The sequence below is a fragment of the Nocardiopsis suaedae genome, from assembly GCF_027706745.1.
Lineage (GTDB): Bacteria > Actinomycetota > Actinomycetes > Streptosporangiales > Streptosporangiaceae > Nocardiopsis_A > Nocardiopsis_A suaedae.
On the sequence record NZ_JAQFWP010000003.1, the window covers coordinates 1 to 213,617 of the forward strand.

Here is a 213,617-nt window from a genome sequence, read left to right on the forward strand (position 1 = left end):
CGGGGAGAGCACCACCGAGTACCTCGATGTCGACGTGGACGGGGGCGCCCCGGCCCCGAGACCCCCGAACCGCCCGTATACCCCGAACACCCCGAGCCCTCCGAGGAGCCCGAACCCCCCGAGGAGCCCGGCCCCTGCTCCGAAGCCCAGCAGCGCCAGGGCGACCGGCGCGACAACGACCTGTGGGACATGGTCCCGCTCGACCTGGACTCCGATCCCGGCACCCGCACCTCCAGCTCCGCCCGCTGGACGCTGCCCTCCGGCGGCGAGGTGCGCTGGGCCGGGCTGTACTTCTCCGGCGTCGGCGACCCCGGCGCCGCGTCCGCGCGCATCATGGGCCCCGGCGCGTCCTCCTACTCCGAGGTCGCCGCGTCCGACGTCCGCACCGCCGAGCTGCCCGGCTACACCGCCTACCAGGCGTTCGCCGACGTCACCTCCCAGGTGCGGGCGGGCGGGGGCGGCGAGTGGTGGGTCGCCGACGTGCCCGGGAAGGACGGCGTGAGCACCTACGCCGGCTGGAGCCTGGTCGTCGTCCTGGAGGACCCGTCCGAACGCTTCAACCAGGCCATGGTGCTCGACGACGCCGCCGCGGTCTTCCACGACGACGGGGTGCGCTTCCCCCTCGCCGGGCTGCTGCCCGCGGCCGTGTCGGGCTCCGTGGACGTGGTCGCCTGGGAAGGCGACGCCGACCTGCCCGGCGACCGGGTCCTGCTGAACGGGTCACCGCTCACCCCGTCCGGGGGCGACCGCGACCCGGACAACGCCTTCGCGAGCCATGCGCGGGGCGGCGTCGGCCCGCCGCTGGCCTTCGGAACCGACGTGGTCCGGTTCCCGGCCCGGCTTCCCCGCGAGCCCGAGATCCGCTTGGAGACCGAAGGCGACGCGGTGCTGGCCGGGGTGGTGGCGGTGACGGCCCCGATGCGCACCTGACGGGCGTCCCCCTCCCCGGAGACCCGCCCGTGACGAGGGGCGACGCCCGCCGATCGACGCTCGGCGGGCACCTGCTGTGGCGCCCCGCACGCAAACCGACACAGACTTGGCTAGGCTGTGGGCGGCCTGTCCATCGGCCGGGAGCCGAACACAGGCCGGTACTTCGCGGAGCGGCCCGGTGCGCATGACCGCTCCGGGCGGCTGGACCTTGGGAAGGGGCGGTGTCGCGTGGATCGCTGCGCGCTGTTCGTTGACGCCGGCTACCTCCTCGCCGACGGCGCGATGGCTGTACACGGAACCCGCAACCGCGACTCCGTGTCCTGGGACTACGCGGGACTCGCCCGACTCCTGGAGGAGGTGGCGCGGGACCGTACGGGGCTGCCCCTGCTGCGGTGCTACTGGTACGAGGCGACGGCCGACGGCCGCCGCACCCAGGAGCAGGACGGCATCGCGGACATCCCCGGGATCAAGTTCCGAGCCGCGCGCATCCGTCCGGGCAGACGGGAGGGCGTCGAGAGCTATGTGCAAAGAGACCTGACCACCCTGGCCCGCACCGGCATCCTGTGCGAGGCGGTGCTGGTCAGCGGTGACGAGGACATGGCCCAGGTGGTGGCCGACGTCCAGGACATGGGCGTTCGCGTGACCGTGGTGCACGTGTCCGTCGAGGGCAACTGGACCATCTCGCGGTCGCTGCGCCGCGAGTGCGACGACCTCATCGAGATCGGCGCCGGGCACCTGCGGCCCTACGTCACCCTGCTGTCCGGGGCCGGAACGGGGGAGACCTCCGCCGCCGAGACCACCGCGCCGCTGTCCAACGGGCGCTCCCGCTCGGCCCCCGAGACCGAGCGGCACCCGGTGGAGGCCCACCCCGCCTCGTCGCGGGTGGAGCCGGCCGCCCAGCAGAGCGGCGGCATGGAGGCGGTGCTGGCGGCCACCGGCTCCCACCAGGCGATGGGCGGCAGCGCCATGGACCAGCTCCGGGCCATGCGCCAGACCCTGGACCGGCAGCGCGGCGGCGACCAGCTCGCCCCGCAGACCGGGCCGGACGCGCCCCGGCAGAACACCTCCGGCCCGATCGACGCCAACGGGTTCCCGACCGGGCCGCGCGCGTCGCACGCCGCGCCGCCGCGGCAGGAGCCCCCGGCGCCGCCCCCCGCCGCCCCGGCCACCGGGCCGCAGCCGGCCATGGGCCACCAGCACGGCACGGGGCCCCAGCCCGCCATGGGGGGCTACCAGCACGGCACCGGCCCGCAGCCCGCCATGGGGCACCAGCACGGCACCGGGCCCCAGCCGGGGATGGGCGCCCAGGGCCCGATGGGCGCGCAGCCGGGCACGGGGCCGCACCCCTCCGCCCCGGCGCACCCGGGGACCGGGCCGCAGCCGCCCGCCCACCCCGGCCCGGCGGCCGGACCCGGCCGCGCCGGGCACGGCGACCCCGCCGGGCACGCGGGGCACACCGGGCAGCAGCCCTCGTTCGCCCCGGACGGCTACGGCACCCCGCAGCAGCGGCCGGCGCCGCCCCAGCCGTCCTACGAACGGGAGGCGCCGCCCGGCGCCGCACCTCCGGATCCGCGGTACGGACCGACGACCGGGGAGAACCCCGGGTACGGAGGTAACACCGGGCCAAACCCTATTTTTGGGGCCAGTACGGAGGCTGACTCCCCGCAGGGGAGCGGCACGGGGGGACCGCACGGACCCCCGGGAGGCGGTACTGGCCCCCGGCCCCGACCCAGGGTCCAGCACGGGCCCTACACCGACCCGACCCCCAGCGCGGACTTCGCCCGCGCCGGGGCGTCGGTCGCGCGCACCATCGAGGACGCGGTGAATGTCGCGCGCCAGGAGGGGAACGACTTCGCCGAGTCCATCGCGCGCGACGCGCCCGTCCTGTGGCTGGAGGCGGTGCTCGTCCGCCGCCCCCGGATGCCCTCCGACCTGGAGGCGCGGCTGCTGCAGGGGTCGGCGCTGCCGATCGACTTCCTGCTGCGCGACGAGGTCCGCGAGGCGCTGCGGCAGGGCTTCTGGGAGGCGCTGGAGCGCCACCGGGAATGACCGGGCGCTGCGGGGGCGGCGATGAGCGAGGGAGGCCGACAGTGACCCGAGTGACCACGGCCGATCTGGACCGCCTGGAGTTCCGGGCCGTCCAGTCCGGCGACCATGCCGACGTGGCGGCCGAGCTCCTCGGGCTGGCCAACAGTGTGGACGCGGACAGCGAGGTTTCGCGCGCCGAGCTGTTCGTGCGCGCCGGCGAGCAGTGGGAGATGGCCCAGGAGTTCGACCGCGCCGCCCGCTCCTACCAGCGGGCCATCGACGACGGCGGCACCACCGTCATCGACGCCCGCGCGCTGCAGGCCGGGGCGCTCCTGGAGCTGGACGACATGGACGGCGCCGGGGCCCGCCTGGAGCAGCTCCGCGCCGAGGGGCCGCGGAACCTGCCCACCTTCATCCACATCGCCGAGACGCTGCAGGCCCACGGCGACCTGAAGGGCGCGCACACCTGGTCGACGCTGGGGGTGGAGCGCTTCCGGCACCAGGACGTCTCGCCGTACGTGCACGACCTGCTGATGGAGCTGCTGCGGGTCCGTTTCCGGATCCGCGTCGACCTGGGCCTGGACGAGGACGCCCTGGACCGGATGCTCGACTAGGCGGCGCCGTCCGGAGCGCCCCCGCCGCCCTCCAGCAGGGCGCGGCCCGTGCGGTAGGCCTCCGCCAGGCTGGTGCCCCGGTACGCGGCGGCGGCCAGGTGGGCGATGTGCGCGTCGCCGTTGACCGCGACCGTGTGGGCCAGGTGGCCGAAGAGCGGCGCGTCGGACATGGAGTCGCCGTAGGCGACGCAGTCCTCGGGGCGCACGCCCAGCGCCGTGCGCACCTCCTCGGTGATGCGCACCTTGTCCTCGGGTGTGAGGATGCGCTCCGCGTCGGGCGGGGCGGCGAAGGGCGGTGCGGGGAACGGCGAGGCGGAGATCCGGTCGAAGCCGAACCCGGCCAGCCGCTCGGCGAAGAACGACGGCGACATGGTGATCACCAGGGAGTGCTCGCCGCGGGTGCGGATGTCGGCGCAGACCTCGGCGATGCCCTCCAGGAACGGGCCCGACGCGAAGGCGGTGTCGACGTGCGCCGGGGTCAGGTCCGCCCACACCCCGTACAGGGCGGTGGAGAAGCCGCGGGTGTCCAGCTCGCCCGTGGCGAAGCGGCGTTCCAGGTCGGCGATGGCCTCCTCGGTGCCGCTGGCGCGGGCGATCTCCAGGCTCGCGGTGCTCCCGGCGAGGAGCGTGCCGTCCATGTCGAAGATGTGCAGCCTCGTCATCGGGGGGAAGCCTAACCCGCCGCACCGGCGCGCGCTCCACCCCCCACCCCCCGTGTGAGACACGGCTATCTTGAGGTGGTCGCGCCGGGGTGCCACTAGATGTAGAGTCGCTCCCGCCGACGGTTCGCCCCGGTCGCGCAGACCCGGGCGAGGCAAGAGGGAACCCGGTGCGAATCCGGGACTGCCCCGCAGCGGTGAGTGGGAGACGGCGCGGCCTGACGGCCCGAGAGACCGGGGGACCGGGGCGATCCGGTACCGGGGTCCGCGCCGACCGGACGTCCGCGGGAACGCACTGGGCGCGTGAGCGCCCGGGAAGCGGTGGACGCCGGGCCGACCGGCCATGGGCCGGGTCGGCGCCCGCGAGTCCGAAGACCTGCCGCCGGTGTGCGCCCGCGCGCGCACGTTCGACGGGGCCTCGAGGGCGGGCCGCCGCGAGCCGGGTCCGCCGTGTCCGAGGCAGGGCCCCGCCTCGTGCTTCCCGGCCTCGACTTCCCGACCGGTTGATCGACTACCTGGTGGGAGCGAGCGAATGACCCTCGACACGGAGCCGGAGGCACGGATCGCGCGAGCGGTGCGGGAGGCGGCGTCCGGCCTGGCCGGAGTGCGGCCGGACGCGGTGGAGGCCGAGGCCCGCCGCGGCCTCTACCCCGGCATCCGCGCCGACGAGGTGGACCTGGCGCTGGTCATGGCGGCGCGCAGCCTCGTCGAGGAGGACCCCGACTACTCGCCGCTGGCCGCCCGGCTGCTGCTGGGCTCGCTCCGCCGCGAGGCGCTGACCTTCCTGGCCTCCGCCGACGACGCGGCGGGGCAGGCGGACATGGCCGGGCGCTACCCGGCCTACTTCGCCGACTACGTGGCCCGCGGGGTGGAGCTGGGCCGGCTCGACCCGGAGCTGGAGAAGTTCGACCTGGAGCGCCTGGGGGCGGCGCTGCGCCCGGAGCGGGACCTGGAGTTCACCTTCCTGGGCCTGCAGACCCTGTACGACCGCTACTTCCTGCACAGCGACGGGGTGCGCTACGAGCTGCCGCAGGCGTTCTTCATGCGCGTGGCCATGGGGCTGGCCCTGGAGGAGGACGACCGCGACGCGCGGGCCGTGGAGTTCTACGACCTGCTGTCCTCGTTCGACTTCATGTGCTCCACCCCCACCCTGTTCAACGCGGGCACCCGCCACGCCCAGCTCTCGTCGTGCTTCCTGACCACGGTCGGCGACGACCTGGAGGGGATCTTCAAGGGGATCTCGGACAACGCCCTGCTGTCGAAGTACTCCGGTGGCCTGGGCAACGACTGGACCCCGGTCCGCGGCATCGGCGCCCACATCCGCGGCACCAACGGCAAGAGCCAGGGCATCGTCCCCTTCCTCAAGATCGCCAACGACACGGCGGTAGCGGTCAATCAGGGAGGAAAACGCAAGGGCGCCGTGTGCGCCTATCTGGAGACGTGGCACATCGACGTCGAGGAGTTCCTCGACCTGCGCAAGAACACCGGGGACGAGCGGCGGCGCACGCATGACATGAACACCGCCAACTGGGTGCCCGACCTGTTCATGCGCCGGGTCGAGCAGGACGCCGAGTGGACCCTGTTCTCCCCCGATGAGACGCCCGACCTGCACGACCTCTACGGGCGGGAGTTCACCGAGCGGTACGAGGCCTACGAGCGCGCCGCCGACGAGGGGCGGATCCGGGTGTGGCGCCGTGTCCGCGCCGTCGACCTGTGGCGGCGGATGCTCACCATGCTGTTCGAGACCGGGCACCCCTGGATCACCTTCAAGGACCCGTGCAACCTGCGCTCGCCGCAGCGGCACGCCGGGGTGGTGCACTCCTCGAACCTGTGCACCGAGATCACCCTCAACACCGAGGCCGGCGAGGAGGTCGCGGTCTGCAACCTCGGGTCGGTCAACCTGGCCCGGCACGTGCGCGGCGGTGAGCTGGACTCCGGGAAATTGGAGCGCACCGTGCGCACGGCCGTGCGGATGCTCGACAACGTCATCGACGTGAACTTCTACACGATCCCTGAGGCCAAGACGGCGAACATGCGGCACCGGCCGGTGGGCCTGGGGCTGATGGGCCACCAGGACGCGCTGTTCCAGCTGCGCATCCCGATGGGCTCCCAGGAGGCGGTGGAGTTCGCGGACACCAGCATGGAGCTGATCTCCTACCACGCCATCTCCGCCTCCAGCGATCTGGCGGCCGAGCGCGGCGCCTACGCCTCCTTCGACGGGTCGCTGTGGAGCCAGGGCGTTTTGCCCATCGACTCCCTGGAGTACCTGGCGGCCGAGCGCGGCGGCGACCTGGACGCCGACCGCACCGCCCGCCTGGACTGGGACGGGATGCGCGAACGGGTGCGCGCGCAGGGGATGCGCAACTCCAACGTCATGGCGATCGCGCCGACCGCCACCATCGCCAACATCACCGGCGTCGGCCAGTCGATCGAGCCGATCTACCGGAACCTGTTCGTGAAGTCGAACATGTCCGGCGACTTCACCGTGGTCAACCCCTACCTGGTGCGCGACCTCAAGGAGCGCGGCCTGTGGGACGACGACATGGTGGCGCGGCTGAAGCTGCACGACGGCAGCCTCGGGCCCATCGACCGCGTGCCCGAGGACCTCAAGGAGCTGTACGCCACCGCCTTCGAAGTCGACCCCGAGTGGCTGGTGGACGCCGCCTCCCGGCGCCAGAAGTGGATCGACCAGGCGCAGTCGCTCAACCTCTACATGGCGGCCCCCAGCGGCCGGAAGCTGGACGCGCTGTACCGGCGCGCGTGGAAGACGGGCCTGAAGACCACGTACTACCTGCGCTCGCAGAGCGCCACGCACGTGGAGAAGTCGACGCTCAAGGGCACCGACGGGCGCCTCAACGCCGTGGCGGCGACCCCGGGGGCCGCCCCGGCGGCGGCTCCGGCCGCCACACCGGCCGCCACACCGGCCGCGACTCCGGCGGCGGGGTCCGCCGCCGGGAGCGCGCCGGAGATCGACCCCGACGCGGGCGCGGTGTGCTCCGTCGACGACCCCGAGTGCGAGGCCTGCCAGTAGCCGCCCCCCTGGCCGGGCGGGCGGCCCGTGACCCCGGCCGCCCGCCCCACTCCGCACCGCCACAGCCACCGATGAAGAAGGACGACGGAACACCCATGACGACGGCCCCGGAGACCCACGGCACCGGACTCGGCGCGATCGACCGCGGCGGCGCCCGCGTGAGCGTCGGCGACAAGGCGATGATCAACGCGCGCGCCGACGTGAACCAGCTGCTGCCGCTGAAGTACCGGTGGGCCTGGGACAAGTACCTGGCCGGGTGCAACAACCACTGGATGCCCACCGAGGTGTCCATGCAGGCCGACATCGCCCTGTGGAAGTCGGCCGACGGGCTCACCGACGACGAGCGGCTCATGGTCAAGCGCAACCTGGGCTTCTTCGCCACCGCGGAGTCGCTGGTGGCCAACAACATCGTGCTGGCGGTCTACCGGCAGCTCACCAACCCCGAGTGCCGCCAGTACCTGCTGCGCCAGGCCTTCGAGGAGGCGGTGCACACGCACACCTTCCAGTACATCTGCGAGAGCCTGGGCCTGGACGAGGGCGAGCTGTTCAACATGTACCGGGAGGTCCCCTCCATCACGGAGAAGGACGCCTGGGCGCTGAAGTACACGCAGAACCTGGAGGACCCGGACTTCCGCACCGGCACCCCCGAGGCGGACCAGGCGTTCCTGCGCGACCTGGTGGCCTTCTACGTGATCTTCGAGGGGATGTGGTTCTACACGGGCTTCGCCCAGATCCTCTCCCTGGGGCGCCGCAACAAGATGGTCGGCGTCGCCGAGCAGTACCAGTACATCCTGCGCGACGAGTCGATCCACCTGAACTTCGGCATCGACGTGATCAACCAGATCAAGCTGGAGAACCCGCACCTGTGGAGCGAGGGGTTCCAGCGCGAGGTGCGCACGATGCTCGCCGAGGCCTGCGAGCTGGAGGTGGCCTACGGCAGGGAGACCATGCCGCGCGGCGTCCTGGGCCTCAACGCCGACCTGTGCGAGCGGTACATGCACTTCATCACCGACCGCCGGGCCGAGCAGATCGGCCTGGAGCCGGTCTTCGGCGGCACGGAGAACCCGTTCCCGTGGATGTCGGAGATGATGGACCTCAACAAGGAGAAGAACTTCTTCGAGACCCGGGTCATCGAGTACCAGTCGGGCGGCGGCCTGAGCTGGGACTGACCCGCGGGGACGCGACCCTCCTCCCCGTCGGCGGGGGCGGAGGGTCGTTTCGCGAGGGGGCCGGACGCGCCCGGAAGGGGGCGGGAGGGCAGGGATTACCATGTCCCATGCCCAGCACGACCCCTGTAGCGGCGGGCGACCGCCGACACCAGCTTCGCGATTACCTCCGGACCCGCAGAGCCAGACTCACCCCCGAGGACGTCGGCATGGCCCCCGGAGGGCGGCGCCGCACCCCCGGGCTGCGACGCGAAGAGGTCGCCGTCCTCGCCGGGGTCGGGGTGTCCTGGTACACCTGGCTCGAACAGGGACGCGACATCAACGTCTCGGCGGAGGTGCTCGACTCCATCAGCCGGGCGCTGCGCCTCAACGGCCCTGAGCGGTCCCACCTCTACATCCTCTCCGGGCTCAATCCGCCGCGCGGCCACGAACCCGGGACGGCCACGGTCACCCCGGAACTGCGCAACCTGATCGACGGGTGGATGCCGCGGCCCGCGATGCTGCGCGACCGGTACTGGAACCTGCTCGCCGTCAACGATGCGGCACGGACCGTCTTCGGTTACGGCGACACCGACCACAACTGCCTCATCAGCTTCTTCACCAACGCGATGTACCGGGCCATGTACGTCCACTGGGCCGCGGTCGCCCCTGAGGTCGTCGCGGCCTTCCGGGCCGACGCCGCCGAGTACCTCGGCGACCCCGGTTTCGACCGGGTGGTAGAGGACCTCGGCGCCGTCAGCCCCGAATTCACCGAACTGTGGGCGCGCCACGACGTCGGTGAGCACGTCCGGGTCCTCAAGGCGATCCGGCACCCCGAGGCCGGCGGCATGGTCTTCGACAAGAGCACGGTCACGGTGGCCGACCATCCCGACTGGAGGCTCGACCTGTACAGCCCGAAGCCGGGCACCGGCACCGAGGAGCGGATGGCGTGGCTCATGGGGGCCTCGGCCCGTCCCTGAGGAGGGCCGCTCTTCCAGCCTGGTGGTGTCGGACCCAGGATGAACGAGCCCTGTAGGCCTTCGGCGCGCGCTGCGATTCTCAACGGCATGGCGAACAGCAACGCGCGATTCAACGGCAAGACGGTCCTCATCACCGGCGGCACGAGCGGGATGGGCTTCTCCGCGGCCCGCAGGCTCCTGGACGAGGGCGCCCAGGTGGTCATCACCGGACGGAGCCAGGAGCGGCTCGACGAGGCGGTCAAGGACCTCGACGGCGGCGGGCGCGTCCTCGCGGTGCGCGGCGACATCGCCGACCTGGACGGTCTCGACGCCCTGACGGCCCGGATCGAGGAGGCCTACGGACGGCTGGACGTCGTCTTCGCCAACGCGGGGGTCGCCTCCTTCACGCCGATCGGCGAGGTCACCGGGGCCGAGTTCGACCGTGTCACCGGGATCAACTTCAGGGGCGTCTACTTCACCGTGCAGAAGGCGCTCCCCCTCCTGGCCGACGGCGGGACGATCATCATCAACTCCTCGTGGACCCTGCACAGGGGCATGGCCGGGGCCAGTCTCTATGCGGCCACCAAGGCGGCGGTGCACAACCTCACCCGCACTCTCGCCGCCGAGCTGGGCCCGAGGAGGATCCGGGTCAACTCGGTGAGCCCCGGCTACATCGCGACCGCGATGTTCCACGAGGCCGTCTCCGTCGAGGACCACGACGACATCGTCGCGGACGTGTCCGCGGGGCGCTTCGGGACGGCCGACGACGTCGCGGGGGCGGTCGCCTTCCTCGCCTCCGACGAGGCCTCCTACGTCAACGGCCAGGACCTGGTCATCGACGGCGGCCTGGTCTCGTCCATCGCCGGCCGGGCAGCCTAGTGTGCGGCGGGTTCCGGGTGGGGATCCGCCGCGCTCTTCACCCGCCCCGCCCGCAGTGAATGTGACCGACGCCACCCTGAGGGGGTGGTCCTCCTGTACGGCGGGGGTTCACGGGAGCGGGGCCGGCCGCACGGCGACGCGCCGGGCCCGCTTCCACTGGCGCCGTTTCGTTACCTCGGGTAGACCGTTCGTTTATGGACCACCGAGGAATCGTTTACGAGCGGCACGGCCGGGGCGAGCCGCTCGTGCTCCTGCACGGGCTGGGGCACCGGCGCCAGGCCTGGGAGCCGGTCGTGGACGAGCTGGCCCGGCGGCACGAGGTGTTCGCCCTGGACCTGCCCGGGTTCGGCGAGTCGCCCGGCCCCGGCCCCGAGGGCCCATACGGCATCCCCGCCCTGGTCGACACGGTCGCCGCCTGGTGCGCCGCGGCCGGCCTGCCCCGGCCGCACCTGGCGGGGAACTCCCTCGGCGGCGCCGTCGCCCTGGAACTCGGCGCGCGCGGGGTGGCCGCGTCGGTGACCGCCCTGTCGCCGATCGGGTTCAGCCGCGGCACGGAGCTGCTGGGCAGCCGCCTGATGGTCGGCGGCATGCACGTCGCGACCCGGGTGCCCGCCAAGGCGTGGCGCCGGGTGATCGACAGCCGGCCGGTGCGCACCCTCACCACGCTCGCGGTGCACGGCGGCACGCGCGACCCGTACGGGGAGCTGGCCCGCCTGGACCCGTCGGTGGTGACGCGCGGGTCGCCCTACACCCGTCTGGCGCCCGAGGTGGTGCGCTACAACTTCACCGGGGGGCCGGTCGTGACCTGCCCGACCACGGTGGCCTGGGGCGAGAACGACCGCGTTCTCCCGGTCCGCGCGGTGCGGCGGGTCCTGCGGGCGATCCCGCACGCGCGCGAGGTGCGGCTCCTGGGGTGCGGCCATGTGCCGATGGACAACGACCCCCGGACGGTGGCCCACACCATCCTGAGCACCTGCACGCGGCACCTTCCGCGCACCGCCGCCCCGGCCGCCGCCTCCGCCGCTTGAGGAGGGGCGACCGGCCCCGGACGCGACCCGGCGTACTGTCCGGGTACGGCCGGTTCGCAGGGATTGCGGGGGAGCATCGGCGATTGCGATGATCTGCGGCGTTGTGCGATAGGGGGAACCGGTCCGCCGCCGCGGGCCCTGAGGAGAAAAATCGAACATGGTCGAGCATTTCGCTCAAGGGGCGTGGACCCCGCTAGTGGCGTGCGCGGTATCGGTGCTGGGGTCGTTCCTCGGCCTGAGATACGCATCGCGGGCATTGTCCTCCTCGGGGCGCACCCGGGCGGCCTGGACCGTGCTGGGCGGGGTCTCCCTCGGCGGCGCCGCGGTGTGGTCCATGCACTTCATCGCCATGCTGGGGTTCCGCGTGCCCGGCACTCCGATCCGGTACGACCCGCTGATGACCGCGGCCAGCGCCGCCGTCCCGGTGATCGTCATGACCGGGGCGCTGGCGGTGGTGATCGCCCGCCTCTGGCGCCGCCTGGTGCTGCTTCCCTCCGCCGGGGCACTGGTGGCCCTGGCCATGCTCACCATGCACTACATGGGCATGGGGTCGATGCGCATGGACGCCGAGATGGTGCACCACCCGCTGTTCGTGGCCGCCGCGGCGCTGGTGGCGCTGGCCGCCTCGGTCGGCGCGCTCTGGTTCGTCGGCAAGCGGTGGACGCTGTCGGCGACGCTGGTGGGGGCCGCGCTGCTCGGCGCGGCCGTGACGGCGATGCACTACATCGCGATGGCCGGGGTCGGCGTCGAGTCAGTGGGTGAAGGGGGCGGGGTGCCCGGCGGCGTTCCCGCACTCGGCTTCCTCACCCCCATGGTCATCGGCCCGGGCGCCTTCCTCGTGCTCGGCACCCTGGTCCTGCTGGCCTTGCCCGACGAGCGGCCGGTCACCGGCGGGGCGGCCGCCGCCCGCTAGCCCGGCCGCCCCGCCCCGTGCTCACCCCATCGTCCTGCCCGCGCGCGCGTCGCGGCGCATCAGCCAGAGGAAGAACGGCGCGCCGCACAGGGCGGTGAGGATGCCGATGGGGATCTCCTCCGGGGCGGCGAGCGTCCGCGCGGCCAGGTCGGCGAGGACCATGAACGGCGCGCCGAGGAGGACCGCGACCGGGAGCATCCGCCGGTGGTCGGTGCCCACCAGGAGCCGGGCGATGTGCGGCATCATCAGGCCGACGAAGCCGATCGGCCCGGAGAGGGCGACGAGCACCCCGGTGCCCAGGGACACGGCCACGAACATGGCCGCGCGGAAGCGGTGGACCCGCAGGCCCATCCCGACCGCCGTCTCCTCGCCGAGCTGGATCACGTTGAGCGCGGGCGTCGCCACCGCCGTCACCGCGAGGACGGTGGCCACCGCGGTGGCGGCCAGCGGGACGTCCTCCCATGTGGTCCCGCCGAGCCCGCCCAGGGTCCAGCGCTGCACGGCGCGCGCTGCGTGCGGGTCGCCCGACATGGTGATCATCAGGCTGGCGGCCGCCGAGCACACCTGGCCCACGACCACGCCCGCCAAGATGAGCCTGGTGACGGTCATCCGCCCGCCCGTGCGGGAGAGCAGGTACACGGCGACGAGCGTCCCCAGGGCGCCGAGGAACGCCGCCGCAGGGGTGGAGTAGGCGCCGAACGCGGTCACGCCCCCGACGACGACGGTCACCGCGCCCAACGTCGCCCCTGAGGACACGCCCAGTAGCAGCGGGTCCGCCAGCGGGTTGCGCACGAGCGTCTGCAGCACCGCCCCCACCGCGGCCAGGCCCGCGCCGTTCAGCACCGCCAGCAGCACGCGCGGGGCGCGGGCGGACACGACGATCGCCTCGTGCGCGCGCGGCCAGTCCGGCTCGACCAGCCCGGGGAAGAGGCGGTGCGCGGCGATCCGCCAGGTGTCGGCGGCCGACACGTCCACCGACCCGGCGACCACGCCGAGGGTCGCGGCTGCCGGGAGGGCGGCCGCGAGCGCGCACAGCACCGCGGGCAGGGGCAGCAGGCCGGCGCGGCGGGAAGTGGGCCGGGCGCGCACCGCCTCAGCCGTCCGTGCCGGGGTGGAGCTGGTCGGCGACGTCGGCCACCGCGTCCCCGACGCGCACCCCGGCCACCGCCGACGACAGGGGCAGGACGGCGTACCGCTCCTCTTCCACGGCCGGGGTCCCGGACAGCAGCGGGTCGTCCTCGACCGCCGCGATCTTCTCCTCGACCGGGATCGCCCCGTAGTCGTAGAAGACGATCGCCTCGGGCGACCGGTCGGCGGCGTCCTCGATGGACACGTCGGCGAAGACGTCGTCCAGGTCGGTGAAGACGTTCCGGCCGCCCGCGCGCTCGATGATCGCGTCGCCGATCCCGGAGCCGCCGGAGGTGAAGACGGTGTCGCCGAGGCTGTCCACCACCAGCACGTCCACCGGTTCGGTCCCGTCGAGGCGGCCCTCCACCCCGGCCAGGCGGTCCTCGATCCCGGCGACCAGCTCCTCGGCCCGGTCCTCGGCGCCGAACAGCGTGCCGATATTGCGGATCTCCTGGTAGGCGGTCTCGACGGTGACCTCGTCGGCGCACTGTTCCAGGCTGCCGTAGGTGGCCATCCCGGCGCCCTCCAGCGCGTCCCGCCCCCGCCCCTCGGCCTCGTCGAAGGCGCTGCCGGGGTAGCCGGCGTAGACGAAGTCGGGCTCGGCGGCCAAGAGGTCCTCGAAGGAGGGGTACTCGTCGGCGAGCACGGGGACGCCCTCGTACGCGTCCTCGTACTCGGGCAGGACCGCGTCGTCCAGGTAGGCGGTGCCCGCCATGCGCTCCTCAAGGCCCAGCGCCAGCATCACCTCGGTCGCGTGCTGGTTGAGGGTGACCGCGCGCTCGGGCGGAGCGTCGACCCTCACCTCGCGGCCGCACTCGTCGACGGTGACGGGGTACCCCTCGGGGGAGTCGGCGGAGCCTCCGGAGCCGCCGGGTCCGGCCGCCTGGCATCCGGCCAGCGCGGCGGTGCCGGCCGCGGCCAAAGCGATCAGGCGGGTGCGTGCCGGGCGGGTGCGGGCACGGGGCGTACGTCGGTCGCTGCGGTCGTGGAGCTGCACGTCCGGTCCTCTCGCGGGATCCGGGCGCGTCCGGGGGAGGGCAGGGCAGAGCCGTGCACGTCAGGCGTCCTCTCCGGGGTCCGCGCCCCTGGTCGGCGTCATCGTGCGACGGGACAGTCTCCTGACTCCCGGATCCGCGCGTCGCCCGGCCTTCCAGCGCTCACGCGCCGTGGCCCTGCGTGGGGTCGGCTCCCCGGTCACAGTGGCGGGACCGTGCCGGATTCGCACCGGCTTCCTGGCTCCCGTCGCGCCTCCAGCCTACGGGGGCGGCCGGGCGCGGAACCGGTCAGGTCCCGTGCTGTGCGATCGGACAACTCGCGGGACGTGTTCTGGCCGGTCAGACAACTATGGGGCACGAATGTGACGGGCCCGTCTCAAAGCAGTGGTGAAGTGCATATCGGTCATTGCGCCCCACGTCACACCGCGTACAGGATGCGGGGGTCATCACCGTCCTGAACAGGAGAGAAGGAGGCCAGGCGTGGACAAGTCGCTGTTGGCGTCCATCCTCACCTTCGCCGCGTACTTCGTGGTGATGGTGGGAATCGGTCTGTGGGTCTACAAGCGCACCGTGTCGCTCTCTGACTTCGTACTCGGAGGCCGCCGGCTCAACAGCTGGGTCGCCGGTCTGAGCGCGAACGCCAGCGACTTCAGCGGGTGGCTGCTGCTGGGCCTGCCCGGCGCCATCTACCTGTCGGGGCTCGGCGAGGCGTGGATCGCCGTCGGCCTGGCGCTCGGCTTCGCCGGGAGCTGGATCCTCATCGCCGGGCGGCTGCGCGTCTACACCGAGCGCGCCACCGACGCCCGGAGCGGCGGCGAGTCGGACTCGCTGACGCTCTCCTCCTACCTGGAGAACCGCTTCTCCGACCGCACCGGCCTGCTGCGCGGCGTCTCCGCCGTGCTGATCCTGGCCTTCTACCTGTTCTACGTGGCCTCCGGGCTCGTCGGTATGGGCGGGCTGTTCGAGCAGGTCTTCGGTATGAGCCCGGCCATCGCCATCATCGCCGGCGTGTCCATCGTGGTCTTCTACACCTTCCTCGGCGGCTTCCTCGCGGTGAGCTACACCGACGTGGTGCAGGCGGTCATGATGTGGATCGCCCTGCTGGTCGTCCCGATCGTGGCCGTCGTGGCCGTGGTCTCCGACACCGAGAGCGAGGTCGACGGGCTCGGCTCGGTGCTGGGCGGCTTCGAAGGCGGCGGCGTGTTCGACCTCGGGGCCTTCCTCGCGCCGGTGGCGATCATCTCCGGCCTCGCCTGGGGCTTCGGGTACCTCGGCCAGCCGCACATCCTCGCCCGCTTCATGGGCATCCGCTCGGTCAAGGACGTGCCCCGGGCCGGCGTGGTCAGCGTGGCCTGGGCCGTGTCCGCGATGGCCCTCGCGGTGGTCATGGGCTTCTCCGGGGTCGCCTTCTTCGGCTTCGACACCGGCCTGGACGACCCGGAGCAGGTCTTCACCGAGCTCATCCAGGCGCTGATGAACCCGTGGGTGGCCGGGCTGCTGCTGGCCGCCATCCTGGCCGCGGTGATGAGCACCGCCGACTCCCAGCTCCTCGTCGCCTCCTCGGCGCTGACCGAGGACGGCTACCGCGCCTTCCTGAAGCGCGACGCCTCGGCCATGTCCCTGGTGTGGGTCAGCCGCGGCGCGGTGATCGCGGTCGCGGTGGCCGCCGCCGGGATCGCGCTGAGCGGCAACCAGTCCGTGATGGACCTGGTGGGCTACGCCTGGGCCGGGTTCGGCGCCGGGTTCGGCCCGGTGATCCTGCTGTCGCTGTACTGGAAGCGGATGACCTGGACCGGCGCGCTCGCCGGGATGGTCGGCGGCGGCGCGACCGCCGTCATCTGGGACATCCTGGACGAGAAGGTGCTGGGGACCGGGCTGTACGCGATGGTCCCGGCGGTGGCGGTGAGCGTCGCGGGCATCTTCATCTTCAACGGCCTGGGCAAGGCCACCGACGCCATGGCCGAGGACTTCGACCGCGTCGACGCCGAGTACCGCGAGGCCAAGCAGCCCGTCGGCGCCTGACGCCTCCCTGTCCGAACGCCGTCCCTGACCGACCCCCCTCACTGGAACGGGTCCCGCGTACCGTCCGCGCGGGGCCCGTTCCGCGTTTTCGGAGCCGTCCCGCCGCATCGCCCGACGTTCATGCATTGTGATGGGGGCGTTCTGGTGCGTAACGGGCGCCACCGGTAGAACTGACGCATGTGCGAACTTCCCGCCGCGTGGCGCCGCCTGGGCGGCGAGGGCACGGGGGTGGGCACGGTCATCGCCGAGCGCGACGGGTTCCGCCTGGAGGCGGCGGAGGCCGCCGCCGGGGAGCGCCCCTACGGCGGGCGGCTGACCGTGCGCACGGACCTGGCCTGGGCGGTGCTCCGGGCACGGGTGGAGACCGTGACCGACCAGGGCATGCGCGCGCTCGACCTGCGCCGCGACGGGGCGCTCTGGAGCGTCGACGGCACGCGCCGCCCCGACCTCGACGGTTGCGTGGACGTGTGCGCCCCCTGCACCCCGCTGACGGTGACCCTGCCCGTCCGCAGGCTGGGGCTGCGCCGCGGCGAGGCGCGCGACGTCGCGATGGCGTGGGTGGAGGTGCCCGGCCTCACCGTGCGCAAGGTCCTGCGCCGGTGCACCCGCCTGGAGCCCTCCGGCGGCCGCGAATGCTACGAGATCAGCGACGAGGCCCTGGGGACCGTCACGGTGACCGTCGACCGCGAGGGCGTCCCCGTCGACATCGAGGGCCTGTACGCGCGCGCCGCCTGAGGCCCCGGCCCGGCCCCGGGGTCGGGCCGCCGCCCCCGGCGCGGGATAATCCCGGAGGACAGACGCAGCCCCGGGGAGGACCCACATGAGCGCAGCCGACCTGAGCGACGCCCGCAGGCAGATCATCCGCGACCTGGAGGTCGCCCCGGAGTTCGACGTGCGCGGAGAGATCGAGCGCCGCGTGGCCTTCCTGGCCGAGCGCCTGTCCTCCACCGGCGCCCGCGCGCTGGTACTCGGCATCAGTGGCGGGGTCGATTCCAGCACCGCCGGGCGGCTGTGCCAGCTCGCGGCCGAGCGGGTGCGCGAGGGCGGCGGGGAGGCCGAGTTCATCGCCATGCGGCTGCCCTACGGCGTGCAGCGGGACGAGGACGACGCCCAGCGCGCGCTGGGGTTCATCGCCCCGGACCGCGTCCTGACGGTGGACGTGCGGCCCGCCACTGACGGCCTGGCCGACGCCCTGGACAAGGCGGGCCTGGAGTACGACGGCGACTCCGCGCGCGATTTCGTCATCGGCAACGCCAAGGCGCGCGAGCGCATGGCCGCCCAGTACGCCGTCGCGGGGGCGGCCGGAGGGCTCGTCGTCGGCACCGACCACGCGGCCGAGGCGGTCACCGGCTTCTTCACCAAGTTCGGCGACGGCGCCGCCGACCTGGTTCCGCTCACCGGACTGACCAAGCGGCGCGTCCGCGCGGTCGCCGCCGAGCTGGGGGCGCCGTCGGCCGTCGTGGACAAGACCCCCACGGCCGACCTGGAGACGCTGAGCCCGCAGAAGCCCGACGAGGACGCGCTCGGGCTCACCTACGAGCAGATCGACGACTTCCTGGAGGGGCGCCCCGTCGACGGGCGCGCCGAGGAGGCCCTGGTGGCCCGCTACCGGGCCACCGCGCACAAGCGGGCGCTGCCGGTCGCGCCCTGAACAGCGTCCTGAACGGAGTCCGGCCCCCTACTCCGGGGCCCGGATCTCCCGCGACGGGGTGGTCGGGGTGGACAGCAGCCCCTTGATGTAGGCGAAGAAGCCGTCGGCGTCGACCTCTTCGACCACCTCGGCGTTGGGCTCCAACCCGTGCACGCCCCACGACATCGCGGAGTAGCCGCGGGTGAGCTCGCCCGCGGTCTCCACGTCCACGTTGTAGCGGGACGAGGTGCGCACCAGGTCCGGGCGGAGCAGCACGGCGGCGGTGAGCGAGTCGGGATGGGTGGTGCCGTCGATGCCGACGCTGCGGTCGAACTCCAGCGTCGCCGCGCACACCCGGGTGAAGAAGTCCGACAGCGGCGTGCCCAGCGCCGCGATCTCCTTCAACCGCTCCTCGCCGAACACGGCCTGGCGCAGGGTGAGCGGGTCCCACGGGACGACGGTGACGGCGAACCCGGCCTCGAACACCGTCTTGGCGGCCTCCGGGTCGACGTAGAAGTTGAACTCCGCGGCGGCGGTGATGTTGCCGCGCCCGTTGTTTGACCCGCCCATGACGTAGAGCGCCTTGACGTTCCGGGCGAAGTCCGGGTCCTTGACGGTGGCCATGGCGATGTTGGTGAGCGGGCCGATCGCCACGACCGACAGCTCGCCCGGGTTCTCGGCGGCCATCCGCACCAGGGCGTCCACGGCGTGCTCGTCCTCGGTGGACAGGTCGGCGTCGTCCATGGACAGGCCGCCGGCGCCGTCGCCGTGCACGTCCTCGGCGCTGATCCACGGGCGCACCATCGGGCGGCGGCAGCCCAGGTGGACGGGGACCTCGCCGAGCCGCCCGGCGGCGCTGAGCGTGAGGAAGGCGTTGCGCACCTGGCGCTCGAACCCGACGTTTCCGGCGACCATCGTGATCGCCCGCAGGTCCGCCCCGGGGTCGAGGAGCCCGGCGAGCAGGGCGACGCAGTCGTCCTGGGCGGTGTCAGTGTCGATGATCAGGGGAACGGGCATTGACCCCTCCACGGGCGCGATTTGTCCATCGTTTGTCGACTGCGCCCTCCGGGGGTCGACCGGCCGCCGTCCCCGTCCGCGCGTCGCCTGAGCACGCTATGCCACGGATCTGACGTGCGTCAATCGGTCATGTCGGGGCATGTGGACAGTGGAGGGGCCGGTGGGGCATGGGGTACAAATGTATAGAGGTGTCCACCCCCCCTTGGAAGTCTGGTGAGAGTATGCGGATCGCGGTCGTCGGCAGCTACGGCGCGGGCCTGACCATGCGCACGCCCCGGGTGCCCGCCGCCGGGGAGACCCTCGGCGGCGGCGTGTTCGCCTCCGGGCCCGGAGGCAAGGGGTCGAACCAGGCCATCGGCGCCGCACGCCTGGGCGCGGACGTGTCCCTCCTGACGGCGATCGGCGCCGACGCCTTCGGAGATGAGGCACGCGACCTGTGGTGCGCCGAGGGCGTGGACGCTTCAGCGGTGGTCACCGCCGAGGCGGCCACCATGGTCGGGGTGATCCTCGTCGAGGAGGGCGGGGAGAACCGCATCGTCATCGCCCCCGGGGCCCTGGAGGAGCTGCGCCCCGCGCACGTTGAGGCCTTCGCCGGGAGCATCGCCCAGGCCGATCTGATGATGACGTGCAACGAGATCCCCGGGGAGACCGTCTCCGCCGCCCTGCGCACCGCGCGGCGGGTCGGCACCCCGGTGCTGCTCAACCCCGCCCCCGCCCGCGCCCTGGCCGCGGACGACGCCGCCCTCGTCGACCACCTGACCCCCAATCTCGGCGAGGCGCGCCTGCTCACCGGACGGGGGGAGGACGCCGGTCCCGAGGCGCTCCTGGGCGCGCTGCGCGGCCTCCTCCCCTCCGCCACCATCGTCCTGACCTGCGGGGCCGATGGGGCGTGGGCCGACGACGGCCGTGAGCGCACGCACGTCCCGGCTGTGCGGCCGCCCCGTGTCGCCGACACCACCGGCGCGGGGGACGCCTTCAACGCCGCATTCGCCGCCGCCGTGTGCGCCGGGCTGCCCCTGCGCGAGTGCGTGCGGCGCGCCGCCGCCGCGGGCGCGTTCGCCGTCTCGCGGCACGAGGTCCTGCCCGGCCTGGGCCGCCCCGCCGACCTCGACGCACTCATCCGCTGACCGGGCGCCGTCCCACGACCCGCCGACCCACGACCTGAGGAGAACCACCGTGACCGACGCACAGCGCACCGCCGCCTCCCTGGCGCCCTACATCCAGCACACCGCCATCGACACCGGCCTGACCCGCGATGACATCGTCGCCCACTGCGAGGAGGCCGCGCGCTACGGCTTCAACGCCGCGATGATCCCCGCCTCCTGGGCCGGGCTCGCGGCGGAGGTCCTGAAGGGCACCGGCATCGCCGTGGCATCCGCCCTGGACTTCCCGACCGTGGGCGTCATGACCTCCGAGGGCAAGGCCGCGGAAGCGCGCGCCATCGTCGCCGCCGGGGGAGAGCAGATCGACATGGGCGTCCAGGTCGGCTGGCTGCGCAGCGGAATGGAGAAGGAGTTCCGCGACGACATCGCCGGGGTGGTCGCCGCAGGCGTCCCGGTCAAGGTGATGCTGGAGCTCCCGCTGCTCAGCGCTGACGAGCGCGAGCGCGCCGTGGAGCTGGCCATGGACGCGGGCGCCGCCTACCTCAAGAACGCCAGCAGCGGCGCGGTGGAGGTCGCGAACCCGGAGAGCATCGGTTACCTGGCCGCGCGGGTGCGCGACGGGGTGAAGGTGAAGGCCTCCGGGGGCATCAAGACGTTGGAGCAGGCCCGCGCGCTGCTGGACGCGGGGGCGTCGCTGCTGGGAACGAGTTCCGGTGTGGCGATCGTCAGCGGCGGCGAGGGCACGGGCTCGTACTGATCGGAGGACCGAGGAGTCGGTAGGGTTCCCGGGGAGCACGAGGGGCACGGAGGAGCGACGTGGACGGCGTGGACGCCGCCGGGAGCGGTACGGGGCTGGCGGGGGCCGTCTCCCGCGGCGCGCCCGAGCCGCTGAACGAGCAGATCTCCCGGGCGGTGCGCGAGCGCATCGCCACGGGGGCGTGGCCGCCGCACTTCAAGCTCCCCGCCGAGCCCGACCTCGCCCGCGAGCTGGGCGTCAACCGGGGGACGGTGCGCAAGGCGCTGGCGTCGCTCACCGAAGAGGGCCTGCTGGTGCAGACCCGGGGCCGGGGCACCTTCGTGACGTCGGGCAAGGCCGAGCCCGCGATCGCCCAGCGCCTCAGGTCGCTGTCGGAGGACTTCCGGGAGCAGGGCATCGAGGTCCGCTCCGAGGTCGTGGACGCACGCCTGGTGCGCCTGCCGGTCACCGTCCAGGCGCTCCTGGGGGCCGAGGCCAACACCCCCGGACTGCGGCTGGTGCGCGTCTTCCGCGGCGAGGAGGGGCCGCTGGCCTACCTGGTCAACTACGTGCGCGCCGACCTGTGCCCGGGGATCGACCGGGTCGACTTCGCCCAGGAGTCGCTGTTCGGCACCCTGGAGCAGCGCTACCGTCTGGACATCACGGAGGGGCGCCGCTCCTTCAGCGCCGAGCCCGCGCGCGACGAGGCCGCCGAGGCGCTGTGCTTGGAGCCGGGGGCGCCCGTGCTCTACCTGGAGCAGGTGACCTACACCCGCGGAGGGCAGGCGGTGGAGTACTCCGACGTGTGGATCGACAGCTCCCGGGTCAAGGTCACCTCGCTCCTCGACCGCGGCCCTGTGCCGCCCCGGCCGGACGCCGGGGACCCCGCCTCGGCGTAGCCGGGGCGCCGACCGGCGAAGGGGCCCGGCCGCTATCGGCCCTGCTGTGGTCCCGCGGCGAAGAGTCCGATATCGTCCGGCTGCACAGGGCCCCGCACCGCCAGGCGCGCACCGCGGCGCGGAGCCGATCCGAACCGGCCGTCCGCCCACCCCTGGCGCGGCGGTATGCCCCCCGGCGGTGGCCTGATGAACGAGACCGGAGACGCCACGTCCATGGTCGGTGACGCCCCGGCGCTGGACGCGCGCCGGACCTTCCCCGGCGACCCCGAGCAGTGCCGCGAGGCGCGGCTGTGGGTGCGCACGGTGATGCGCCCCTTTCCGGACGCCGCCGACGCCGTCGAGGTGGTCGTCAGCGAGTTCTTCGGCAACGCCGTCCGGCACACCGCCTCCGGGGAGCCCGGCGGTGAGGTGTCCGTGGAGCTGTCCGGGGGCGACGGTCGCCCGATCCGCCTCAGCGTGGTCGACCAGGGGAGCCGTTCGGACCGCCCGGCGACCGCCGCCCGCGTCCTGGCGCCGACCCTCAGCCGCCCCGACGGCCGCGGCCTGTTCCTGGCCGCCGCTTTGAGCAGCGAATGGGGCCGCTCCCCCCTCGACGGGACGGGCACCATGGTCACCTGGGCCGAGTTCCCCCCGGAACGCCCCCACCTCTAGGCACCGTCCGGATCCCCGTTGATCTCGGGAAATTCGACGCTAAAGCCGCGCTTGTAGCGTCGAATTTCCCGAGATCAACGACGGAGGGGCCGGTCGGGGGCTCGAGGAAGGACGTGGGGGACCCGCCCCGCCGCCTCTCGGAGCGGGCACGTCCCGCGGTATAGCCTCCCGCCAAAAGACGGAAGCAGGGGGAAGCCATGGAGGAGACTGGGAAGCCGAAGCGGCCGTCGGGGGTGGCGCGGGCGCTGTACCGTATGCCCGTCCACCTGTACCGGTGGAACCTCGGGTGGCTCATGGGCGGGCGCTTCCTCATGCTGAGCCATGTCGGGCGCCGGTCGGGGCTCGTGCGGCGGACGGTGGTGGAGGTCGTCGACCGCGACGCCGCCCAGGGGGCCTACACCGTCTGCTCCGGGTTCGGCCCCGGATCGGACTGGTACCGCAACCTGCTCGCCGAGCCCAAGGCCGTCATCCAGGTCGGCAACAAGCGGATGAAGGTCACCGCGCACCCCCTCGACCCCGAAGCCGGGGCCGAGGCCATGGCCCGCTACGCGGGCCGCCACCCGCGCTCCGCCAGAATGCTGGCGGGCTTCATGGGGTTCCGCGTCGACGGGAGTGAGGCCGACTTCCGCGAAGCCGGGCGCCGCCTCCCGTTCATCCGCTTCGAGCCCCGCCGGTAGTGTCGCGGGACATGCACGAGGTCTTCGACAGCGCCACCGCCCGCTCCGTAATGGAACGGGCCTGCGTCGACGCGGGCCTGCCCTCCCAGGGAGCCCAGCAGATCGCCCTGGGGGAGAACGCGGTGTTCGCCCTGGAGGGCCCCGGCGTCGTCGTGCGCGTCGGACGGGACGCCGGGCTGCTGGAGCGGGCCCGGCGCGAAGTGCGCGTGGCCTCCTGGCTGGCCCGCGAAGGCGTCCCCGCCGTCCGCCCTGCGGACGGGGCGCCGGAGCCCGCACTGGTCGACGGGCACCCGGTCTCCTTCTGGCGCCGCCTCCCCGACCCGGTGCGCCCGGCGGGCGGCGCGGACCTGGCCGGGCTGCTGCGCCGCGTCCACGCACTCGGGCGCCCGCCCTTCCCCCTGCCCCCGCGCGACCTGCTGTCGGGTGTCGGGCGCTGGCTCGCCGCCGCCGAGGGCCACATCGACCCCGCCGACGCCGACTACTTGGCGTGGCGGCGCGACGCGTTCGCCGAGAAGTCGGAGGGCCTGGCGCCGCTGCTGCCGCCCGGCCCGGTGCACGGCGACGCCCTGCTGCGCAATGTGCACGTCGGCCCCGACGGGCCGGTCCTGGTCGATCTGGAGACCGTCGCCGACGACATGCGCGAGCACGACCTCGTCGTCATGTGGCTGATGCGGGACCGCTTCGGCATGCCGGAGGAGGAGTACCGCGCCTTCACCTGCACCTACGGGTGGGACGTCTCCGAGTGGGAGGGCGCGGCGGTCCTCCGGGGCGCCAGGGAGACCGCGAGCGCGGCGTGGGTGGCGCAGCACGCTCCGGGCGACCCCCGGGCCCGGGCCGAGTTCGAGCGGCGCGTGGCCTCGCTCAGGAACGGGGACCCCTCCGTCCGCTGGCGCCCCTTCTGACGCGCTTCCGGACCGGTCCCCGCAGGCCGTCCGCCCCTCCCTTCCGCTCCTCACCCTCCGTCGCGGCCGAGGTGGTCCGCGGGTGCGCCCCTGGGCCGCCCGCGGGTTCCGGAAGTCCGGGAATTGGCCGGATCCGGTACGTGTGCCGGAAGAATGTTGACATTTGAACATGGGAAGGTCGATGCTGTGCGGCGACGGTTCCGCTCACGTGGGGTGATCGGAAGGGCGGCGCCGTCAACGGGCGCCGCCACCGGGGAGGAGGGGGCTCAGGGGCGCGCCCGCGGCGGGGGCCGTCCCACGCGACGAATCCTTTCCCGACCCGTTCCGGGCCGCGTCCCGGGTGTTCGCCACCTGGCACGGCGATCCGTCCACACCCGGTGGACCGGCCGGAGCGGCGCGGTCCGGGCCCCGGGCGCACCCGCTGTGCGTCCGGGCCCCGGACCCGCGTGGGAACGCCCCTCCGGGCGCTTCTTGCTACCGTGCGGTGTGCCGTCCCCCGGCCGCCGGACGCCCTCCGCGCGGCCGCCGTCCCGAGCCGGAGAGTCCCCCATGCGCGTCACGCCGATTCCCCGCCCCGCCCGCGCCGCCGCGGCCGCCGGATGCCTCGCCGCCGTCGGCGTCCTGCTGGCGGGCTGCAGCGGGGGCGACGTCGGCGACGGGGTCGGCGACCTGGAACTGCCCGACCTGGGCGCGATGGTCCCCTCGGCCTCGCCGTCCGAGGAGGCCGAGGCGCCCGCGGCCCTCCCGGCGAGTTGCGCCGAGGCGGGCGCCGCCGAGGCCGTCGGGGGCAGCGTCCCCGCGGGGGCCCAGCTCGAAGAGGAGAGCGGCGCCATCGAGGGCGCCGACGGCGCCGAGCGGCTCGGCTGCGTCTGGTCGGGCGAGGGCGCCTCGGTGGCCGTGGTGTACGCGCTCAACGCCGACACCGCCGACCTCACCCAGGTGCTGCAGGACACCGGGGGCGGGCCCGAGGCCAACTGGGAGGTCGACGTGGACGTCTACGGCGACACCTACCACTCGGAGGACGCCGACGCCGTCGGCGGCGAGCTGGAGTACCTGGCGACCGCGGGCGACACCACCCGGTACGTGCTGCTCACCCTGCCCGGCGACGTCCGGGTGGCCGCCGCCGCGACCGGCGGCGGCCTGGAGCAGGAGGAGCTGGAGCGGATCGCCCTCGACGCCGGGCAGCGGATCGTCACCGACTAGGAGCCCGCGCGGATAGGCGGGCTGACCCCGCGTTGATCTCGGGAGGAGCGCCCCTGAAACCGCGTTCGTTGGGTCGGTTCTCCCGAGATCAACGAGGAGCGCCTCAGCCCTCCACGGGCACGTCCTCCAGCACCCCGAAGGGGCCGGCGCGCATGTCCAGCTCCTCGACGTCCTTGCCCGGCGCCGGGAACACCGCCACCACCTGGTAGGTGTTGCCCGGCTGCAGGCGGTACACCTCCTCGGCGAACCCGTCGTAGCGGCCGTCGCCGAAGTTCATCTGCGCCACGTACCGCACCAGGCCCGTCTCGGGCTCCAGGAGCTGGAAGCCGCCCAGCGAGCCCTCGCTGAACTGCTCGGGGCCGCCCGCGACCTTCTGTTCGAGGCCGCCCATGTCCGGGAGCACCGCCTCGTCGCCGGTGTTGGTCAGCTCCACCGTCCCGATGACGTAGGCGCCGTCCCGCACCAGCGGGTACACGTCCAGCCGGACGCCGTCCCGCTCGGTGCTCGCCGCGGTGCCGCCGGGGTCGTCGCTGAAGGGGGCGGGCCAGTTCACGTGGCGGTCGGCCACGCCCAGGCCGCCGTCGACCGACTGGTCCTCCTCCTCGACGTCGTCCTCGCCCGGGCGGGTGACGGTGTAGGAGAACTCCACCCGCCGGTTCCGGGCGCGCGCCTGCTCATCGTCGGGGCCGCCCTCGCGGGCGATCGGCTCCTTGCTGCCGCGGCCCTCCACCTCGTAGGTGTAGTCGTCGCCGATCTCCTCGACGAGGAGGTCGCGGACGGTCTCCGCGCGCTTCTCCGACAGCGTCTGGTTGTAGGCGTCGGTGCCCTTGCCGTCGGTGTGCCCGATGACGGTGATGGCCGGGTCGTCCGGGTCGACGTTGGCCGCCAGCGACGCGGCCGCCTGGCGCACCACGCCCTCGGCCTGGGAGGTCAGCTCGTACTCGTCGAACTCGAACATCACGTCCGAGTGCAGCGAGATCGTCTCGGTGTCGCCGTCGCGGGTGGTGGAGGCGATCTCGGAGTCCACGAAACTCTCCACCGCCCCTTCCTCGGCGACGGCGTCCTCCCCGGGGCGCCGGTTCTCGAAGACGAGGTTCTCGCCGTCGGCCGGCGGGTCGTCGACGGTCAGGTGGTCCGGCCCGTTGGGGTCCTGCGGGTCCGCCCGCTCCTCCTCAACGTCCTGGACGGGGATGCCGGTCATCGCCCCCAGCCCGCTGCCGACGAAGGTCACCTGCTCCACCTCGTCGGGGAGGCGGGGGAAGTAGCGCCGGTACTCGTTGGTGACGCCGTCGTGCACCGGGTACAGGCCGTCCCCGTTGGGGCTGACCGACCCGTACTTGAGGCCGTCGGCGTCGAAGTACTCGCGCCACACCCGCCCGGTGACCGAGTCGACCAGCGTGTGCGCCATGCTCAGGTTGCGGTTCGCGCCGGTGAAGCCCTCCGGGTAGGAGACCTCGTAGTACATCACCGTGTACTCGCCGGTGCGCTCCAACCCGGTGATGGAGAAGCGCATCTCGTTGTCCTGCCCGGTGTCCTGGAAGATGCGCCCCTCCTTCGTGTAGGGGAACTCCTCCCGCACCTGGGGCGGGCCGCCCCCGAACCAGTCGGACCAGTCGCCGCTGCAACCGCTCAGCAGCAGGGCGCCCGACACCGCCAGGGCCGCCGCCGCGAGGATCCGTTTCCGCGCCATGCGGGTGATCTCCGATCGTTCGTGGGGGACGCGTGCGGGGACAATCCTGGGGCACATCGGCGGGCGGAGGCGAAACGGGGCGCACGGGACCGCCTTGACCTGGGGGCGGGCCGCGGCCGACCCGGCATTGACCCGGCGCGGGTAGGTCCGGTGGGGACGCGCCCGGTACGGGCCGGGCGACGCGCCCGCGCCGCGGGCGGAGCCGCCGACCGCGAGGAGAGCCCATGCCCCGCGCCTCCGGGCGCCCCCGGCCGCAGCCGGTGCTGGCGCCGCTGACCCGCTCCGCGATCTTCCTGACGGCGGTGGTGCCGCCCGGCGGGGAGGAGGGGGCGCGCGAGGTGCTGGGGTCGCTGGAGGCCCTGCAGCGCTCCGTGGGCTTCCGCAACCTGGGCAGCGGGCTGGCGTGCGTGGCCGGGGTCGGCTCGGCGGTGTGGGACCGCCTGTTCACCGGCCCGCGCCCGGCCGGGCTGCACCCCTTCCGCGCCCTGGACGGCGGGGCGCACCGGGCCCCGTCCACCCCCGGCGACCTGCTGTTCCACATCCGGGCCATGCAGATGGACGTGTGCTTCGAGCTGGCCTACCAGCTCATGGCGGCGGCGGGGCCGTCGCTGCGGGTCATCGACGAGGTGCACGGGTTCCGCTACTTCGACGAGCGCGATCTGCTCGGGTTCGTCGACGGCACGGAGAACCCCACCGACACCGAGGCCGAGGAATCGGTGCGCATCGGGGACGAGGACCCGGCGTTCGCCGGGGGCTCCTACGTGGTCGTGCAGAAGTACGTCCACGACATGGCGGCCTGGGAGGCGCTGACGACCGAGCGGCAGGAGGCGGTCATCGGGCGCACCAAACTCACCGACATCGAGATGGACGACGACGTGAAACCCGCGGACTCGCACGTCGCGCTGAACACCATCACCGATCCGGACGGCACCGAGCGCAAGATCGTCCGGCACAACATGCCGTTCGGGCGCGTGGGCGACGAGGAGTTCGGTACCTACTTCCTCGGCTACTCGTCCGCGCCGGACGTGACCGAGCGGATGCTGGAGAACATGTTCCTCGGTGACCCGCCGGGCACCTACGACCGGATCCTCGACTTCTCCACGGCCCTCACCGGAGGGCTGTTCCACGTCCCCACGCTCGACTTCCTGGACGACATGCCGGACCCGCCGCGCGAGCGGTCCGGCGGCGCGTCCCTGGGCATCGGCGGCCTGAGAGGCATGAGCGGAGAGGAGAGCTGAATGAGCACGCGAGACAACCTCCACCGGTGGCTGGCGCCCGTCTCCGGCGCCGCCTGGGCCGACATCGAGGAGGAGGCCCGGCGGACCTTCCGGCGCCACGCGGCCGCCCGCAAGGTGGTGGACGTGCCCGAGCCCGACGGGCCGGAGCTGGCCTCCGTCGGGACGGGGCGCTCCTCCCCGGCGGCGCCTCCGGGGGAGGAGGTGCTCGCGCGCGTGCGCGGGTCGGTCCCGGTCGTCGAGCTGGAGATCCCGTTCGTGCTCGCCCGCGAAGAGGTCGACGCGGTGGAGCGCGGGGCGAAGGACGCGGACTGGCAGCCGGTCAAGGACGCCGTCGCGGGCATGGCGCTCGCCGAGGACACGGTGGTCTTCAGCGGCTACGAGGCGGCCGGGTTCACCGGGATCGTCCCGGGCTCCTCCAACGAGCCGGTCCCGCTGCCCGAATCGGTGCGCGAGTACCCCGACGCGGTCGGACGGGCGCTGCGCGCGCTGCGGGAGCAGGGCGTGGGCGGCCCGTACACGCTCCTGCTGGACGCGGACGCGTACACGGCGGTGTCCGACACGAGCATCCACGGGTACCCGGTCCGGGACCACATCAAGGAGATCGTCGACGGGGGCGTCGTGTGGGCCCCGGCGCTCGTCGGCGGCCTGCTGGTGTCGGCGCGCGGCGGCGACTTCGAGATGCGCCTGGGGGAGGACCTGTCCATCGGCTACCTGGACCACGACGCGACCCAGGTGCGGCTGTACCTGCGGGAGACGCTGGCGTTCCTGGCGTACACGGCGGAGGCGTCGGTGGCGCTCCCGGCATAGGGGGCGTGTGGGACGGCGCAGGGCGCGGCTCCGATTTCGGTCAACCTTCCCACGGAATGGGGGGAACCGATAAAGTCGTCCTGAGAGTTCCGGGTTGGCGTGTCTCCCTGTCGATCCGTCGATTTGTCGACATTTCCGCGCCGCCGGCCGCCCGCGGTCGGGCGCGATCCGGTCCGACCGCATCCCGGTTTCGTCCATTACCGGGAGAATCGGCACAACGTCCCGTTAATCTCCGTTCTCGTTGACGTGGTGTATGCGCTCCGAGCAGGGTTGACTGCGGAGGGGAGTCCCGTGGAGAGAGCGGAGCCGGGCCCATGGCGCAGCCCTATGTCGTCCCCGACCTGTACCGCCCCTATCCGGCGCGCTTGAACGTCAATGTCCACGCGGCCCGCACCCGCGCGAAGGAGTGGGCCAAAGGGGTGGGCATGCTCGCGGGGCCGGGCGGCCGTGCGGGCGGGGAGTGGCCGGAGAGCGAATTCGACGCCCTGGACGCCGGGCTCCTCGGCGCCTACGCGCATCCCGACGCCTCGGCGGCGGAACTCGAATTGCTCACCCAGTGGTACACGTGGCTGTTCTTCCTCGCCGCCCATTTTCGCGGCGAACGCCGATCCGGCGCGGGCGGGGAAGGGCGGGACCGCCTCCTCCACCTCGTCGACCCCATCGGCGGCGCCGGGTCCGGCGGCCACCACGCCCCCTCCCCACGCTCTGCCGCCGAAGCCGGGCTGTCCGACCTCTGGCCGCGCACCGCCGCGATCGCGTCCGATGCCTGGCGGGACGGGTTCGCCGCGGCCACGCGCGCGCTGATCAGGTCCGCCGCCGAGCGGGAGGGGCGGTCGGGCGGGGACATCCCGCACCCGCTCGAACTCTTCGCCGATCGGCGGACCTCAGGGGCCGCCACATGGGCGACGCACCTGGTGGGGCTCGTGTCCCCGGGGGCGCCGCCCGAGCGGGTCCTCAGGACGCCGCGGTTCGCCTCTCTGAGGGCGTGCTTCTCCGACGCCGCGCACTTGGCGAACGACCTGTACTCCTACCGGAAGGAGATCGAGGAGGAGGGGAGGCCGGACAACGCGGTGATGTCGGTGGAGCGCTTCCTGCACCGGTCCCCCCAGGAGGCGGCCGAGCTCGTGAACCGGGTGCGCACGGCGCGTATGCGCAGGTTCGAGGAGATGTCGGCGACGGAGGCCCCGGCGTGGGTGGCCGACCACGGGCTGACGCCGGGGGAGTGCGCGGCGATCGCGGTGAACGTGAAGGGGCTGCAGGACTGGCAGGCCGGGACGGTCGAGTGGCATGAGCGGACCGGCCGGTACCGTCCGACCGCTCAACGGGGAAGCGGCGTCCCGACGGGCCCCGCCCCGCACCCGCCGCCCGTCCTCATCGGCCCGACGCTCCGCCCCCATCCCCACGCCCACTCCCCGACCTTCCTGCCTCCTTCCCTGGACCACCCCTTTCGCCTGCCGCCGTTCGAGCAGCCGTGGGCGCACCGCATCAACCCGCACGTCGACACGGCCCGCAGGGAGGCCCGGAACTGGGCGCGCGAAACCGGTCTCCTGGCCCCGCCCCTCTGGACCGACGCGACCTTCACCGCCGACGACCGGCCGCTCTTCACGGCCTTGACGCGGCCGGACGCGAGCGAGGAGGAGGTGTGCAGGGCGGCCCTGTGGGACGTGTGCCTGGCGGCGATCGATGACCACTTCGTGGCGGCCTATAAGGCCAAGCGGGACGTCCCCGCAGCGCGCGCGTTCGTAGAGCGCGTCCCCGAACTCATGCCGATCCCTTCCTCAACCCCACCGACCCATTCCCCTCTCTCTTCTCTCTCTTCGATCGAGCACGCCATCACGTCCCTATGGCACAAGACATCCGCCGATATGCCCGAGGCCCTGCGCCACCGGTTTCGATCCGCCGTGGCGGACTTCGCCGGCGCGAACCTGTGGGAGCTGGACAACATCGTTCGGGGAAGGCCGCCGGACCCCGTCGAGCACGGGGAGATGCGCCGCACGACGTCGGGGGCGGACCTGTCCATCGCCCTGATGCCCGGATCCCCCGACCTCGACCTTCCCACCGCCGTTCTCCGCTCGGCCCCCCTGCGAACGATGCGCGAGGCCTTCGCGGACACGGCGGGGATCCGGAACGACATCCACTCCTACCGGATGGAGACCGAGGAGGAGGGGGAGGTGTGCAACGGTGTGCTGGCGACCGAACGCTTCCTGGACTGCACGGTTCAGGAGGCGGTCGACGTGGCCTACGCGGCGTTCACCGCGGGGATCGAGGACTTCCAGGAGGCCGAGACAGCTCTCCCCGGCATGCTCGACCGCCTCTCCGCGGACACCGCCACGCGCGAGTCCGTCCACAGGCATGTGGAGGCCTTGAAGACATGGATGGCCGGCGCCAACGAGTGGTACCGGAGGACGCACAGGTACACCAGGCGCCCGACCCCGCCCGCCCACGGCCCCGCCGCTCCCCCCACCCACCCCATCGTGAACCTCGACGCCTCCTACCGCCGCCCACTGACGCTGTAGCCGTGCGAAAGGCGTGACGGGTACGGGGCGAGGGACACTTTGCCGTGTGATCGTGATGCAGCCCGCCTTGGAGACGTTCGCACCCGACGGCTTCGACCTCTGGCCGGTCGCCGAGTTCGAGCCGTTCGGCTTTCTACCCCTCAGCGGCGACCTCTCATCCGCCGAAGTCGGCACGGCCGTGATGTGCATCGCCAACTACAACAGCATCGGCCCCGACGGCGGACGGCCGCCTGAACCGGCCGCCTCACTCGACTCGGTCCTTCGCGGACTGCTGACCTACGAGGACCCCCTCGCGGCGGGCGGACTGCGGGTCACCGACCGTTCGACAGGCGTCACCTTTGAGCCCGGTTGCTGTGACGGTCTGGAGGAGTGGCGCGACTGGCACCGGTTGGTCGAAGACGGCAGCGTGCTCGGATTCGGCCACCCCCCGGTGTCACCGATCGCGGAGCGCTTCGGCGACACGGTCCGGCTCACCGTCAACGCCGAGCTGAGCGACAGCCCGGTGATCGAGCTGCGCGTGACCGAACTCCCCAACCTGCTCACCGGCGTCGAGCGCGACCTGGTCGACTTCCTTGCGCTGGCGGCCGATTGGTCCTCCAGGAACCTGCCCGGCCACAGCGCTCCCGTCACAGCCGCTCTTGCCCGCATCGTCGATCTTCCCGTGCCGCCCATGACGCCGGAGCCTTAGAAGGGCACGGGGCCTACCTTCCCGTCGGCCGGTCGTCCGGCGCGAGTCAGCGCCGTGTGAACGGCCGCCCACCCCGACCTCAGCGCCCGGATCCCGGCTCTGCCTTGGCGAGGCACTTCCGTTCCTGCCGCCGCCCGTTGACGCTGTAGACCCTCCGGATCCCCCTTCTTCCCCAAAGCGGACAAAAATGGGAATGATGGACTTTGTAGTCTGTGCCGGGAAAGCAGGAGAATCGCATCGAGGAGGACTCACTGTGAGTCGCTCTCGGTTACGGTAAGTGCTGAACAGGGCGGGTGTCCGATGGGGAAGGCGAGCAGATGCTCCTGAGTTTTCGAGTCGCCAACCACCGCTCGCTGCGCGAGGAGCAGCAACTCCTGCTGGTTCCTGCCGACCGTGAAGACGCGGACGAGGGGGGAGTGCCCGAGCCGCTACCCGTCGCCGGCCTCTTCGGCCCCAACGCCTCCGGCAAGAGCAATGTCCTCGACGCGCTGGGGTTCATGCGCCGCCTGGTCCGCTCCTCCATGGAGATGGGCGAGCCGGGGAGCGGGATCGCCCGCGACCCCTTCGCACTGAGTCCCCGGTGCCGGGAGGAGCCCTCCCACTACGCGGTCGACCTGCTGATCGAGCGGGTCCACCACACCTACGGTTTCACCATCGACGACGAAGGCGTCGCTGAGGAATGGCTGTACTGGTCTCTGGATGACGGCAGGCCGACCGCCCTCTTCGAGCGCGAAGGAGACCACTTCACCTTCCACCCCTCGCTCCCGGAGACGGTGCGCCAGGTTCAGGAGATCACCGATGTGAACACCCTGTTCCTCACCGTGGCCGCCCGGACGCGCCTGGAGATCGCCCGCCCGGTCTACAACTGGTTCGCGTCGCACTGCCGCCACTGGCGGAGCAGGGGCGGGCGCGAACAGGACCGGCGTGACCTGCTGCGCCGCATCGCGGAGCCGGGGGTCCTGACCCGCCTGCAGGAGCTCATCCGGGCGGCCGATACCGGAATCGAATCGGTGGAGCTCGAATTCGAGCAGCTGGCATTCGACTTCGACGTCCCCGAGAGACCGGCTCGGGATCCCTGGGACAGCAACGTTCCGAGGATGCAGCAGCAGAGCGCCTCCCGCCGCAGGAAGAAGAAGGTCGCCGAGGAGGAGGCCGCCCTGCTCTTCCACCACCGAACGGGCGGTGAAGAGTCGCAGCCGCTGACCATCGACCAGCAGTCCGACGGCACCTGGGTGCTCCTCGCGCTGGGGGTGGAGGTGCTCGACGTCCTCCGGAAGGGGTCCCTGCTGGTGGTCGACGAACTCGATTCCCACCTGCATCCGCACCTGTCGGCCAAGATCATCGACATGTTCAAGGACCGCGGGGTCAACGAACGGGGGGCGCAGCTCGTCTTCTCGAGCCACGACACCGCGCTCCTCGGCTGGATCAGGGGCGGGGAGGTCCTGGACCGCGACGAGGCCTGGTTCGTGGAGAAGGACAAGGAGGGAGCCACACGCCTCTACTCCTTGAGCGATTTCCGGGACGAAGGGGAGAACCCGGCGCTCGCCTACCTCACGGGAAGGTACGGTGCAATCCCTGAGGTCGCCGGGGGACCGGTGGCCGCGCCGGTCCACCCCCCCGAGGAGCAGGATGGCCCCGAGAAGGACGGCCCAGGACAAGGCCTCTTCGAATAGGCCGGATAGGCCCATCAGGCCCACAGGTTCGGCGCGCTTCTCCCGCCGGACCTCCCTGAGGCGGTCAGGCGGCGGTTTGGAACAGCGGCGCCGGATTCTGGTGGTGTGCGAAGGCGAGACGGAGCACGCGTACTTCACCGGACTGCGGGAGAGCGACAGGCGGGAGATCCATCCCTTCCTCCCGGAGAGGGCGAAGAGGCCCCAGCGAGAGAAGGTCGTCGACCACGCCCGCAAGGCGAAGTCGCGCGCGGAGTACTCACAGGTGTGGGCGGTCTTCGATGCCGACGGCCACGACGTCCGGCGCTTATGCGAGCAGGCGGAGCAGGACGGGGTGGGGCCCGCCGTCTCGAATCCGACGTTCGAGGTGTGGTTGCTGCTGCACCACCGGACCACGGTGTCCGGCCGCTCGGCCCAGGCCGTCGGTGAGGAGCTGAAGAAGGCCGTTCCTCACTGGAGAAAGGGCAACGGCACCCAGTTCGCCCATTTCGCGCCGGGCCTGACAGAGGCCTGCGCCAGAGCGAAGAGGTACCCGCCTTACAGCAACCCCTCCACCGCCGTGTGGAAGCTGATGGGGGATCTGGGCATCGAGGCGTAGGCCCAGTCACAGGCGCGGAGGTCAGGGACGTGGATCGGGTCGGTGGGCTGGCGGCAGCGCCCCTCATCTAGCGCTTTCCACCGGCGTGGGGCTGCCGCGCCACACTGTGCCGAATACCGCGAGTGCTGCGTCGTAGAGCACCCCCGGCCGCTTGGCGTAGATGCACGGGGAACCCCGCCCGTGCCTGCCTCGCTCGTAGAAGGTCAGAGGAGCTGAGAGTCACGAGCGGAGGGATCGCCCCTGGCCCTGGAAGGCCGTTCTCAGTGCCGTACGGGCCCTTGGTCGGATCTCTCGGTCGGGAACACGACCTGCGTCCTGGCGAGGCGGTCATGGAAGGCCTGCTTACGAGGGTCGGGAATCAGCGCCAAGGACTCGACCAGGACGAACAGGTGCCCGAGCCCGGGGATGGACTGCGGTAGGCCGAAGACGGCGGCCCGGATCACCACCTGCCGCCGGTCCGGGCGGCGCCCGTTGGAGGCATCGACCACGCAGATCCCCATCGCGGCCATGCCGATCGTGCGTCCTTGGGTTCCGAGCAGCAGGGCGTCGTAGAGGAACATCAGCGCCCCCCAACCGAAGAGCAACACCAAGATCCACAGGGTCATCAGGAAGTCGAAAGGCTGGGAGAGGGGGGCATTGGGGTCGGTCTCCGCTCCCGAGGGGGTGCCGAGGTCGGTGATCGTCACGCCCACGATGGTGCCGAACAACCATCCGGTGGCCCCGACCAGGAGGAAATCGATCAGGCGCGCTCCTACGCGCCGCCCTGCGGCAGGTCGGCGAGGGGGACCGGGAGAGGCGGCCGTCGTGTGCGGTCCGACAGCGGGGCGCCCCACCCCGCCGACGGGCGGATGTGGGCCGGATGGCACGTGGGCCGGGGCCACGGCCGGTCCGACCGGGCGCGGCCGCGACGCCGTCGGAGGTGCCGCCCCCGCTGGCGGAACGGCGCCCGACGCCGGTCTCGGGGGCACCGCCCTCGGGGCATCCGCTCTGGCAGCGGGCACGATCTCGGCGGTCACCATCACCTCGGCCTCCCCGGTCGGCCCGGAGAGCGTCACGGCAGTGTCGATGGCCCCGAGGCGGTTCGTGTCCAGGGTGACCATCAGGTCATCGGGGGCGTCGGGCTGCCGCTCGACGCGCAGCACGGAGGAGTGCGGGTGGGGTTCGCACTCTCGTGCCAGCGGCGGTCCGAGGAGCCGGACCGTCCGCGTCGGCGGGGGAGATCCCTGGGCGATGCGCCCGAACCTCACGACGCCCGGCAGCGGTGCGATGCACAGGCCGTCCAGCACATGCCGGGCGTCGGCCTTGAGTGCCCCCACATCGTGCTCCGTCATCCAGATGAGGGCCTCGCGGGCACGGTCGGCAGCCTCGGTGTCGGCCCCGGTCGCCATCGCCTCCAGGCGGCCGAGTCCCTGGCGCCGCACTGCGGGGTCCTTGTCGAAGAGCTTCTGCACCAGGTCATCGGAGAGCCTCTTGAGCACGCGGTGGTTGAGCGTGCTCCGGGCGAGATAGACGTCCCCCTGGACGTGCATGCTGCAGCTCGGGGTCTGGTTCGGGTTCTCGGCGCGGACGCGCTCGAAGAGGTAGTCGTACAGCTCGTCGAGTGAGACCAGCCCGTCCTCGTTCATGTCGGCCTCGCCCGTCGTGAGGGCGTCGACCAAGGCGCCGGTGAACACCGACGGCGTCGGCGGGGCGTCCTCGGCGAGGTGGCCGCCCTCGAAGGCGTACTCGATCGCGTTCGACGCCGTCACCACCGCCCAACCCCGGCCGCCGGCCATCGCTTCCTCAGGAAAGGTGTCGAGCACATGTGCGTCGTTGGAGGCGCGCAGCCCCATTCCTTCAAGGAAGGCCCCGCCGAAGCAGCAATCGAGGAATAGGACGGAGTTGCGCGCCCGGCAGGCCTGGATGCACTGGCGGACGAACTGTGCGGGGACGGCCGTGGACCTCAGCAGCTCCGGCTCTGTGTCGCGTGCGGCGAAGAACAGTTCGCCCCGGGGGTTCTTCAGCCCGTGGCAGGAGAAGTGCAGGAGCAGGGCGTCCTCGCGCCCTCCCGAGGCGAAGAAGGCCTCAACCCGCCGCGCCACCTCGTGGGAGGGGGCGTCGTGCACCACCGCGACCTCGAAACCTCCGATGGCCGGGTCGCCAAGGACCTGCGCCAGCGCGGCGGCATCCTGCGCGGGGGAGTGGAGCCGGGTGAGATCGGCATTGTCGTAGTCGTCTTGGGCCACGACCAGCGCCCGGCGTACGCCGGTCACGGCTCTGCCCGGGAGGGCTCGCCACCGTGCCGCTGCAGAAAGAGGTCCACGGCGCGGGCGGCCTGGTGGTCGGTGGCCTCCGAGATCTCCAGGACATCGCCGTCGATCTCCAGGCGGACGGAGGGGCGCGGTCTGGCCCGTAGGCGCCAGGCGCGGACCGTCTCAATGACCGAAGGAAGGACGCCCGCCGACTTCGCGGCGATCACGGCCAGGCCGGAGGCGTCCGAAGCCCAGTCCCCGCGCGCGCCCGGCGGCGGCGGGCCCGCGGAGAGGGGACGGACATCGTCGACGTCCAGGTGGTCGAGTTCTTCCCGCAGCCCGTCCACCATCGAGGCGAGGTCTTCGTTGAAGACATCGCAGGAGACGCGGAGCCGAATCGTGTTCTCCATCGGAGTACCTCGTGCTCTCCGGGGGGGAACGACCGGGAGGCGGTCGGCGGAAGTCCTCCCAGTCTGCGCCGCATGCGTAACAGTGGCAACCGATCCGTCTGCATTTACCCTGCTCGCACGGGTTGAGCGGACCGAAGTCCTCGGGGCGGCAGGATGTTGGTCCCGAACTGGGAGCACAGGGAGAAGCCTGCGACGGGTGCCGCGGGGCCGCCGCTGCATCCCCCGGGCGGGGGCTCCGCCCGGGGCGGGGTGCCGGGTGCGGGGACCTCCTAGAAGTGCCCCTCCAGGTCGGACAGGAGGCGGCGCTTGGGGCGGGCTCCGACGATCCTGTGGGCCTCCTCGCCCCTCTTGAGCAGGGTCATCGTCGGGAACCCCATCACCCCGAACCGGGCCACCAGTTCCGGTTCCTCGTCGCCGTTGATCTTGGCGACCGTCAGGCGCTCTCCGTACTCGGCGTCGATCTCGTCCAGGACCGGGGCCAGCATCTTGCACGGCGGGCACCAGTCAGCCCAGAACTCCACCAGCACCGGGCGCTCGCTGCGCGCGACCTGCTCCTCGAAGTCCTCCGTCGTCACGGTGATCATCAGTGCCCTCCTCGAAGGCGGTCATGGCGCAGGCGGGCGCCTGGGCCAGCTGCGCGGCGAACTCCGAGCGCTGCCGCGTCAGGGACCGGATCCGCTCGTCGATCTCGGCGAGCCTCCGGCGGAGGACGGCGACGGACTCCGGGCAGGCGTCCCCCGCCGGGTGCCCCGCGCGCAGGCAGGCCACGAAGGGGCGGGTGTCGTCCAGCGAGAACCCCGCGTTCAGCAGCGCCCGGATCTCGCGGACGAGCCGGACGTCCGACTCGGCGTACTCGCGGTACCCGTTGGCCGCGCGCCCGGCGGTGATCAGCCCCTGCTGTTCGTAGTAGCGCAGCGACCGGGTACTGACCCCGGCCCGGGCGGCGAGCTCTCCGATCCGCATGGCCCTCCTCCCTCCGAGGTGAACGTTAAGCGTTGACGCCGGTGTCAAGGTCAAGTGTGTGCGCGGGGAACCGGAGCGTGAAGACCGACCCTTCCCCCACGGTGCTCCGTACCGACGCGCGGCCGCCGTGCAGGCGGGTGATGCCGTCGACGATCGCCAGGCCGAGGCCGCTGCCGCCCGCCTGCCTGCTCCGCGACTTCTCCGCTCTCCAGAAGCGCGTGAACAGGTGCGGCAGGTCCTCCTCCGGGATGCCGTGGCCCGTGTCGGCGACCTCGATCAGGACGTCACCCGGGACTGTGCCACCGGCCCTGAGGACGCGGATCCCGACGCGTCCCGACGGCGGCGTGTGCCGCAGCGCGTTCTCCAGCAGGTTCCCCACGGCCTGCTGCAGGCGGGCCGGGTCGCCGAGCACCACCGCGCCCTTCGCGGCGTCGACCGCCAGCTCCACGCCCGCCGCCCCGGCCCGTGCCGCGTGCCCCGCCGAGCACCGGCGCGCCAGCGCCCCCACGTCGACCGGCTCCACCGCCAGCCGGAGCCGCCCCGCATCGGCCAGCGACAGGTCCCGCAGGTCGTCGATGATGCGCTGCAGCAGCACCGCCTCCTCGACCAGGACCGACAGCCGCTCCTCGTCCATTTCGGCGATGCCGTCCTGCCCCGCCTCCAGCCAGCCGCGGATGTTGCTCAGCGGTGTGCGCAACTCGTGCGAGACATCGCTGATCAGTGCCTTGCGCTGCTCCTCGGCCCGCTGCAGGTGCTCCGACATCTCGTTGAACGCCGCCGCCAGCCGCCCGATCTCCCCGGAGTCGCGGACCCGCACCGCGACCCCTTCCTCGCCGTCGCGCATCCGCTGCACCGCGCCGGTCAGGGCGTGCAGCGGGCGCACCATGCGCAGCGACAGCACGACGCTCACCGCCACCGTCAGCACCAGGATCAGCAGCACGACCCCCGAGATGCGCAGCAGCCCGTCGCGGGAGAGCATCGGCCCGGCGACGCCCCCGTCCGCGCCCGGCTCGCCCGTGTAGAGCACCGCGGCCGGGGCGACGGACGTGCTGAGCTGCTCGCGGCGACCGAAGTCGATGCACTCCGCGACCTCGGAGGCGGCGGCCTGCTCCTCGGGCAGTGCCCCTGCGCCCGCGCCTTCCCCCGCGCCCGCGCCCGTGTCCGCGGTCGGTGGGACCGGATCCGGCACCGGAGCTCCCGTGTCCCGACCGGTCTCGCCCCGCGGCCACCGTGTCGCCTCGCCCCCGCCGGTATCGCCGCCCGGGTCCGCCCCGACCGGGGCGCCGTACGGCAGCGGCCCGGGGACCGGGACGTTCCCCGCCATCGCCCACATCGGGTCCAGCGCGTAACCGGCCGAGGCGTACTCGGTGCCCCGGAGACAGCCGTCGATCCGGCCGCTCAGGTCCTCCAGGGCGGTCTCCTCGGACGCGACCGGACCGAGCGACGCGTCGAGCCCGCACTCGAACCACATCTCGCCGTGCGTGTCGGCGACAAGGGGCTCGCCGTCGACCAGCACCGTCGGGCGCCCGGAAGCCCCCTCGCCCGCCTCGGCCTCGAGCCCGAACACCGAGCGCAGGCAGGATGCCCCATCGACGGCACCGCGCTCCAGGTCGGCGCGCTCCTCCTCATCGAGGGCGTACGGCCCGATGACGCGCGGGTCGATGCGGTCGCCCTGCTCCTCGCCTGCGCCCCCGAGGGTGACGTCCACCGCGAGCGGGTCCACCACGGACGCGGCGGTGGCGGGCAACGCCTCACCGCTCTGGGAGTCGGCGATGACCGTCCCATCCTGCGTGGTCAGCGCGACGCGGCGGCCCGTCTCCTCGGCCAGCCCGCTCACCCGCGCCCCCACCCCCTGCCACGTGGTGTGCGTGGCGGCGAACCCCACCAGTTCGCCGTGGATGCGGGTGTCGGCGGCCAGGGACCGCCCCTCGGCGTTGCGGATCTCCCCGGACACCCCGCGGACCGCCAGCCACGCGGTCGCGGTGATCGAGCAGACCGCCACCAGCACCGCGCCCGCCAGGACCCGCACCAGCAGGCTGTGCCGGAGCCGGGCGAGGCGGGGGACCCGGGCGCGCGGGGCGCCTCCGGGGCGGCGGCGGTCAGCCCCGCGCCGCATGTCCGGCCTCCGGCCCCGGCCCCAGCCGGTACCCCACCCCGTAGACGGTGGTCAGCAGCACCGGACGGCGCGGGTCGCGCTCCAGCTTGCGGCGCAGGTTCTTCACGTGGGTGTCGATGGTGCGCTCGGTGACGTACCGGTCGATCCCGTGCACGGCCTCCAGCAGCCGGGACCGGCTGAACACCTGTTCCGGGCGTGCGGCCAGCACGGCGAGCAGCCGGAACTCCCCGGGCGTGCACTCCACGGACGCCCCGCGGACGTGCACGGCGTGCCGGGCGGGGTCCACGGCCACCGGGCCGACGCGCAGCACCCGCTCGCCGTCCGCGCCGTTCGCGCCGGTGGGGGTGGCGGCGGGGTCGCCCCGACGGGTGCGCTCGACCCGCCGCAGCAGGGTGCGCACCCGTGCCATGAGCTCCCGGGGGCTGTACGGCTTGGTGATGTAGTCGTCGGCGCCCGAGTCGAGGCCGGTCAGCAGGTCGTCCTCGGTGGAGCGGGCGGTGAGCATCAGGACCGCCAGGTCGGATTCGGCCCGGAGCGTGCGGCAGACCCGCAGGCCGTCCACCTCCGGCAGCATCAGGTCGAGGACGAGGAGGTCCGGACCCATGCCGCGGGCCCGGTCGAGGGCGGACAGGCCGTCGTGGACCACGGCGACGGTGTGGCCTTCGTGCACCAGGTATCGCCGGACCAGCTCGGCCTGGTTCACGTCGTCCTCGGCGACGAGTACGCGGGCGCCCACGGGGCGGCCTCCCTCGGGGGTCGGCGGCATCGAACGCCCCGTAACGATACACAGCACACGAAACCACCACAGCTCCCTCACAAGACCATCACATTCGCCCGCGAGAGTCCCTTCCCGGCATCCACGGCCCCAGGGGAAGGGACGGCATGGGGAACAGGAGGCGGGCCGACCACGTGCGCGGCGCGCACCGCGTCCGGGAGGAGCGGGCGGGACGGGGCGCCCGGCGGAGGCGTCCCCGTCCCGGGGGCGCCCGGCGGGAGCACACGGGGGCCGAACGCGTCGGGCACCGGCGCCGACCGAGGCGGGGGACGCGCTCCGCGCTGGCCGTCGCGCTGCGCACGGCGGTCGTCTTCCTCAGCGTCGGCACGGTGGCCGGGGCCGTCGCCGTCGGCGTGGCCTACCTGCGCACCCCTGGCCCCGCGGACCTGAAGCCGCAGGCCGCCGCCGAGCTCAAGGGCACCAGCATCACCTACGCCGACGGCGGCGAGGCGGTGAACGTCGGGGAGCTGCACCGCATCCCCGTCGAGCGCGAGGCGATCCCCGAGACCGTCGTCGACGGCGTCCTCGCCGCGGAGCAGCGCGACTTCTACAGCGAGCCCGGGGTGTCCCCGGCCGGGATGGCCCGCGCGCTGCTGTCCGGCGGCACGGCGGGCGGCGGCTCGACCATCACCCAGCAGATGGCGCGCAACTACTACGACGTGCTGTCCCAGGAGCGCACCCTCACCCGCAAGTTCAAAGAGATCCTGATCGCGGTGAAGGTCGCCCGGAGCATGCCGCGCGACGAGGTCCTCACCACCTACCTGAACACCATCTACTTCGGCCGCAACGCCTACGGCGTGCAGGCGGCGGCGCAGGCCTACTTCGGCAAGGACGCCGAGGAGCTGGACCGGGCCGAGGGCGCGTTCATCGGAGCGGTCATCCAGCAGCCGGGCAACTTCGAGAACTACGGCGCCGACCGGGAGGCCGACCGGGTCCTGGAGAAGCGCTGGCGGTACGTCGTCGACGGCATGGCGGCGATGCACGAGGACGACCCGGACCGGGGCCTATCGGCGGCCGAGGCCGAGCGGCTGGAGTTCCCAGAGGTCCGCGACTACCGCCCCGAGGACCGGCTCACGGGCTACCGGGGGTACATCAAGGCGGCGGTCCAACGGGAGCTGCGGGAGCGGTACGGCATGTCCGACGCGGAGATCGCGGGCGGCGGGTACGTGGTGCGCACGTCGCTGGACCGGCGGCTGATGGAGGCCGCCGACGCCGCCGCCGAGGAGGGGATCGCGGGGGCGCCCGAGGGCACCCGGGCGGGGCTGGTCGCGATCGACTCGGCGACGGGGGAGATCGTGGCGTTCAACGGCGGCGCGAACTTCGTGGAGGAGACCGACCCGTCGCTGACCGACCGCACACAGGCGGGCCCAGCGTTCAAGCCGTACGTGCTCGCGGCCGCAGCCGAGCAGGGAGAGGACGTGTTCGGCCTGATGGCGGAGGCGAGAGCGGCCGACATCGAGGCCCTCCACGCTGCCGACGGCTCCTCCGAAGGCGTCCCCGCCGACGCCCTCGCCGATCGGGGCCCCGGCATCGGCACGGGGACCGGCGGGCTGCTGCACCGCGATCCCGACGCCGACGACGCGCTGTTCGTCGGGCTCACCGACGAGATCGGTCCGGAGGCGGTGACAGAGACCGCCGCGGCCGCCGGAATCGCTCCGGAGCAGTTCGAGACCGCCGCGGTGGAGAACAGCATCGCCGTCGGCACCTTCCAGGTGAACGCGCTGGACCAGGCCCGTGGGTACGCGACGCTGGCCGCGGACGGTGTCCACCGCCCGGCGCACATGGTGACCGAGGTGGCCACCGGGGACGGCGAGGTGCGCATGCCCTTGGACGCCGACGAGGTGGCCGACGGGGCCGCCGCCGTGGACCCGGCCGCCGCGCGGGCGACGGTGCACGCGATGACCGAGGCCACGGCGCGTGCCCCCGGCCTCATCGAGGGGCGGGCCGCGGCCCACGACGTGGCGGCCGTGTCCGGGGGGTACGGGACCGGCGAGGGATCGGCCTGGTTCGTGGGGGCGACCCCGTCGTACTCGGTGGCCGTGGACGTCTTCCGCCCGGACGGGGGCACCGTCGCCGCCGAGGGCCGGTCGGGGACCGAGGCCGCGGCGCACACATGGAACGCGTTCACAGACGACCTGCTGAAGGACGTGGAACCGCAGCGTTTCCCGGCGGCCCCGACCGACCGGTGAGCTGATCCGAGAGGAAGAACGCAGGTCGGGGCCGCTCAGGTGTGCTTCCTGCCTTTCCGAGCGAGACCGCACAAGCTCTGCGCTGCGATGTTCACTGCGAAGCACTGCTTTGAAGGGGAACGACCAAGGGCGCTCCTGCGCGCAGAACCGGACCGGACGCGGGAACCGGGGAATCGCATCCGGTGGAGCGGCGCGCGGCCACGCGGTCGGATGGGAATGTTCCCGTCTTCGTGATCAGCAGACCCGTATCGCCTGGCGGATTCCTGAGGGCGGCGGTCGGTGAAGCGGGGGATCAGAGGGTGGACGAACTCCGACACCGGACCGTGCGGAAGACGTGGGCGACGAACGCCTCGGTCCCGGGGTGGGTGGGCTCCTCCGGCCAGAGGATGGAGGCCTGCACCGGGGGCGCGTCGGTGATCGGGACGTACCGGACGCCCGGGGCAGGGTGGCTGTGCACCGTCCCCTCGGCGGTGACGCCTACGGCCTCCCCCGTCGCGATCGCGGACAGCCACTCCTCCACGTCGGCCACGGTGACCGCGCGCGGGCGGCGCCCCTCCGGCCACAGGTCCACGCCCGTGGTGGCCGCGGTCGTGCACAGGGCCACGTCGCGTTCGGCCAGGTCGGCCAGGTGGACCTGGGCGGAGGCCGCCAGCGGGTCGGATTCGGCGAGGGCCGCCACCCGGCGCTCGTGCAGCAGCGGCAGCGCACGCACGCCGGGCGCGGTCGATGGCGCGGTCCGAAGCAGCGCCGCGTCGACCTCCGACCGGCGCAGGGCCTCCTCCGGGTCGTTGCGGCGGTGGATGCGCACAGGGGTTTCCGGGTGGGCGCCGCGCCACTCCTGGAGCAGTGGAACGGTGAGCGGGCCGAAGGCCGCCCAGGCGATGCCGAGCCGGAACGGCCGCGGCCCCGGCCGCACCTCGGCCAGGGCGGCGTCGAGCCGGTTGAGGATGGCGTGGGCGTGCTCCCAGAGCCGTCGGCCCTCCTCGGTCAGGGCGAGGCTGCGGGTGGTGCGCTCGACCAGGCGGACGCCGACCGCCCGCTCCAACTGCTCCAGGGTGCGCGACACCGACGGCTGGCTGAGACGGAGGGCCTCGGCCGCTCCGGTCACCGTCCCCTCGTCGCCGATGGCGGCGAGGGCGCGCAGGTGGCGCAGTTCCACGGCGGTTCTCCCGCCGGTCGTGCCCGTCATATCCATGCGCCCAGCGTATGGATCCTGCGCAACAAGCATTTCCCTCCCGGTGCCCCACCGCCGTACCGTCCCCGCATGAGAATCCTTCTGATCGGAGCCGCAGGCAGGCTCGGTACCGCCGTGGAGAAGACGCTGGCCGATCGCGGACACGAGGTGGTGACCGTCGGCCGCTCCACCGGCCGACTCCGCTACGACGTCGCGGACCCGGAGCAGGTGGCGGCCCTCTACGGGGACCCGGCGCTGTACGGCGGCGCGGGCGCCCTGGACGCGGTGGCGAGCGCCGCGGGCGACGTCGTCTACAACCCGGTCGCCGACATGGCGGCCGGTGACTACGCCTCCTCCTTCCGCGGAAAGGTGCTCGGCCAGATCGAACTGGTGCGCCAGGGGATCGCGCATGTGGCCGAGCGGGGGTCGTTCACCCTGATCACCGGTGTGCTGGGGCGCGACCCGATCCCGACGTCCAGCGCCGCGGCGATGGCCAACGGCGCCGTCGAAGGGTTCGTGCGGGCGGCGGCGATCGACATCGCCCCGCAGCGGATCAACGCGGTCAGCCCGACGGTGTTCACCGAGAGCCTGCCGCACTACGGCGACTTCTTCCCGGGGGTGCCGCCGGTGGGCGTCATGGAGGTGGCCCAGGCCTACGTCCGCTCCATCGAGGGCGGCCAGACCGGGCGGGTGTACGAGCTGTCGTAGCTCCCCTCCGTTGTTGGTCTCGGGAGGAACGACGCTAAAACCGCGCTTGTAGCGTCGTTCTTCCCGAGATCATCGGGGGCGGGACCGACTGCGACACGACCGGGACACGGCGGACACGGCGCTCGGACACCGGGGCGGCACCGTCGGCCCCATGACCTTTGTCGAGTCGGCCCGGGACGACCGGGCCTCCCGGTCCGCGCCCGCGCGGGCGCCCTACCTTCCCGCCCTGGACGGGCTGCGGGGCGCCGCGATCCTCGGGGTGCTGCTGTTCCACACCGACCGCCTCCCCGGCGGGTTCCTCGGGGTGGACCTCTTCTTCGCCCTCTCCGGCTACCTCATCACCGACCTGCTGCTCCGCGAGACGGCGGCGACCGGCTCGGTCTCCCTTGCGGCCTTCTGGGGACGGCGGATCCGCCGCCTCTTCCCCGCGCTCGCGGTGATGCTCGCCGGTGCGGCCCTGCTGGTCCGGGCGTTCGCGCCGCCGGACACGGTGCGCAGCATGCTCTCCGACGGCCCGTGGGTGCAGGCCAACCTGGTCAACTGGCACCTGCTCGCCGAATCGGCCGGGTACTGGGACCGGTTCGGGGCCGAGCGGGTGTTCGAGCACCTGTGGAGCATCGCCGTCGAGGAGCAGTTCTACCTGGTGTGGCCGCTCGTCCTGGTGGCCGTGGCCCACCTCGCACGGCGCAGGCGCGGGGCGCGGCGGGCCGACGGGGGTATCGCGGTCGCGGCCGCCCTCGCCTCCGCCGTCTCGCTGGCGCTGATGGTGCTCCTCGTCGACGGGGCCGACCCCTCCCGTGTGTACATGGGCACCGACACCCGCGCGTTCTCCCTCCTGCTGGGGGCGATGGTCGCGACCGGGCCGGTGCGCGCCGCCCTGGCGCGCGCGGTCGGCCGGTGGGCGGGCGCCGCCGCGGCGGTCCTGGCGGTCGGCATCGCCGCGCTGTGGCTGGTCGCGGACGGCACCGACTCCCTGTGGCTGTTCACCGGCGGGCTCTTCGCGCACTCGCTGGCCTCGGCGCTGCTGATCGGCTTGTGCGCGCAGGCGCCGCGCACCTCCGTCGCTCGCGCGCTCTCCTGGCGGCCGCTGCGGTGGCTCGGGCTGGTCTCCTACAGCCTCTACCTGTGGCACTGGCCGGTGATCGTGCTCCTCTCGCCGGAGCGCACCGGCCTGGACGGGTGGGCCTGGACCGCGACCGTGGGGGCCGTGTCGGTCGCGGCGGCCTCCCTCTCCAAGCACCTGGTCGAGGATCCGATCCGGTTCCGCGCCGGGTGGGCGCGGGGGCGCCGCGGGGCCGTGGCGTTCGGGGCCGCGATGGTGGCCCTGGCGGTGCTGTGGGTGGCGATCCCGGCCCCGCCTCCGGCAGCCGTCGACGTCGCACTCCTGGAATGACCGCCCGGGCGGGGCGCACCGAAGCAGGTCAGCCGATCAGCGGGCAGGTCCGGAGCTCCTCCGATTCCCGTCCCCCCGTGGTGAAGCCGACCCGCACCTCGGTGTCCTCCGCCCCTCCGCTCTGCACGTGGACGCCCAGTGCGGTGCACACGATCTGATCGATGCCCTGCGGGGTGACCTCGTCCATCGCCAACGGCACCAGCACCGTGAGCACCTCCGGCCCGGTGGTCACGACGACCCGTGTCGTGGAGACGGCGGCGATCCCGGTGCTCAGCCCTGAAGTCGGCCCGGGCCCCGCGATCAGCAGCGACACCGCGTCGGACACGGTGCCCAGGCGGCCGCTGTCCCGGAAATCCGGCTGCAGCTCGCCGTCGCCGCCGATGAAGTACAGGGTGACGCCGGGCGCCACGCCCGTCGGGGCGCGGCCCCCGTCGGCCGGACCGGTGGGGCGCAGGCCGCAGCCCGCCGACAGCAGGACGGCGAGCAGCGGCACGAGCACCCGGACCAGGAACGGCCTCATCGCTCCTCCTCCCCATGACCGGGCCCGTCGGCGTGCCCGCCAGGGTGGCCGACACCGTGCCCGCCATCGCGGTCACCACCGGGGTCCCTTGGCAGCCGCAGCACGAACCGCGCCCCGCCTTCGGTGTTCTCCGCGACGAGGTCCCCGCCGTGCAGACGGGCGTTCTCCAACGCGATCGCCAGACCGAGCCCGCTGCCGGGCGTGCGGGTCCGCGCCGCGTCCCCTTTGTAGAAGCGGTCGAACACGTGTGGAAGCACGTCCTCGGGCAGCCCCGGCCCCTCGTCGGCGACCTCGATCCGCACCTCGCCCCCGCCGGTGCCCTCACCCCCGTCACCGTCGCCCGCCACGCGCACCCGCACGGGCGGCGCACCGTGCCGCAGCGCGTTGCCGACCAGGTTGGCCACGATGACGTCCAGACGGCGCCGGTCGGCCAGCAGCCCCACCGGCCCGTCGGCCTCCACGGCGACCCGGTCCGTCCACCCCCGCGCGCGCAGGCAGTCCCGGACGGCCTCGGCCGCGTCGACCTCCTCCAGCCGGAGGGCGGCGGAACCGGCGTCGAACCGGGAGACCTCCATCAGCTCCTCCACGAGCGCCACCAGCCTCCGGGTCTCGGTGACCGCCAGCTCCACGGACTCGCGGTCGTCGGCCTCCATCCGGTCGGCCGCCGACGCCAGCACGTCCACCACCGCCGTCAGCGTGCTCAGCGGGGTCCGCAGCTCGTGGGAGACGTCGGAGGCGAACCGGCGGGCGTCGGCCCGCATCCGCTCCATCTGCGCCATCGACTCCTGCAGCGACGCGGCCATCTCGTTGACGGTCGCGGTCAGCGCCGCCAGCTCGTCGGCGCCCTGCGGCACCGTCCGCGCACCGAGGTCGCCGTCGGCGAGCCGGCGCGCCGTGTCGCGCAGGTCGCGCACCGGGCGCAGCACCCCGCGCGCGGCCAGCAGGGCCAGCAGCACGGCCAGCGGCAGCGCCAGCGCGGAGGCGGCGACCGCCGACCTGGTGAGCACGTCGATCTGCCCCTCGACGCCGGAGAGGTCGCGCACGGTGTAGACCTCGATGCCGGACGGTGTGCGCGCGCCGTCGGTATCCGTCAGCATGACCGGCATGCCGATGAGGAGCTTCGGCGCGCCGTCGTCGGTGATCCTCCGGACGCTGATCCGGTCCCGCTCGCGCACGGCGTCCCGCACCGGGCCGATGCCCGGCCCGGGGGCGTCCGCGTCGGCCGACCGCAGGTCCTCATAGGTCACCAGGGTGTTCGGCCCTACGGCCGCGCGCAGCCGGTCCAGCCCCTCCTCGTCCGGCGGGTAGTCCAGCTCGGGGGCGAGTGCGGCCACCCGGTCCGCGACGGTCCCGGTGAGCCGCTCCTGCGCGCCGTCCACCAGCGCCGTCCCGGCCGACCCGGCGGCGGCCCAGGCCGCGGCCGCGGCACCGACCACGGTCACCAGCACGAACGCCACCAGGAGCCGGGTGCGCAGGCCGCGCGGCCGCAGCCGGTGCGCCCAGGCGCCCGCGCGGCGGAGGCCGCCGGTCACAGCGGCCCGAACCGGTAGCCGAACCCGCGCACCGTCTGCACGTACTCCGGCGCCGCCGGGTGTTCCTCGATCTTGGCGCGCAGCCGCTGTACGCAGTTGTCGACCAGCCGGGAGTCGCCCAGGTAGTCGTGCTCCCAGACCTCTTCCAGAAGCTGCCGCCTGCTGAACACCCGGCCGGGGGCGCGGGACAGGGTCAGCAGCAGCCGCAGCTCGGTGGGGGTCAGCGCCACCGGGGCGTCGTGCAGCGTGACGGTGAGGGCCTCGGTGTCGATGCGCAGGCCCCCGTGGACGCGCACGCCGTCCGAGGGGGCGCTGCGGCGCAGCACCGCGCGGATGCGCGCGTCCAGGACGGTGGGCTGCGCGGGTTTGACGACGTAGTCGTCGGCACCCGCCTCCAGCCCGGTGACGACGTCGAAGTCGTCGCCGCGCGCGGTCAGCATCACCACCGGCACCCCGCCTGCGGCGCGGATCCGGCGGCAGACCTCGAATCCGCTGATGCCCGGCAGCATCAGGTCGAGCACCACCAGGTCGCATGCGGCGGCGCCGAGCGCGCGGAGGCCGTCCTCTCCGGTCTCCGCGGTGCGCACCTCGTGGCCGTGCCTGGACAGGGCGAGCTGCAGCCCGCGCCGCACCCCGGGGTCGTCCTCGATCAGCAGAATCGTCGCCATCGGCCTCAGTATGCGCCGTCGGCGGCCGCCGGTCCCGCAACGGCGGGCCGCTTCGGCGGGACTGCGACACGACTGCGACACGGCGGCGGAGGCGCCGGGACGTCGGGCGTGCACCGTCGAAGGCATGATCAACAGAAATCTCCTGGCCATAGGCCTGACCGGTCCGCTCGTCCTCGCCGCCGGGTGCTCCGGCGGCCCGGCCGCCTCCGGGGACGGGGCGCCGGAAGGGGGCGGCGGGTCGTCCGGCCCGGCCCTGTCCACGGTGCTCCTGCTCGGCGATTCGGTGGCCGCGGGCCAGGCCCTTCCCATGGCCGAGGCGTTCGGGGCGAGCGGCGTGGAGTTCACGTCGATCGCCTCCGACGGCGGGGGCAACGTCGTCGGGCCGTTCTCCGAGAAGAACTGGGAGGAGCTGCCCGACCGGATCGCCTCCGCCGAGGCGGACGCCGTCGTCTACCAGATCACCACCTACGACTGGGGCACCCGCGAGGAGCAGCGGGAAGGCTACGCGAAGCTGGCGGACACGGTGGTCGACAGCGGCTCCGACCTGTTCCTGGTCACCATGCCGCCGATCGAGCCGGACGACTTCTACGCACCGCACATGGAGGACCTGGACCGCACCGCGGAGGTCGCGGGCGAGGTCGCGGAGTCCTCGGACGGGGTGGAGCTGCTCGACGCGGAGGAGGTGTGGGGGGAGGAGTTCCAGCGGACCCGGGAGGGCGAGCCCGACCGCAGCTCCGACGGCATCCACACCTGCCCGCAGGGTGCGGCCCGGTTCACCCGGTGGGTGCTGGACGAGCTGGCGGGGTCCTACCCGGGGTTCGCGCCCGCCGACCCCGAGGAGTGGGCGAACACCGGCTGGTCCGGTGACGAGCGCTTCTCGGGGTGCTGACACCCGGGGTGCTCCCGGAGCCGCGGCCGTCGACCGCCCCCTGACCCCGGGCGGCCCACCTTGACCTCAAGCGTGCTCGAGCTCCTAGCGTTCGTTCGGAGACGCCCCGAAGATCCCCCTGAAGGAACGAGGAGCGAGGATGGACACCGACGCTGCGCTCCGCGCAGGCCGCCCCTCACGACGAACGGCAGGTCCCGTGGCCCCATCACCCGTCGAGGACAGTGCCCGCGACCGGACCCCGACGCCCCGCCCACCCGCGCCCCGCCTATGGGTGGTCGCGCTCATCGCGTGCGCCGGGCAGTTCCTGGTCGTCCTCGACGTCTCGGTCGTCAATGTGGCCCTCCCGGCCATGCGGACCGCCCTCGGGCTCAGCGAGACCGGGCTGCAGTGGGTGGTCAACCTCTACACCATCGCCTTCGCCGGCCTCATGCTGCTCGGGGGCCGGGCCGTCGACCTCTTCGGGCGCAAGAGGATGTTCCTGCTCGGCCTCGGCACCTTCATCGCCGCCAGCCTCGTCGGCGGGCTCGCCCAGGAGCCGTGGCACCTGCTCGGAGCGCGCGCGGTACAGGGGATCGGGGCCGCCGTGCTCGCCCCCGCGACGCTCACCATCCTCACCACCTCCTTCCCGCCGGGACCCGCGCGGACCCGGGCCATCGCCACATGGACCGCCGTCGGCGCCGGGGGCGGCGCGGCCGGGGGGATCATCGGCGGCGCGCTGACCGAACTGCTGTCCTGGCGCTGGGTGCTGCTCATCAACGTGCCCATCGGGGCGCTGGCCCTGCTCGCCGCCGTGCTGTGGGTCGCCGAGCGGCGCGACCGCGAGGGCGCCCCCGCGCGGCTCGACGCGCCGGGCGCCCTCCTGGTCACCCTCGGGCTGGTGACGCTCGTCTACGGGGTGGTGCAGACCGAGTCCCAGGGGTGGGCGTCCCCGTGGTCCCTCGCGCCGCTGTTCGGCGGGATCGTGCTGATCGGCGCGTTCATCCTGGTGGAGGCGCGGACGGCGGCGCCGCTGGTGCCGCTGCGGCTGCTCGCTGCGCGCCCGGTCGCGGCGGCGAATACGGCGATGTTCGTGTGCGGGGCCGCGATGATGTCGATGTGGTACTTCATGTCCCTGTACATGCAGAACGTGCTGCGCATGAGCCCTTTGGAGACGGGGCTGGGCTTCCTCGCGCAGACCGTCAGCATCATCCTGGGGTCGAAGATCGCGCCGTGGGCGATGCGGGCGGTCGACGGCAAGTACGTGGCGATGGCCGGGGTCGCGGTGAGCGGCGCCGGGTTCCTGTGGGCCGGAGGGGGGATCCCCGCCGGGGGCGGGTACGCGGCCACGGTCCTGGGGCCCGGCATCCTGATGGCCTTCGGGTCCGGGCTGGCCGCCACACCGCTGACCTCGTCGGCCACGGCCGCTGCGGACCCGTCCGACGCGGGGCTGGTGTCGGGGCTCGTCAACACGTCGCGCACGGTGGGCGGTGCCCTGGGTCTGGCGGCCCTGTCCACGGTCGCGGCGGCGTACGCCTCGCCCGGGGCGGGTCCGGACGCCCTGGCGGGCGGCTACGCCCTCGCGTTCCGGATCGGCGGGTCGGTCCTGCTGGCCGGAGCCGTGTTCGTCCTGGCGGCCCTGCCCCGACTGCGGGCATCCGAGCCTGCGTGACGCGGGCGGGGTGTGAAGCAGGCAGGGCGTGATCCGGGCGGTCTGTGATTGACTGCGCCCATGTCCCCCCGTGATCGCATTGTCGGCGGCCTGCACGACCCCGGTGACCCCGTCCCCGGCGCGTCCGTCGAGGCCCGATGGGTGAACCTGCGCTGGCGCCGGATGCCCGCGTGGATCGCGGCGACGACGGTCTCGGTCGCCGCGGGTGCCGCCATCGCCTTCCGCATGGTCGAGGAGGCGGGCAAGCCCTACATCGGTGCGAGCGAGATCACCGGCGGCGCCGTGTTCCTCGTGGCGTCGGCGGTCGTCGCGGTGTGGATGGTGTGGGTGGCCCCGCGGGTGCTCACCCGCCAGGGGGTGGCGGTCGACGGCATCGGTATCGCGCTGATCCAGGAGGGCAAGCTGTGGTCCCCGGACCGGACCGTGCGGATCCCGTGGGGCGTGGTCCGCTCGGTCACCGAGCGCGATGACTACGTCGGCCGGTCCGACCACCGTGGGGACCGCCGCAGGAGGGTCGCCAAGGTCAGCCTGCTGCTGGACGCGGACCTCCGCGGCGTCATGGTCCCGAGCTGGGTCGGGGCCGCGCCGGGGGCGCTTCCGGTCCGTGTCGCGATCGCGCCGGGCAACCGGAGGCGGTCGAAGGTCGTCCAAGCGCTCCGCGCGGTGCGGCCCGACCTCGTCATGTAGTGGGGCCCGGCCGTGCGCCTCACCTCCAGTTCGGCATGCGGTCCAGCAGGTCGCACCGGAAGTCGAGGGCCGGCAGCAGCTCCTGGGGGTCCCGATGGTCGTTGACCGGGTCGGCCGCGTCGAGGAACTCCCCGCGGAAGAAGACCACGCGGGGCGTGCGCGGATCGGTCAGCAGGAAGCGCACGGCGTCCGGTTGCAGGATGGCGCGCGCGAAGTCGCCGCCGTCCACGCCCGTCACCTCGAACCGGCCGTCGAATTCCGGGTGGCCGATCGTCGTCCCGCCCCGCCCGATGGCCTGGTTGGCCGAGTTCTGGAGCTGCGGGAGGCGGCTGATGTTCAGGACCGGGTGGCGTGTGGGGGTCGCGACCCAGACGGCCCGCTCCCGCCGGCGGCCCCCTTGGTGGGTCACATCGAAGGTGGCGGCGACGAAACGCCTGCCCCGGTGGACGCCGGAGACGACGTCGTGCGCCGCCGTGGCCCTGGGGGTGCCCCACAACGGTTCGCGCAGTTCGGGCCGGTCGAACTGGCGGTTGTACAGCTCGATGAACGCGTCGTCCTGCTCGGCGAAGGTCCATCCGAATTGTTCGATCGCGGGGCGGACCTGCCGCGCTTCAGGAAGTCGGTGGGCCCGGTTCGCCCGTAGGACGAAGAAGATCAGCAGGCCCACGGCGGCGAAGACGAGCAGTGTCCCGACGATGACGATGACCAGCACTACGGCCGAACTCATTTGCCGCTCTCCAACGGACGGGAACCTGGCGCCCGCGTCGCACCGGCCGTTCGATCACGCGCCCGTGCGAACGCGGAGGCCAGGTTCGCACAGGCCCGCCCGTCCCGTCGCCGCCGCCTTGATGGGCTCCGCCCACCCCTGCCGAGGCCGCCCCGCTCCGCCTTACGCTCGCGCCGTCACCTCGGCCTCAAGGATCTTGAGGGTGGGCGTGTAGGAGACGTGGGCCGTGAGCCGGGCCAGTTCCGCGGTGGCCGCGTCGCTCTTCAAAGCGCAGAGCGCGCGTGCGCAGGTGTTGGCGAGTCCCGGCGAGTTCGGCCCTCCCGCCGGGGGCGTCCGAAGCGCCTCGACCAGGACGGTGCCCAGGCCGCGCGCGGATTCCGCGTGCTCGGGGAGCATGGCGACCAGCCAGACCAGGCCGCGTGCGGCGTTGGTGTTGTAAGCGTCCGGGTGGGCCAGGGTGTGCGGGTCACCCACCAGGGAGAGCCAGGACAGGACGCGTTCTCCGAACTCCTCGGCGTCGATGCCGGAGAGCAGCGACCGCCCCGACTCCTGCCAGGCGGCGCCGGGCCTGGGCTTGGTGGCGGTGGCCGCGTGCCGGACCGCCTTGGTCCACGAAGGCGGCAGGTCGGCGAGCTCGTCCAGGGCCCGGTCGGTCCACGCGTGGCCCGCGTTGAGGACGGGGCCGCGGTCGGCGAGCAGCCGCACCACCTTCCGCAGGTCCTTCGCCCTGAAGGGGTGGGGGGAGAAGTACGCGCGGCGCATTTCGGCGCCGAGCGCGTCCGGGATGTTCCGGCCGGAGGCCAGCTCCGCCCACGCCGTCTCGACCGCCTTCAGCGTGCGGACCAGGCCGTTCGGATCGAACCGCAGGGCGTCCTGGCGCGCGGCCGCCAGCCGCTCGTCGGGCCGGTCCAGCGAGAGGCTGAGCGCGGCGTGCATGTGGACGATCCTGCCGCGTCGTCCCTCCGGGGCGGCAGGGTCGTAGAGGTCGGCGCAGGCGTCCACGAGCGCGCCGCGGACCTCATCGGGCAGGGTGCGCACCCGGTCGACGGTGTCGGAGAAGTCCTTGTCCGCGAGCACCGTTTCGACGGCGGCGGCCGCCCCTGCCGCGCCGCCGTGGGCGACGGCGGCCGTGAGCATGGGCTGGAGGTCGTCGAACCCGAAGTACTCCAGGGGGGCCGAGGAGAGCGAGGCGTGCAGGGCGTGGAGCCGCTCCCGCTCGTCCGGGTCGCCGGTCCGGTCCAGCAGCCGTTTCGCGACGTCGGTGAGCCGTCGCCGGTGCTCGGCGGAGAAGGTGCGCAGGCGCTCGGCGGTCCACGAGGGGTCAGGTGACGCGAGGGCCCTCCGCAGCGCGTCCTTCCGGTCGTCCTCGGCCGTGTCCCCGAGATGCATGGAGGCCAGGACCTGTGCCTCGAACCCGTCGGACTCCAGCAGGTCCACCTGGTTGGCGAGCAACCCGGCGTGCACGGCGAGGAGGCGGGACCGCCGCTCGTCCGTCCCGGCGGCCTCGTACATCTCCACGCCGGCGTGGGCCATGCGGCGGCGGACGTCCACCGGAAGGCGCGGCAGGAGCCGCACCGTTTCGGGGAAGTCGTCGGCCGCGAGGACGTGTTCGCAAGCCGTGGCGGGACCGTCGCCGTCGACCAGGGATTCGAGCGCGCTCTCGAACCCGTGGGGCGCGTGGGAGTCGGACATCGGGCTCCTGCCAGGGGAGGGGAAAGGGCGTACTACGGGTACCGCGCCCCGCCGACCTTTCTGGAATCGGCGGCCTTCACGGGATGAACACGCCCCCGGAGCGGAGCCGGGCCTCGATGAGGTCGAGCAGGTGGGCCCCGGTCGGCGTCTGGTTGCCGAAACGGCTGATGAGGCGGTACCGATCTGTGGGGGCGGTGCGGGCCTTCTGGAAGCTGGTGACGACCTTGCGCATCGCGGGCCGGGCCAGGACGTACTCGGCCATGGCGGTGGCGACCTCTTCCAGGCGGGGATCGTCCGGCTCCCAGGCGAGGGCCTCCTGCGCGCGCCTGTGCAAGGCGATGACCTGCGGATCGCCGAGGGCCTCTTCGAGGTTGCCGAGGTAGTCGTCGAAGGCGTCGGGGTCCAGGGCCCTGGCCAGGACCATGCCCTCCCGGGTGGCCGCCAGCTCCTCCGGGGGGAGCCCGGCGGCGCGCCCCCGTTCGAGGAGGACGGCGGCGCGGTCGGGGAGCAGGGCCAGGTCGCCGTCGGCCAGGCGGCGCAGCATGGCGCGCCGGGCGGTCAGCTCTTCGATCCTCTCGTCCAGGCGCGCCTCCACGTCGGCCAGGGCCTCGGTGAAGCGCTCGGGGGCGTATTCCAGCATGGGGCCGATCTCGGCCAGCGGCACCCCGGCGGCGGCCAGCGTGCGGATGCGGACCAGCCGCAGGACCTCGGTCGCGCCGTACCGGCGGTAGCCGGAGCCGTCGCGCGGGGGTTCATCGAGCAGGCCGATCCGGTGGTAGTGCCGGACGGCCTTGACCGTCACTTCGGCGAAGGAGGCCGCCTGGCCGATCGTGAGCCCGTCCGGCGCGGCTCGGTCCGTCGTGGGTCGGCCCCTCCTGGGGCCGCCCTTCACGGGTTCGTTCGTCACCGGTGTGGATTCCTTCCGGGGAGGCCGTGTTCCCTCGCTGATTCTCCGTCGCACGGCCAGGAGTGCATGACGCAGGTCACCATTGAGGTTGACCTTAGGTCAGGCCGGAGGCTTCTCGTAGCGGCGGCAGGGCGCCGACCGCACACGGGGAGACCGAAGGAGCGGACCACGATGACCACCCCCCTTTCCGACCAGCACGAGGACGTTCCACAGAGCGGCGCCGCCGGAGCGGAGGCCGTCGGCCAGGACCGCCCGGAGCTGCAGAGGGCGATCGAGGAGATCGTCGGACTCGGCTTCCTCGGGGTGTCGCTGCGCGTGCGCGACCAGCGCGGCGAGTGGGGCGGCAGCGCAGGGAAGGCCGAACTCGACGGGACCGCCGCGCCGCCGACGGACGGGTACGCGCGGATCGGCAGCACCACCAAGACCTTCGCCGCCGCACTGGTGCTGCGGACGGTGGCCGAGGGCGTCATCGGGCTGGACGCCCCGGTCGCGGAGCACCTGCCCGGGTTCGCGTTGGACGAGCGGATCACGGTGCGCATGCTGCTGCAGCACACCAGCGGGGTCTTCAACTTCACCGGAGAATTCGAGGACGACGGGACGCTGATCCCGGGGGTCACCACCCCGTACGGTGCGACGACCCGGGAGTGGTTGGACGGCCGACTGGAAAGCCGCCGCCCCGAGGACCTGGTGCGGCTGGCGCTGTCCAAGCCGGCGCGGTTCGAGCCGGGGGCGAAGTGGAGCTACTCCAACACCAACTATGTGCTGGCCCGGCTGCTGGTCGAGAGCGTCACCGGTCGTTCGTTCCCTGAGGAGATGCAGCGCCAGGTCCTGGGGCCGCTCGGACTGAAGGGCACGATCCTGCCGGAGGACTCGCCGGACATCCCCGCGCCGCACGCGCACGGCTACTTCCGCTACGAGAAGGACGGCGTGCAGGAGACGGTGGACATCACCCGCCAGAACCCTTCCTGGCTGTGCACCGGCGGCGACATGATCTCGACGACCGAGGACACGGCCGTGTTCGTCGCAGCGCTGTTGGACGGCCGTCTCCTGCCGCCTGGACTGGTGGCCGAGATGTGCACGCCGGTGTCCACGGGGATTCCGTCGATGGACTACGGCCTGGGGGTGTTCGTGCAGAAGACGGAGAACGGCACGACGGTCATCAACCACAACGGCGGCGTGCCGGGCTATGCGGCGATGATGACCAGCACGCCCGACGGGAGCACGACCCTGACAGCGGCGGTGAACTACGTGGACGACCCCGACCTGACCATGAGCGCAAAGGGCCAGGAGGCCTACCAGAGGCTCGTGCGCGAGGTGTTCTAGGCACGAAGGCCGCGGGGAACGACGGCCGGGCACACAGGGCACGCGCCCTCGGAACAGCTCCGGAATCCAGAAAGGCCAGGCCCCGGAATCATCAGGAGGCCTGGCCTCCTTTGTGCGTGATTCTCTGCGCGTGGGCCTCGTCCGTACGAGGGGCGGACGGTGACCACGCCTACCGCAGCGGGGCGCGTCAGGGGAGCGCCCGGTTCGCCGGTCAGACCGACGGACTCAGGCCGGTCACGGACATGCGGAAGAGGCGGTCCGCCGCTCCCGCCGGATCGGGGTGGTTCGCCGTGGCGAGGGTGATGCCGACGATCAGTGTGATCAGGTCGGCGACGGTGGTGCCCGCTGCCACCGCGCCGTCCTGAACTGCGCGGTGGAGCAGGGGGCCGGCGGCCTCCTCAAGGAGCGCCGAACAGGTGTCCTCATGCCCCGGTGCGGCTTCGACGCCGTCGTAGGCCAACGCGGCCGCCAGGCCCCGTGCGGAGACGCAGTAGGCGACGACCTCGCCCAGCCACTCCAGGAGCGCGTCCCGACTGTCTTTCTCCTCGGCCAGTTCGCGGGCGCGGTCGGCCAGCGCATCGACGCGGCTCCGGGAGACCGCTTCCAGCAGCGCGCGGCGGGTGGGGAAGTGGCGGCGCACCGTGGCCGAACCGACCCCCGCGGTGCGGGCGATCGCCTCCAGGGAGGCGTCGGCGCCTTGGGCGGCCACCTCGTCCTCGGCCACGGCGAGGATGCGCGCGTAGTTGCGCCGGGCGTCCGAGCGCTGCCGCTCGGGCATGGCGTCACCTCCATGGTTGCTAAACGGCGGGGCCCGCCATATCGTACTCCACATGAAACGGCGGGCCCCGCCGTTTAGCTTCGAGTTTCGAGGAGAGCCATGTCCACAGACTCCGCCCCCGTCCTGGTCACCGGCGCGACCGGTAGGCAAGGCGGCGCCACCGCACGTGCCCTCCGCGCGGCGGGTGTGCCCGTCCGCGCCCTGGTGCGCGACCCGGCTTCGGCGGGGGCCAAGGCCGTCGAGGCGCTCGGTTCCGAACTGGTCACCGGCGACCTGCACGACCGTGCCTCCGTGGTCCGCGCCGCCGAAGGCGCCCGTGCGGTCTTCTCGGTGCAGATGCCCGCCATGGACGCGGAGGGCGTCGACTTCGAGGGGGAGGTCGCCCAAGGGACCAACCTCATCGAGGGGGCGAAGGCCGCCGGAGTGCCGCAGTTCGTGCACACCTCCGTCAGCGGCGCCGGTCGGCACACCTCCGTGCCGGGGTGGGCCGAAGGCCGCTGGTCTTTCATGGAGCCCGCCCTGGGCGCCAAGACCGCGATCCAGGACCGGCTCCGGGAGGCGGGTTTCGCCCGGTGGACGCTCCTCAAGCCAGGCTTCTTCATGGACAACTTCCTGCCGTCCATGGCGTACCTGTTCCCGCGCGGCGTCGACGGCGGCCTCGTGTCCGTCCTGCGGCCGGAGACGCGGCTCTCGCTGACCGCCGTGGACGACATCGGAGCGGCGGCGGCCGCGGCCATCACCGATCCAGAGCGCTTCGACCGGGTCGAGTTGGAGCTTGCGAGCGACTACCTGTCGATGACGGAGATCGCCGCCGTCCTCTCGCGCGCGCTGGGCACGGCTCTGTCCGCGCCCGACATGACCATGGAGGAGGCCGAGGCCGCCGGTATGCCCCCGATGGGGGCCTCGCACGCGTGGTTGAACGCGGTCGGCCAGCCGGCCCGCCCGCAGTATGCGAGGGATCTCGGCATCCGTCTCACCGGTTTCGAGGAATGGGCGAAGAAGCACATGCGAGCCGACGCCTGAGAGCCCTTCCGGGCCCTCCCACGGCGTGCCACCACGGACTCGGCTACCGACGGCGATGTCCGCTACGGGCTGCCCCGGCCGCTCGCAGTGATCTGCCGTCATCGCACGGGTGAGGGCGGCGTTCACAGGCCGCCATAGGAGCCTCGTCGAGGACGGGGCCTTGAGCGGACTCGACGAGGTAGTCGAACGGGTGCCAGAGGCCGCCGTCCACGTCGGCCGGGACGAGCAGTCCGCTCGCCCCGAGCCTGACCTGCTGAGCCCAGGAGAGGGCCTCGTCGAAGCCCTCAGGGCGCAGGGCCGCGGCGTCCTGGAGGTAGGCGCCGTGCGTACGCCTGAGCAGGTCGGCGGAGACGCCGGAGGCCAGGCCGGTGCGGGTCAGGTCGATCGCGGCGGCGACCACCGCACGGCCGCGCGGGTGGCCGCCGCTGCCGGTGCACCGGTTCGCATCACGCCAGACCTGGAGCAGGAGGGGGCCTGCCGCCAGGTGCTCGGCCACACCGTGGACGCCGTGGCGGGCGGTATGCGCGGCGCCGCGCAGGCGGGCGTCTCCGTGCTCGGCGGCGCGCTCGGTCTCCTCGGCCGACCACGTCCGCTCCAGCACGATTGGGTCGAGGCGCCTGAGCAGGTCGACCGTGCGCCTGGGCCTCGGCGCCGCGTGGGCCTGCGCTGAGAAGGGGAGGCGGTGGGTGTCGAGGTATTCGGTGCGCAGTGTCATGGCCACGACGGTGCGTCGGCGCGTGAGCAGGCTCAGGGTGGTCTCGGTGAGGTGGGCCGCCTCGTCTTCCAGGAAGCGGTCGACGTCGTCGAGCCACACCACGACGCCGGAGTCGAACAGGTACGGCGGCGAGGTGAGCCGTTGGGCCAGAGTGTCCAGCGCCGTGCCCGGCGGCGGGGCCACGAGGTGGCGGTGGGGCATGTTCGAGGCCAGGGCGTGCAGCAGTGAGCGGGACTTGCCTGCGGCGGAATCGCCCACCATCAGCACGACGCCGCCTGTGGCCTTGGCCGCGACCACCGCCTGCTCGATCTCACCGTCGCGGTCGCGGCGTACGTAGGGGGAGATACGGGAGCCGTCGGGGCCGGCGGGGGCGGGGTGGACGCCCAGCCGCCGAGGATCGGCCCGTGCGACGGGCACGGCCGCTGCTAGTGCGGCTTCGGCCTCCTGATCGCCGTCGCGGGGCGGGGGCGGATGCGCACCGACGAAGATGTCGCGGGCCGCCCCGGCTTGGATCAGGGTCTTCGCGACGGTGTTGGAGGAACTGTTCCTCACGTCAGAGGTGTGGCGGACAGGATGCCGTGGGCCGGGGCACCGTGCCGAGCGCCACGAAAGCTCCTCCCCGTCCCCTGGCGGCAGGAAGCCGCGAGAGGGATCGGGACCGGAGAGGCGGGCACCGGGGCCCACAGAATGATCGAGCGTGTCGCCGTCCGCCCGGGTGAGCCGATCGGACGACGGTTCCAAGGGGTCCTGAGAGGTCATGAGAGGGTGCACCGCCTCCTTCGAACGACCGCGAGAGACTGCGTGCATGCGATTATGCACGTGCATTTGCAAGCACAGCAAGACCTTCGGTGTGGCCGGAAGGCGCCTTGGAGGGGCCAAGGGGAATGCGAGGGAGCTCCCGGCGGCGCCGCGATCCCTCTTCGCCGAGGTGAGGGGGCCATCGGTGGCCGGTCGCGCCAGATAGGGCGGCGCCGGGCCACGGGAGGGCTTTCGGGCCTGCGGCCGCCACCGTCACTCCCGGGGGTCGCGCTCTGGCGGGTGGCAGATCGCCGCCTCCCTGGCGGGGCACGTGTGTGGAACGGAGCCCGGAAACAGCCCCCGGAAAGCAGTAAGGCCAGGTCCCGGAGGCCCCTGGGGGAGCCCGGGAGGTGGCGGTCGCCGAAAGCGGGCGACCGAAGATCGCAACGGCGTAGAGGGTGGGGATGTCGTCCAAGGCGCGGCGGCCGCTGTCAGCGGCGACCGAGGATCTCAGCTCGATGGGGGTGCACGGTGACCTTTTCGCCTAGGGGGCGGTCGCTCTCACGGGGGCGCCTGTGGATTACGGGTCGCTTGCGCTCTACCCCCGGTCCTCACCGCTGCTGACGGCCGCGGTGCGGGCAGTCGAGAAGCGGTTGGCGGAGGTCGGCTGACCTCATCCGATGTGGGTGGGTCCGCCCTGGAGGAAGTGGTCGATGCGTAGGCGCATGGACCGGTCCATGGTCAGCTCGGCGAGTTTCTCCTTCGGGAGCCAGAGGACTTCCTTGGACTCGTTGCTCGTGCGCGGCTCGCCTGAGACGGGGCGGGCGGTGAGCGCGATGGAGAACTCCTGGCGGGCCTCGCCGTCGCTGGTGTAGTACACGATGTGCTTGGGGTCGCTGTAGGTGCCGACGATGCCGGTGATCTCGCAGGTGATCCCGGACTCCTCCTCGGTCTCCCTGACGGCGGCCTGGGGCACGGACTCGCCCAGGTCGATCGCGCCCCCTGGCACGGCCCAGTTGCCGTTGTCGGTCCGGCGGATCATGAGGACTTCGTCGCGCTCGTTGACGACGAACACGTTCACCGAGGGAACACGGCTGTTGGCCTGCGGCGCCTCAGGGTCGTCGTAGTAGTCGATCCGCCTGCCCACGGGCCCTCCTTCAGTCGAGGGGACGCGCCCCGTCCCAGACCTTCTCGAAGCTTTCCAGGTAGGTCGCCATCATCTCCCCGCCCGGAATCTTGCGCAGTGGAAGACGGGCGCCTGGGAGGCCATGCTCCCAATCAGGCGCGTGTGACCAGGCGCTGGTCGGCGGCCTGGTACAGGGTTGTAGTCCGGGCTGCGCGGGTCAGGGGGCGAGGAGCGCTCCGAAGGTGCGTCGTGCGATCTCCTCGAAAGCGCCTGCCCGATGGCCCTGGCCGGGCATGTCAGGGTGGGCTTCGGCCCAGACCTGCGCCGAGTCGGCAGAGGTGAAGGGGGTCAACGCGTCGCAGGACACCGTGACCGCCTCGGCGGGGGCACGGCGCCCCGGCTGGCGCGGTCGATCGCGCTCGTTGTTGGGAGGGCGCGATGGCGTGCAGCACTCCTCCACCGAGGCCTACCGGTCCGGCCCGTTCGCCTCGGCCACGGCCCGGCGTACGGCGGCTTCGCCGGGGGCGCCGGAGACGGTGCCGTCCGCGCCGCGGTACAGGCGGCAAGACACGCTGGGTGCCGCACCGTCGGGCGCGAACGGGTCGGCGCCGTCGATCAGGATCGTCGGCGACCCGGTCATGCCGAGCGCGGCGGCCTGCTCCAGGTCGGACACCTCGACCAGTTCCACCTGCGCCGGTCGGCCCGCCAGCGCGGCGTCGACCTGGGCCAGCGCGAGACCGGCGTGGGGGCACTCCGGAACCGCGAGCACTGTGATGCGCATTTCTGCTCCTCCAGAAGTCCGTACCGGGACCCGGGCGGCGGGGCGTGATCCGGCAGAGGGAGGGCCGCGCAACAGGCCGGAATCCCTGTGGCCTCTTGCCGGGCCACCGCCATATGCGCACGGTAAACATTCCAGTGCGCTGGAAGGTCAAGGCATAGGGTGAGGGGCATGCGCATCGGGGAACTGGCTTCCCGAAGCGGGTTGTCCACCAGGACGCTCCGCTTCTACGAGGAGGTCGGCCTGCTGGTCCCGCCCCCGCGCACATCCGGCGGCTACCGCGATTACCCCGGCTCCGCCGTCGCCCGGTTGGCGTTCATCGGGGAGTCCCAGCGCGCGGGCCTGACCCTCGCCGAGATCCGTTCCGTCCTCACCTTGCGCGACGACGGCCAGGCGCCGTGCGCCCATGTCACCGCGCTCATCCACGAGCACCTGGACGACATCGACCGGCGTATGGCCGAACTCGCCGCCACCCGCCGGGTCCTGCGCACCCTCGCCACCCGGGCGGCCGCCACCGACCCGGCGGAGTGCGGTGGCGATGACATCTGCAGCATCGTCATTGCAGGGGAGACCTGAGGAGGAACCTGCTGCGCCCGACGCGGGCGGGGCGATGGCGAAGTCGTCCAAGATCGACTACCGGTGCGCTCTGGACATGAGAGAAATGCCCTGCCTGATCGATGCGTCATCGCAGGTCAGGGCTTTCTTTCCTGGGTGGGAGCTTAGGTCCGGCCGGGGCGAGTAAGTGTGGTGGGAACCATCGGCTCAGGCGTCGCGACGAAAGAGGCAGTAACCGCCCGCCGCCGCAGCGAGAACCCCCCACCCGGCGAGGACGGCCGCCGCCGCGCCCGGGTGGAGCTCGGTGACACTGTAGGCCGGGGTGCCGACCAGACTCAGGCTCGCCTCGTGGGGAAGCAGTCGGATCACCTCCGGCACCTGGAATACGCCGGTGGCGACCAGTACGGGAGCCAGAACCAGGAGTGTCGGCGGCGCCACCACGTTGCGTGTGACGATCGCCAGCCCGAAGCCGATCACCGGCAGCACCACGTAGACCGCGTACCAGCGCAGAAGCTCCACCGCGATATCCGGCGCGGACGTCTCTCCGAGCAGGAGGGCCAGGCGGCCGGGGGTCACCACCACAACGGCTGCGGGCACGGTCACGGCCAGCAGTGCTGCGAGCTTGGCGGCGTACAGCCGCAGCCGGTCGGGCACCGCGGTGAGCGTCACGCGCAGTTGCCCATTGTGGTATTCGCTTCCGGCCGCGAATACCGCGACCAAGATGAAGACGTAGACCGGCGCCATCAGCACGCCACCGAGCTCGGAGAGTGCCACAGCGCCGTCGCCGGCGCCGATGCGGACGGCGTCGGTCGCGGCGGCGGCGTCCAGCCCGGTATTGAGCACCAGCGTCGCGACAATGGCCAGCCACGTCACCGGATGCGTGACGATCTTGGTCACTTCAGCGGCGAAAAGGTCGCGTCTGCGCAGGCCGACGGCTGCCGTGGTGGCATCGGCCGTCATCGGGCGTCCCGCAGGCGGATCGCGACGGCGGCGCCGGTGACGGCGACCGTCGCCCAGCCGGTCAGTACGGCTGCTCCATGCAGTGGACTCGCGCTGAGGACGTTTGTCGTGGGCTCAAGAAGCAGGTTGCGCGCGGCGCTCAACGGCAGGAGTGCGTCGATGGCCGGTACGGCTGCGAACACTTGGGCCATCGTCAGCGCGATGAAGGCGGTGACGGCGATGATCCCCACAAGGGTGCGTCGGGCCACCAGTGTGACGGCGAATCCGATCAGGGTCGCCGTGACCGCGTACAGCAGGAATCGCCCTTGCCCGGCCAGCGCCTCAGCGCTCCACAGGATGCCGGGATTCCAGTCACGGACCCCCAGATACATGAAGAATGTCGACAGCGCCGCGAGGATGACGCCGACGGCGAGGGCGTACAGCGCGGTCGCGATCACCTTGCCGGCGACGAGCTTCCCTCGGCGTGGGACGACCGAGACGCTGACGCCCAGGTGGCCGGATCGGAACTCCTGTCCGGCGATGATGGCGCCGATGATCGGCAGGAACAACCCTGGCTGCAGCGAGGATGCCACCAGCAGCCCGAGAACCAGGGACTCGGCCCGCTGTCGGTGGCCGGTGAAGAATTCGATGGTCCCGTCGGGACGCATGTCCGCGAGAGAGTCGGAGAGCATGCCAAGCGGTTGGAGCAGCACGACCACGGCGAGCAGCAACAGAACGGCCGTGGCGATCAGGACGCTGGGCAATGAGGTGATCTTGGTGAGTTCTGAGCGTACGACGCCGATCACGGCCCTCACCACCTTTCGCTTTGCGTGCCACCGGTGAGCGCGAAGAACGCCTCCTCCAGCGAGGAGTGGTCGGCAGTGACGTCGGCGAGCGGCCCTTGGGCGATGATGCTGCCGCGATTGATGATCACCACGTCATCGACGGTTTCGGCGGTTTCGCCCATCAAGTGGCTCGACAGCAGCACCGTGTTGCCTTTGGCCGCGTAGGACCGCAGAAACGTGCGGACCGTGCGGATGCCCTCGGGGTCGAGTCCATTGGCGGGCTCGTCGAGGACGAGCGTACGGGGCTCGCCGAGCAGCGCCGCGGCCAGACCCAAGCGCTGCTTCATGCCCAGCGAGTACTTGCGCACCCGGGTCTTCGCCGCGTGGGAGAGGCCGACCTGCTCCAGGACCTCGGACACCCGATTCCGCGGGATCCCGTTGGACTGGGCGATCCAGCGCAGGTGGTCGGCGCCACGCCGCTCAGGCACCGGCCCGGCACCGTCGAGCAGGGCGCCGACGGCCCGGAGCGGCTGCTCGATCCTGCTGTAGGGGACGCCGTCGATGAGCGCAGTGCCGGAGTTGGGGCGATCCAGGCCCAGCAGCATGCGAAGGGTCGTGGACTTGCCTGCGCCGTTGGGGCCGAGGAACCCCGTGACCCGGCCGGGCGTGGCAGAGAAGGACACGTTGTCGACGGCCTTGTTCGAGCCGAACCTCTTACTGAGTTCAGTAATCGCGATCACGTTGATCCAGTGCTCCTGCCCACCCCTAAACGGCTCAAATCAACCGCTAAGGAGCGGCCGTCAGGGAAAGACGATCAGAGCCGGATAGTCAAAGGGGTCGATGTAGACGGAGTCGCCGATGCTTTTGGCGGCGTCCTCGGAATTGCTGGTTGGGTGAGAGCGGCGGTCTTCTGCGTGCTCACTCCCCAGGTCCTCGTTCGGTGTAGCTGTGACCGGTCGCGTCCGTGAGTCATGAACGCGAGTCACGTAATCACATATAGGTGATCGCGACTCGGACAAGACCTTATGAGGTGATGAGGCGGGCGACAAGTAGCTATTCACCAGTGGAGAGGGTGGGTATGAAGAAGCGGTTTTCTGTCCTGGGAGTCATGGTGGATGGCCGGAGCTGGCCGTCGGTATCTCACTAGCGCGGCTTGACGGGTCACGAAGGGCGCGTGTAGCGGGTGGCCGTGACTGGGCGGTGTATCGTTGCGTGCACACTCGGCAGTAGGAACACCTTCTGTGAATCCTCATCGCGACGACTGAGGCAGACCAATGAGCAACCTTCCCCTGCTTGCCATCGACACATTGATCCGCGCCTTTGCCGTGGCCGACGGCTTTCCCGATTGGAACCCGGGCCGAGGCGCCGCCCGGCATGGAGGACCTGGCCAACGACCGGATCTTCTGGGGCAACGCTCGGCGAAGGCTTCGGCACTGTGGTGAGCAAGGTCGGGCACCGCAGCGGGTACAACAGGAGCACCCCGTGCGCCACGGGCATGCTGTGGGGGATCGGTGGGCTGTGCCTGTTGGCGATGAACAGGCCTATCGTCTCGGGCGTGCTGCCCCAGAGCGGTTCATGGAGGGCGGCGGCGTGAGTACCCCCAACGAGATCGCAGCCTCGGCCCGCCGAACCCGCACCACCATCATCGTCCCGGCCGCCCTCGTGGTGGTGCTGGCCGTCGTGGCCGCCGTTGCGATCACCACGGCCCTGAACGCGGGCGGCGAGCAGCTGCAGAGCGCCGCCTCCCCCTCGCCCACGCGCTCCCGTGCAGAGGGCGAGCCGCTGCGCCCGCCCGCCCCCGGGCACGAGGTCGAGGGCTACCCGGTCAACTTCGAGCACACCCCGGAGGGGGCCGTGGCCATGACCACGGCCTACGTCAGCCGCAATGCGACCTTGGACCCCGCGGACAAGGCCGAGACCCGATCGGCCTATGCCGTAGAACTGCAGGGGATCGGGCAGGAGGAACTGGAGCAGCTGGCCGAGCAGTTACAGCTGGGCATCGAGGACGAGCTGGACTACTACGGGTTCGACGTGGATCTGGGCGACCTGCCCCAGCAGGCCACCTATTCGGCGCTGCCGGTGGCGGTGGTCTATGAGGAGATCGACGCCTCGACCACCGAGGTCGCCGTTCTGACCGAGGTGAACGTCTCCGACGGCATCGAGGCCGAGTCCATCTTCCTGGAGCCCCTTGAGGTGCGGTGCGTGTGGAGCGATGACGTGCGCGGCGGCGACTGGGTCATCTCCAGCGAGTTCCCCGAGATCGAGGTGCCGGACAAGGCCGAGCCCGGCACCGAGGAGTTCCAGAGCTCGGAGTGGGCCCCGCTGCAGGGAGGGATGTCCTGATAATGCGCGGCCTGGTCGCGCTGATGGGGGAGGACCGCAACGGTCAATGCCAGCAGGGTGTACTTGCCTGCCGGTGGCGGTCGCCATCAACAGTGAATAGCCGGTGGCCAGGACTCGTGGCGGTCGCCCTCCCAGGGGCTCCGGGGTGCGTGTGGCTTACGGGTTGCTCCCATATGGAGGGGCGGTCGCGCGGTTCTCTAGACCGGGGAGTGACTCCGGATGCTCGGGCGCCGGCCTCCTCCGTGCACCCTGGTGCACCCCCCGCTGAGGGCGTGAATGACGGGACGGAGTCTGCACAACGGGCGGCCGCGGCGAGGTGGTGCACCCCCGCGTGCACCCTCGGCAGCAGAAAAGCCCTGCCTGTTCGATCTGAGATCGCAGGTCAGGGCTTTCTTTCGGATGGAGCGGATGACGGGAATCGAACCCGCGTTATCAGCTTGGGAAGCTGAAGTTCTACCATTGAACTACATCCGCGTCGGGCCGCCTTGCGGCTGCCAACGGGGACCAGCATAGCGGACTCCGGGGCGGAGCGGTAACCGGCGCGGGGCCGCCTGGTCGGGCGGTGGGCGGTCCGGGGGGTCGTCGCAGCAGGTAGGTTCTGTTCCGTGCTGCTCTCCGATCGCGATATCAGGTCCGAAATCGAGTCCGGGCGGGTGAAGATCGACCCCTACGACCCCGGGCTCATCCAGCCGTCCAGCATCGATGTCCGCCTGGACCGGTACTTCCGGGTCTTCGAGAACCACAAGTACCCGCACATCGACCCCGCGGTCGAGCAGCCCGACCTCACGCGGCTCGTGGAGGTCGAGGCGGACTCGGAGTTCATCCTGCACCCGGGCGAGTTCGTGCTGGCCTCCACCTACGAGGTCGTCACCCTGCCGCACGACATCGCCAGCCGCTTGGAGGGCAAGAGCTCCCTGGGGCGGCTCGGGCTGCTCACGCACTCCACGGCCGGGTTCATCGACCCCGGCTTCTCCGGGCACGTCACCCTGGAGCTGTCGAACGTGGCCACCCTGCCGATGAAGCTCTACCCCGGCATGAAGATCGGCCAGCTGTGCATGTTCCGCCTCAGCTCCCCCGCTGAGCACCCCTACGGCTCCCCGCGGTACGGCTCGCGCTACCAGGACCAGCGCGGCCCCACGCCCTCCCGCGCGTTCCTCAACTTCGGGAGGACGCGGGTGTGAGGCCCGGGAACTAGAAGCGGTAGGGGGAGTACGGCGTCGAGGGCTGCGGTGCGGCCCTGGGCCTCTCGCGCTTGGGGAGCAGCCAGGCCGACAGCAGCCCGCCGGCGAAGCCGAACAGGTGCGCCTGCCACGACACCCCCTCCTGCTGGGGCAGCACACCCCAGATCAGCGTCCCGTAGAAGATGATCACGCTGATCATGATCACGATGTCGATGGTCCTGCGCTCCACGATCCCGCGCAGCACGGTGTAGCCGAAGTAGCCGAAGACCAGCCCGCTCGCCCCGACGGTGAGCACGCCGGGCGGGCTGAACAGCCACACCCCCACGCCGCTCACGACCGCCACGATGAGCGTCGTCCAGATGAACCGGCCCAGGCCTCCGCTGAGGGCCACCAGCGACCCCAGCACCAGGAACGGCAGCGAGTTGCTGATGAGGTGGCCGAGGTTGGCGTGCATGAAGGGGGCCGTGACGATCGTCCACGGCGCGCCCGTGTCCCACGAGCGGAGCCCGAACGCCGAGTCCAGCGCGCCGCCCATGACCGAGTCGAACAGTTCGAAGATCCACATCGCCGCGAGGAACCCGGCGACGGTGAGTATGGCGACTATCCGTGAGTGCGTCACCCTTTCGACTCTATGCCACCCGCCCAAGACCTCCCAGCCCCGTCGCGGGAACGGGCGACGGGTGCGGGGTCACGGCATGTAGTTGCGTTGACCTGCTGTGTTGCGCATGGGAGTGATGTGTTTCACATTCGATGACCATGTGATGCGGATCACATCCCGGTGGGTCTCCGCTGTCGGGAACGCGGCACTTCCTCGGATGGCCGCCGCGCTGCCGGTTAAACGTGTTATTTGGGCGTGACCATTCCATGTGAACTGGTCAGACTTCCTCGTTAGCCTGCGACTTCGGCATAAACAGGACTTAAGGAACGGGTCCCCCGCTCCCGTTCACCCCCGGTCCCGAGTGCGACGCAGCCGATGAGGGAGCCGAAGAGGAGACCGTGCCAGCAGTACGCGCAGAGAATCTCTACAAGGTGTTCGGGAGGCGGGCGGCCGCGGCCGTCGAGGCGCTCTCCGACGGACGCCACCGCGACGAGATCGCCGACCTCGGCGTCACCGCCGCCGTCATCGACACCTCCTTCGAGGTGGAGCCGGGCGAGATCTTCGTGGTCATGGGCCTGTCCGGGTCCGGGAAGTCCACCCTGATCCGGATGCTCAACGGGCTGCTCCCGCCGACATCCGGCACGGTCGAGATCGACGGCACCGACATCACCGGACTCAAGAAGGCCGAGCTCCGCAAGGTGCGCAGCGAGAAGGTCAGCATGGTCTTCCAGCACTTCGCGCTGTTCCCGCACCGCCCGGTCGTGGAGAACGCCGCCTACGCCCTGGAGGTCCGCGGCGTTCCGCGTGAGGAGCGGCGTGCCAAGGCCCTGGAGGCGCTGGAGCTCGTCGGCCTCAAGGACTGGGAGGACAAGCTCCCCGGCCAGCTCTCCGGCGGGATGCAGCAGCGCGTCGGGCTCGCCCGCGCGCTGGCCGCCGACACCGACATCATCCTCATGGACGAGGCCTTCAGCGCCCTGGACCCGCTGATCCGCCGCGACATGCAGACCCAGCTCCTGGAGCTGCAGGCCTCGCTCGGCAAGACGATCGTGTTCATCACGCACGACCTCAACGAGGCGATGCGCCTGGGCGACCGCATCTGCGTGCTGCGTGACGGCCGCGTCGCCCAGATCGGCACGGCCCAGGAGATCCTGGACCACCCCGCCAACGACTACGTCGCCACCTTCACCGAGGACGTCGACCGCACCCGTGTGCTCACCGCCTCATCGGTGATGGTCCCCGCCGCCCACTCCGCCGCGCCGACCGACACCCCGCGCGCGGTGCTGCGGGCCATGCGCGAGCAGGGCAGCGACTTCTGCTTCGTGCTCGACTCCGACGAGCACCTCCTGGGGGCCGTCTCGGCCGACGACGCCGAGGCCGCGCAGAAGGACGGTGCCAGTGACATCGCCGAAGCCGTGAAGCCCGTCGACGAGACGACCGCCCCCTCCACCGTCGTGGCCGACCTGTTCGCCGCGGCGGCGCGCTCGGAGCGGCCGCTGGCCGTCGTCGACGCCGACGCCCGCATGCTCGGCGTGATCCCGCGCGCCGCCTTGCTCGACGGACTCGCGATGGAAGGGAGCAGCTCGTGAACCCGATGACCGTTCCCGTCCCGCGCCTGCCCGTCGGCGACTCCTTCGACGCGTCCATCGAGTGGCTCCGCAACAGGCTGGAGGGGTTCTTCGACGTCCTCGGCGCCATCATCGGCGCCTGCGTGGAGGGCCTCACCTCCTTGTTGGCCCACACATCGGCCACCCAGTTCACCCTTCTCGCCTGCGCCGTCATCGCGGTGGGCCTGCTCCGCCGCGGCCACCTGCGCCCGGTGGGGACCGCCGTCGCCGTCTGGGCCGGGCTGTACATCGCCGAACTCGCCGGGGGCGCGGCCACCGCCGCCGTCGGCTCGATGCCGGCGGCGCTGTTCAGCTCGGCGATGAGCCTGTACCAGGCCGAGTACGTGTACCCGCCGCTGGTGCTGGCCCTGTTGCTGCTGACCGCCCTGGTGGTGCTGAGCTTCACCTACGGCCGCGGCACCCGCCAGGAGCTGCTGGCCGCGCTGACCTGCGTGGCCCTTTTCGCGATCACCCTGGCCCACTTCACCCTGGGCGTGCAGCTCTCGCTGGTCGTCCTCCCGCTGTTCGTCCTGCTGGCCTACATGGTGGTGGGCTGGCGCGTGGCGCTGTTCACGGTGCTCGGCTTCCTGCTGATCATCAGCATGGACAAGTGGGAGAACGCCATGTCCAGCCTGGCGCTCATCCTGGTGGCCACCGGCGTGGCCATCGTGGTGTCGCTGCCGCTGGGCATCCTGGCCGCCTACAGCGACCGCTTCAGCACGGTGGTGCGTCCGGTCCTGGACTTCATGCAGACGCTCCCGGCCTTCGTCTACCTGCTGCCCGCGGTGGCGTTCTTCAGCATCGGCGCGGTCCCCGGCGTCATCGCCACGGTCGTGTTCGCGATGCCGCCCGGCGTGCGCCTGACCGAGCTGGGCATCCGCCAGGTCGACAAGGAGCTGGTGGAGGCCGGTGAGGCGTTCGGCGCCCCGGACTGGGCGATCCTGCGCCGCATCCAGCTCCCGCTGGCGCTGTCCACGATCATGGCCGGGGTCAACCAGATCATCATGCTCAGCCTGTCCATGGTGGTCATCGCCGGGATGGTCGGCGCCGGGGGCCTGGGCAACGACGTCTACCGCGGCATCGCCCAGGGCAACGTGCCGGTCGGCTTCGAGGGCGGTATCGCCGTCGTCGTCCTGGCCATCTACCTGGACCGGCTCACCGCCGCCATCACCCGGTTCTCCCCGGCCGGGCGGGCCGCCGCGGCCGCCCGCTGACCCCGGGGCCCACACCCTCACCCCGCTCGTTAGGCCGCCCCCCGCTTCCCCCCTCGCATCCCCAACCACAAGGAGGAGATGAACATGCGCAATTCCCAGCGCTTCCCCCGGTTCACCGCGGTGGGCGCGGCCTCGGCCGCCCTGCTGCTCGCAGGCGCTTGCGGCGGCGGCAACGTCGCCACCGGCCCCGAGGAGGGCGGCGGTGACGGCGGCGGTGAGAAGATCAGCATCGGCATGATCGCCTGGGACGAGGACATCGCCGTCACCCACCTGTGGAAGGCGGTGCTGGAGGAGAAGGGCTACGACGTCGAGATCGAGGAGGTCGACGTCGCCCCCACCTTCCAGGGCCTGGCCGAGGGCGACATCGACCTCTACATGGACGTCTGGCTGCCCGTCACCCACGAGTCCTACTGGGAGGAGTACGGCGACAGCCTGGAGGACCTGGGCGCCTGGAACTCCAACGCCTCGCTCCAGCTCACGGTGCCCTCCTACATGGAGGACATCGACTCCATCGGGGACCTCAAGGGCGAGGGCGACACCTTCGGCGGCGAGATCGTGGGCATCGAGTCCGGCGCGGGCCTGACCAGCGTCACCAAGGACGAGGCCATGCCGACCTACGGCCTGGAGGACGAGTACGAGCTCGTCGAGTCCTCCACCCCGAGCATGCTGGAGGCCCTGGACACCGCGGTCGCCGATGAGGAGCCGATCGTCGTCACCCTGTGGCACCCGCACGCCGCCTACGACCAGTACGACCTCAAGGACCTCGAGGACCCCGAGGGCGCCATGGGCGAGGCCGAGGAGATGAAGGTCGCCGGCCGTGAGGGCTTCTCCGACGACCACCCCGAGGTCGCCGAGTGGATGAAGGCGTTCGAGCTGGACGATGAGCAGCTCGCCGGCCTGCTGACCACGGTCCGCGTCGACCACGAGGACGACCCGGAGAAGGGCGCCCGCGAGTGGCTGTCCGAGAACCCCGGCGTCCTCGAGGGCTGGATGGGCGACGACGCCGAGGGCCTGGAGTTCTGAGCCCGGAGCCGCGCGCCCGGACCACGACCGAGGCACTACTGAGGGAGGGGCCCCGCCGTTCGGCGGGGCCCCTCCCCTTTTCGCGGTGCGGGCGGCGGGGGCGAGGGGCCGGTGCGGTCGGCCACACTAAAGCTAAGAAGTTGCGTTTAGGGGGCGGGGGTTCTAGGGTCGCATTAAAGCAAAATCTTTGCATTAAGGAGGCCGGGTATGCCCCCGGACGACCCCGTGCCGCTGTCGGACGCCGGAGCGGCCACCGCCGCGCACGTCCGTTCCGTCCTGGCGGTCCTGCAGGAGCTGGACACGCATCCGGACCTGCCGGATACGCCGCCCGCGGCCGCCTTCGCCCCGATGGAGGAGCCGCCCGGTGCAGCCCTTTGAGATGACGCTCGCCTCCGCCGCCGAGGCCGTCCGTGAGCGGCGGCTGTCCCCCGTCGAACTGGTGGACTCGGTGCTGGACCGGATCGGCGAGGTGGAGCCGGACCTGGGCGCCTACGCCGCGGTGACGGCCGACCGGGCCCACCTTGCGGCGCGGCGGGCGGAGCAGCAGGCCGCGCAGGGGCGCCCGCTCGGCCCCGTGCACGGGACCGCCGTCGCGCTGAAGGACCTGATCGACGTCGCGGGGCTGCCCACCGGGGCGGGCTCGCGCGTGCGCGCGGGGCACACGGCGGCGGCCGACAGCGCGGTCGCCGAACGCCTCGCGGCGGCCGGGGCCGCACTGGTCGGAAAGGCCCACACGCACGAGTTCGCCTATGGCCTGACCACTCCGCAGACGCGCAACGCCTGGGACCGCGACCGGGTCGCCGGAGGATCCAGCGGCGGGTCGGCGGTGGCGGTGGCCTCGGGGGCGGCGACCTTCGCCCTGGGCACCGACACCGGCGGCTCGATCCGGGTGCCCGCCGCCCTCAACGGCGTCGTCGGGCTGAAGCCCACCTTCGGGCTGGTCCCCCTGCGCGGCGTCACACCGCTGTCCTGGTCCCTCGACCACGCCGGCCCCATCACCCGCACCGTCGGGGACGCGGCCCTGGCGCTCTCGGCGCTGGCCCCCGGATGGGACGCCGACACGGCCGGTGCACCGGCTTCCGGCGGCGGCCCTCCGCTGGAAGGGCTGCGCGTGGGGGTGCCGCGGAACTACTTCTTCGACCGTGTGGACCCCGACGTCGAGGCCGCGGTCCGGCAGGCCACCGACCGGCTGGTGGAGCTCGGGGCCCGGCCCGTCGGGGTCGAGATCCCGATGGGGCGCTACGTCCAGGCGGCACACTGGGGCCTGATGGTCCCCGAGGCCTCCGCCTACCACGGGCCGACCCTGCGCACCGCCCCCGAGCTGTACGGAGCGGACGTGCGCGCCCTGCTCGAAGCGGGGACGGCGGTGACCGCCGCCGACCACCTGCGCGCCCAGCGCGCCCGGACGATGATGGCGCGCGCCTGGGCGCGGCTGTTCGGCGGCGTCGACCTGGTGGCCGCTCCGACGGTGCCGGTGACCGCGGTGCGGGCGGGCCAGGAGGAGGTCTCCTGGTCCGACGGCGCGTCCGAGGGCGTCGCCGACGCCTACGTGCGCCTGTGCGCCCCCGCCAACCTCACCGGAGGCCCCGCGCTGACGCTTCCGGTCGGCCGCGACCGCCACGGCCTGCCGATCGGAATGCAGCTCATCGGGGCGCCCGGCGGGGACGGGGTGCTCCTGCGGGCGGGGGAGGCCTACGAGCGCGCCGAGCCCGGGTTCGGCGCGGTGGTGCCGTGACGACTGTGCCGGTGACGGCGGCGCCGTGACGGCGGCCCCGCGGCGGGCTACCGCCCCGAGGTCAGGGAGCGGTCCCGCTGCGGGATGCCGGCGCCGGCCATGAAGGCGTCGACCTTGTGGCGCGACGTCATGCCGGTCAGCGGCAGGTACGGGCGGCTCGCGCGGCGCCCCTCGGTCGAGGGGAACACGCGCGGGCGGCCCGCCATGTCGCACAGGCCCAGCGAGCGCGTCCGCCCGGACAGCAGGTAGTAGGAACCGATGTCGGAGAAGGGGATGCGCACGATGTAGCGGCCCCGGATGTACCGGAACTCGCCGTCCTCGATCTCCAGGACCGGTGCGCGCAGGGTCAGCCCGTGCACGATGAGCGCGGCTCCGCACAGGGCCAGCAGGACGCCGAGGACCAGATTGGCCCAGTGCGCCGGGGACACGGCGACGGCCAGCGCCGCCAGTGCGATGAGAACGGCCCCGGCCCCGATCTCCCCTTGCTTGCGACCCACCGGGCAGACCAAGCGAACCGTTTCGGACACGGCAATGCCTCTCTCGTTCCGCGTGACGGGGATGCGGCGATCGCAAGGGAACCCTATCGGCTCCGGGCGCCGCGGAAGGCGGATTCGGGGCGCTGAGGGCGGCCGAATCGCCGCCTTTGGGGCCCACGCTAACGCCGGACCGCGCGCTGGACCGAGCGCCGCGCGGAGGAGGCGGCAGGTCAGCGCATCAGCCGCGCCAGATCGACACGGGAGCGGATGTTCAGGCGGCGGAAGACGGCACGCAAGTGGTACTCCACGGTCCGCGGACTGAGGAACAGGTGCGCGGCGATCTCCCGGTTGGTGGCCCCCTCGGCGACGAGCAGCGCGATGCTGCGCTGCTGTTCGGTCAGGTCCAGCGGCGAGGGCGCCCCCGTCCGCGCGTCCGGGGCGCCGTTGGCCCTCAGCTCGGCGCGCGCCCGCTCGGCCCACACACCCGCCCCCATGCGCTCGAACGACTCCAGGGCGTCCCGGAGGTGGACGTAGGCGCGCCCGGGATCGCGCTCCCTGCGCAGCGCGGTACCGAAGAGGAACGCCGTGCGGGCCCGCTCCACCTCGTCGTCCGCGCAGGACCGGTGGAACTTCAACGCCTCCTCGAAATGGGCCGCGTAGTCCTGGGAGTCGCCCGCGCGCGCGAGCAGAGCCCGCCCCCGGGCCACCAGCGCGCGCCCGCTGGTGCTGTCGGAACCCTCCGCCCACCGCTCGTACCCGGCCAACGCGACCTCGGCCTGGTCCTCGGCGCCGTTGCGCACCGCCGCCTCGACGAAGAGCGGTGCCGTGAGCACACGCATGGTCGGATGGCCCCGCCCGGGTTCGGCGTGCGCGAGCGTCTTGAGGCGGGTGAACGCGGCCACCGCGTCGCCCTGCGACATCTCCAGCAGCGCCAGGGCCCATTCGGCCAGGGCGACGGGCAGTCCCAGCCCGTTGCGGCGGCTGCTCTCCATGACGGACTCGGCCCGCGCGCGGCAGGTGCTCTCGTCCCCTTGGATGGCGGCGAGGAGGCTGAGCCCGGCCAGCAGGTGGGTGGCGCAGTTGGGCTGCCCCGTCTCACGGGACAGCCGCAGGCCTTTCATTCCGTTGCCGACGGCCGACGGCAGGCGCGCGGTCCAGAACTCGGCATAGACCAGGAACTGCAGCGCTTGGGGGATGAGGGCGACCGCGCCCCGCCTGCGCGCCGTCTCCGCCGACCGGGAGGCCAGGTCGCGGACCAGGCGGGCGTCGCCCAGGCGGAGGGCGCACACCGACGCGCGCTTGAGCAGGCGCGGCTCGTCGATCCGGCGCGCGAGGCGCACCGCTGTGCGCAGCTGTTCGGCCGCCTCGGGGTAGCGCCCTTGGAAGGACATCGTGCAGCCCTGGAGGAAAGCGGTGCCGAAGTGCATCTCGTCCGGGTCGTCCTCGTGCACCAGCCCTTGGCCCCGCTGCGCCACGTCGTGGTGGCGGAAGGTGTCTCCGGCGAACGAGGCCGCGTCCGCCGCGTGCATGAGCGCCTCGACCGTGAGCGCCCTGTCGTGCGGTGCGAGCCGGTCGGCCGCCGAGACCAGGGTGTCGGCGGCGTCGAAGGCGTCGCCGTTGAGCAGCATACGGTGGCCGCGCACCATGTCGACCCGGGCTCCGGCGGACCCGGTCGCCCCAGGGGGCCCAGCCGAGGCCAGCAGGTCGGCGGTCCGGTCGGGCCGACCGCTGCGCCAGGCCGCGTCCGCGGCGGAGGCGAACCGGAACGCCCGGTCGTGCGGGTCGGGGGTGAGGAGCGCCGCGCGTTCCAGGACCTCGGCGGCGGCGCCGTCGCCCTCGAGCGTGCGCGCGCGCACGGCGAGACGGGCCATCGCCTCGGCGCGCGCCGTGTCGGGCTCGGGGGCGGCCAGGTGGCGGTGGCGCGCGTGCCGGGAGGGGGCGTGCTCGGCGCTGAAGACCTGTTCCAGCCGTGCGTGGGCGCCGCGGCGCCGGGCGACGGGCGCCAGCAGGTAGACGGCGGCGGGAAGGACGGGGTCGGAGAACCGGAGCCGGTCGCCGTCCGCGCGTACGGCCCCGGCCTCTTCGGCCGGGGCCAGGTCGGCGACCGACGCCTCGGTACCGTCGGCGGCGGCCACCAGGGTGTCGATGCGGGCACCGGGTTCGGCGGCGGCGAGGAGGAGGATGTCGCGGGTGCGCTCGGGCAGGGCCTCCAGGACGGCGCGGTGCGCTTCGAGCAGCCGCTCGTCGAGCGGGAGCGGATCGGGAAGGGCGCGCCCGCCCGTCAGGTGGGCGCGTTCCAGGCGGCGGAGGAACCCGCGGAGCGCGAGCGGGTTGCCGTGGCAGGCGCGGGCGAGCACCGCACGCACGTGGGAGGCGGCCCCGGGGGCGGCGTCGGCGGCGGCCGCCTCGGCCTCGCGGCGGTCCAGGGGGCGCAGCGGGAGCTCCGGGACGCCGGTCAGGAGCGGGTCGGCGGCGCTGGGGGCCGACATCAGGACCGCGAGGTGCTCACCGCCCGCCCGGCGGGCGACCGCCGCGAGGGTCTGGCGGGAGGGGGTGTCGAGCAGGTGCGCGTCGTCGACCGCGCACAGCACCGGCCGCTCCCGGGCGGCCGCGGTGAACAGCGCCATCAGGGCGGCCGCGGTGGCGGGGGCGCGGCCCTCGCCGCCGTCGAGGACCTCTTCGAGCGCCCGCGCGTGCAGGTCGCGGAGGGCGGAGACGCGGTCGGCGAGCGGGCGCACCAGGCGTTGGAGCCCGGCCCCGGGCATGTCGGCCTCGGCCCGGACGCCGTCGGCCCGGACGACCAGCAGGTCCGTGTCCGAGCGCTCGGCGTGGTCGAGGAGCGCGGTGCGGCCGATCCCGGGCGCGCCGGTGACGAGCAGGGCGGCGCCGCGGCCCTCGCGGGCGGCGGCGAGCACCGCGGCGACCGCACCGGTCTCGTGGGTCCGTCCGCGGAGTACGGGCAGGTGGGGGGATGGGGTGAACACGTCTGCACCGTACATAGCGTGCGGTCCCGCGCCCAGGGGGGTGGGCGCGGGACCGGTGGTTCCACGGATGTCCGTCTGGCCGCCCGCTCGTGATCCGGCTCAGGCGGACATGCCGCGGATTCTTAGTAGGGGCAGGTGGAACGGTAGTCGGAGATGTCCCAGTCGGTCCCCGGAGCCGGGCACAGGAACCGGTCATAGCGCAGGTCGTCGTCGACGAAGCGCTTCAGCCAGGAGATGCTGTACTTGGCGATGGTGGTGTTGGAGATGTTGGGCGCGAAGTGGTTCGCGTTGTTCAGCTCCAGGTACGCCTTGTCCAGGCCGCCGGGCATGTTCTCGTAGAACGGGATGGAGTGGGTGCGCACCGACGCGACGGAGTCGTTCTCGGCGCCCACGACCAGGGTCGGCACCTCCAGGTCGAAGGTCTTCTGGGTGTGCCACCCGGTGAGCGGGATCGCCGCCTGCAGGTCGGGGTTGTCCTCGGCGGCGGCAAGGGTCCCGCCGCCGCCCATGGAGTGCCCCATGAGGGCCAGGCGGTCGGGGTCGATCCGGTCGGCGACCGAGCTGTCGTCCACGAGGTAGTCCAGGGCGCGTTCGAGCTGGCGGCCCCGGCTGTTCGGCTGGTCGTAGCGGGTCATGGTGTCGATGGTGAAGACCACGAACCCCTGGGAGGCCAGCCGCGGACCGAGCCAGGAGATCGTGGACTCGCCGGCCGTGTAGCCGGGCGAGATCGCCACGGCGCCGAACCTGCCCTCGCTGGTGTCGGTCGGGTAGTAGATGGTCCCGCCGCCGAAGCCGGTGACGCTGAGCGAGGAGACGTCGTCCTCGTCGACGTCGAAGTGGCCGCGCGGGGCCTCGATCGAGTCCTCTGTCGGGTCGGGGCCGCGCTCGTGGGGGTTGTCCTGTGCGGCGGGTTCGGCCGGGAGCGGAGCGGCGTGCGCCGAGGTGGCGACCGTGCCGCCGCCCAGGGCGAGGGCCGCGGCCGCCAGTAGGGTTCCGGCCGCGCGCGCCCAGCGCGTGCGGCCCGTGTGCGGGGTGGTGTCGATGGACACGGATCGTCTCCCAATCGTGGGGGGTGCTGGTTGACGATCCCGGCCGCCCTCAGGGGAGCGCCGTGGGGAGCGTGCTCTCCCGTGAGCGGCCGGGGGAACACGAGTCTGCGTTGAAGCGGCGGTGCGGCACATCCGTTGAATCACCGGCCTTCGGCGTCCGTGCCGTCAGTGCCCGTCCGTGCCCGTCCGTGCCGCCGATGGGAGACGCCGATCCGCCGGTGCAGGCGGCGCGCCCGGATCGTCGCCGAGCTCACCCGGATGCTCGCGGGCTACCTCGGGCCGGAGGCCCGCGCGGGGCCCACCGCCTGACCCCCCGGCGCGGGCACCAGCCGGATGGTCGCGGCCGTGTTCTCCTCGACGGCCTCCCGCGAGTAGACGAGCGGGAAGTAGTCGCCCCTGCGCCACAGCGGCAGCAGGTCGTCGTAGTGCTCCGAGGCGGGGTCGGCGGACTGGCCGGGCGCGCTCGCGGCGAACGAGCGGTCCCACGCCCCTACGTCGATCACCGCCCGGAAGGAGGCCCCGGCGGCCTGGCCGAAGTCCCCGGGCCGGTAAGAGGACACGTCGACGGTGTCCCACGCGCCGCCGCGGGGCAGCGGGCCGATGTGCTCCCCGGCGGGGTGCTCGAACAGGGTCCACTGCAGGTCGCCCCAGCGCCATCGCGAAGGGTCTCCGCCGAGCCGGTAGGAGACCTCCCCGTAGGCGTCGGCGAGTGTGGCGGCGAACAGTCGCTCGCGCTCGCCCGGGTCGAGCGCCCGCACCTCGTGCACCAGCGTCTCGGTGGTGGTCGGGCCGATGAGCGGGTGGGCCCGGCCGGGGACGCGGGAGGCGTGGACGGCCGGGGCGAGGTGCCGGGTCAGCCAGGTCTCGAAGAGCGCGGCCCCCGCCGAGTCCTCGGCGGCCGTCCGGTCCCACGCGTGCAGGAGCTCCAGCGCGGCCCGGGTGTCCCCGGTCCCGGCGTCCGGACCGGGCAGCAGCGGGACCAGCTCGTCGGCGGGCAGGCTGTACCGGTCGTTCTGCAGGGCCATCGCGTCCCCGGTGCCGAAGGAGCCGTCGGCGGCGAGCACGCCGGTGATGCGCCGGTGCCGGTACGGCGACGGCCACTCGTACCCGACGGGGGCGGGCAGCCGCGGCGCCGGGGTGTACTCGTTCGCGGCGGCGGTGAACCCCTCGGGCGGGTCGGCCTCCCAGGGCAGCAGCGCCCCCTCGGCCAGGCCCGACCACTCGTAGCGGCCGTCGCCGGGGACGGGGAGCAGCCCGTCGTGGTCGGGGCGGAGGGGGACCGCCCCGCCGGACACCCGGGCCACGGTCCCCGAGGTGTCGGCGTAGACGAAGGTCAGCGGCGGGCCGCCCCAGGCCCCGGCGGCTGCGCGGAAGGAGGGCAGGTCCCGCGCGTGCATCAGGCGGAGGGCGCCGAAGTAGGCGGCGGTGCCGGGCTCGCTCCACGTGGTGCGCACCGCATAGGCGGTGCCCTGGTCCTCGTCCCGGAGGACGACCGGGCCGTGCCGGGTGAAGAGCAGTTCGGTGTCGACGGGCTCGGAGCCCCGCACGGGGATGCGCTCACGGACGGCGGCCATGCGCTCCCAGCCCCCGGCGTAGCGGTACAGGGCCGGGTCGTCGGGGTGCAGCCGGTAGGTGTACAGGTCCTCTTGGTCGGCGGACATGTAGGTGAGGCCGAACGCCATCGTCCCGTTGTGCCCCAGGGCCAGCCCCGGCATCGACGGCTCGCCCGCCCCGATCACGTCGGTGCCCGGTGCCGACAGGTGCGCGAGGTACCGCAGTGACGGGGAGGTGAGGGCCCGGTGCGGGTCGGTGGCCAGGAGCGGGCGCCCGGTCTCGGTGCGCCCCGGGGCGACGGCCCACGCGTTGCTGCCCTCCGAGGCCCACGGGGTACCGGCGGCCGGGGGCGGCGGCGCGATGGTCAGCCCCTGGACCGCGAGCGCGTAGTCCCTCAGGACGCCGGAGGGGAGCGCGCAGGGATCGGACCCGTCCGGCACCCGGGGTGTGTGAGAGGGCTGGAGGCGGATGCGCGCCTGGTCGGTCGCGGTGTCGGCGGCGCAGGCGACCCGCGCGCGCCGCACTTCGCTGAACAGGTTGCCCGTGAGGGCGTTCGTCCTGATCCGCACGACGTCCTCGGGGTCCCACCGCGCGGGGCGGTAGCCGAGTTCCTGGAACTCATGGGGCAGGTACGCGGGGTTGTCCTCCAGCCAGTCGATGTAGGCGTTGACACCGTCGGTGAAGCGCTCTGCGACGCGTTCGGCGCGCGGCCCGTACGCCGCCCACTCCTCCTCCATCGGCCCCCGGTAGAGAAAGAGCCGGGCGGCGCGGTCGCCCTCGGCGTACTCGGGGCCGAAGGCCTCGGCCATCAGGCCCAGGCCCCTGCGCCGGAACAGGTCGATCTGGAACAGGCGGTCCCGCGCGGCGTTGAGGCCCTGAGCGAAGTACAGGTCGTCGTCGTTGCGGGCGTAGATGTGCGGAACGCCCCAGTGGTCGACGCGGATCTCCACCGCATCGCCGAGCCCCTCGACCGTGTATTCGGCGGGCTCCGGACGCGGTAGCGCACCCGGGTCGGCCGCCGGTGCGAGCACCAGCGCGAACGCGGCCAGCACTGCTGCGGCGCTGCGAAGGCGGCTGGGGCGGAGCATCCCGGGAACCCTATGCCACCGCCATTCCGGGACACAGCGCACGGCGCCGCCCGCTCGTTGATCTCGGGGGAAACGACGCTAAAGCCGTGCTTGTAGGGTCCTTTTCCCGAGATCAACGCGGGGGTGCTCAGACCCGCATCAGCGGCATGTAGGTGCCGGGCGGCGCGGGCTCCCCGACGGGGGCGCCCTCCGCCTCGACCCAGGCGTGCGCACTGAAGGGCTCGGTCCGCACGCCGGTGCACCAGGTCGGCTGGGCCCCGTGCAGCCGGCACAGGAGCACGGTGGCGAGCGAACGCGGAAGGCACCCCTCGCCCGCGCAGAGCGCGCTGACCGCGACGACCGTGTCCCGCGCGCGCTGGGCCTCCGCGGCGGTCGCGGGGCGGGCCCGCCGGCGCAACAGGGTCAGCAGGCTCCGGATGCGCCGGGGCGGCCTCCGCGACAGCAGCAGTGCGGCCAGGACCGCCGCGCGTCCGGCCATCCGCCGCGTCAGCGGGGGCCGCCGCCGCCCCGGCATCGCCATGGGGATGCTCACCGCGCCACCAGCCCCGCGCCGTCGAGGGCGGCGATGAGGCCGTCCACGTCCGCCGCCGCACGCTCCCTGCTGAGGGCGTACCGCTCGGCCAGGCACCGCGCGGTCTCGTCGGCGTCGGCGCCGCCGAGGAGCATGCGGGTGATCTCCGCCCCGCTGCCGTTCAAGTGGAAGTAGCGGCCGCTGCGTTCGTCGAGCAGCACCATGCCGTCGCCCGCGGGGGTGGTCGTGACCTCGGGCCGTAGTTCCAGTGCGGTCATGTCGCCTCTCCGATCCTCGTCTGCGGTGGGAAGGGTGGGGAAGCGGCGGCCTGCGGCCTGTGGGCCCGCCGCAGCCAGTTCTCGGCACCGAGGGTGGCCTCGATCGCGGCCAGGCCGCTGCTCGCGGTATGGGGGCCGGTGATGGCCGCGCGCAGCGCGCGTGAGTCCACCAGGCCGAGCCGTTCGAGGCGCATGTCCTCGGTCAGCGCGAGGAGTGAGGAGCGGTGCTCTCTCAGCCCGGAGAACGCGTCGGCACTGAATTCGCCCTTGGTCCGGCGCTCCAGCAGCTCCTCGGGGAGCACGCCGCGCATCGCCGCGGCGAGCAGCGGCTTGTACCGGTAGGGGTCGCACAGGCGGGCGCCGTCGATGCTCAGCACCGCGTCCATGACGGTGTCGTCGAGGTAGGGGGTGGCCAGCTCGACTCCGGCGCTCCGGTAGATCTGGTCGACGAGGCGCATCGTGCAGCCCGACCCGCGCACGGTCTGCACCTTCACGTGCTGCGCGCGGGTGGGTGCCGACGGGGCGGGGGCGGCGGACGCCGCGGCGCGCATGCGTCCGGCGACCGCATCGCGGGCGTCCGGTGTGGCCCACGGAGGGAGCCGGGCGGGAAGGACCCAGTCGAAGAAGGGCGTCCTCGGTGTCACGGAGGGCGCGTCAAGGGCGTCGGCGGCGCGGCGCAGCGAGCGGGCGTGCCCGCGCCGGTCCGTCAGAGCGCGCGCGGTGGCCCACAACGGCCACCGCAGTAGGGCCCGGTAGCCCCACGCCCGCTTCATCGCGGTGAAGGGCGCCCGTGCGGCGAGGGCGTGCAGGTGGATGGAGTTGCCCGCGAACAGCTCATCGCCGCCCTGGCCGTTCATGTGCAGCCGGGCCCCCTGCGCGGCGAGGTCGCGCGCCGTGTGCAGGGTCCGCTCCCGCACCCTGATGCAGGACAGCGGCTCGTCCAGCGCGGGCGAGGGCGCGTCGAGGCGGGCGAACCACCGGGGGATCTCCGCCGCGGGGACCACCCGGTGCATGGCCTCGGGCAGGAGGGCCCGCGCCCGGTCCGCCCACGCGGCGTCGTCGTTGGCGGGGTCGGAGGAGTCCCACCGGTAGGTGACCAGGCGTCCCGCGCTGCGGGCGGCGAGCAGGGACAGCGACGTGGAGTCCCAGCCGCCCGACAGGTCGCACCCGACGGTGCCGGTGGCGCGCGTGCGGGCCCGGACCGCCTCCTCCAATGCCTCGGCCACCGCGGGTGCGCCCGCCTCGGGGGAGAGCGCGGGGCGGGGCGCCTCCCACCAGCGGGACAGGCGCAGGGACCCGTCGGTGCCGAGCACGGCCGCGTGGTCGGTGGGCACCGCGTCCACGCCGCGCAGCGGGGCCGCCTGCTCCAGGCCCTCGCCCGGGCCCGGGACGGCCAGGCGGAGCGCGAGGGCGCCGGGGTCGACCGGCGCGCCCGGGGCGGCCAGGGCGTCGGCCCGGTCGGCGAGCACCCGCACGCCGCGCACGTCGGCGTGGAAGAGGCGCCGCACCCCGGAGGACGCCCCGCGCGCCCACACCCGCCCGTCGACGGCGGCGATGAGGTGGAAGCAGCCGCTGAGCGCGCGGGTGCGCTCGCCGATGCGGTCGAGCCCGCCGGCCAGGGCGGACTCGAGGACCGCCGCGCCGGCGGTGGAACGTCCGATGAGGGCGAGCCGGGACGGCCCGGCCAGAACGAGTGCGGCCTCGCCGGGGCCCCAGCTGCCCGCGATCCAGGGGCGGCCGGAGGCGTGCGGGACGACGCGGTCGGCGGCGGCGGTCAGCAGCCGGGCCGCCGGAACGGCGTCGTCGGTGTCGGGGAGGACGGCGAACCAGGTCGGCGGTGTGTGCACGCGTCTCCTCAGCAGCGGCGGTCGGAGCGGGTCCGGGGGAGCGGGGCAGAGGCGGCCCAGAGCCCGGCCGGGCTCTGGGCCGCCCGGGGCGGGCTAGGGGATGATGCCGTACGCGATGCCGTCCCACACGGGGACGATTCCGAAGCCGAGGGTGAGCTCGAGGAAGTCGCCGAGGTCGGTGAGGGCGGGTGCGGTGTATTCGCGCATCAGGGCTTTCCTTTCGATGTCAGGGGGAGATGCCGAGGGAAGTGCCGTCCCAGATGGAGAGGGGGCCGGAGCCGAGGGTGGCCTCGTGGAAGCCGCCGAGGTCCGTGAGGACCGGAGCCGTGTATCCGGGCACCGGTGCCTCCCTTCTTGTCAGGCGAAGACGCCGATGAGGAAGCTGTCCCAGATGGGGATGGGGCCGCCGCCGAGGGTGAGCCCGCGGAAGTCGCCGAGCTCGGTGAGGGCCGGTTCGGTGTATTCGCGCATCTGTGTTTCCTTCCCTGGTCTTCGGGGGTGTGCCACCGCCGGGGAAGGGCGGTCGCGCCTGCCTCCATGCCCTCCGGGCGGGATCGGCGAAACACGCTTTCCGTGCCGTTTTTCCGAACGAATCGATGCGGAGGAACCGGTTCCGCGCAAGCGGTTCATCCGTCCTTTCGCGGTTGCGTTCCGGCCGAATCCGTCGGGCATTCCGGGCGGCCCGGGCGAACCGGTGGCCTGAGGCTCCGACCGGCCGTGTCCGGGACGGGCGCGACTACGAAAGGTGAATGGGCCGATAAGTGGGGACGGGGGTCCGAACTATCGCATTGGGGCTGTTTGTGCGATCGGCCGGGGGTGTGGGTGCGGGAGTCGGTTTCGACGGGCGTGCACCGGGTGCGCCCTGAGGAAAGGGGTATTCCCCCCCGCTCCGTATCCTTTTCGGGGACCGGCCGGAACCCCCTCAGATGCGGGCGACGTTTTCCCGGGAGGCGTGCGGGTAGCCGGAGTCCATGTCCGCTCAGCGCGCGCCCATCCTCGACGAGACCGCGTTCCTTCTGGCGAAGGGATACGCCTGGCTTCCGGACCTGCGCCGGAGGGCCCCGGGGCCGCTGGCCCGCACACGCCTCTTCGGTCGGCACACCGTGGGGATGTGCGGACCGGAGGCGGTCCGCTTCCTCTACGACGAGGGAAGGGTACGAAGGGGCGGAGCGGCGCCCGAGCCGATCGTCTCCACGCTCTTCGGCCACGGGTCCGTCCACGGTCTGGACGGAGAACGGCACCGCCTCCGCAAGGAGGTGTTCTCCGCGACCGCCCGCCCACCGGATGCGGTGGCGTCCTTGACCGGTTCGGTCGCCTCCGCCTGGGACGAGGCCGCCGCGACGTGGCCCGAGCGGTCCCCCGTTGTGCTGTTCCACGAGGCGGCCGGCGCCATCGCCGCCGGGGTCGCGCGCTGGGCGGGCGTCCCGCTCTCCTCTGAGGACGAGGACAGGCTCGCCGCCGACCTCGTGGCCCTGGTCGACGGGTTCGCCACGCTGGGCCCGCGCCACTGGCGGGCGAGGATCGCACGCGCCGAGTGGGAAGGGCGGCTGTCGCGGCTGGTGGACCAGGTGCGGTCGGGGTCGGCGGGCGTTCCCGAAGGGTCGGTGGTCGACACGGTCGCCCGCCACCGTGAGAACGGCGAAGAGCTGCCCTCACGCGTCGCCGCGGTGGAGATCCTCAACGTCCTGCGCCCGACCACCGCCGCGTGCTGGCTCGTCGCCTTCGCCGCGCACGCGTTCACCCTCTGGCCGGAGCAGAAGGCACGCGTGCGGGAAGGGGAGGAGGAGGCGCGGTCCTTCGCCCAGGAGGTGCGGCGCTTCTACCCCTTCGCGCCCTTCGTCGGGGGCGTGGTGCGTGCGGACACCGAATGGAAGGGCGAGCGCATCCCGGAGGGGGCGCTGGTCCTGCTCGACATCTACGGGCAACTCCACTCGCACGAGCTGTGGAAGGACCCCTACGTCTTCGACCCGACGCGCTTCACCGGGCCGCCGATCGCCGACGACGTGTTCATCCCCCAAGGAGGCGGCGATGTCGCCAAGGGGCACCGCTGCCCCGGAGAGGACGTCGTGCTCTCGGTCCTGACCGCGCTGTGCGCACGCCTCGCCGAGCTGGAGTACACCCTTCCCGCGCAGGATTGGACGATTCCGCTGGGACGCGTTCCCACACGTCCCCGGGACGGGGCCGTCGTCGCCGTCGCCGGTTCACACGGGGGAACGGGCGCCGGCTCTTGAGGGGGCGACCATGACCCGCAGGTGCGCCCCGCCGCGCGCCAGGGCGAACACCTCTTCCACCGCCTCCCCGGGAGCCGGGAGCGGGACCGGCGGCGACACCAGCGCCTCCAGGTCCAGGAACTGCCCGGGGCCCAGAAGCCAGTCCACGCCTCGCTGGAAGTCCCGCGCCGTGTAGTTGTGCACCCCGGCCACGGTCAGGCGCCGGGTGACCAGGTCCGCCGGGTCCAGGCGCACCTCGGTCGCGCCGGGGCTGACCGCGCCCGCCGCCACCACCCGGCCCCCGGTCTCGGCCGCGCCGAGCGCGGCGGCGAACCCGGCGGCACTCCCCGAGGCCTCCACGACCAAGGGGAAGTCCAGCCCGTCGGGCACGTCGGTGCGCACTCCCAGGCGTTCGGCCGCGGCGCGCCGACCGGGCGCGGGGTCGTGCACGTACACCTGCCGCCCCTCCGAGCGGAGCATCGCCGCGCAATAGGCGCCGACCGCTCCGGCCCCCAGGACGAGCGCGGGGGCGCCCGGCTCGGCGGGACCGGCCGCGGACAGCACGGCCGCCGCGGTGGCCACGGCGCACCCCGCCGAGACCAGGTGCGCGTCCCCCGCCCACCCGGGAACGCGCAGCACGGGAACCCCGGGGAGCAGCCGCACCGTGTCGGCCAGCGTGCCGGTGGCGTGCGGCGGTCGTGCGGCGCCCTCGTGCCCGTACTTCAGCACCGAGCGGCACTTCATCTCCAGGCCCCGCGCGCACCGGTCGCACGTTCCGCACGCGCTGTACAGGGCGAACACCACCCGGTCTCCGGGGCGCAGGGGAGTGCCCCGCAGGTCGCGGGCGCCGGGGTCGGCGTCGGAGACGGTGCCGACCCCCTCATGTCCGAGCACGGTGCGCGGCGGCGCGGGCCGGGCGCCGCCCACGGTGTGCAGGTCCGACCCGCACACCGCGGCGGCGTCGACGCGCACGTCGACCTGTCCGGCGGCCCGCTCCGGCAGGTCCAGCTCCTCGACCCGTACGGCCCCGCGGTCGAAGACCGCGGCCGAGACCCGCATGTGTTCCCTCCCCCGGTGTCCGTTCCGGGCCGATCCTGCACCGTGCGTCGAAACGGCCCGCGCCGCCCGGGTGGACGGGCGGTGAACCGGTGCCCTAGGCGCGCGGGTAGTCGATGTACCCCTCGGCCCCGCCGCCGTAGACCAGGTCCCAGCGCGGCTCCGCCAGCCGGGCGCCGGAGGCGAACCGCTCGGGCAGGTCGGGGTTGGCGATGAACAGCCGTCCGAAGGAGAACAGGTCGGCCGTCCCGGACTCCAGGAGGGGTTCGGCCTGCTCCCGGCGCGTGGGCGTGCTCCCGTTGTAGTTGGCGATCAGCGTGCCCGACCAGCGGGGGCGCAGGTCGGCCAGGGCGGGGTAGGCGCCGCGCTCGATGACGTGGAGGTAGGCCAGCCCCAGTGGGTCCAGTGCGTCGAGGAGCGCGCGGTAGGTGGCCGCGGGGTCCTCCTCGCGGATCTCGTTCTCCGGGTTGCCGGGGGAGATGCGCAGGCCCACCCGCTCGGGGCCCACCTCCGCGGCGACCGCGTGGACGACCTCCCGGGCGAAGCGGGTGCGGCCGTCGACCGAGCCGCCGTAGCGGTCGCCGCGGCGGTTGGTGTTCTCGGCGAGGAACTGCTGGATCAGGTAGCCGTTGGCCCCGTGGACCTCGACACCGTCGAATCCGGCGCGCACGGCGTTGCGGGCGGCGGCCGCGAACTGGGCCGCCGCCGCCTCGGCCTCGCCCGTCGTCATCTCCCGGGGCGTCACGTGGGGGAGGCGGCCCCGGGCCGTGTAGATCTCCTCCCCGGTGATGCGCACGGGCGAGGGTGCGAGCGGCTCCAGGCCGCCGGAGAGGACGGCCGGGTGCGTCATCCGCCCGACGTGCCAGAGCTGGGCGTAGATCCGTCCCCCGGCGGCGTGCACGGCGGAGGTGACGCCGCGCCAGGCGGCGGTCTGCTCTTCGGAGGCGATGCCGGGGATCCCCGGGCCTCCCTTGGCGGCCGGGTCGACCCACAGGCCTTCACTGACGATGAGGCCCGCCCCCGCGCGCTGGGCGTAGTAGGCGGCGGTGAGCGCGTCGGGCGCCCCGGTGCGGTCGTCGGTGCGGCCCCGGGTCATCGGCGCCATGGCGATCCGGTTGGGCAGGCGGAGCGCTCGGCCCTCATAGGGGCGCAGGAGCGGGCTCGCGGTGGTGGTGAGGGCGGTCATCGGCGGGGTCCCTTCGGCGGGTCTTCGGTGCGGCGGTGCGGGATCGGCGGTGCGGGGCCGGTGCGGCGGCGTTCAGCGTTCGACGGCGAGGGCCTCGACCTCGATCAGCCATTCGGGCTGGGCGAGGGAGGAGACCTCCAGCAGCGTGTCGGCGGGGTAGGGCTCGGACAGGAACTCCTCGCGCAGGCGGACCACGTCGTCGAGGTTCGCCCGCATGTCGCGGACGAAGATGCCGACCTTGACCACGTCGCCGAGGTCGGCCCCGGCGGCGGTGAGCACGCGGCGGACGTTGGCGAAGGCCTGCCGCCCCTGTTCGAGGAACCCGCCGGGGACGGTGCGGCCCTGCTCGTCGATCCCGGCCTGGCCGGAGACGTGGACGAACCCTCCGGCGCGCACGGCCTGGGAGATGCGGTAGGGCGCGTACCAGTCGGGCTCGGTGGCGACCTTGCGGACGGCGGGCGCGGCGGCGGTCATGGCTCCTCCTTGGAATATGCATGTACATGAATTGCTTGTACATGCATAAGTTCGCACTGCATGTACTCTGGTGTCAAGGAGGCACCGATGGACGCTGTACTGATGTGGGACCAGGTCGTCGCGCTCAGCGGCCGGGTCGAGCAGGAGCTGTCCCGGGCGCTCCAGCGGCGGCACGGGGTCGGGCTCTCGGAGTTCCGCGCGCTCTGCAAGCTGGCCTCGGCCGAGGACGGGGAGCTGCGCATGCAGGAGCTCGCCGACCGCATCGGCCTCAATCAGAGCTCCATCAGCCGCCTGGTCGGGCGCATGGAGGACGCCGGGCTCACCCGGCGGGACATGTGCGACCGGGACCGCCGCGGCGTCTACACCGTCATCACCGACGAGGGCCGCGCGCTGTACGCCGCGGCCGGGCCCACCTACGACGCGGTCCTGCGCGAGGCCCTCGACCGGGCCGTGGGCGACCCCGCGGTCGGCGGGCTCGCCGCGCTGCTCACCGGGCAGGTGCGTGCGGGGGCGCCCGCGGAGGGCGCCCCCGCCTGAGGGGGAACGGGGTCAGTCCTCCAGGAACTCCACCCGCGAGGAGTCCAGGCGGTACCGGGCGGCCACGACGCGCGTCCGCCCGGAGTCGACGTATTCGCGCAGCTCGGGGTCGGTCGCCAGGTCGTCGGCGATGGACAGCGCGTTCGCGGACACGCAGTCGTCGACGAAGTCCTCGCCGGTGTCGGGCGTGGACTCCACCACCGGAAGGATGCCCTCGACCAGGTGCCGGATGTGCCCGTCGGGCATCTGCGCGCCCCGGTGCACGTCGACCGCGGCCGTCACCGCACCGCACGAGGTGTGGCCGAGCACGACGATGAGCGGGACGTGCAGGTGGTGGACCGCGTAGGCGACGCTGCCCAGCACCGCGCCGTCGAGCACCTGTCCGGCGGGGCGGACGGTGAACAGGTCGCCCAGCCCCTGGTCGAAGACCAGCTCGGGCGGGACACGCGAGTCCGAGCAGGAGAGCACGAGGGCGAACGGGTCCTGCCCGCCGACCAGCTCCTCGCGGCGGGCGCGGCCCTCGTTGGGGTGGGTGGAGCAGTACTTCCTCCACCGCTTGTTGCCCTCCTTGAGCCGCTTGAGGGCGGCTGCGGGGTCCTCCGGGGAGTCGGAAGGGGCCGGTGCTGCGCTCGCCGCCGCGGGCGCGGTGCCCGCGACGAACAGTCCTGCGCCGCCGGTGAGGGAGAGACGGAGCGCGCTTCGGCGTGACAACGCCATGGGGATCACTGCTTTCCGAACCTCGGTCCGCCCGCCGACTGAGGGGAGCGCGGGCGGAGTGGCGCGGGTGAAGCTAGTGCAGAAGGGGTGAGAGGGCAATAAATTTCTACATGGAATGATGTGGGGTTTATGTCCAGTTGAAAGGCGGCGGAGAACGCCGACCGCGGGTGCGGCCGTTCCGCACCCGCAGGTCACGAGAGGGAGGCCGGAACCGGCCGCCCCGCGTCACGCCGTCCGGGAATTCTCCGCCGCGACCAGGGCTTCCCCGGTCTCGGGCCCCTCTTCCGCGGTCTCGGTCTCCTCCTCCGCGGCGTCGGCCGCCTCCCCGGCGCCCCCGTCGAGGCGGACCCGGCGGAGCGTCCAGGCGACGAGCAGCGCTGTCGCCGCCAGCACCACGGCGCCGAACCCGTACCCGGCCTGCACACTCGTGGTGAACGCCCCCTCCGAGGCCTCCAGCAGCGCGCGGCCCGTGTTCCCGCCCAGGTCCCCGGCTGCGGCCACGGCCCCGCCGATGCTCTCCCCGGCGGCGGCGAGAGCGCCCTCCGGCACTCCGTCGGGGGCCGACCCGGACAGCGAGCTCCGGTAGACGACCGCGGAGATCGTGCCCAGCACCGCCAGACTGCTCGCCTGCCCGAAGCCCCCGGCGACGTCCCCCATGGCCGCCGCGGACCCCGCCTGCCGGGGCGGAGCGGTCCCCACGGCCAGGTTGGTCGAGAGCGGGAACAGCGGGCCCAGCGCCAGCGCGATCAGCGTGACCAGGCCGACCAGCGCCAGGGGGCCGGCCTGCCCGGCGAGCAGCGCTGTGGCGGCGGCGCCGGCGGCGGCCAGCAGCAGCCCGCCCGCCATCACGAAGGCCGGGCGCACCCGGCGGACCAGCGCGGGTGCGGCCAGGCCTCCGGCGATCGAGGCGGCCGCCGGGGCGATCATCAGCAGTCCGGCCTCACCGGGGGACAGACCCAGGACGGTCTGCAGGAACTGGGTGAAGAGCATGTCGGAGCCGCCGTAGGCCAGCAGCAGGAGCAGCATCGCCCCGAGCGACACCGAGAACGCGGGGGAGGCGAACAGCCGCAGGTCCAGTAGCGGGTCCGCGACGCGGAGCTGGCGCCGGACGAACACGGTGCCCAGTGCCGCGCCCGCCGCGACCGAGAGGCCGTAGGGCCACAGGGCCGCCCCGGAGCCGGAGGACTGCGCGTCGGCGATCTCCTGGAGACCGAAGACCACCATCACGATCGCGGCCATGGACAGTGCGGCGCTTCGGAGGTCGACACGTCCCCCGGCCTCCCCGCGCTGCGAAGGCAGCAGCGGGGCGCTCAGCAGCAGGACCGCGGCGGCGGGCACATTGGCCAGGAAGGCCGCGCCCCACCAGAAGTACTCCAGCAGGAACCCGGCCATCGGCGGGCCGATCGCCATTCCGGCCGAGAACGCGCTCATGATCACCGCGACCGCCACCGAGAACCGGCGGGGGCCGGGGAACAGCGCCCGCACCATCACCATGACGGAGGGCATGAGCGTCGCCGCCGCCACCCCGAGCAGCGCCCGCATCGCGATGAGGACCTCGGGCGTGGGCGCGTACGCGGCGGCGACCGAGGCCAGGCCGTACACGGCGGTGCCGGTGAGCAGCAGGCGCCGCGCGCCGACGCGGGTGGCCAGCCGCCCCATGGTCAGGGCGAGCCCGACGGCCAGGAAGTCGCCGACGTGCAGGATCCAGAGCATCTGCGTGCTCCCGGGCGCCAGGTCCGCCGCGATGCTGGGAAGCGCCATGAAGAGCACGGTCATGTCGGTGGCGGCCATGAGGAGGGGCAGCGTGAGAACGGTCAGGCCGAGCCACTGGCGCCATCCCGGGCGGTCGGGTGCGGTCGTCATGCCGGATCCTCTCGGTCGGTCGCCGGGGCGGGCGCCGCGGCGTCGTGCCGACCGTACGAGTTCAAGTTAACTTGAACTCAAATCAGGGCGGCCCCGCCCGCGGCGGGGCCGCCCGGAGCGCCGACGGGGCCTCAGGACTCCGCGGCCGCGCGCGCCGTGTGGACCGTCGTCGCCGACAGCAGGAACGCGTCCGGCCGCCAACGGATGCCCTCCTCCGCGTCGTCGTCGAGCAGGGCGTCCAGCGTCGCGATGTCCTCCGCGTCGAGCAGGTCTTCGGCCTGTCCCCGGAAGCGCTCGAACTGCGAGCGGATGTACCCGCGCGCCGCCGGGTCGAGCGGCGCCGGGATGTCGAGGAGGAACGTGCGGGTCCCGGACGGGACCAGCCCGGCGCGCGCGAGCATCGCGGGCCAGTCCTCCACGGTGCGCACCGCCCCGGGGATCTCCTCCCGCATCCCGGAGAAGGCGTCCTCCAGCGCGGCGTCGATCCGCGCCTGCAGACCGGGCCGCCCGATGCCGATGTCGCGGGGGAGGAAGCGCTCGGGCAGGCCCCGCTCGGCCACCGCCAGCACGCCGCCGGGGGCGATGTGCGCGGCGAGCGCGTTGAGCGCCTCCTGCTGGTCGCCGATGTGGTGGACCGCGTGGCTGGTCCAGATCAGGTCGGCGGTGCCCAGCTTCGCGAAGTCGTCGGGCAGGTCCACCGCCAGCGTGGACACGCGCCGCCCCAGGCCCAGGCGGTCGGCGCGCGCCTGGGCCCGGTCCAGCAGCCCGGAGGCCTGGTCGGCGGCGACGACCTCGGCGCCGCCGAAGCGCTCGGCGAACATGGTCGCGACCACCCCGGGGCCGCTTCCGACGTCCACGACGCGCGTCCCCGAGGCCGCGGCCCTCTCCTCGCCCAGCACCCCGCCGAGCCAGTCGACCGCCTGCCCGTAGAGCGAGGCGCGCAGCTCGGCCTCGGTCTCCAGGCGCTCGGCCATGGCCTCCCAGAAGGCGGGATCGGTGTGGTCGGCGTCGCCGTGCCCATGGCCGTGCCCGTGCCCGTGGCCGTGTCCATGCCCGTGCCCGTGGTCGTGCCGGTCCTGCGGCTGTGCGTTCTGCATCTCTGGTTCCCTCGAATCCCTCGTGGTCTCTCGTGGCGGTGGAGGATCAGCGGCCGCGGTATTCGGAGACGGCCCGTTCGACCTCCTCGTCGATGAGGTCGTGGTCGATGGCGAAGGCGGCACGGCTGCCCATGGACGCCGCGACGATCACCTGCGCCATCGGGTCGACGACGACACCGGCCGCCCACACGCCGGGGACACCGGTGCGGCCCATGGCGTCGGTCGACGCGCTCCCGTCCTCGTCGCGCGCGCACCCGAGCCCGTCCAGCAGCTCCCCTGAGGGCACCATCGTCGACGGGGCGAACACCGCGTCCCGCGGTACGACGGCCCCCGAGTCCAGTTCGACCCCGGTGAGCCCCGCACCACCGGCCACGAGTCCGCGGATCCTTCCCTCGACGACCTGTACCCCGCGCGCTTCCAGGCGGATGCGGTCCTCGTCCCCGACCTCCTGCTCGTGCGGGAAGTAGACGAGGTCGGCGGACCACTTCTTCAGCATCAGCGCCTGCCGTGCGGCGTGCGGCACGGTGCCGAGGACGCCGATCGGCCGGTCGCGGACCTCGTAGCCGTGGCAGTAGGGGCAGTGCAGGACGTAGTCGCCCCAGCCCTCGCGCAGGCCGGGGATGTCCGCGAGCTCGTCCTTGAGGCCCGTGGCGATGAGGATCCGCCGGGCCCACAGCACGTCGCCGTCGTCGAGGACGAGCCGGAAGGGGCCGTCCCGCCCGTCCCGGTCGATCCGCTCGACGCGGGCGTCGACGATCCGGGCACCGTACCCCTCGGCCTCCTTGCGGCCGATCGCCAGGAACTCGGCAGGCGGAGTTCCGTCCCGCCCCAGGTAGTTGTGCATGTGCGCGGCCGGTGCGTTGCGCGGCTCGCCCGCGTCGACCACCGTCACCGTGCGCTGGGCCCGGCCCAGCACCAGAGCCGCGGACAGCCCGGCCGCGCCTCCGCCGACGACGGCGACGTCCCTGGTCTCGCGCCTGGTCTCGGTCATCGTGACCACCTCCGCGGACAGGGTGCGCCCCCTCCGGCGAAAATGACAACCATTGTTGCTGTTTCCGGGACGGGGTGGTGCAATGGCGCCATGGTGAGCGACGAGGGGGAAGGGGCCGCCGCGGCGGCCCGCGAGGTCTTGGACGAGGTGGGGCCGCGGCTGCGGCGGCTGCGCACGGAGCGCGGCGTCACGCTGTCGTCCCTGGCGGCGGCGACGGGCATCTCCAAGAGCACCCTGTCCCGGCTGGAGTCGGGGCAGCGCAGGCCCAGCCTGGAGCTGCTGCTGCCGATCTCCCAGGCGCACCAGGTGCCCCTGGACGAGCTGGTGGGGGCGCCGGAAGTGGGCGACCCGCGGGTCCGGATGAAGCCGGTCCGGGCGCACGGCGGCACCGTGGTGCCGCTGACCCGGCAGCCCGGCTCCATCCAGGCCTACAAGATGATCATCCCGGCCGAGCGCGATACCCCCGACCCGCGGACGCACGAGGGCTACGAGTGGTTCTACGTCCTGGCCGGACGGCTGCGGCTGGTCCTGGCCGACCACGACCTGGTGCTGGGGCCGGGCGAGGCGGCCGAGTTCGACACGCGCCTGCCGCACTGGTTCGGCACCACCGGGGAGGGGCCGGTGGAGATCCTCAGCCTCTTCGGCCGCCAGGGCGAGCGGATGCACGTGCGGGCCCAGCCGAAGAAGCGGGGAGATGGGTGAGACTTTGCCCGGAGGTGGCGCGACGGGCATGGAAGGCCCAGCGCCCTTCGTGCACCGTGGCCTGACGGGGGTCCCGGCGGACAGGGCCGCCGGCCCGGACCGGGGGGTAGCGCATGAGCGGGCAACGGATGGACGGCTGGCGCGTCTTCGCCGTGTCGATGCTGGTCTTCGGCGGGGCCGTCAACGTCGTGCAGGGCATGGTGGCGTCGTTCGCCTCCGACTTCTACCGCGTGGACGACGGAGGGACCCTGCTGTTCGGGTACGCGGCGTGGGGCCTGGTCCTGGCGGTCTGGGGCGCCGTGTTGATGGCGGCCGGGGCGGCCGCGCTGAGCGGGCACATGTGGGCGCGGGTCGTCGGCGTCCTGGCCGCCGGGCTGAACGCCATCGCCCAGCTGGCCTTCGTCGAGCCCTACCCGGCGTGGGCGGTGCTGGTGATCGCGGTGGACGTGATGGTGGTCTACGGCCTCACCGCGGCCTGGACGCCTTCCGGCCCACCCGCTCAGACGGTGGACTCGGTGGACGAGGCTTACCGCGCGGGCCGGGCCGACGCCGACGACGCGCCCGTTCCCGGAGACGAGACGCGCGAACCGAGGCGGCCACTGCACCACGGCGGACACGAGCAGACCTTCGGCTGACGGGAATCCGCGTAGTGCTCCATCGGAACGCGTCGTCCGTCGATGACGCCTACGCCGTGGAGGGGGTCGAGGCTGCGGATCACGTCTCCGGGGTGAAGACGAACAGGCCGAGCAGGGACACCGCCGGCACGGAGACGAGTGCGATCCACGGGACCCATGCCCACCGCCGGGCCAGAACCCATGCGGCGCCGGTGGCGGCGGCCAGAAGTGTCGCCGTCGCCGCGAGCGCAGAGGACGGGAGCATGCTGTGGTCGCCGCGTTCCCGGGCCAGGTCGCACTGCGCGCGGCCCATCTCGGTCAGGGGCAGGGAACACTCGGGCGGTTCGCTGACGAGGAGCGCGACGAACAGCAGCCACAGGATGGCGACGATCGCCAGCAGCGACGTGACGACGAGCACGCCGATCCGGAGCGGGGGGAGAGGAGCCACGGTGTCAGCCTCGCCGGGCGCTCAAGGCGAAGGCGGGGTCGGGGGCGCTGCTGTCTTCAGCGCTGTCATCGGCCAGGCCGGCGGTGAGCTCGCCGATCTGCGGGGCGTACTTCGCGCCGTGGCCCGAGCACGGGGAGCACACGACGACCGGGCCCTTACGGTCGAGGATGAACTCCTCGTCGTCCGTTGAGGTGTACAGGCAGGTCGCCTCGTTGAACGGCTCGGGCTCCAGCCCGGGGAACCACTCGCGCACGTACCCCGTGAGGCGCTCGCGCGCGCGGGGGTCGACCGCCCCGCTCCTGCTGTCCGGGGTGACCGGGCCGCCCAAGGGGTCGAGGAACTCGGCGATCTTGCGGCCGTCGCCTGGGCCGCCGTCGCGTCCGCCCGCGAGGCTGTAGGTGAGCGGGTCGCGGTGGTGGATCACGGTCGGGGCGTCGGCGGCCAGCGCGCGGCGGGGGAAATGGAAGACCTGCTGCTGGGTGACGGTGAGGCGGGGGAGCGGGACGACGCCGTCCAGGAGGGCGGACGCCCAGGCGCCCGCCGCCACGACGACCCTGTCGGCGTGCACGGTCCCCGAAGGCAGGGTGAGGACGGCGTGCTCGTCCCCGATGGAGATCCCGAGGACGGGCGTGTCCGGATGGAACGTGCAGCCGGCGCGGCGGGCGAGGCCGGTGAAGGCGGCCATGGCCGCGTCGGGGTCGACGGTCCCGGCCTCGGGGTGGAACAGCACCCGCCCCTCGAAGCGCGCGCCCGGCCAGCGCGACTCGGCCTCGGCCGGGGTGAGGGACTCGTAGGGGACGCCCTCGGTGTCCAGGGCGGTGGCGATGGCGCCGACGTCGGCGTTCCCGTGGTCGACGCCGCCGGTCATCCGCAGGAGCGTGGCACCGGACTCGTCCTCGGCGGCGCGCCACAGGTCCATGGCCCGCCCGGTGAGGCGGACGTGCCGGGTGTCGGCGTAAGCGCGCCGCACGACGCGTGCGCTGCCGTGCGAACTGCCGTGCCGGTGCCCCGGGGCGTGCCGGTCGAACAGGGCGACCGCGTGCCCGCGCCGGGCGAGCGCCCGCGCGGTGGCGGTCCCCATGAGCCCGGCGCCGACGACGGCGATGCCGGTGTGCGAAGGTACTGCGTCCATTGCGCTCCCGGGGATACGGAGGGGTCGTGGGCGGCGACGCCGTTAACGGTATCGGGGAAGTCGGCGTAGGGCCGTGGTCACCGGTGACCGCCCACCAGGTCCTGGGCCGCCTCGGCGAAGGCCCGCAGGCGGGCGGTGGCCGAGTCCGTGCGCCAGAGGAGGTGCGTCTCCACCGGTGGCGCGTCCGCGATGTGCACATAGGCCACGTCAGGCCGGGTGTGGTAGCGCCGGGTGCTGGCCCCGACGGGCAGGACTCCGGTCCCCGCGCCCACCTGCGTCAGGGCCTCGGGGGTGGTCAGGGCGGACGCCGTCAGGAGCGCCGCGCCTTCCAGGTCGGCGCACCGGAGGGCGTCCCGGCGCGCGAAAGGGTGGCCGACGGGGACCGCGAGGAAACGCGCCTCGCTCACCAGGACGGCGCCCGATGCGGTGCCCCGTTCCCTTTCGGCCTCCCCTCCGGCCTCCCTGCCCTTCTGCGCCATCGCGATCTCCGCCGTTCCGTCGCGCAGCAGGGTCAGGACCTCGTCCGGGCGCGCCTCGCGCAGGAGGACCGCGCACTCGGGGTGCCGCTCGCCGAAGAGCTCGGCCGCCCCGGCGAGCAGGAGGCCGTGCTGCGGTTCGGTGAAGCACACCCGCAGCTCCCCGGTGAAGCCCTTGCCCGCCTCCACCGCCCTGGCGACGGCCTCCCCGATCGCCTCCCAGTGCGGCCGCAGGTCGTCCCGCAGCGCGCGCCCGGCAGGGGAGAGCGCCACACGGCGGCTCGTGCGGTCGAACAGGGGCACACCGATGCGCCGTTCGAGCGCGCGGACGGTCTGGCTGACGCGGGACGTGGACACGCGCAGCCGCTCGGCCGTCCGGCCGAAGTGCAGTTCTTCGCAGAGCGTGAGGAAGGTGTCCAGCTCGTGCCGCTCCAGCATGCCGGTCCTCCGATCGTTGAGCCCTGCTTCACGATCGTTGCACACATCGGCGTTGTTCCGGAGAGGCGCGCACCGGAGCCTTGAGGAGGCAGAGACAGGACAGCACAGGCAGGACGCCGGAGAGAAGAGGCGGAGCAGACCCATGAACGCGACCATCGGACACGACCCCGTCGCCCCTGTCGCCCGCGACCTGAAGGACCGCACCGAGGCCGCCGACGCGCTGTACCGCTTCGCCCTCGGCCAGGACCTCAAGGACCGCGGACTCCTCGCGTCGGCCTTCGCCGAGGACGCCGAACTCGACTTCCGCCCGGCGGCGGCGAAGTGGGGAGCGCACCCGCCGGTGATGACGGGCCGGTGGGGCATCACCGACACCATCCTGCAGATGTTCACCGGCCGGGTGGACACCACCCACCAGGTCGCCAACCCGCGCGTCGCCGTGGCGGGCGACACCGCCCGGATGACCGCCCTCGTGGAGGCCCAGCACCTCCTCTCCGAGGACCACGCGGTGTTCGCGCTCCTGAAGAACCACTACGAGGTCGACCTGGTGCGGGACGGGGACCGCTGGACCGTCCGCCGGATGCGGATCGAGAACGCCTGGTTCACGGGCGCCCCCGCGGCGATCTTCGGCGCGTGAGAGGGAGAGGGGGCCGACCGAGGCCGGGGAGGTCGACCCCCTCCGTCTCACCAGCCCCCCGTCTCACCCGCCCCGGACGGCGTCGTTGACACAGCGCAGCACCGGCGGGCCGCCCAGAGCGGCCGCGTCCGCCTCCGCCACGCCGTCCACCGTGAAGGTGTGCGACTCACCTGGAAGCAGCGTGATCAGCCCGTCGTCGGCCTCGGCCGCCGGGTCCAGCCGGTCGGGGAACAGGCACAGGTCGCGCAGCAGCGACCCGGCCGCCACGGTCACCCGCGTCCGGCCGCCGTCCGTCCGCGTCTTCACGTCGTACACCGGATCGGGGAAGGCGGTCTCCGCGTCCTCGGCGAAGAACCACCACTCCCGCTCGGCTCCCTCGGCCTCGGCCGTGACGCACTCCCGCGCCGGGTCGTCCGCCGCCGTGAGCTCCTCCGGGAGGGCGACACGGGCCGCCCCTCGGGCGGCGACCGCCACCCGCACCTCCGACTCGGCCAGCACCGCGCCCGAGAGCGACCGGCGGACCAGCCGGACCGGCGAGGCCCACTCCCGGTCGGTGTCGTTGCCGAGCACCGCGGCAAGGCCCGACCCCCCGTCCGGAACCAGGGCGACCGTGCGCTCGGCGAACGCGCGGCGCAGCGCGAACCATACGGGCTTGCGGCGCCCCGGCCCGTCCACGGCCGACCACGACAGCGACGGCCAGCAATCGTTGAGCTGCCAGACCACCGTTCCGGAGCAGCGCGGCCACTGTGCCCGGAAGTGCCCGACGCCCACCGCCATCGCGCGTGCCTGGTTGACCTGGGCCAGGAAGTGCCAGTCCTCATCGGAACGGGGCGACCCGAAGTGCGGGGCGAGGCCGCGCGCGAGCTTCCCGGCCCCGTCCTCGGCCTTCTGGAGGCGGAGCACCCCGGGCGCGTCCGGGGCCAGCGGCCCGTCGGGGACCGCCCCGCGCAGCGTCGCGAAGGCGGGCGGGGCCTGGAAGCCGAACTCCGACACGAACCGCGGCCGGTATTCCCGGTAGGCCGTGTAGTCGCGCTCGTTCCACACGTCCCAGATGTGCGCCGGCCCGTGCGCGGGGTCGTTGGGATGGTGCCCCGGCGGCGCGTACGGGCTGCCCGGGATGTAGGGGCGCGTCGGGTCGAGCTCGGCCACCACGCGCGGCAGCAGGCCGTGATAGAAGCCCTCGCCCCAGGTCCGGCCCGCCAACTCCTCCTCCCAGCCCCAGTCCCGCCTGCCCCACAGGTTCTCGTTGTTGCCGCACCACAAGGCGAGCGAGGGGTGGTGCGCCAGGCGGACGACGCCCTCGCGCGCCTCCGCCTCCACCTCCGAGGCCAGCGGCTCCTCCTCCGGATAGGCCGCGCAGGCGAACGGGAAGTCCTGCCAGACGAGCACGCCCCGTTCATCGCACACCCGGTAGAAGTCCGCGCTCTCGTAGATCCCCCCGCCCCAGACCCGCAGCAGGTTCGCCCCCGCGCCGATCGCCTGGCCGATCCGTTCCGCGTAGCGCCCGGGGGCGATCCGGGAGGGGAAGCAGTCGTCGGGGATCCAGTTGAACCCCTTCACCAGCACGGGGCGGCCATTGACGCGGACCGTGAACGGCGTCCCGTCGTCGTCGGGGCGGGTGTCCAGGTCCACGGTGCGGAACCCGATGTCCCGGTGCCACTCGTCCAGGATCCGGCCCTCCCGGGCGTCCGCGAGCGTCAGCCCGACCCCGTAGAGCGGCTGCCCGCCGTACCCGCGCGGCCACCACAGTTCCGGGTCGGGGCACTCCGCCTCGACGACGGCGTGGGACCGCCCGGCGGCGACGTGGACGGCCTCCTCGCGGCCGCCGAGACGCGCGGTCAGGGTGAGCGGGGTGTCCCGCCCCTGCCCGGTGCGCTCGATGCGCACGTGCAGGCGGACCACGCCCCTGGTGCGCCCGTCCTCCTCCTCGATCGTGGCCTCCGGCCGCACCTGCGCCAGGCGGGCGGTGCTCCATGCGTGCAACCGCACCGGCCTCCAGATGCCCGAGGTGACGACGGTCGGCCCCCAGTCCCAGCCGAAGTTGCAGGCCATCTTGCGGATGAACTGGTAGGGCTCGTCATAGGCCGCCGGACGCGCCCCCAGCCGCTCCCTCATGTCCTCGGCGTAGCTGTAGGGCGAGGCGAACGCGACCGCCAGCTCGCGGCCCGCGCCCCCGCGCAGGGCGCCGGTCGCGTCGAACCGGTAGGACCGGTGCATGTTGCGGGAGCCGCCCAGCGCGTGGCCCCCGATACTCACGTCGGCGACGGTGTCCAGGCCGTCGAACACCAGGTCCACCCGCTCGTGGGAGTCCGCCAGCGCGGCCTCCTCCGTCCGGACCGCGCGCGCGTAGGTCCAATCGGTGCGCCCGATCCAGGCGGTCGCCTCCTCTCCGCCGCCCCGCCCTGAGGTGGGGTCCCCGATCACCCCCGCCGCTACCAGGTCGGTGTGCACGCACCCCGGCACGGAGGCGGGGAGCTCCCCCTCGGGTGCCTCGGCCCGCTGGGAGGCGGCGCGCACCGACCACCCCTCGGCCAGTTCCCACTGCACTGCCATGTACCGCTCCATCCTCACTCGGGGCATGCGTCGTCGGAGAAGCAGCCGACGAAATGGTCGGGACCGACCTCGACCGGCCCCGCCGTTCCGGGGCCGGAGTGGACGGGGCACGGGCCGGCCGCCGAGTCCAGCTCGGCGTCGGCGTCGGCCCAGGTGCGGTGCATCCTCGGCACCGACGCGAGCAGCCCGCGCGTGTACGGGTGCCGGGGCGAGGCGTAGACCTGTCGGGTCGGCCCCATCTCCGCGACGGCGCCGCGCCGCAGGATCACCGTGGTGTCGCTGACGTAGGTCCCCAGGGCCAGGTCGTGCGTGACGAAGAGGATCCCCAGCCCCTCCGCGCGCAGGTCGCCCAGCAGGTTGAGCACGTCGATGCGGGTGGAGGCGTCGAGCATGCTGATGATCTCGTCGGCGACCAGCAGCCGGATGTCGAGCGTCAGCGCGCGGGCGATCAGGAGCCGCTGGAGCTGCCCGCCGCTGAGCTGGTGCGGGTAGCGCCCGAGCACCTGCCCCGGGTCGAGGCCGACCCGTTCGGTCCCGCGGCGCACGGACGCGCGCCACTCGGTGTCGGACAGCCCGGGGAAGTACGCGCCGCGGAGCATGTCGAAGACCCGGTCGACCGGGAAGATCGGGTTGAAGGAGCTGAACGGGTCCTGGAAGACGCCTTGGACGTGGCGGTAGTACCCCTTCCGCGCCCGGTGGCCGCTCAGGCCCGCCACGTCCCGCCCGTCGAAGGCGATGGCCCCCGACGTCACCGGCGTCAGCCGCAGGACCATGCGTCCGATGGTGCTCTTGCCGCTCCCGCTCTCCCCGATCAGGGAGACCACCACGCCGGGCGGCACCGTGAGCGAGACGTCGCGCACCGCGTTCAAGGGCTGGGTTCCGAAGGTCCCAACGCGGTAGACCTTGGAGACCCGGTCGAGTGTGAGCATCGGGGGCGTCAACCTTTCACTCGGCCTTCCAGCACGCGACCCGGTGCCCCGACGCGACCTCGATGAACGGGGGCCGGGTCGCGCACTGCTCGAAGGCCAGCGGGCAGCGGTCCTTGAAGCGGCAGCCCGACGGCGGGTCGAGCAGGGCGGGCGGGCTGCCGGGGATCCCTTCCTGGCGGCTCTCGTCGATGGTGGTGCCGACTTCCGGTACGGCGGAGAGCAGCATCCGCGTGTAGGGGTGGCGCGGGCGCCGCAGCAGCTCGGACGTGGGTGCCGACTCGGCCGACCGGCCCGCGTACATCACCGTCACCGTGTCGGCGAGCTGGGCGACCAGCGCCAGGTCGTGCGTGATGAACAGCATCGACCCGATGAACCCGCGGTCCCGGAACTGCACCAGGGCCTCGGCCACCGCGCGCTGGTTGGCGACGTCCAGGGCGGACGTGGCCTCGTCGGCGATCAGCAGCGACGGGTCGCGCAGGGTGGACAGCACCAGCACCACCCGCTGCTTCATACCGCCGGACAGCTCGATCGGGAAGCGCTTGAGCACGTCGGCGCCGAGCCCGACCAGCTCCAGCCGCCGCTCCAGCTCCCGCCGCACCTCCGCGTACCGCACACCGCGCGATTCCAGGAGTTCGCGGATCATCCGGCCGATGCGCCGCGTCGGGTTCATCGCGCTCATCGCGTACTGCGGGATGAGCGACACCTCGTGGTAGCGGAAGCGCTGCATCGCCCGGTCGTCGGCGATGGGCAGCTCCTCGCCGCCGAGGCGGACCGACCCGCCGACGTGGCGCATCCGCCCGTCCATCCGGATCAGGCTCTTGCCCAGGGTGGACTTGCCGCAGCCGGACTCGCCGACCACGCCCATGACCTCCCCGTCGCCGACCTCCAGCGACGCGCCGTCCAGGGCCTGCACGCTCCCCCTGAGGGTCCGGTAGTGCACCCGCAGTTCGGAGACTTCCACGGTCATGGGATCACAGCTCCCTCAGGCGCGGGTTGAAGACCTCGTCCAACCCGACGTTGGCGATGTACAGCGACCCGACGACCGCGGTGATGCCGACCCCCGGCGGGACGAACCACCACCAGGTGCCCAGGTGCAGCGCGCCCCACGCGACCGAGTGGTGCATCATCAGCCCCAGGGAGACGCCCTCGGTGGGCCCCAGGCCGATGAAGTCCAGACCGGCCGCGATCAGCACCGCCCCGCCGAACAGCAGGATGAACGACATGACCAGGTAGGAGTACATGTTCGGGGCGACCTCGCGGAGGATGATCCGCCACGGGCGGCGGCCGCTCAGCCGCGCCAGGTCCACGAACTCCCGCCCGGCCAGGGTGAAGGTCTGCGCCCGGATCGCGCGCGCGGCCCAGGGCCAGGTGGTCAGCCCGATGAACAGCGACTGCACCAGCAGGCCGCGCGCCTCCAGGTAGGCGGCGGCGATGATGAGCACCACCATCGCGGGCAGGACCAGGACGATGTTGGTCAGCATGTTGAGGAACTCGTCCAGCAGGCCGCCCCGGTAGCCGCCGAGGAACCCGACCGCCATCCCCAGGACCCAGGCGATGCCGCCGCCGAGCGCGCCCACGGTGAACGTGGCGCGCAGGCCGTGCACGAACTGGGTGAACACGTCCTGTCCGAAGCTCGTGGTGCCGAACCAGTGGTCGCCGGACGGGGGCGCGTACTGGGGACCGACATAGGCGTTCGGGGCGCCGCCGGTGAACGCGGGGCCGACCAGCCCCGTCAGCAGCAGCACGGCGAGCACGGTGCCGCCCGCGAGCAGTTTGGGATTGCGCAGGGCGAACCGCAGGTCGTCGCGCCCGCGTCGACCGGATGGGCCCTGCCCCTCTCCGCTCGCCGCCGCGGTGTCGAGGCTCATCAGGCGCCTCCTTGCATCTGGATCCGGGTGCGCGGGTCGACGACGACGTAGAGCACGTCGACGACCAGGTTGGCGATCAGCACACCGATGACGATGAACAGGAAGGCGCCCTGCAGGAGGAAGAAGTCGCGGTTGTTCAGGGCCTCCAGGATGAGCGAGCCCAGGCCGGGGTAGGCGAAGACGACCTCGGTGAGCAGGGACCCGGCCACGATCGTGCCCAGTTGCAGCGCCAGGCCGGTGATCTGCGGAAGCATCGCGTTGCGGAAGGCGTACCTGCGCACCAGCCTGCGCGGGGCGCCCAGCGCGCGCAGGTAGGCGGAGTAGTCGGCTTCGAGCTCGTAGATGATCAGGTTCCGCATGCCGATCGCCCAGCCGCCGAACGCCACGAGGAACAGCGACAGGAACGGCAGCACCCAGTGCGCGAAGGCGTCGGACAGGAACGCCCACGTGAACGCGGGAGTGAGGGCGAAGCTGTAGGCGCCCGTGGCCGGGAACCACCCGGCGACCACGCCGAGCCCCCACGCCAGCAGCACCCCCAGCCACATGTAGGGCGTGGCGGTGAGCAGATAGGAGAGCGGCAGGGCCGTGTTGTCCAGCCACCGGCTGCGGGCGGCGAAGGCGCCGAACCGGTTGCCCGCCACCCAGCTCAACAGGATCGCCGGGAGCAGCAGCACCAGGCTGTAGGGGACCGCGTCCAGCAGAACCTCGGTGACGGGCGTGGGGAACAGCCACACGCTGGTGCCCAGGTCGCCCTGGAACAGCGAGCCCCAGAAGCCCAGGTACTGCTTCCACAGCGGCACGTCGAGGCCGAAGAGCCGGGCGTAGTGGTCCTCCATGGCGGCCCGCGCCTGCGGGTCGGACACCGAGGCCCGGCCGAGCATGCTCTGCACGGGGTCGCCGGGCATGAAGCGGGGGATCATCCAGTTGACCGTCACCGCCACGAAGAACGTGAGCGCGTAGAGGACGGCCTTGCGTCCGAGGTAGCGCCCCATGCGTCAGCCGCTCACGGGCTCGATCTCGGTGAGGGTGAGCACCGCGCCCATCTGGTTGTAGTTCCGCCACGTCGTGGGGAACCAGTGCGGCGTGCCGGAGGCGTCCGAGGGCCAGTTGGTCCACACGGACTCGTTGACCTGCGACCACAGGCCGTTGTACCAGAGCGGGATGATCGGCATCTCCTCGAAGTGGATCTCCTGGAGCCGCGAGGTCAGCTCGGCGGTGCGCTCGGTGTCCTCGACGTCGACCCGGGCCAGCTCCTCGGTCAGCTCCCACGCCTCCTCGTTCTCGTAGCGCCCGAAGTTGACCGTGGTCTGCTGCTCCTGGACCGGCAGGCGGAACATGTAGTCGTAGTAGGTCCACGGGGTGTTGCTGATCTGCCGCTCGTTGTTGAAGAGCAGGTCGAAGTCGCCGGTGGCGCGGGCGTCCTGGAGGGCGGCGTCGTCGGGGAACTCCACGGTGAGGTCGATCCCGGCCTCGGCCGCGCTCTCGGCGACGATGTCGGCCGCCTCCATCCAGTCCGTCCACCCGGACGGCACGATCAGCTCCAGCGCGATCGGGTCGCCGTCGGGCGTGGTGAACATGCCGTCGGCGTTCTCGGAGTAGCCGGCGTCCTCCAGGATCGAGCGGGCCTCCTCGGGGGCGTGCGAGAAGCCCTGGTCCTCCACGAGGTCCTGGTCGATGTACTGCTCCCAGGCGGGGAGCAGGCCGGTGGGGTCGGCCGGGGCGACGATGCCGCCGTAGGGGCCGTCGGCGATGGCCTGCGGGTCGACCGCGTGCGCCAGCGCGCGCCGGAACTCCGGGTCGTCCATCGGCTCGCGCTCGGTGTTGGGCACCAGCCAGGTGGTGTTGGCCGAGAGCATGTACGGCGGCTCGTCGTAGTAGGAGGTGATCTCCGGCGACGACTCCAGAGTGCGGTCGATGCCGGGGAGGAAGTTGTTGCTCAGGTCGATCTCGCCCTGGGTGAGCATGGTGAGGGCGGCGTCGTTGGTGGAGTTGACGATGTCGACGATGTACTCGGGCTTCACCTCCAGGTCGAGCTGCTCGGTGGCCCACCAGCCGTCGCGCTTGGCCCACACCATGCGGTCCTGGCCGTGGGACTCGTAGGCGTAGGGGCCGGTGCCGACCGGGTCCTCGTTGGGGCTGTCGACGACTTCGCCGTCGCTGCGCTCGGACCACACGTGCTCGGGCACGATGGCCTCGTTGTAGAGCCAGTTGGCCCACTCCTGGCGGCGCGGCTCGGAGAAGGTGAACTCCAGCTCGCGCTCGTCCACCACCTCCACGCCCTCCAGCCAGTCCCACAGGTTGCTGTAGGGGACGGCGTCGATCTGCCCCAGCTCGACGGTGTAGGCGACGTCCTCGGCGGTGAACGCCTCGCCGTCGGACCACTCGATCCCGTCGCGGAGGGTCAGGCTGTAGGTGTCCTCGCCGGTCCACTCGCCTTCCTCGGCCAGCCAGGGCCGGTACTCGTCTTTCATCGGGTCGTAGAGGAAGAGCGGCTCGTAGACGTAGCCGACGGTGCCGGTGGCGTACTGGGACTTGGCGAGGGGGTTCCAGGTCGAGGGCGGGCCCCACTGGGTGCCGCTGGTGTAGAGGGTCTGCGCGCGCGGGTACCCGCCCGCGCCGTCGCCGCCGGAGGAGCAGGCGGCGGCCGCCAGTACGACCGCCGCCAGGGCGGCCGGGAGGGCTCGTGCTCGGGATGCCATGCGGTTCTCTCCCTCCCGCGCCTCCGCGGCGCGAAGGTGGTGGACCGGGAACTTAAGCGAATAAGTTCATCGAACGGAAACACGGTCGCCGTGTGACCGTCAACACAGGCAATGGAATGCGTTATCCGGCTGTGACGGGAAGGGTGGCCTTTACTGGCCGCTACGCTTGACACTTAACCGATTCAGTGATCATCTGGGGCAGGTCAGCGGCCGGGCGCCGTACCATCAGGGCGTCCGGGGCGACCGACGAGCAGCGGGGGCGGGATGAAGCGGCCGACCATCGCCGACATCGCGAAGGCGACCGGTGTGTCCACCGGCGCGGTCTCCTATGCGCTCAACGGCCGCCCCGGGGTCTCCGAACCCACGCGCCGCCGCATCCTCGACGCCGCCGAGCAGATGGGGTGGGCGCCCAGCAACACGGCGCGCGCGCTCGCCGAGGGCCGGGTCGGCGCCTTCGGGCTCATCATCGACCGACCCGCCCCCATGCTCGGGGTGGAGTCGTTCTTCATGCGCTTCATCGCCGGCATCGAGTCGGAGCTGGCCGACACCCGCACCGAACTGCTCCTGCGGGTGACCGACGCGCCCGAGGCCGAGATGGAGGCCTACCGCCGCTGGTCGGCCGAGCGCCGGGTGGACGGGGTGCTCATCGTCGACCTGCGCCGGGACGACCCCCGGGTGCGCTTCGTCCATGAGGTCGGCCTGCCCGCGGTCGTCGTCGGCGGCCCCGGCGGCGCTGCGGGCCTGCCCTGCCTGCACTCCGACGACGCGGAGGCCACCGCCGAGGCGGTGGCCTACCTGGCGGCCCTGGGGCACCGCCGGATCGCGCGGGTGGCCGGCCCGGAAGGGCTGCTGCACACCGAGGTGCGCTCGGCCGCCTTCACCGAGGCCGTGCGCGCCGCCGGAGGCGAGCCCCGCATCGTGCACGCGGACTACACCGCCGAATCGGGGGCCCGCGCCACCCGGCGCCTGCTCTCGGAGTCGCCGCGGGTCACCGCGGTGGTCTACGACAACGACCTGATGGCGGTCACCGCCCTGGGCGTGGCCCGCGAGATGGGGGTCGCGGTCCCGTCCGAGCTGTCCGTGGTCGCCTGGGACGACTCGGTGCTGTGCAGCGCGGTGCGCCCCGCGCTGACGGCGGTCGGCCGCGACATCGCCGGCCACGGGCGCCGCGCCGCGCGGATGCTGGAGGCCGTGGTCTCCGGAGCGGAGCCGCGGAGCGCGTCCACGGCCCCGGCGGAGTTCGTGCCCCGGGAGAGCACGGCGCGCGCGCCCGCTCACTCGTAGACGGTGGCCTCCTCGGAGGTCTCGGCGATGCCGTTCGGGCCGTTGAAGATGCGCTCGCCCCAGGGGGAGAGGCGCTGCCCGTCGAAGTCCTCGGCCATGTCGAGGTACTCCACGCCGCCGCTGTTGCCGCTCCAGGACCAGCCCAGGTAGCCGACCCCGCGGGCCTCGGCCTCGGCGAGGATCGCGTCCTCGTCGGGGTCGCCGTCGCTGTGCAGGTGGCCGAACTCGCCGACGATCAGCGGCAGGCCGTTGGCGGCGAAGCCGTCCATGTAGGAGGCGATGGTCCCCGCGTCCTCGTACACGCCGTACATGTGCACCGAGAACACGGTGTTGCCGTCGGGGTCCTCGACGTCCGGCGCCTGCTCCAGCATGATCCGCTGCCAGTCCTGGCCCCAGTTGGGCGCGTCGGCGACCAGCGCGTGGTCGAGCCCGGCCGCGCGCAGGCGCCCGATGGCGGCGCTCGTGTCCCCGGCCCACCCGGCGTTGGTCTGGGCGTCGTTGCCGTAGGGCTCGTTGCCGAGGTTGATGAGGATGTGGTCCTCCTCGCCGCGCAGCGCGTCGGCGACCCCGATCCAGTAGTCGGCGGCCTGGTCGAGCGTCGCGGCGGCGGGCTCCTCGCCGTAGCCGGTGGTGTCGTGCACTTCCAGCACGCAGATGAGCCGGTTCTCCTTGCACTCGCCGACGACCTCGGCGACCTCGGACTCGGGGGTCGGGCCCCAGCGCTGCCCGGAGCCGAGCACGACGCGCACGGTGTTGGCTCCCAGCGCCTTGATGTCGGCGAAGGACCGCCGCTGGTCGGGGTACCAGACGTGCGCGTGGTTGACCCCGCGCATGATGAACTCGTTGCCGTTGGCCTCGTAGAGGCGCCCGTCCCGGACGTGCAGGCCGACGGCCTGCGCATCCGCTGCGGTGTCCGCCGCGCCGGGCGCGGTGCCGAGGGTCGCCGTCAGGGCCAGTGCCGCCGCCAGGCCGGTCGCCGCCGATCGCTTTCTCATGGGCGTCTTCCTCCGTTCACGGGGATGACTTAAGCGGATAAGCAGCGAAACATGAGGGGCGGTGGGTGTCTACGGGGCCGCAGCGCGGATTTATCCGCCTGTGATGCGGTGGGAGCGGGGAGGAGGGGGAACGTACTGGTGAAGCGCCTTATTGCCCCTGTCGGTGTGATGTGGGCTACGGGGTGTGGCGGTCTACTCGCGCATCCGGGAGAGCTGATCGGCGGCCTCGGCGGCGACGACGGGGTCGGGGTCGTCCAGCAGCTCGCCAAGGGCCCCGGCCAGTTTGGCGTCGTCACCGCTCAACCGCTTCACGAGGTCGCGCACCGACGGGACCGCGCCCAGGCGCAGGTTCCGGTCCGGGGACGCCATCAGTCCCGTGAGCAGGGATATCCGGTCTTCGACCCGCTCGCCCAGACGCCTGTTCGCCATGAAGGCGTCGCTTCTCAGCACCTCGGGGTCGGCGCCTTCGCGTGCGTGGGCCTCCAGCTCCCTGAGGACGGCCTGGACGATGTCGGCGGGGAAGGCCTCCGGCGGATAGGAGCACAGCTCGGTCAGGGCTTCGATGCGCAGCCCCTTGTCGCCGCACGTCCGGGCGGCCTCCTCCAGCCATGCCCCGGCCTCGAAGGGGGCGACACCGTTGGACCGGCCGCGCAGGGCGGTGCGTCCCAGGCGGCCGATGGCCATGATGATGCCGAGCCGCGGGCCGAACTCGTCTTCGACCTCCCAGCGCTCGCGCAGAGCGGTGAACGCGAGGGCGCCGTCGACCTGCGGAGCCGTGAGCGCCAGGCACGCACCATTGCGCACGTACGGGTCGGCGTCGCCGAGGGCCCGCAGGAGGGCCGGCAGCTCGGCGGCGACGGCGCGCTCAGCGCGGGCGGGCTTGCCGTCGCCGCCGGGGTCGCCATCGCCCGGGTCGCCGTCGAGGTCGTTGAGCCACTCCGCCCCGCCGATCTCGGCGACCATCTCGATGACGCGCCAGCGGTCCGGGACCCCCTCCGCCGTGGCCGCCTCGGCCAGGAAGGGGACCGCCCTGACGGCGGCCTCGTGGATGGAGCCGAACTCCAGGAGCTCGATCTCCAGGGAGCCGAAGGAGTCCTCCCGGACCAGCGGGTCGGGATCGAGCAGGCCGCGTATGAGTTCGTGGATGTCCGCACCCCCGCAGCCGCTCTCCAGCGCACCCCAGTCGATGTCGTCCAGACCTTCGAACACGCCCGCCCCTTCCACCGCCCCTGACCCGCGACGCCCATGGGACGGGGGCTGCGGGGAAGTGGTTCCCCGCAGCCCCCTGCCCGGCGGGCGGACGCCTACTCCAGGCTGAACGAGCTGAGCCTCACCTCCCCGGTGAAGACCAGGTAGACGTCGTTCTTCTTGCCGCCCGGGGCCTTGCCCAGGTCCCCGGTGAACTCCTCGTAGTCGTACACGCCTCCGGTGGCGCCGATCGCGGCCTCGCCGATCTTCTCCCCGTCAGGGGCGCCGACGCGCACCTCCACGGCGGCCCCGCCCGAGACGGCGGCCGCGCGTGCGGTGAACATCGACGGCTCGGGGGACAGGTCCGTGCCGTCGAACGCGATCCAGTCCCCGGCCTTCGCCGCCACCGTGTCGCCCTCGACCTTGGTCTCGTCGGCGAGGGCGATGCCCGAGTAGCGGTCGAAGTCGGCCGCCCGGGTCTGCGCGGTCACGTCGCGGGCCGGGATCTTCTCGCCCTTGACCTTGATCTTCACGCTGTGCCGGATGTCGTCCGCCGACGCGCCCACCATCAGCTCGTGCTTCGCCTTCTCCACGGCCCACTCGCCGCGCGTCACGTCCCAGAAGCCCAGGTCCCGGGCGTCCACCGTGAGCTCGGCGGTCACCGTCCCCCCGGCCGGGACGCTCACCCGCGCGAAGTCGCGCAGCTGCTTGAGCGGCTGCTCGGTGCGCGAGTCGAGCTGGCGGGAGTAGAGCTGCACGACCTCCTCGCCGTCGCGGTCGCCGGTGTTGGTCACCGGCACCTTCACCGTCACGGTGCCGTCGGCGCCCACCTTCCTCCGGTCGATCTCCGGCTCGCCGTACTCGAAGGAGGTGTAGGACAGCCCGTGCCCGAACGGGTACAGCGCCTCGCCCTCGTAGTGCCGGTAGGTGTGCCCGGAGTGCTGGACGTCGTAGTCGCCCATGTCCGGCAGGTCGCCGGTGGAGCGGTACCACGTCTGGGGCAGGTGCCCCTGCGGCTCCTCGTCGCCGTAGAGCACCGACGCCAGCGCGTTGCCGGTCTCCTGGCCGGCGTGGGAGGTCCACAGCACCGCCGGGACGTTCTCCTCGGCCCACGGCACCGCCATCGGGTAGCTGCTCTCCACCACCAGGACGGTGTTCGGGTTGGCCTCGGTCACCGCCTCCAGCAGCTCCTGCTGGGCGGGCGGCAGCTCGATCTCCTCCCGGTCGTCGGTCTCCCGGCCGTTGATGAAGGGCATGTTGCCCAGAACCACGACCGCCGCGTCGGCGTCCGAGGCCGCCTCGACCGCCTCCTCGGCGCCGCTGGAGAGCACCTCCCGCTCGAAGACCGCCGCGTCCTCGACCGAGTCGGCCGACACCGACAGCCGCCCCTCGCCGTCCACGGCGATGTACTTGCGGTTCCACTCGTCGTATCCGGCGTACTTCAGCGCCACCCCGCCGTCGACCTCCTCGAAGCGGAACAGCTGCTGCACGAACCACCCGTTGGGCTGGTCCTGGTCGTTGTAGAGCCGGTTGCCCTCGCCCAGGCCGACGACCTTGCCGTTGGCGTCGGTGCGCAGGGTGACCACGCCCTCGCCCCAGTCGAAGACGGTGAGGGAGCGCGCGTCCCCCTCCCCGTCGCCGACCCGCAGCACGCCGCCCTCCTCGTCGCCGGAGGCGGTGACGTACCCGCCGTCGGCCTTCAGGGCGATCCGGTCGGCGCCCTCGCTGACGCCGACCGACCCGCCCTCGCCGAGGCGCTCGGCGATGCCGTCGGCGGGCGTGGAGCGGTAGGGCATGGTGCCGCTGTACCAGTCCTCGTAGAGGGTGTCGGCGAGCGGGCCGACCACCGCCACGTCGGTGTCGGCCCCGGCGTCCAGCGGCAGCGCCCCGTCGTTGCGCAGCAGCGTCATCTGCGACGTCGCGGCCTCGCGGGCCAGCTCCCGGTGCTCGGGGGAGTCGATCACGTCGGGGGTGATGTCGGAGTACGGCACCCGGTCCGGCGGGTCGAACTCGCCGAGCCGGAACCGCACGCTCAGGATGTGCCGGACGGAGCGGTCCAGGTCCTCCTCGCCGATCAGCCCCTGGTCGAGGGCGTCCTGGAAGCGCCCGACGGTGACGCTGGAGTCCTCGCCCTGGTCGGTGTAGCTGTCGATGCCCGCCTTGAGCATCGCGGCGTGCGACTCGGCGTGGTCGTCGTAGTAGCCCTGGGTCTCGACCACGTTGCCGGGGGCGAAGGCGTCGCTGACGACCATCAGGTCCGCGTCGCTCCAGGAGCGCACGTCGTTCAGCAGCGGGGTCAGGTGGGCGGGCCGCCCGTTGATGAGGTTGTAGGAGGCCATCACCCCGGTCGCATTGCCCGCCTCGATGGCCGGGCGGAAGGACGGGTAGACGTACTCGTTCAGCGCGCGCGGGGGGACCGTCACCGACAGCTGATCGCGCTTCTCCTCGATGTTGTATCCGGCGAAGTGCTTGAGCGACGGCGCCGTCTTCAGGTAGAAGTCGTCGTCGCCGCGCAGACCGCCGGTGTAGGCGGTGGCCATGTCGCCGACCAGGAGCGGCTCCTCGGAGTAGCCCTCCTCGTTGCGGCCCCACCGGGGGTCGCGCAGCGGGTCGACGACCGGCGCCCACACGTTGAGGCCGTGCGCCGCGGGGTCCTGGGCGTTGAAGCCGCGCATCTCCGTGCCGGTCACGTCGCCGACGCGCTCGACGAGACCGGTGTCCCAGGTCGCGCCGAGACCCACGGCCTGAGGGAACACGGTGGCCTCGCCCAGCCAGGCGACGCCGTGCAGGGCCTCGGTGCCGGTGCGGAAAGGGTCCATCCCCAGCCTGGGGATGGCGGGCTGGTACTGGTGCAGCAGCGAGACCTTCTCATCGGTGGTCAGGCGCCCCAGCAGATCGTCGATGCGCTCGTTCAGGGGAAGGCCGGGGTCGCGGAACGGGGGGTCGTCGGCCGCGGCGGGCGCCGCCCCGAGGGGCAGTGCGATCGCCGCGGCCGCCAGCACGGCCACGAGGCCGCGCGGGCGGGGGAGGCGGGGGATGGGCACGGCGGGTTCCTCCTTAGCGGGGGGTGCGGAGGGGCAGACGGGCCCCGTGGCGCGTCAGCACCGGGGCCCGGTCCAGGGGGGTGGCGAGGCGAACGGTGCGGCCGCCCGGGTGGACGTCGCCCGTCCACGGGTCGGCCCAGTCGGTGCCTTGGGGCAGGTACACGTCGCGTTCGCGGGCGCCGTACTCGGTGACGGGGGCGACCAGCAGGTCCGGGCCGAAGAGGAACTGCTCCTCCACGTCCCAGCACGCGGGGTCGTCCGGGTGGTCGACGAACAGCGGGCGCATCGGGGGCAGGCCGGTCTCGTGTGCGGTGCGCATCTGCTCCATGACGTAGGGGCGCAGCCGCTCGCGCAGCATCACCAGCTCGCGGAGGACGCCGTAGACCTCCTCGCCGTAGGACCAGATCTCGTTGGGGCCGCCGGACATGTCCGGGTGCAGCCGGTCGACGAACGGCTCGCGGAAGCCGTGCAGGCGGAACAGGGGGCAGAACACGCCGTACTGGAACCACCGGACCAGCAGCTCCCGGTACTCCGCGGAATCCTGGTCCCCGCCGTGGAAGCCGCCGATGTCCGTGGTCCACCAGGGGATGCCGGACAGCGCCGTGTTCAGGCCCGCGCGGATCTGCGCGCGCAGGGAGGGGAAGGTCGCCGCGATGTCACCCGACCACAGGGCCGCGCCGTAGCGCTGGCTTCCCGCCCACGCCGAGCGGCACAGGGTGACCACCTCGGTCTCGCCCTCGGCGAGCATGCCCTCGTAGAAGCCGCGCGCGTGCTCGGCCGGGTAGATGTTGCCGACCTCGGCGCCAGGACCGGCGTGGTAGCGCAGGTTCTGCGGATGGCCGGGCCTGATCTCCGGCTCGCACGCGTCCAGCCACCACACGCGGATGCCCAGGGAGTGGTAGTTGTCCCGGACCTTCTCCCACACGTACCGGCGGGCCTCGGGATTGGTGGCGTCGTAGAACGACACCTGCACGTGGCCGTCGACGCCCTTCTCCGCCCAGTCCGCGTGCACGGGCGGCCCCTGCTCGGTGGCGACCAGGTGCCCGGCGCCCATCATCTCCGTGTAGTTCTCGCTGAGCGGGCTGACCGACGGCCACACCGACACCATCAGCTCGGTGCCCATCTCCCGCAGCTCCCGCACCATGGCCGCCGGGTCGGGCCACTCCTCGGGGTCGAACCTCCAATCGCCCAGGTGGCTCCAGTGGAAGAAGTCCGAGACGATCACCGACAGGGGGACGCCGCGCCGCTTGTACTCGCGCGCGACCTCCAGCAGCTCCTCCTGGGTCTTGTAGCGCAGCTTGCACTGCCAGAACCCCGAGGCCCACTCGGGCAGCTCCGGCGCGTGCCCGGTCGCGTCGGCGTAGCGGGCCAGCACGTCGGCCGGGCGGCCTGCGGTGACCCAGTAGTCGATCTGCCGCGCGCTGTCGGCCACCCACCGGGTGCCGGTCTCGGCCAGCTCCACCCGGCCGATCGCGGGGTTGTTCCACAGCACCCCGTAGCCCCGGGAGGACACCAGGAAGGGGATCGTCACCTCGGCATTGCGCTGCACCAGGTCGACGACGGCGCCCTTCTGGTCGAACAGTCCGTGGGTGTGCTGCCCCAGGCCGTAGAGGCGCTCCCCCTCATAGGCGCGGAACCGCTGCTCGATGCGGTAGTAGCCGTTGCCGGTGGAGGTGAACGCGCGCGGCCCGGGCCACCAGAAGTGGGCGCGCTCTTCGGCGAACAGCTCCTCGCCGGTTCCGCCGCGCAGGAAGCGCAGCATCCCCGCCGCGTCCACCTCGACGGTGACGGCGCCGTTCGAGAGCACCGCGCGGTCGTCGGCGACCACCGTCTTGGCGTCGTGGTCCGGGCGCGGGCCCAGCGCTCCGGGCAGGCCGTCGGTCAGTCCGTAGAGACCGGCCCGCACGCGGACCGCGTCCCGGCCCCAGGCCTCGACCCGGACGACCTGGTGGCCGCCGCGCCATTCGATTCCCCCGTCGATCTCGTGGAACACGCGCTGTCCTTTCCGTAAGGCGGGTGAGGCAGGTGAGACGGTGTCAGTCCTTGAGAGCGCCGCCGGTGACCCCGGCGGCGACGTAGCGCTGGGCGACGACGAGCAGGACCGCCGCCGGTACGGAGGCGATCACGCCGGTGGCCATGACCCCGTTCCAGTCGGCGGTGTGCGCGCCGATGAACCGGTAGATCGCCACGGTCACCGGCTGCATCGCGTCGTCCTTGTTGAGGGTGACGGCGAACAGGAAGTCGGCCCAGGCGAACAGGAACGCGAACAGCCCCGAGGTGATGACGGCGTTCCGGCTCACGGGCAGGACGATGGAGACCAGCACGCGCAGCGGGCTCGCACCGTCGACCTCGGCCGCCTCGGTCAGCGCGCGCGGGATGGTCACCATGAAGGCGCGCAGGATGAGGACGGCGAACGGGACGGCCAGTGTGGAGTCGGCCAGGATCATCGCCGCGTAGGTGTTGAGGATCCCGGCGGTGTTCATGACCGCGTACAGCGAGTTGGCCATGACGATGCCCGGGATCATCTGCACCAGCAGCAGGGCGAAGAGCATGGTGCGCCCGCCCGGGAGGGAGAAGCGGCTCAGCGCATAGGCGGCGGGGACGGCCACCGCCAGCGTCAGCAGGACCGTACCGACGGCGACGACCGTGCTGTTCAGGAGCGCCCCGCCCTGCCCGGACAGCGCGTCCTGGTAGCCGTCGAGCGTTCCTCCCAGGGGAACCCAGCGCGGGGGCGTCTCCAGTAGCGCGGTGGACGGCTGCAGGGAGGCGTTCACCATCCAGTACAGCGGGAACAGCAGGACGCCCACGATGAGGAGCGCGGCCACCGTCGTGCGCGCGGACCGGGCCTTGGTCATCGTGCTCCCCCTTCGTCGGCGGTGCGGCCGGAGCGCAGGTAGACCAGGGCGAACGCGAGCGCGATGAGGATGAGGACGTTGCCCGCGGCGGCGCCCGTGCCGAAGTCCAGGTCGGTGAAGGAGATCTGGTAGGACCAGGTCGTCAGCGTGTGTGAGGCGTTGGCGGGCCCGCCGTTGGTGAGCACCATGATCACGTCGAAGACCTTGAGGGTGTAGACGAGGCCGAGCATCAGCACCACCGCCGTGACCGGGCGCAGCAGCGGCCAGGTGACGTGCCGGAAGCGCTGCCAGGGCCCGGCGCCGTCGAGCGCCGCGGCCTCGTACAGGTGCCTCGGGATGTTCTGCAGGCCGCCGTAGAGGATGACCATGTTGAACGGGATGCCGACCCAGACGTTCGCGATGGTCACCGACGCCAGCGCCATGTCGGTGCTGGAGAGCCAGGCGATGCCCTCGCCCCCCAGGGGCGCCCACCCGGTCAGCCGCTCCACGGCGCCGCCCAGCCCCAGGAGGGTCTGGTTGAGCACCCCGTACTCCTGGTCGTAGATCCAGCGCCAGACGGTCCCGGACACCACCAGCGGCAGCAGCCAGGGCACCAGCAGCAGCGAGCGCAGCACCCCGTTGAGCGGGAACCGGCGCTGGAAGAACACGGCCAGCGCCAGGCCGATGCCGAACTGGAAGACCAGCGATCCCGCGGTGAACAGGACGGTGTTGGCGAGGGTCTTCGCGAAGAGCGGGTCCCCCAGCAGCCGGGCGTAGTTCTCCAGGCCGGTGAAGGGCGCCTCGCCGGTGTAGAACGACGCGGCGGTGTACTCCCGGAAGGACATCCCGACGTTGGTGGCCAGCGGGTAGCCGAAGAAGACGGCGATGTACAGGGCGAGCGGCGCGAGGAAGAGGGCGCCTCTGAGCCGGTGCGAGGGCATCGGTGGCCTCCCTAGGACGCGGGAACGGACTCCTGCGCCTGGGAGAGCGCCTCCTCAGGCTCCGCGTCGCCCGCGAGCACCGACTGGATCGCGTCGGCCAGGGCGGAGGACACCTCGGGGTAGTCCGCGCCGAGTTCGGCGGTGCGGGAGCGCGCGCTGGGCACGGACTCGACGAACGGCGCCATGCCGGGGTCGTCCTCGGCGAGCTGCCGGGCCAGCTCCTCCTTGCCGGGCACGTAGGCGTTGAGCTCGGCCCACTCGGTCATGTTCCCGTCCTCGACCAGGCACTGCAGCACCTCGACGGCCTTGGCCTCGCGCTCCTCGCCGTTGCGCGCCACGGCCCACACCTCGCCGCCCATGGGCGGCGCGGGCTCGGTCCCGGCCTCGGGCACGGGCAGCGGCACCACGCCGTACTCCACGTCCTCCTCGGCGAGCACCGGGAGCTGCCAGGAGCCGTTGACCATCATCGCCGCCCTGCCGCCGACGAACTGGTCCTTGACGTCGGCCTGCGTCCAGTTGACGGCCGACTGCGAGACCGAGCCGTCCTCGACCAGGTCCGACCACAGCTGTAGGGCCTCCACCGCCTCAGGGGAGTCCACCTGCGTGAGCTCGGCGCCGTTGGACCAGAAGAAGGGCTCGAACGTCCAAGTGCCCTCCTCGTGGCCGATGGCCGAGAACGCCAGTCCGTTGGTGTCGCCCGAGGTGAGCTCCTCGGCGGCGGAGCGCAGGTCGTCCCAGGTCTCGGGCGGTTCGACGCCCGCGTCCTCCAGCTTCGCGGTGTCGTAGAACAGCGCCAGCCCGTTCACGCCGGTCGCGATGCCGTAGAGCGTGTCGTCGTGGGTTCCGGCCTCCAGCACCGAGGGGTAGAAGCCGTCGGTGGACACGCCCGCCTCCTCCAGCGGCACCAGTGCCCCGGAGGCGGCCACCTGCGGCAGGTCGGGGTTGTCGATGAGCATCAGGTCCGGCAGGTCCTGCTGGGAGGCGCCCTGCAGCAGGCGCGGCATGAGCTGCTCGCGCGGCAGCTCCTCGCGCTCGACGGTGACGCCGGCCTGCTCGGCGCAGGCCTTGAGCATCTGTCCGGTCGCCGAGTTCTGCGGTTCGGCGATGTTGTAGTCCAGCGAGGTCAGGACCGAGGCGTCGCCCTCGTCGGAGGAGGGGGAGCAGGCGGTGGCGAGCAGGCCCGCGGCGAGCAGCGCACAGGCGGGGCGCGCCGCGGGGCGCGCGGGCACCGGGCGGGGTGTCAGGGGGCGGGTCACGTGGGCCTCCAGGGAGTCGAATCGCTTCGATGGCATCGGTTCGGAATGCGCTCTCCAGGGCGCGGGCGGTCCGGCGCGGGCGGTTCGGCGCAGGGGACGGGGCGGAGGGCGGTCTCGGGACGGGGCTCGGGGCGGTCGGGTCAGGCGCGGCGCGGCGGCGGCGCGGTGCTGGAACGGTCCACGAGGGTCGGCGCGAGCAGGGTGACGCCCGCGGGGGTGCCGTCGTCCAGGCCGCGGACGGCCAGCTCGACGGCGCGTTCGGCCAGCTCCTCGACGGGCAGGCCGACCGAGGAGAGGGCGGGGGCGACGGCCGCGGCGACGTCGTCGGCGCCGATGGCCACCACGGACAGGTCGCCGGGCACCGACCGGCCCGCCGCGCGCAGCGCGGCGACCAGCGGCTCGGCGGCGGCCTCGTTCTGCACCACGAGGCCGGTCGTCCCCGGGTGGTCGCGCAGCAGGTCCGCGGCGGCCCGCTCGGCGGCGGCGCGGGTCGGCTCGCACGGCAGCACCGCGGGCTCCGGGACGCCCAGCTCGCGGGCGGCCTCCCGGAACCCGGCCAGGGTGCGCTCGGCGAAGCCGGTGCGGCGCTCGTAGACGGCCGGGGGCTCGCCGACGAAGGCCAGCCTCCCGTGGCCCAGGCCGGCCAGGTGCTGCACGCACAGCCGCCCGGCCTCGGTGAAGTCCAGGTCGACGCAGGCCAGGCCGTCGGTGTCGGCGGGCACCCCGATGAGCACCGCGGGCAGGCCCAGCTCGCGCAGCACGGGGATGCGGGCGTCGTCGATCTCCACGTCCATCACGATGATCGCGTCGACCATGGAGGACCCGGCGACCCGGCGCAGCCCGTCGGCACCCTCGGCCTGGGTGAGGAGCAGGACGTCGTGGTCGTGGTCGCGGGCGCCGGTCACCACCGACACGGCGAACCGCATGGCGACGGGGACGTGCACGTCCGAGCGGAGCGGCACGACCAGGGCGAGGGTGTTGGAGCGGCTGCTGGCCAGCGCGCGGGCGCCGGCGTGCGGCCGGTAGCCCAGGACCCGGATGCTCTCCTGGACCCGGCGGCGGGTGTCCTCGGAGATGGAGCGCTTGCCGCTGAGGACGTAGGAGACGGTGCTGGGGGAGACCCCGGCGTGCCGGGCGACGTCGGCGATGGACACGGGCACCCCCTTCACCTCCCCGAGGTGGGCCCTCCGACGGTGCCGGACCGGCGTTGTCGAAGCGCTTCGATTGCGGAGATGCTAACCCCGGCGCCGCACGCGCGCAATGGGGGTTCAGCGCTCCAGAGTCACCACTGAGGGGTGCGTGCCGAACAGGCTGACCGTGAACGCGTCGCGGACGCGCAGGTTGTCGAAGCGCTTCGATTGCGGAGATGCTAACCCCGGCGCCGCACGCGCGCAATGGGGGTTCAGCGCTCCAGAGTCACCACTGAGGGGTGCGTGCCGAACAGGCTGACCGTGAACGCGTCGCGGACGCGCAGGCCGACCGACGCGGCGAGGGGCAGGTGCGCGTCGGGGTCGTGCAGGAGCAGCACGGCCCGGCCGCCGTCGCGCCTGAGGACCCGCTGGACCTCCCCGAAGTACCGCTTGGGGCGCCGCGCCAGGGAGCCGTGCGGCTCCACCTGGAGGCCCCAGGGAGGGTTGCCCACGACGCGGTCGGCGGCCCCGTCGGCGAGGGGCAGGCGCCCGGCGTCGGCGCGGGCGTAGGCGATCGGGGCGCCCTTCTCGGCCTCCGGGGCCTCTGCGGGGTCCTCCGCCGCCTCGGCGGAGTTCGCCGCGGCCCCGCGGAGGGCGTCGGGGTCGGCGTCGGTGCCGAGCAGGCGCAGCCCGGGGGCGAGGTGCCGGGCCTCGATGAGGAGGGTGCCGGTGCCGCAGGTCGGGTCGAGCACGCGCGCGCCGGGGGCGAGGCCGGACACGCCGGCGAGCCGGGCCATCGCCGCGGCGAGCGGCGGGTGCAGCGTCCCGGGCACCGACTCCCGCTTGTAGGCGCGGCGGTGCATCGGCCGACCGGTCAGCCGGACGGCCAGGGCGGCCTCTGGGCCTTCGAGCGTCACCCGGACGGGGAACGGCTCGCCGCCCTCGGGGGGGCGCCCCTCCCGCCGCGAGCGGTAGGGCAGGCCCAGCGCGTCGGCGGCCTCCCGGCCCACGGCCTCCTCGATGTCGTAGCGGTTGAAGTTGCGCTTGCCGAGGAAGGAGGCGACCACGTCGATCCGCGTCGCGGAGGACGGGCCGCCGCAGCGGCCGCGCAGGCCCAGCAGGTCGCGCCAGGGGGCGGCGCGCGCGGGCCCGGTGAAGCGGCCGAGCTCGGCCTTGGTGTGGCCGACGCCGTCCAGCGCGGCGGCGAGCAGGAACACGTCGTCCACGGTGCGCAGGTCGAGCAGGCGGGGGCCGGGGTCCTCGGAGGAGAACCAGACCTCGCGGTGGCGCAGCCGCTCAACGGTGCCCAGGCCGCGTTCCTCGATCTCCCGGGCGGAGACCTCTTCGAGCCCGCGCAGTGTCCGCGCCATCAGTCTCGCGCCCAAGGTCCGCGTTTCCTCCCCGCCGTCGTGCAACCGTCCAAGCGTACTGCTCAGTGCTCGACCAGGTCCTCTGGCGAGGGGAGGTCCTCCAACAGCTCGTCGGGCGCGGAGAGGCGCCACGCCTCTAGGACGAGCTCGCTCAGCTCGTCCAGGTCGATCTTGTCGAGGTGGACGACGACCCAGCCGAAGCCCCCGGCGGTGAACTGGACCTCGAACACCTCGGGCCGCTCGGCCACGAGGGCGAGCTGCTCGGAGAGCGTCTGCTTGAGCCCGACGGTCCGCGTGCGGGGCCAGAGGTACCCGAAGTTCTTCCCGCGGACCGTGAAGTTGGTCCACTGGGCGGTCTCCTTGTGCACCACATCGGGCAGCGCGTCCAGGAGCCGGAGGAAGCGTGTCATCTCAACACTCATGGAGTCGAGGTAACCACAGGGGGCCGACCGTTCGGCCCGCGCCGCCGGGTCCCGTACCAGGCCGGGCGGGGACGGTCCAGATCCCGTTTGTCGTGGATGAAGGCCTTAATGGCTTATAGGTCGATTCAAGCGGCTCATATAGATTTCTGAGCGTTTCACCGGTTCGGACGGGGCGGGGCACCGCGCCGCCGGGCCGGGTCCCTCACAAGAACGCGATGGGGAGGCGTCATGGCGGAAGTCGACCTCGGGCTGGCGACGGACTGGACGGGCGGCGACACCCACGGCCGCATCAAGCTGGAGCCGAACCGCGTCTACCCGGGTTCGCCCAAGAAGGACGTGGTCGTCAGCTCGCCGGTGAGCATCGAGCTGTCGGTGAACACCAACCAGTCCACCTCCCAGGAGGCGGACAAGATCTACTTCACGACCTACCACGGCTCGACGAAGAAGGTCATCGGGGTGCTCGACTCCGACGGCAACCTGCACATCGCCGGCCGCCTGGTCACCGAGCAGAAGGACCTGGGGTACTAGCTCCGCGGTGCCCTCCTGTCGGCCGCCGGCACCGCCGGCGGCCGATCCGCGTCCGGCGCCGCGGCGCCGGCCTCACCGGGCCGTGGCGGCCGCGCTCCGCCGGCCGATGAGGAACCAGCACAGGGCGCCGAGGAACGGCGCGCAGATGATGAAGACGGCCCACACCAGCTTCATTCCGACGTCGAGCCGCGAGGTCAGGCTGCCGAGGAACGCGGCGACGATGAAGACGAAGTAGGCCAGCACCGCGGCCCCGGCGACCAGGAACAGGGCGATGCCCCCGTACTGGGCGAAGAGGTCGGCCATCGGGGCGGCTTCGAGGGCGGGCATCGCGGGGAGTCCAATCCGTTGGGTTTCGACGTCCCCTTCACGGTAGGAACCCGATCCCGGCCGTTTCCTCGGCCGGATGACCGGTCTTCCGCTAGATCGGAAGTCGGTGGTGGCACCGGACGGCCATCCCATCGTCGGCCCCGGAGGCGTCCGTTCGTCGCGCCCGGCGGCTCAGGAATGGAAGGCCGTGGTCGCCCCCAGGCCGGCCCGCCCGGTCACGACCCGGTTCACCGGCGCGCTCTCGTCGGCGTATCCGAAAGAGACGCCCACCAGCAGCCTTCCCCCGGTGACGCCGAGCTCCTCCCTGACGGTGTCGGCGTAGAAGCTGAGCAGGCCCTGCGGGCAGCTGTCCACACCATAGGCGGCCATGGCCAGGAGCAGCGTCTGCATGTAGGCGCCGACGTCGGCGGCCAGTCGCGGCCCGCCGTCGCCGGTGACGAACAGGAACGCGGCGTGCGGTGCGCCGTAGAAGCGCAGGCTCTCCGCGTCGTAGGCGGCGCGTGCGGCATGGTCGTCGGCGCCGATGCCCAGCGCACCGTACAACCCGGCGCCGAAGGCCGCCCGCCGTTCGTGGTGGACGGGCGCGTACATGTCCTCGGAGTACGGGAAGTCGATCGAGGTGCGCTGCTCGGCGTGGGCGGCCTGGAGGGCGTGCGCCAGGCGTTCGCGCCTCGCTCCGCCGACCACCTCCACCCGCCACGGCTGCGCGTTGGAGTTGGACGGGGCGCTTCCGGCGAGGGAGAAGACCGCGCGCACGGTCTCCTCGGGCACGGGGTCGGGGCGGAACGCGCGTGTGGCGTGGCGGCCGCGGATCAGCTTCTCGGCGTAGTCGCTCAGTTCGGTGAAGGCCGGTTCGCTCATGGGTCTCTCCTCAGGACTTAAGTAAACGTATCCGTTTACTTCAGAGGGGACTATAGCCGTCTTCCCCGCCTGAAGTAAACGGGTGCGTACACTTGCCGCATGAGCACCGTGACGACGGCGCCCCGACGGCAGGGGCGCGGAGGACGCGAGCGCATCCTGGCCGCTGCCGCCCGGCTGTTCGCGGCCCAGGGCATCAACGCCACCGGCATGGAGCAGGTCGCCGAAGAGGCGCCGGTGTCCAAGCGCACCCTGTACGCGCACTTCCGGACCAAGGGCGACCTGGTCATCGCCCACTTGCAGGGACTCGCCGCGTCGGGGCGCACCCTGGAGGGCGTGCTGACCCGCGAGGACGTCCCGGCCAGAGAGCGCATCCTCGCCCTTTTCGTGCTGCCCGCCGACGACACGGCCCCGGTGCGCGGCTGCCCGTTCATCGACGCCGCCGCCGAATTCCCCGATCCGCGGAGCGAGGTCCACGCCTACGCCCGCGAACGGAAACTGCTGATGGTGCGCCTGGTGACCGACCTGGTGACAGAGCTGGGCTGCCGCGAGCCCGCCGCGCTCGCCGAGCAGCTCGTGACACTCGCGGACGGCGCAGCCAGCCGCGCGATGGTGCTGGACGCCCCGGACTACGGCCGCCACGCCCGCGCGGCGGCGGAGGTCCTGCTGGACAACGCCCTCCCGTGTACGGATTAGGGCGCGGACGGCAGCGCGAGGAGCAGCGCGTGGAGGGTGCTCGAGAAGGCGTGCGGCACTGCACCGGCCCTGGGAATCGGTGCGGTGTCGGCCCGTGCTGATGTTGGCTGTGCCGGCCCTGGCCGTCCTGCGCGGCGGGTTCGCGAGGTCCCGGGCGAGGTCGTAACGTCCTCGGCGAAGGGCCGACCCACCCTGAGGCTAGGAAACACACCATGACCGACGTACAGGGAACGACCGTCGACATCCCCGCCCCCGACGGCACGGCGGACGCCTACTTCGCCCTCCCCGGCGATGGGGGTGTCCGGCCGGCGGTGCTCCTCTACATGGACGCGTTCGGCGTGCGCCCCCAGGTGCGCGCCATGGCCGACCGCATCGCCGGGGCGGGGTACGCGGTGCTGGCGCCCAACGTCTTCTACCGCCACGGCCGCGCCCCGGTGGTGGAGCTCCCCGGGATGATCACCAACGGCGACCGCGACGCGCTGTTCACGAAGATCTTCCCGATGATGGGCGACCTCACCGCCAAGGCGGTGGCCGCCGACGCGGGCGCGTACCTGTCCTGGCTGCGGGACCGTCCCGAGACCGACGGGCGCCCCGTCGGCACGGTCGGCTACTGCATGGGCGCCCGCCTGGCCCTGATCACCGCGGGGAGCCACCCGGCGAAGGTCGCCGCCGCCGCGGGCTTCCACGGAGCCGGACTCGCGACCGAGGACCCGGACAGCCCGCACCGGCTCGCGGACGGGATCACGGGCGAGCTGTACTTCGGCCACGCCGACGGCGACCCGGCCAACCCGCCCGAGCAGCAGGAGCGCCTCACCCGGGAGCTGGCCACGGCCGGGGTGCGCCACACGGCCGAGGTGTACACGGGCGCCGAGCACGGTTTCACGATGGCCGACACCGAGGCCTACGCCCCTGAGGCGACGGAACGCCACTGGAAGGCATTGCTGGACCTGTTCGCCCGCAACCTCTGAAGGAGGGCACGGAACCAGCCGAGCGGTTCCATGTGTGGGCCCCAGGGGATCGACCCCTGAACCCGTGGATGAGAAGACCGCTTCGACGATCGGTCGGTGGAGAGGCTATCGGGGGAGACGTTTGTGAAAGGCGAGATGATGAGCGAGCACCACCGTGGGGAATCCGGCCGGGGCCAAAGCGAGGTGTGCGTGGGGGAGAGCAAAGTTGTCGAAAACAAGAGATTGCTTGGGTAGTCGCCCCAGGTCACCGAGCCTGCTCCCCGCGCACGCGGGGCTGTTCCCGCCCCCGGCGTCGTCGGCGTCGTGGTGCGCACCTGCTCCCCGCGCACGCGGGGCTGTTCCCCACGTCGCCGGCGAGCTCAAGAAGCTCCTCGACTGCTCCCCGCGCACGCGGGGCTGTTCCCTTGGCGCCCTCCTCGCCCCCGTCCTCCTCCTTCTGCTCCCCGCGCACGCGGGGCTGTTCCCGCGTGCTGGCCGTCCATCCCGGCCGAAGACCACTGCTCCCCGCGCACGCGGGGCTGTTCCCCCGCTGTCGTGGATCGAGGCCGCCGTCGACCCCTGCTCCCCGCGCACGCGGGGCTGTTCCCGAGGCGGTGACGGCGTGATGGGCCGCCACATCCTGCTCCCCGCGCACGCGGGGCTGTTCCCAGGTTCGCCCGGGACAGGGCGACGATGGCGTTCTGCTCCCCGCGCACGCGGGGCTGTTCCCCGGTAGTCCCGCTCGGGGATGAGCCAGTACCCCTGCTCCCCGCGCACGCGGGGCTGTTCCCACACCGTCGGCGACCTCCACCGCCACGTCCAGCTGCTCCCCGCGCACGCGGGGCTGTTCCCGCTGGGGGGTCGAAGGCGGCATTCAGAGAGCCTGCTCCCCGCGCACGCGGGGCTGTTCCCGAGTCGGTGCTCACCGCCGGGTTCACCGGCGACTGCTCCCCGCGCACGCGGGGCTGTTCCCCCGCCGCCACGACGGCGAAGAGCTGAGCTTCACTGCTCCCCGCGCACGCGGGGCTGTTCCCTCCAGCTCCAGGGCGAAGGACTTGCTCAGGTCCTGCTCCCCGCGCACGCGGGGCTGTTCCCGTCGGCGGGCTTGGTCTCGACGACGCCGCCGGCTGCTCCCCGCGCACGCGGGGCTGTTCCCGCTCGGGCCCAACGAGGGCGCGATCGGGTGGCCTGCTCCCCGCGCACGCGGGGCTGTTCCCACCGCAGCCCTCGCCGCGATCACGCGCGCCCTCTGCTCCCCGCGCACGCGGGGCTGTTCCCTCGCGCTTGGTGCGCCTGCGGCCGGGGATGTCCTGCTCCCCGCGCACGCGGGGCTGTTCCCGACCGCAACGCGATCCGCCGCTGCTCCACCGACTGCTCCCCGCGCACGCGGGGCTGTTCCCCGCCTGAACCGGTCGCGGCGGTCGGCCACCTCCTGCTCCCCGCGCACGCGGGGCTGTTCCCCCAAACCTCAGAACGGAGAGCACCACATGTGCCTGCTCCCCGCGCACGCGGGGCTGTTCCCCCCATCACCGCGCTTAAGTGGCGCAAGGGCTCCTGCCTCCCCGCGCACGCGGGGCTGTTCCCTCAACAGTGTGTGAGCTGCGAAAAAGCGTCCGCTGCTCCCCGCGCACGCGGGGCTGTTCCCAGCCGCACCGACTGCCGCACGAGGGCGTTGGGCTGCTCCCCGCGCACGCGGGGCTGTTCCCGACCTGGGGTGCCGATCAACGGCCCAACCCTGCTGCTCCCCGCGCACGCGGGGCTGTTCCCTTCGCGACCCGCAGCCTGATCTCGGAGGCGAGCTGCTCCCCGCGCACGCGGGGCTACTACGCCGATGCCATCGGGATGCCTCTCCGTGACGGGCTTGCGAGAGTGGCCGGATACGGACAGTCAGGACAACTGCGGCTTGTGGTGTGCCCCGGTGCGCTTGAATCTCCCCATGCCCTACGAGGAGTACGCTCACGACCTAAGCGCTCCCCTGAGCGCTGCAGCACGGGCGGTGTGGGCCAAGCACGACTGGGACTCCGGCGGCTGGCTGCCACTGTGGCGGCACATGGGCGACAGCGCGGGAACGGCGGCCTACCTCTGGGACGAGTGGCTCCCACCCCAGGTGCGCGCCCGCATCAGTGAGGCCCTGCCCGGTGGTGAGGCCGACGGGCGGCGGCTGGCGGTCTGGCTCGCGATGGTGCACGACATCGGCAAGGCCACCCCGGCGTTCGCCTGCCAGGTCGAAGGGCTGGCCGAGGCCATGCGCTCGCACGGCCTGAAGATGCCTTCGGTCGCGCAGATGGGCAAAGACCGTTCACTCGCCCCCCACGGGATGGCCGGGCAACTCCTCCTCGTGGCCTGGCTCCAGGAGAACGGGTGGCCCAAGCGGGCCGCTCAGCAGTTCGGGGCTGTCGTCGGCGGCCACCACGGCGTGCCTCCCAGCGACGCAGACCTCCAAGACGCCCTGGCCCACCCGGAACTGCTGTTCGGGCCGACGGGCACCGACACGTGGCAGCGGGTCCAGCGCGAGCTCCTCGACACGGCCGCATCCGCCTGCCAGATTCGCGAACACCTGGACGCCTGGTCGTCGGTGAAACTGCCGCAGCCGCCCCAGGTGCTGTTCAGCGCGCTGGTGATCGTCAGTGACTGGATCGCCTCCAACGCCGCCCTGTTCCCCTACTTCCAGCAGGCGGGCTCCGCTGCCGACGGACGCGTCTCCCGTGCCCTGCAGCGGCTTGGCCTGAGGGGGCGCTGGCGCCCCCAGCGTCCGCAGGGCAGTGCCCAGGAGGTGTTCGCCGCGCGCTTCTCCTGGGACGAGGGCACTCGGGTCCGGCCGGTCCAGGAGGCCGCGCTCGCTGCCGCGCGGGGCATGGACGAGCCGGGCATGCTCGTCATCGAAGCGCCGATGGGGGAGGGCAAGACCGAGGCCGCTCTGGTGGCCGCCGAGGACCTGGCCGCGGTGTCCGGAGCGGGCGGCTGCTTCGTCGCGCTCCCGACCATGGCGACCAGCAACGCCATGTTCTCGCGCCTGGCCGACTGGGCCGGCTCGCTGCAGGGCCTCGACGGTTCGGCGTCGGTGTTCCTGGCGCACTCGAAGGCGGCCCTCAACGACGACTACGCCGGCCTGCCGTTCGCCGGGGTGGAATCCGCCGACAACATCGAACGCGACGCCGCCGAGGGACCAGGCGGCGGACTGGCCGCCCACTGGTGGCTGCGGGGCCGCAAGAAGGGGATGCTCTCGGACTTCGCGGCCGGGACGATCGATCAGCTCCTCTTCGCGGGCCTGAAGAGCCGCCACCTGGCGCTGCGGCACCTGGCCGTGGCGGGCAAGGTCGTGGTGGTCGACGAGGCGCACGCCTACGACACCTACATGAACACCTACCTGGACACCGTCCTGTCCTGGTTGGGTGCCTACCGGGTCCCGGTGGTGGTCCTGTCGGCGACGCTTCCGGCGCGCCGCCGCAGGGAGCTGGCCGAGGCCTACTGCCAGGCCCGGCGCGGTTCGGCCGAGTTCGATGCGGTCGAGAAGGCGCAGGGGTATCCGCTCCTGACCAGTGCCGTGCCCGGGAAGGCGCCGCGTGTGGAGGCCGTGGAGGCTTCGGGGCGCAGGACCGAGGTCCGGATCGAACTCCTCGACGATGACCTGGACGTCCTGGCCCGTCGGCTTGAGAGCGAGCTGGCCGGGGGCGGCTGCGCGCTGGTCGTGTGCAACACCGTCAGGCGGGTCCATGCCGCCGCCCGGGTGCTGCGTGACCGGTTCGCCGGAACGGACGTCGGGGTCACCGTCGCGCACGCGCGCTTCGCCGACCTGGACCGGGCGGACAAGGACCGGGAGTTGCTGGCGGTCTTCGGGCCGCCGGCCAAGGTCGCCGAACTCGGCGGACGGCGCCCCGAACACCCCCGCATCGTGGTCGCCAGCCAGGTGGCCGAGCAGTCCCTGGACATCGACTTCGACCTGCTGGTCACCGATCTGGCCCCTGTCGACCTGATGCTGCAGCGCATGGGCCGCCTGCACCGCCACCTGCGCGGTGAGGGCCAGTGCGAGCGCCCCGAGAGGCTGCGCACGGCCCGCTGCCTGATCACCGGAGCCGCCTGGGCGAAGCAGCCGCCCGAGCCGGATTCGGGGTCGCAGTTCGTCTACCGCCCCTCCCCCTTGCTGCGTGCGGCCGCGGCGCTCGATCCCCTCCTCCAGGCCGGCGACGGCCAAGGCTCCGCTGGCGGGTCGGTGGTCCTGCCCGACGACATCGACCGCCTGGTCCAGGGCGCCTACGGACCTGATCCGATCGGTCCCCCCGAGTGGCAAGAAGAGCTGGAACAGGCGCGGGAGTCGCACGAGGTCGAGCAGGCGGCCAAGGCCGAGGAGGCACGCGCGTTCCTGCTCGGCGCGCCCGCACGGGCGGGGCGCTCGCTCATCGGGTGGGTCCAGGCCGGGGTCGGGGACGCCGACGACAGCCCGCGGGGCCGGGCGCAGGTGCGCGACGCGGGGGAGAGCCTGGAGGTGCTGCTGTTGCGGCGGCGTGCGGACGGCGTGCTCACGACCCTTCCCGGCCTGGGGGAGGGCAGGGGCGGCATCGAGCTTCCCACCGACTTCGCCCCGTCCGAGGAGGCCGGGCGCATCGCCGCCGCCAGCGCGGTGCGCCTGCCCTTCCCGCTGGTCGCCCCCTGGGTGATCGACCGGGTCATCGGGGAGCTGGAGCAGAACCTCTTCCCGGCCTGGCAGGACAAGGACGCCCACTGGGTGGCCGGAGAGCTCCTTCTCATCCTCGACGAGGACTGTCGGACCCGGTTGGCAGGCTTCGACGTGCACTACTCCCACGAGGACGGTCTCGAGGTGGCCGATGCCCACTGACGGCGGCGCAACAGGCTTCGACCTGACCGAGCGCCCCTGGATCCCGGTGCGCAGGCGCGACGGCAGCGAAGCCGAGCTGACCTTGACCGAGGTCTTCGAGGGCGCCGACAGCGGCCCGAACGGCATCCGCCGCATCGTGGGCGACCTTCCCACCCAGGAATTCGCCCTGCTGCGCCTGCTGCTGGCCGTCCTGCACGACGCCCTCGACGGGCCCGCCGGCGTGGGGGAGTGGCAGGAGCTGTGGGAGGCCAAGGAGCTACCCGTCCAGCAGATCCGCGACTACCTCGGCCGACACCGCGACCGATTCGACCTGCTGCACCCCAAGGCCCCCTTCATGCAGGTCGCCGACCTGCACACGGCCAAGAACGAGTTCTTTCCCCTGGACCGGATCGTCGCCGACGTGCCCAACGGGGCCCCGTTCTTCACCATGCGGGCCCGCGGCGCCCGGCGGCTGGGATTCGCCGAAGCGGCGCGCTGGCTCGTGCACGCCCACGCCTACGACCCCTCCGGTATCAAGTCCGGAGCCGTGGGAGACGCGCGGGTGAAGAACGGCAAGGGCTATCCCCAGGGCGTCGGGTGGGCCGGGAACCTCGGCGGGGTCTTCCTGGAAGGCCGGGACCTGCGCGAGACGCTGCTGCTCAACCTCATCGCCTTCGACTCCGACATCCGCACCGACGACCAGGACCGCCCGGCGTGGGCCCTCCCGCCCACCGGGGCGGCGGCACTGCGCGGCGCCGAGCAGGTCTACCGCCCCTACGGCCTGCGCGACCTGTACACCTGGCAGGGCCGCCGCATCCGCCTCTTCGCCGACGACGACGGGGTCCACGGGGTCCTGCTGTGCTACGGCGACCCGCTGGACGCGCCCAACCAGCACCACCGCGAACCGATGACCGCCTGGCGGCGCAGCCCGGCCCAGGAGAAGAAGCTGGGAAAGAACCAGGTCTATATGCCTGCCGAGCACGACCCGGCCCGAAGCGCCTGGCGGGGCCTGGAATCGCTGCTGCAGGGCCGGGCCGGGCGCCAGCGGGGCGAGGCCGCCGAGCGCCTGCGCCCCGGCGTCGTGGAATGGGCCGCCCACCTGGCCAACGACGGGGCGCTCTCCGAGGACCATCCCGTGTCCGTGCGCACCGTAGGGGCCAAGTACGGGACCCAGCAGTCGGTCATCGACGAGGTGACCGACGACAGGGTCAACCTGCGCATCACCCTGCTGGCCCGCCGCTCCGCGCAGCTGCGTCAGGCCGCCATCGACGCCGCTGCGGACGCCGATCAGGCGGTCTTCGCCCTGGGGAACCTGGCCACCGGTATCGCCCGTGCGGCGGGCCTGGACACCGAGGCCCCGCGCGCGCAGGCCCGGGACCGGGGCTTCGGCGAACTCGACCACCTGTTCCGGGTGTGGCTGGCGGGGCTGGCCTCCGATTCCTCTCCACAGGAGGAGCGGCGGAAATGGCAGCGCCAGGTGCGCCGAGCCATCGCCTCGGTCGGCCGCGAACTGGTCGACGCGGCCGGGGAGCGGGCGTGGAGCGGCCGGATCATCGAGACCGACAAGGGCGATGAGCTGTGGCTGACCGCCGGGCGTGCCGAGCGGCGGTTCCACTACGAGCTCGCCACGGCCCTGCCCCTGACCCAGGAACCCGACGAGCCCGGAGACTGATCGTGGAGCCCACGACCGAGACGACAGAACCAGCAGGAGGAGGCGTACCAGGGGCCGCGGAGCGGAAGGAGCTCACCGGCTTCGGCCAGGCCGTCCACGGCCAACTCCTATGGCTCCAGCGGGGCTATGTGAGCGACCCCGACGACCCGATGGCCGTGCAGGTACTCGCCGGGCTGCGCCCCGGCGCGGGCCGCCTCCCCGAGGACCTCCCCCGGCTCCTGGGGTACGACTACGGCCTGCACGAGGTGTGGCTCGACGACGACATTCCCATCCGCGCCGCGCACATCGCGCTGAGCCTGTACGCCGTGCACCAGCAGTCCCTTCGCAGCGCGGACCTGCGGATGTACAAGTGGGCCGCCCCTAAGCCGGAGGGGCGCCCCACTGTCCGCCACAACCTTGGGTGGGCCGTGCGTGCGCTCATGGACCAGGCGCCCTCCGAGCCTGAGCCCGACGCCGGTGCCGACGGCCGGCAGCGGAAGGCAGGACCGGTCTCGATCCATGACCCGGTGCGCCAGCGCTTCGTCCAGGCGGGCAAGGCCACCAGCGCCAGGACCATGGCCGACCGCCTTCGCGGCCTCGTGGATCTGCTCCACCGTCACCGGGTCCCCCTGGACTACGCGCTCCTGGCCGAGCACATCCACAAGGCCCAGCAGCCCGGCGGTATCGCCGAGGTCCGCCGCGCATGGAACTTCGGGTTCAACTCCTACCGGGCACCCCGCACCACCGACGACACCGACAAGGACGCCTCGTGAGCCGAACCATCCTGGACGTGCACATTCTGCAGACCGTCCCGCCGAGCAACATCAACCGCGACGACACCGGCTCGCCCAAAGGGGCGGTCTACGGCGGTGTTCGCCGCGCAAGGGTCTCCAGCCAGGCATGGAAGCGCGCCACACGGGAGGCGTTCAACGGGGTCCTGCCCCCTGAGGAGCTGGGCACACGCACCAAGCGCGTCGCCGAACTGGTCGCCGGGCGCATCGTGGAACTCGACGAGAGCATCGCCCAGGAGGAGGCCCTGGAGCTGGCCGCCGCGACGGTGACCGCGGCCACCGTATCCAAGGTCGAGAAGCCCAAGCGCCGCAAGGGCGAGGAGGAGGACCGGGCCCCTGAATCCTCCTACCTGATGTTCCTCAGCGCGCGTCAGCGCGATGGCCTCGCCGAGCTGGCCGTGCAGGGGCGCGCCGACATCAAGGCCTTCCTCAAGGACGCGGAGAACAAGAAGCGCGCCAAGCAGATCGCCAACACCGGCCATTCGGTCGACATCGCCCTGTTCGGCCGCATGGTCGCCGACTCCTCCGACATCAACGTCGATGCCTCGGCCCAGGTCGCCCACGCCATCAGCGTGCACGCCGCCGAGATCGAGGCCGACTACTACACCGCCGTCGACGACCGCCGCGAGGACGACGAGCCCGGCGCGGGAATGATCGGCACCGTCGAATTCAATGCCGCAACGCTCTACCGCTACGCCGCGGTCGACGTCGACCGGCTCGCCGCCAACCTCGGGGCCGGGATCCAGGAGGGCCGACCCGCCGCCGAACCGGTGCGCCGCGCGGTCGAGGCGTTCGTCCGCTGCTTCGTGGAGTCCATGCCCACCGGCAAGTCCAACACCTTCGCCAACCACAGCCTGCCGTCCGCTGTCATCGTCAAGCTGCGCGACGCGCGCCCGATCAGCTTCGCCGGCGCGTTCGAGGACCCCGTCCCCCAGGACACCCCCGACGGGCAGGTCGGCCACGCCTGCGCCAAGCTCACCGAGCACATCGCCGAGATCGAGCGCGTCTACGGGGTGGCCGACGCCACGACCTGGCTCCTTCGCGTCGGAGAGGCCACCAAGCCCCTTGAGGCGCTGGGCACGGCATCCACGCTGGACCAGATGGTGGACGAGGTCGGACAGGCGGTGGCCGCCCGCATGGAGAACCCGGCATGAGCGTGCTCCTGCTGCAGCTCGCCGGTCCACTGCAGTCATGGGGTGCCGCGTCCCGCTTCGCCCGCCGCTCGACCGAGAACGCCCCCACCAAGAGCGGGCTTGTCGGTCTGCTCGCCGCCGCCCAGGGCCGCGAGCGCAGCGACGACGTCAGCGACCTGGCCGCCCTGCGCTTCGGGGTGCGCGTCGACCAGCCGGGTGTGCGGCTGCGCGACTTCCAGACCGCCCACCACGGCGACACCGGCGAGGCCATGCCGGTCTCCGACCGCTTCTACCTGGCCGACGCGGTCTTCCTCGCCGCGTTCGAAGGCGACCGGGCCCTGGTCGAGGAGCTGCACCAAACCCTTCGGGCACCGGTCTACCTGCCCTACCTGGGCCGCAGGTCGTGCCCCCCGGCACGCCCCATCCCCCAGGGCGCCGTCGAGGAGGACCTGGAGTCGGCCCTGGAGGCGCACCCGTGGCTGGCGGGCGAGTGGTACCAGCGTAAGCGCAAGAGGGAAGCGGAGGTGGAGCTGGGCGTGTGGACCGACGTGCGCAAAGGGCACACCGCCGACCACGAACAGCGCGACGTGCCCCTCAGCTTCGACCAGGACCACCGCCGCTACTCGATGCGCGGCGTGGAGTACACGACGGTTACCGTGCCCAACCCCCAGGCCACGCAGGCCGCGCCGCTCCAGGCCGCCCCCCTTGTCCACGAGCCCATGGACGCGTTGGGAGACGAGTGATGTTCCTGTCCAGGGTCCGACTGAACCCCGCCCGCGCCGGGGCACGCAAGCTCCTGCTCTCCCCCCGCGCGATGCACGGGGCGGTCACGGCCGCCTTCGTCGATGGGGTGCCCGAGCCCGGAGGAGGGCCGCGGGTGCTGTGGAGGCTCGACCACAACGCCCGCAACGAGGTCTACTGCTACATCGTCAGCCCGGACCGCCCCGACCTGACCCACGTGGTGGAGCAGGCCGGGTGGCCCACCACGCAGACCTGGGAGACCCGCGACTACACGCCCCTGCTGTCCCGGCTCCAGACCGGGCAGAAGTGGGCGTTCGGCCTGACGGCCAACCCGGTGCACAGCATCCGCCGCAAGGACGGCGAGCCGACCAAGGTCACCGCGCACCGCACGCCCAGGCACCAGCTGTCCTGGCTGCTGCAGCGCCAGGAGGCCAACGGCTTCGAGATCGTCGCCAAACCCCAAGAGCAGCAGAGGGGGCCGGACGACGCCTACGAGGTGATCGTGCACGACCGGCACGCCCGCCGGTTCGGCAAGGTCGAACCGGACGGGAAGCAGAACCGGGTCCCGCTGGTCACAGCGACCTTCGACGGGCGCCTGAAGGTCACCGACCCCGAGGCGCTGCGCCGGATGCTCGTCATAGGCCTGGGGCGGGCCAAGGCCTACGGGTGCGGGCTGATGACGCTGGCTCCGGCGGACTGACGTGAGCGGTATCGGAGCGCGCAAGGCCCTGACCCCGAGGGAGCTGACGCGGGTGGGGGAGCGCCTGTCCTTCGTCTACCTGGAGCGGTGCACCGTCCACCGGGAGGACAACGCCATCACCGCCGAGGACGCCGAAGGCACCCGCTTCATCCCGGCGGCCACCATCGGCACCCTGCTGCTGGGGCCGGGGACCCGCGTCACGCACAAGGCGATGAGCCTGCTGGGGGAGTGCGGCGCCGGGGTGGTGTGGGTGGGCGAGCACGGGGTGCGCTACTACGCCGGCGGCCGGGCCCTGTCGCGCTCGGCGGCACTGGCCGAGGCCCAGGCCCGGGTGTGGGCGAACCGGCGCACCCGCCTGGAGGTGGCCCGCGCCATGTACCGCATGCGCTTCCCCGACGAGGACCCGGCGAAGGCCACCCGTCGTCAGCTGCTGGGCATGGAGGGCGACCGCCTCAAGATCTTCTACCGGGAGGAGTCGGCCCGGACGGGGGTGCCCTGGCACGGCCGCAAGTACACCCCGGGCGACTTCGACTCCGGCGATCCGCCGAACCAGGGGATCACCTCGGCCGCCCAGTGCATGTACGGGGTGGCCCACGCGGTGGTGGCCGCGCTGGGCTGCTCTCCTGCGCTGGGGTTCGTCCACTCCGGGCACGAGCTGTCGTTCGTGCTGGACGTCGCCGACCTGTACAAGACCGACGTGGGCATCCCGGCGGCCTTCGACGCCGCCGCTGAGGGGCCCATCGATGTGGGCGGACGCACCCGGCGCCTGCTACGTGAGCGGATCAATGACACCGGCCTTCTGGACCGCTGTGTCAAGGACATCAAGAGCCTGCTGCTTGCCGAGGGTGGGGACGCCGAGGTCGAGGATGCCGCGGACCAGGTCAACCTCCAGGGCGACGGCGAAGCGGAGTTCGAGTCGGGGATCAACCACGGGGTGATCTGGTGACGGTGATCGTGCTGACCACCTGCCCGGCGGGGCTGCGGGGGTTCTTGACGCGGTGGCTGATGGAGATCTCGGCCGGGGTGTTCATCGGCAACCCCTCGGCGCGGATCCGAGAGGTCCTGTGGGACGAGGTGCGGGCGTATGCGGGGGCCGGGCGGGCGCTGCTGGCCTACAGCACCGACAACGAGCAGGGGTTCACCTTCGAGACCTTCGACCATAAGTGGCGGCCGGTGGACCACGAGGGTTTGACCCTGCTCATGCGTCCGCACTGGCAGGAGCGGGAGCAAGGCTCTCAGCCGCAGCCGCCTTCCAAGGGCTGGAGCAAGGCATCCAAGCGCCGCCGGTTCGGAGGCCGGTGAGGCGAAGTGGTACGACACGCCGTTGTGCGCTTGTGAAAGCGCAGGTCACCGAGTCTGCTCCCCGCGCACGCGGGGCTGTTCCCCACAAGGCCATGAAGCTCTTGGCACCTTTCAGCTGCTCCCCGCGCACGCGGGGCTGTTCCCACGGCCTCGCGGACGTGCGCCGGGATCGGCGTCTGCTCCCCGCGCACGCGGGGCTGTTCCCACGCTCGGTGGTACCGCGTGGCCAAGCGTGGGCTGCTCCCCGCGCACGCGGGGCTGTTCCCGACACGGTCGGCACGTTCGTGTCGCTCGACGCCTGCTCCCCGCGCACGCGGGGCTGTGCCCTTGTGCTCGGCTGTGCATCCACATCAGCGCTCCGGTAAAGTGACCTCCGGAGTAGTGCGCCCGCAGAGGGCCACGCTCGGGGCCATTAGCTCAACTGGCAGAGCAGCGGACTTTTAATCCGCGGGTTCAGGGTTCGATCCCCTGGTGGCCCACCCACAGAAGTGCGGGTCGGATATCCCTCTGGTGCTGATCAGGGTAGGTGGGCTCCGCCTCGGCTCAGCGGCTCAGGGGTCGGGGTCAGGGGACGGCCAGGGGACTACCTGATGTGCTCCGGCCCTCTCAGCGGGCAGGCTGGAAGCATGGACAACGACTTCGGGAAGAAGCGCCTCCGGCGGAGTACCGACCAGCGCATGCTGACGGGCGTCTGCGGGGGCATCGGCCAGTTCGTCGGGATCGACGCCAACATCGTCCGCCTCGCGTTCGCGGTGTTCACGCTCCTGGGCGGCAGCGGGATCCTGCTCTACATCATCGCCTGGATCATCATCCCGGAGGAGGGCACCGACACCTCCGTCCTGGAGCACATCATCCGCAACTTCCAAGGCAAGCAGTCGAACCTGTGACCCCGCGCCGCGCGGGGGCACGGGCGGTCGGGGGAGGCGGCCCTCAGGCGGTGGGCTCGGGGGCGCGCATCAGGGTGGTCGTCTCCCGTGACAGCCGTCCCCAGGGTGCGGCCAGGGCCAGCGCCCCCGCCACGCCCAGCAGGCCCGCGCCGGTGATCACGGTGTTCATGTCGGCCACCTCCACCAGCAGGCTCGCCACCGCGATGCCCACGCCCTGGGCCGCCTGCAGCCCCGCCGCGACCAGGCCGAACGCCAGCCCGCGGCCCTCGTCGGGGACGCACAGCACGAACGCGGCGTTGGCCACCAGCTGGTAGGCGGCCAGCGCCCCGGAGGCCACCAGGAGCGCCGCCATCAGCCACAGCGGCGGGTCGGCCCACCAGGCCAGCAGCGGCAGCGACCCGCCCACCGCCAGCGGCCCGATCAGCCGGACGCGGGTGCGCGGGCCGATCAGCCGGGTCAGCACGAACCCGCCGACCAGCGCCCCCAGCGACGGCGCCGCCATCAGCAGCCCCGCGGCCCCGGGGCCCGCCCCGGCCGCGTCGGCCAGCGGCCCCGCCAGCCCGTAGGGGACCATGTAGAACCCCGCCAGCCAGGCGAACAGCGCCAGCGTGCGCAGCCGCGGGTCGCCGAAGACCAGCCGCGCCCCGTCCCGGGTCGTGCGCCACAGCCCCGGCCCCGGCCGGCCGGGCGCCGCCACCGGGGCCGGGCGCGCCCGCACCCCCAGCCGGATGAGCAGCGCGGACAGCAGGAAGGTGCCGGCGTTGACCATCACCGCCGCGTTCGGCCCCACCGTGGCCACCACCCAGCCGCCCGCGATCAGCCCCGCCAGGGTGCCCACGTGCGAGGTGAGGTTGATGATCGCCGAGGCGGCCACGAACCGTTCGCCCTGCAGCACCTCGGCCATCAGCGCGGCCCGCGCGGCGCCGAACGGCACCATCGGCAGGATCGAGCAGAACAGCAGCCCCCAGATCGCCCACAGCGGCAGCCCTGGCAGCCCGATGCCGAACACCAGGCCCGCCCGGGCCAGGTCGGCGGCGAGCATCACGCGGCGGCGCGGCAGCAGGTCGGACAGCCCCGACAGCAGCGGCCCGGCCAGCACCTGCGGGATGAAGGTCAGGGCGATGGTGACGCCCGCGGCCAGGGGGGAGGCGGTCTGCTGGTAGACCAGCAGCACGACGGAGATGCTGAGCAGGTAGCCGCCCGCCATGGACAGGGCGTGGGCGAGCCACAGGGTGCGGAACTCGGGGACTCTGACGACCTCGGCGTAGGCGCTCTTCCACTCGGACGGCCCGTCGGGCCGGTCGCGGCCCGTGCGCGGATCACCCACCGGCGACTCCCTCGTGGTGCGCAGTGTGCGTCACTCTCGGTCGCTATTCGATGACCTACAGTCCCTGATGTGGGCCGGATTCCGCAAGCGGTTCGCCGGAATTCGTAGCGTATTCGTTGCCGCGGCCCGGCCCGTTCACCCCCACCCGAGCTCGTGCAGGCGCGCGTCGTCGATCCCGAAGTAGTGCGCGACCTCGTGCACCACGGTCACCCGCACCTCCTCGACGACCTGCTCGGGCGTCTCGCACATCGCGCAGATCTCCCGCCAGTAGATGGAGATCCGGTCCGGGAGCACCCCGGCGTAGGCGTCGCCGCGCTCGGTCAGCGGCACGCCCTCGTAGAGCCCGAGCAGCCCGGGCTCGGGCGGTTCGTCCTCCACGGTCACGACCACGTTGTCGATCAGGCTGGTCAGCTCCTCGGGGATGGAGTCCAGGGCGTCGGCGACGAGTTCTTCGAAACGGCGGCGGCTGAGTTCGACCACGCCCCGTATTCTGCGCGACATCGGCCGCACCGCGCGCAGGGCGTTGCCTCTCACGGGTGCGAGGGCATGATGGATACCGTGTTGCCTCGCTTGGGAAGGGCCCTCGCGGCGCTCCGGGACCGCCTCGCCGCGAGGCGGCAGGGGCTGTTGAAGGCCGGGCGGGTGGCCGCCGTGGTCCTCGCCGGGCTGGGCGGGGGGTGGCTGGGCCTGGTGGTCGGGGGCCAGGTGCTCACCCCGGTCGGCCCGGCCGACGTGAGCCTGTCGGTCGGCCCGAGCTGGGACGGCGAGACCGTGGTGGACGTGGCCCCGCTGGGCACCCTGGCGTTCGACACCCACTCCGCGCCGCTGCGCTTCGAGGCCTCCATCGACGAGATCCGCTTGGCGGCCGCCGAGGAGATGTTCGAGAACCCCGAGGCGATCGACCGGATGGGCCGCACCATCGTCGGCGAGGTCAAGGCCGGCGTCATCCGGCTCATGGCGCAGTCGGCGGCCGCCGCCGCGCTCGGGGCCGGGCTGGTGGGCCTGGCCCTCTTCCGGAGCTGGCGCCGCGCCGGGCTGAGCGCCGCGACCGCCCTGGCCGCCTTCGCCGCGGCGGGCGGCGCCGCGGCGGCGACGTTCAACCCGTCCGCGATCGCCGAGCCGCGCTATTCGGGGCTGCTGGCCGGCGCGCCCCAGGTGGTGGGCAGTGCCGAGGCCGTGGTGAGCCGCTTCGACCAGTACCGCGAGCAGCTGGCCTCGCTGGTCGGCAACGTCTCCCGGCTCTACGAGGTCACCTCCACCCTCCCCGTCTACGAGGGGGACGAGTCCACGGTGCGGGTGCTCCACGTGTCCGACATCCACCTCAACCCGGCCTCCTGGAATGTGATCTCGTCCATACAGGAGCAGTTCCAGGTCGACCTCATCGTGGACTCGGGCGACCTGACCGACCGGGGGAGCGCCGCCGAGGACGCCTTCGCCGACGAGATCGCCGACCTGGAGGTGCCGTACGTGTGGGTGCGCGGCAACCACGACTCCATGGGCACCCAGCGCGCGGTGGAGGCCCAGCCCAACGCCGTCGTCCTGGACGGCCGGGCCGAAGAGGTGGGCGGCATCGTCTTCTACGGGGCGGGCGACCCGCGCTTCACCCCCGACAAGACCGCCGCGAACCCCGGCGCCGAGGAGTTGCGGCGGATCGGCGAGGGGCAGGCGGCGGAGGCGGCCGCGGAGGAACCGCCGGTGGACGTGGCGGTCCTGCACGACCCCGCCCAGGCCGAGGGGTTCGACGGGCGGGTGCCGCTGGTGCTCTCCGGGCACGGGCACCGGCGCTGGACCGAGCTGACGGAGTCGGGCACCCGGTACCTGGTCCAGGGCTCGACGGGCGGCGCCGGGCTGCGCGGCCTGGAGGGCGGCGTCGACCGCCCCAAGCCGTACGAGGCCTCGGTGCTCTACATCGACACCGAGACCAAGCGCCTGCAGGCGTGGGACGACATCACCCTGGGCGGCCTGGGGCTGACCTCGGCCCAGATCGAACGGCACATCGAGGAGGAGCCCGACCGCGAGCTGGTGCCCCCGTCGCCGACGCCGTCGCCCCCCGTAGGGCCCACCCCTTCCGCCACGCCCAGCCGGGAGGCGGACTCACCTGCGGGGACGCCCTAGGGTGAAGGGGCGGGGCAAACGCTTTGGCACTGGGGGTGAATCTCCCCTATGCTTGACGCGTCCCCGACGACAGGCGACGCGGGCGGTTGGCGACCACGTTCGTCGTCGAGGCCCCCATCGTCTAGTGGCCTAGGACGCCGCCCTTTCAAGGCGGTAACGCCGGTTCGAATCCGGTTGGGGGTACGGCTCCGGTCGAAGCAGTGCCGAAGGTCTGGCACAATGGAGGACACGGAGATCGGCCGCCTCGGCGGCCGTAAAAATTGGATACAAGGTCCTGTGGAGCAGTTAGGAGTGCTCGCCACCCTGTCAAGGTGGAGGCCGCGGGTTCAAATCCCGTCAGGACCGCGCGCCACGTCAGTGGCGGGGGCCAGGTAGCTCAGTTGGTACGAGCGTCCGCCTGAAAAGCGGAAGGTCGGCGGTTCGACCCCGTCCCTGGCCACGTTCGTACGGATGACCCCATCGCCGGAACAGGCGGTGGGGTTTTTCGTGCGTTCGGCCCTCACGGCGGGCCGTCCTCCGCCGCACCCTCCTGCACCAGCGGCAGGCGCACCGTGGCCACCAGGCCTCCGCCCGGCCGCGGCGCCGCCCCGGCGGTGCCGCCGTGGGCCTGCGCGATCGACCGGACGATCGACAGCCCGAGACCGCTGCCGCCGGGGCCGTGCAGGCGGTCGCGGTCGCCGCGGTGGAACGGCTCGAACAGCCGCTCGGGGTCGGCGACGTCCGGACCGGTGTTGGCGACCCGCAGGACCGCCTCCCCGCCCTCGGCATCCACCTCGACACGGACGGACGCGGCGCCGTCCTCCGGAAGGTTGTAGCGGATCGCGTTCTCCACCAGGTTGCCGACCATCTGCTCCAGGAGCAGCCCGTCGCCGTCGACGACGGCCGGCCGCAGCGTCGACCGCAGGTCCGCCCCGGCCTCGTCCGCCGCCTCGGCGAAGGTCTCCAGCACCCGGCGGGCGGCACCGGCCAGGTCGACGGGCTCGGCCTCCATGAGCTCCCGCTCGGAGCGGGCGAGGAGCAGCAGACCGGAGATGAGGCGCTCACTGCGGTCCGCCGACTCCAGCACGCGTTCCATCATGGGGCGCAGGTCCTCGGGCACCCGCCCCTGCTCCAGCGCCACCTCGACCGCGGTGCGCTGCCCGGCCAGCGGCGTGCGCAGCTCGTGCGAGGCGTTGGCGACGAACCGGCGCCGGCTCTCGAACGCGGACTCCAGCCGCGCCAGCATCCCGTTGAAGGTGGAGCTGAGCTCGCGGAACTCGTCGGGCGGCCCCGACACCTCCAGGCGGTCGCCGAGGTCGTGTTCGGACAGCCGCCGCGCCGCGTCGGTCACCCGGTGCAGGCGGCGCAGCGGGCGCCCCGCGACGAGCCATCCGGCGAGCGCCGCCAGCGCGGTGACGGCGGCCAGCCCGAGCCCCGACCGCAGCAGCAGGTCGTCGAGGACGCCGCTCTGGTAGCGGGCGATGCTCGCGGCGGGCACGCTCTCGGCCCGGTCCGGGCTCTCGGGCGCGGGGGAGGCGGTGGGCGGGGCGGAGGGGCGCGCCTCCGCCCCGCCGGAGGCCCCGGGCTCCCAGGGCATGGTCGTCGCCCACTCGGACGCCTGGATGAGGAGCACGTCGCCCCGGTCGGACAGGCTGGCCGACACGACCGCGTAGTTCAGCGCGAGCAGCAGCACCCCGCCCGCCAGGAAGACGCCCGTGTAGATCAGCGCGAGCTTGGTGCGCACGGTCAGGGCCATGTCAGATCCGGTATCCGTGTCCGGGGACGGTCTCGATCAGCGGCGGGTCGCCGAGCTTGCGGCGCAGCCGGTGCACCACCACCTTCAGCACCCCGCTGGAGGGGTCCAGGTGCTCGTCCCACACCTTCTCGGTCAGGTGCACGGGGGAGACGGGCGCACCGGCGGCCCGCACCAGCTCTTCCAGGACGCCCAGCTCCTTGGCGGTCAGGGCCAGCGGGCGGCCGTCGCGTTCGGCCGTCCGGCGCATCGGGTCGAGGCGCACGCCGCGGCGCTCCAGCGTCGGCGGCGGTGCCGGGCGGCTGCGCCGGGCCAGCGCATGCACGCGCGCGACCAGTTCCCGGTAGGCGAAGGGCTTGGCCAGGTAGTCGTCGGCGCCCAGGCCGAGACCGGCCACGCGGTCGTCGATGCCCCCGGCGGCGGTGAGCATCAGCACCCGGGCGTCGGTCCCCGGGTCGGCGGCGATGCGGCGGCAGACCTCGTCGCCGTGCAGCAGGGGGAGGTCGCGGTCCAGGACGACGACGTCGTACCCGTGGACGGCCGCCATCTCCGACCCCGCGGCGCCGTCCTCGGCGACGTCCACGGCCATGCCCTCGCCGCGCAGCCCCTCGGCGATGGAGGCGGTGAGCGAGGGGTCGTCCTCGACGATCAGGACGCGCATGCCAAGGCCCTTCCGTGCATCGGTGCGCGCCCCGGCCGGGGCCGCGCCCGGCCAGGCTTATCGCGGGACCGGTGACACCAGGGTTACCACCCGCCGCCGGAGTAACCCGGGCGAAACCGGGGGGCTGGTCGCATGTCCAGGTGCGGCCGCCGACCGGCGTCCGCGAACCGGACCGATGGAGGTCGAGGAACCCATGGCGGCGACGTACGGCAGGGCGGCCCTCGGGGCCGCCGCGCTCTTGTCGGCCCTGCTGCTCGGCGGCTGCGCGGGCCAAGGCGGCGGCGCGGCCGCGCCGGACGGCTCCCCCTCGCCGGGGGAGGGCGCGGAGGCCGACGGGGTGGAGTTCGCCCAGTGCATGCGGGACAACGGCATCGACGTCGAGGACCCGAAGGGGGACGGGATGATGCCCGCCCTGCCGGCCGGGGACGGCGCCGTGGAGAAGGCGCTGGAGGAGTGCGAGGACCTGCTGCCCTCGTCGGACGACGAGCGCTCCGAGGAGGAGGTCTTCCAGGAGAACCTCGAAATGGCCGAGTGCCTGCGCGAGCACGGCATGGACATCGAGGACCCCGAGCGGGGCGAAGGGCTCGCCATCCCGCTCACGGACGATGAGGAGTCGCAAGCGGCCCTGGAGGAATGCGGCCAGGAGGTCACGGTCGGCGGGGGCGGCGAGTGAGCGTCGGCACACCACGGCCGCGACGGCGCGGACCCGGCACGAGGACCGCCATCGTCGTACTGGTCCTCCTGCTGCTGGCGGCCGCGGGCGCCATGGCGGCGGTGTGGGCCCGGGAGGCTCCGGAGGAGGGCGGCGGCGCGGCGGAGGCGCCCGGTGCCACCGCCCGGGTCGAGCGCACCACGCTGGAGGAGCGGGTCGCCCTCGACGGGGAGCTGGGCTACGGGGGCGGCGGCTCCGTCGTCTCCGCGGGCGAGGGCGTCCTCACCTGGATGCCGGAGAGCGGCGCGGTGATCGCCCCCGGAAGCCGGCTCTACGAAGTCGACGGCGACCCCGTCGTCCTCCTGCGCGGTGACAAGCCCGCCTTCCGCGTGCTGGCCGCCGGGGACGAGGGCGAGGACGTGCGGCGGCTCGAACAGGCGCTGAGCGAGCTCGGATACGGCGGATTCACCGTCGACCGCGCGTACACCGGGCTGACCGCCTACGCCGTCAAGCGCTGGCAGAGGGATGCGGGGCTGCCGCAGACCGGGGAGGTCGACCCCGCCGACGTCTGGTTCGCGCCCGGGCCGCTGCGGATCTCCGGCACGGAGGCCGCCGTCGGCGAGCGCACCGCACCGTCGTCCCCGGTGCTGTCGGCCACCTCGGGCGACCGGGTGGTCCGGCTGCCGCTGGAGGTCGGGGACCGCGCCCTGGTCGACGAGGGCGACGAGGTCGGCGTCACGCTGCCCGGGGGAGAGGAGACCACCGGCGAGGTCCTCTCCGTCGGCTCGGTCGCCGAGGAGGACGGCGGGGAGGACGAGGACGGCGGCGGCGACCCCGTGGTCGACGTCCTCATCGGGCTCGGCGAGGTGCCGGAGGGCGCCTTCCTCGACAAGGGGACGGCCGAGGTCGCGCTGGTCGGCGACACCGCGGAGGACGTGCTCGCGGTGCCGGTCGGCGCGCTCATCCCGATGCCGGGCGACGGCTACGGCGTCTCGGCCGTCGGGGCGGACGGGCAGGTCGACGACGTCGCGGTCACGACCGGGATGTTCGCCGACGGCAAGGTCGAGGTCTCCGGCGACGGGATCGAGGAGGGCACCGAGGTGGTGGTTCCGGAATGACCCGGACGAATACGGCAGGGGCGGACGACGACGGTGCCCCCGCGGCCGAGCTGTTCGACGTGGAGCGCCACTACCCCGGGGGTGTACGCGCCCTCGACGGCGTCTCCTTCCGGATCGGGCGGGGAGAGCTGGTCGGCATCGTCGGGCCCTCCGGCTCGGGCAAGTCCACCCTGCTCAACCTGCTCGGCATGCTCGACACACCGACCGGCGGGAGTGTGCGGATCACCGGCTTCGACACCGCCGGACTCGACGACGACGGGGCCTCCGCGCTGAGGGCCCGGTCCGTCGGGTTCGTGTTCCAGCAGTTCCACCTGGCGCACAATGTCGCCGCGCTGGACAACGTGGCCGACGGCCTGCTCTACACCGGGGCGCCGCTGCGGCGCAGGCGCGCCCGCGCCCGCGGCGCCCTTGAGCGGGTCGGGCTCGGCGACCGGCTCCACCACCGGCCGCACGAGCTGTCCGGGGGCCAGAGGCAGCGGGTGGCCATCGCCCGCGCGGTCGTCGGCGACCCCGGTCTGGTCCTCGCCGACGAACCCACGGGGGCGCTCGACACGGCCTCGGGGACGGCCGTGATGGAGCTGCTGCAGGAGCTCAACGCGGCCGGGGCCACGGTCGTGGTCATCACGCACGACAGGGAGCTGGCGGGCGGCCTGCCCCGCCGGATCCGGGTGCGGGACGGGCAGGTCGAGTCCGACGAGCGGGCCGGCGGGGACGGGGGCGGACATGTCCAGGGGTAGCGGGCGCGGCCCGCGCCCGGCCCGGCTCTCCCCGGCCGACCTGGTGCGGACCGGCGCGAGCGGGCTGCGCGCCCGCCCCTTGCGGGTGGTCCTCTCGGCGCTGGGGATCGCCATCGGGGTCGCGGCGATGGTCGCGGTCGTCGGCATCTCCGCGTCGAGCAGGGCCGACCTGGACGCCCGCCTCGCGAGCCTGGGGACCAACCTGGTCACGGCCGCGCCGGGCGAGTCCCTGCTCGGGGAGGCGGCGACGCTGCCGAAGGGGGCGGAGGACCGGGTCCGGCGCCTGCCCGGTGTGCGGGGCGTCGCCCAGGTGGGGCAGGTGGAGGGGGCCTCCGTCTACCGCAGCGACCGCATCCCCGAGGAGGCGTCCGGCGGGATCACGGTCTACGGCGCGTCCCTGGACCTGCCGGAGACGCTGCGGGCCCACGTGCGCACGGGGGAGTGGCTGAACCGGGCCACCTCCGGGTACCCGGCCGTCGTCCTCGGCGCCACGGCCGCCGAACGCCTCGGGATCGCCCGCATCGGCCCGGGGACCCGCGTGCTCATCGGTGAGGAGTACTTCTCCGTCGTCGGGATCCTCGACCCGGTCGCGCTCGCTCCGGAGATGGACAGCGCCGCGCTGGTGGGGCGGGACGCGGCGGCCGGACGGCTGGGCGCGGACGGCCATCCGACGCGGGTGTACGTGCGCGCCGCCCCCGAGCGGGTCGCCGAGGTGCGGGAGGTGCTGGCGCGTGCGGCCGACCCGGAGGAGCCGTTCGGGGTCGAGGTCTCCCGGCCTTCCGACGCGCTGGAGGCCAAGGAGGCCGCCGACCGGGCGTTCTCCGGGCTGCTGCTCGGGCTGGGCGGGGTGGCGCTGCTGGTCGGTGGTGTGGGGGTGGCCAACACGATGGTCATCTCGGTGCTGGAGCGCCGGGGTGAGATCGGGCTGCGCCGGGCCCTCGGGGCGACGCGGCGGCAGATCCGGGGCCAGTTCCTGGTGGAGGCGATGGCGCTGTCGGCGCTCGGCGGGGTCGCCGGGGCGGTGCTGGGGGCGCTGGTGACCGCCGGGTACGCGGTGACGCGGGGATGGATGGTGGCGATCCCCGTCTGGGCGCCGACGGCGGGTGTCCTGGCGACGCTCGGGATCGGGGCCGTCGCGGGGCTGCTCCCGGCCGTGCGCGCGGCCCGCACGGCGCCGACGGAGGCGCTCGGATCCGGCTGACCCCGCCGGCTCCCTGCGGCCGGTGTCACACGGTCAGTCCCGGGATCGGGAGCTGTCCCTCGGGGACGCGGTGCGGGCCCTGGAGGTGCAGGCACCTCCGGCACGTCACCGGGCCCGTGTTGCGCTCCAGACGGAGCGGGTCCGCGGTGGCGCCGCAGGCGGGCACCGCCACCAGCACGCCGCCGCGGTGCAGGTCCACCAGGCCGTGCACCACGTCCGACCCGCCCACGGTCGCGTTCACGCCGATGAGGGCCGCGCGCCTGCCGTGCAGGCGGGCGGCCCTGCGCTCCTCGCCGTCGTCGGGGAAGAGCGACAGCGGCGGCTGCGGGTCCCGCATGGGACCGCACCCTACCGAGGGGGCCCCACACCCCGCGGGCGCGGCGCGGGGCCCCTTTTGGGAATGCGCTTTCCGTGCTAGGTTCCGACCTCCCTCCGGGGTGGGAGCGATTCCACCCCAACCCCCGCTCACCAGGAGGAACCCCCATGCACACCGAACCGCGAAGGCCGCTGCGCCGCGGCCTGCTCCCTGTCCTCGGCGCCGTCGCGCTCCTCGGGGCGGGCGCCGTCACCGCCGTACAGGCGACCGGCGCCTCCCCCGCGCAGCCGACCGCCGCGACCGCCGCGACCGCCGCGACCGCCGACGGCGCCCAGGCGGCCGCCTGCGGCGACGGCTCGTACCACGTCGAGGCCGTGCGCGACGGCGGCACCTGGACGTCCCGCAACGGCGGCGACGTCGTCTACGAGGGCGGCGACATGCTGGAGGCCATGCGCGCCGCCGTGGACAGCCTCGACCCCGGCCGCACCGAGCAGCAGCGCGTCGTCGTCCACGGCTCCGGGAGCATCCCCGCGAACGCCTCCCTGGACCTGCCCAGCCACACCTCCCTGGAGTCCTGCGGCACCATCGACGTCACCGGGACGCCGTCGGGGAACAACGCCGCCGTGCGCATCCGGCACGCCCAGGACGTGTCCGTCCCCCACCTGTCCGTGACCGGCACCCCCTACTTCGGCGTGTGGGTCCGCACGTCGCAGAACGTGCACTTCGGCCAGGTCGACCTGCGCCTGTCCGGCGGCCTGGGGATGCGCATCGACAGCCGCGACGACGACTCGGTCCGCGAGGCCCGCGACATCAGCATCGACGACGTCCACGTGTCCGGGACCGACAACCACGGCGTGGAGACCTACGGGGTCGACGGCATCGACATCGGCACCGTCACCGCCCGCGACACCGCCTACTCCGGGCTCCTGCTCAACGACACCGTCAACGCCTCGGTCGACCTGGTCGACGCCGAGAACGCGGGGACCGGCACCGGCTACGCCGCCTTCCGGATGGCCAACCGCAACGGCCGGCTCGACGGCGGCTACCCCGAGAACGTGCGCGTGGGCGAGGTCCGCGCGCGCGGCGGCGGCCGGGGGATCTTCTGCGTGTCGGAGAGCGGCGGCGCCGTCATCGAGCGGGTGGACATCGCCGACACCGGCAACAACGCCGCCCTGATCGAGAACTGCCACAACGTCACCGTCGGCTCCTCCGGCGGCACCATCGCCGGTCCCGGGACGGTGCGCCTGGCCGCCCGGAGCGAGTTCGCCAACACCTCCGACATCACCTTCGAGAACCTGACCTTCCGCGACACCGAGTTCAACGAGAGGCCGTGCGCCGTGAACACGGTCCTGCGCAACATCACGTGGGACAACAGCGCGAACAACGCCTGCTGACGCGCGGGCCGCACCGCGCATGAGGCGGGGCGCCCCGCACCTGAGGGGGGAAAGGTGCGGGGCGCCCCTTGTTCACCGGGTGCTCGCGGGGCCGGTCAGCAGTACTGGTCCTCCTTGTCGATCACCCGGTACGGGCAGTCGGCGTAGCCCAGCAGGTCCAGGACGGCCTCCCGGTTGCGGTCGGTCTCCCGGTCGATGATCTCGTCACCGGGGTAGAAGCCGCCGCCCCCGGAGCCCGACGGGTACATCTCGAAGGTGTAGTTGAAGATCCTCTGCTCGCCCCACAGCCAGTCGTTGATCGTCCCGTCGGTGACGTACAGGTCGCTCGACTGCTGGGGCGTGTAGCCGTTCGACCCGGCCATCAGGCGGCCCAGCTCGGCGTGGGTGTCGTATTCGTCGCGGCTCATCCCCGGGCCGGTCTCGTCGTAGGTGTAGCCGTAGGGCCACAGGATGAGCTCTCCGTAGGTGTGGAAGTCGATGGCGGCGGTGATCTGCTGCTCGCCGCCGACGACGCGGCTGCGCACGAAGTCGGCCACCTGGCGCACCTCGGGCGCCGACTCGGGGGCGGTGCCGCGGTAGGTCTGCGACCACGGGCTCCCCGAGGAGCCGCCGCAGCAGCCCCAGTTGTAGTCCCAGTTGCGGTTCAGGTCGGTGCCCACGGCCCATCCGCCGGGGGCGGGCTGGCGGTTCTTGCGCCAGCTCTTGTAGGAGCCGCCGGCGATGTCGTGCTCGCTGCCGTCGGGGTTGACGTTGGGCAGGATCCAGATCTCGCGGGTGTCCACCATCTCGGTGACCCGCGGGTCGGTCCCGTAGTCCTCGGTGAGCATGCGCAGCAGGTAGACCGCCATCTCCACGGTCAGGTGCTCGCGCGCGTGCTGGGAGTGGGTGAACAGCACCTCGGGCCGGTCGTGGTCGGTGCCCACGTCCGAGGTGATCTTCACGGCCATCAGGTCGCGCCCCTCATAGGAGGAGCCGACGCCGACCTTGGCCGCGAGGTCGGGGTTGTCGGCCACGACCTTGTCCACGACATCGGTCAGCTCGTCGTAGTCGTGGTACCCGGAGTCGGACGGCGGGAAGTCGAGGGTGCCGGGCCCCTCCTGTTCGGGGCCGGGCAGCGGCGTGACCTCGTACCCGAGGTCGGCCACGGCGTCGGCCTGGCGGGGTAGGGCGGTCACCACGACGGAGTCGTCGCCGACCTCGTCGATGGCCGCCCCGGTGGCGGCGACCTCGGTGCGCTCGGGGGCCGAGTCCGGCCCGGCGACCCGGTACTGGCCGGGGGAGGCGGCGGGGGCGGGGGAGTCCGGTGCGGGGTCGGCCGCCGCCGTTCCGGCGGCGACGGCGGTCAGCAGGAGGGCGGCCGATGCGGCCGCCGCGAGGGGTCTGCGCGCGTGCACGGTGCGGGGCCTCCTGACGGGCGTGGGGGACATGCGACGGCGGAGTCCACCCGTCAATTGGAGGTGGGCGGGGGCACGGGGGTCAACGATCGGGAACGGAAACCGTTCAACGGTTGAACAGTCGTCTCGCCCGCCCCCGGACGACGTGCCCGTGTGCCCGCGCCGGGCGGCGCCGGGTGGCCGGTTCCGGCCACCCGGCGGCGGTCAGCCGGAGGCCGGCTGCGCCACCGGCGCCCCCTCGGAGGCCTGCACGAGGACGAACCCCTGCCCCTCGAAGGAGAGCTGGAAGGCCTCGCCGCTGCCGCGCCCGATGAGCGCCCCGGCCTTGGCGGTGCGCCGCACCCCGGTCCGCAGCGAGCTGGACCAGGCCACCGCGGCGTCGGTGTCGGCGAAGGTCGGCTGGTCGACGTTGAGCAGCACGGGGGAGCCGTGGCAGGCGATGGCGATGCGCCCGTGCCCGGTGAAGACGGTGTTGAACAGCCCCCCGGCGGCCATGCCCGCCCCCTGGACCCGCTGGATGTCCCAGTTCAGGCCCGGTTCGAAGGCGAGGACGTTCTCCCCGTTGACGGTCAGCGAGTCGCCTTCGAGGTCGATCAGGTGCACGTCCCAGGCGTCCCGGGCGAGGAACACGTCGCCCTGCCCGGTCACCGACATCAGCGGGGCGCCCTCGCCGGTCACGGCCTTCTTCAGGAACTTGCCGATGCCGCCCGAGCCCTTGTAGGCGAAGTCGACGTCGCCCTGGTAGGCGACCATCGACCCCTGCCGGGCGAGGAACTCCCCGTTGAACCGGACCCGGAGCATCTTCCCGTTCTGGAGGGACATGCCCGGGACGTCGTTCTCCCGTGCGGCCTCGAACAGCGGACTGCGCATGGCTGACCTCGTCTCCTGCGTTCTGCCGTGGACGCCTGACCGTACCAACCGGAGCGTACGGGCGCCGCGGGTGCACGCAGGGTACGATGTGCGCAGTTTTGACTACGGAGAGTGGTCGATGTGGGTCCGTTCCCGCCGTCTCGCGAAAATCCGCCGCGGAGGTCCTCCGCGGCGGCCGCGGCCGTGCTGCTGGCCGCCGTTTCCATCGTTCCCGGCGTGCCCGCCGCGTCCGCCGCACCCGCCCCGGCGCCGCCCGCACGCACCGTGCCCGTGGCCCCCGGCGTCGACCTGGAGGTGCGCGCGCAGCCCGGCCGGTCGCGCCCCACTCTCACCGCGCTCACCGTGGACCTGGGCTCCGGCGCGCGGGCCGACTACATCGACGGCGGGTCGGTCGCCTCCGCGGCGGAGCCGGCCGACATGGCCGCCGCGCACCCCCGGCCGGAGGGGCGGGCCGCCGTCGCCGCGGTCAACGGGGACTTCTTCGACGCCGGGGCCTCCCAGGCGCCCCTGGGCGCGGCCGTGCGGGACGGCGAGGTGCTCTCCTCGCCCGCGCCCGGCCGCCCCTACGCGGCCGTCATCGGGGAGGACGGCCGCGGGTCGGTGCGGCGGGTGCGTTTCGAGGGGACCGTGCGCACCCCGTCCGGAACGGCCCGCCTCGACGCGCTCAACGCCCCCGGGATCCCCGCGGACGGCCTCGGCCTGTTCACCGACGACTGGGGAAGCGCCTCGCGTGCGCGGGCCGTGCACGGCGCCGAGCGGGTCGCCGAGGCGGTGCTCGCCGACGGCGCCGTGCGCACGGTGCGCGACCGCGCCGGTGAGGGGCCCATCGCACCGGGAACGCGCGTCCTGGTGGGCCGGGGCGCCGGGGCCGACCTCGTCGCGGAGCTGGAGGACGGCGCGCGGGTCGGCACCGAGTACCGGATCGACGCCGGAGGCGTGCGGCCCCGGACCGTCCTCGGCGGCCGCCGTGTGCTGCTCCGCGACGGCCGTCCCACCGGCGCCGCCGACGGCGCCCGCCAGCCGCGCACCGTCCTGGGGTTCGGGGCCGGCGGCACCCGGATGGTGGCGCTGGCCGTCGACGGCCGGGTGCCCGGCGCGCCCGGCGCCACCCTGGGCGAAGCGGCCGAAGCGGTCAAGGAGGCCGGGGCCGTGGAGGCGATCGAGCTGGACGGCGGCGGCTCGTCGGCGCTGCTCGCCCGCGACCCCGGCGGCCGTGGCCTCTCCGCGCGCAACCGCACCGGCGAGGGCCCCCGCGAGGTCCCCAACGGGCTGCTGGTCACCGCCCCCGCCGGGGACGGCGCGCCGTCCGGCCTGTGGCTGCGCCCGCGGCTCGACCCGCGCCCCGGCCACGGTGCCGAGGCGCCCGCCCAGGACGACCCGTACTTCCTGTTCACCGGAATGCGCCGCACCCTGGAGGCCGACCTGCACGACGCCGCGTACGGGCCTGCGGCGGCCGACAGGGGCGGCGGGGACGGCGGCCGCGTCCCCGACCTGCGGCTGACCGCACCGCGGGGGTCGGTGCAGGGGAACGCGTTCCGGGGCGGCGCCCCCGGGCGCGTCGAGGTGACGGGCGCGGCCTCCGGTGCGGAGGGCACGGTCGGGCTCCGGGTCCTGCCGGGCCCTGACCGCCTGGCGCCCGAACCCGAACGGCTCTTCTTCCCCGGCGACGGGGACTCGGCCTCGTTCGTCGTCTCGGGCGTGGCGCCGGACGGCACGCGCGCCCCCGTGGAGCCGGAGGACGCCCGGGTCGAGGCCGACCCGGACCTGGTGAAGGTCGAGCGCCACGGCGACGGCCGGTTCGAGGTGCACCCGGTGGCGGTGAAGGGCACCGGCGCGGTGACCGTCGAGGCGGGCGGGGTGCGCGCCGAGGTCCCTGTCGCGATCGGGACGGAGACCGTGCGCCTGGCCGCCTTCGAGGACGGCGGCGCGTGGACGGCCGACGGCACGCGGGCGGAGGCCGGGCTACGGCCCGTCCAGGGCCGGTACGGCGCGGGCATCGCCGTCCGGTACGACTTCACCGGTGCCGTGCGCACCAGGGCGGCCACGGCGCGGCCGCCCGAGCCGCTTCCCGCGCGCCCGGCGGCGTTCGGCTTCGGCCTGCAGGTGAAGGGCGACGGCGAAGGCGCCACGGTCGCGCTCTCCCTGGAGGATGACGCGGGCATCCGCCACGCCGTGTACGGGCCGCGGGTCGCCTGGGAGGGGTGGCGGCCCGTGGAGTTCACGGTGCCGGACGACGCCGTGCAGCCGGTGTCGGTGACGTCGGTGTACCTGGTGGAGACGGACGGGGCCCGCACGTACAAGGGCGAGGTGGCCTTCTCCGACCTCACGGGGGAGCTGGGACGCGATCCGGAGCGGCCGTCACGGCGGTGACGGCAGCGGCAGGTCGATCGGCGGAAGCACCGGTGACGAGGTCGGCGCCTGAGTCGGGCCGCCCGTCGGGCCGCTTGTCGGGGCCTCGGACGGGGGATCCGTAGGCGGGCCGGTCGGAGGGCCGGTCGGCGGGTCCGTGGGCGGATCGGTGGGTGGATCCGTCGGCGGGTCCGTGGGCGGGTCGGGCGGAGGATCCGTCGGAGGATCCTCAGGGGGATCGTCCGGGGAGGAGGTCGGGCCCGTCGACGGGGACGGGCTCGGCGAAGGGCTCGGAGACGCGCTGGGGGCGGGCTCCTCGCGCTCCACGGGCTCCCCGCGCGCGGTCGCCGTGCCGCTCTGCTCCGTGGCGGCGGGTGAGGTGCTGGGCGAGGGGTCGGGCGACCCCTCGGGGATGACAGGGCTCGCCCGCTCAGGTGTGGCCTCGGGGGTGAGCGCGCCGTTCACCAGCGCCCACCCGGCCAGGCCGCCCATGCCGAGCAGCCACACGGCGGCCACGGTGAGCAGGAGCCGCTGCCGTCTTCGCGCGCGCTCGCTATGGGTGGGACCGGCGGCCTCGGCGACCGGACCGGCGGACACCGCGTGCGCCGCTTCCTCGTGCGCCGCTTCCTCGTGCGCCGCCTCTTCGTGCACCGCCTCCTCGTGTGCCGCCTCCGTTCCCGGGCGCCGGGGGACGCTCGGCGGATCGGGGACGTACGGGCGCTCCGGGGAGTCCACCACCCGGACGCGCGCGGCCCCGTCGGGCTCCCCGTCCCCCTCCGGCTCCGGCCCGTCGACCGCCCGCGCGGCCGCGGCGAGCAGCTCCTCCTCGCCGCAGTAGGGCAGGCCGAGCAGCGCCCGCAGCACCTCCACGGCGCTGGGCCGTTGAGCGGGGTCGGGGACCAGGCAGGCGTCGGCCACCCCGCGCAGCGGCTCGGGGACGCCCGACGTGTCCGCCGGTCCGCGCAGCCGCTCGGGCACCGCGAGCAGGTCGTCGGTGTCGACCGGGTAGCGCCCGCGCGCGGCGAACGCGACCACCTCGGCCCAGGCGTACACGTCGGCGGCGTACATGTCGGAGGTGGGCCCGGCGTGCTCGGGCGCACCGGCGCCCGCCACGCGCGGCCCGTCCGGGCCGAGCACGACATCGGCCGGGGTGAGGCGGCCGTGCGCCGTGCCCGCCCGGTGCAGCGCGGCCAGTGCGGCTGCGGCGGCGACGGCGACCCGGTCCAGGTCGGCGCCGTGCAGCGGCCCGTCCCGCGCGACGGCGGAGGCCAGGTCGGGTCCGTTCCGCTCCGGTCCGGGACCGGTGCCCTCCACGGGGACCACCTCCACTCCGTCCGGTTCGTCCGACTCCTCCACGTCTTCCCCTCTATGGGACGCACTCGAACCCCCCACCGCCGTGTCGCCCGGCGGCGACATTCCCCTTCCGTTCCTGACAGAAGACGGCAGGAAAGCGCCGTAGAACGGAGGGGACGACGATGAAGGGAGGCGCGGGACATGGGGGACGACCGACCGCTGGAGGGCCGGGTCGCGCTGGTCGCCGGGGCCACGCGCGGAGCGGGCCGGGCGATCGCGGTGGAGCTGGGGCGCAAGGGGGCGACGGTGTACGCCACCGGGCGGACCACGCGCAGCGCGCGCTCGGAGATGGGGCGCCCGGAGACCATCGAGGAGACCGCCGAGCTGGTGGAGGCCGCCGGAGGCGCCGGCATCGCCGTCCAGGTGGACCACCTGGAGCCGGAGCGGGTGAAGGCGCTGGTCGAGCGGATCGACACCGAGCAGGGGCGGCTCGACGTGCTGGTGAACGACATCTGGGGCGGCGACGTCTACCTCACCGAATTCGGGCGCCGCCTGTGGGAGCACGACCTGGAGCAGGGCATGCGCATGCTCCGGCTGGGCATCGACACGCACGTGACCACCAGCCACTTCGCGCTGCCGCTGATGATCCGCCGCCCGGGGGCGCTGGTGGTGGAGATGACCGACGGCACCACCGAGTTCAACGCCGGGTACCGCGCCGACGCCGGGCTGTTCTACGACCTGGTCAAGACGTCGGTGCAGCGCTTGGCCAAGGCCCAGGCGCACGAGCTGCGCGACCACGGGGGCGCGGCGGTCGCGGTCACCCCCGGCTGGCTGCGCTCGGAGGCGATGCTGGAGGTGTTCGGCGTGACCGAGGAGAACTGGCGGGACGCGGTGGACAAGGAGCCGCACTTCGCCATCTCCGAATCGCCGGCCCTGGTCGGGCGGGGCGTGGCGGCCCTGGCGGCCGACCCGCGGGCCGGGCTGTGGACCGGGCGGACGGTGTCCAGCGGCCACCTGGCCAAGGTGTACGGCCTCACCGACGCCGACGGGAGCCGCCCCGACGCCTGGCGGTACATCTCCGAGGTCCAGTATCCCGGGCGGGAGGCCGACACCACCGGCTACCGGTGACGGCCCCGCCGGGTCAGAACGGGCCCTCGCGCCGCAGGCGCTCCATCTGGCGGCGGTCCCGCTTGGTGGGGCGCCCGGCGCCCCGGTCCCGGCGCGGCGGGGCGGCGAACGCCTGCGGCGGCGCGGCCGTGGTCGGCGCGGGCGTGTTGTCGGTGTAGCACCGCTGGGCGATCGGCGCGCCCACCCGCTTCTCGATGACGTGCGCGACCTCCACGACGCGGGTGGTGCCGTGCAGCCGCACCCGCACCTCGTCGCCGGGGGAGACCGCCGCGGCGGGTTTGGCGGGCTTGTCGTTCAGGCGCACGTGCCCGCCGCGGCACGCCTGCGCCGCGTCGGACCGGGTCTTGACCAGCCGGACCGCCCAGAGCCACTTGTCGATCCGGGTGCTCGGCGGCCCCTGCGGCAGCGGAGGTCCAGCGGCGGCGGGCTGGTCGGTCACGTGCGCACCTTCCTGCTCGGCGGTCCCGGGCGGCTCGCCCTCCTTCGAACTCTAGGCGCTCCCCTCCCCGTCCGGCCACGTCTGATCGGAGTCCTCGCCGGCGGGGGAGGGGGCCCCGCCCCCGCCGTGGTCCGCCGACGGCTCGGGGGCGGGGCCGGTCGGGTCGCCGGTCCCCTCGTGCCCCCCGTCCGGCGTCTCCTCCGGCGTCTCCTCCGGCGTCTCCTCGGGTGTGTACTCCGGGGTGTGCTCCGAGGGCTGATCCGAGGGCCCCTCGGGCGTCGGTTCAGGTGTGGGCTGAGGGACGGCCTCCGGATTCTGCCCGGTCTCCTGCGCGGTCTCCTGTCCGTCCTGCCCGGTCTCCTGTTCGGCCGGGGCGGTCTGGCGCGCGGGAACGGCGTCGGGCAGAGTCAACCACCCGGCCCGCGGGACGCCCTCGAGCAGCAGCCACGCCGCGCCGCCGGCCAGGAGCACCGCCAGGACGGCCAGGAGCACCGCGCCCGTCGGCCGCCTCCGGCGCTTCCCGCGCGCGAGCGGTGCCGTCCCAGGTGGCGTCGTCCCAGGCGGTACCGGCGCGGGCGGTGTTTTCGTCGGCGGTGGCGCCGCAGGCGGGGCCCCTGCGGGGGGAGCCTCCGCGCCCGCCGCCGGGGCGGCGGGCGCCAACGGGGCCGTCGCCACCACCGTGCGGCCCGCCGCCGCCGACGCCCCCTGCCGGAGGACCTCCGTGACCGCGTCGGACGACGCATCGTCCCCCGGCTCCGGGTCGCGGCCCACCAGCGCCCCCAGGACGCGCACCGCGGTGGGCCTCCGCGCCGGGTCCTTGTCCAGGCACGCCCCCAGCAGCGGCCGCAGCCGCTCGGGAACCGCCTCCAGATCCGGCTCGTCCGAGACGACCCGGTGCAGCACCTCGTGCACGCTGTCCCCGTCGAACGGACCCCGGCCCGAGGCGGCGAAGGCGATGACCGCCGCCCACGCGAACACGTCCGCCTCCGGTCCGACGCGCGCGCCCCGGATCTGCTCGGGCGCCATGTAGGCGGGCGTGCCGGTCACCGATCCGGTCTGGGTGAGGGTCGCGTCGCCGGTCCGGGCGATCCCGAAGTCGATGACCCGCGGCCCGTCCGGGCCCAGCAGCACGTTGGCCGGTTTGAAGTCCCGATGCACCACGCCCGCGCTGTGGATGGCCACCAGCGCGGTCGCCGTGGCCACCGCGAGCCGGTCCAGGGAGGCCCCGGTGCGCGGCCCCTCCCTGTGCACCGCCGCGCGCAGCGTGGGGCCGTGCACGAACTCGCTGGCGATGTAGGGGGGATCGCCCTCCACGTCGGCTTCCACGACGGCGGCGGTGCAGAACGGCGCCACCCGCCGTACCGACTCCAGCTCCCGCGCGAAGCGCGCGCGCTGCAGCGCGCCCCCCTCCCACGAACCGGACAGGACCTTGACCGCCACCTCGACCCCGTCGGGGCCGGTTCCCAGGTACACGGTCCCCTGGCCGCCGCGTCCGATCTGCTCCGTGATCCGGTAGGGCCCGATCCGCTCGGGCATCCCACCGCCTTCCCCTCCGGCCGGTGTCGTCATCGCGCCTTCCCCTCGCTCCGCGTCTGCCTCCATAGGACGTCGGGTGCGGCCCACTCCCTCTGGGCCGGAGGGGGACAAATGCCTTACCCGGAGGTCTGTCACCTCCCCCGCGCGGGGGAGGCGGCGCCCCGGGATCGCTCCGCAGAGGGTGAACCGGGACCGGTGCCGGGGGCGAGGATCGGTGCCATGGCGACGACAGGGCCGACGACAGGGCAGGCGGCAGGGCCGGTGACCGGACCGCGGTGGGCGGTGTGGGCGGCACCGGCCGCCCTGGGATGGGCGGCCGCCTATGGTGCGCTCCGCCTCTCCTGGACCCTGGCCGGGCGGCCCGACCTGCCGCCGGTCGGCGACGATCTGGGCCCGTTCTCGGACTGGCCGATCGTGCTGCTGTGCGCGGGCACCGCGGTGATCGCGGGGGCGATCGCGGTGCCCGCGCTCCGGCCGCGCAGCCGGTTCGGGCACCGGGCGCTCATGGCCGCGGGCGCCGCCGTGGCCGCCGGTACGGCGCTCTCCTCCTTCCTCCTCATCCTCGACGTCGTCGGCCTGCTGCTCCTCGGGATCGGCGGCATCCCGCTGCACGCGGGGGCGGTGGCGAGCCGCGCCGCGTGCGCCTTCGGCGCGGTGGCGCTGGCGTCCGCGGTGGTGGCCGAGCACCGCCGGGTGCAGGGCGGGTGCCCGTCCTGCGGCCGCGCCCCGGGCGCGGCCCCGGCCCCCGAACGGGCGCCCCGGTGGGCGTTCGCGGCGGCCTACACGGTCATCGCCGCCGTCGCCGTGCGCACACTGGCCGAGGTCCTTGCGGGCGGTCAGGAGAACCCGCTGTTCCCCGACGGCGTCGACGGCCCGGCCGCCGCCTTCGCCGCGGGGGCCTTCATCGCCGTCTTCGCCCTGGCCGGGGTCGTCCTGCCGCTGGCGCTGGTGCACCGGTGGGGGAGGGTGTGGCCGCGCTGGGTGCTCCCCCTGGCCGGGCGGAGGGTGCCCCGGCCGCTCGTGCTGGTGCCCGGCGCCTTCGCCTCGGCCGGGATGGTGTGCTACTTCCTGATGGGCCTGGGGGCGCTGATCGTCGAGGGCCCCGACGCGTGGGGCGTCCCGGGGTACCCGGCCTGGTTCTTCTGGGCGGCGATCCCCGCCTATGTGGTGTGGGGACTGGGACTGGGCGTCGCCACGGTGTCCTACCACCGCACCGGGAGGCCCCGGTGCGGGCGCTGCGGCCGGGGGTGAGCGGCCCTACCCGCGGCCGTCCCGGAGCGTGTCGACCAGCGCCGAGACGTCGTCCGATGGGCCCGCCCCCGCGGACAGGGCCCGCTCCATCAGCGCGTGGAAGGGGGCGATCAGGTCGGTGCGCACTCCCCGCGCGCGGCTGGCGGACAGGAAGTTCTCATAGGCCCGGAGCTGCATCGCCAGTCCGGAGCCCTCGGTACGGAAGTCGCCGGAGTCGACCTGGCGGGCCAGCGCGGGCAGGATGCCCGTCATCGCGGTCAGCCAGGGCAGGAGCCGGTTCTCGGTGAACTCCGTGACGGATCCGCCCTCCGACCCGTCCGCAGCCCCCTCCGACCGGATGAGCGCCGCGGCGTGCACGAACCCGCCGAGCAGGCCGTACATGCCGGTGAGCAGCGCGATGTCGTTGAGCGCGGCGGTCCCGTCGGCCGGGCCGAGGAACGACGCCGGGCCGAGCACGCGCAGAGCGGCCTCGTGCCGTCCGAACGCGGACGCGTCGCCGCTGTAGAGCACCGCGGCGTCCGGTGTCCCGATCATCGCGGGCACCGCCATGATGCCCCCGTCGATGTAGGCGGCCCCCAGCCCGCGCGCCCAGGCGCCGGTCTCCTGGGCCTCCTCCGGGGTGCCGTTGGTGAGGTTCACCAGGGTGCGGCCGTCCAGGCGGCTCTCCGCGGAGCCGAGCGCCTCGCGCAGCGCGGGGTAGTCCAGTACGCAGGCGACGACCAGGGGGCTCGCCTCGACGGCGGCGGCGGGGGAGGCGGCGCGCACCGCGCCCTCGGCGACGAGCGGGTCGGCCTTGGCGGCCGACCGGTTCCAGACGGTGACCGGGTGCCCGGCCGTCAGGAAGGCCCGGGCCAGGGCGGTGCCCATGTCGCCGAGGCCGACGACGGTCACCGGGGCGGGGGAGGCGGAAGCAGGCATGGCGTCCTCATTCGAAATCATGTTCGTGGTGGACGTCCGCCATCCTCGGCCGCACACTGGAGCTGAAACAAGTACCTACTTTTTTGTCGGGTACTCACCGAAAGGTAAGAATCGGAGGGGCCATGGGGCGGCAGCGCACCTTCGTCTGCGGGCTCGACGCGGCGTTCGCCGTCGTCGGGGGCAAGTGGAAGGCGCTCCTGCTCTGGGAGCTGGCCCAGGGGGTCCGCCGCTTCGGCGAGCTGCGCCGGGCCCTGGAGGGCATCAGCGAGAAGATGCTCATCCAGCAGCTCCGGGAGATGGAGCACGACGGCCTCGTGCACCGCGAGGTGTACCGGGAGGTCCCGCCCCGTGTGGAGTACTCCCTGACCGCGTTCGGCCGCTCCCTGAACGCGGCGATGGAGCCCCTGGGCGCCTGGGGCGACGAGCACAAGGCGCGCATCGAAGAGCTGCACTCCTGACCCGGCGCCCCTGACGGAGCGCCCCCGGAAAAACCTTTCGACGCGCGGTGGGCCCGGTGGCAGGCTGGCCGCCATGGGCCATATCGATGTCGCGGGCGTGTCCTACCGGCTCCCCGACGGGGGGACGCTGCTGGACGAGGTCTCCTTCCGCGTGGGCGACGGCATGAAGGCGGTGCTCGTCGGCGCCAACGGCAGCGGGAAGACCACCCTTCTGCGCATCATCGCCGGGGACGCCGAGGCCCATGAGGGCGCCGTCACCCGAAGCGGGCGCATCGGCGTGATGCGCCAGTTCATCGGCTCCCAGGCGTCCGGTGCGCTGCCCGCCGAGGCGACCGTGCGCGACCTGCTGCTGTCGGTGTCCGCGCCCCCGGTGCGGCGGGCCGGGCAGGAGCTGGACGCCGCCGAACTGGCCATGATGGAGAGCGACTCCGAGGCGGTGCAGCTCCGCTACGCCCAGGCCCTGTCGGACTGGTCCGACGCCGGGGGCTACGACGCCGAGGTGCTGTGGGACGTGTGCACCGTCGAGGCCATCGGCGTGCCCTACGCCCGCGCGCACTTCCGGGAGCTGGGCACCCTCTCCGGCGGCGAGCAGAAGCGCCTGGTGCTGGAGGCGCTGCTGCGCGGCCCCGATGACGTGCTCCTGCTGGACGAGCCCGACAACTACCTGGATGTTCAGGGAAAACGATGGTTGGAGGAGCGGCTCCAGAGCACCCCGAAGACCGTCCTGTTCATCAGCCACGACCGCGAACTGCTGGCGGCCACCGCCACCCACGTGGTCACCCTGGAGGGCGGCAAGGGGGCCGGGGCGTCGGCGTGGGTGCACGGCGGCGGCTTCGAGAGCTACCACCGCGCCCGCGAGGACCGCCACGCCCGCTTCGCCGAGCTGCGCCGCCGCTGGGACGAACGCCACACCCGGCTGCGCGAGCTGGTCAAGCGGCTGCGCCAGAAGGCGGCCAACAACGACGACATGGCCAGCCGCTACCGGGCCGCGCTGACCCGGCTGGCCCGGTTCGAGGACGAGGGGCCGCCGCCCGAGCCGCCCAAGGCGCAGCGCATCGACATGCGCCTGCGCGGCGGCCGCACCGGTGTGCGCGCCCTCACCTGCACGGACCTGGAGCTGACCGGCCTGATGCGGCCGTTCTCGGCCGAGGTGTTCTACGGGGAGCGGGTCGGGGTGCTCGGCTCCAACGGCTCGGGCAAGTCGCACTTCCTGCGGCTGCTGGGCGACCCGGAGTCGGTGGCGCACACCGGGACGGCCAGGCTGGGGGCGCGCGTGGTGCCCGGGCACTTCGCCCAGACCCACCACCACCCGGAGTGGAACGGGCGCACCCTCGCGGCGATCCTCGAAGAGGACCACGCCATGCCGCTGGACCTGGCCGCACCGGCCCTGCAGCGCTACGAGCTGGTGCACCGGCGCGACACCCGGTTCGACTCCCTGTCCGGGGGCCAGCAGGCGCGCTTCCAGGTGCTCCTGCTGGAGCTGTCCGGCGCCACCATGCTGCTGCTGGACGAGCCCACGGACAACCTGGACGTCGAGTCGGCCGAGGCCTTGGAGGCGGCCCTCGAAGGGTTCGAGGGGACCGTGCTGGCCGTCACGCACGACCGGTGGTTCGCGCGCTCCTTCGACCGGTTCCTGGTGTTCGGCGAGGACGGCGGCGTCTACCCTTCCGATGATCCCGTGTGGGACGAGGGGCGCGTCCGCCGGGCCCGGGCCTGAGGCCGACGGGACAGAGCACTGCAAAACCCCGCTAGAGTAGTGGTGGAGCGGGTCGCCCGGAAGGGCGGAACGCGGTGATGGTCCTGTGGAGCAGTTAGGAGTGCTCGCCACCCTGTCAAGGTGGAGGCCGCGGGTTCAAATCCCGTCAGGACCGCAGGTGGGGCCCGGAACCGGTACGGTTCCGGGCCTTCGTCGTGCGCGGGGGGCTATTCGGCGGTGCGGAACGCCCGGGACGTGTACAGCGCCACCGCCAGGGCCACGGCCGCCAGCAGCACGAACCCGATCGTGTAGGCCCCCGTGGCCTGGTAGACCCCGCCCATCACCAGCGGCGGGAAGTACCCGCCCAGGCCGCCGGCCGCGCCGACCAGCCCGGTCACCGTGCCCACCCGGGAGGGCTCGACCAGCTTGGCCAGGAGCGCGAACACCCCGCCCGTTCCCAGCCCCAGCGCCAGGGCGATGAGCACGAAGGACGCCCCGGCCGGGAACTCGGCCGGCGGGTGGAAGGCCAGCACCACCGCGAACACGCAGGTGCCGATGAACGAGGCCAGGCAGATCCGCACCGGCCCGAAGCGGTCCGACAGCGTGCCCCCGATCGGCCGCGCGATGACCGCGACCAGCGCGAACCCGGCGGTGCGCAGCCCGGCCTCGGTCTGGGCGAAGGCGTAGGCGGTGGTCAGCAGCGTCGGCAGGTAGGTGGTGAAGGCCACGAAGCCGCCGAAGGCCAGCGCGTACAGCAGCGCCATCTGCCAGGTCTCCTTGAGGCGCAGCGCGTCGCGCATGCGGGGCAGCGCCGGTGCGGAGCTCGGCCTCCAGTCCGGGGCGTTGCGGCTGAACACCCACATGACCGCGCCCATCACCGCCAGGGCGGCGCACATCGCCAGGTGGGTGGCCAACAGCCCCCAGGCCTGCACCAGCACCGGGGTCAGGAGCGCGGACAGCGCGGTGCCGCCCATCCCGGCCCCGAACACCCCGGTGGCGAACCCCCGGCGGGCGGGCGGGTGCCAGGCGTTGACGAACGGGATGCCCACCGCGAACGAGGTGCCCGCGACGCCCAGGAAGAAGCCCCACAGCAGCAGCATCGGGTAGGAGCCGCCGGAGAGGCCGACCAGGAGCGTCGGCACGATGCTGATGAAGCACAGCGCGGTGAACATCACCCGCCCGCCCAGGCGGTCGGTCAGCGCCCCGACCGGGATCCGGCCCAGCGAGCCCACCAGCACCGGCACCGCCACCAGCAGCGACGTCTGCGACGGGGAGAGCGAGAGCTGCTCGGAGTAGGTCTTGGACAGCGGCCCCACCAGGTTCCACGCCCAGAAGGTGAGCGCGAACGCGGCCGTGGCCAGGGCCAGGTTGCCGCCCGCGGTGCCGCGGGCGGCGGCACGCCCTTCGGTGCTGTGCACGGTTCCGCCCATCTGGACGCCTCCCTCGACGCGCTCCGAATGCCTTCAGGCTAGGACGATTCCCCGGAGTTTCCCGTGAAGAACGGGACCTGTGCCCCTGGTGTGTCGCGCAAATGCTTTGAGATCTTCACCCGAGGTGATTGCATTCTCCAAGGGCGTTCGCACGGGGAATCCGGGCGGAGTAAACGGCGGGTGGTATTCGTGTCCAATAACGGTAAATCCGCTGGTGGCGCCGGTTCGGCGGGGGATTTCCTGCTGCGCCTGGGAACACACCTGACGCGCACACCGACCACCGCGGACCTGCGGGCCGGGTTCAAGGAGGGCGGCCGTGATGCGGACGTGTTCTACCGTGACCGGTGGAGCCACGACAAGGTGGTCCGCTCGACCCACGGCGTGAATTGCACCGGGTCGTGCTCGTGGAACGTCTACGTCAAGGACGGGATCATCACCTGGGAGACCCAGGCCACCGACTACCCCTCGGTGGGACCCGACCGCCCCGAGTACGAGCCGCGCGGCTGCCCGCGCGGCGCCGCGTTCTCCTGGTACACCTACTCGCCCACCCGGGTCCGCCACCCCTACGCCCGCGCCGTGCTGGTCGGCATGTACCGGGAGGCCCGCGAGCGGCTGGGCGACCCGGTCGCCGCGTGGGCGGAGATCACCACCGACCCCGACAAGCGCCGCCGCTACCAGTCGGCCCGCGGCAAGGGCGGCCTGGTCCGCGTCACCTGGGACGAGGCCCTGGAGATCGCCGCCGCCGCGCACGTGCACACCATCGCCGCCCACGGGCCGGACCGCGTCGCCGGGTTCTCGCCCATCCCCGCCATGTCGCAGGTCTCGCACGGCGTCGGGGCCCGGTTCGTCAACCTGCTCGGCGGCTCCATGCTCTCCTTCTACGACTGGTACGCCGACCTGCCGGTGGCCTCCCCGCACGTCTTCGGCGACCAGACCGACGTGCCCGAGTCGGGCGACTGGTGGGACGCCGCCTACCTGGTGCTGTGGGGCTCCAACGTGCCGGTGACCCGCACCCCCGACGCCCACTGGATGGCCGAGGCCCGCTACCGGGGGCAGAAGGTCGTGGTGGTCGCGCCGGACTACAACGACGCCGCCAAGTTCGCCGACGAGTGGGTGGCCCCCCACCCCGGGACCGACGGCGCGCTCGCCATGGCCATGGGCCACGTGGTGCTGCGCGAGCACTTCGCCGACCGGCGCACCCCCGCCTTCGACTCCTACGTGCGCACCTATACCGATCTGCCGTTCCTGGTCCGCCTGGAGGAGCGGGACGGGGCGTGGGTCCCCGGCAAGTTCCTCACCGCCGCCGACCTGGAGGCCGCCGCGGGCGAGGAGAACGCCGCCTGGAAGCCGCTGCTGGTGGACGAGGGCACCGGGGAGGCCTACGCCCCGAACGGCACCCTGGGCCACCGGTGGGGCGAGTCCGGGGCCGGCCGGTGGAACCTGGAGCGCGGGGGGCGCACCCCGCTGCTCACCTTCCACGAACCGGACGGACCCGCCGCCGAGGTGGCGCTCCCCCGGTTCGACACCCCCGAGGGGCGCGGGCGCGAGCTGCGCCGCGGCGTCCCGGTGCGCACCGTCGGCGGGCACACCGTCACCACCGTCTTCGACCTGATGATGGCCCAGTACGGGGTGGAGCGGGAGGGGCTGCCGGGCACCTGGCCGGTCGGCTACAACGACCCCACCCAGCCGGCCACCCCGGCCTGGCAGGAGACCGCCACCGGGGTCCCGGCCGAGCGGGCGGTGCGCATCGCCCGCGAGTTCGCCGCCACCGCCGAGGCCAGCGGCGGCCGGGCGATGATCGTGCTGGGCGCCGGGACCAACCAGTGGTTCCACGGCGACACCATGTACCGCGCCTTCCTGGGCCTGCTGCTGCTCACCGGCTGCCAGGGGGTCAACGGGGGCGGCTGGGCGCACTACGTGGGCCAGGAGAAGTGCCGCACCAACGCCGGGTGGGCCGCCTACGCCTCGGCGATGGACTGGACCCGGCCCGCGCGCTTCATGGCGGGCACCGCCTACTGGTACACCCACACCGACCAGTGGCGCTACGACACCTACGGCGCCGACGCCCTGGCCTCGCCGACGGGCGGCGGCTCGATGGCCGGGCGGCACACCGCCGACCTGGTCGCCGCATCCGCCCGCATGGGGTGGATGCCCTCCTACCCGACGTTCGACCGCAACCCGCTGCGCCTGGCCCGGCAGGCCCGGGACGCCGGGAAGGACCCCGCCGAGTACGTCGTGGACGAGCTGGAGGCCGGGCGCCTGCGCTTCGCCGCCGAGGATCCCGACGCGCCGGAGAACTGGCCGCGCGTGCTCACCGTGTGGCGGTCCAACCTGCTCGGCTCCTCGGCCAAGGGCAGCGAGTACTTCTCCCGCCACCTGCTGGGCACCGACTCCTCGGTGCAGGGGGAGCAGGCCCGCGACAGCCACCGCCCCAAGGAGGTGGAGTGGCGCGAGGACGCCCCGGTGGGCAAACTCGACCTGCTGCTCAGCCTGGACTTCCGGATGACCAGCACCACGCTGATGTCCGACATCGTGCTCCCGGCCGCCACCTGGTACGAGAAGCACGACCTGTCCACCACGGACATGCACCCGTTCGTGCACGCCTTCACCCCCGCCATCGACCCGCCGTGGGAGGCGCGCACCGACTTCGACGCCTTCCACGGGCTGGCGCGGGTGTTCAGCGCGCTCGCCGAGGACCGCCTGGGCGCCGCCGAGGACGTCGTGGCCGTTCCGCACGCCCACGACACCCCCGGGGAGATGGCCCAGCCCGGCGGCACCGCCCCGGACTTCCGGCGCACCGGAGAGCGCCCGGTCCCCGGGCGCACCATGCCGAACCTGGTGGTGGTCGAGCGCGACTACCCGGCCGTGGCCGAGCGCATGGCGGCGCTGGGCCCACTCGCCGAGCGGCTGGGGCTGCCCGTCAAGGGCGTCTCCTTCACCCCCGACCGCGAGGTGGAGTGGCTGCGCGAACGCAACGGGGCGGTGCGCGGCGGCGTCGCCGACGGGCGGCCGCTGCTGGACACCGACGTCAAGGCCTGCGAGATGATCCTGGCGCTGTCCGGCACCTCCAACGGGCGCCTGGCCGCCCAGGGGTTCGAGCGGCTCGCCGAGCGCACCGGCACCGACTTCTCCGAGCTGATCCACGACGGGGCCGAGCGCCGGGTCGTCTTCTCCGACACCCAGGCCCGCCCCACCCCGGTGGGCGCCAGCCCCGAGTGGTCGGGCAAGGAGGCCCCGGACCGCCGCTACGCGCCGTTCACGGTGAACGTGGAGAACCACAAGCCCTGGCACACCCTCACCGGCCGCCAGCACTTCTACGTCGACCACGACTGGATGCTGGAGTTCGGCGAGGCCCTGCCGGTGTACCGGCCGCCGCTGGACATGCACCGGCTCTTCGGTGAGCCGCGACTGGGCCCGGACGGGGAGAAGGCGGTGGCGGTGCGCTACCTGACCCCGCACTCCAAGTGGTCCATCCACTCCGAGTACCAGGACAACCTGCTGATGCTCACGCTCTCCCGCGGCGGACCGGCCCTGTGGATGAGCCCCGCCGACGCCGAGGCCATCGGCGCCCGCGACAACGACTGGGTCGAGGCGGTCAACCGCAACGGGGTGATCGCCGCCCGCCTGGTGGTCTCGCACCGCATGCCGGCCGGGACCGTGTACATCTACCACGCCCAGGAGCGGGTGGTGGACATGCCCAAGACCGAGACGACCGGGCGGCGCGGCGGCATCCACAACTCGCTCACCCGGCTGCTGGTCAAGCCCACCCACCTCATCGGCGGCTACGCCCAGTTCAGCTACGCCTTCAACTACATCGGACCGACCGGCAACCAGCGCGACGAGGTCACCGTCGTGCGCAAGCGCACCGGGGAGGTGCGGTACTGATGGGGCGCGTGATGGCCCAGGTGGCCATGGTGATGAACCTGGACAAGTGCATCGGCTGCCACACCTGCTCGGTCACCTGCAAGCAGGCCTGGACCAACCGCAGCGGGGTCGAGTACGCCTGGTTCAACAACGTGGAGACCCGGCCGGGGCAGGGCTACCCGCGCCGCTGGGAGGACCAGGGGCGGTGGAAGGGCGGCTGGACCCGCACCCGCGGGGGCCGCCTCACGCTGCGGGCCGGGGGGCGGCTGAAGAAGCTGGCCACGCTCTTCGCCAACCCGCTCATGCCCTCCATCCACGACTACTACGAGCCCTGGACCTACGACTACGGACACCTCATCACCGCGCCGCTGGGCGATGACATCCCGGTGGCGCGGCCGCGCTCCCTGCTCACCGGCGAGCCGATGCAGGTCACCTGGAGCGCCAACTGGGACGACGACCTGGCGGGCGGCCCCGAGCTGGCCGCGCAGGACCCGATCGTGCAGCAGGTGGGCGACCGCGTCCGGCTCGAATTCGAGCAGACGTTCATGTTCTACCTGCCGCGCATCTGCGAGCACTGCCTCAACCCGTCGTGCGTGGCGTCCTGCCCGAGCGGGGCGATGTACAAGCGCGCGGAGGACGGCATCGTCCTGGTCGACCAGGACAGGTGCCGCGGCTGGCGGATGTGCGTCACCGGCTGCCCGTACAAGAAGGTCTACTTCAACCACAAGACCGGCAAGGCCGAGAAGTGCACGCTGTGCTATCCGAGGATCGAGGTGGGCATGCCCACCATCTGCTCGGAGACCTGCGTGGGGCGCCTGCGCTACCTCGGGGTGGTCCTCTACGACGCCGAAAGGGTGGGCGCGGCCGCCGCCGTCGAGGACGAGCACGAGCTCTACCCGGCGCAGCTCGACCTCCTCCTCGACCCGGACGACCCCGACGTGCAGGAGGCCGCCCGGCGCGACGGCATCCCCGACGCGTGGCTCGCCGCGGCCCGGCGGTCGCCCGTCTACACACTGATCAAGCGCCACCGTGTGGCCCTGCCGCTGCACCCGGAGTACCGGACCATGCCCATGGTCTGGTACATCCCGCCCCTGTCCCCCGTGGTCGACGCCGTCAGCGGGACCGGCCACGACGGCGAGGACGCCGACAACCTCTTCGGCGCCATCGACGCCCTGCGCATCCCCGTCGAATACCTCGCCGGACTCTTCACCGCCGGAGACCCCGCACCCGTGGAGAACTCCCTGCGCACTCTGGCCGCCCTGCGCTCCCACATGCGCCGCGTCAACCTGGGCCAGGAGCGCGATCCGTCCATCGCCGAGGCCGCCGGGACCACCGGCGACCGCCTGGAGGATCTGTACCGGCTGCTCGCGCTCGCCAAGTACGACGACCGCTACGTCATCCCCACCGCATACGGCGTCGACGACGCCGACCGCGGGGTGATCGAGGAGATCGGCTGCAGCCTCGACTTCGAATCCGGTCCGGGCATGGGCGGCATGGGCGCGGCGCACGGCCGCGCCCCCGCGCCGCCGTTCGGGGAGGCGTCGGGGCGGCCCGACCCGGCGAGCGTGGAGACCTTCCACGCCCTGCGTACGCGCCAGACCAGCGACGCCCCCGCGGACCGCGCCGACCTGAAAGGACGGGTGAACCTGTTGAACTGGGACGGCAACGGCAGGCCGGAAGGGCTCTTCCCGCCGAAGGAGGAGCCGTGAAGCGCGCGCGGCACGCCGCGGTGGTGCGGCGCGCCGCCGCTCTGCTGCTCGACTACCCCGACCGGGGCATGCTGGAGCGCCTGCCCGCCGTGCGCGCGGCCGTCGACGAGCTGCCCGGGGGGTCGGCCCGCGACGGCCTCGCCGCGTTCTGCGACCACGCCGCCGGAACGGACGAGCTGGAGCTGGGCGCCCACTACGTCCAGACCTTCGACATGCGCCGCCGCCGGGCGCTGCACCTGACCTTCTACACCGACGGCGACACCCGCAGGCGCGGCCACGCCCTGGCCCGGCTGAAGGAGGTCTACGCGGCGCACGGCTGGCGTCCCGGACCGCACGAGCTGCCCGACCACCTGTGCGTGCTGCTGGAGTTCGCCTCCCGCGGCGACGCCGGGCAGGGGGAGGCACTGCTCCGCCGCTTCCAGCCCGGCCTGGAGCTGCTGCGGTCGGCGCTTCACCGGTTCGGCACGCCCTACGCCGGGGTGCTCGACGCGGTCGCGGCGACCCTGCCGCCCCCGGCCGCCGCCCAGCGCGACGCGGCGCGGCGCCTGGCCGCGCAGGGACCGCCCGCCGAGGACGTGGGCCTGGAGCCCTACGGCGGCCGGGCGCCGGGCAAGGAGGCGCTGCCGTGGCCGACATGATGCTGTGGGGCGTCCTGCCCTATGTGGTGCTGGTGCTCTTCGTCGGCGGGGCGGTCTGGCGCTACCGCTACGACCAGTTCGGGTGGACGACTCGCTCCTCGGAGCTGTACGAGTCACGGCTGCTGCGCATCGGCAGCCCGCTGTTCCACTTCGGGCTGCTGGTCGTGATCATCGGTCATGCGGTGGGGCTGGTCGTCCCCCGGGACTGGACGCGCGCCGCGGGCGTCTCGGACGCCGCCTACCACGCGGTGGCCCTGGGCCTGGGCGCCGTCGCCGGGGTGTGCACGCTGGCCGGGGTGGCGCTGCTCATCTGGCGGCGCCGCACCACCGGCCCGGTGTTCAGCGCTACGACCGGCAACGACAAGCTCATGTACGCGGTGCTGGTGCTGGCGATCGTGGCCGGGCTGGCCACCACCCTGGTCTCCACCGCCGCCGAGTTCACCGGGGCGCACGAGCCGGACTACCGCACGACCGTCTCGGTGTGGTGGCGGAGCATCTGGGTGCTCTCCCCGGACGTGCCGGCCATGGCGGCCGCCGGGGCGGCGTTCAAGGTCCACGTCCTGGTGGGCATGGCGCTGTTCGCCGTCTTCCCCTTCACCCGGCTGGTGCACGCCTTCAGCGCGCCGTGGTTCTACCTGTTCCGGCCCTATGTCGTCTACCGCTCCCGGAGCGGCCGTACGGTGCCGGCGACCCGCCCGGCGCGGAGGGGATGGAGCTGATGGAACAGGCCGCGGCGCCGACGGTGCTGCCGTCGATGCCCCTGCAGGAGTGGGCCCGGACCAAGGAGACGCTGCACCGCTACGAGCAGATCGTGGGCAAGGTGCGCCTGGCCGCGAGCCCGCGGCGCAACCACTGGTGGAACGTGCCGTTCCACCTCACCGGGACGGGTCTGACCACGCGCCCGATGGGGGTGGTGGACGGCAACCCGCTGTTCACCGTCGACTTCGACTTCGTGCGGCACCTGCTGGTCGCCTCCACCGAGGAGGGGCGCACCGCGGCCTTCCCGCTGGCCGGGCACAGCGTCGCCTCGTTCTACCGGGAGCTGCTGAGCGTCCTGGACGGGCTGGGCGTGCACGTGGAGATCGCCCACCCCTACCCCTACGACCTGCCCGACGCGGGCCGCCCCTTCGCCGAGGACACCGAGCACGCGGCCTACGACCCGTCCTGGGCGAACCGGTACTGGAGGGTGCTGGGCCGGGTGGGGGAGATCCTGGAGGAGTTCGCCGCCGGGTACTCGGGAAAGACCAGCCCCGTGCACCATTTCTGGCACACCTTCGACATCGCGGTGACGCGCATCGGGGGAGTCCCCGTCCACCAGCCGGAGGAGGCGGGGCCGCTCATCCGCGAGGCCTACTCCGAAGAGGTGGTCAGCTTCGGCTTCTGGTTCGGCGACGACCGGGTCCCCGAGCCCGCGTTCTACTCCTACACCGCGCCCGAACCCGAGGGGCTGGACACGGCGCCCCTCCCCGAGGGGGCGGTGTGGGCCGAGAGCGGGCACGGGCACCTGGCGCTGCTGCCCTACGGCCGGGCGCGTGAGGCCGATGACCCGCGGGCGGCGGTGCTCGCCTTCTACCAGGCCGCCTACGAGGCCGGGGCGCCCCTGCTCGGGTGGGACACCGACCGGCTGGCCTGCCCCGGCGGCGTGACCGACCCGCACGACAAGCTGAGGAGCGACTGGTGGCAGATGTGAGCCCCACGGTGACCGACGTCCCGGCGCGGCGGCGGTACGAGGCCCGCGACGCCGGGGCGGAGGGGACGGTCGCCGGGTTCGCCGAGTACCTGCTCGCGGGGGAGATGGTGGTCTTCACCCACACCGAGGTCGACCCGTCCTACGAGGGCAGGGGGATCGGCAGCGCGCTCGTCCGCGCGTCCCTGGACGACGTCCGTTCGCGCGGGATGGTGGTGCTGCCGCTGTGCCCCTTTTACAAGGGGTGGATCCAGCGCCACCCTGAGTACGAGGACCTCGTCTACCGGCGGCCGCCGAGCAGTGTGACCGACTAGCGGCGGGGAAGGGCGCAGGTCACAGAACGGTTGTCATCCGACAACGGGTGGCGGAATCCGGTGTCCCGAGCGCATGCGGGGGTACTGAGGGGTCTTGCCCTCATTCCTCCCCCTGAAGCAAAGGAGCACCAGGGTCTTGGAGACCTTAAACGACCTCCTGGTCACCTCTACGGACGCGTTCTGGCAGTTCCTGCTCATCCCGGTGCTGGCCGGGCTGAGCCTGTACTTCACCGTGCGGCTCGCCGGGGTGCAGATCCGCATGGTCCCCGACATGGTGCGCCAGCTGCGGGGCACGCCCGAGACGGCGCCCGACGGCAAGAAGGCCATCTCGCCGTTCCAGGCGTTCTCGATCTCCGCGGCGGCGCGCGTGGGCACCGGGAACATCGTCGGCGTCGCCGGCGCGATCGCCGTCGGCGGCCCCGGCGCCGTGTTCTGGATGTGGATCATGGCCCTGCTCGTGGGCTCCGCGAGCTTCGTGGAGTCCACCCTCGCGCAGCTGTACAAGGTGCGCGACGCGACCGGGTTCCGCGGCGGCCCCGCCTACTACATGCAGCACGGGCTCGGAGCCCGCTGGATGGGCGTGGTCTTCGCCGTGCTCATCACGGTCACCTTCGGGTTCGTCTTCAACGCGGTGCAGTCCAACACCATCTCCGGTGCCGTGGCGAACTCGGTCGAGGTGGCCGGAGCGTCCGCCCCCGGCTGGCTGGCCCCGGCCGTCGGGGTGGCCCTGGTCGCGGTCACCGCGCTCGTCGTCTTCGGCGGCGTGCGCCGCATCGCGCACGTCACCCAGGGGCTGGTGCCGTTCATGGCGCTGCTCTACATCCTGATGGCGCTGCTCGTCGTCGTGCTCAACGCCGACCAGATCGGCCCGGTGTTCACGCTGATCTTCGAGAGCGCCTTCGGCCTGCGCGAGGTGGCCGGGGCCGCCCTGTGGACCGTCATCATCCAGGGCGTGCGGCGGGGCATGTTCTCCAACGAGGCCGGGCTGGGCTCGGCGCCCAACGCGGGAGCCACCGCCTCGGTCAGCCACCCGGTCAAGCAGGGGCTGGTGCAGACCCTGGGCGTCTACTTCGACACCCTGGTCATCTGCACCATGACGGCCTTCCTGATCCTGGTCTCCAACCCGGTCTACGGCGAGGAGCGCGGGCCGGAGATGACGCAGGACGCGCTGCAGGCGGGCCTGGGCGCGTGGTCGGTGCACGCGCTGACCTTCGTCCTGCTGCTGCTGTGCTTCAGCTCCGTGCTGGGCAACTACTACTACGGCGAGGCCAACGTCCGCTTCCTCAGCCAGAAGAAGGGCGTGATGGCCGGCTTCCAGGTCGTCTTCCTGATCGCCACCTTCCTGGGCTCGATCGGCCAGGTGGCGCTGGTGTGGAGCCTGGCCGACACCACGATGGGCCTGATGGCGCTGGTCAACCTGCTGGCGATCGCGCCGTTGGGCGGGGTGGCCGTGCGGCTGCTGCGCGACTACCGCGACCAGAGCAGCAGGGGCGCCGACCCGGTGTTCACCCGGGACCGGGTCCCGGGGATCACCGGGATCCAGTGCTGGGAGGGCGAGGAGGACGCCCGCGAGGACGCCGCGGCGCGGTCCTGACCCCGCCGGTCCCCGGCGCCCGGAGGCGGGGCGCCGGGGACCGCTGCGCGAGGGAACCCGGCAAACCACGGATAAGGCGACGAACCACCGCAATGCGGGCGACGGGATGATGCCGGAACCGTCCCGACTCGCTAGTGTTCTACCTCACATCTGTGTGCCTGTTCCCAGGGGGACTGGATGACCATCGTCTCGATCGAGCCCGCGACCCCGGACCGCTGGAACGACCTGGAACGGATGTTCGGCCCCACAGGCGCCTACGGGCACTGCTGGTGCGCCTTCTTCCGGCGCCGGGCCAAGGACTACACCGAGAGCGTCTCCTGCGCGCCCCCCGAACGCGGCCGTACCAACAAGGAGACCCTGCGCCGCATCACCCTCGACGGCAGGATCCCGGGCCTCATCGCCTACGACGGTGCAGAGCCGTGCGGGTGGGTCGCCGTCTCGCCCCGCAGCGAGTTCGTCCGCCTCACCCGCTCGCGCGCGCTGCGCCCCGTCGACCCCGACGAGTCCGGGGTCTGGTCGGTGGTGTGCTTCTGGCTCCCTCCGCGCGGCCGCCGCAAAGGACTGGGCACCCGCCTGCTCGACGCCGCGATCGAGTACGCGCGCGCCGAAGGCGGCCGTGTGCTGGAGGCCTATCCCGTGGACACCGCGGGCGGCCGCGCACCCAGTGCGGAGGTGTACACCGGCACCGTCCGCATGTTCCGCAAGGCGGGCTTCACCTGTGGCGCCCACCCCGTGAGCGGGCGCCCCGTCGCACGCCTGGACCTCAAGGAGGCCTGACGGCCGTCAGGCCTCGGCGAGGCCGCGGATCCCCTCGACGGTGGCCCGCATGCCCTCCTCCAGCATGGTCAGGCGCTTCGTCACGATGCGGTCCGCGTCATGCGGCCGCTTCACGGCGATCTCGTCCATCGGGCTGGGGTCGGGGCCGACGGCCATCGACTGGCGGAGCACGGTCCCTCCGTCCTCCGCGCGCAGGTCGAAACGCCAGGTGGCGACCCGCCGCCCGTCGGGCAGCAGGACGTGCCAGGCGAACGCGTGCGGCTCGTCGACCTCCACCACCTCGCTGGTGGTGGTCCATTCGCCCATGTAGTCGTTGCGGTTGCGGCCCGAGAAGCGCGCCCCGACCCGGGGGCCGTCGGCGCCGTCGATCCACTCGGCGCCCCGCAGCTCGCCGCTGAACCGCGGCGGAACGGTGATGTCCGAGGCCAGGGACCATACTTGCGCGGGTACGGCCCGGATGCGCGTCTCCACCTCGACGGTGCGGTCCTCAAGGGAGTACATGCGCCGAATGTAGCCGGGGGCCGCGCGCTCCAGGCGGGTGGGCCGTCCTCGCTCTCTTGAATACCCTAGGGGGGTATGGTACCTATAGAGTGGTGGACGACGGACGAGAGGAACGCGGCATGAGCGGAACCGATCAGGCGCATCCGCAGGCGGCGCAGGCGCCCGCGGGCCGGGTGGAGCTGGCCATCACCGGCATGACCTGCGCCTCCTGTGCCAACCGCATCGAGCGCAAGCTCAACAAGATGGACGGCGTCACCGCGACGGTCAACTACGCGACGGAGAAGGCTCAGGTCGAATACACCGACGGGGTATCCGCCGAGGACCTGGTCGCCCAGGTCGAGAAGGCCGGGTACGGCGCCGCCCTGCCCGCCCCTGTCTCCCGCGGCGCCGATGCGGACCCCGGCGGGGAGGCCCACCGGGACGACCCGGTCGCGCCGCTGCGCGACCGCACCGTCATCAGCCTGGTGCTGTCGGTCCCGGTCATCGCCATGGCGATGGTCCCCGCCCTGCAGTTCACCTACTGGCAGTGGCTCTCGCTGACGCTCGCGGCCCCCGTCCTGGTGTGGGGCGCGCTGCCGTTCCACACGGCCGCCTGGAAGAACCTCAAGCAGGGCACCGCCACCATGGACACCCTGGTGTCCATGGGCACGCTCGCGGCGTTCCTCTGGTCGCTGTACGCCCTGTTCTTCGGCACCGCCGGCACGCCCGGCATGGTCCACCCCTTCGAGCTGACCGTGGCCCGCGGCGAAGGCGCGGGCAACATCTACCTGGAGGTCGCCGCGGGCGTCACCTCCTTCATCCTGCTGGGCCGCTACTTCGAGGCCCGCTCCAAGCGCCGCGCGGGCGCCGCGCTCAGGGCCCTGATGGAGATGGGCGCCAAGGACGTGGCGGTGCTGCGCGGCGGCGCCGAGGTGCGGGTCCCCGTAGAGGAACTGGCCGTGGGCGACGTGTTCATCGTCCGCCCCGGCGAGAAGATCGCCACCGACGGCGTCGTCGAGGAGGGCACCTCCGCGGTCGACATGAGCATGCTCACCGGCGAGTCGGTGCCGGTGGAGGTCGCCCCCGGGGCGCAGGTCGCCGGGGCCACCGTCAACTCCGGCGGCCGGATCACGGTGCGCGCCGCCCGGGTCGGGTCCGACACCCAGCTCGCGCAGATGGCCCGCATGGTCGAGGAGGCGCAGAACGGCAAGGCGCGGATCCAGCGCCTGGCCGACCGGGTCTCCGGGGTGTTCGTGCCCATCGTCATCCTGCTGGCCATCGGCACCCTGGCGTTCTGGCTGATCACCGGGGCCGGTGCCACCGCCGCCTTCACCGCCGCCGTCGCGGTGCTCATCATCGCCTGCCCCTGCGCCCTGGGCCTGGCCACCCCGACCGCCCTCATGGTCGGCACCGGCCGCGGCGCCCAGATGGGGATCCTGATCAAGGGCCCCGAGGTGCTGGAGTCCACCCGCCGCATCGACACCGTCGTGCTGGACAAGACCGGAACCGTCACCACCGGGACCATGGTGCTGTCCGAGGTGCACACCGCCGGGGGCCAGGACGAGCGCGAGCTGCTGCGCCTGGCCGGGGCGCTGGAGGACGCCTCCGAGCACCCCATCGCCCGCGCCATCGCCAAGGGCGCCGCCCAGCGCGCGGGGGACCTGCCGACCGTGGAGGACTTCGCCAACCAGGAGGGCCTGGGCGTCCAGGGCGTCGTCGAGGGCCACCTGGTCCTGGTCGGCCGCACCGCCCTGCTTCAGGAGTGGTCGCAGGCGCTGCCCGAAGGGCTGCGCCGGGCCAAGGAGGAGGCCGAGGCCAAGGGCCGCACCGCCGTCGCGGTCGGCTGGGACGGCGCCGCCCGCGGCGTGCTGGTCGTCTCCGACACGGTCAAGCCCACCAGCGCCGAGGCGGTCCGCCGCTTCCGCGACCTGGGGCTGGCCCCGGTGCTGCTCACCGGCGACACCACCGCCGTGGCCGAGTCCGTGGCCGCCGAGGTCGGCATCGACCGGGTGATCGCCGAGGTCCTGCCCCAGGACAAGGTCGCCAAGGTGCGCGAGCTGCAGGAGGAGGGCCGCGCGGTGGCCATGGTCGGCGACGGCGTCAACGACGCGGCCGCCCTGGCCCAGGCCGACCTGGGCCTGGCCATGGGCACCGGCACCGACGTGGCCATCGAGGCCGGGGACCTGACGCTGGTCCGCGGCGACCTGCGGGCCGCGGCCGACGCCATCCGGCTCTCCCGCCGCACGCTGCGCACCATCAAGGGCAACCTGTTCTGGGCCTTCGCCTACAACACCGCGGCGCTGCCGCTGGCCGCCGCCGGGCTGCTCAACCCGATGATCGCCGGTGCGGCGATGGCCTTCTCCAGCGTCTTCGTGGTCGGCAACAGCCTGCGGCTGCGCCGCTTCCGGGCGGCCGACCCGTCCTGATTGCGGTCGGGGTTGCGGTCCGACCGGAAAACCGAATGCCCAGCGCAGTGCGCCCCCGCGGTCACGGACCGTGGGGGCGCCCCTGTCGCCGTGGGCCCCGGGCCGCTACCGTTACCCGGCGTACCCCCCGGATCCGGGGCATTCCCGAACGTCCCGGCGAGCGACGAGAACGGAATCGGCATTGGCGACCGGCCACCCCCCTCTGGAGCTGTACGACCCCGGCTTCCACGCCGACCACCACGCGGCCTACGCGCGGATGCGCAAAGAGCACGGACCCGTCGTCCCCGTGATGCTGGAGCCCGGCGTCGAGGGGCGCCTGGTGGTCGACTACGCACTGATCACCGCCTGGTGCCGGGACGAGCGCACCTTCAGCCGGGACGCGCGCCGGTGGAGGGACTGGCGCGAGGGGCGCATCCCCGACGACTCCTCCCTGCTGGGGATGATGGGCCACCGGCCCAACGCCCTGTTCTCCGACGGCGAGGAGCACCGCCGGGTGCGGCGCGCCATGGTCGACTCCCTCAGCCCGTTCGAGCCCGGGCGGGTCGGCGCCGAGGCGCGGTCGGTCGCCGAGCGGCTCGTCGACGGCTTCTGCGAGCGCGGCGAGGCCGAGCTCATGGAGGAGTTCGCGCGGCCCCTGCCGCTGCTCGTCATGAACGGCATGTTCGGCATGGACCAGGAGTCCGGCCGCCGCTTCTTCACCGCCCTGCGCGACATGTGGGACGGCGTGGACGCCGAACGGGCCAACGCCGAGCTGGAGCGGGTGCTCTCGGCCCACATCGACCGCAAGCGCGACCACCCCGGCGACGACATCACCAGCACGCTCATGCGGCACCGGGCCGGGCTCACCGACGAGGAGGTCCTGCAGCACCTGGTGCTCATGGTCGGGGCCGGGCACGAGCCCAGCGCCGCCCTGCTGTCCAACTCGGTCCGGGTGCTGCTCACCGACCGCGCGCTCGGCGACGACCTGGCCGGGGCGCGCACCGGCATCGACGAGGCGATCGAGCGGGTCATGTGGAGCGCGCCGCCGGTCACCAACTACCCGGTGATGTACCCGGTGCGGGACGTGGAGGTGCCCGGCGGGTCCGTGGTGCCCGAGGGCACGCCGGTGCTGCTGGGCTTCGCCGCGGCCAACCGCTTCCTCTCCGAGGAGTACGCCGACCGCATGGACGACGCTCCCAACCGGGCCCACCTGGCCTGGGGCGTGGGCGCGCACCGCTGCCCGGCCAAGGACATCGCCACCGCCATCGCCGTCGCGGGGATCGAGGTGCTCGTCCGGCGCCTTCCCGGGCTGCGGCTCGGCGTCGCCCCCGACGAGCTCTCCTGGCGCGTCTCACCGTTCGCCCATGCGCTCACGCGGCTGCCCGTCGCGTTCACCCCCCAGGACCCGGAAGAGGAAGGAACGCCGTGGACCCCGTCCGACTCGGTACCGGAGACCTCCACCCCCAAGCGGCCGAGCTCCGAGAGGCCGGCGCAGTCGTCCCTGTCGAACTTCCTGGTGAGGTTGCTGCGTGGGCGGTGACCCGCTACGAGACCGTGCGTGAGGTGGTCACCCGCCCGGACGTCAAGAAGAACCCGGTGCACTGGCGGGCCTGGCGGGAGGGGCGCATCCGCCCCGACTGGCAGCTCATCTCCTGGGTCGCCGCCGAGAACATGCTGGCCCGGGACGACGAGGACCACACCCGGCTGCGCAAGCTGGTGTCCAAGGCGTTCACCCCGCGCCGGGTGGAGGGCATGCGCGCCCGCATCGAGGAGCTGGTGGAGGGCCTGCTGGACCGGATGGCCGCCGGCGGCCCGGTCGCCGACGTCAAGGCCGACTACGCCTACCCGCTGCCGATGACGGTGATCAGCGACCTGTTCGGGGTGGACGACGACGGCTCCCGCGACGAGCTGCACCGGCGCATCGGGATGATGTTCGACCAGACCATCACCCCCGAGCAGGCGCTGGAGAACCACGAGGGCACCCAGCGGTTCCTCGCCGGGCTGATCGAGCGCAAGCGGGCGGCCCCGGCCGACGACATGACCAGCGCGCTCATCGCCGCGCGCGATGAGGACAACGACCGGCTCAGCGAGTCCGAGCTGGTCTGGACGCTCATCCTGATCATCGGCGCCGGGTTCGAGACCACCATGAACCTGCTGACCAACGCGGTGCAGGCGCTGCTGACCCACCGCGACCAGCTCGACCTGGTGGTGCGCGGGGAGCGCCCCTGGAGCGACGCGGTCGAGGAGACGCTGCGCTGGAACACCTCGATCCAGAACGTGCCGCTGCGGTTCGCCGCCGAGGACCTGGTGATCGACGGCACGACCGTTCCCGCGGGCGACGCGCTGCTGGTCTCCTACGGGTCGGCCGGGCGCGACCCCCGGGCCCACGGGGACACCGCCGACCGCTTCGACCTCACGCGCGAGGACAAGGCGCACGTGTCCTTCTCGCACGGGCCGCACTACTGCCTGGGCGCCAACCTGGCCCGGATGGAGCTGAACACCGCGCTGCCCGCGCTCTTCCGGCGCTTCCCGGACATGGAGCTGGTGGACACCGAGCCCGAGCAGGTGCCCTCCATCGTCTCCAACGGCGTGGTCGCGCTGCGGGTGCGCCTCGGCGGGGAGCACACGGGCTGAGCCGGGCCGTCCGAGGGCGTGTCCGATTCCGGACACGCCCTCAGATTCGGCGCGTCGGCGGGCATTTAGACTCGCTGACGGCGCGGCCGCGGCGGCCGGGCCGCCCCAGGACCCGAGGAAGCCCCACCCATGAGTACAGAGCAGACCGCGCCGGGCCACCTGCTGGCCGGGCGCTACCGGCTCACCGAGCTGATCGGTGCGGGCGGCATGGGCCGCGTCTGGCGCGGCACCGACGAGCTGCTGGACCGCCCCGTCGCGGTCAAGGAGCTCACCATCCCGCCGCACCTGCCCGACACCGAGGTGGAGGTGCTGCGCACCCGGATGCTGCGGGAGGCGCGCAGCGCGGCGCGGCTGGGCCACCCCTCCATCATCACCGTCTTCGACGTGGTGGACAGCGACGAGCGGCCGTGGATCGTGATGGAGCTGGTGCGCGGGCGCTCGCTGGGCACGGTCATCAAGGAGGACGGCGTCCTCGACCCCGGCCGGGCCGCCGCCATCGGGGTGCAGACGGCCACCGCGCTGTCCATCGCGCACGACCGGGGCATCGTGCACCGCGACATCAAGCCCGGCAACGTGCTGATCGCGCCGGGGGACCGGGCGGTCCTCACGGACTTCGGCATCGCCCGGCTGGAGGGGACCTCCGGGCTCACCCGCACCGGGCTGCTCGTCGGCTCCCCCGGCTACCTCTCGCCCGAGCAGGCGCAGGGCGGCCCGGCCACCCCGGCCTCCGACATCTGGTCGCTGGGGGTGACCCTCTACCAGGCGGTGGAGGGGCGGGTGCCGTTCGCCCGGGAGGCGGCGGTGGGGACGCTGACGGCCATCGTCACCGAGGAGGTGCCGCCGCCGCAGAACGCGGGCGTGCTCGCCCCGGTGCTGACGGCGCTGCTGGACAAGGACCCGGAGCGGCGCCCGGACATCGCCGGGGTGCACCGGATGCTGGCCGAGGCGGCCGAGAAGGCGAAGAAGAAGGGGAGGAAGGCGCAGGCGGCGGCCCCCGCGGCCAGCGCCGCCACGACCCCCGCCTCCCCGCCCCCGTACCTGCCGCCCGGTGCCGGGGACGGGCCCTCCACCGGCGGGGACGGGCGCGGCCGCAGGCTGCTCCTCCTGGGAAGCGCCGCCGCCGTTGTGGCGGCCGCCGCCGTCGGCCTGGCCTTCTGGCTGGGCAACGGCGGCCTTGACGGGGCCGACCCGGCCTCGCAGACGCCCCCGCAGGCCGCGGCGACGCCGTCGGAGGACGCGTCCGACGGCGGCTCCGACGGGGACGCTGAGCCCTCGTCGTCGCCGTCGCCGTCCGACTCGCCCTCGCCCGGGACCGAGATGGCCACCTACGAGGACGAGACCGGCTTCTCCGTGGACCTGCCCGAGGGGTGGGAACTGCGCGAGCGGCAGGGGACCAGCGTCTTCTTCGACATCCCCGGGGGCGGCTACCTTCAGATCGACCAGACCGACGACCCCGGCGACGACGCCAAGGCGGACTGGGAACAGCAGGAGGGGGCCATCTCCGGCAACTTCTCGGGATACGAGAAGCAGAGCATCGAGGTGTTGGAGGAGCCCTTCGTCGACCGCTACGTCAGCGCGGCCGACTGGGAGTTCACCTTCGACGGACGGCACGCGGTGAACCGGGCGTTCCACACCGAGGAGAAGGGGTACGCGCTGTTCCTGGTCTCCCCGCCGGAGACCTGGGAGGAGAACCGGGAGCTGTTGGACCCCATCACCGCGTCCTTCGAACCCGCCGCCTAGGTCCTGTCCGGAGTCCTGTGGCGTCCCGCCGGTACGGGCCCCTCCGGCCCGGGTTCCCGTTGTTGATCTCGGGGAAGTCGGGCTTAAGGTGTCCGTTTTTACCCCGGGTTCCCCGAGATCAACAACGGGGGCGGCCAGGTGAAGGGGGAACTCCGGACAGGACCGAGTGCTTCGGGCTCGGGAAGGCGTCTCCACCGTCCGATGCTTGTGGTCCTTGCTGCTTGGCGGACCCACCCCCGGTTCGCGGTGCCGGGGTGTGTGGGCCCGTTGCTGTCGTCTCAGCCCAGGAGCCCGATGGCGTAGGCGGTCAGGAGCATGCCGAGCACCGTGCATGCGTGCCGGGTGCTCTCCCAGCGGCGGGCGGACTCGGTCAGGGCACGGGAGCGCTGGAGGCGCCCTCTCGGGAAGAGTCTTTTCCGCTTCTGGGCCATGGGGGACGGGCCAGCGGGTGCGTTCGCCGGGGCGAGGGGGCTGCGGTGTCTGGTCTCGGGCGGGGGCGGGGCCGCGTTCTGCTCCTGGGGGGCGAGTTCGGTGTGCAGGCGGGCCAGCCAGGGCGGGAGTGCCCGGTCCTGGCTTTGGTCGTCGGCCGGGAGGCGCAGGTTGGTCGCTGGGCGGGGCCCAGCGGGCCGGGGGAGTTCGGCGTAGGGGCGGGCGCGGTTGAACCGTCGCCCCTTGGGGGCGTCCAGGACGGAGCGGATGCGCGGGTTGGGCTGGGTGGTGGGCCCGGTGGCCGTGGGGGCAGGGGCCTGGTCGGTGGTCATGGCACCGGTGGTTCCTTGCGTTCGATGTGAGCGGACGTGGGGAAGCGCGGGCGGCGGGGTCGTGGCCGCCCTCCGGTGGTGAGCGGGGTGGGGTGCTGCGGCCGCCCTGGTGTTCGGCGGGGCCCCCGGCGTGCGGTGCCGCCCCCTCGTTTCGCGGCACCGGACCCTCGGGCGGAACCCCTTCCGGGGCGGCCGCAGCGGTCTATTCGGTGGCGCCGGGTCAAGCGGTGAAGATGAAGGGTTCCAGGCCCCGGGGGACCTGTGCGGGGTCGACGGGCAGGTCCGCCCACACGCACAGGCCCAGGTTCAGGCTCGGGTGGGGCAGGACGGGGAAATAGCCCCACCGGCGGGCGAGGGAATCGATGAGCAGAAGGCCGCGCTGGCCTTCGGCCTCGGCCCAGTCGTGGGCGGTCCGGTCAGTGGGCACGGCGGGCCGGGCGCTGGTCCACCCGGAGTCGGTGACGTGCAATCGGAGGGTGTCGGGCCGGTGCAGGCACAGGCGGCGGACCACCTCCCCGCCCTCGGTGCCGGAGGCGGTGTAGGAAACCGCGTTGGCGAACAGCTCGGAGCAGCACAGCTCCACGCTGTCGACGGCGTCGTCGGGGAAGCCCTTCAGGTCGGTGCGCACGTGGGTGCGCACCCGCGAGGCCTGGGAGAGCGTGCCGGGGTAGATGCGCGGTTCCCACCGCACCGACCGGAAGGTGGGCGGGCGCGGCGTGCGGGACGAGGCGGACATGGAGCCTCCAGGAGTGAACGACCACGGGTCATGCGGTCACCTGTTGTGATCGGGCCCACACTGAAACACAATGCGTGCATGCATTGCAACACGCTTTGAGAAAATGCTTTGCGGGCACGCATTGCATACTCGACTTGTAGGAAACCCCTGGAGAGAGGCAGTCTTGGGCCATGGCCGCAGACGAGAACCCGACCATTGCGCAGTGGCAGCTCGCCCGCGCATTGACGGACCTGCGCGGACGCATCGCGCAGCGGCGACTTGCGAAGGACCTCGACATCGATGCGAGCACGCTGGTCCGTTGGGAGAAGGGAGAGACCGTCCCCCGCGAGCGCCAGCTGCGCAAGGTGCTGGCCTACTTCGGGGTTCCGGGGGACGAGGTCGAACGCCTGGTCGCCCTTCGAGCCGAGGCCGCCGCCCCTGTCTGGTGGCAGGAGACCGAGGTCGCCAGGGCGTACGGCCAGTACATCGACTTGGAGAACTCGGCGTCGCAGATATCGACATACCAGGACCGTCTTGTGCCAGGGCTGCTCCAGACGGCCGACTACGCGCGTGCCATCCTCGCGGCCGGGCATCCTCGGGCGACCGACGACGAGATCGACGGCCTGCTGCAGGTGCGGATGAGGCGTCAGGATGACTGGGAGGAGGGCGGGGCGCTGCTGTGGGCGATCATCGACCAGGCGGCACTGGAGAAGCACATCGGTGGCTCCGCCGTCATGCACGCGCAGGTGCAGCACCTGATCTCCATGACGAAGCACCCGCGGATCGACCTACAGGTGCTGCCCAACTCGGCGGGGGCGCACGCCGCCCTTCAGACGGGGTCATTCGTGCTGTTGGAGCTTGAGATGCCGTCGATGCAGGTCATCTACATCGAATCGCATACCCGGAACCTCCTGCTGGACGACCAGAAGGAGGTCACCGCGCATTGTCGGCTCCTCGATCACCTGCGTGCGGCAGGGACCAACACGCCACAGACACGCGACCTTTTGAACGACCTGATGAAGCGGTACGAAGGGAGATCCTCATGAGTCAGGGGTACTGGAGAGAGTGGTTCACTTCGAGTTACAGCGGCTCGCACGGTGAATGCGTCGAGGTAGCCGACTCCCCCGGTGCCAGCGCCGTGCGCGACACCAAGCACCGTGAACTCGGCGCACTGCTCTTCAGATCCCCCGAGTGGCGCGCTTTCATCGACGCCGCCAAGCGGGACGCCTTCTAACCCCCCAGTGCCTCCCCATCACTCCGTCTCCGTCGCCGGTGCGGTCGTCCGCGAGGACGGCCGCATCCTGGCCATCCGCCGTGCCGACAACGGGCATTGGGAACCGCCGGGCGGCGTCCTGGAGCCCGACGAGGACTTCGGGGCCGGTGTCCGCCGCGAGATCCGCGAGGAGACCGGCCTCCACGTGCACCCGGGGGGACACCGCAGAACTCCGGACAGGACCTAGCGCACCAGGTGGGCGGCGTTCCCCTCCTCGCCGGGCGCCAGTTCCGGGCGCAGCACCAGGGCGTCGTCGTAGTCGCCGCCGTTCTGGGAGCGGAACGGGATCGGGTCGGTCCGCCAGGCCGCCAGGACGCGCTCGGCCAGGTGCTTGCCCGCGCGCTCGGCGTCCTCGGCCGAGGAGCGATCGGCGCTGTGCACGACCACCGGCGGCAGCACGTCCATGCCCGTGTACCAGAAGGTGCCGTGGTTGAGCGGGAAGAGGATGTCCTCGATGGCGCCGTTGACGCCGCGCGGCCCGATCGAGGTCTCCCGGGCGCCGACGGTGGTCACCGCGAGCGCGCGCCTGCCGGACAGCGGACCCTCGCCGTAGCGCAGGGCGCGCCCGGTGCCGGGGTCGTACACCCCGTACCCGAACCCCAGGGTGAGGACGCGGTCGAACCAGCCCTTGAGGATCGCCGGGACGCCGTACCACCACAGGGGGAACTGGACGACGACCGTGTCGGCCCACAGCAGCTTCTCCTGCTCGGCGACGATCTCCGGGGCGAGGGTCCCGTTCTCCCGGGCGTCCCTGGAGGCGGCGGGGACCCGCAGCCGGTCGGCGGGGTCGCGGCCGAAGTCGGCGGGCGTCACGACCGGGTTCCACTCCATCGCGTACAGGTCGGACTCCCGCACGGAGTGCCCCTCCTCGGCGAGGGCGCGCAGCGCGGTGTCCCGCAGCGCGCCGTTGAGGGAGCGGGCGTCGGGGTGGGCGAAGACCCAGAGGACGTTCATCGGAGCTCTCCTAGGCGTGTCTCGTAGCCGTGTCTTGTAGCCGTGTCCCGGGAACATGACGATCCTGCGGCCCGGGGGCGCACCCCGGCGAGTGGCCCGTCGGCCGACATGCGCAAGAATCGGGCCATGGACACGTTCGCTCCCGACACCCGGCACCGCGTCGCCCTGCTCGTCCGGGACGGGGCGCTGGCGATGGAGACCGGGATCGTCCACCGGATCTTCGGCGAGGCGCGCTCCGCCGACGGGGCCCCGCTGTACTCCGTCGTCACCTGCGCCGTGCGCCCCGGTGCGGTCCGCACCGACGCCGACTTCACGTTCAACGTCGACCACGGGCCCGAGGCCCTGGCCGAGGCCGACACCGTCGTGGTGCCCGCCTCCGACGTCGACTACGAACCGCGCGGCGGCCCGCTGGAGGGGGAGCTGGCCGAGGCCTTCGCCCGCATCCCGTCCGGGACGCGGTACGCCTCGGTCTGCACCGGCTCGTTCGTGCTCGCCGCCGCCGGGTTGCTCGACGGGCGGCGGGCCACCACGCACTGGCGGTCGGCGGGGCTGCTGGCGCGGCTCTACCCGGCCGTGCACGTCGAACCGGACGTGCTCTACACCGATGAGGGCGACGTGCTCACCGCCGCGGGAGTGGCCGCCGGGATCGACCTCTGCCTGCACATGGTCCGACAGGACCACGGGGCCGCGGTCGCGGCCGAGGTCGCCCGCCGCACGGTCGTTCCGCCGCACCGCGACGGCGGGCAGGCCCAGTACATCGAGCGGCCGGTGCCGCGCCCCGCTGAGGGCGGGGCCACGGCGGCGGCGCGGGCCTGGGCGGAGGCCGACCTGGCCCGTCCCATGCGGCTGGCCGCGATGGCCGAGCGGGCGTCGATGAGCGTGCGCACCTTCACCCGGCGCTTCCGGGAGGAGACCGGCGAGTCGCCCGCGCGCTGGCTGCACCGGCAGCGCCTGGCCTACGCACGCGAGCTGCTGGAGCGGACGGACCTGCCGGTCGACCGGGTGGCCGAGAAGGCGGGACTGGGCACGGCGGCGTCGCTGCGCGCGCACATGAAGGCCGACGCGGGGGTGTCGCCCACCGGGTACCGCCGGACCTTCCGCGGGACTACCCCGCCCCGGTGAGGCGGTACAGCGCCGCCACGAGCGCCTCGGTGCCCGGCAGCCCGTCCGGGTCGATCAGCTCCTGGAGGATGATCCCCGAGAACAGCGCGTAGGCGGCGGCGCCCAGCGCGCGGCCCTGGGGGGTGTCCTGGGCGCCGGGGTCGAGCAGCGCCGCGAATTCGCGGTGGGCCTCCTGGTAGGCCTCGCCCAGCGCCGTCCGCAGGTCGGGGGAGAACTGCGCCTCGGCGTAGGCCTGGACGCTCGCGAGCAGCAGGTCGCGGTCCCCGGGCAGGCGCATGCGCGCCCGCATCCGCTCCAGCAGGGCGGCCAGCCGCGTCCGCGGGTCCGGCGCCTCGACCGACTCCAGCGCCTCGGCGAGGGTGTCGCCCCACTCGCTGGTCGCCGCGATGACCGCGGCGTTCATCAGCGCGTCCTTCGATCCGTAGTGGTAGCCGATGGAGGCCAGGTGCGCGCCGGAGGCGGCGGCGATGTCGCGCGCCGTGGTGTGCGCGTACCCCTTCTCCACCAGGCACTTCTTGGCGCCTTCGAGCAGGTCGTCGCGGTGGTTCATGGCGGCATCCTACCGCGCCTCTTGGACGTACGTACATATTGACGGGTGTCTTTGACGTACGTACGATCCGATGCATGGCGACGTCACCCACACCACCGACACCCACCCCGCCGACGACCGAACCCGAAGCGCCCCGCGCCGGTGCCCGCGCCTGGGCCGGGCTGGCCGTCCTGCTGCTTCCGGCACTGCTCGTCTCGATGGACATCTCGGTCCTGTTCGTGGCGGCGCCCGCGCTGGCCGCCGCCTTCGACCCCACCGCCGCCCAATGGGTGTGGATGATGGACGTCTACGGCTTCGTCATGGCGTCCCTGCTCATCGCCATGGGCGGGCTGGGCGACCGGATCGGCCGCAGGCGCCTGCTGCTGGCCGGGGGAGCCGCCTTCGGCGCGGCCTCGGCGCTGGTGGCCCTCGCCCCCACCGCCGAGCTGCTCATCGCCGGGCGCGTGCTGCTGGGCGTCGGCGCGGCGACGCTCGCCCCCTCCACGCTGGCCCTGATCCGCGGGCTCTTCGCGCACCCCGGACAGCGCCGCGCGGCGGTGGGCGCCTGGACGGCCGCCTTCAGCGGCGGCGCGGTGGCCGGGCCGGTCATCGGCGGCCTGCTGCTGGAGCACTTCTGGTGGGGCTCGGTCTTCCTGATCAACGTGCCCGTCATGGCGGTGCTGCTGATCGCGGCGCCGCTCCTGGGCCCCGAGTCCCGGGCGCCCGAGGGCGGGTCCTTCGACCTGCCGGGGGCGCTGCTGTGCCTGGCGGCACTGCTGGGCGCCGTCTTCGCGGTCAAGCACGCCGCCGAGCACGGCCCGGACGCGGCCGCGGTGCTCGCCCTGGCCGGCGGCCTGGCCTGCGGGGCGCTGTTCGTGCTCCGCCAGCGGCGGGCCGCGCACCCGCTGATCGACCTCGGCCTGTTCGGCAACCCCGCGTTCAGCGCCGCCGTCGCCGCCAACGGGTCGGTGTCCCTGGCCGCGGCCGGGATGGGGTTCCTCGCCTTCACCTACCTGCAGGTGGTGCAGGGTCTGAGCCCGTTCGCGGCGGCCCTGTGGGCGCTGCCCACCTTCCTCGGCACGGTCGCCGGGGTCGCGGCCGCGGGGGCGGCCACCGCCCGGGTCTCCCGCGGGACGGTGATCGCCACGGGCCTGGCCGTCAGCGCGCTCGGGTTCGCCGGGATCGGGACGGTGGGGCCCACCTCGCCGGTGCCGCTGTTCATCGGCTCCTACATCGTGGTCACCCTGGGCGCCGGGATGACGGCCGCCCTGGCCAACGACCTGGTCCTGGGCTCGGCTCCGCGCGAGCGCGCGGGGGCGGCGTCCGGGGTGTCGGAGACCGCCGTCGAACTGGGCAACGCGCTGGGGATCGCGGTCCTGGGCACCATCGCCGCCGCGGTGTACCGGGAGACCATGCGCGGCGAGGCCTCGGCGGCCGCGGACGGGGCGGCCGGTCAGACGGTCGCCGCGGCCGCCGAGCAGGCGGCGGGAATGGGCGAGGCCGGCAGGGGCCTACTCGACACCGCCTTCGCGGCGTTCACCGAGGGAATGAACGCCGCGGCCCTGACGGGGGCGGGCGTGATGGCGGCGGTTGCGGTGTTCGCGGCCCTCGCCCTGCGGGGGAGGTGAGGCGCTTGCTCCTCAGGTAGCAATCCGGTTGGGCACCCGCGCACGATGTGCCCGGGCCCCCTGCTCCGCGAGGCTCGTCACGGCAACCGACGACCGGAGCGGAGCAGGAGAGAAGCGATGCCCCCCGTACCGACCCCCCGTACCCGCCCGGCGGCGAAGGGCCTGGCCGCCCTCGCCGCCGCGGCCCTTCTCGCGGCCGGGCCCGCCCCCACCGCCGCCGCCGCCGCCCCCGCCGGCACTGCCGTGGCCGCCACGACCGCCGCCCCCGAGCTCACCGCCGACGACGTCGACGCCTGGCTCGACGACGTGGTGCCGGAGTCGCTGGGCGAGGCCGGGATCCCCGGCGCGGCGGTCAGCGTCGTCGCCGACGGCGAACTCCTCACCGCCCGCGGCTACGGCGACGCCCGCACCGGGGCCGACGGCGGCCGGGCGGTCCCGGTCGACCCCGAGGAGACGCTCTTCCGGCCGGGGTCGGTCTCCAAGCTGTTCACCGCGACCGCCGTGATGCGGCTGGTCGAGGAGGGAGAGGCGGACCTGGACGCCGACGTTCGGGAGTACCTGGACTTCGACCTGCCCACCCGGTTCGACGAACCGGTCACCCTGCGCCACCTGCTCTCGCACACCGCCGGCTTCGAGGACCGGTTCGCCGGGATGATGCTCCCCGAGGGCCGGGAGCCCGACCTGCGCGCCTACCTGTCCACCGACCCTCCCGAGCAGGTCTATGAGCCCGGCACGGTGCCCTCCTACTCCAACTACGGCAACGCCCTGGCCGGCTACGTCGTGGAGAACGTCAGCGGCACCGCCTTCGAGGACTACGTCGCCGAGGAGGTCCTGGAACCGCTGGGCATGGACTCCTCCACCTTCGCGCAGCCCCTCCCGGGCGCGCTCGAAGAGCGCATGGCGGGCGGATACGCCGACGCATCGGCTCCGGCGGAGCCCTTCGAGACGATCGCCGACGTGCCCGCGGGCGGGATGACCACCTCGGCGACCGACATGGCGCGGTTCATGCTCGCGCAGCTGGACGCGCTGGAGCCGGGCCGCAACGTTCTGGAGCCGCGGACGCTGGAGCTCATGCAGGCTCCGGCGCTGGACGAGGCGTCTCTGGGCACCCTGGCCGAAGGGCCGCGCATGTCCCTGGGCTTCTTCGAGGAGGACCGCAACGGCCGCCGCGTCCTCGGGCACGGCGGCGACACCGCCGTCTTCCATTCGCACCTGACGCTCTACCCCGACGACGGCGTGGGCCTCTTCATCGCCCTCAACGGCGGGGACGCCCTCACCTCCATGGAGGTGCGCGACGCGGTCCGGTCCGGCTTCGCCGACCGCTATCTCCCGGCCGAGGACGCGCAGGAGGCCTCCGTCGAGCCGACCGCCGCCGAGCACGCACAGATGGCGGCGGGTACCTATGAGACGTCGCAGGTCCCGCACAGCACCTTCATGAACGCCATGAGCCCGCTGGGCGCGCAGACCCGCATCACCGCCCGGGAGGACGGTACCGTCCTGCTCACCCCGAGCCCGGACACCATGACCCCCGTGGCCTATGAGGAGGTCGCCCCGTGGGTGTGGCAGGAGGTCGACGGGCAGCGCAGGATCGCCATGCGCGTAGAGGACGGCCGTGTGCGGGCGATCGGCTACAACAGCGCCTTCACCCTGCTGCCGGTCGCGGCCCACCGGGACTCCGCGCTCACGCTTCCGGTGCTGGCGGCCTCGGCGGCCGTCCTCCTCGCCGCCGCGGTGTCCTGGCCGGTCGGCGCGGTGCTGCGGCGCCGCTCCGGGCGGCCCTCCCGGGCCCGTGCCGGGCGCCCGGCACGGGTGGCGACCCGGGTGGGCACCGTGGGCGCGCTGGTCGCCCTCGGTGGCTGGACGGCGGCTTTCCTGCAGGTCATGGCGTTCGCTCCGATGGCGCAGGACACGCTGAAGGCGGTCCTTGCGGCGCAGCTCATCGGCGTCGCGGGCATCGTCCCCGCGGCGGTCGTCGTCGTCGACGACGTCCGCCACAGAGCCGGGTGGAGGCGGTACCTGGGCAGCGCCCTCGTGCTGCTCGCCCTGGCCGGGACCGCCTTCTTCGCGGCCGCCCACAGCATGCTCTCCTTCGACCTGACCTACTGACAGGACTCGGACGACGACACGGCATGATGCCCCCCGTGACCGAAGCGCCCCCCGCTCCCCGCCCCCGCGCCTTCGTCCTCGCGGACGACGGGCTCGACCGCCTCGGGCTGCGGACGTCCTTCTCCCGTGACTGCGCCCTGGCCGTCGCGATGGCGGCCGTCTCCACCGGACTGCTCTGGGTCTTCTCCGGCGTGCTGGAGAGCCGGGAGGGCGTCCGCCTCCCCCCGTCGGCCACGGCCCTGCTCGCGCTCCTGGTGTACGGCCAGTCCCTCATGCTGTGCCTGCGGCGCATGCGCCCGGTCCTGTGCGTGGGCGTGGTGGCGTTCACGCACGTGGGGGTCATGGCCCTGATGCCCCCGCACGTGACCGCCCAGGGGCTCGCCCCGTTCATCGCCGCCTATACCTGCGGCGCCCACCTCCCCGCCCGCCGTGCGGTCAGGGTCGTCGCCACCGTGACCGCGGCCACGGCACTGGCCGGGACCCTTGTCGCGGGGCGCCTCCTGGAGGCGCTGATCGGGGACCGGGCCGTCCCCGTCGCCTTCCCCAGGACCGCGGAGGGCCTCCCGGTCCTGGCGGCCGGCCTGCTCGCCGTGGCCGTCGCCATGTACGGGGCATCGGCGTTCGTCGGCTACGTCGTGGCGATCCGCCGCGACTACACCGAGCTGGTCCGCGTCCGGGCGGCCGAGGCGGTCCAGCGGCAGGAGGAGAAGGCGGCGAACGCGGTCATGGCCGAACGCGCGCGCATGGCCAGGGAACTGCACGACATCGCCGCCCACCACCTGTCGGGGATGGTGGTGCAGGCCGGTGCGGCCGAACGCCTGGTGGGCCGCGACGACCAGGCGGCGCGGGAGGCGGTCTCCTGGATCCGGACGCAGGGCAAGGAGACGCTGGACGGCCTGCGCCTGGCCGTGGGTGCGCTGCGCGATCCGGGGGAGGAGGCGCCGTCGGAGGCGGGGGCGCCCGTTCCCGGGGCGGACGCCGTCGAGCGGCTCGTCCGGGCCGAGCGCGCCCTGGGGGCACGGGTCGGCTTCGCCGTCGAGGGCGAACGCCGCGAACTGCCTCCGGTCGCCGATGTGACCGTCTACCGGGTGGCTCAGGAGGCGCTCGCCAACGCGCGGGACCACGCGCCCGGCGCGCGTGTGGACGTCCTGCTGCACTACACCGGGGCACGGGTCGTGGTCCAGGTGGAGAACGCCGAGCCGGAGCCGCGCGGCCGGTGCCGGGGCCCTGGAGGGCCGCAGGGCGCACCGCGAGGGCTGGGACTGATCGGAATGAGGGAGCGGGCGCAGGTGGTCGGGGGCGTGCTGGAGGCCGGTCCGCCGCCGGGCGGCGGCTGGCGCGTGCGGTTGGAGGTGCCGCGGTGATCAGGGTGCTGCTGGTGGACGATCAGAAGGTGGTCCGGGCCGGGTTCCGTGTGATCCTGGACCTGGCCGAGGGCATCGAGGTGGTCGGCGAGTGCGGCGACGGTCCGGAGGCCGTCCGGCAGGCCGCGCTGCTTCGGCCGGACGTGGTCTGCATGGACGTGCGCATGCCGGGCGGGGACGGCCTGGCGGCCACCCGCGAGATCCTCGCCGCCGCTCCGGAGGATCCCCCCGAGGTCCTCATCGTCACCACATTCGACCTGGACGAGTACGTCTTCGGCGCGCTGGAGGCGGGCGCCGCCGGTTTCGTCCTCAAGGACACCGACCCCGACGACCTGGTCGAGGCGGTGCGCGGACTGGCCGACGGCTACGGCCTGGTGGACCAGGCGGTCACCCGCCGGGTGATGGCCGAGTTCGCCCGCCGCCGCGCCCCCGCGTCCCCGGAGGCGGGGGCGGCGGCCCTGCTCACCGTGCGCGAGACCGAGATCGTGCGCCTGCTCGCCCAGGGCATGTCCAACGCCGAGATCGGCGGGGAGCTGTTCATCGAGACCACCACGGTCAAGTCGCACCTGGGCCGGGCCATGTCCAAGATCGGTACCCGGGACCGGGTGCAGACGGTGGTCTGGGCCTACAAGAACGGGGTGGCACGGTGACGCCGCCGGAGGCCGCGCCGTTCCACCCTCCGATCCCGGACCGACGTCCCTGGACCGCCGGGACGGCGCGGCGTTCGCTGGAGTGGACGGACACAGCCGCGAAGGGGGCGCCATGACCGTTCTGGTGGGCTACTCGACGGAGCACGGGTCCACCCGGGAGATCGCGCAGCGGATCGGATCGGTGCTGGGGAAGGCCGGGATCGGTGCCGAGGTGCTCTCGCTCGCGGCCGTCGACGGCGTGGGCGGATACGACGCATTCGTGGTCGGCAGCGCAGTGCACGGCCAGAAGTGGCTGGACCCGGCCCGGGACTTCGTCCGCCGCACCATCGCCGATCCCGGCTCACGGCCCGTGTGGCTCTTCAGCGTGGGCACGCCGACCGCCCTGGGCAAGCCGTGGCGGAGACTGATGAGCTCTGAGCTTCCCGCGATCGAGGCGGACCTCGCGGTGCCGTTCCCTGCTCGCGGGCACCGGCTGTTCTCCGGGGTGATCAGGCCCGATCACCTGCCCCGGGGCGGACGGTGGCTCTTCCGGCTGCTGGGCGGCAGGTACGGCGACCACCGCGACTGGGCGGCGATCGACGAGTGGGCCGGAAGCATCGCGGAGGCGCTGGCGCGCCGCTGACCCCGGTGCGGGCGGAGCCCAGGAGGCCCCGCCCTCCCGGACTCCTACTTCAGCAGCTGGCGGGCCATCACCATGCGCTGGATCTGGTTGGTGCCCTCGTAGATCTGGGTGATCTTCGCGTCCCGCATCATGCGCTCGACCGGGAAGTCCTTCACGTACCCGGCGCCGCCCAGGAGCTGGACGGCGTCGGTGGTGATCTCCATGGCCGCGTCGGAGGCCTGGCACTTGGCCGCCGCGCCGAAGAACGACAGGTCGGCGTCGCCCCGCTCGGACTTGGCCGCGGCCGCGTAGACCATCTGGCGGGCGCTCTCCAGCTTCATCGCCATGTCGGCCAGCATGAACTGCACGCCCTGGAACTCGGCGACGGCCTTGCCGAACTGCTTGCGCTCCTTGACGTAGGCCACGGCGGCGTCCAGCGCCCCCTGGGCGATGCCGACGGCCTGGGCGCCGATGGTCACCCGGGTGTGGTCCAGGGTGCGCAGGGCGATCTTGAGGCCCTCGCCGACCCCGCTCGCGCGGCGCTCGTCGGGGATGCGCACGTCGTCGAAGAACAGCTCGCGCGTGGGCGAGCCCTTGATGCCGAGCTTGCGCTCGGGCTCGCCCAGGCTGAACCCGGCGTCGTCCTCGTGCAGCACGAACGCGGTGACATTGCTGCCGCGCTTGCCCTCGGGGTCGGTCACCGCCATGACCGTGTAGTACTTGCTCACGCCGGCGTTGGTGATCCAGGACTTCTGGCCGTTGACCACCCAGGAGTCGCCGTCCCGCACCGCCTGGGTGCGCATGCTCGCGGTGTCGGACCCGGCCTCGCGCTCGGACAGGCCGTAGGAGAACATCGCCTCCCCGCGCGCCACCTCCGGCAGGTAGCGTCTCTTGACCTCCTCCGAGGCGCCCAGGATGAGCGGCATGGTGCCGAGCTTGTTCACCGCCGGGATGAGCGAGGAGGAGCCGCAGGCGCGCGCGACCTCCTCGATCACGATGCACGTGGCCAGCGCGTCGGCGCCCACGCCCTCGTACTCCTCGGCGATGTGCGGGGCGTGGAAGTCGGTCGCGCGCAGCGCGTCGTAGGCCTCCTGGGGAAAGGCGCTGTTCTCGTCGGCCGCGGCGGCGTACGGCGCGATCTTGTCCTCGGCGACCGCGCGCACCGCGGCGCGCAGCTCCTCGTGCTCCTCGGCGGTGGTGAACAGATCGAAGCTCATCGGCCCTCCTGGCGGTGTGCGCGGCGTGTGTGGCACTGAGTGCCCGATACTGGCATCACGTGACAGCGTACGTTATCGGTGAGGGGACGCGAGGAGGGGCATGACCGGCAGAGCGGATGGCAGGGCGGATGAGAGGCACGCGGTGGTCGCGGCCGCGGTGCGGCTGTTCGAGCGCCGCGGCTACGACGCCACGACCATGGGGGACGTCGCCGAGGAGGCGGGGCTGAGCCGCCGCAGCCTCTTCCGGCGCTTCGGCACCAAGGAGGACATCCTCTTCGCCGAGCACGAGGACCTGCACGAGACGGTGCGGCGCTTCCTGGACGCCGCACCCGGCGACGACCCGGTCGCGACGGTCACCGCCGCCGCCCGCATGGTCTTCCAGGGGTACGCGGCCGCGCCGGACACCTCCGTGCGCCGGTTCCGCCTCGTGCGGGCCGTGCCGCGGCTGCGCGACCGGGAGATCGCCATGACCGCGCGCTACCAGTCGGCGTTCCGCCGCTACCTGGCGGGCGGCGAGCGCGACACCGAGCGCGCGCTCGCGGCCGAGGCGGTGGCGGCCTCGGTGATCGCCGCGCACAACCACGTGCTGCGGTCGTGGCTGCGCGAACCGGACCGGCCGGTGCCCTGGGACCGGTTCGACCGCGCGATGGCGTTCGTCACCGAAGGGCTGGGCGACGTGCTGCGCGGGTCCCCCGGTGCGGGCGGCGTAGGCGGCTCGGGCGGCGAGGTCGTGGTCGCGGTCTACCCGCCCGGAACCGATCCCGACGAGGTCGCCCGCCGGGTGCGCCGGGCACTGGATCCGGGTGACCCTTCCGCTGCGATAGATTCGCGTGGGCGTATCTGACCAGCGAAGAGGAAGGCGGGCGCGGTGACGGGGACAGAGGTGCTGGCCGAGGCGGGCCGCCGCAGGACGTTCGCGGTGATCTCGCATCCGGACGCCGGCAAGTCGACCCTCACCGAGGCGCTGGCCCTGCACGCGGCGGCGATCACCTCGGCCGGGGCGGTGCACGGCAAGGGCGACCGGCGCGGGGTCACCTCGGACTGGATGGACATGGAGCAGGCCCGCGGGATCTCGATCACTTCGGCGGCGCTGCGCATCGACTACGACGGCCGGGTGCTGAACCTGCTGGACACCCCCGGCCACGCCGACTTCTCCGAGGACACCTACCGGGTGCTCTCGGCCGTGGACGCGGCGATCATGCTGCTGGACTCGGCCAAGGGCCTGGAGGCCCAGACGCTCAAGCTGTTCGAGGTGTGCCGGGCGCGCCGGGTCCCGGTGATCACGTTCGTGAACAAGTGGGACCGGCCCGGCCGTGAGCCCTTGGAGCTGCTGGACGAGATCGAGCAGCGCATCGGGCTGCGCCCCACCCCGGTGAACTGGCCGGTGGGCATCGCCGGGGACTTCCGCGGCGTGGTGGAGCTGGGCACGGGCGGCCAGGGGCGGGAGTACGTGAAGTACCACCGCACCCCCGGCGGGGCCACCAAGGCCGAGGAAGAGCGTATGGACGCCGAGGCCGCCGCCGAGGCCGAGGGCCGGGCCTGGGAGCAGGCCCAGGAGGAGATCGAGCTGCTCGGCGAGATCGGCGCGCAGTACGACGAGGCCTCGTTCCTGGCGGGGGAGTCCTCCCCGGTGCTGTTCGGGGCGGCGCTGCCCAACTTCGGGGTCGGCGGGCTGCTGGACACGCTGGTGGACCTGGCGCCCGCGCCCGGGTCCAAGGCCGACGAGAAGGGCGCCGAGCGGCCGGTGGAGGCGCCCTTCTCCGGGCAGGTGTTCAAGATGCAGGCCGGGATGGACAAGGCCCACCGGGACCGGATGGCGTTCGTGCGCGTCTCCTCGGGCCGGTTCGAGCGCGGCATGGTGCTCACCCACGCGGCCACCGGCCGCCCGTTCGCCACCAAGTACACCCAGCAGGTGTTCGGCTCGGAGCGCACCACGGTGGAGACCGCCTTCCCGGGGGATGTGATCGCGCTGGTCAACGCCGCCGCGCTGAGCGTGGGCGACACGCTGTACGAGGGGCCCAAGGTGGTCTACCCGCCGATCCCCAGCTTCGCGCCCGAGCACTTCGCGGTGGCCCGGGCCAAGGACGCGGGCCGCTACAAGCAGTTCCAGCGCGGCATCGCCCAGCTGGACGCCGAGGGCGTGGTGCAGGTGCTGTCCTCCGACGTGCGCGGGGAGCAGGCGCCGGTGCTGGCGGCGGTGGGGCCGCTGCAGTTCGAGGTGGTGCAGCACCGCATGGCCGAGGAGTTCAAGGCGCCCATCGAGCTGGCGAACCTGGACTACACGCTGGCGCGGCGCACTACGGCGGCCGATGCCGAGAAGCTGCACGCGCTGTCGGGGTGCGAGGTGCTGCGGCGGCGCTCGGACGGCGAGCTGTTGGTGCTGGTGCACAACAAGTGGCGGCTGCGGGTGATCGAGCGCGAGCACCCGGGACTGGTGATGGAGCCGCTCCTCGCCGGAGGCGTCGACACCGGCGAATGACGCCGGTGTGAAGGGAGACGAATGGCGTACGGAATCATCACGATTCCGAACGGCCATCGTCGAATGCGCCGGTCGTGGGAAGTTTCACAGGGGGGCCGGGTCGGGTGCGGCGCCGTTCGGGGAACACCCCTGTTCCCGGGCGGTGACGGGGTCGAGGCTCTGCGTCCGTGAAAAACCGTGTTTTTTGACGTGTGCGCGAAGTCGCAGAGCTCTTCTCGTGTGTCTCAGGTCACCTGTTCGTTAATGCGTGAGAATTGTATGATTTTACTTCACTGGAGTTTAATAAAACCGCACAAAGTCAGTACCCCACGCGCGTGGGCCGGTACCCCGGCACACGCCCCCGCACCCCGCCTGGAAGGCTTGAAAGGTTGGCTCGGGCATGAGTGAAGACGGCAAAGGGCGCACGGTGGAGCTGCGGTACGACGGCGGGGACCAGACCTTCCCGCTGCTGGCCGGCACCGAGGGCGAACGGGCCATCGACGTCAAGGCGCTGCTCTCGGGCACCGGGATGACGACGCTCGACCCCGGTTTCGGCAACACCGCCTCCTGTCGCTCGGAGATCACCTACATCGACGGCGCCGCGGGCATCCTCCGCTACCGCGGCTACCCCATCCAGGACCTGGCCCAGCACAGCTCGTTCCTGGAGGTCGCCTACCTGGTGATCCGCGGCGCGCTGCCCTCCGCCGGGGAGCTGAAGGACTTCGCCGACCAGCTGCGGACGAACGCCCCGGTCCCCGACGAGATGCGCACGCTGCTCGACGCGCTGCCCCGCAACGGGCACCCCATGACCCTGCTCGCGGCGGCGGTCAACACGCTGGCGGCCTACTACGACGACAGCGCCGACCCCACCGACGACGACCAGGTCGAGACCGCCACGATCCGGCTGTTGGCCAAGCTGCCGACGATCGCGGCCCACATCCACCGGCGCACCTCCGGCTCCGAGCCCATCGACCCGGACCCGGCGCGCGACTATGTCGAGAACTTCCTGGCCATGCTCTTCGGCCAGGGCACCGGGGACACCGAGCTGGACGCCCTGTACACCAGGGCGCTCGACCTCCTCCTGCTGCTCCACGCCGACCACGAGCTCAACTGCTCCACCGCCACCGTGCGCGTGGTGGGCTCCTCCGACGCCGACATCTACGGCTCGGTCTCGGCCGGCGTCAACGCCCTGTTCGGCCCGCTGCACGGCGGCGCCAACCAGGCGGTCCTGGAGATGCTCGAGGAGATCCGGGGCATGGGCGGCGATGTCGACGCCTTCCTGGAGAAGGTCAAGGCCAAGGAGACCCGGCTCATGGGCTTCGGGCACCGGGTCTACAAGAACTTCGACCCGCGCAGCCGGGAGATCAAGGGCCTGGCCGCCGACATCCTGGCCCGCCAGGAGCGCCCCGACGAGCTCTTCCAGCTCGCCCTGGAGCTGGAGCGCAAGGCGCTGGCCGACCCCTACTTCACCGAGCGCAAGCTCTACCCCAACGTCGACTTCTACAGCGGCGTCATCTACCGGGCGATGGGCTTCCCGACCAACATGTTCACCGTCCTGTTCGCCATCGGCCGGCTTCCCGGCTGGATCGCGCACTGGCGGGAGCAGCGCAAGGACCCGGCCACGCGCATCGCGCGGCCGCGGCAGCTCTACGTCGGCCCCACGGAGCGCCCCTACCCGGCGCAGGGGTGAGGCGTCCGCTCCCCGCGGCGGGCCCGGGACGGCCGGGCCCGCCTCTTTCGTCCCCGCTGCAGTCACTTTGCGTGAAAATTGCCCTCCGGGCGGTAATGCTCCCTGGCGGGGCGGGGAATGCCGAGGGCATGCTCGACTACATGACCCGGCACTGGTGGGTGCTGACCGTGCGCGGCGCGCTGGCCGTCCTGTTCGGCGTGCTCGCGGTGTTCTGGCCCGGCATCACCGCGGTGGCGCTGGCCGTCCTGTTCGGCGCCTACGCGCTGGTGGACGGGGTCCTCGCCGGGGTGCTCGCCTTCCGCACCTCCGGGAGCGACCGCACCCCGCTGGTGGTGGAGGCCGTCCTGGGAGTGCTGATCGGCGTGGTGGCGCTGATCTGGCCGCTGGCCACGGTCATCGTGCTCACCATCCTCATCGGCGCATGGGCGGTGTTCACCGGCGTCGTCGAGATCGTCACGGCCGTGCGCCTGCGCAAGGAGATCTCCGGCGAGTGGCTCTACATCCTCGGCGGCGCGCTGTCGGTCTGCTTCGGCCTGCTGATCTGGTTCTGGCCGCTGCAGGGCGCCGTGGCCATCGCGCTGATCATCGGCGTCTACGCCATCCTGTTCGGCGTCGTGTTCATCGTGCTCTCGCTGCGGCTGCGCTCCATGGCCTCGGCCTGACCCCTCCTCCCCGGGGAGTACGCCGGGTGTCGACCCGGGGTGCATGACCGGGCCGCCTCCGAGCGGGCAGGATGCACCCATGAGGACCCACCTGCCCCGGCTCGAGGGGTGGCGGCTGGACGCCGCGCTCGCCCTGTTCACCGGGGCCGTGCTGCTCGTCTCCGAGCCCCTGTTCGCCGCCGAGCGCGGCATACCCGTATCGGTGCCCGCGCTGGTGCTGCTGGGCGCCGGCGCGGCGTCCCTGGCCGCCGTCAGCCGCCTGCCCTACCTCACCGCCGTCCTCGCCCCCGCCGCCATGGTGCTGTACTACATGGTCAGCGCCTCCGACGGGTGGATGGCCTGGATGCTGCTGCTCGTCACCGTCGTCCGGCTGGCGGCGGTGGGCAACCGGGCCTGTGTGGCCACCTCCGTGCTCGTCGCCCTGGGCGCGGTCCTCATCGGCGAGGGCCTGTCCTTCGACCTGTGGCGCGCGCTCGCCGTCGTCGCCTGGCTCATCGTGATCTTCGCCGTGGGCGAGAGCGTCCGCAACCGCAACGCCTACCTGCGCGAGGTCGAGGAGCGCGCCGCCGAGGCCGAGCGCGGCCGCGAGGAGGAGGCCCGGCTCCGGGCCACCGAGGAGCGCCTGCGCATCGCCCGCGAGCTGCACGACGTGGTCGCCCACAACATCTCCCTGATCAACGTGCAGGCCGGGGCCGCCGCGCACCGCCGCGACCCCGAGGAGGCCTTCCGCGCGCTGGAGGCCATCCGCGGCGCGAGCAAGGAGACCCTGCGCGAGCTGCGCGCGACCCTGGGCGCCCTCCGGCAGGTCGACGAGGAGCACACCGGCGGGGCCCCGGCCGCGCCGGCGCCCACCCTGGACCGCCTGCCCGACCTGGTCGAGCACACCCGCGCCTCCGGCCTGGAGGTCGAGCTGGACACGTCCGGGCTGGACACCGCCGCGGCCGTGCCCGCCCCCACGGCCCTGGCCGTGTACCGGATCGTCCAGGAGGCGCTCACCAACGCCCTGCGGCACTCCGGGGCGCACAAGGTGCGCGTGCGCGTGGCCGACGACGGCGGCGCGATCGCGGTGGAGGTCGACGACGACGGCCGCGGCGGCGGGGAGGACCCGCACGAGGGCAACGGCCTGCGCGGCATGCGCGAGCGCGCCGCCGCGCTCGGCGGCGCGTTCAGCGCCGGGACCCGCCCCGGCGGGGGGTTCACGGTCGAGGCGAGGGTCCCGCACCGGCCCACGGGCCGATAATGGGACCGACGAACGACAGGGGGACGCCCATGATCAGGGTCGCCATCGCCGACGACCAGACCCTGGTGCGCGCCGGGTTCCGGTCCATGCTCGAAGGCGAGGACGACATCGAGGTGGTGGCCGAGGCCGGGGACGGCGCCGAGGCCGTCGCCCTGGCGGCGCGCGAGCGCCCCGACGTCGTCCTCATGGACATCCGCATGCCCGGCACCGACGGCCTGGAGGCCACCCGCCGGATCGCCGCCGACGAGCGGCTGGACGGCACCAAGGTCGTCATCCTCACCACCTTCGACCTGGACGAGTACGTCTACGGCGCGCTGAAGGCGGGCGCGTCGGGGTTCCTGGTCAAGGACACCGAGCCGATGGAGCTGATCCACGGCGTGCGGGTGGCCGCCCGCGGCGACGCGCTGCTGTCCCCCTCGGTGACCCGGCGGCTCATCTCCGAGTTCGCCGGGCGCATCAAGGAGCCCCCGCCCGCGCCCCGGCTGAACGGCCTCACCGAGCGCGAGCGCGAGGTGCTGGCCGCCGTCGCCGCCGGGCTGACCAACGAGGAGCTGGCCCGGCGCCTGGTGGTCAGCCCCGCCACCGCCAAGACCCATGTGAGCCGGGTGCTGGCCAAGCTCGGCGCCCGGGACCGCGCCCAACTCGTGGTGATCGCCTACGAGGCGGGCCTGGTGCGCCCCGGCTGGCTGTCCTGAGGCGGACCCGCTGGGCCCTTCCGCGGCCGCTCGGCGCCCACTAAAATGACTGACCAGTCAGTCACCGAAAGGGGGAGGCATGGCCGGACACGTCGACCGCGCCGAGCGCCGGTCCCGGATCCTGCGCGCGGCCGTCCGCGTCTTCGCCCGCGACGGGGTCGCCGCCAGCCGCGTCGAGGACGTGGCCGCCGAGGCGGGGGTCGCCAAGGGCAGTGTCTACCTGTACTTCTCCGGCCGCGACGCGCTGCTGGAGGCCGCCTTCGAGGCCTACGCCGAGCGCGCCCGGGAGGGCCTACGCGCCGCGCGCACCGGTCCGGGCGACCCGGTCGACCGCCTCGACGCCCTCATCGAAGACGCCCTGCGCCTCGCCGTCGACGACGGAGACCTCGTCCGGACCATGATGGAGATGCCCGCCTCCGGCCACCGGGGCGGGCCGGTCCCGCCCGGAGCGGCCGGGCTGTACGCCGAATACCGCCGGACCGTCGCCGGGCTGCTGGCCGAAGGGCGGAGCCTGGGCCGTGTGCGGCCCTGCGACGTCGACCGCGCCGCCACCGTCCTCGTCGGGGCGGTCGAAGGGTGCCTGATCCAGTGGATCGCCGACCCCCGGGTGCCGGTGCAGGACCTGGCCGGGACGATCACCGGGATGTGGTGGACGGGCCTGGCTGCGGAGGGCTCCCGATGAGGGCGGTCGCACGGGCGGCCGCCGCGGTCGGCGCCCGGCTGGTCGGGCCCGGGGCCACCGCCGCCGAATACGCCGTGGTCCTGGCCGCCGCCCTGGGAGGGGCGGCGGTCGCCGCCGCCGTCGCGGCCGCCGCCGGCACCGGGGCGGTGCCCTCGGCCGTGGTCGCCGTGGTCGCGGCCGACACGGTCGGCGGGGCCGCGGCCAACGCCACGCGCGCCGCCAAGCGCCACTGGCACCGGCCGGGCCGGACCGCCGTGCACCACCTGGCCTTCGTCGCCGCGCACGCGGTGCAGCCCGCCGCGCTCGCCGTGCTGGTCCCCGGCTTCGGCTGGGCCGCCGCGGCCGCCTCCTACGGTCTGGCCCTGGCCGGTGCGGCGGCCGTGCTCGCCGCACCGGGCCCCGTGCGGCGACCGGTGGCCTTCGGCGCCGTGTGCCTGGGGACGGTCGCCGCCGCCCCCCTCGCGGCCGGCGCCCTGGCATGGTTCGTTCCCGTGTTCCTGGTCAAGCTGCTCCCCGCGCACCTGCTCGGGGAGGCGGAGTCCTGACCCGGTCCGCCGCGCGCCAGGGTAAGCCCGCCCTCGCTGGCCGGACACGGCCGATGGTCCCGCTCTCCCTTGTCCCGCGGCGCACGGCTGCCCGAGACTCTATAGAAACGGGGGCACGGCGCATCCTAAGGGGATGGGGCGGACGGGACCATGAACCAGTGCACCGACCCCGCGTGCGGCGGAGCCGTCGAGGACGGGTTCTGCTCGGTCTGCGGCCTCGCGCCCGCGCCGACCCCCGCAGCCGCCCCCACGCCGTCACCGTCACCGTCACCGTCACCGGCGCCGACCCCGTCGCCCGCCGTGTCCCGCCCCTCCCCGCGCGGCCTCTCGGCCCCCTCGGGGCGGGTGAGCCGCCGCTCCGGCTCCAGCCGCCGCGGCATGCTCGGCCTGGGCATGGTCCTGGTGCCGCCGGTGCCCTACCGCGACCCGGCCACCGCCGTCATGGCCGACCCCGCCGTCGCGGAGAAGAACCGCTACTGCGGCGGCTGCGGCGAGAAGGTCGGCCGCTCCCGCAGCGGCCGCCCCGGCCGCACCGAGGGCTACTGCCCCTCCTGCGGCACCGAGTACTCCTTCGTCCCCAAGCTCCGCAAGGGCGACCTGGTCGCCGGGCAGTACGAGGTGCTGGGCTGCCTGGCCCACGGCGGCCTCGGCTGGATCTACCTCGCCCGCGACCACAACGTCAGCGACCGCTGGGTGGTGCTCAAAGGGCTGCTCAACAGCGGCGACGCCGAGGCGCACAAGACCGCCGCCGCCGAGCGCTCCTTCCTCGCCGAGGTCGAGCACCCCAACATCGTCAAGATCTACAACTTCGTGCAGCACCCCGACCCGCGCACCGGCGTGCCCGCCGGGCACATCGTCATGGAGTACGTCGGAGGCAAGTCCCTGCGCGACCTGATCGCCGAGCGGCGGCACGGCGGCGGCGCCTCCGGCCTGCCGGTGGCCCAGGTCGTCGCCTACGCCCTGGAGGTGCTGCGGGCGCTGGACTACCTGCACGGCAAGGGCCTGCTCTACTGCGACTTCAAACCCGACAACGTCATCCAGAGCGAGGAGCAGATCAAGCTCATCGACCTGGGCGGGGTGCGCCGTTCCGAGGACGCCCTCACCCCCGTCTACACCACCCCCGGCTACCGGGTGCCCGAGCGCGAGCTGCGCGAGCTCGGCCCCACGGTCAGCTCCGACCTGTACACGGTCGGGCGGACCATGGCGGTGCTGAGCTGCCGGTTCAGCTTCGGGAAGCGGTACCCGCACGCCCTGCCCGACCCGGCCGAGGCGCCGGTCCTCGCCGAGTACGAGTCCTACCGCCGGTTCCTGGAGCGGGCCACCCACGTCGAGCCCGACGCGCGCTTCCACGACGCCGCCGACATGTCCGAACAGCTCACCGGCGTGCTGCGGGAGGTGCTCTCCAAGGACCAGGGCGAGCCCCACCCCGGCCCCTCCGCCCTCTTCGGCCCCGAGCGGTTCCTCGCCCACGCCGCGGGCGCCGCGGCCGCGGCCGACCCCGATCTGCTGCTGCGCCGCCCCGACCCTGCCGAGACCGTCGCCGTGCTGCCCACGCCCCTGGTCGACCCCGGCGACCCGGCGGCCGGGCTCCTCGGCGGCCTGTCCGCGGTCCGCCCCGAGGAGCTCGCGGCGACCCTGCGGGCGGCCCCGTCCCCCAGCCCGGAGACCCGCCTGATGCTCGCCCGCGCCCTCGTCCTCGCCGGGCGCGGCGACGAGGCCGCGGCCGTCCTGGAGGAGTTCGAGTCCCAGATGCCGGGGGACTGGCGCACCTACTGGTACCTGGCCCTCAAAGCGCTGGGCGCCGCGGACGCCGACGACGCCCGGGAGCGCTTCGACGAGCTCTACGCCCACCTGCCCGGCGAGGCCGCGCCCAAGCTCGGCCTGGCCGCCGCCCTGGAGGCCGCCGGCCGCCCCGGGGAGGCCGAGGAGCGCCTGGAGGCCGTGTGGAGCACCGACCGGGCCTACGTCAGCGCCGCCTTCGCGCTGGCCCGCATCCGGCTGGGGCGCGGCGAGCGCGACGCGGCGGTGGAGGTCCTCGACAGCGTCCCCGAGCTGTCCAGCCTGCACGTGGCCGCGCAGACAGCGGCCGTCGGCGCCCAGGTCCGCGGACGCCCCGCCGACCTGTCCGCCGCCGACCTGGTGGCCGCCGGGGCGCGGCTGGAGCGGGCCGCCGGGCGGGGCGCGGCCACCCACCGGCTGCGCGCCCGGGTGCTGGAGGCGGCCCTCGAACGGCTGCTGGGCGGCGGCACGGCCCCGCCCGGGACGGAGCTGCTGGGCGCGCCCATGGACGAGCGGGGGCTGCGCGGCAACCTCGAGCGCACCTACCGGGCGCTGGCCCGCACCGCGCTCGACCCGGACCGGAGGCGGGACTTCGTCGACCGGGCCAACGCGCGCCGGGTGAGGACATGGACATGACGGGGGGTGGGCGGTGCTGACGACCTGTCCGGCCTGCGCCGATCCGATCGGCGGCGGCGACGACTACTGCGAGAACTGCGGGCTGCGCCTGACACCGGTGCCCAGCGGGGACGCCGGCGTCGGACGCGACCGCGTCGAGGCCGCGCTCGGCCCCCTCGCCGGGGTCAGCGACATCGGCCTGCGCCACCACCGCAACGAGGACGCCATGGCGCTGCTGACCCCCGGCGCCCGCTCGCCCGCGCTCGTCGGCGTGGTGTGCGACGGGGTCTCCTCCGCGCCGCGCTCCGACGACGCGGCCCTCGTCGCCGCCGAGACCGGGGCCGCCGAGACCGCCCGCGCGCTTCGCGAGGGCGCCCCCGCCAACGAGGCGGCGGCCACCGGGATGACGCGGGCCGCCGGGGCGGTGGCCGCGCTCGCCGACGCGGCCGGCTCCCCGGCCTGCACCTACGTGGCGGCGTGCATGCCCGAAGGGGGTGGGCCGGTCACCGTCGCCTGGATCGGCGACAGCCGCGCCTACTGGCTGCCCGGCGGCGGGGCGCCCGGCCCCGCGCGGCTGCTCACCCGGGACGACTCCTGGAGCGCGGCGATGGTCGAGGGCGGGGTCCTCAGCGAGGAGGAGGCCGAGAACTCCCTGTACGCGCACGCCATCACCGCCTGGCTGGGGGCCGACTCGGGAGAGGTGGAAGGGCACGTCGCCACCGTCGCCCTCGAGGGCCCCGGCGCCGTCGTGCTGTGCACCGACGGGCTGTGGAACTACGCCCCCGCCGCCGAGGACCTCGCCGCGCTCCTGCCGGGGGCCGAGCGGGACCCGGCGGCCGCGGCACGGAGGGCGGTGGAGGCGGCGCTGGAGGCGGGCGGGCGCGACAACGTGACCGTGGTGGTGATGTCCGTATGAGCACAGGATTCCGGGTCGATGTGGACCAGAACCCCTACCTGCCGCTGGGCGGCACCGAGGTGCACGCCGTCGTCACGGTCGCCTCACAGGGCGGCGCGGGCGGGACGGGCGGCGGACCCGCCGCCCCTGCCGCTCCCGCCGCCGAGGTCGTCATCGTCGACACCTCGGGGTCCATGTACGGGGAGAAGATCGTCGCCGCCAAGCGCGCGGCCCGCGCCGCCGTGGACACCCTCCGGGACGGGGTGTCCTTCGGCATCGTGAGCGGGACCGGGATCGCGCGCATGGTCTACCCGCCCGGCAAGGCGCTCGTGCCCGCCGACGACCGCACGCGCGCGGAGGCGCGCGCCGCCATCGGCGGCCTGGACGCCGACGGCGGCACCCGCATGGGCACCTGGCTCGCCCTGGCCTCGGAGCTGTTCGCCCCCTTCGAGGAGGGCGCCCTCAAGCACGCCATCCTCCTCACCGACGGGCAGAACAACGAGACCGCCGACCACTTCGAGGCCGAGCTGCGGCGGTGCACCGGCAGGTTCGTGTGCGACTGCCGCGGGGTGGGCACCGACTGGAAGGTCGAGGAGATGCGGCGGCTCGCCTCGGCCCTCCTGGGCGATGTCGGCATCATCCGCAGCCCCGACCGGATGGCCGAGGACTTCCGCCGCATGACCGCGCGGGCCATGGGCAAGTCCACCGCCGGCGTGGCGCTTCGGCTGTGGACCCCCAAGGCGGCCGAGGTGCGGTTCCTCAAACAGGTGGCGCCCACGGTGGAGGACCTGACCGGGCGCGGCGCCGCCAGCGGGCCGCAGAGCCGCGACTACCCCCTCGGCTCCTGGGGTCAGGAGACCCGCGAATACCACCTGTGCGTGCGCGTCCCCGCCGGGGAGCCGGGCCGCCAGATGCGCGCCGGCTGGGTCAAGCTCGTCGCCCCCGGCGCCGACGCGGCCGTGCTGGCCTCCGGCAACGTCCTCGCCGAATGGACCGAGGACGAGGCGCGCGCCACCGAGATCAACGCGCGGGTGGCGCACTACACCGGCCAGGCCGAGCTGTCCCGCGCCATCCAGGACGGGCTGCGCGCCCGCCGGGACGGCGACGCGGAGACCGCCACCGCGCGCCTGGGCCGGGCGGTGGCCCTCGCCCACGAGGGCGGCAACGAGGTCACCGCCGAGCTGCTGCGCCGGGTCGTCGACGTCGTCGACCCGTCCACCGGAACCGTCCACCTCCGCCCGGCCGTGGACAAGGCCGACGAGATGACCCTGGACACCTACTCGACCAGGACCGTCCGGACCCGCGGGCGCGGGGGCGGCGCCGCCCCCGGCACCGGCGGCGACTGAGCGAGGAAGGACCGCCCCATGGCCAGATGCCCCGCCGGGCACGACTCGGCGGCGCAGGACTACTGCGACGTGTGCGGTGTGCGCATCGGTGCCCCCACCGACGCGCGCGGACCCGGGCGGGCCCCCCAACCCTGCCCGAACTGCGCCACACCGCGCTCGGGCCGCTTCTGCGAGGAGTGCGGCCACGACTTCGCGCTCGGCGACACCACCCAGCCCGGCAGCCTGCGCACCTCCGGGCCCGGGCGCGGACGCCGCGCCGGCCCCGCCTCCGGCCCCTCGGCCCCCGCCTCCATGCCGGGGCTGTGGCGGGCCGTCGTCACCGCCGACCCCGCCGTCTACCAGGCCATGGCCGACCGGGGGATGCTCGACCCCGACGCGCTGGCCTTCCCCTTCCCCGCGCGGACCCAGGTGCGGCGGGTGCCCCTGAACAAGCCCGAGGTGCACATCGGCCGCCGGAGCCAGCGCCGGGGCATCCTGCCCGAGATCGACCTGGGCGGGCCGCCGGAGGACGTGGCGGTGTCGCACCGGCACGCCGTCCTGCTGGCCCGCCCCGGAGGCGCCTGGGTCATCGTCGACCTGGGGGCCACCAACGGCACGACCATCAACGGCACCGACGACCCCATCACCCCGCACCACGAGTACGAGGTCCGGGACGGGGACCGGGTGTACGTGGGCGCGTGGACCGTCATCACGCTCCAGAAAGGGTGATCGGGGATGCGCCTCACCGGGGTCCCGGTGCTCCGGCCCGCCACCACCCCGGGGCGGCTGCGCCGGGCGGCGGCCGCCGCCCTGGCCGCCGTCGGGCTGCTGTTCGCGGCGGCGGCGGTCGGCATGGCGCACGCCCGCGAGGGCTTCGCCGTGATCGGGCACGGCGCCGGGGCCAAGGTCGCGGCCTCCGGCGACCTGTACTACGCGCTGAGCGACATGGACGCCCAGACCGCCACCATGCTGCTGGTCTGGCAGCGCAGCGAAGAGGAGGCCGAGCGCGCGCGGGAGGCCTACGACGCGCGGCGCGATGACGCAGGGCGGGCGGTCGTCCAGGCCGCCCAGCTCGCCGAGGGGGACCGGGCCGAGGAGCGCAACGTCCGCGAGGTGGTGCGGGGCCTGGTGGCCTACCAGCGCCTCGTCACCGAGGCCCGGGTACTGGCCCAGCAGGACGGGGACCCCGACCCGCCCGAGGAGACCGTGCAGCTCTACCGCCAGGCCACCGACCTCATGCGGCTGGAGCTGCTCCCCAAGGCCTACAATCTCACCCTCGACAGCGGCGCCACCGTGCGCGCCACCTACGAGGACAAGCGCGCGTCGGTGCTGCTGTGGGCCGGGCTCACCGGCGCCGCGGGGCTGCTCGCCGTCGCCGCCCTGCTGTGGACCCACCACGAGGCGGCCGCGCGCTTCAGACGCGTCCTCAACCCCGCCGTCGCCGCCGCCGTGGCGGGGGCGGCGCTGCTCGCCGTCGCCGCCGGCGGGGTGCTGGTCCTCCAGGCCGAACGCATGCGCCAGGCCAAGGAGGAGGGCCTGGACCCCCTGCTCGCGCTGTCGCGGGTACGGGCCGTGTGCACGGGCATGAACGGCGACCAGAGCCGCTTCCTGCTGGACCGGGAGGGCGCCGACACCTATGAGCAGGTGTACCTGCAGAACGCGCGCTCCCTGCTGTACGTCCAGGGCGACGACCTCGCCGACTACTACGACGGCGTCGACCGGGCGGTCGGCGAGTACCCCAAGGGCGAGGGCATGCTCGGCATCCTCGGCCGGGAGGCCGCCGAACTCGCCGACCAGGGCCGCTCCGGCGAGGTCGACGACGTGCTGCTGGCCTACCGCGCCTTCACCCGGGCCGACTGGGAGCTGCGCCGCACCGCCTCCGACGACGGTCCCGGCGCCGCCGTCGAGGTGCGTGTGGGCGAGGTGCAGCGCGCCTACGAGGAGTTCGACGCGGCCGTCGTGGAGCTCAAGGACACGCACGGGGCCAACTACGAGCAGGCGGTCGAGGCGGGCGACCGCGGGTCCACCGGGTGGGGCTGGGGCCTGCCCGCGGCGGCCGCGGTCCTGGCGGTGCTGGTCGTCGCCGGGATCTACCCGCGCCTGGCGGAGTACCGGTGATGCGCGGTACCGGTGACAGCGATGGGGAGGCACCCATGACGAGGACGGCCGCACTCCTTCTCGCCCTCGCGGCGGCGCCCGCCGCCGCCGGGTGCTCGGCGGCCCTGGGCGGGCCGGTGTCGGTCACCGACGCCGACACCCTGGTGATCGGGGTCAAGCCGGACCAGCCCGGCCTGGGGCTGCGCACCGGCGAGGGCCGCTTCGAGGGCTTCGACGTCGACGTGGCGCTGTACGTCGCCGGGCACCTGGGCGTCGCCGAGGAGGACGTCGAGTTCACCGCCGTCACCTCGGCCCAGCGCGAGGACGTGCTGCGATCGGGCGACGTGGACCTGGTGTTCGCCACCTACTCCATCACCGAGGAGCGCAAGAGCCTGGTCGGCTTCGGCGGCCCCTACTACGTCGCCCACCAGGACATCCTGGTGCGCGCGGACGAGGAGGGCGTGGAGGGCGTGCGCGGCCTCGAAGGGCGCACCCTGTGCCAGGGCGAGGGGTCGAACTCGGCCGACCGGGTCATCGAGGAGAAGGGGATCGGCGCCGAGCTGCACGAGGAGCCCGCCTACGGCGACTGCATCGCCCCGCTGCTGGACGGGGAGGTGGACGCCGTCACCACCGACGACCTCATCCTCGCCGGGTACCTGGCCGAGGAGCCCGAAGGGCTGCGCCTGGTCAACGCCCCCTTCACCGACGAGCAGTACGGGGTGGGCATCGCCGCCGAGGACGTCGCCGGGTGTGAGGAGGTCAACCGGGCGATCACCCTCATGTACCAGGACGGCACCGCGGAGGAGCTGCTGGACCGCTGGTTCGGCGACACCGGGCTGGACCTGGTCACGAGCGTCCCCCAGTTCGTGGGGTGCGGCTGACCCCGCGCGAGCGCAGCGCCCACACCCCCGCCCCCGCCGACAGCAGCGCGGCGCAGTAGGCCAGCTGCCAGGGGCCGAAGGAGAACACCGCCACCCCGCCCAGCACCGCCGTGACCGCGATCCCGAACACCCGGTGCCCGCCCCGGAACAGCCGGGCGTAGGCCGCGGCGCACACCAGGTACATCAGGAAGAAGTTCTGCCCGGCGATGGTGAGCAGCTCGGCCAGCGACAGCAGCCCCGTCCCGTTCGCCGCCAGAACCGCCCAGAACCCGGCCAGCGCCGCGGCCACGGCCCGGCGCGGCTGCGCCGAGCCGCCCAGGTGCGCGAGCGGGCGCGGCAGCAGCCCCTCCCGGGCGCTCGACATGACCAGCCGGGAGGCGCCCCACACCGCCCCGATCAGGTTGGCGGCGATGATCACCACGCCCAGCACCGCCACCACCCCGGCCGCGCCGGGCGAGACCGCCGCGCCCACCAGGGCGCCCACCGGCGCCGCCAGCGCGTCGGCGTCGCCCCGGTCCAGCAGGGTCTGCACGCCCAGCGCGAGCAGCAGGTACATCACCACGACGATGACGAAGCTGATGACCACCACCCGCGGGAAGTCGCGCTCGGGGTCGGCGTACTCCTCGGTGGTGAAGGAGAGCATCTCCCAGCCGGTGAACGCGAAGAAGACCGCGCCGATCACCAGCACGCCGGTGACCACCGCCCCCGGCTCCAGCGGCGGCAGGTGGCGCACCGGATCACCGGAGCCGACCGCCAGCACCCCGATGACCAGCAGCATCACCGTCAGCACCAGGGCCAGGACCACCTGCACCCGGGTCGACAGGCTCACCCCGGCGGCCACCACCCCGGCCGCACCGGCCAGCAGCGCCGCCGCCGCGGCCGTCACCGGGACCGCCTGCAGCCCGGGCAGCGCCGTCAGGTAGTTCGCCCCGGTCAGCGCGATCGCCGGGATGCCCAGCCCGAAGGTGCCCAGCGCCAGCACCTCCATCCCGGCCGCCGCGTGCCGCCCGAACGCGGCCTGGGCGAACCCGGCCACCCCGCCGGCGCCCGGGTGGGCGGCGCCGAGCCGGGCGAAGACGATGAGCAGCGGGACGGCGGCGGCCGAGGCCGCGATCCAGGTGTACAGCGCCGCCTCGCCCACCCGGCCGTAGACGATGCCCGGCAGCACCAGGGCGCCGCTGCCGACCACGACGGTGATCGCCAGCGCCACCGCCCCGGGCAGGCGCAGGTGGCCGCGGAGCCGGCCGGCCTCGGCCGGCGGGTCCTGGGTACTGCTCACGTGGGGCCTCTTCCCGCTCGTCGTGGCTGTCGGGCGGCCGCGGCCGTCGAGGGGCCGCGGCGGTCGGGAACGGAAGAGGCGGGTCCGCGCGGTCGGCGCAGAGCGGGCACGGGGGCCGCCCGCCTTGCGCCGGGCCGGGGTTCATCGCGCGGACCCGCCGGTCCAGGGGGCGCGGCTACTCGAAGTCGGGAACCGGCCGCGGGTGTTCGGAGCCGTCCAGGAAGGTCGTCTCGGCGGTCCGCCCGCCCTCCGGGCTGATGATGTACACGGCGCCCCCGGCCCCCGCCACCGAGCCGTGCACCGTCCGCGCCGGCAGCGCGATGTGCGTGCCGGACCGGCAGGCCCGCTGGTGGTAGCCGTCGCCGTCGATCCAGAACAGGAGGACCTTTCCGGAGACGACGAACAGTTCCTCTTTCAGGCTGTGGAAATGCCAGGAGTGGACTTTTCCGGGGCCGTCGTTCTGGAGTTCGATGCTGCCTTGCATGGGAAGGAGGGCGGAAATCTCGGCGGGGACGGACGGGGGAACGCGGTCGGAGAAGCGGACGCTCATCCTTCACCTGCTCTCTGGGCGCCGGGCGCCCGGGGTGCACGGACGGAGAAGGGGCAACGCGGGGGCACGGCGGCCCCCTCCTCCTCTTCGAGGAAGTACTGGGTCCATTCGCGGTTGCCCGCGGTTCCGTAGTCGCCGAGCACGGGGGCGGGCGGGACGTCGTCGTAGTCGTCCAGCCGGCCGCGGATGATGCGGCGCGCGTTCCGGCCCTGGGAGCTGGACCCCTCCAGGCCCTCGAACACGAACCGGGGCTGGAAGGTGATGCAGAAGTAGGGGAAGCCGCGGCTGCGCCGGCGCTCGTGGGCGGGGGTGTTGACCACCACGAACATGGGCGTCCCGGCGAAGCAGAACTCCCAGGTCGGGGACTCGGGGTCGTGGGGGATCCCGTCGGGCCAGGGGTGCGCGTCGAGCCGGTGCACCCGCTGGAGCAGGGCCCAGAACCGGTCCCGGTAGGCCTTCACCGCGTCGCGGCCCGCGCCGGGGTGGGGGCCCAGGGCGCCGCGGTAGACGACCACGAGGGACGTGCGGTGGCCGATGGAGGGCGCCCGGGCGGCGTAGTCGGCCAGGGCCAGGGCGGTGCCGCGGGCCGCGGGCTCGATCCCGTCCCCGGGGGTCTCCGAGGGGGGGTCCGCGGTGTCGTCCACGAAGGCGAAGCGCAGCGTGCCGCGCCGGAGGGCGTCCACCCCGAAGACGCACGGGAAGGGGGAGCGCTCATCGAGCAGCCGGTCGGTGAACAGCTCCTCGGCGCGGCGTTTCCAGTCGCGGGGCGCTCGCGGTGTGACAGGGGCCGACATGGCGCCACTCATGATGGGAATGTCGCTCCTCGTGCCGGGGTCAGGGGGCGGCGTGAACGTGGGGGTGGGGCCGAATCGATGCTCCGCTTTTGCCGGTACGCCGGGAAAGTGGAAAAACGGCGGGCATGCTTCAATTCATGCCATGCGTGTCGTATCCGTACTGATCTATAACGGTATGAGTGTCTTCGACTACGCAGTGTCGGCAGAGGTGTGGGGCATCGACCGCACCGGAGCCGGGGTCCCCCGGTTCGAGCTGCGGCGCTGCGGGGTCGCGGGCGCGACGGCCGCGGCCCACCCCGGGGCGGGCGTGCGCGCCACCCACGGCATGGACGCGGTCGCCGGGGCCGACCTGGTGGTGGTGCCGGGCGGACCGGACCCGCTGCTCGACTACCCGCCCGAGCTGCTGGCGGCCCTGCGCGCGGCGGACCGGGCCGGGACCCCGGTCGCGGCGCTGTGCGGGGCGGCGTTCGCGCTGGGCCGGGCCGGCCTGCTGCACGGGCGGCGGGCCACCACCCACTGGATGTGGATCGAGGAGCTGCGCAAACGCTTCCCGGACGCGGTGGTCGAGGAGGAGGCGCTGTTCGTCAACGACGGCACCCTGTGGACCTCGGCGGGGACCGCGGCCGGGATCGACCTGTGCCTGCACCTGGTGCGCGGGGCGCACGGGGCGGACGCGGCGGCGGAGATCGGGCGCCGGATGGTGACCCCGCCGCACCGGTCGGGGGCGCAGCGGCAGTACATCGAGGCGCCGGTGTCCGGGAGCGACCCCTTCGCCGAGACCCTGGCCTGGGCCAGGGAGAACCTGCACGTGCCGCTCACGGTGCGCCAGCTCGCGGCGCGCGCGGGCATGTCGGAGCGGACGCTGGCCCGCCGGTTCGTCCAGGCGACGGGGGCGACCCCGCTGCGGTGGCTGCACGACCAGCGGGTGCAGGTGGCCCAGCGGCTGCTGGAGGGGACCGACCACCCGGTGGAGGCGATCGCGCACAAGGCGGGGTTCGGGTCGTCGGCGGCGATGCGCCGGTCGTTCGGCAGGACGCTGGGGGTGACCCCGACGGAGTACCGGGCGGCGTTCCGGGAGCGCGGGGTGGAGTGCTGAGGCGGGGGCTGTTGAGGTGCTGATGTGAGGCGTTGATGTGGGCGCTGACATGGGGCGCTTATGTGGGGCGCCGAACGGTGCGCCCGTGTCGTCCCCCTCGACGGACGGGCTCTCGTGTTCCAATCGGCCCATGCGCAGCCGACAGACCACGGTCCTCGCACTCGCCGCCACGGCCACCGCCACGGCCCTGGCTGTGACCGTCACATCCGCACCACCCGCCACAGCCGAGCAGGCGGATGAGCGAACTTTCGGCGAACCGTGGGCGGACCTGGTCGTGGTGGCCCCGGAGCGGCTGCCCGGCGGGGCGAAGGGGTTCATGGTCGGGCACCCGGACATCGAAGAGGTGCTGGTGGCCGAGGTGCGCGAGGTTCCAGTGGCGTCTGTGGCGGGCGGGCCTATGGCGGGTGGACCGGTGGTGGGCGAGCGGGCCCGTGTCCTCGCCGCCGACCCGGACGAGCTGGCCGGTTTCCAGCGCGTGTTTGAGGAGGAGCGTGAGCAGGGGGCGTGGGGCGATCTGAGGGAGGGGGCCCTCGTCCCGGCACCGGGGTCAGAGGGGGCGTTCCCGGACGAAAGCGCGCGCGTAGGCCCCCTCGGCACCTTCAAGGTGGCCGATCCTGCCCACCCACCCGTCCCCGACCTGGACGCCGTCGTCCCTGCGGAGGCGGCGGACGAGTCCGACGCAGGCCGGACGAACGCGGCCTTGGTGTCAGCGAGGTGGGCGGACCTGGAGGATTTGCGGAGGGAAATCCTGGAGCACCTGCCGCGCGGTTCGACAGTTTCGACAGTGGGGCCGGTGACCGCCGAAAGCTAGTCGTCGGCGGTTCGCCGAGCGACCCCTCTGAGGAACGCTGCCCACTCCCGGCCCCCGCTCACGGGCCCCGGCCGTCCACCGGACCGGTGCGTCCTTGCGGCGATGATCTCGACGAAAGTGCTGCCATTCCAGCGAATTTGGCAGCGCTTTCGTCGAGATCATCGCCGGGTGGGGCGGCAGGGCGCCGGGGCAGGGCTGTTGGCCACCTGGCGTGGTGGAAGAACCGTTCGGGAGCAGGCGGGGTGGCCGATCGGCGACCCTCGATGGCCCCCGGGGCAGGATGCCTCGCCCCTGGGGGGGTGCTTCTCGGTTCGGTTTCTCGGATCCGGTCGGTGTGGCCTATACGGCCCGGGGTGGGGAGTGGTCCCCGTCCTCCCCTTCCGAATCCCCGCCCGGGGTGTGTTTTCCGGTGCGGGCGTGGTGGCGGCGGGCCCGGTAGTGGGCCTCCAGGCGG

At 73.3% G+C, this 213,617-nt stretch carries 190 protein-coding genes, 6 tRNA genes, 2 pseudogenes, 2 CRISPR repeat arrays and 1 riboswitch; of the genes and pseudogenes, 112 read left to right on the forward strand and 86 right to left on the reverse strand.

What is annotated here, in order from left to right:
* The 3 genes and pseudogenes from O4U47_RS02315 to O4U47_RS02325 all read left to right on the forward strand — a co-directional run.
* A pseudogene (locus O4U47_RS02315) lies at positions 1–930 on the forward strand (sigma-70 family RNA polymerase sigma factor); the annotation flags it as partial.
* A gap of 228 nt (positions 931–1,158) precedes the next feature.
* The gene (locus O4U47_RS02320) at positions 1,159–2,979 is read left to right on the forward strand and encodes an NYN domain-containing protein (protein ID WP_270675714.1); all 1,821 of its coding nucleotides are present in this window, start codon (positions 1,159–1,161) and stop codon (positions 2,977–2,979) included.
* Positions 2,980–3,020: 41 nt separating this feature from the next.
* Positions 3,021–3,572, forward strand: a complete 552-nt coding sequence (locus O4U47_RS02325; RefSeq protein WP_270675716.1) for a tetratricopeptide repeat protein — start codon at positions 3,021–3,023, stop codon at positions 3,570–3,572.
* Here the strand turns inward: O4U47_RS02325 and O4U47_RS02330 are convergent.
* The gene (locus tag O4U47_RS02330) at positions 3,569–4,234 is read right to left on the reverse strand and encodes an HAD family hydrolase (RefSeq protein WP_270675719.1); all 666 of its coding nucleotides are present in this window, start codon (positions 4,232–4,234) and stop codon (positions 3,569–3,571) included. The two genes, O4U47_RS02325 and O4U47_RS02330, sit on opposite strands and share 4 nt — an antisense overlap.
* Positions 4,235–4,763: 529 nt before the next feature.
* Between O4U47_RS02330 and O4U47_RS02335 the strand changes: the two genes are divergently transcribed.
* From O4U47_RS02335 to O4U47_RS02360, 6 genes are all read left to right on the forward strand, one after another.
* Entirely contained in the window at positions 4,764–7,262 is a 2,499-nt protein-coding gene (locus tag O4U47_RS02335) for a ribonucleoside-diphosphate reductase subunit alpha (RefSeq protein WP_270675721.1), read from the forward strand.
* Between the two features lie 95 nt (positions 7,263–7,357).
* Positions 7,358–8,431, forward strand: coding sequence for a ribonucleotide-diphosphate reductase subunit beta (locus O4U47_RS02340; RefSeq protein ID WP_270675723.1), 1,074 nt, complete (start codon positions 7,358–7,360; stop codon positions 8,429–8,431).
* A 107-nt stretch (positions 8,432–8,538) separates the two neighbouring features.
* Positions 8,539–9,387, forward strand: a complete 849-nt coding sequence (locus tag O4U47_RS02345) for a helix-turn-helix transcriptional regulator (protein WP_270675725.1) — start codon at positions 8,539–8,541, stop codon at positions 9,385–9,387.
* Positions 9,388–9,474: 87 nt separating this feature from the next.
* Positions 9,475–10,245, forward strand: coding sequence for an SDR family NAD(P)-dependent oxidoreductase (locus O4U47_RS02350; protein ID WP_270675727.1), 771 nt, complete (start codon positions 9,475–9,477; stop codon positions 10,243–10,245).
* A gap of 194 nt (positions 10,246–10,439) precedes the next feature.
* Positions 10,440–11,273, forward strand: coding sequence for an alpha/beta fold hydrolase (locus tag O4U47_RS02355; protein ID WP_270675729.1), 834 nt, complete (start codon positions 10,440–10,442; stop codon positions 11,271–11,273).
* A gap of 157 nt (positions 11,274–11,430) precedes the next feature.
* Positions 11,431–12,186: an MHYT domain-containing protein gene (locus O4U47_RS02360; protein ID WP_270675731.1), complete on the forward strand. Its 756-nt coding sequence runs from the start codon at positions 11,431–11,433 to the stop codon at positions 12,184–12,186.
* Between the two features lie 21 nt (positions 12,187–12,207).
* On the opposite strand, the gene O4U47_RS02365 is transcribed toward O4U47_RS02360, so the two are convergent.
* Entirely contained in the window at positions 12,208–13,275 is a 1,068-nt protein-coding gene (locus O4U47_RS02365; RefSeq protein ID WP_270675733.1) for a FecCD family ABC transporter permease, read from the reverse strand.
* Between the two features lie 4 nt (positions 13,276–13,279).
* Positions 13,280–14,311 (reverse strand): ABC transporter substrate-binding protein, encoded by a 1,032-nt coding sequence (locus tag O4U47_RS02370; RefSeq protein WP_408638914.1) that lies wholly within the window; start codon positions 14,309–14,311, stop codon positions 13,280–13,282.
* A gap of 94 nt (positions 14,312–14,405) precedes the next feature.
* A riboswitch (cobalamin riboswitch) is annotated at positions 14,406–14,572 on the reverse strand.
* A 217-nt stretch (positions 14,573–14,789) separates the two neighbouring features.
* Between O4U47_RS02370 and putP the strand changes: the two genes are divergently transcribed.
* The 3 genes from putP (at position 14,790) to nadE (ending at position 17,982) form a co-directional block, all read left to right on the forward strand.
* Positions 14,790–16,331: a sodium/proline symporter PutP gene (putP, locus tag O4U47_RS02375; protein ID WP_270675735.1), complete on the forward strand. Its 1,542-nt coding sequence runs from the start codon at positions 14,790–14,792 to the stop codon at positions 16,329–16,331.
* A gap of 177 nt (positions 16,332–16,508) precedes the next feature.
* Positions 16,509–17,066 carry a putative glycolipid-binding domain-containing protein gene (locus O4U47_RS02380; protein WP_270675736.1) on the forward strand — a complete coding sequence of 186 codons (558 nt, stop codon included), beginning with the start codon at positions 16,509–16,511 and terminating at the stop codon, positions 17,064–17,066.
* 85 nt (positions 17,067–17,151) lie between these two features.
* Complete coding sequence (nadE, locus tag O4U47_RS02385) at positions 17,152–17,982, forward strand: ammonia-dependent NAD(+) synthetase (protein WP_270675737.1); 831 nt, start codon at positions 17,152–17,154, stop codon at positions 17,980–17,982.
* A 27-nt stretch (positions 17,983–18,009) separates the two neighbouring features.
* Here nadE and O4U47_RS02390 read toward each other — a convergent pair whose 3' ends face one another.
* Positions 18,010–18,978, reverse strand: a complete 969-nt coding sequence (locus O4U47_RS02390; RefSeq protein ID WP_270675738.1) for a nucleoside hydrolase — start codon at positions 18,976–18,978, stop codon at positions 18,010–18,012.
* 221 nt (positions 18,979–19,199) lie between these two features.
* On the opposite strand from O4U47_RS02390, the gene O4U47_RS02395 reads away from it, so the two are divergent.
* The 7 genes from O4U47_RS02395 (at position 19,200) to O4U47_RS02425 (ending at position 25,149) form a co-directional block, all read left to right on the forward strand.
* Complete coding sequence (locus O4U47_RS02395) at positions 19,200–20,105, forward strand: ribokinase (protein ID WP_270675740.1); 906 nt, start codon at positions 19,200–19,202, stop codon at positions 20,103–20,105.
* A gap of 49 nt (positions 20,106–20,154) precedes the next feature.
* Positions 20,155–20,838, forward strand: coding sequence for a deoxyribose-phosphate aldolase (gene deoC, locus O4U47_RS02400; RefSeq protein ID WP_270675742.1), 684 nt, complete (start codon positions 20,155–20,157; stop codon positions 20,836–20,838).
* Between the two features lie 59 nt (positions 20,839–20,897).
* Positions 20,898–21,716 (forward strand): GntR family transcriptional regulator, encoded by an 819-nt coding sequence (locus O4U47_RS02405; RefSeq protein ID WP_270675744.1) that lies wholly within the window; start codon positions 20,898–20,900, stop codon positions 21,714–21,716.
* A gap of 186 nt (positions 21,717–21,902) precedes the next feature.
* Positions 21,903–22,367, forward strand: a complete 465-nt coding sequence (locus O4U47_RS02410) for an ATP-binding protein (RefSeq protein ID WP_270675746.1) — start codon at positions 21,903–21,905, stop codon at positions 22,365–22,367.
* A 197-nt stretch (positions 22,368–22,564) separates the two neighbouring features.
* Positions 22,565–23,044: a nitroreductase family deazaflavin-dependent oxidoreductase gene (locus tag O4U47_RS02415; protein WP_270675748.1), complete on the forward strand. Its 480-nt coding sequence runs from the start codon at positions 22,565–22,567 to the stop codon at positions 23,042–23,044.
* A gap of 11 nt (positions 23,045–23,055) precedes the next feature.
* Positions 23,056–23,946 (forward strand): aminoglycoside phosphotransferase family protein, encoded by an 891-nt coding sequence (locus tag O4U47_RS02420; RefSeq protein ID WP_270675750.1) that lies wholly within the window; start codon positions 23,056–23,058, stop codon positions 23,944–23,946.
* A gap of 549 nt (positions 23,947–24,495) precedes the next feature.
* Positions 24,496–25,149: a hypothetical protein gene (locus O4U47_RS02425; RefSeq protein ID WP_270675752.1), complete on the forward strand. Its 654-nt coding sequence runs from the start codon at positions 24,496–24,498 to the stop codon at positions 25,147–25,149.
* Positions 25,150–25,252: 103 nt separating this feature from the next.
* On the opposite strand, the gene O4U47_RS02430 is transcribed toward O4U47_RS02425, so the two are convergent.
* Positions 25,253–26,839: an OmpA family protein gene (locus tag O4U47_RS02430; protein WP_270675754.1), complete on the reverse strand. Its 1,587-nt coding sequence runs from the start codon at positions 26,837–26,839 to the stop codon at positions 25,253–25,255.
* Positions 26,840–27,063: 224 nt separating this feature from the next.
* On the opposite strand from O4U47_RS02430, the gene O4U47_RS02435 reads away from it, so the two are divergent.
* The 6 genes from O4U47_RS02435 to O4U47_RS02460 all read left to right on the forward strand — a co-directional run bounded on the left by O4U47_RS02435 (position 27,064) and on the right by O4U47_RS02460 (position 34,356).
* Complete coding sequence (locus tag O4U47_RS02435; RefSeq protein WP_270675756.1) at positions 27,064–28,077, forward strand: Dyp-type peroxidase; 1,014 nt, start codon at positions 27,064–27,066, stop codon at positions 28,075–28,077.
* Entirely contained in the window at positions 28,078–28,884 is an 807-nt protein-coding gene (locus tag O4U47_RS02440) for a family 1 encapsulin nanocompartment shell protein (RefSeq protein WP_270675758.1), read from the forward strand. It abuts the gene before it with no gap.
* Between the two features lie 314 nt (positions 28,885–29,198).
* Positions 29,199–31,400: a terpene synthase family protein gene (locus O4U47_RS02445; RefSeq protein WP_270675760.1), complete on the forward strand. Its 2,202-nt coding sequence runs from the start codon at positions 29,199–29,201 to the stop codon at positions 31,398–31,400.
* Between the two features lie 55 nt (positions 31,401–31,455).
* Entirely contained in the window at positions 31,456–32,088 is a 633-nt protein-coding gene (locus tag O4U47_RS02450; RefSeq protein WP_270676015.1) for a hypothetical protein, read from the forward strand.
* Between the two features lie 317 nt (positions 32,089–32,405).
* On the forward strand, positions 32,406–33,761 hold the full coding sequence (locus O4U47_RS02455) for an AAA family ATPase (RefSeq protein ID WP_270675762.1): 1,356 nt from the start codon (positions 32,406–32,408) through the stop codon (positions 33,759–33,761).
* A 76-nt stretch (positions 33,762–33,837) separates the two neighbouring features.
* Positions 33,838–34,356 carry an RloB family protein gene (locus O4U47_RS02460; protein WP_270675764.1) on the forward strand — a complete coding sequence of 173 codons (519 nt, stop codon included), beginning with the start codon at positions 33,838–33,840 and terminating at the stop codon, positions 34,354–34,356.
* A 260-nt stretch (positions 34,357–34,616) separates the two neighbouring features.
* Here the strand turns inward: O4U47_RS02460 and O4U47_RS02465 are convergent, their stop codons facing one another.
* From O4U47_RS02465 to O4U47_RS02490, 6 genes are all read right to left on the reverse strand, one after another.
* The gene (locus O4U47_RS02465; RefSeq protein WP_270675766.1) at positions 34,617–36,608 is read right to left on the reverse strand and encodes a caspase, EACC1-associated type; all 1,992 of its coding nucleotides are present in this window, start codon (positions 36,606–36,608) and stop codon (positions 34,617–34,619) included.
* Entirely contained in the window at positions 36,605–36,997 is a 393-nt protein-coding gene (locus O4U47_RS02470; RefSeq protein ID WP_270675768.1) for an effector-associated constant component EACC1, read from the reverse strand. The genes O4U47_RS02465 and O4U47_RS02470 overlap by 4 nt, the downstream gene beginning before the upstream one ends.
* 269 nt (positions 36,998–37,266) lie before the next feature.
* A complete protein-coding gene (trxA, locus tag O4U47_RS02475; RefSeq protein WP_270675770.1) occupies positions 37,267–37,581 on the reverse strand; it encodes a thioredoxin in 315 nt (104 codons plus the stop codon).
* Complete coding sequence (locus O4U47_RS02480; RefSeq protein WP_270675773.1) at positions 37,502–37,960, reverse strand: MerR family transcriptional regulator; 459 nt, start codon at positions 37,958–37,960, stop codon at positions 37,502–37,504. The genes trxA and O4U47_RS02480 overlap by 80 nt, the downstream gene beginning before the upstream one ends.
* Positions 37,961–37,985: 25 nt before the next feature.
* Positions 37,986–40,076: a sensor histidine kinase gene (locus O4U47_RS02485; protein ID WP_270675775.1), complete on the reverse strand. Its 2,091-nt coding sequence runs from the start codon at positions 40,074–40,076 to the stop codon at positions 37,986–37,988.
* Positions 40,060–40,812: a response regulator transcription factor gene (locus tag O4U47_RS02490; protein WP_270675777.1), complete on the reverse strand. Its 753-nt coding sequence runs from the start codon at positions 40,810–40,812 to the stop codon at positions 40,060–40,062. The genes O4U47_RS02485 and O4U47_RS02490 overlap by 17 nt, the downstream gene beginning before the upstream one ends.
* 146 nt (positions 40,813–40,958) lie before the next feature.
* On the opposite strand from O4U47_RS02490, the gene O4U47_RS02495 reads away from it, so the two are divergent.
* Positions 40,959–43,040 (forward strand): transglycosylase domain-containing protein, encoded by a 2,082-nt coding sequence (locus O4U47_RS02495; RefSeq protein WP_270675780.1) that lies wholly within the window; start codon positions 40,959–40,961, stop codon positions 43,038–43,040.
* A 292-nt stretch (positions 43,041–43,332) separates the two neighbouring features.
* Here O4U47_RS02495 and O4U47_RS02500 read toward each other — a convergent pair whose 3' ends face one another.
* Positions 43,333–44,235 carry a LysR family transcriptional regulator gene (locus O4U47_RS02500; RefSeq protein WP_270675781.1) on the reverse strand — a complete coding sequence of 301 codons (903 nt, stop codon included), beginning with the start codon at positions 44,233–44,235 and terminating at the stop codon, positions 43,333–43,335.
* Between the two features lie 69 nt (positions 44,236–44,304).
* Here O4U47_RS02500 and O4U47_RS02505 point away from each other — a divergent pair, with 69 nt between their 5' ends.
* A complete protein-coding gene (locus O4U47_RS02505; protein ID WP_270675783.1) occupies positions 44,305–44,922 on the forward strand; it encodes a short chain dehydrogenase in 618 nt (205 codons plus the stop codon).
* A gap of 151 nt (positions 44,923–45,073) precedes the next feature.
* The gene (locus O4U47_RS02510; protein WP_270675785.1) at positions 45,074–46,315 is read left to right on the forward strand and encodes an acyltransferase family protein; all 1,242 of its coding nucleotides are present in this window, start codon (positions 45,074–45,076) and stop codon (positions 46,313–46,315) included.
* A gap of 28 nt (positions 46,316–46,343) precedes the next feature.
* Here O4U47_RS02510 and O4U47_RS02515 read toward each other — a convergent pair whose 3' ends face one another.
* The 3 genes from O4U47_RS02515 to O4U47_RS02525 are packed head-to-tail and all read right to left on the reverse strand — an operon-like array spanning position 46,344 to position 49,035.
* Complete coding sequence (locus O4U47_RS02515; RefSeq protein WP_270675787.1) at positions 46,344–46,835, reverse strand: hypothetical protein; 492 nt, start codon at positions 46,833–46,835, stop codon at positions 46,344–46,346.
* Positions 46,832–48,367, reverse strand: a complete 1,536-nt coding sequence (locus O4U47_RS02520) for a sensor histidine kinase (protein ID WP_270675789.1) — start codon at positions 48,365–48,367, stop codon at positions 46,832–46,834. Before O4U47_RS02520 ends, O4U47_RS02515 begins: the two co-directional genes overlap by 4 nt.
* The gene (locus O4U47_RS02525; RefSeq protein WP_270675790.1) at positions 48,364–49,035 is read right to left on the reverse strand and encodes a response regulator transcription factor; all 672 of its coding nucleotides are present in this window, start codon (positions 49,033–49,035) and stop codon (positions 48,364–48,366) included. The genes O4U47_RS02520 and O4U47_RS02525 overlap by 4 nt, the downstream gene beginning before the upstream one ends.
* Before the next feature lie 124 nt (positions 49,036–49,159).
* Here O4U47_RS02525 and O4U47_RS02530 point away from each other — a divergent pair, with 124 nt between their 5' ends.
* The 3 genes from O4U47_RS02530 to O4U47_RS02540 all read left to right on the forward strand — a co-directional run bounded on the left by O4U47_RS02530 (position 49,160) and on the right by O4U47_RS02540 (position 52,259).
* The gene (locus O4U47_RS02530; protein ID WP_270675792.1) at positions 49,160–49,924 is read left to right on the forward strand and encodes an SGNH/GDSL hydrolase family protein; all 765 of its coding nucleotides are present in this window, start codon (positions 49,160–49,162) and stop codon (positions 49,922–49,924) included.
* A gap of 196 nt (positions 49,925–50,120) precedes the next feature.
* Positions 50,121–51,572, forward strand: a complete 1,452-nt coding sequence (locus O4U47_RS02535; protein ID WP_270675794.1) for an MFS transporter — start codon at positions 50,121–50,123, stop codon at positions 51,570–51,572.
* A 60-nt stretch (positions 51,573–51,632) separates the two neighbouring features.
* Positions 51,633–52,259 (forward strand): hypothetical protein, encoded by a 627-nt coding sequence (locus tag O4U47_RS02540; RefSeq protein WP_270675796.1) that lies wholly within the window; start codon positions 51,633–51,635, stop codon positions 52,257–52,259.
* Positions 52,260–52,278: 19 nt separating this feature from the next.
* On the opposite strand, the gene O4U47_RS02545 is transcribed toward O4U47_RS02540, so the two are convergent.
* The 3 genes from O4U47_RS02545 to O4U47_RS02555 form a co-directional block, all read right to left on the reverse strand.
* Positions 52,279–52,986: a hypothetical protein gene (locus O4U47_RS02545; RefSeq protein ID WP_270675798.1), complete on the reverse strand. Its 708-nt coding sequence runs from the start codon at positions 52,984–52,986 to the stop codon at positions 52,279–52,281.
* Positions 52,987–53,148: 162 nt separating this feature from the next.
* Positions 53,149–54,678 (reverse strand): hypothetical protein, encoded by a 1,530-nt coding sequence (locus O4U47_RS02550; protein ID WP_270675800.1) that lies wholly within the window; start codon positions 54,676–54,678, stop codon positions 53,149–53,151.
* A gap of 76 nt (positions 54,679–54,754) precedes the next feature.
* A complete protein-coding gene (locus tag O4U47_RS02555) occupies positions 54,755–55,585 on the reverse strand; it encodes a MerR family transcriptional regulator (protein WP_270675802.1) in 831 nt (276 codons plus the stop codon).
* 171 nt (positions 55,586–55,756) lie between these two features.
* Here O4U47_RS02555 and O4U47_RS02560 point away from each other — a divergent pair, with 171 nt between their 5' ends.
* A complete protein-coding gene (locus O4U47_RS02560; RefSeq protein WP_270675804.1) occupies positions 55,757–56,908 on the forward strand; it encodes a serine hydrolase domain-containing protein in 1,152 nt (383 codons plus the stop codon).
* Between the two features lie 211 nt (positions 56,909–57,119).
* Here O4U47_RS02560 and O4U47_RS02565 read toward each other — a convergent pair whose 3' ends face one another.
* The gene (locus tag O4U47_RS02565) at positions 57,120–57,686 is read right to left on the reverse strand and encodes a TetR/AcrR family transcriptional regulator (protein ID WP_270675806.1); all 567 of its coding nucleotides are present in this window, start codon (positions 57,684–57,686) and stop codon (positions 57,120–57,122) included.
* 99 nt (positions 57,687–57,785) lie between these two features.
* On the opposite strand from O4U47_RS02565, the gene O4U47_RS02570 reads away from it, so the two are divergent.
* Complete coding sequence (locus O4U47_RS02570; protein WP_270675808.1) at positions 57,786–58,709, forward strand: NmrA family NAD(P)-binding protein; 924 nt, start codon at positions 57,786–57,788, stop codon at positions 58,707–58,709.
* A gap of 43 nt (positions 58,710–58,752) precedes the next feature.
* On the opposite strand, the gene O4U47_RS02575 is transcribed toward O4U47_RS02570, so the two are convergent.
* From O4U47_RS02575 to O4U47_RS02585, 3 genes are all read right to left on the reverse strand, one after another.
* A complete protein-coding gene (locus O4U47_RS02575; protein ID WP_270675811.1) occupies positions 58,753–59,976 on the reverse strand; it encodes a hypothetical protein in 1,224 nt (407 codons plus the stop codon).
* An 859-nt stretch (positions 59,977–60,835) separates the two neighbouring features.
* Positions 60,836–61,309: an NUDIX hydrolase gene (locus O4U47_RS02580; RefSeq protein ID WP_270675813.1), complete on the reverse strand. Its 474-nt coding sequence runs from the start codon at positions 61,307–61,309 to the stop codon at positions 60,836–60,838.
* Positions 61,310–61,754: 445 nt separating this feature from the next.
* The gene (locus O4U47_RS02585) at positions 61,755–62,069 is read right to left on the reverse strand and encodes a thioredoxin family protein (protein WP_270675815.1); all 315 of its coding nucleotides are present in this window, start codon (positions 62,067–62,069) and stop codon (positions 61,755–61,757) included.
* Between the two features lie 168 nt (positions 62,070–62,237).
* Between O4U47_RS02585 and O4U47_RS02590 the strand changes: the two genes are divergently transcribed.
* A complete protein-coding gene (locus O4U47_RS02590) occupies positions 62,238–62,642 on the forward strand; it encodes a heavy metal-responsive transcriptional regulator (protein WP_270675817.1) in 405 nt (134 codons plus the stop codon).
* 186 nt (positions 62,643–62,828) lie between these two features.
* Here O4U47_RS02590 and O4U47_RS02595 read toward each other — a convergent pair whose 3' ends face one another.
* From O4U47_RS02595 to O4U47_RS02605, 3 genes are read right to left on the reverse strand one after another with little or no spacing between them, the layout of a single operon-like run.
* Positions 62,829–63,581, reverse strand: a complete 753-nt coding sequence (locus tag O4U47_RS02595) for an ABC transporter (protein WP_270675820.1) — start codon at positions 63,579–63,581, stop codon at positions 62,829–62,831.
* Positions 63,578–64,366 (reverse strand): ABC transporter permease, encoded by a 789-nt coding sequence (locus O4U47_RS02600; RefSeq protein ID WP_270675822.1) that lies wholly within the window; start codon positions 64,364–64,366, stop codon positions 63,578–63,580. Before O4U47_RS02600 ends, O4U47_RS02595 begins: the two co-directional genes overlap by 4 nt.
* Before the next feature lie 5 nt (positions 64,367–64,371).
* Positions 64,372–65,085: an ABC transporter ATP-binding protein gene (locus O4U47_RS02605; RefSeq protein ID WP_270675824.1), complete on the reverse strand. Its 714-nt coding sequence runs from the start codon at positions 65,083–65,085 to the stop codon at positions 64,372–64,374.
* A gap of 850 nt (positions 65,086–65,935) precedes the next feature.
* Here O4U47_RS02605 and O4U47_RS02610 point away from each other — a divergent pair.
* Positions 65,936–66,688, forward strand: a complete 753-nt coding sequence (locus tag O4U47_RS02610; protein WP_270675826.1) for a hypothetical protein — start codon at positions 65,936–65,938, stop codon at positions 66,686–66,688.
* 400 nt (positions 66,689–67,088) lie between these two features.
* Here O4U47_RS02610 and O4U47_RS02615 read toward each other — a convergent pair.
* Positions 67,089–67,162: transfer RNA gene (locus O4U47_RS02615), tRNA-Gly, on the reverse strand.
* 131 nt (positions 67,163–67,293) lie between these two features.
* On the opposite strand from O4U47_RS02615, the gene dcd reads away from it, so the two are divergent.
* On the forward strand, positions 67,294–67,869 hold the full coding sequence (gene dcd, locus O4U47_RS02620; protein WP_270675828.1) for a dCTP deaminase: 576 nt from the start codon (positions 67,294–67,296) through the stop codon (positions 67,867–67,869).
* A 10-nt stretch (positions 67,870–67,879) separates the two neighbouring features.
* Here the strand turns inward: dcd and O4U47_RS02625 are convergent, their stop codons facing one another.
* Positions 67,880–68,488: a rhomboid family intramembrane serine protease gene (locus O4U47_RS02625; RefSeq protein ID WP_270675830.1), complete on the reverse strand. Its 609-nt coding sequence runs from the start codon at positions 68,486–68,488 to the stop codon at positions 67,880–67,882.
* Positions 68,489–68,898: 410 nt separating this feature from the next.
* Here O4U47_RS02625 and O4U47_RS02630 point away from each other — a divergent pair, with 410 nt between their 5' ends.
* The 5 genes from O4U47_RS02630 (at position 68,899) to O4U47_RS02650 (ending at position 74,043) form a co-directional block, all read left to right on the forward strand.
* A complete protein-coding gene (locus O4U47_RS02630; protein ID WP_333563628.1) occupies positions 68,899–70,053 on the forward strand; it encodes a quaternary amine ABC transporter ATP-binding protein in 1,155 nt (384 codons plus the stop codon).
* The gene (locus tag O4U47_RS02635) at positions 70,050–71,285 is read left to right on the forward strand and encodes an ABC transporter permease (RefSeq protein WP_270675834.1); all 1,236 of its coding nucleotides are present in this window, start codon (positions 70,050–70,052) and stop codon (positions 71,283–71,285) included. The genes O4U47_RS02630 and O4U47_RS02635 overlap by 4 nt, the downstream gene beginning before the upstream one ends.
* 78 nt (positions 71,286–71,363) lie before the next feature.
* The gene (locus O4U47_RS02640) at positions 71,364–72,308 is read left to right on the forward strand and encodes a glycine betaine ABC transporter substrate-binding protein (protein ID WP_270675836.1); all 945 of its coding nucleotides are present in this window, start codon (positions 71,364–71,366) and stop codon (positions 72,306–72,308) included.
* Positions 72,309–72,515: 207 nt separating this feature from the next.
* The gene (locus O4U47_RS02645; protein WP_270675838.1) at positions 72,516–72,686 is read left to right on the forward strand and encodes a hypothetical protein; all 171 of its coding nucleotides are present in this window, start codon (positions 72,516–72,518) and stop codon (positions 72,684–72,686) included.
* The gene (locus O4U47_RS02650; RefSeq protein ID WP_270675840.1) at positions 72,673–74,043 is read left to right on the forward strand and encodes an amidase; all 1,371 of its coding nucleotides are present in this window, start codon (positions 72,673–72,675) and stop codon (positions 74,041–74,043) included. Before O4U47_RS02645 ends, O4U47_RS02650 begins: the two co-directional genes overlap by 14 nt.
* A gap of 47 nt (positions 74,044–74,090) precedes the next feature.
* Here the strand turns inward: O4U47_RS02650 and O4U47_RS02655 are convergent, their stop codons facing one another.
* From O4U47_RS02655 to O4U47_RS02700, 10 genes are all read right to left on the reverse strand, one after another.
* Complete coding sequence (locus O4U47_RS02655) at positions 74,091–74,552, reverse strand: hypothetical protein (protein WP_270676016.1); 462 nt, start codon at positions 74,550–74,552, stop codon at positions 74,091–74,093.
* A 197-nt stretch (positions 74,553–74,749) separates the two neighbouring features.
* The gene (locus tag O4U47_RS02660) at positions 74,750–77,503 is read right to left on the reverse strand and encodes a helix-turn-helix transcriptional regulator (protein ID WP_270675842.1); all 2,754 of its coding nucleotides are present in this window, start codon (positions 77,501–77,503) and stop codon (positions 74,750–74,752) included.
* 122 nt (positions 77,504–77,625) lie between these two features.
* A complete protein-coding gene (locus O4U47_RS02665) occupies positions 77,626–78,552 on the reverse strand; it encodes an alpha/beta hydrolase family protein (protein WP_270675843.1) in 927 nt (308 codons plus the stop codon).
* A gap of 269 nt (positions 78,553–78,821) precedes the next feature.
* Complete coding sequence (locus tag O4U47_RS02670) at positions 78,822–81,194, reverse strand: penicillin acylase family protein (protein ID WP_270675845.1); 2,373 nt, start codon at positions 81,192–81,194, stop codon at positions 78,822–78,824.
* 127 nt (positions 81,195–81,321) lie between these two features.
* Positions 81,322–81,726 carry a lasso peptide biosynthesis B2 protein gene (locus O4U47_RS02675; protein WP_270675848.1) on the reverse strand — a complete coding sequence of 135 codons (405 nt, stop codon included), beginning with the start codon at positions 81,724–81,726 and terminating at the stop codon, positions 81,322–81,324.
* On the reverse strand, positions 81,723–81,983 hold the full coding sequence (locus O4U47_RS02680; RefSeq protein WP_270675849.1) for a lasso peptide biosynthesis PqqD family chaperone: 261 nt from the start codon (positions 81,981–81,983) through the stop codon (positions 81,723–81,725). Before O4U47_RS02680 ends, O4U47_RS02675 begins: the two co-directional genes overlap by 4 nt.
* Complete coding sequence (locus O4U47_RS02685) at positions 81,980–83,830, reverse strand: asparagine synthase-related protein (RefSeq protein WP_270675851.1); 1,851 nt, start codon at positions 83,828–83,830, stop codon at positions 81,980–81,982. Before O4U47_RS02685 ends, O4U47_RS02680 begins: the two co-directional genes overlap by 4 nt.
* Before the next feature lie 93 nt (positions 83,831–83,923).
* Entirely contained in the window at positions 83,924–84,037 is a 114-nt protein-coding gene (locus O4U47_RS02690; protein ID WP_270675853.1) for a lasso RiPP family leader peptide-containing protein, read from the reverse strand.
* Between the two features lie 19 nt (positions 84,038–84,056).
* Complete coding sequence (locus O4U47_RS02695) at positions 84,057–84,170, reverse strand: lasso RiPP family leader peptide-containing protein (protein WP_270675855.1); 114 nt, start codon at positions 84,168–84,170, stop codon at positions 84,057–84,059.
* Positions 84,171–84,187: 17 nt separating this feature from the next.
* Positions 84,188–84,301, reverse strand: a complete 114-nt coding sequence (locus tag O4U47_RS02700) for a lasso RiPP family leader peptide-containing protein (protein WP_270675858.1) — start codon at positions 84,299–84,301, stop codon at positions 84,188–84,190.
* 500 nt (positions 84,302–84,801) lie between these two features.
* Between O4U47_RS02700 and O4U47_RS02705 the strand changes: the two genes are divergently transcribed.
* Positions 84,802–86,061, forward strand: a complete 1,260-nt coding sequence (locus O4U47_RS02705; RefSeq protein WP_270675860.1) for a cytochrome P450 — start codon at positions 84,802–84,804, stop codon at positions 86,059–86,061.
* Here the strand turns inward: O4U47_RS02705 and O4U47_RS02710 are convergent.
* The 3 genes from O4U47_RS02710 to O4U47_RS02720 form a co-directional block, all read right to left on the reverse strand.
* On the reverse strand, positions 86,032–87,099 hold the full coding sequence (locus tag O4U47_RS02710) for an alcohol dehydrogenase catalytic domain-containing protein (RefSeq protein ID WP_270675862.1): 1,068 nt from the start codon (positions 87,097–87,099) through the stop codon (positions 86,032–86,034). The two genes, O4U47_RS02705 and O4U47_RS02710, sit on opposite strands and share 30 nt — an antisense overlap.
* A gap of 94 nt (positions 87,100–87,193) precedes the next feature.
* Positions 87,194–88,282 (reverse strand): alkene reductase, encoded by a 1,089-nt coding sequence (locus O4U47_RS02715; RefSeq protein WP_270675864.1) that lies wholly within the window; start codon positions 88,280–88,282, stop codon positions 87,194–87,196.
* A gap of 72 nt (positions 88,283–88,354) precedes the next feature.
* On the reverse strand, positions 88,355–88,756 hold the full coding sequence (locus O4U47_RS02720) for a RidA family protein (RefSeq protein WP_270675867.1): 402 nt from the start codon (positions 88,754–88,756) through the stop codon (positions 88,355–88,357).
* An 87-nt stretch (positions 88,757–88,843) separates the two neighbouring features.
* On the opposite strand from O4U47_RS02720, the gene O4U47_RS02725 reads away from it, so the two are divergent.
* Complete coding sequence (locus tag O4U47_RS02725; RefSeq protein WP_270675869.1) at positions 88,844–89,293, forward strand: MarR family winged helix-turn-helix transcriptional regulator; 450 nt, start codon at positions 88,844–88,846, stop codon at positions 89,291–89,293.
* A 12-nt stretch (positions 89,294–89,305) separates the two neighbouring features.
* Here the strand turns inward: O4U47_RS02725 and O4U47_RS02730 are convergent, their stop codons facing one another.
* From O4U47_RS02730 to O4U47_RS02745, 4 genes are all read right to left on the reverse strand, one after another.
* The gene (locus O4U47_RS02730; RefSeq protein WP_270675871.1) at positions 89,306–90,010 is read right to left on the reverse strand and encodes a carbonic anhydrase; all 705 of its coding nucleotides are present in this window, start codon (positions 90,008–90,010) and stop codon (positions 89,306–89,308) included.
* A 225-nt stretch (positions 90,011–90,235) separates the two neighbouring features.
* Positions 90,236–91,873 carry an MFS transporter gene (locus O4U47_RS02735; protein ID WP_270675873.1) on the reverse strand — a complete coding sequence of 546 codons (1,638 nt, stop codon included), beginning with the start codon at positions 91,871–91,873 and terminating at the stop codon, positions 90,236–90,238.
* Positions 91,874–92,004: 131 nt separating this feature from the next.
* A complete protein-coding gene (locus tag O4U47_RS02740) occupies positions 92,005–92,970 on the reverse strand; it encodes a class I SAM-dependent methyltransferase (RefSeq protein ID WP_270675875.1) in 966 nt (321 codons plus the stop codon).
* 46 nt (positions 92,971–93,016) lie between these two features.
* On the reverse strand, positions 93,017–93,961 hold the full coding sequence (locus O4U47_RS02745) for an NAD(P)/FAD-dependent oxidoreductase (RefSeq protein WP_270675877.1): 945 nt from the start codon (positions 93,959–93,961) through the stop codon (positions 93,017–93,019).
* A 90-nt stretch (positions 93,962–94,051) separates the two neighbouring features.
* Between O4U47_RS02745 and O4U47_RS02750 the strand changes: the two genes are divergently transcribed.
* Positions 94,052–94,663 carry a helix-turn-helix domain-containing protein gene (locus tag O4U47_RS02750; protein ID WP_270675879.1) on the forward strand — a complete coding sequence of 204 codons (612 nt, stop codon included), beginning with the start codon at positions 94,052–94,054 and terminating at the stop codon, positions 94,661–94,663.
* A 113-nt stretch (positions 94,664–94,776) separates the two neighbouring features.
* A complete protein-coding gene (locus O4U47_RS02755; RefSeq protein ID WP_270675881.1) occupies positions 94,777–95,298 on the forward strand; it encodes a DUF7144 family membrane protein in 522 nt (173 codons plus the stop codon).
* 79 nt (positions 95,299–95,377) lie between these two features.
* On the opposite strand, the gene O4U47_RS02760 is transcribed toward O4U47_RS02755, so the two are convergent.
* From O4U47_RS02760 to O4U47_RS02770, 3 genes are all read right to left on the reverse strand, one after another.
* A complete protein-coding gene (locus O4U47_RS02760) occupies positions 95,378–95,725 on the reverse strand; it encodes a hypothetical protein (RefSeq protein ID WP_270675882.1) in 348 nt (115 codons plus the stop codon).
* 4 nt (positions 95,726–95,729) lie between these two features.
* On the reverse strand, positions 95,730–96,857 hold the full coding sequence (locus tag O4U47_RS02765; protein WP_270675884.1) for an FAD-dependent oxidoreductase: 1,128 nt from the start codon (positions 96,855–96,857) through the stop codon (positions 95,730–95,732).
* Positions 96,858–96,934: 77 nt separating this feature from the next.
* Positions 96,935–97,771: a LysR family transcriptional regulator gene (locus O4U47_RS02770; protein ID WP_270675886.1), complete on the reverse strand. Its 837-nt coding sequence runs from the start codon at positions 97,769–97,771 to the stop codon at positions 96,935–96,937.
* Between the two features lie 142 nt (positions 97,772–97,913).
* On the opposite strand from O4U47_RS02770, the gene O4U47_RS02775 reads away from it, so the two are divergent.
* Complete coding sequence (locus O4U47_RS02775) at positions 97,914–98,405, forward strand: nuclear transport factor 2 family protein (RefSeq protein WP_270675888.1); 492 nt, start codon at positions 97,914–97,916, stop codon at positions 98,403–98,405.
* A gap of 63 nt (positions 98,406–98,468) precedes the next feature.
* Here O4U47_RS02775 and O4U47_RS02780 read toward each other — a convergent pair whose 3' ends face one another.
* Genes O4U47_RS02780 through O4U47_RS02805 form a run of 6 tightly spaced genes read right to left on the reverse strand, consistent with a single transcriptional unit; the run spans position 98,469 to position 106,454 of the window.
* Positions 98,469–100,958, reverse strand: coding sequence for a glycoside hydrolase family 2 protein (locus O4U47_RS02780; protein ID WP_270675890.1), 2,490 nt, complete (start codon positions 100,956–100,958; stop codon positions 98,469–98,471).
* 14 nt (positions 100,959–100,972) lie between these two features.
* Positions 100,973–101,887, reverse strand: a complete 915-nt coding sequence (locus tag O4U47_RS02785; protein ID WP_270675892.1) for an ABC transporter ATP-binding protein — start codon at positions 101,885–101,887, stop codon at positions 100,973–100,975.
* A gap of 16 nt (positions 101,888–101,903) precedes the next feature.
* On the reverse strand, positions 101,904–102,854 hold the full coding sequence (locus O4U47_RS02790; protein ID WP_270675894.1) for an ABC transporter ATP-binding protein: 951 nt from the start codon (positions 102,852–102,854) through the stop codon (positions 101,904–101,906).
* A gap of 4 nt (positions 102,855–102,858) precedes the next feature.
* Positions 102,859–103,755 (reverse strand): ABC transporter permease, encoded by an 897-nt coding sequence (locus tag O4U47_RS02795; RefSeq protein ID WP_270675896.1) that lies wholly within the window; start codon positions 103,753–103,755, stop codon positions 102,859–102,861.
* Complete coding sequence (locus O4U47_RS02800) at positions 103,755–104,747, reverse strand: ABC transporter permease (protein ID WP_270675898.1); 993 nt, start codon at positions 104,745–104,747, stop codon at positions 103,755–103,757. Before O4U47_RS02800 ends, O4U47_RS02795 begins: the two co-directional genes overlap by 1 nt.
* Positions 104,748–104,750: 3 nt before the next feature.
* Complete coding sequence (locus tag O4U47_RS02805) at positions 104,751–106,454, reverse strand: ABC transporter substrate-binding protein (protein WP_270675901.1); 1,704 nt, start codon at positions 106,452–106,454, stop codon at positions 104,751–104,753.
* Positions 106,455–106,718: 264 nt separating this feature from the next.
* Here O4U47_RS02805 and O4U47_RS02810 point away from each other — a divergent pair, with 264 nt between their 5' ends.
* On the forward strand, positions 106,719–107,738 hold the full coding sequence (locus O4U47_RS02810) for a LacI family DNA-binding transcriptional regulator (RefSeq protein WP_270675903.1): 1,020 nt from the start codon (positions 106,719–106,721) through the stop codon (positions 107,736–107,738).
* Here O4U47_RS02810 and O4U47_RS02815 read toward each other — a convergent pair.
* From O4U47_RS02815 to O4U47_RS02860, 10 genes are all read right to left on the reverse strand, one after another.
* A complete protein-coding gene (locus O4U47_RS02815; RefSeq protein WP_270675906.1) occupies positions 107,729–108,733 on the reverse strand; it encodes a glycoside hydrolase family 5 protein in 1,005 nt (334 codons plus the stop codon). The two genes, O4U47_RS02810 and O4U47_RS02815, sit on opposite strands and share 10 nt — an antisense overlap.
* 192 nt (positions 108,734–108,925) lie before the next feature.
* Positions 108,926–109,942 carry a hypothetical protein gene (locus O4U47_RS02820; RefSeq protein ID WP_270675908.1) on the reverse strand — a complete coding sequence of 339 codons (1,017 nt, stop codon included), beginning with the start codon at positions 109,940–109,942 and terminating at the stop codon, positions 108,926–108,928.
* 95 nt (positions 109,943–110,037) lie between these two features.
* Positions 110,038–112,740, reverse strand: a complete 2,703-nt coding sequence (locus tag O4U47_RS02825) for a glycoside hydrolase family 3 C-terminal domain-containing protein (RefSeq protein ID WP_408638917.1) — start codon at positions 112,738–112,740, stop codon at positions 110,038–110,040.
* A 238-nt stretch (positions 112,741–112,978) separates the two neighbouring features.
* Positions 112,979–114,958: a glycoside hydrolase family 31 protein gene (locus O4U47_RS02830; RefSeq protein WP_270675911.1), complete on the reverse strand. Its 1,980-nt coding sequence runs from the start codon at positions 114,956–114,958 to the stop codon at positions 112,979–112,981.
* Between the two features lie 43 nt (positions 114,959–115,001).
* Positions 115,002–115,820, reverse strand: coding sequence for a carbohydrate ABC transporter permease (locus O4U47_RS02835; protein WP_270675913.1), 819 nt, complete (start codon positions 115,818–115,820; stop codon positions 115,002–115,004).
* Positions 115,817–116,740, reverse strand: coding sequence for a carbohydrate ABC transporter permease (locus O4U47_RS02840; protein ID WP_270675915.1), 924 nt, complete (start codon positions 116,738–116,740; stop codon positions 115,817–115,819). Before O4U47_RS02840 ends, O4U47_RS02835 begins: the two co-directional genes overlap by 4 nt.
* A gap of 11 nt (positions 116,741–116,751) precedes the next feature.
* Positions 116,752–118,032 (reverse strand): sugar ABC transporter substrate-binding protein, encoded by a 1,281-nt coding sequence (locus tag O4U47_RS02845; RefSeq protein ID WP_270675917.1) that lies wholly within the window; start codon positions 118,030–118,032, stop codon positions 116,752–116,754.
* A 104-nt stretch (positions 118,033–118,136) separates the two neighbouring features.
* Positions 118,137–119,150, reverse strand: coding sequence for a LacI family DNA-binding transcriptional regulator (locus O4U47_RS02850; RefSeq protein WP_270675919.1), 1,014 nt, complete (start codon positions 119,148–119,150; stop codon positions 118,137–118,139).
* Positions 119,151–119,398: 248 nt separating this feature from the next.
* Positions 119,399–120,511 carry a methyltransferase domain-containing protein gene (locus O4U47_RS02855; RefSeq protein WP_270675921.1) on the reverse strand — a complete coding sequence of 371 codons (1,113 nt, stop codon included), beginning with the start codon at positions 120,509–120,511 and terminating at the stop codon, positions 119,399–119,401.
* A 47-nt stretch (positions 120,512–120,558) separates the two neighbouring features.
* On the reverse strand, positions 120,559–120,918 hold the full coding sequence (locus O4U47_RS02860; RefSeq protein ID WP_270675923.1) for an MmcQ/YjbR family DNA-binding protein: 360 nt from the start codon (positions 120,916–120,918) through the stop codon (positions 120,559–120,561).
* A 228-nt stretch (positions 120,919–121,146) separates the two neighbouring features.
* Here O4U47_RS02860 and O4U47_RS02865 point away from each other — a divergent pair, with 228 nt between their 5' ends.
* Entirely contained in the window at positions 121,147–121,446 is a 300-nt protein-coding gene (locus tag O4U47_RS02865) for a DUF6342 family protein (protein ID WP_270675925.1), read from the forward strand.
* A gap of 72 nt (positions 121,447–121,518) precedes the next feature.
* Here the strand turns inward: O4U47_RS02865 and O4U47_RS02870 are convergent, their stop codons facing one another.
* A complete protein-coding gene (locus O4U47_RS02870; protein WP_270675927.1) occupies positions 121,519–121,773 on the reverse strand; it encodes a PLD nuclease N-terminal domain-containing protein in 255 nt (84 codons plus the stop codon).
* Between the two features lie 171 nt (positions 121,774–121,944).
* Positions 121,945–122,634, reverse strand: coding sequence for a nitroreductase (locus tag O4U47_RS02875; RefSeq protein WP_270675929.1), 690 nt, complete (start codon positions 122,632–122,634; stop codon positions 121,945–121,947).
* 99 nt (positions 122,635–122,733) lie between these two features.
* Between O4U47_RS02875 and O4U47_RS02880 the strand changes: the two genes are divergently transcribed.
* From O4U47_RS02880 to O4U47_RS02935, 12 genes are all read left to right on the forward strand, one after another.
* A complete protein-coding gene (locus tag O4U47_RS02880) occupies positions 122,734–123,327 on the forward strand; it encodes a TetR/AcrR family transcriptional regulator (protein WP_270675931.1) in 594 nt (197 codons plus the stop codon).
* 212 nt (positions 123,328–123,539) lie between these two features.
* Positions 123,540–124,295 (forward strand): dienelactone hydrolase family protein, encoded by a 756-nt coding sequence (locus O4U47_RS02885; RefSeq protein WP_270675933.1) that lies wholly within the window; start codon positions 123,540–123,542, stop codon positions 124,293–124,295.
* Between the two features lie 253 nt (positions 124,296–124,548).
* A CRISPR array of direct repeats spans positions 124,549–126,102; the repeat unit is 29 nt; unit sequence CTGCTCCCCGCGCACGCGGGGCTGTTCCC.
* A 108-nt stretch (positions 126,103–126,210) separates the two neighbouring features.
* Positions 126,211–129,108, forward strand: coding sequence for a CRISPR-associated helicase Cas3' (gene cas3, locus O4U47_RS02890; RefSeq protein ID WP_270675935.1), 2,898 nt, complete (start codon positions 126,211–126,213; stop codon positions 129,106–129,108).
* Positions 129,098–130,759 carry a type I-E CRISPR-associated protein Cse1/CasA gene (gene casA / locus O4U47_RS02895; protein ID WP_270675937.1) on the forward strand — a complete coding sequence of 554 codons (1,662 nt, stop codon included), beginning with the start codon at positions 129,098–129,100 and terminating at the stop codon, positions 130,757–130,759. Before cas3 ends, casA begins: the two co-directional genes overlap by 11 nt.
* Before the next feature lie 2 nt (positions 130,760–130,761).
* Complete coding sequence (gene casB / locus O4U47_RS02900) at positions 130,762–131,511, forward strand: type I-E CRISPR-associated protein Cse2/CasB (protein WP_270675939.1); 750 nt, start codon at positions 130,762–130,764, stop codon at positions 131,509–131,511.
* The gene (gene cas7e, locus O4U47_RS02905) at positions 131,508–132,683 is read left to right on the forward strand and encodes a type I-E CRISPR-associated protein Cas7/Cse4/CasC (RefSeq protein WP_270675941.1); all 1,176 of its coding nucleotides are present in this window, start codon (positions 131,508–131,510) and stop codon (positions 132,681–132,683) included. The genes casB and cas7e overlap by 4 nt, the downstream gene beginning before the upstream one ends.
* On the forward strand, positions 132,680–133,405 hold the full coding sequence (cas5e, locus tag O4U47_RS02910) for a type I-E CRISPR-associated protein Cas5/CasD (protein WP_270675942.1): 726 nt from the start codon (positions 132,680–132,682) through the stop codon (positions 133,403–133,405). Before cas7e ends, cas5e begins: the two co-directional genes overlap by 4 nt.
* Positions 133,405–134,103 (forward strand): type I-E CRISPR-associated protein Cas6/Cse3/CasE, encoded by a 699-nt coding sequence (cas6e, locus tag O4U47_RS02915; protein ID WP_270675943.1) that lies wholly within the window; start codon positions 133,405–133,407, stop codon positions 134,101–134,103. Before cas5e ends, cas6e begins: the two co-directional genes overlap by 1 nt.
* A 1-nt stretch (position 134,104) precedes the next feature.
* Complete coding sequence (gene cas1e, locus O4U47_RS02920) at positions 134,105–135,049, forward strand: type I-E CRISPR-associated endonuclease Cas1e (protein WP_270675944.1); 945 nt, start codon at positions 134,105–134,107, stop codon at positions 135,047–135,049.
* Positions 135,046–135,405 (forward strand): type I-E CRISPR-associated endoribonuclease Cas2e, encoded by a 360-nt coding sequence (cas2e, locus tag O4U47_RS02925; protein WP_270675945.1) that lies wholly within the window; start codon positions 135,046–135,048, stop codon positions 135,403–135,405. Before cas1e ends, cas2e begins: the two co-directional genes overlap by 4 nt.
* A 54-nt stretch (positions 135,406–135,459) precedes the next feature.
* A CRISPR array of direct repeats spans positions 135,460–135,732; the repeat unit is 29 nt; unit sequence CTGCTCCCCGCGCACGCGGGGCTGTTCCC.
* A 79-nt stretch (positions 135,733–135,811) separates the two neighbouring features.
* A tRNA-Lys gene (locus O4U47_RS02930) sits at positions 135,812–135,884 on the forward strand.
* 147 nt (positions 135,885–136,031) lie between these two features.
* The gene (locus tag O4U47_RS02935) at positions 136,032–136,292 is read left to right on the forward strand and encodes a PspC domain-containing protein (RefSeq protein ID WP_270675946.1); all 261 of its coding nucleotides are present in this window, start codon (positions 136,032–136,034) and stop codon (positions 136,290–136,292) included.
* 43 nt (positions 136,293–136,335) lie between these two features.
* Here O4U47_RS02935 and O4U47_RS02940 read toward each other — a convergent pair whose 3' ends face one another.
* Together O4U47_RS02940 and O4U47_RS02945 are read right to left on the reverse strand one after the other, a co-directional pair.
* On the reverse strand, positions 136,336–137,619 hold the full coding sequence (locus O4U47_RS02940; protein WP_270675947.1) for an MFS transporter: 1,284 nt from the start codon (positions 137,617–137,619) through the stop codon (positions 136,336–136,338).
* A 135-nt stretch (positions 137,620–137,754) separates the two neighbouring features.
* Positions 137,755–138,099, reverse strand: a complete 345-nt coding sequence (locus O4U47_RS02945) for a metallopeptidase family protein (protein ID WP_270675948.1) — start codon at positions 138,097–138,099, stop codon at positions 137,755–137,757.
* Positions 138,100–138,165: 66 nt separating this feature from the next.
* Here O4U47_RS02945 and O4U47_RS02950 point away from each other — a divergent pair, with 66 nt between their 5' ends.
* The 4 genes from O4U47_RS02950 to O4U47_RS02965 all read left to right on the forward strand — a co-directional run bounded on the left by O4U47_RS02950 (position 138,166) and on the right by O4U47_RS02965 (position 140,173).
* Positions 138,166–139,734, forward strand: coding sequence for a metallophosphoesterase family protein (locus O4U47_RS02950; protein WP_408638916.1), 1,569 nt, complete (start codon positions 138,166–138,168; stop codon positions 139,732–139,734).
* A 110-nt stretch (positions 139,735–139,844) separates the two neighbouring features.
* Positions 139,845–139,917 (forward strand) — tRNA-Glu (locus tag O4U47_RS02955).
* 87 nt (positions 139,918–140,004) lie between these two features.
* Positions 140,005–140,079, forward strand: a tRNA-Asp gene (locus tag O4U47_RS02960).
* 20 nt (positions 140,080–140,099) lie between these two features.
* Positions 140,100–140,173, forward strand: a tRNA-Phe gene (locus tag O4U47_RS02965).
* A gap of 60 nt (positions 140,174–140,233) precedes the next feature.
* Here O4U47_RS02965 and O4U47_RS02970 read toward each other — a convergent pair.
* Positions 140,234–141,469 (reverse strand): sensor histidine kinase, encoded by a 1,236-nt coding sequence (locus O4U47_RS02970; protein WP_270675950.1) that lies wholly within the window; start codon positions 141,467–141,469, stop codon positions 140,234–140,236.
* Between the two features lies 1 nt (position 141,470).
* A complete protein-coding gene (locus O4U47_RS02975) occupies positions 141,471–142,127 on the reverse strand; it encodes a response regulator transcription factor (RefSeq protein WP_270675951.1) in 657 nt (218 codons plus the stop codon).
* Positions 142,128–142,320: 193 nt separating this feature from the next.
* Here O4U47_RS02975 and O4U47_RS02980 point away from each other — a divergent pair, with 193 nt between their 5' ends.
* Genes O4U47_RS02980 through O4U47_RS02995 form a run of 4 tightly spaced genes read left to right on the forward strand, consistent with a single transcriptional unit; the run spans position 142,321 to position 145,835 of the window.
* Entirely contained in the window at positions 142,321–142,800 is a 480-nt protein-coding gene (locus O4U47_RS02980; RefSeq protein ID WP_270675952.1) for a hypothetical protein, read from the forward strand.
* Complete coding sequence (locus tag O4U47_RS02985; protein ID WP_270675953.1) at positions 142,797–143,897, forward strand: peptidoglycan-binding protein; 1,101 nt, start codon at positions 142,797–142,799, stop codon at positions 143,895–143,897. The genes O4U47_RS02980 and O4U47_RS02985 overlap by 4 nt, the downstream gene beginning before the upstream one ends.
* A complete protein-coding gene (locus O4U47_RS02990; RefSeq protein WP_270675954.1) occupies positions 143,894–144,634 on the forward strand; it encodes an ABC transporter ATP-binding protein in 741 nt (246 codons plus the stop codon). Before O4U47_RS02985 ends, O4U47_RS02990 begins: the two co-directional genes overlap by 4 nt.
* Positions 144,621–145,835, forward strand: coding sequence for an ABC transporter permease (locus O4U47_RS02995; protein WP_270675955.1), 1,215 nt, complete (start codon positions 144,621–144,623; stop codon positions 145,833–145,835). The genes O4U47_RS02990 and O4U47_RS02995 overlap by 14 nt, the downstream gene beginning before the upstream one ends.
* Before the next feature lie 25 nt (positions 145,836–145,860).
* Here the strand turns inward: O4U47_RS02995 and O4U47_RS03000 are convergent, their stop codons facing one another.
* A complete protein-coding gene (locus O4U47_RS03000; protein WP_270675956.1) occupies positions 145,861–146,172 on the reverse strand; it encodes a hypothetical protein in 312 nt (103 codons plus the stop codon).
* A gap of 146 nt (positions 146,173–146,318) precedes the next feature.
* On the opposite strand from O4U47_RS03000, the gene O4U47_RS03005 reads away from it, so the two are divergent.
* Complete coding sequence (locus O4U47_RS03005) at positions 146,319–147,545, forward strand: right-handed parallel beta-helix repeat-containing protein (RefSeq protein ID WP_270675957.1); 1,227 nt, start codon at positions 146,319–146,321, stop codon at positions 147,543–147,545.
* 95 nt (positions 147,546–147,640) lie between these two features.
* Here O4U47_RS03005 and O4U47_RS03010 read toward each other — a convergent pair whose 3' ends face one another.
* Positions 147,641–148,939 (reverse strand): M14 family metallopeptidase, encoded by a 1,299-nt coding sequence (locus tag O4U47_RS03010; RefSeq protein WP_270675958.1) that lies wholly within the window; start codon positions 148,937–148,939, stop codon positions 147,641–147,643.
* A 204-nt stretch (positions 148,940–149,143) separates the two neighbouring features.
* Complete coding sequence (locus O4U47_RS03015; protein ID WP_270675959.1) at positions 149,144–149,809, reverse strand: AIM24 family protein; 666 nt, start codon at positions 149,807–149,809, stop codon at positions 149,144–149,146.
* Between the two features lie 216 nt (positions 149,810–150,025).
* Here O4U47_RS03015 and O4U47_RS03020 point away from each other — a divergent pair, with 216 nt between their 5' ends.
* The gene (locus O4U47_RS03020; protein WP_270675960.1) at positions 150,026–152,179 is read left to right on the forward strand and encodes a phosphodiester glycosidase family protein; all 2,154 of its coding nucleotides are present in this window, start codon (positions 150,026–150,028) and stop codon (positions 152,177–152,179) included.
* Here O4U47_RS03020 and O4U47_RS03025 read toward each other — a convergent pair.
* On the reverse strand, positions 152,168–153,514 hold the full coding sequence (locus tag O4U47_RS03025) for a protein kinase family protein (RefSeq protein WP_270675961.1): 1,347 nt from the start codon (positions 153,512–153,514) through the stop codon (positions 152,168–152,170). The two genes, O4U47_RS03020 and O4U47_RS03025, sit on opposite strands and share 12 nt — an antisense overlap.
* A gap of 138 nt (positions 153,515–153,652) precedes the next feature.
* Here O4U47_RS03025 and O4U47_RS03030 point away from each other — a divergent pair, with 138 nt between their 5' ends.
* Positions 153,653–154,579, forward strand: coding sequence for an SDR family oxidoreductase (locus O4U47_RS03030; protein ID WP_270675962.1), 927 nt, complete (start codon positions 153,653–153,655; stop codon positions 154,577–154,579).
* Positions 154,580–154,592: 13 nt separating this feature from the next.
* On the opposite strand, the gene O4U47_RS03035 is transcribed toward O4U47_RS03030, so the two are convergent.
* Both O4U47_RS03035 and O4U47_RS03040 read right to left on the reverse strand, forming a co-directional pair.
* Positions 154,593–155,018 carry an RNA-binding S4 domain-containing protein gene (locus tag O4U47_RS03035; RefSeq protein ID WP_270675963.1) on the reverse strand — a complete coding sequence of 142 codons (426 nt, stop codon included), beginning with the start codon at positions 155,016–155,018 and terminating at the stop codon, positions 154,593–154,595.
* A gap of 51 nt (positions 155,019–155,069) precedes the next feature.
* Complete coding sequence (locus O4U47_RS03040; RefSeq protein ID WP_270675964.1) at positions 155,070–156,554, reverse strand: serine/threonine-protein kinase; 1,485 nt, start codon at positions 156,552–156,554, stop codon at positions 155,070–155,072.
* A 219-nt stretch (positions 156,555–156,773) separates the two neighbouring features.
* On the opposite strand from O4U47_RS03040, the gene O4U47_RS03045 reads away from it, so the two are divergent.
* Positions 156,774–157,805, forward strand: coding sequence for a hypothetical protein (locus O4U47_RS03045; RefSeq protein WP_270675965.1), 1,032 nt, complete (start codon positions 156,774–156,776; stop codon positions 157,803–157,805).
* A gap of 6 nt (positions 157,806–157,811) precedes the next feature.
* Here the strand turns inward: O4U47_RS03045 and O4U47_RS03050 are convergent, their stop codons facing one another.
* Positions 157,812–158,723, reverse strand: a complete 912-nt coding sequence (locus O4U47_RS03050; RefSeq protein ID WP_270675966.1) for an NAD(P)-dependent oxidoreductase — start codon at positions 158,721–158,723, stop codon at positions 157,812–157,814.
* A 122-nt stretch (positions 158,724–158,845) separates the two neighbouring features.
* Between O4U47_RS03050 and O4U47_RS03055 the strand changes: the two genes are divergently transcribed.
* The 3 genes from O4U47_RS03055 (at position 158,846) to O4U47_RS03065 (ending at position 161,052) form a co-directional block, all read left to right on the forward strand.
* On the forward strand, positions 158,846–159,181 hold the full coding sequence (locus O4U47_RS03055) for a winged helix-turn-helix transcriptional regulator (RefSeq protein WP_270675967.1): 336 nt from the start codon (positions 158,846–158,848) through the stop codon (positions 159,179–159,181).
* 73 nt (positions 159,182–159,254) lie between these two features.
* On the forward strand, positions 159,255–160,898 hold the full coding sequence (locus O4U47_RS03060) for an ABC-F family ATP-binding cassette domain-containing protein (RefSeq protein ID WP_270675968.1): 1,644 nt from the start codon (positions 159,255–159,257) through the stop codon (positions 160,896–160,898).
* A gap of 79 nt (positions 160,899–160,977) precedes the next feature.
* A tRNA-Asp gene (locus tag O4U47_RS03065) sits at positions 160,978–161,052 on the forward strand.
* A gap of 52 nt (positions 161,053–161,104) precedes the next feature.
* On the opposite strand, the gene O4U47_RS03070 is transcribed toward O4U47_RS03065, so the two are convergent.
* Positions 161,105–162,307, reverse strand: coding sequence for an MFS transporter (locus O4U47_RS03070; protein WP_270675969.1), 1,203 nt, complete (start codon positions 162,305–162,307; stop codon positions 161,105–161,107).
* 189 nt (positions 162,308–162,496) lie between these two features.
* On the opposite strand from O4U47_RS03070, the gene O4U47_RS03075 reads away from it, so the two are divergent.
* The 8 genes from O4U47_RS03075 to O4U47_RS03110 all read left to right on the forward strand — a co-directional run bounded on the left by O4U47_RS03075 (position 162,497) and on the right by O4U47_RS03110 (position 172,890).
* Positions 162,497–166,192, forward strand: a complete 3,696-nt coding sequence (locus O4U47_RS03075; RefSeq protein ID WP_270675970.1) for a nitrate reductase subunit alpha — start codon at positions 162,497–162,499, stop codon at positions 166,190–166,192.
* Positions 166,192–167,880, forward strand: coding sequence for a nitrate reductase subunit beta (gene narH, locus O4U47_RS03080; protein ID WP_270675971.1), 1,689 nt, complete (start codon positions 166,192–166,194; stop codon positions 167,878–167,880). Before O4U47_RS03075 ends, narH begins: the two co-directional genes overlap by 1 nt.
* The gene (gene narJ / locus O4U47_RS03085) at positions 167,877–168,518 is read left to right on the forward strand and encodes a nitrate reductase molybdenum cofactor assembly chaperone (protein WP_270675972.1); all 642 of its coding nucleotides are present in this window, start codon (positions 167,877–167,879) and stop codon (positions 168,516–168,518) included. The genes narH and narJ overlap by 4 nt, the downstream gene beginning before the upstream one ends.
* Positions 168,515–169,237, forward strand: a complete 723-nt coding sequence (narI, locus tag O4U47_RS03090) for a respiratory nitrate reductase subunit gamma (protein WP_270676017.1) — start codon at positions 168,515–168,517, stop codon at positions 169,235–169,237. Before narJ ends, narI begins: the two co-directional genes overlap by 4 nt.
* Positions 169,228–170,208, forward strand: a complete 981-nt coding sequence (locus O4U47_RS03095; protein ID WP_270675973.1) for a DUF5996 family protein — start codon at positions 169,228–169,230, stop codon at positions 170,206–170,208. The genes narI and O4U47_RS03095 overlap by 10 nt, the downstream gene beginning before the upstream one ends.
* Positions 170,196–170,519 carry a GNAT family N-acetyltransferase gene (locus tag O4U47_RS03100; protein WP_270675974.1) on the forward strand — a complete coding sequence of 108 codons (324 nt, stop codon included), beginning with the start codon at positions 170,196–170,198 and terminating at the stop codon, positions 170,517–170,519. Before O4U47_RS03095 ends, O4U47_RS03100 begins: the two co-directional genes overlap by 13 nt.
* Positions 170,520–170,655: 136 nt before the next feature.
* Complete coding sequence (locus O4U47_RS03105) at positions 170,656–172,113, forward strand: alanine/glycine:cation symporter family protein (RefSeq protein WP_270675975.1); 1,458 nt, start codon at positions 170,656–170,658, stop codon at positions 172,111–172,113.
* Positions 172,114–172,290: 177 nt separating this feature from the next.
* On the forward strand, positions 172,291–172,890 hold the full coding sequence (locus O4U47_RS03110) for a GNAT family N-acetyltransferase (protein ID WP_270675976.1): 600 nt from the start codon (positions 172,291–172,293) through the stop codon (positions 172,888–172,890).
* Between the two features lie 6 nt (positions 172,891–172,896).
* Here the strand turns inward: O4U47_RS03110 and O4U47_RS03115 are convergent, their stop codons facing one another.
* Positions 172,897–173,391, reverse strand: a complete 495-nt coding sequence (locus tag O4U47_RS03115) for an SRPBCC family protein (protein ID WP_270675977.1) — start codon at positions 173,389–173,391, stop codon at positions 172,897–172,899.
* Positions 173,392–173,510: 119 nt separating this feature from the next.
* Here O4U47_RS03115 and O4U47_RS03120 point away from each other — a divergent pair, with 119 nt between their 5' ends.
* The 4 genes from O4U47_RS03120 (at position 173,511) to O4U47_RS03135 (ending at position 180,149) form a co-directional block, all read left to right on the forward strand.
* The gene (locus O4U47_RS03120) at positions 173,511–175,796 is read left to right on the forward strand and encodes a heavy metal translocating P-type ATPase (RefSeq protein ID WP_270675978.1); all 2,286 of its coding nucleotides are present in this window, start codon (positions 173,511–173,513) and stop codon (positions 175,794–175,796) included.
* Positions 175,797–175,977: 181 nt separating this feature from the next.
* Positions 175,978–177,315 (forward strand): cytochrome P450 family protein, encoded by a 1,338-nt coding sequence (locus tag O4U47_RS03125; protein ID WP_270675979.1) that lies wholly within the window; start codon positions 175,978–175,980, stop codon positions 177,313–177,315.
* On the forward strand, positions 177,312–178,409 hold the full coding sequence (locus O4U47_RS03130; RefSeq protein ID WP_270675980.1) for a cytochrome P450 family protein: 1,098 nt from the start codon (positions 177,312–177,314) through the stop codon (positions 178,407–178,409). Before O4U47_RS03125 ends, O4U47_RS03130 begins: the two co-directional genes overlap by 4 nt.
* Before the next feature lie 129 nt (positions 178,410–178,538).
* Positions 178,539–180,149: a serine/threonine-protein kinase gene (locus O4U47_RS03135; RefSeq protein ID WP_270675981.1), complete on the forward strand. Its 1,611-nt coding sequence runs from the start codon at positions 178,539–178,541 to the stop codon at positions 180,147–180,149.
* A gap of 278 nt (positions 180,150–180,427) precedes the next feature.
* Here the strand turns inward: O4U47_RS03135 and O4U47_RS03140 are convergent, their stop codons facing one another.
* Together O4U47_RS03140 and O4U47_RS03145 are read right to left on the reverse strand one after the other, a co-directional pair.
* Positions 180,428–180,910: a hypothetical protein gene (locus O4U47_RS03140; RefSeq protein WP_270675982.1), complete on the reverse strand. Its 483-nt coding sequence runs from the start codon at positions 180,908–180,910 to the stop codon at positions 180,428–180,430.
* 220 nt (positions 180,911–181,130) lie between these two features.
* A complete protein-coding gene (locus tag O4U47_RS03145; protein ID WP_270675983.1) occupies positions 181,131–181,646 on the reverse strand; it encodes an ATP-binding protein in 516 nt (171 codons plus the stop codon).
* 170 nt (positions 181,647–181,816) lie between these two features.
* Between O4U47_RS03145 and O4U47_RS03150 the strand changes: the two genes are divergently transcribed.
* The 3 genes and pseudogenes from O4U47_RS03150 to O4U47_RS03160 form a co-directional block, all read left to right on the forward strand.
* Positions 181,817–182,671, forward strand: a complete 855-nt coding sequence (locus O4U47_RS03150; protein ID WP_270675984.1) for a helix-turn-helix domain-containing protein — start codon at positions 181,817–181,819, stop codon at positions 182,669–182,671.
* The gene (locus tag O4U47_RS03155; protein ID WP_270675985.1) at positions 182,668–182,859 is read left to right on the forward strand and encodes a DUF397 domain-containing protein; all 192 of its coding nucleotides are present in this window, start codon (positions 182,668–182,670) and stop codon (positions 182,857–182,859) included. Before O4U47_RS03150 ends, O4U47_RS03155 begins: the two co-directional genes overlap by 4 nt.
* A gap of 7 nt (positions 182,860–182,866) precedes the next feature.
* Positions 182,867–183,055 (forward strand): annotated as a pseudogene (locus O4U47_RS03160) (NUDIX hydrolase); the annotation flags it as partial.
* Between the two features lie 26 nt (positions 183,056–183,081).
* Here the strand turns inward: O4U47_RS03160 and O4U47_RS03165 are convergent.
* Positions 183,082–183,852, reverse strand: a complete 771-nt coding sequence (locus O4U47_RS03165) for an NAD(P)H-dependent oxidoreductase (RefSeq protein WP_270675986.1) — start codon at positions 183,850–183,852, stop codon at positions 183,082–183,084.
* A 126-nt stretch (positions 183,853–183,978) separates the two neighbouring features.
* On the opposite strand from O4U47_RS03165, the gene O4U47_RS03170 reads away from it, so the two are divergent.
* Complete coding sequence (locus tag O4U47_RS03170) at positions 183,979–184,974, forward strand: GlxA family transcriptional regulator (RefSeq protein ID WP_270675987.1); 996 nt, start codon at positions 183,979–183,981, stop codon at positions 184,972–184,974.
* Here the strand turns inward: O4U47_RS03170 and O4U47_RS03175 are convergent.
* The gene (locus O4U47_RS03175) at positions 184,958–185,524 is read right to left on the reverse strand and encodes a TetR/AcrR family transcriptional regulator (RefSeq protein ID WP_270675988.1); all 567 of its coding nucleotides are present in this window, start codon (positions 185,522–185,524) and stop codon (positions 184,958–184,960) included. The two genes, O4U47_RS03170 and O4U47_RS03175, sit on opposite strands and share 17 nt — an antisense overlap.
* 74 nt (positions 185,525–185,598) lie before the next feature.
* Here O4U47_RS03175 and O4U47_RS03180 point away from each other — a divergent pair, with 74 nt between their 5' ends.
* The 5 genes from O4U47_RS03180 to O4U47_RS03200 all read left to right on the forward strand — a co-directional run bounded on the left by O4U47_RS03180 (position 185,599) and on the right by O4U47_RS03200 (position 191,873).
* Positions 185,599–187,131, forward strand: a complete 1,533-nt coding sequence (locus O4U47_RS03180) for an MFS transporter (RefSeq protein WP_270675989.1) — start codon at positions 185,599–185,601, stop codon at positions 187,129–187,131.
* 117 nt (positions 187,132–187,248) lie between these two features.
* Entirely contained in the window at positions 187,249–189,237 is a 1,989-nt protein-coding gene (locus O4U47_RS03185; protein ID WP_270675990.1) for a serine hydrolase domain-containing protein, read from the forward strand.
* A 26-nt stretch (positions 189,238–189,263) separates the two neighbouring features.
* Complete coding sequence (locus O4U47_RS03190) at positions 189,264–190,601, forward strand: sensor histidine kinase (RefSeq protein WP_408638918.1); 1,338 nt, start codon at positions 189,264–189,266, stop codon at positions 190,599–190,601.
* Entirely contained in the window at positions 190,598–191,251 is a 654-nt protein-coding gene (locus tag O4U47_RS03195) for a response regulator transcription factor (RefSeq protein WP_270675992.1), read from the forward strand. Before O4U47_RS03190 ends, O4U47_RS03195 begins: the two co-directional genes overlap by 4 nt.
* A 112-nt stretch (positions 191,252–191,363) precedes the next feature.
* Entirely contained in the window at positions 191,364–191,873 is a 510-nt protein-coding gene (locus tag O4U47_RS03200) for a flavodoxin domain-containing protein (protein WP_270675993.1), read from the forward strand.
* A gap of 44 nt (positions 191,874–191,917) precedes the next feature.
* Here the strand turns inward: O4U47_RS03200 and O4U47_RS03205 are convergent, their stop codons facing one another.
* Positions 191,918–193,069 carry an acyl-CoA dehydrogenase family protein gene (locus tag O4U47_RS03205; RefSeq protein ID WP_270675994.1) on the reverse strand — a complete coding sequence of 384 codons (1,152 nt, stop codon included), beginning with the start codon at positions 193,067–193,069 and terminating at the stop codon, positions 191,918–191,920.
* 100 nt (positions 193,070–193,169) lie between these two features.
* On the opposite strand from O4U47_RS03205, the gene O4U47_RS03210 reads away from it, so the two are divergent.
* The 14 genes from O4U47_RS03210 to O4U47_RS03275 all read left to right on the forward strand — a co-directional run bounded on the left by O4U47_RS03210 (position 193,170) and on the right by O4U47_RS03275 (position 208,633).
* The gene (locus tag O4U47_RS03210) at positions 193,170–193,913 is read left to right on the forward strand and encodes a TetR/AcrR family transcriptional regulator (protein WP_270675995.1); all 744 of its coding nucleotides are present in this window, start codon (positions 193,170–193,172) and stop codon (positions 193,911–193,913) included.
* A 24-nt stretch (positions 193,914–193,937) separates the two neighbouring features.
* Positions 193,938–195,548 (forward strand): peptide chain release factor 3, encoded by a 1,611-nt coding sequence (locus O4U47_RS03215; RefSeq protein ID WP_270675996.1) that lies wholly within the window; start codon positions 193,938–193,940, stop codon positions 195,546–195,548.
* Between the two features lie 379 nt (positions 195,549–195,927).
* On the forward strand, positions 195,928–197,217 hold the full coding sequence (locus O4U47_RS03220) for a citrate synthase (protein WP_270675997.1): 1,290 nt from the start codon (positions 195,928–195,930) through the stop codon (positions 197,215–197,217).
* Positions 197,218–197,345: 128 nt separating this feature from the next.
* Entirely contained in the window at positions 197,346–197,879 is a 534-nt protein-coding gene (locus O4U47_RS03225; protein WP_270675998.1) for an HdeD family acid-resistance protein, read from the forward strand.
* Positions 197,880–197,958: 79 nt separating this feature from the next.
* On the forward strand, positions 197,959–199,119 hold the full coding sequence (locus O4U47_RS03230; protein ID WP_270675999.1) for a sensor histidine kinase: 1,161 nt from the start codon (positions 197,959–197,961) through the stop codon (positions 199,117–199,119).
* Positions 199,120–199,148: 29 nt separating this feature from the next.
* Positions 199,149–199,814: a response regulator gene (locus O4U47_RS03235; RefSeq protein WP_270676000.1), complete on the forward strand. Its 666-nt coding sequence runs from the start codon at positions 199,149–199,151 to the stop codon at positions 199,812–199,814.
* Positions 199,815–199,893: 79 nt separating this feature from the next.
* Positions 199,894–200,496 carry a TetR/AcrR family transcriptional regulator gene (locus O4U47_RS03240; protein WP_270676001.1) on the forward strand — a complete coding sequence of 201 codons (603 nt, stop codon included), beginning with the start codon at positions 199,894–199,896 and terminating at the stop codon, positions 200,494–200,496.
* Positions 200,493–201,041 (forward strand): hypothetical protein, encoded by a 549-nt coding sequence (locus O4U47_RS03245; RefSeq protein WP_270676002.1) that lies wholly within the window; start codon positions 200,493–200,495, stop codon positions 201,039–201,041. The genes O4U47_RS03240 and O4U47_RS03245 overlap by 4 nt, the downstream gene beginning before the upstream one ends.
* Positions 201,042–201,191: 150 nt before the next feature.
* Positions 201,192–203,456, forward strand: coding sequence for a serine/threonine-protein kinase (locus O4U47_RS03250; protein WP_270676003.1), 2,265 nt, complete (start codon positions 201,192–201,194; stop codon positions 203,454–203,456).
* Positions 203,457–203,469: 13 nt separating this feature from the next.
* Positions 203,470–204,351 (forward strand): PP2C family protein-serine/threonine phosphatase, encoded by an 882-nt coding sequence (locus O4U47_RS03255; protein WP_270676004.1) that lies wholly within the window; start codon positions 203,470–203,472, stop codon positions 204,349–204,351.
* The gene (locus O4U47_RS03260) at positions 204,348–205,676 is read left to right on the forward strand and encodes a vWA domain-containing protein (RefSeq protein WP_270676005.1); all 1,329 of its coding nucleotides are present in this window, start codon (positions 204,348–204,350) and stop codon (positions 205,674–205,676) included. Before O4U47_RS03255 ends, O4U47_RS03260 begins: the two co-directional genes overlap by 4 nt.
* Before the next feature lie 18 nt (positions 205,677–205,694).
* Positions 205,695–206,384, forward strand: a complete 690-nt coding sequence (locus O4U47_RS03265; protein ID WP_270676006.1) for an FHA domain-containing protein — start codon at positions 205,695–205,697, stop codon at positions 206,382–206,384.
* Positions 206,385–206,390: 6 nt separating this feature from the next.
* Positions 206,391–207,773 carry a hypothetical protein gene (locus O4U47_RS03270; RefSeq protein ID WP_270676007.1) on the forward strand — a complete coding sequence of 461 codons (1,383 nt, stop codon included), beginning with the start codon at positions 206,391–206,393 and terminating at the stop codon, positions 207,771–207,773.
* A 35-nt stretch (positions 207,774–207,808) separates the two neighbouring features.
* Positions 207,809–208,633, forward strand: coding sequence for a glutamate ABC transporter substrate-binding protein (locus O4U47_RS03275; protein ID WP_270676008.1), 825 nt, complete (start codon positions 207,809–207,811; stop codon positions 208,631–208,633).
* Here O4U47_RS03275 and O4U47_RS03280 read toward each other — a convergent pair.
* The 3 genes from O4U47_RS03280 to O4U47_RS03290 all read right to left on the reverse strand — a co-directional run bounded on the left by O4U47_RS03280 (position 208,599) and on the right by O4U47_RS03290 (position 211,268).
* Positions 208,599–209,912 (reverse strand): APC family permease, encoded by a 1,314-nt coding sequence (locus O4U47_RS03280; RefSeq protein ID WP_270676009.1) that lies wholly within the window; start codon positions 209,910–209,912, stop codon positions 208,599–208,601. The two genes, O4U47_RS03275 and O4U47_RS03280, sit on opposite strands and share 35 nt — an antisense overlap.
* A gap of 175 nt (positions 209,913–210,087) precedes the next feature.
* Positions 210,088–210,396: a cupin domain-containing protein gene (locus O4U47_RS03285; RefSeq protein WP_270676010.1), complete on the reverse strand. Its 309-nt coding sequence runs from the start codon at positions 210,394–210,396 to the stop codon at positions 210,088–210,090.
* 62 nt (positions 210,397–210,458) lie between these two features.
* Entirely contained in the window at positions 210,459–211,268 is an 810-nt protein-coding gene (locus O4U47_RS03290; protein ID WP_270676011.1) for a YqcI/YcgG family protein, read from the reverse strand.
* Between the two features lie 163 nt (positions 211,269–211,431).
* On the opposite strand from O4U47_RS03290, the gene O4U47_RS03295 reads away from it, so the two are divergent.
* Complete coding sequence (locus O4U47_RS03295) at positions 211,432–212,352, forward strand: GlxA family transcriptional regulator (RefSeq protein WP_270676012.1); 921 nt, start codon at positions 211,432–211,434, stop codon at positions 212,350–212,352.
* A gap of 130 nt (positions 212,353–212,482) precedes the next feature.
* Positions 212,483–213,163, forward strand: a complete 681-nt coding sequence (locus O4U47_RS03300) for a hypothetical protein (RefSeq protein WP_270676013.1) — start codon at positions 212,483–212,485, stop codon at positions 213,161–213,163.
* Positions 213,164–213,617: the final 454 nt, after the last annotated feature.

Excerpts from the sequence above, each read along its gene's own strand:
- O4U47_RS02330 (WP_270675719.1), bottom strand. The coding sequence starts at position 4,234 with ATGACGAGGCTGCACATCTTCGACATGGACGGCACGCTCCTCGCCGGG.
- O4U47_RS02335 (WP_270675721.1), top strand. The coding sequence starts at position 4,764 with ATGACCCTCGACACGGAGCCGGAGGCACGGATCGCGCGAGCGGTGCGG.
- O4U47_RS02340 (WP_270675723.1), top strand. The coding sequence starts at position 7,358 with ATGACGACGGCCCCGGAGACCCACGGCACCGGACTCGGCGCGATCGAC.
- O4U47_RS02345 (WP_270675725.1), top strand. The coding sequence starts at position 8,539 with ATGCCCAGCACGACCCCTGTAGCGGCGGGCGACCGCCGACACCAGCTT.
- O4U47_RS02350 (WP_270675727.1), top strand. The coding sequence starts at position 9,475 with ATGGCGAACAGCAACGCGCGATTCAACGGCAAGACGGTCCTCATCACC.
- O4U47_RS02355 (WP_270675729.1), top strand. The coding sequence starts at position 10,440 with ATGGACCACCGAGGAATCGTTTACGAGCGGCACGGCCGGGGCGAGCCG.
- O4U47_RS02360 (WP_270675731.1), top strand. The coding sequence starts at position 11,431 with ATGGTCGAGCATTTCGCTCAAGGGGCGTGGACCCCGCTAGTGGCGTGC.
- O4U47_RS02380 (WP_270675736.1), top strand. The coding sequence starts at position 16,509 with ATGTGCGAACTTCCCGCCGCGTGGCGCCGCCTGGGCGGCGAGGGCACG.
- nadE (WP_270675737.1), top strand. The coding sequence starts at position 17,152 with ATGAGCGCAGCCGACCTGAGCGACGCCCGCAGGCAGATCATCCGCGAC.
- O4U47_RS02390 (WP_270675738.1), bottom strand. The coding sequence starts at position 18,978 with ATGCCCGTTCCCCTGATCATCGACACTGACACCGCCCAGGACGACTGC.
- O4U47_RS02395 (WP_270675740.1), top strand. The coding sequence starts at position 19,200 with ATGCGGATCGCGGTCGTCGGCAGCTACGGCGCGGGCCTGACCATGCGC.
- O4U47_RS02410 (WP_270675746.1), top strand. The coding sequence starts at position 21,903 with ATGAACGAGACCGGAGACGCCACGTCCATGGTCGGTGACGCCCCGGCG.
- O4U47_RS02415 (WP_270675748.1), top strand. The coding sequence starts at position 22,565 with ATGGAGGAGACTGGGAAGCCGAAGCGGCCGTCGGGGGTGGCGCGGGCG.
- O4U47_RS02420 (WP_270675750.1), top strand. The coding sequence starts at position 23,056 with ATGCACGAGGTCTTCGACAGCGCCACCGCCCGCTCCGTAATGGAACGG.
- O4U47_RS02425 (WP_270675752.1), top strand. The coding sequence starts at position 24,496 with ATGCGCGTCACGCCGATTCCCCGCCCCGCCCGCGCCGCCGCGGCCGCC.
- O4U47_RS02430 (WP_270675754.1), bottom strand. The coding sequence starts at position 26,839 with ATGGCGCGGAAACGGATCCTCGCGGCGGCGGCCCTGGCGGTGTCGGGC.
- O4U47_RS02435 (WP_270675756.1), top strand. The coding sequence starts at position 27,064 with ATGCCCCGCGCCTCCGGGCGCCCCCGGCCGCAGCCGGTGCTGGCGCCG.
- O4U47_RS02440 (WP_270675758.1), top strand. The coding sequence starts at position 28,078 with ATGAGCACGCGAGACAACCTCCACCGGTGGCTGGCGCCCGTCTCCGGC.
- O4U47_RS02445 (WP_270675760.1), top strand. The coding sequence starts at position 29,199 with ATGGCGCAGCCCTATGTCGTCCCCGACCTGTACCGCCCCTATCCGGCG.
- O4U47_RS02450 (WP_270676015.1), top strand. The coding sequence starts at position 31,456 with ATGCAGCCCGCCTTGGAGACGTTCGCACCCGACGGCTTCGACCTCTGG.
- O4U47_RS02455 (WP_270675762.1), top strand. The coding sequence starts at position 32,406 with ATGCTCCTGAGTTTTCGAGTCGCCAACCACCGCTCGCTGCGCGAGGAG.
- O4U47_RS02470 (WP_270675768.1), bottom strand. The coding sequence starts at position 36,997 with ATGGAGAACACGATTCGGCTCCGCGTCTCCTGCGATGTCTTCAACGAA.
- trxA (WP_270675770.1), bottom strand. The coding sequence starts at position 37,581 with ATGATCACCGTGACGACGGAGGACTTCGAGGAGCAGGTCGCGCGCAGC.
- O4U47_RS02480 (WP_270675773.1), bottom strand. The coding sequence starts at position 37,960 with ATGCGGATCGGAGAGCTCGCCGCCCGGGCCGGGGTCAGTACCCGGTCG.
- O4U47_RS02485 (WP_270675775.1), bottom strand. The coding sequence starts at position 40,076 with ATGCGGCGCGGGGCTGACCGCCGCCGCCCCGGAGGCGCCCCGCGCGCC.
- O4U47_RS02495 (WP_270675780.1), top strand. The coding sequence starts at position 40,959 with ATGGGGAACAGGAGGCGGGCCGACCACGTGCGCGGCGCGCACCGCGTC.
- O4U47_RS02500 (WP_270675781.1), bottom strand. The coding sequence starts at position 44,235 with ATGGATATGACGGGCACGACCGGCGGGAGAACCGCCGTGGAACTGCGC.
- O4U47_RS02505 (WP_270675783.1), top strand. The coding sequence starts at position 44,305 with ATGAGAATCCTTCTGATCGGAGCCGCAGGCAGGCTCGGTACCGCCGTG.
- O4U47_RS02510 (WP_270675785.1), top strand. The coding sequence starts at position 45,074 with ATGACCTTTGTCGAGTCGGCCCGGGACGACCGGGCCTCCCGGTCCGCG.
- O4U47_RS02515 (WP_270675787.1), bottom strand. The coding sequence starts at position 46,835 with ATGAGGCCGTTCCTGGTCCGGGTGCTCGTGCCGCTGCTCGCCGTCCTG.
- O4U47_RS02525 (WP_270675790.1), bottom strand. The coding sequence starts at position 49,035 with ATGGCGACGATTCTGCTGATCGAGGACGACCCCGGGGTGCGGCGCGGG.
- O4U47_RS02530 (WP_270675792.1), top strand. The coding sequence starts at position 49,160 with ATGATCAACAGAAATCTCCTGGCCATAGGCCTGACCGGTCCGCTCGTC.
- O4U47_RS02540 (WP_270675796.1), top strand. The coding sequence starts at position 51,633 with ATGTCCCCCCGTGATCGCATTGTCGGCGGCCTGCACGACCCCGGTGAC.
- O4U47_RS02545 (WP_270675798.1), bottom strand. The coding sequence starts at position 52,986 with ATGAGTTCGGCCGTAGTGCTGGTCATCGTCATCGTCGGGACACTGCTC.
- O4U47_RS02550 (WP_270675800.1), bottom strand. The coding sequence starts at position 54,678 with ATGTCCGACTCCCACGCGCCCCACGGGTTCGAGAGCGCGCTCGAATCC.
- O4U47_RS02560 (WP_270675804.1), top strand. The coding sequence starts at position 55,757 with ATGACCACCCCCCTTTCCGACCAGCACGAGGACGTTCCACAGAGCGGC.
- O4U47_RS02565 (WP_270675806.1), bottom strand. The coding sequence starts at position 57,686 with ATGCCCGAGCGGCAGCGCTCGGACGCCCGGCGCAACTACGCGCGCATC.
- O4U47_RS02570 (WP_270675808.1), top strand. The coding sequence starts at position 57,786 with ATGTCCACAGACTCCGCCCCCGTCCTGGTCACCGGCGCGACCGGTAGG.
- O4U47_RS02585 (WP_270675815.1), bottom strand. The coding sequence starts at position 62,069 with ATGCGCATCACAGTGCTCGCGGTTCCGGAGTGCCCCCACGCCGGTCTC.
- O4U47_RS02590 (WP_270675817.1), top strand. The coding sequence starts at position 62,238 with ATGCGCATCGGGGAACTGGCTTCCCGAAGCGGGTTGTCCACCAGGACG.
- O4U47_RS02595 (WP_270675820.1), bottom strand. The coding sequence starts at position 63,581 with ATGACGGCCGATGCCACCACGGCAGCCGTCGGCCTGCGCAGACGCGAC.
- O4U47_RS02640 (WP_270675836.1), top strand. The coding sequence starts at position 71,364 with ATGAACATGCGCAATTCCCAGCGCTTCCCCCGGTTCACCGCGGTGGGC.
- O4U47_RS02645 (WP_270675838.1), top strand. The coding sequence starts at position 72,516 with ATGCCCCCGGACGACCCCGTGCCGCTGTCGGACGCCGGAGCGGCCACC.
- O4U47_RS02670 (WP_270675845.1), bottom strand. The coding sequence starts at position 81,194 with ATGCTCCGCCCCAGCCGCCTTCGCAGCGCCGCAGCAGTGCTGGCCGCG.
- O4U47_RS02680 (WP_270675849.1), bottom strand. The coding sequence starts at position 81,983 with ATGACCGCACTGGAACTACGGCCCGAGGTCACGACCACCCCCGCGGGC.
- O4U47_RS02690 (WP_270675853.1), bottom strand. The coding sequence starts at position 84,037 with ATGCGCGAATACACCGCACCCGCCCTCACCGACCTCGGCGACTTCCTC.
- O4U47_RS02700 (WP_270675858.1), bottom strand. The coding sequence starts at position 84,301 with ATGCGCGAATACACCGAACCGGCCCTCACCGAGCTCGGCGACTTCCGC.
- O4U47_RS02705 (WP_270675860.1), top strand. The coding sequence starts at position 84,802 with ATGTCCGCTCAGCGCGCGCCCATCCTCGACGAGACCGCGTTCCTTCTG.
- O4U47_RS02710 (WP_270675862.1), bottom strand. The coding sequence starts at position 87,099 with ATGCGGGTCTCGGCCGCGGTCTTCGACCGCGGGGCCGTACGGGTCGAG.
- O4U47_RS02715 (WP_270675864.1), bottom strand. The coding sequence starts at position 88,282 with ATGACCGCCCTCACCACCACCGCGAGCCCGCTCCTGCGCCCCTATGAG.
- O4U47_RS02720 (WP_270675867.1), bottom strand. The coding sequence starts at position 88,756 with ATGACCGCCGCCGCGCCCGCCGTCCGCAAGGTCGCCACCGAGCCCGAC.
- O4U47_RS02725 (WP_270675869.1), top strand. The coding sequence starts at position 88,844 with ATGGACGCTGTACTGATGTGGGACCAGGTCGTCGCGCTCAGCGGCCGG.
- O4U47_RS02730 (WP_270675871.1), bottom strand. The coding sequence starts at position 90,010 with ATGGCGTTGTCACGCCGAAGCGCGCTCCGTCTCTCCCTCACCGGCGGC.
- O4U47_RS02735 (WP_270675873.1), bottom strand. The coding sequence starts at position 91,873 with ATGACGACCGCACCCGACCGCCCGGGATGGCGCCAGTGGCTCGGCCTG.
- O4U47_RS02740 (WP_270675875.1), bottom strand. The coding sequence starts at position 92,970 with ATGCAGAACGCACAGCCGCAGGACCGGCACGACCACGGGCACGGGCAT.
- O4U47_RS02745 (WP_270675877.1), bottom strand. The coding sequence starts at position 93,961 with ATGACCGAGACCAGGCGCGAGACCAGGGACGTCGCCGTCGTCGGCGGA.
- O4U47_RS02750 (WP_270675879.1), top strand. The coding sequence starts at position 94,052 with ATGGTGAGCGACGAGGGGGAAGGGGCCGCCGCGGCGGCCCGCGAGGTC.
- O4U47_RS02755 (WP_270675881.1), top strand. The coding sequence starts at position 94,777 with ATGAGCGGGCAACGGATGGACGGCTGGCGCGTCTTCGCCGTGTCGATG.
- O4U47_RS02765 (WP_270675884.1), bottom strand. The coding sequence starts at position 96,857 with ATGGACGCAGTACCTTCGCACACCGGCATCGCCGTCGTCGGCGCCGGG.
- O4U47_RS02770 (WP_270675886.1), bottom strand. The coding sequence starts at position 97,771 with ATGCTGGAGCGGCACGAGCTGGACACCTTCCTCACGCTCTGCGAAGAA.
- O4U47_RS02775 (WP_270675888.1), top strand. The coding sequence starts at position 97,914 with ATGAACGCGACCATCGGACACGACCCCGTCGCCCCTGTCGCCCGCGAC.
- O4U47_RS02780 (WP_270675890.1), bottom strand. The coding sequence starts at position 100,958 with ATGGCAGTGCAGTGGGAACTGGCCGAGGGGTGGTCGGTGCGCGCCGCC.
- O4U47_RS02785 (WP_270675892.1), bottom strand. The coding sequence starts at position 101,887 with ATGCTCACACTCGACCGGGTCTCCAAGGTCTACCGCGTTGGGACCTTC.
- O4U47_RS02790 (WP_270675894.1), bottom strand. The coding sequence starts at position 102,854 with ATGACCGTGGAAGTCTCCGAACTGCGGGTGCACTACCGGACCCTCAGG.
- O4U47_RS02795 (WP_270675896.1), bottom strand. The coding sequence starts at position 103,755 with ATGAGCCTCGACACCGCGGCGGCGAGCGGAGAGGGGCAGGGCCCATCC.
- O4U47_RS02800 (WP_270675898.1), bottom strand. The coding sequence starts at position 104,747 with ATGGGGCGCTACCTCGGACGCAAGGCCGTCCTCTACGCGCTCACGTTC.
- O4U47_RS02805 (WP_270675901.1), bottom strand. The coding sequence starts at position 106,454 with ATGGCATCCCGAGCACGAGCCCTCCCGGCCGCCCTGGCGGCGGTCGTA.
- O4U47_RS02810 (WP_270675903.1), top strand. The coding sequence starts at position 106,719 with ATGAAGCGGCCGACCATCGCCGACATCGCGAAGGCGACCGGTGTGTCC.
- O4U47_RS02815 (WP_270675906.1), bottom strand. The coding sequence starts at position 108,733 with ATGAGAAAGCGATCGGCGGCGACCGGCCTGGCGGCGGCACTGGCCCTG.
- O4U47_RS02825 (WP_408638917.1), bottom strand. The coding sequence starts at position 112,740 with ATGGACCCTTTCCGCACCGGCACCGAGGCCCTGCACGGCGTCGCCTGG.
- O4U47_RS02835 (WP_270675913.1), bottom strand. The coding sequence starts at position 115,820 with ATGACCAAGGCCCGGTCCGCGCGCACGACGGTGGCCGCGCTCCTCATC.
- O4U47_RS02840 (WP_270675915.1), bottom strand. The coding sequence starts at position 116,740 with ATGCCCTCGCACCGGCTCAGAGGCGCCCTCTTCCTCGCGCCGCTCGCC.
- O4U47_RS02845 (WP_270675917.1), bottom strand. The coding sequence starts at position 118,032 with ATGCCATCGAAGCGATTCGACTCCCTGGAGGCCCACGTGACCCGCCCC.
- O4U47_RS02860 (WP_270675923.1), bottom strand. The coding sequence starts at position 120,918 with ATGAGTGTTGAGATGACACGCTTCCTCCGGCTCCTGGACGCGCTGCCC.
- O4U47_RS02865 (WP_270675925.1), top strand. The coding sequence starts at position 121,147 with ATGGCGGAAGTCGACCTCGGGCTGGCGACGGACTGGACGGGCGGCGAC.
- O4U47_RS02870 (WP_270675927.1), bottom strand. The coding sequence starts at position 121,773 with ATGCCCGCCCTCGAAGCCGCCCCGATGGCCGACCTCTTCGCCCAGTAC.
- O4U47_RS02875 (WP_270675929.1), bottom strand. The coding sequence starts at position 122,634 with ATGAGCGAACCGGCCTTCACCGAACTGAGCGACTACGCCGAGAAGCTG.
- O4U47_RS02880 (WP_270675931.1), top strand. The coding sequence starts at position 122,734 with ATGAGCACCGTGACGACGGCGCCCCGACGGCAGGGGCGCGGAGGACGC.
- O4U47_RS02885 (WP_270675933.1), top strand. The coding sequence starts at position 123,540 with ATGACCGACGTACAGGGAACGACCGTCGACATCCCCGCCCCCGACGGC.
- cas3 (WP_270675935.1), top strand. The coding sequence starts at position 126,211 with ATGCCCTACGAGGAGTACGCTCACGACCTAAGCGCTCCCCTGAGCGCT.
- casA (WP_270675937.1), top strand. The coding sequence starts at position 129,098 with ATGCCCACTGACGGCGGCGCAACAGGCTTCGACCTGACCGAGCGCCCC.
- cas5e (WP_270675942.1), top strand. The coding sequence starts at position 132,680 with ATGAGCGTGCTCCTGCTGCAGCTCGCCGGTCCACTGCAGTCATGGGGT.
- cas6e (WP_270675943.1), top strand. The coding sequence starts at position 133,405 with ATGTTCCTGTCCAGGGTCCGACTGAACCCCGCCCGCGCCGGGGCACGC.
- O4U47_RS02935 (WP_270675946.1), top strand. The coding sequence starts at position 136,032 with ATGGACAACGACTTCGGGAAGAAGCGCCTCCGGCGGAGTACCGACCAG.
- O4U47_RS02950 (WP_408638916.1), top strand. The coding sequence starts at position 138,166 with ATGATGGATACCGTGTTGCCTCGCTTGGGAAGGGCCCTCGCGGCGCTC.
- O4U47_RS02970 (WP_270675950.1), bottom strand. The coding sequence starts at position 141,469 with ATGGCCCTGACCGTGCGCACCAAGCTCGCGCTGATCTACACGGGCGTC.
- O4U47_RS02975 (WP_270675951.1), bottom strand. The coding sequence starts at position 142,127 with ATGCGCGTCCTGATCGTCGAGGACGACCCCTCGCTCACCGCCTCCATC.
- O4U47_RS02980 (WP_270675952.1), top strand. The coding sequence starts at position 142,321 with ATGGCGGCGACGTACGGCAGGGCGGCCCTCGGGGCCGCCGCGCTCTTG.
- O4U47_RS02990 (WP_270675954.1), top strand. The coding sequence starts at position 143,894 with ATGACCCGGACGAATACGGCAGGGGCGGACGACGACGGTGCCCCCGCG.
- O4U47_RS02995 (WP_270675955.1), top strand. The coding sequence starts at position 144,621 with ATGTCCAGGGGTAGCGGGCGCGGCCCGCGCCCGGCCCGGCTCTCCCCG.
- O4U47_RS03000 (WP_270675956.1), bottom strand. The coding sequence starts at position 146,172 with ATGCGGGACCCGCAGCCGCCGCTGTCGCTCTTCCCCGACGACGGCGAG.
- O4U47_RS03005 (WP_270675957.1), top strand. The coding sequence starts at position 146,319 with ATGCACACCGAACCGCGAAGGCCGCTGCGCCGCGGCCTGCTCCCTGTC.
- O4U47_RS03015 (WP_270675959.1), bottom strand. The coding sequence starts at position 149,809 with ATGCGCAGTCCGCTGTTCGAGGCCGCACGGGAGAACGACGTCCCGGGC.
- O4U47_RS03030 (WP_270675962.1), top strand. The coding sequence starts at position 153,653 with ATGGGGGACGACCGACCGCTGGAGGGCCGGGTCGCGCTGGTCGCCGGG.
- O4U47_RS03040 (WP_270675964.1), bottom strand. The coding sequence starts at position 156,554 with ATGCCCGAGCGGATCGGGCCCTACCGGATCACGGAGCAGATCGGACGC.
- O4U47_RS03045 (WP_270675965.1), top strand. The coding sequence starts at position 156,774 with ATGGCGACGACAGGGCCGACGACAGGGCAGGCGGCAGGGCCGGTGACC.
- O4U47_RS03050 (WP_270675966.1), bottom strand. The coding sequence starts at position 158,723 with ATGCCTGCTTCCGCCTCCCCCGCCCCGGTGACCGTCGTCGGCCTCGGC.
- O4U47_RS03055 (WP_270675967.1), top strand. The coding sequence starts at position 158,846 with ATGGGGCGGCAGCGCACCTTCGTCTGCGGGCTCGACGCGGCGTTCGCC.
- O4U47_RS03060 (WP_270675968.1), top strand. The coding sequence starts at position 159,255 with ATGGGCCATATCGATGTCGCGGGCGTGTCCTACCGGCTCCCCGACGGG.
- O4U47_RS03070 (WP_270675969.1), bottom strand. The coding sequence starts at position 162,307 with ATGGGCGGAACCGTGCACAGCACCGAAGGGCGTGCCGCCGCCCGCGGC.
- narH (WP_270675971.1), top strand. The coding sequence starts at position 166,192 with ATGGGGCGCGTGATGGCCCAGGTGGCCATGGTGATGAACCTGGACAAG.
- narI (WP_270676017.1), top strand. The coding sequence starts at position 168,515 with ATGATGCTGTGGGGCGTCCTGCCCTATGTGGTGCTGGTGCTCTTCGTC.
- O4U47_RS03095 (WP_270675973.1), top strand. The coding sequence starts at position 169,228 with ATGGAGCTGATGGAACAGGCCGCGGCGCCGACGGTGCTGCCGTCGATG.
- O4U47_RS03110 (WP_270675976.1), top strand. The coding sequence starts at position 172,291 with ATGACCATCGTCTCGATCGAGCCCGCGACCCCGGACCGCTGGAACGAC.
- O4U47_RS03115 (WP_270675977.1), bottom strand. The coding sequence starts at position 173,391 with ATGTACTCCCTTGAGGACCGCACCGTCGAGGTGGAGACGCGCATCCGG.
- O4U47_RS03120 (WP_270675978.1), top strand. The coding sequence starts at position 173,511 with ATGAGCGGAACCGATCAGGCGCATCCGCAGGCGGCGCAGGCGCCCGCG.
- O4U47_RS03135 (WP_270675981.1), top strand. The coding sequence starts at position 178,539 with ATGAGTACAGAGCAGACCGCGCCGGGCCACCTGCTGGCCGGGCGCTAC.
- O4U47_RS03140 (WP_270675982.1), bottom strand. The coding sequence starts at position 180,910 with ATGACCACCGACCAGGCCCCTGCCCCCACGGCCACCGGGCCCACCACC.
- O4U47_RS03145 (WP_270675983.1), bottom strand. The coding sequence starts at position 181,646 with ATGTCCGCCTCGTCCCGCACGCCGCGCCCGCCCACCTTCCGGTCGGTG.
- O4U47_RS03150 (WP_270675984.1), top strand. The coding sequence starts at position 181,817 with ATGGCCGCAGACGAGAACCCGACCATTGCGCAGTGGCAGCTCGCCCGC.
- O4U47_RS03155 (WP_270675985.1), top strand. The coding sequence starts at position 182,668 with ATGAGTCAGGGGTACTGGAGAGAGTGGTTCACTTCGAGTTACAGCGGC.
- O4U47_RS03165 (WP_270675986.1), bottom strand. The coding sequence starts at position 183,852 with ATGAACGTCCTCTGGGTCTTCGCCCACCCCGACGCCCGCTCCCTCAAC.
- O4U47_RS03170 (WP_270675987.1), top strand. The coding sequence starts at position 183,979 with ATGGACACGTTCGCTCCCGACACCCGGCACCGCGTCGCCCTGCTCGTC.
- O4U47_RS03175 (WP_270675988.1), bottom strand. The coding sequence starts at position 185,524 with ATGAACCACCGCGACGACCTGCTCGAAGGCGCCAAGAAGTGCCTGGTG.
- O4U47_RS03180 (WP_270675989.1), top strand. The coding sequence starts at position 185,599 with ATGGCGACGTCACCCACACCACCGACACCCACCCCGCCGACGACCGAA.
- O4U47_RS03185 (WP_270675990.1), top strand. The coding sequence starts at position 187,249 with ATGCCCCCCGTACCGACCCCCCGTACCCGCCCGGCGGCGAAGGGCCTG.
- O4U47_RS03190 (WP_408638918.1), top strand. The coding sequence starts at position 189,264 with ATGCCCCCCGTGACCGAAGCGCCCCCCGCTCCCCGCCCCCGCGCCTTC.
- O4U47_RS03200 (WP_270675993.1), top strand. The coding sequence starts at position 191,364 with ATGACCGTTCTGGTGGGCTACTCGACGGAGCACGGGTCCACCCGGGAG.
- O4U47_RS03205 (WP_270675994.1), bottom strand. The coding sequence starts at position 193,069 with ATGAGCTTCGATCTGTTCACCACCGCCGAGGAGCACGAGGAGCTGCGC.
- O4U47_RS03210 (WP_270675995.1), top strand. The coding sequence starts at position 193,170 with ATGACCGGCAGAGCGGATGGCAGGGCGGATGAGAGGCACGCGGTGGTC.
- O4U47_RS03220 (WP_270675997.1), top strand. The coding sequence starts at position 195,928 with ATGAGTGAAGACGGCAAAGGGCGCACGGTGGAGCTGCGGTACGACGGC.
- O4U47_RS03225 (WP_270675998.1), top strand. The coding sequence starts at position 197,346 with ATGCTCGACTACATGACCCGGCACTGGTGGGTGCTGACCGTGCGCGGC.
- O4U47_RS03230 (WP_270675999.1), top strand. The coding sequence starts at position 197,959 with ATGAGGACCCACCTGCCCCGGCTCGAGGGGTGGCGGCTGGACGCCGCG.
- O4U47_RS03235 (WP_270676000.1), top strand. The coding sequence starts at position 199,149 with ATGATCAGGGTCGCCATCGCCGACGACCAGACCCTGGTGCGCGCCGGG.
- O4U47_RS03240 (WP_270676001.1), top strand. The coding sequence starts at position 199,894 with ATGGCCGGACACGTCGACCGCGCCGAGCGCCGGTCCCGGATCCTGCGC.
- O4U47_RS03245 (WP_270676002.1), top strand. The coding sequence starts at position 200,493 with ATGAGGGCGGTCGCACGGGCGGCCGCCGCGGTCGGCGCCCGGCTGGTC.
- O4U47_RS03250 (WP_270676003.1), top strand. The coding sequence starts at position 201,192 with ATGAACCAGTGCACCGACCCCGCGTGCGGCGGAGCCGTCGAGGACGGG.
- O4U47_RS03260 (WP_270676005.1), top strand. The coding sequence starts at position 204,348 with ATGAGCACAGGATTCCGGGTCGATGTGGACCAGAACCCCTACCTGCCG.
- O4U47_RS03265 (WP_270676006.1), top strand. The coding sequence starts at position 205,695 with ATGGCCAGATGCCCCGCCGGGCACGACTCGGCGGCGCAGGACTACTGC.
- O4U47_RS03270 (WP_270676007.1), top strand. The coding sequence starts at position 206,391 with ATGCGCCTCACCGGGGTCCCGGTGCTCCGGCCCGCCACCACCCCGGGG.
- O4U47_RS03275 (WP_270676008.1), top strand. The coding sequence starts at position 207,809 with ATGACGAGGACGGCCGCACTCCTTCTCGCCCTCGCGGCGGCGCCCGCC.
- O4U47_RS03285 (WP_270676010.1), bottom strand. The coding sequence starts at position 210,396 with ATGCAAGGCAGCATCGAACTCCAGAACGACGGCCCCGGAAAAGTCCAC.
- O4U47_RS03290 (WP_270676011.1), bottom strand. The coding sequence starts at position 211,268 with ATGAGTGGCGCCATGTCGGCCCCTGTCACACCGCGAGCGCCCCGCGAC.
- O4U47_RS03295 (WP_270676012.1), top strand. The coding sequence starts at position 211,432 with ATGAGTGTCTTCGACTACGCAGTGTCGGCAGAGGTGTGGGGCATCGAC.
- O4U47_RS03300 (WP_270676013.1), top strand. The coding sequence starts at position 212,483 with ATGCGCAGCCGACAGACCACGGTCCTCGCACTCGCCGCCACGGCCACC.